Source organism: Salipaludibacillus sp. HK11, from assembly GCF_047795645.1.
Classification (GTDB): domain Bacteria; phylum Bacillota; class Bacilli; order Bacillales; family Salisediminibacteriaceae; genus Salipaludibacillus.
The window spans coordinates 4,613,720-4,844,405 of record NZ_CP181045.1 but is presented as its reverse complement, the minus strand read 5'-3'; the positions used below and the strand labels follow the sequence as shown (position 1 = coordinate 4,844,405).

212 protein-coding genes, 17 tRNA genes, 3 rRNA genes, 2 pseudogenes and 1 riboswitch (2 of these 235 cut by a window edge) are annotated in these 230,686 nt (G+C 37.2%); of the genes and pseudogenes, 64 read left to right on the top strand and 170 right to left on the bottom strand.

Annotated elements, in window-relative coordinates:
• The 3 genes from ACM26V_RS22955 to ACM26V_RS22945 all read right to left on the bottom strand — a co-directional run.
• Positions 1–887, bottom strand: partial view of a manganese catalase family protein gene (locus tag ACM26V_RS22955; protein WP_416149074.1) — the 5' portion only. It extends 7 nt beyond the left edge of the window; 887 of the gene's 894 nt are visible here — the first part of the coding sequence; it begins with the start codon at positions 885–887; its stop codon lies off the left edge, out of view.
• Between the two features lie 218 nt (positions 888–1,105).
• Positions 1,106–1,672 carry a hypothetical protein gene (locus ACM26V_RS22950; protein ID WP_416149073.1) on the bottom strand — a complete coding sequence of 189 codons (567 nt, stop codon included), beginning with the start codon at positions 1,670–1,672 and terminating at the stop codon, positions 1,106–1,108.
• 79 nt (positions 1,673–1,751) lie between these two features.
• Entirely contained in the window at positions 1,752–2,069 is a 318-nt protein-coding gene (locus tag ACM26V_RS22945) for a YbjQ family protein (protein WP_416149072.1), read from the bottom strand.
• A gap of 256 nt (positions 2,070–2,325) precedes the next feature.
• Between ACM26V_RS22945 and ACM26V_RS22940 the strand changes: the two genes are divergently transcribed.
• Positions 2,326–2,559 (top strand): hypothetical protein, encoded by a 234-nt coding sequence (locus ACM26V_RS22940; protein ID WP_416149071.1) that lies wholly within the window; start codon positions 2,326–2,328, stop codon positions 2,557–2,559.
• Positions 2,560–2,687: 128 nt separating this feature from the next.
• Here the strand turns inward: ACM26V_RS22940 and sinI are convergent, their stop codons facing one another.
• From sinI to ACM26V_RS22920, 4 genes are all read right to left on the bottom strand, one after another.
• Positions 2,688–2,825, bottom strand: a complete 138-nt coding sequence (gene sinI / locus ACM26V_RS22935) for a DNA-binding anti-repressor SinI (RefSeq protein ID WP_416149070.1) — start codon at positions 2,823–2,825, stop codon at positions 2,688–2,690.
• Positions 2,826–2,852: 27 nt separating this feature from the next.
• Positions 2,853–2,943: riboswitch (cyclic di-GMP riboswitch) on the bottom strand.
• A gap of 294 nt (positions 2,944–3,237) precedes the next feature.
• On the bottom strand, positions 3,238–4,404 hold the full coding sequence (gene yhbH / locus ACM26V_RS22930) for a sporulation protein YhbH (protein WP_416149069.1): 1,167 nt from the start codon (positions 4,402–4,404) through the stop codon (positions 3,238–3,240).
• A gap of 241 nt (positions 4,405–4,645) precedes the next feature.
• On the bottom strand, positions 4,646–5,236 hold the full coding sequence (lepB, locus tag ACM26V_RS22925) for a signal peptidase I (RefSeq protein ID WP_416149068.1): 591 nt from the start codon (positions 5,234–5,236) through the stop codon (positions 4,646–4,648).
• A 366-nt stretch (positions 5,237–5,602) separates the two neighbouring features.
• Complete coding sequence (locus tag ACM26V_RS22920) at positions 5,603–7,498, bottom strand: PrkA family serine protein kinase (protein WP_416149067.1); 1,896 nt, start codon at positions 7,496–7,498, stop codon at positions 5,603–5,605.
• A 249-nt stretch (positions 7,499–7,747) separates the two neighbouring features.
• Between ACM26V_RS22920 and ACM26V_RS22915 the strand changes: the two genes are divergently transcribed.
• Positions 7,748–9,619, top strand: coding sequence for a transglycosylase domain-containing protein (locus ACM26V_RS22915; RefSeq protein ID WP_416149066.1), 1,872 nt, complete (start codon positions 7,748–7,750; stop codon positions 9,617–9,619).
• 40 nt (positions 9,620–9,659) lie between these two features.
• Here the strand turns inward: ACM26V_RS22915 and ACM26V_RS22910 are convergent, their stop codons facing one another.
• From ACM26V_RS22910 to ACM26V_RS22875, 8 genes are all read right to left on the bottom strand, one after another.
• On the bottom strand, positions 9,660–10,220 hold the full coding sequence (locus ACM26V_RS22910) for a DUF5366 family protein (RefSeq protein ID WP_416149065.1): 561 nt from the start codon (positions 10,218–10,220) through the stop codon (positions 9,660–9,662).
• 118 nt (positions 10,221–10,338) lie between these two features.
• Complete coding sequence (locus ACM26V_RS22905) at positions 10,339–10,644, bottom strand: antibiotic biosynthesis monooxygenase family protein (protein WP_416149064.1); 306 nt, start codon at positions 10,642–10,644, stop codon at positions 10,339–10,341.
• Positions 10,645–10,947: 303 nt separating this feature from the next.
• Entirely contained in the window at positions 10,948–11,421 is a 474-nt protein-coding gene (gene trmL / locus ACM26V_RS22900; protein ID WP_416149063.1) for a tRNA (uridine(34)/cytosine(34)/5-carboxymethylaminomethyluridine(34)-2'-O)-methyltransferase TrmL, read from the bottom strand.
• An 81-nt stretch (positions 11,422–11,502) separates the two neighbouring features.
• Positions 11,503–11,943, bottom strand: a complete 441-nt coding sequence (locus ACM26V_RS22895; protein WP_416149062.1) for a hypothetical protein — start codon at positions 11,941–11,943, stop codon at positions 11,503–11,505.
• A gap of 252 nt (positions 11,944–12,195) precedes the next feature.
• Positions 12,196–13,131, bottom strand: a complete 936-nt coding sequence (locus ACM26V_RS22890; RefSeq protein WP_416149061.1) for an amidase domain-containing protein — start codon at positions 13,129–13,131, stop codon at positions 12,196–12,198.
• Between the two features lie 237 nt (positions 13,132–13,368).
• Positions 13,369–13,908 (bottom strand): methylated-DNA--[protein]-cysteine S-methyltransferase, encoded by a 540-nt coding sequence (locus ACM26V_RS22885; RefSeq protein ID WP_416149060.1) that lies wholly within the window; start codon positions 13,906–13,908, stop codon positions 13,369–13,371.
• Positions 13,909–13,940: 32 nt separating this feature from the next.
• On the bottom strand, positions 13,941–15,113 hold the full coding sequence (gene queG, locus ACM26V_RS22880) for a tRNA epoxyqueuosine(34) reductase QueG (protein ID WP_416149059.1): 1,173 nt from the start codon (positions 15,111–15,113) through the stop codon (positions 13,941–13,943).
• 132 nt (positions 15,114–15,245) lie between these two features.
• Positions 15,246–15,319 (bottom strand) — tRNA-Gly (locus tag ACM26V_RS22875).
• Between the two features lie 313 nt (positions 15,320–15,632).
• Between ACM26V_RS22875 and ACM26V_RS22870 the strand changes: the two genes are divergently transcribed.
• Together ACM26V_RS22870 and ACM26V_RS22865 are read left to right on the top strand one after the other, a co-directional pair.
• The gene (locus ACM26V_RS22870) at positions 15,633–16,511 is read left to right on the top strand and encodes an SDR family oxidoreductase (RefSeq protein ID WP_416149058.1); all 879 of its coding nucleotides are present in this window, start codon (positions 15,633–15,635) and stop codon (positions 16,509–16,511) included.
• 163 nt (positions 16,512–16,674) lie between these two features.
• Entirely contained in the window at positions 16,675–17,586 is a 912-nt protein-coding gene (locus ACM26V_RS22865) for a CAP domain-containing protein (protein WP_416149057.1), read from the top strand.
• Positions 17,587–17,685: 99 nt separating this feature from the next.
• Here the strand turns inward: ACM26V_RS22865 and ACM26V_RS22860 are convergent, their stop codons facing one another.
• The gene (locus ACM26V_RS22860) at positions 17,686–18,003 is read right to left on the bottom strand and encodes a hypothetical protein (protein ID WP_416149056.1); all 318 of its coding nucleotides are present in this window, start codon (positions 18,001–18,003) and stop codon (positions 17,686–17,688) included.
• A gap of 58 nt (positions 18,004–18,061) precedes the next feature.
• On the bottom strand, positions 18,062–18,748 hold the full coding sequence (locus ACM26V_RS22855; protein ID WP_416149055.1) for a phosphatase PAP2 family protein: 687 nt from the start codon (positions 18,746–18,748) through the stop codon (positions 18,062–18,064).
• A 708-nt stretch (positions 18,749–19,456) separates the two neighbouring features.
• Here ACM26V_RS22855 and ACM26V_RS22850 point away from each other — a divergent pair.
• Positions 19,457–20,542, top strand: a complete 1,086-nt coding sequence (locus ACM26V_RS22850) for a DUF1611 domain-containing protein (RefSeq protein ID WP_416149054.1) — start codon at positions 19,457–19,459, stop codon at positions 20,540–20,542.
• Positions 20,539–21,618 carry an alanine/ornithine racemase family PLP-dependent enzyme gene (locus ACM26V_RS22845; RefSeq protein WP_416149053.1) on the top strand — a complete coding sequence of 360 codons (1,080 nt, stop codon included), beginning with the start codon at positions 20,539–20,541 and terminating at the stop codon, positions 21,616–21,618. The genes ACM26V_RS22850 and ACM26V_RS22845 overlap by 4 nt, the downstream gene beginning before the upstream one ends.
• A gap of 250 nt (positions 21,619–21,868) precedes the next feature.
• On the opposite strand, the gene ACM26V_RS22840 is transcribed toward ACM26V_RS22845, so the two are convergent.
• The 20 genes from ACM26V_RS22840 to ACM26V_RS22745 all read right to left on the bottom strand — a co-directional run bounded on the left by ACM26V_RS22840 (position 21,869) and on the right by ACM26V_RS22745 (position 30,382).
• Positions 21,869–21,954: transfer RNA gene (locus ACM26V_RS22840), tRNA-Leu, on the bottom strand.
• Between the two features lie 37 nt (positions 21,955–21,991).
• Positions 21,992–22,080, bottom strand: a tRNA-Leu gene (locus tag ACM26V_RS22835).
• Positions 22,081–22,108: 28 nt separating this feature from the next.
• Positions 22,109–22,182, bottom strand: a tRNA-Cys gene (locus ACM26V_RS22830).
• 3 nt (positions 22,183–22,185) lie between these two features.
• Positions 22,186–22,260, bottom strand: a tRNA-Gly gene (locus ACM26V_RS22825).
• A 140-nt stretch (positions 22,261–22,400) separates the two neighbouring features.
• A tRNA-Gln gene (locus ACM26V_RS22820) sits at positions 22,401–22,475 on the bottom strand.
• Positions 22,476–22,484: 9 nt separating this feature from the next.
• A tRNA-His gene (locus tag ACM26V_RS22815) sits at positions 22,485–22,560 on the bottom strand.
• A 13-nt stretch (positions 22,561–22,573) separates the two neighbouring features.
• A tRNA-Trp gene (locus ACM26V_RS22810) sits at positions 22,574–22,647 on the bottom strand.
• A gap of 34 nt (positions 22,648–22,681) precedes the next feature.
• Positions 22,682–22,765 (bottom strand) — tRNA-Tyr (locus ACM26V_RS22805).
• Positions 22,766–22,822: 57 nt separating this feature from the next.
• Positions 22,823–22,898 (bottom strand) — tRNA-Thr (locus ACM26V_RS22800).
• Positions 22,899–22,908: 10 nt separating this feature from the next.
• Positions 22,909–22,984: transfer RNA gene (locus ACM26V_RS22795), tRNA-Phe, on the bottom strand.
• Between the two features lie 108 nt (positions 22,985–23,092).
• Positions 23,093–23,168 (bottom strand) — tRNA-Asp (locus tag ACM26V_RS22790).
• 44 nt (positions 23,169–23,212) lie between these two features.
• Positions 23,213–23,289, bottom strand: a tRNA-Met gene (locus ACM26V_RS22785).
• A 34-nt stretch (positions 23,290–23,323) separates the two neighbouring features.
• A tRNA-Val gene (locus ACM26V_RS22780) sits at positions 23,324–23,399 on the bottom strand.
• 59 nt (positions 23,400–23,458) lie between these two features.
• Positions 23,459–23,533: transfer RNA gene (locus tag ACM26V_RS22775), tRNA-Glu, on the bottom strand.
• A gap of 8 nt (positions 23,534–23,541) precedes the next feature.
• Positions 23,542–23,634, bottom strand: a tRNA-Ser gene (locus ACM26V_RS22770).
• A 7-nt stretch (positions 23,635–23,641) separates the two neighbouring features.
• Positions 23,642–23,716, bottom strand: a tRNA-Asn gene (locus ACM26V_RS22765).
• A gap of 63 nt (positions 23,717–23,779) precedes the next feature.
• Positions 23,780–23,896 (bottom strand): 5S ribosomal RNA (rrf, locus tag ACM26V_RS22760).
• 81 nt (positions 23,897–23,977) lie between these two features.
• Positions 23,978–26,934: ribosomal RNA gene (locus ACM26V_RS22755) — 23S ribosomal RNA — on the bottom strand.
• 283 nt (positions 26,935–27,217) lie between these two features.
• Positions 27,218–28,784: ribosomal RNA gene (locus ACM26V_RS22750) — 16S ribosomal RNA — on the bottom strand.
• Together the 16S, 23S and 5S rRNA genes with 16 tRNA genes alongside form the textbook arrangement of a ribosomal RNA operon.
• A gap of 725 nt (positions 28,785–29,509) precedes the next feature.
• Positions 29,510–30,382, bottom strand: a complete 873-nt coding sequence (locus ACM26V_RS22745; protein WP_416149052.1) for a nucleotidyltransferase-like protein — start codon at positions 30,380–30,382, stop codon at positions 29,510–29,512.
• A gap of 184 nt (positions 30,383–30,566) precedes the next feature.
• On the opposite strand from ACM26V_RS22745, the gene ACM26V_RS22740 reads away from it, so the two are divergent.
• On the top strand, positions 30,567–30,926 hold the full coding sequence (locus ACM26V_RS22740; RefSeq protein WP_416149051.1) for a YgzB family protein: 360 nt from the start codon (positions 30,567–30,569) through the stop codon (positions 30,924–30,926).
• A gap of 171 nt (positions 30,927–31,097) precedes the next feature.
• Here ACM26V_RS22740 and perR read toward each other — a convergent pair whose 3' ends face one another.
• The 8 genes from perR to ACM26V_RS22700 all read right to left on the bottom strand — a co-directional run bounded on the left by perR (position 31,098) and on the right by ACM26V_RS22700 (position 36,545).
• Entirely contained in the window at positions 31,098–31,535 is a 438-nt protein-coding gene (gene perR, locus ACM26V_RS22735) for a peroxide-responsive transcriptional repressor PerR (protein ID WP_416149050.1), read from the bottom strand.
• A gap of 203 nt (positions 31,536–31,738) precedes the next feature.
• On the bottom strand, positions 31,739–32,041 hold the full coding sequence (locus tag ACM26V_RS22730; RefSeq protein WP_416149049.1) for a cyclic-di-AMP receptor: 303 nt from the start codon (positions 32,039–32,041) through the stop codon (positions 31,739–31,741).
• A 24-nt stretch (positions 32,042–32,065) separates the two neighbouring features.
• A complete protein-coding gene (locus tag ACM26V_RS22725; protein WP_416149048.1) occupies positions 32,066–33,016 on the bottom strand; it encodes a D-2-hydroxyacid dehydrogenase in 951 nt (316 codons plus the stop codon).
• 258 nt (positions 33,017–33,274) lie between these two features.
• Positions 33,275–33,988, bottom strand: coding sequence for a hypothetical protein (locus tag ACM26V_RS22720; RefSeq protein WP_416149047.1), 714 nt, complete (start codon positions 33,986–33,988; stop codon positions 33,275–33,277).
• Positions 33,989–34,861 carry an ATP-binding cassette domain-containing protein gene (locus ACM26V_RS22715; protein WP_416149046.1) on the bottom strand — a complete coding sequence of 291 codons (873 nt, stop codon included), beginning with the start codon at positions 34,859–34,861 and terminating at the stop codon, positions 33,989–33,991. It abuts the gene before it with no gap.
• Positions 34,858–35,226, bottom strand: coding sequence for a GntR family transcriptional regulator (locus ACM26V_RS22710; protein ID WP_416149045.1), 369 nt, complete (start codon positions 35,224–35,226; stop codon positions 34,858–34,860). The genes ACM26V_RS22715 and ACM26V_RS22710 overlap by 4 nt, the downstream gene beginning before the upstream one ends.
• Before the next feature lie 345 nt (positions 35,227–35,571).
• Entirely contained in the window at positions 35,572–36,042 is a 471-nt protein-coding gene (gene bcp / locus ACM26V_RS22705; RefSeq protein WP_416149044.1) for a thioredoxin-dependent thiol peroxidase, read from the bottom strand.
• Between the two features lie 53 nt (positions 36,043–36,095).
• The gene (locus tag ACM26V_RS22700) at positions 36,096–36,545 is read right to left on the bottom strand and encodes a potassium channel family protein (RefSeq protein WP_416149043.1); all 450 of its coding nucleotides are present in this window, start codon (positions 36,543–36,545) and stop codon (positions 36,096–36,098) included.
• A 164-nt stretch (positions 36,546–36,709) separates the two neighbouring features.
• Here ACM26V_RS22700 and ACM26V_RS22695 point away from each other — a divergent pair, with 164 nt between their 5' ends.
• From ACM26V_RS22695 to ACM26V_RS22680, 4 genes are all read left to right on the top strand, one after another.
• Entirely contained in the window at positions 36,710–38,005 is a 1,296-nt protein-coding gene (locus ACM26V_RS22695; RefSeq protein ID WP_416149042.1) for a glutamate-1-semialdehyde 2,1-aminomutase, read from the top strand.
• A 303-nt stretch (positions 38,006–38,308) separates the two neighbouring features.
• Positions 38,309–42,808: a glutamate synthase-related protein gene (locus ACM26V_RS22690; RefSeq protein ID WP_416151951.1), complete on the top strand. Its 4,500-nt coding sequence runs from the start codon at positions 38,309–38,311 to the stop codon at positions 42,806–42,808.
• 176 nt (positions 42,809–42,984) lie between these two features.
• Entirely contained in the window at positions 42,985–43,344 is a 360-nt protein-coding gene (locus tag ACM26V_RS22685) for a hypothetical protein (protein WP_416149041.1), read from the top strand.
• Positions 43,345–43,681: 337 nt separating this feature from the next.
• Positions 43,682–44,764 (top strand): FUSC family protein, encoded by a 1,083-nt coding sequence (locus ACM26V_RS22680; protein WP_416149040.1) that lies wholly within the window; start codon positions 43,682–43,684, stop codon positions 44,762–44,764.
• Positions 44,765–44,874: 110 nt separating this feature from the next.
• Here the strand turns inward: ACM26V_RS22680 and ACM26V_RS22675 are convergent, their stop codons facing one another.
• The 5 genes from ACM26V_RS22675 to fabL all read right to left on the bottom strand — a co-directional run bounded on the left by ACM26V_RS22675 (position 44,875) and on the right by fabL (position 49,070).
• The gene (locus tag ACM26V_RS22675; protein ID WP_416149039.1) at positions 44,875–46,617 is read right to left on the bottom strand and encodes an ABC transporter ATP-binding protein; all 1,743 of its coding nucleotides are present in this window, start codon (positions 46,615–46,617) and stop codon (positions 44,875–44,877) included.
• Between the two features lie 132 nt (positions 46,618–46,749).
• Entirely contained in the window at positions 46,750–47,277 is a 528-nt protein-coding gene (locus ACM26V_RS22670) for a DUF402 domain-containing protein (RefSeq protein ID WP_416149038.1), read from the bottom strand.
• A 4-nt stretch (positions 47,278–47,281) separates the two neighbouring features.
• Complete coding sequence (locus ACM26V_RS22665) at positions 47,282–47,761, bottom strand: DUF3939 domain-containing protein (RefSeq protein ID WP_416149037.1); 480 nt, start codon at positions 47,759–47,761, stop codon at positions 47,282–47,284.
• A gap of 262 nt (positions 47,762–48,023) precedes the next feature.
• Positions 48,024–48,227, bottom strand: coding sequence for a gamma-type small acid-soluble spore protein (locus ACM26V_RS22660; RefSeq protein WP_416149036.1), 204 nt, complete (start codon positions 48,225–48,227; stop codon positions 48,024–48,026).
• Positions 48,228–48,308: 81 nt separating this feature from the next.
• The gene (gene fabL / locus ACM26V_RS22655) at positions 48,309–49,070 is read right to left on the bottom strand and encodes an enoyl-[acyl-carrier-protein] reductase FabL (RefSeq protein ID WP_416149035.1); all 762 of its coding nucleotides are present in this window, start codon (positions 49,068–49,070) and stop codon (positions 48,309–48,311) included.
• A gap of 111 nt (positions 49,071–49,181) precedes the next feature.
• On the opposite strand from fabL, the gene ACM26V_RS22650 reads away from it, so the two are divergent.
• Entirely contained in the window at positions 49,182–49,406 is a 225-nt protein-coding gene (locus tag ACM26V_RS22650; RefSeq protein WP_416149034.1) for a cytosolic protein, read from the top strand.
• 7 nt (positions 49,407–49,413) lie between these two features.
• On the opposite strand, the gene ACM26V_RS22645 is transcribed toward ACM26V_RS22650, so the two are convergent.
• From ACM26V_RS22645 to mutY, 5 genes are all read right to left on the bottom strand, one after another.
• Entirely contained in the window at positions 49,414–49,944 is a 531-nt protein-coding gene (locus ACM26V_RS22645) for a chromate transporter (protein WP_416149033.1), read from the bottom strand.
• Positions 49,941–50,507, bottom strand: a complete 567-nt coding sequence (locus tag ACM26V_RS22640) for a chromate transporter (RefSeq protein WP_416149032.1) — start codon at positions 50,505–50,507, stop codon at positions 49,941–49,943. Before ACM26V_RS22640 ends, ACM26V_RS22645 begins: the two co-directional genes overlap by 4 nt.
• A gap of 15 nt (positions 50,508–50,522) precedes the next feature.
• Positions 50,523–52,136, bottom strand: a complete 1,614-nt coding sequence (locus ACM26V_RS22635) for a gamma-glutamyltransferase family protein (RefSeq protein ID WP_416149031.1) — start codon at positions 52,134–52,136, stop codon at positions 50,523–50,525.
• 88 nt (positions 52,137–52,224) lie between these two features.
• Positions 52,225–52,983: an SDR family NAD(P)-dependent oxidoreductase gene (locus ACM26V_RS22630; protein WP_416149030.1), complete on the bottom strand. Its 759-nt coding sequence runs from the start codon at positions 52,981–52,983 to the stop codon at positions 52,225–52,227.
• Positions 52,983–54,068 carry an A/G-specific adenine glycosylase gene (gene mutY, locus ACM26V_RS22625; RefSeq protein ID WP_416149029.1) on the bottom strand — a complete coding sequence of 362 codons (1,086 nt, stop codon included), beginning with the start codon at positions 54,066–54,068 and terminating at the stop codon, positions 52,983–52,985. Before mutY ends, ACM26V_RS22630 begins: the two co-directional genes overlap by 1 nt.
• A gap of 138 nt (positions 54,069–54,206) precedes the next feature.
• Between mutY and ACM26V_RS22620 the strand changes: the two genes are divergently transcribed.
• Positions 54,207–55,190, top strand: coding sequence for a metal-dependent hydrolase (locus ACM26V_RS22620; RefSeq protein WP_416149028.1), 984 nt, complete (start codon positions 54,207–54,209; stop codon positions 55,188–55,190).
• Positions 55,191–55,387: 197 nt separating this feature from the next.
• Here the strand turns inward: ACM26V_RS22620 and ACM26V_RS22615 are convergent, their stop codons facing one another.
• Complete coding sequence (locus ACM26V_RS22615; RefSeq protein ID WP_416149027.1) at positions 55,388–55,654, bottom strand: YfhJ family protein; 267 nt, start codon at positions 55,652–55,654, stop codon at positions 55,388–55,390.
• Between the two features lie 90 nt (positions 55,655–55,744).
• Between ACM26V_RS22615 and sspK the strand changes: the two genes are divergently transcribed.
• Both sspK and ACM26V_RS22605 read left to right on the top strand, forming a co-directional pair.
• Positions 55,745–55,906, top strand: a complete 162-nt coding sequence (gene sspK, locus ACM26V_RS22610) for a small acid-soluble spore protein K (protein WP_416149026.1) — start codon at positions 55,745–55,747, stop codon at positions 55,904–55,906.
• A 35-nt stretch (positions 55,907–55,941) separates the two neighbouring features.
• On the top strand, positions 55,942–56,103 hold the full coding sequence (locus ACM26V_RS22605; RefSeq protein WP_416149025.1) for a YpzG family protein: 162 nt from the start codon (positions 55,942–55,944) through the stop codon (positions 56,101–56,103).
• Between the two features lie 60 nt (positions 56,104–56,163).
• Here ACM26V_RS22605 and ACM26V_RS22600 read toward each other — a convergent pair whose 3' ends face one another.
• From ACM26V_RS22600 to recX, 3 genes are all read right to left on the bottom strand, one after another.
• Positions 56,164–56,481, bottom strand: coding sequence for a YfhH family protein (locus tag ACM26V_RS22600; RefSeq protein ID WP_416149024.1), 318 nt, complete (start codon positions 56,479–56,481; stop codon positions 56,164–56,166).
• A 217-nt stretch (positions 56,482–56,698) separates the two neighbouring features.
• On the bottom strand, positions 56,699–58,372 hold the full coding sequence (locus ACM26V_RS22595; protein ID WP_416149023.1) for an L-lactate permease: 1,674 nt from the start codon (positions 58,370–58,372) through the stop codon (positions 56,699–56,701).
• Positions 58,373–58,581: 209 nt separating this feature from the next.
• Positions 58,582–59,403: a recombination regulator RecX gene (gene recX, locus ACM26V_RS22590; RefSeq protein WP_416149022.1), complete on the bottom strand. Its 822-nt coding sequence runs from the start codon at positions 59,401–59,403 to the stop codon at positions 58,582–58,584.
• A 123-nt stretch (positions 59,404–59,526) separates the two neighbouring features.
• On the opposite strand from recX, the gene ACM26V_RS22585 reads away from it, so the two are divergent.
• The 5 genes from ACM26V_RS22585 (at position 59,527) to ACM26V_RS22565 (ending at position 62,382) form a co-directional block, all read left to right on the top strand.
• Positions 59,527–60,435 carry a TIGR01777 family oxidoreductase gene (locus ACM26V_RS22585; RefSeq protein ID WP_416149021.1) on the top strand — a complete coding sequence of 303 codons (909 nt, stop codon included), beginning with the start codon at positions 59,527–59,529 and terminating at the stop codon, positions 60,433–60,435.
• 88 nt (positions 60,436–60,523) lie between these two features.
• Positions 60,524–60,652, top strand: coding sequence for a YfhE family protein (locus ACM26V_RS22580; protein ID WP_416149020.1), 129 nt, complete (start codon positions 60,524–60,526; stop codon positions 60,650–60,652).
• A gap of 111 nt (positions 60,653–60,763) precedes the next feature.
• Positions 60,764–60,913: a YfhD family protein gene (locus tag ACM26V_RS22575; protein ID WP_416149019.1), complete on the top strand. Its 150-nt coding sequence runs from the start codon at positions 60,764–60,766 to the stop codon at positions 60,911–60,913.
• A 307-nt stretch (positions 60,914–61,220) separates the two neighbouring features.
• Positions 61,221–61,427: a PLDc N-terminal domain-containing protein gene (locus tag ACM26V_RS22570; protein ID WP_416149018.1), complete on the top strand. Its 207-nt coding sequence runs from the start codon at positions 61,221–61,223 to the stop codon at positions 61,425–61,427.
• Between the two features lie 85 nt (positions 61,428–61,512).
• A complete protein-coding gene (locus ACM26V_RS22565; protein WP_416149017.1) occupies positions 61,513–62,382 on the top strand; it encodes a hypothetical protein in 870 nt (289 codons plus the stop codon).
• Positions 62,383–62,494: 112 nt separating this feature from the next.
• Here ACM26V_RS22565 and arsM read toward each other — a convergent pair whose 3' ends face one another.
• The 3 genes from arsM to ACM26V_RS22550 all read right to left on the bottom strand — a co-directional run bounded on the left by arsM (position 62,495) and on the right by ACM26V_RS22550 (position 64,839).
• Positions 62,495–63,265: an arsenite methyltransferase gene (gene arsM, locus ACM26V_RS22560; protein ID WP_416149016.1), complete on the bottom strand. Its 771-nt coding sequence runs from the start codon at positions 63,263–63,265 to the stop codon at positions 62,495–62,497.
• 71 nt (positions 63,266–63,336) lie between these two features.
• Complete coding sequence (locus tag ACM26V_RS22555; RefSeq protein WP_416149015.1) at positions 63,337–63,903, bottom strand: sigma-70 family RNA polymerase sigma factor; 567 nt, start codon at positions 63,901–63,903, stop codon at positions 63,337–63,339.
• A gap of 135 nt (positions 63,904–64,038) precedes the next feature.
• Positions 64,039–64,839 (bottom strand): FixH family protein, encoded by an 801-nt coding sequence (locus ACM26V_RS22550; RefSeq protein ID WP_416149014.1) that lies wholly within the window; start codon positions 64,837–64,839, stop codon positions 64,039–64,041.
• A 174-nt stretch (positions 64,840–65,013) separates the two neighbouring features.
• Here ACM26V_RS22550 and ACM26V_RS22545 point away from each other — a divergent pair, with 174 nt between their 5' ends.
• Entirely contained in the window at positions 65,014–65,796 is a 783-nt protein-coding gene (locus ACM26V_RS22545) for a hypothetical protein (RefSeq protein WP_416149013.1), read from the top strand.
• Between the two features lie 85 nt (positions 65,797–65,881).
• Here the strand turns inward: ACM26V_RS22545 and ACM26V_RS22540 are convergent, their stop codons facing one another.
• The 15 genes from ACM26V_RS22540 to ACM26V_RS22470 form a co-directional block, all read right to left on the bottom strand.
• On the bottom strand, positions 65,882–67,168 hold the full coding sequence (locus tag ACM26V_RS22540; RefSeq protein ID WP_416149012.1) for a sensor histidine kinase: 1,287 nt from the start codon (positions 67,166–67,168) through the stop codon (positions 65,882–65,884).
• A gap of 103 nt (positions 67,169–67,271) precedes the next feature.
• Positions 67,272–67,970, bottom strand: a complete 699-nt coding sequence (locus ACM26V_RS22535) for a response regulator transcription factor (protein WP_416149011.1) — start codon at positions 67,968–67,970, stop codon at positions 67,272–67,274.
• 251 nt (positions 67,971–68,221) lie between these two features.
• On the bottom strand, positions 68,222–68,887 hold the full coding sequence (locus tag ACM26V_RS22530) for a GTP pyrophosphokinase (protein ID WP_416149010.1): 666 nt from the start codon (positions 68,885–68,887) through the stop codon (positions 68,222–68,224).
• Positions 68,888–69,008: 121 nt separating this feature from the next.
• Positions 69,009–70,151, bottom strand: a complete 1,143-nt coding sequence (locus tag ACM26V_RS22525) for a Ger(x)C family spore germination protein (protein ID WP_416149009.1) — start codon at positions 70,149–70,151, stop codon at positions 69,009–69,011.
• Positions 70,144–71,235 (bottom strand): GerAB/ArcD/ProY family transporter, encoded by a 1,092-nt coding sequence (locus ACM26V_RS22520; protein ID WP_416149008.1) that lies wholly within the window; start codon positions 71,233–71,235, stop codon positions 70,144–70,146. The genes ACM26V_RS22525 and ACM26V_RS22520 overlap by 8 nt, the downstream gene beginning before the upstream one ends.
• A gap of 23 nt (positions 71,236–71,258) precedes the next feature.
• Entirely contained in the window at positions 71,259–72,752 is a 1,494-nt protein-coding gene (locus ACM26V_RS22515) for a spore germination protein (protein ID WP_416149007.1), read from the bottom strand.
• Between the two features lie 102 nt (positions 72,753–72,854).
• Positions 72,855–73,412, bottom strand: a complete 558-nt coding sequence (locus ACM26V_RS22510; RefSeq protein ID WP_416149006.1) for a hypothetical protein — start codon at positions 73,410–73,412, stop codon at positions 72,855–72,857.
• A 30-nt stretch (positions 73,413–73,442) separates the two neighbouring features.
• Positions 73,443–73,952, bottom strand: a complete 510-nt coding sequence (locus ACM26V_RS22505) for a CBO0543 family protein (RefSeq protein WP_416149005.1) — start codon at positions 73,950–73,952, stop codon at positions 73,443–73,445.
• A gap of 172 nt (positions 73,953–74,124) precedes the next feature.
• Positions 74,125–75,897 (bottom strand): methyl-accepting chemotaxis protein, encoded by a 1,773-nt coding sequence (locus ACM26V_RS22500; RefSeq protein WP_416149004.1) that lies wholly within the window; start codon positions 75,895–75,897, stop codon positions 74,125–74,127.
• Between the two features lie 133 nt (positions 75,898–76,030).
• Positions 76,031–78,100 (bottom strand): beta-galactosidase, encoded by a 2,070-nt coding sequence (locus ACM26V_RS22495; protein WP_416151950.1) that lies wholly within the window; start codon positions 78,098–78,100, stop codon positions 76,031–76,033.
• Positions 78,101–78,200: 100 nt separating this feature from the next.
• On the bottom strand, positions 78,201–78,986 hold the full coding sequence (locus ACM26V_RS22490; protein ID WP_416151949.1) for a sugar ABC transporter permease: 786 nt from the start codon (positions 78,984–78,986) through the stop codon (positions 78,201–78,203).
• Between the two features lie 62 nt (positions 78,987–79,048).
• Entirely contained in the window at positions 79,049–80,371 is a 1,323-nt protein-coding gene (locus ACM26V_RS22485; RefSeq protein WP_416149003.1) for an ABC transporter permease subunit, read from the bottom strand.
• Positions 80,372–80,447: 76 nt separating this feature from the next.
• Positions 80,448–81,767 carry an extracellular solute-binding protein gene (locus ACM26V_RS22480; RefSeq protein WP_416149002.1) on the bottom strand — a complete coding sequence of 440 codons (1,320 nt, stop codon included), beginning with the start codon at positions 81,765–81,767 and terminating at the stop codon, positions 80,448–80,450.
• A gap of 308 nt (positions 81,768–82,075) precedes the next feature.
• On the bottom strand, positions 82,076–82,975 hold the full coding sequence (locus ACM26V_RS22475; RefSeq protein ID WP_416149001.1) for an AraC family transcriptional regulator: 900 nt from the start codon (positions 82,973–82,975) through the stop codon (positions 82,076–82,078).
• 101 nt (positions 82,976–83,076) lie between these two features.
• The gene (locus ACM26V_RS22470) at positions 83,077–84,114 is read right to left on the bottom strand and encodes a DUF2804 domain-containing protein (RefSeq protein ID WP_416149000.1); all 1,038 of its coding nucleotides are present in this window, start codon (positions 84,112–84,114) and stop codon (positions 83,077–83,079) included.
• 324 nt (positions 84,115–84,438) lie between these two features.
• Between ACM26V_RS22470 and ACM26V_RS22465 the strand changes: the two genes are divergently transcribed.
• The gene (locus ACM26V_RS22465; RefSeq protein WP_416148999.1) at positions 84,439–85,884 is read left to right on the top strand and encodes a DEAD/DEAH box helicase; all 1,446 of its coding nucleotides are present in this window, start codon (positions 84,439–84,441) and stop codon (positions 85,882–85,884) included.
• 26 nt (positions 85,885–85,910) lie between these two features.
• Positions 85,911–87,407 carry a bifunctional metallophosphatase/5'-nucleotidase gene (locus ACM26V_RS22460; protein ID WP_416148998.1) on the top strand — a complete coding sequence of 499 codons (1,497 nt, stop codon included), beginning with the start codon at positions 85,911–85,913 and terminating at the stop codon, positions 87,405–87,407.
• 109 nt (positions 87,408–87,516) lie between these two features.
• On the opposite strand, the gene ACM26V_RS22455 is transcribed toward ACM26V_RS22460, so the two are convergent.
• Both ACM26V_RS22455 and ACM26V_RS22450 read right to left on the bottom strand, forming a co-directional pair.
• The gene (locus tag ACM26V_RS22455; RefSeq protein ID WP_416148997.1) at positions 87,517–88,494 is read right to left on the bottom strand and encodes a Gfo/Idh/MocA family protein; all 978 of its coding nucleotides are present in this window, start codon (positions 88,492–88,494) and stop codon (positions 87,517–87,519) included.
• Between the two features lie 111 nt (positions 88,495–88,605).
• Positions 88,606–89,151, bottom strand: coding sequence for a hypothetical protein (locus ACM26V_RS22450; RefSeq protein WP_416148996.1), 546 nt, complete (start codon positions 89,149–89,151; stop codon positions 88,606–88,608).
• A gap of 211 nt (positions 89,152–89,362) precedes the next feature.
• Here ACM26V_RS22450 and ACM26V_RS22445 point away from each other — a divergent pair, with 211 nt between their 5' ends.
• Positions 89,363–89,899, top strand: coding sequence for a GNAT family N-acetyltransferase (locus ACM26V_RS22445; protein WP_416148995.1), 537 nt, complete (start codon positions 89,363–89,365; stop codon positions 89,897–89,899).
• Between the two features lie 23 nt (positions 89,900–89,922).
• Here ACM26V_RS22445 and ACM26V_RS22440 read toward each other — a convergent pair whose 3' ends face one another.
• Entirely contained in the window at positions 89,923–90,642 is a 720-nt protein-coding gene (locus tag ACM26V_RS22440; protein ID WP_416148994.1) for a 3-ketoacyl-ACP reductase, read from the bottom strand.
• Between the two features lie 235 nt (positions 90,643–90,877).
• Between ACM26V_RS22440 and ACM26V_RS22435 the strand changes: the two genes are divergently transcribed.
• The gene (locus ACM26V_RS22435) at positions 90,878–91,402 is read left to right on the top strand and encodes a hypothetical protein (RefSeq protein ID WP_416148993.1); all 525 of its coding nucleotides are present in this window, start codon (positions 90,878–90,880) and stop codon (positions 91,400–91,402) included.
• 89 nt (positions 91,403–91,491) lie between these two features.
• Here the strand turns inward: ACM26V_RS22435 and ACM26V_RS22430 are convergent, their stop codons facing one another.
• Positions 91,492–93,009, bottom strand: coding sequence for a glycoside hydrolase 43 family protein (locus ACM26V_RS22430; protein WP_416151948.1), 1,518 nt, complete (start codon positions 93,007–93,009; stop codon positions 91,492–91,494).
• A gap of 201 nt (positions 93,010–93,210) precedes the next feature.
• Here ACM26V_RS22430 and ACM26V_RS22425 point away from each other — a divergent pair, with 201 nt between their 5' ends.
• Genes ACM26V_RS22425 through ACM26V_RS22415 form a run of 3 tightly spaced genes read left to right on the top strand, consistent with a single transcriptional unit; the run spans position 93,211 to position 95,507 of the window.
• Positions 93,211–93,759 carry a sigma-70 family RNA polymerase sigma factor gene (locus tag ACM26V_RS22425; RefSeq protein ID WP_416148992.1) on the top strand — a complete coding sequence of 183 codons (549 nt, stop codon included), beginning with the start codon at positions 93,211–93,213 and terminating at the stop codon, positions 93,757–93,759.
• 3 nt (positions 93,760–93,762) lie between these two features.
• A complete protein-coding gene (locus ACM26V_RS22420; RefSeq protein WP_416148991.1) occupies positions 93,763–94,197 on the top strand; it encodes a PadR family transcriptional regulator in 435 nt (144 codons plus the stop codon).
• Positions 94,194–95,507 carry an FtsW/RodA/SpoVE family cell cycle protein gene (locus tag ACM26V_RS22415; protein ID WP_416148990.1) on the top strand — a complete coding sequence of 438 codons (1,314 nt, stop codon included), beginning with the start codon at positions 94,194–94,196 and terminating at the stop codon, positions 95,505–95,507. The genes ACM26V_RS22420 and ACM26V_RS22415 overlap by 4 nt, the downstream gene beginning before the upstream one ends.
• Positions 95,508–95,701: 194 nt before the next feature.
• Here the strand turns inward: ACM26V_RS22415 and ACM26V_RS22410 are convergent, their stop codons facing one another.
• The 10 genes from ACM26V_RS22410 to ACM26V_RS22365 form a co-directional block, all read right to left on the bottom strand.
• A complete protein-coding gene (locus ACM26V_RS22410) occupies positions 95,702–97,297 on the bottom strand; it encodes a xylulokinase (RefSeq protein ID WP_416148989.1) in 1,596 nt (531 codons plus the stop codon).
• A 322-nt stretch (positions 97,298–97,619) separates the two neighbouring features.
• Positions 97,620–100,229, bottom strand: a complete 2,610-nt coding sequence (locus ACM26V_RS22405) for a fibronectin type III domain-containing protein (RefSeq protein ID WP_416148988.1) — start codon at positions 100,227–100,229, stop codon at positions 97,620–97,622.
• A gap of 593 nt (positions 100,230–100,822) precedes the next feature.
• Positions 100,823–103,000 (bottom strand): catalase/peroxidase HPI, encoded by a 2,178-nt coding sequence (gene katG, locus ACM26V_RS22400; protein ID WP_416148987.1) that lies wholly within the window; start codon positions 102,998–103,000, stop codon positions 100,823–100,825.
• 686 nt (positions 103,001–103,686) lie between these two features.
• Positions 103,687–104,703, bottom strand: coding sequence for a glycosyltransferase family 2 protein (locus ACM26V_RS22395; RefSeq protein ID WP_416148986.1), 1,017 nt, complete (start codon positions 104,701–104,703; stop codon positions 103,687–103,689).
• A gap of 2 nt (positions 104,704–104,705) precedes the next feature.
• Complete coding sequence (locus ACM26V_RS22390; RefSeq protein WP_416148985.1) at positions 104,706–105,344, bottom strand: hypothetical protein; 639 nt, start codon at positions 105,342–105,344, stop codon at positions 104,706–104,708.
• Positions 105,341–107,797 carry a beta-glucosidase gene (locus ACM26V_RS22385; protein ID WP_416148984.1) on the bottom strand — a complete coding sequence of 819 codons (2,457 nt, stop codon included), beginning with the start codon at positions 107,795–107,797 and terminating at the stop codon, positions 105,341–105,343. Before ACM26V_RS22385 ends, ACM26V_RS22390 begins: the two co-directional genes overlap by 4 nt.
• Positions 107,798–107,881: 84 nt before the next feature.
• Positions 107,882–110,728, bottom strand: a complete 2,847-nt coding sequence (locus ACM26V_RS22380) for a glycoside hydrolase family 3 N-terminal domain-containing protein (RefSeq protein WP_416148983.1) — start codon at positions 110,726–110,728, stop codon at positions 107,882–107,884.
• Between the two features lie 316 nt (positions 110,729–111,044).
• A complete protein-coding gene (locus ACM26V_RS22375) occupies positions 111,045–113,531 on the bottom strand; it encodes a glycoside hydrolase family 3 N-terminal domain-containing protein (protein ID WP_416148982.1) in 2,487 nt (828 codons plus the stop codon).
• Between the two features lie 518 nt (positions 113,532–114,049).
• Complete coding sequence (locus tag ACM26V_RS22370) at positions 114,050–115,357, bottom strand: GHKL domain-containing protein (RefSeq protein ID WP_416148981.1); 1,308 nt, start codon at positions 115,355–115,357, stop codon at positions 114,050–114,052.
• Positions 115,354–116,064: a LytR/AlgR family response regulator transcription factor gene (locus ACM26V_RS22365; RefSeq protein ID WP_416148980.1), complete on the bottom strand. Its 711-nt coding sequence runs from the start codon at positions 116,062–116,064 to the stop codon at positions 115,354–115,356. The genes ACM26V_RS22370 and ACM26V_RS22365 overlap by 4 nt, the downstream gene beginning before the upstream one ends.
• 591 nt (positions 116,065–116,655) lie before the next feature.
• Between ACM26V_RS22365 and glf the strand changes: the two genes are divergently transcribed.
• Complete coding sequence (glf, locus tag ACM26V_RS22360) at positions 116,656–117,756, top strand: UDP-galactopyranose mutase (protein WP_416148979.1); 1,101 nt, start codon at positions 116,656–116,658, stop codon at positions 117,754–117,756.
• A gap of 595 nt (positions 117,757–118,351) precedes the next feature.
• Here the strand turns inward: glf and ACM26V_RS22355 are convergent.
• From ACM26V_RS22355 to ACM26V_RS22340, 4 genes are all read right to left on the bottom strand, one after another.
• The gene (locus ACM26V_RS22355) at positions 118,352–120,454 is read right to left on the bottom strand and encodes an SA1320 family protein (RefSeq protein ID WP_416148978.1); all 2,103 of its coding nucleotides are present in this window, start codon (positions 120,452–120,454) and stop codon (positions 118,352–118,354) included.
• 2 nt (positions 120,455–120,456) lie between these two features.
• The gene (locus ACM26V_RS22350) at positions 120,457–121,389 is read right to left on the bottom strand and encodes a DUF1672 family protein (protein WP_416148977.1); all 933 of its coding nucleotides are present in this window, start codon (positions 121,387–121,389) and stop codon (positions 120,457–120,459) included.
• A 146-nt stretch (positions 121,390–121,535) separates the two neighbouring features.
• Complete coding sequence (locus ACM26V_RS22345) at positions 121,536–121,886, bottom strand: hypothetical protein (protein ID WP_416148976.1); 351 nt, start codon at positions 121,884–121,886, stop codon at positions 121,536–121,538.
• A gap of 2 nt (positions 121,887–121,888) precedes the next feature.
• Positions 121,889–122,764 (bottom strand): DUF1672 family protein, encoded by an 876-nt coding sequence (locus ACM26V_RS22340; RefSeq protein ID WP_416148975.1) that lies wholly within the window; start codon positions 122,762–122,764, stop codon positions 121,889–121,891.
• Between the two features lie 537 nt (positions 122,765–123,301).
• Between ACM26V_RS22340 and ACM26V_RS22335 the strand changes: the two genes are divergently transcribed.
• The 3 genes from ACM26V_RS22335 to ACM26V_RS22325 all read left to right on the top strand — a co-directional run bounded on the left by ACM26V_RS22335 (position 123,302) and on the right by ACM26V_RS22325 (position 125,093).
• Positions 123,302–123,883, top strand: coding sequence for a TetR/AcrR family transcriptional regulator (locus ACM26V_RS22335; RefSeq protein ID WP_416148974.1), 582 nt, complete (start codon positions 123,302–123,304; stop codon positions 123,881–123,883).
• 63 nt (positions 123,884–123,946) lie between these two features.
• Positions 123,947–124,507 (top strand): hypothetical protein, encoded by a 561-nt coding sequence (locus ACM26V_RS22330; protein ID WP_416148973.1) that lies wholly within the window; start codon positions 123,947–123,949, stop codon positions 124,505–124,507.
• The gene (locus ACM26V_RS22325; protein ID WP_416148972.1) at positions 124,491–125,093 is read left to right on the top strand and encodes a GNAT family N-acetyltransferase; all 603 of its coding nucleotides are present in this window, start codon (positions 124,491–124,493) and stop codon (positions 125,091–125,093) included. The genes ACM26V_RS22330 and ACM26V_RS22325 overlap by 17 nt, the downstream gene beginning before the upstream one ends.
• Positions 125,094–125,115: 22 nt before the next feature.
• Here ACM26V_RS22325 and ACM26V_RS22320 read toward each other — a convergent pair whose 3' ends face one another.
• The 3 genes from ACM26V_RS22320 to ACM26V_RS22310 form a co-directional block, all read right to left on the bottom strand.
• Positions 125,116–126,156: a linear amide C-N hydrolase gene (locus ACM26V_RS22320; protein WP_416148971.1), complete on the bottom strand. Its 1,041-nt coding sequence runs from the start codon at positions 126,154–126,156 to the stop codon at positions 125,116–125,118.
• 90 nt (positions 126,157–126,246) lie between these two features.
• A complete protein-coding gene (locus ACM26V_RS22315) occupies positions 126,247–127,146 on the bottom strand; it encodes an AraC family transcriptional regulator (protein WP_416148970.1) in 900 nt (299 codons plus the stop codon).
• On the bottom strand, positions 127,143–127,745 hold the full coding sequence (locus ACM26V_RS22310) for a TetR/AcrR family transcriptional regulator (RefSeq protein ID WP_416148969.1): 603 nt from the start codon (positions 127,743–127,745) through the stop codon (positions 127,143–127,145). Before ACM26V_RS22310 ends, ACM26V_RS22315 begins: the two co-directional genes overlap by 4 nt.
• A 333-nt stretch (positions 127,746–128,078) precedes the next feature.
• On the opposite strand from ACM26V_RS22310, the gene ACM26V_RS22305 reads away from it, so the two are divergent.
• Positions 128,079–128,522, top strand: a complete 444-nt coding sequence (locus ACM26V_RS22305; protein ID WP_416148968.1) for a small multi-drug export protein — start codon at positions 128,079–128,081, stop codon at positions 128,520–128,522.
• A gap of 76 nt (positions 128,523–128,598) precedes the next feature.
• On the opposite strand, the gene ACM26V_RS22300 is transcribed toward ACM26V_RS22305, so the two are convergent.
• Positions 128,599–128,790, bottom strand: a complete 192-nt coding sequence (locus ACM26V_RS22300) for a hypothetical protein (RefSeq protein WP_416148967.1) — start codon at positions 128,788–128,790, stop codon at positions 128,599–128,601.
• A 63-nt stretch (positions 128,791–128,853) separates the two neighbouring features.
• On the opposite strand from ACM26V_RS22300, the gene istA reads away from it, so the two are divergent.
• Together istA and istB are read left to right on the top strand one after the other, a co-directional pair.
• Positions 128,854–130,380: an IS21 family transposase gene (gene istA / locus ACM26V_RS22295; protein WP_416148966.1), complete on the top strand. Its 1,527-nt coding sequence runs from the start codon at positions 128,854–128,856 to the stop codon at positions 130,378–130,380.
• On the top strand, positions 130,377–131,135 hold the full coding sequence (gene istB / locus ACM26V_RS22290; protein WP_416148965.1) for an IS21-like element helper ATPase IstB: 759 nt from the start codon (positions 130,377–130,379) through the stop codon (positions 131,133–131,135). The genes istA and istB overlap by 4 nt, the downstream gene beginning before the upstream one ends.
• A gap of 201 nt (positions 131,136–131,336) precedes the next feature.
• Here istB and ACM26V_RS22285 read toward each other — a convergent pair whose 3' ends face one another.
• From ACM26V_RS22285 to ACM26V_RS22270, 4 genes are all read right to left on the bottom strand, one after another.
• Complete coding sequence (locus ACM26V_RS22285; protein ID WP_416148964.1) at positions 131,337–132,437, bottom strand: saccharopine dehydrogenase NADP-binding domain-containing protein; 1,101 nt, start codon at positions 132,435–132,437, stop codon at positions 131,337–131,339.
• 258 nt (positions 132,438–132,695) lie between these two features.
• Positions 132,696–133,187 carry an OsmC family protein gene (locus ACM26V_RS22280; RefSeq protein ID WP_416148963.1) on the bottom strand — a complete coding sequence of 164 codons (492 nt, stop codon included), beginning with the start codon at positions 133,185–133,187 and terminating at the stop codon, positions 132,696–132,698.
• Entirely contained in the window at positions 133,180–134,361 is a 1,182-nt protein-coding gene (locus tag ACM26V_RS22275) for a 5-methyltetrahydropteroyltriglutamate--homocysteine methyltransferase (RefSeq protein ID WP_416148962.1), read from the bottom strand. The genes ACM26V_RS22280 and ACM26V_RS22275 overlap by 8 nt, the downstream gene beginning before the upstream one ends.
• 134 nt (positions 134,362–134,495) lie before the next feature.
• On the bottom strand, positions 134,496–135,323 hold the full coding sequence (locus ACM26V_RS22270) for a phosphate/phosphite/phosphonate ABC transporter substrate-binding protein (RefSeq protein WP_416148961.1): 828 nt from the start codon (positions 135,321–135,323) through the stop codon (positions 134,496–134,498).
• A 142-nt stretch (positions 135,324–135,465) separates the two neighbouring features.
• Here ACM26V_RS22270 and tnpB point away from each other — a divergent pair, with 142 nt between their 5' ends.
• Positions 135,466–136,638 (top strand): IS200/IS605 family element RNA-guided endonuclease TnpB, encoded by a 1,173-nt coding sequence (gene tnpB / locus ACM26V_RS22265; protein ID WP_416148960.1) that lies wholly within the window; start codon positions 135,466–135,468, stop codon positions 136,636–136,638.
• An 80-nt stretch (positions 136,639–136,718) separates the two neighbouring features.
• On the opposite strand, the gene ACM26V_RS22260 is transcribed toward tnpB, so the two are convergent.
• Positions 136,719–137,846 carry an acyl-CoA dehydrogenase family protein gene (locus ACM26V_RS22260; protein ID WP_416148959.1) on the bottom strand — a complete coding sequence of 376 codons (1,128 nt, stop codon included), beginning with the start codon at positions 137,844–137,846 and terminating at the stop codon, positions 136,719–136,721.
• Between the two features lie 313 nt (positions 137,847–138,159).
• Positions 138,160–138,885, bottom strand: a complete 726-nt coding sequence (locus tag ACM26V_RS22255; protein ID WP_416148958.1) for an alpha/beta hydrolase family protein — start codon at positions 138,883–138,885, stop codon at positions 138,160–138,162.
• Positions 138,886–139,053: 168 nt separating this feature from the next.
• Between ACM26V_RS22255 and ACM26V_RS22250 the strand changes: the two are divergent.
• From ACM26V_RS22250 to ACM26V_RS22215, 8 genes and pseudogenes are all read left to right on the top strand, one after another.
• Positions 139,054–139,524: pseudogene (locus tag ACM26V_RS22250) on the top strand (alpha-amylase family glycosyl hydrolase).
• Positions 139,525–139,713: 189 nt separating this feature from the next.
• Complete coding sequence (locus tag ACM26V_RS22245) at positions 139,714–140,991, top strand: ABC transporter substrate-binding protein (RefSeq protein WP_416148957.1); 1,278 nt, start codon at positions 139,714–139,716, stop codon at positions 140,989–140,991.
• A gap of 124 nt (positions 140,992–141,115) precedes the next feature.
• On the top strand, positions 141,116–141,976 hold the full coding sequence (locus tag ACM26V_RS22240; RefSeq protein WP_416148956.1) for a carbohydrate ABC transporter permease: 861 nt from the start codon (positions 141,116–141,118) through the stop codon (positions 141,974–141,976).
• Positions 141,976–142,785 carry a carbohydrate ABC transporter permease gene (locus ACM26V_RS22235; protein ID WP_416148955.1) on the top strand — a complete coding sequence of 270 codons (810 nt, stop codon included), beginning with the start codon at positions 141,976–141,978 and terminating at the stop codon, positions 142,783–142,785. The genes ACM26V_RS22240 and ACM26V_RS22235 overlap by 1 nt, the downstream gene beginning before the upstream one ends.
• Before the next feature lie 88 nt (positions 142,786–142,873).
• On the top strand, positions 142,874–143,602 hold the full coding sequence (locus tag ACM26V_RS22230) for a ThuA domain-containing protein (protein ID WP_416148954.1): 729 nt from the start codon (positions 142,874–142,876) through the stop codon (positions 143,600–143,602).
• 156 nt (positions 143,603–143,758) lie between these two features.
• Positions 143,759–144,469 (top strand): YesL family protein, encoded by a 711-nt coding sequence (locus ACM26V_RS22225; protein WP_416148953.1) that lies wholly within the window; start codon positions 143,759–143,761, stop codon positions 144,467–144,469.
• A 188-nt stretch (positions 144,470–144,657) separates the two neighbouring features.
• The gene (locus tag ACM26V_RS22220; protein WP_416148952.1) at positions 144,658–144,825 is read left to right on the top strand and encodes a hypothetical protein; all 168 of its coding nucleotides are present in this window, start codon (positions 144,658–144,660) and stop codon (positions 144,823–144,825) included.
• A gap of 526 nt (positions 144,826–145,351) precedes the next feature.
• Entirely contained in the window at positions 145,352–147,376 is a 2,025-nt protein-coding gene (locus ACM26V_RS22215; protein WP_416148951.1) for a right-handed parallel beta-helix repeat-containing protein, read from the top strand.
• A gap of 113 nt (positions 147,377–147,489) precedes the next feature.
• On the opposite strand, the gene ACM26V_RS22210 is transcribed toward ACM26V_RS22215, so the two are convergent.
• The 29 genes and pseudogenes from ACM26V_RS22210 to ACM26V_RS22070 all read right to left on the bottom strand — a co-directional run bounded on the left by ACM26V_RS22210 (position 147,490) and on the right by ACM26V_RS22070 (position 173,233).
• Positions 147,490–147,942: a PIN domain-containing protein gene (locus ACM26V_RS22210; protein WP_416148950.1), complete on the bottom strand. Its 453-nt coding sequence runs from the start codon at positions 147,940–147,942 to the stop codon at positions 147,490–147,492.
• A 262-nt stretch (positions 147,943–148,204) separates the two neighbouring features.
• Complete coding sequence (locus ACM26V_RS22205) at positions 148,205–148,828, bottom strand: hypothetical protein (RefSeq protein ID WP_416148949.1); 624 nt, start codon at positions 148,826–148,828, stop codon at positions 148,205–148,207.
• Positions 148,829–149,283: 455 nt separating this feature from the next.
• Complete coding sequence (locus ACM26V_RS22200) at positions 149,284–150,141, bottom strand: hypothetical protein (RefSeq protein WP_416148948.1); 858 nt, start codon at positions 150,139–150,141, stop codon at positions 149,284–149,286.
• Between the two features lie 284 nt (positions 150,142–150,425).
• A complete protein-coding gene (locus ACM26V_RS22195) occupies positions 150,426–151,262 on the bottom strand; it encodes a hypothetical protein (protein ID WP_416148947.1) in 837 nt (278 codons plus the stop codon).
• 102 nt (positions 151,263–151,364) lie between these two features.
• Positions 151,365–151,679, bottom strand: a complete 315-nt coding sequence (locus tag ACM26V_RS22190; RefSeq protein WP_416148946.1) for a hypothetical protein — start codon at positions 151,677–151,679, stop codon at positions 151,365–151,367.
• A 415-nt stretch (positions 151,680–152,094) separates the two neighbouring features.
• A complete protein-coding gene (locus tag ACM26V_RS22185) occupies positions 152,095–152,538 on the bottom strand; it encodes a hypothetical protein (RefSeq protein WP_416148945.1) in 444 nt (147 codons plus the stop codon).
• Complete coding sequence (locus ACM26V_RS22180; RefSeq protein WP_416148944.1) at positions 152,531–152,734, bottom strand: hypothetical protein; 204 nt, start codon at positions 152,732–152,734, stop codon at positions 152,531–152,533. The genes ACM26V_RS22185 and ACM26V_RS22180 overlap by 8 nt, the downstream gene beginning before the upstream one ends.
• 101 nt (positions 152,735–152,835) lie before the next feature.
• Entirely contained in the window at positions 152,836–153,816 is a 981-nt protein-coding gene (locus tag ACM26V_RS22175) for a hypothetical protein (RefSeq protein WP_416148943.1), read from the bottom strand.
• A 34-nt stretch (positions 153,817–153,850) separates the two neighbouring features.
• Entirely contained in the window at positions 153,851–154,258 is a 408-nt protein-coding gene (locus ACM26V_RS22170) for a hypothetical protein (RefSeq protein ID WP_416148942.1), read from the bottom strand.
• 270 nt (positions 154,259–154,528) lie between these two features.
• The gene (locus ACM26V_RS22165) at positions 154,529–156,100 is read right to left on the bottom strand and encodes a recombinase family protein (protein ID WP_416148941.1); all 1,572 of its coding nucleotides are present in this window, start codon (positions 156,098–156,100) and stop codon (positions 154,529–154,531) included.
• Positions 156,087–156,518 carry a recombinase gene (locus ACM26V_RS22160; protein WP_416148940.1) on the bottom strand — a complete coding sequence of 144 codons (432 nt, stop codon included), beginning with the start codon at positions 156,516–156,518 and terminating at the stop codon, positions 156,087–156,089. Before ACM26V_RS22160 ends, ACM26V_RS22165 begins: the two co-directional genes overlap by 14 nt.
• Complete coding sequence (locus tag ACM26V_RS22155) at positions 156,519–158,084, bottom strand: recombinase family protein (protein ID WP_416148939.1); 1,566 nt, start codon at positions 158,082–158,084, stop codon at positions 156,519–156,521.
• 52 nt (positions 158,085–158,136) lie between these two features.
• Entirely contained in the window at positions 158,137–158,367 is a 231-nt protein-coding gene (locus tag ACM26V_RS22150) for an SHOCT domain-containing protein (RefSeq protein ID WP_416148938.1), read from the bottom strand.
• Between the two features lie 470 nt (positions 158,368–158,837).
• Complete coding sequence (locus ACM26V_RS22145) at positions 158,838–160,607, bottom strand: UvrD-helicase domain-containing protein (RefSeq protein ID WP_416148937.1); 1,770 nt, start codon at positions 160,605–160,607, stop codon at positions 158,838–158,840.
• The gene (locus ACM26V_RS22140) at positions 160,597–162,591 is read right to left on the bottom strand and encodes an ATP-dependent nuclease (protein ID WP_416148936.1); all 1,995 of its coding nucleotides are present in this window, start codon (positions 162,589–162,591) and stop codon (positions 160,597–160,599) included. Before ACM26V_RS22140 ends, ACM26V_RS22145 begins: the two co-directional genes overlap by 11 nt.
• Before the next feature lie 680 nt (positions 162,592–163,271).
• Entirely contained in the window at positions 163,272–163,448 is a 177-nt protein-coding gene (locus ACM26V_RS22135; protein ID WP_416148935.1) for a ParB N-terminal domain-containing protein, read from the bottom strand.
• 86 nt (positions 163,449–163,534) lie between these two features.
• Positions 163,535–163,732: an HNH endonuclease gene (locus ACM26V_RS22130; protein ID WP_416151947.1), complete on the bottom strand. Its 198-nt coding sequence runs from the start codon at positions 163,730–163,732 to the stop codon at positions 163,535–163,537.
• Positions 163,720–165,141, bottom strand: a complete 1,422-nt coding sequence (locus tag ACM26V_RS22125; RefSeq protein WP_416148934.1) for an SNF2-related protein — start codon at positions 165,139–165,141, stop codon at positions 163,720–163,722. Before ACM26V_RS22125 ends, ACM26V_RS22130 begins: the two co-directional genes overlap by 13 nt.
• On the bottom strand, positions 165,116–165,592 hold the full coding sequence (locus ACM26V_RS22120; RefSeq protein ID WP_416148933.1) for an HNH endonuclease: 477 nt from the start codon (positions 165,590–165,592) through the stop codon (positions 165,116–165,118). Before ACM26V_RS22120 ends, ACM26V_RS22125 begins: the two co-directional genes overlap by 26 nt.
• Positions 165,592–165,882 carry a VRR-NUC domain-containing protein gene (locus ACM26V_RS22115; protein ID WP_416148932.1) on the bottom strand — a complete coding sequence of 97 codons (291 nt, stop codon included), beginning with the start codon at positions 165,880–165,882 and terminating at the stop codon, positions 165,592–165,594. The genes ACM26V_RS22120 and ACM26V_RS22115 overlap by 1 nt, the downstream gene beginning before the upstream one ends.
• A 145-nt stretch (positions 165,883–166,027) precedes the next feature.
• On the bottom strand, positions 166,028–168,277 hold the full coding sequence (locus tag ACM26V_RS22110) for a phage/plasmid primase, P4 family (RefSeq protein ID WP_416148931.1): 2,250 nt from the start codon (positions 168,275–168,277) through the stop codon (positions 166,028–166,030).
• A complete protein-coding gene (locus ACM26V_RS22105) occupies positions 168,274–169,071 on the bottom strand; it encodes a phage antirepressor (protein ID WP_416148930.1) in 798 nt (265 codons plus the stop codon). Before ACM26V_RS22105 ends, ACM26V_RS22110 begins: the two co-directional genes overlap by 4 nt.
• A gap of 86 nt (positions 169,072–169,157) precedes the next feature.
• Entirely contained in the window at positions 169,158–171,131 is a 1,974-nt protein-coding gene (locus ACM26V_RS22100; protein ID WP_416148929.1) for a DNA polymerase, read from the bottom strand.
• Positions 171,128–171,688, bottom strand: a complete 561-nt coding sequence (locus tag ACM26V_RS22095) for a DUF2815 family protein (protein WP_416148928.1) — start codon at positions 171,686–171,688, stop codon at positions 171,128–171,130. Before ACM26V_RS22095 ends, ACM26V_RS22100 begins: the two co-directional genes overlap by 4 nt.
• A gap of 2 nt (positions 171,689–171,690) precedes the next feature.
• A pseudogene (locus tag ACM26V_RS22090) lies at positions 171,691–171,918 on the bottom strand (DUF2800 domain-containing protein); the annotation flags it as partial.
• Between the two features lie 26 nt (positions 171,919–171,944).
• Positions 171,945–172,058 (bottom strand): hypothetical protein, encoded by a 114-nt coding sequence (locus ACM26V_RS22085; RefSeq protein WP_416151946.1) that lies wholly within the window; start codon positions 172,056–172,058, stop codon positions 171,945–171,947.
• 82 nt (positions 172,059–172,140) lie between these two features.
• On the bottom strand, positions 172,141–172,458 hold the full coding sequence (locus ACM26V_RS22080; RefSeq protein ID WP_416148927.1) for an rRNA biogenesis protein rrp5: 318 nt from the start codon (positions 172,456–172,458) through the stop codon (positions 172,141–172,143).
• Complete coding sequence (locus tag ACM26V_RS22075; RefSeq protein WP_416148926.1) at positions 172,433–172,660, bottom strand: hypothetical protein; 228 nt, start codon at positions 172,658–172,660, stop codon at positions 172,433–172,435. Before ACM26V_RS22075 ends, ACM26V_RS22080 begins: the two co-directional genes overlap by 26 nt.
• A 78-nt stretch (positions 172,661–172,738) precedes the next feature.
• Positions 172,739–173,233 carry an RNA polymerase sigma factor gene (locus ACM26V_RS22070; RefSeq protein ID WP_416148925.1) on the bottom strand — a complete coding sequence of 165 codons (495 nt, stop codon included), beginning with the start codon at positions 173,231–173,233 and terminating at the stop codon, positions 172,739–172,741.
• 263 nt (positions 173,234–173,496) lie between these two features.
• On the opposite strand from ACM26V_RS22070, the gene ACM26V_RS22065 reads away from it, so the two are divergent.
• The 4 genes from ACM26V_RS22065 (at position 173,497) to ACM26V_RS22050 (ending at position 176,719) form a co-directional block, all read left to right on the top strand.
• Positions 173,497–174,666, top strand: coding sequence for an ABC-three component system protein (locus ACM26V_RS22065; RefSeq protein ID WP_416148923.1), 1,170 nt, complete (start codon positions 173,497–173,499; stop codon positions 174,664–174,666).
• Positions 174,650–174,874 carry an ABC-three component system middle component 7 gene (locus ACM26V_RS22060; RefSeq protein ID WP_416148922.1) on the top strand — a complete coding sequence of 75 codons (225 nt, stop codon included), beginning with the start codon at positions 174,650–174,652 and terminating at the stop codon, positions 174,872–174,874. The genes ACM26V_RS22065 and ACM26V_RS22060 overlap by 17 nt, the downstream gene beginning before the upstream one ends.
• Positions 174,875–174,888: 14 nt before the next feature.
• Positions 174,889–176,526, top strand: a complete 1,638-nt coding sequence (locus ACM26V_RS22055; RefSeq protein WP_416148920.1) for a DUF2326 domain-containing protein — start codon at positions 174,889–174,891, stop codon at positions 176,524–176,526.
• Between the two features lie 121 nt (positions 176,527–176,647).
• Entirely contained in the window at positions 176,648–176,719 is a 72-nt protein-coding gene (locus ACM26V_RS22050; RefSeq protein ID WP_416151945.1) for a helix-turn-helix domain-containing protein, read from the top strand.
• A 265-nt stretch (positions 176,720–176,984) separates the two neighbouring features.
• Here ACM26V_RS22050 and ACM26V_RS22045 read toward each other — a convergent pair whose 3' ends face one another.
• The 8 genes from ACM26V_RS22045 to ACM26V_RS22010 all read right to left on the bottom strand — a co-directional run bounded on the left by ACM26V_RS22045 (position 176,985) and on the right by ACM26V_RS22010 (position 187,044).
• Positions 176,985–177,245: a hypothetical protein gene (locus ACM26V_RS22045; protein WP_416148919.1), complete on the bottom strand. Its 261-nt coding sequence runs from the start codon at positions 177,243–177,245 to the stop codon at positions 176,985–176,987.
• Between the two features lie 29 nt (positions 177,246–177,274).
• On the bottom strand, positions 177,275–177,556 hold the full coding sequence (locus tag ACM26V_RS22040; RefSeq protein WP_416148918.1) for a GIY-YIG nuclease family protein: 282 nt from the start codon (positions 177,554–177,556) through the stop codon (positions 177,275–177,277).
• 102 nt (positions 177,557–177,658) lie between these two features.
• Positions 177,659–180,823 carry a type I restriction endonuclease subunit R gene (locus tag ACM26V_RS22035; RefSeq protein WP_416148917.1) on the bottom strand — a complete coding sequence of 1,055 codons (3,165 nt, stop codon included), beginning with the start codon at positions 180,821–180,823 and terminating at the stop codon, positions 177,659–177,661.
• Positions 180,824–180,835: 12 nt separating this feature from the next.
• Positions 180,836–182,008: a restriction endonuclease subunit S gene (locus ACM26V_RS22030; RefSeq protein ID WP_416148916.1), complete on the bottom strand. Its 1,173-nt coding sequence runs from the start codon at positions 182,006–182,008 to the stop codon at positions 180,836–180,838.
• The gene (locus ACM26V_RS22025) at positions 181,998–183,593 is read right to left on the bottom strand and encodes a type I restriction-modification system subunit M (protein ID WP_416148915.1); all 1,596 of its coding nucleotides are present in this window, start codon (positions 183,591–183,593) and stop codon (positions 181,998–182,000) included. The genes ACM26V_RS22030 and ACM26V_RS22025 overlap by 11 nt, the downstream gene beginning before the upstream one ends.
• Positions 183,594–184,019: 426 nt before the next feature.
• A complete protein-coding gene (locus tag ACM26V_RS22020) occupies positions 184,020–184,229 on the bottom strand; it encodes a hypothetical protein (RefSeq protein ID WP_416148914.1) in 210 nt (69 codons plus the stop codon).
• Between the two features lie 511 nt (positions 184,230–184,740).
• The gene (gene rlmD, locus ACM26V_RS22015) at positions 184,741–186,066 is read right to left on the bottom strand and encodes a 23S rRNA (uracil(1939)-C(5))-methyltransferase RlmD (protein ID WP_416151944.1); all 1,326 of its coding nucleotides are present in this window, start codon (positions 186,064–186,066) and stop codon (positions 184,741–184,743) included.
• A 102-nt stretch (positions 186,067–186,168) separates the two neighbouring features.
• The gene (locus ACM26V_RS22010; RefSeq protein WP_416148913.1) at positions 186,169–187,044 is read right to left on the bottom strand and encodes a DNA-3-methyladenine glycosylase family protein; all 876 of its coding nucleotides are present in this window, start codon (positions 187,042–187,044) and stop codon (positions 186,169–186,171) included.
• A gap of 129 nt (positions 187,045–187,173) precedes the next feature.
• Between ACM26V_RS22010 and ACM26V_RS22005 the strand changes: the two genes are divergently transcribed.
• On the top strand, positions 187,174–187,539 hold the full coding sequence (locus ACM26V_RS22005; protein ID WP_416148912.1) for a GAF domain-containing protein: 366 nt from the start codon (positions 187,174–187,176) through the stop codon (positions 187,537–187,539).
• A 107-nt stretch (positions 187,540–187,646) separates the two neighbouring features.
• On the opposite strand, the gene pdaA is transcribed toward ACM26V_RS22005, so the two are convergent.
• The 3 genes from pdaA to ACM26V_RS21990 all read right to left on the bottom strand — a co-directional run bounded on the left by pdaA (position 187,647) and on the right by ACM26V_RS21990 (position 191,241).
• Positions 187,647–188,438, bottom strand: coding sequence for a delta-lactam-biosynthetic de-N-acetylase (pdaA, locus tag ACM26V_RS22000; RefSeq protein ID WP_416148911.1), 792 nt, complete (start codon positions 188,436–188,438; stop codon positions 187,647–187,649).
• A 569-nt stretch (positions 188,439–189,007) separates the two neighbouring features.
• The gene (locus ACM26V_RS21995) at positions 189,008–190,543 is read right to left on the bottom strand and encodes a fumarate hydratase (protein ID WP_416148910.1); all 1,536 of its coding nucleotides are present in this window, start codon (positions 190,541–190,543) and stop codon (positions 189,008–189,010) included.
• A 56-nt stretch (positions 190,544–190,599) separates the two neighbouring features.
• On the bottom strand, positions 190,600–191,241 hold the full coding sequence (locus ACM26V_RS21990; protein WP_416148909.1) for a histidine phosphatase family protein: 642 nt from the start codon (positions 191,239–191,241) through the stop codon (positions 190,600–190,602).
• Positions 191,242–191,426: 185 nt separating this feature from the next.
• Between ACM26V_RS21990 and ACM26V_RS21985 the strand changes: the two genes are divergently transcribed.
• Positions 191,427–191,948 (top strand): MepB family protein, encoded by a 522-nt coding sequence (locus tag ACM26V_RS21985; RefSeq protein WP_416148908.1) that lies wholly within the window; start codon positions 191,427–191,429, stop codon positions 191,946–191,948.
• A 49-nt stretch (positions 191,949–191,997) separates the two neighbouring features.
• On the opposite strand, the gene ACM26V_RS21980 is transcribed toward ACM26V_RS21985, so the two are convergent.
• Positions 191,998–192,174, bottom strand: coding sequence for an SE1561 family protein (locus ACM26V_RS21980; RefSeq protein WP_416148907.1), 177 nt, complete (start codon positions 192,172–192,174; stop codon positions 191,998–192,000).
• Between the two features lie 199 nt (positions 192,175–192,373).
• On the opposite strand from ACM26V_RS21980, the gene yfkAB reads away from it, so the two are divergent.
• The gene (gene yfkAB / locus ACM26V_RS21975; RefSeq protein ID WP_416148906.1) at positions 192,374–193,510 is read left to right on the top strand and encodes a radical SAM/CxCxxxxC motif protein YfkAB; all 1,137 of its coding nucleotides are present in this window, start codon (positions 192,374–192,376) and stop codon (positions 193,508–193,510) included.
• Positions 193,511–193,757: 247 nt separating this feature from the next.
• Here yfkAB and ACM26V_RS21970 read toward each other — a convergent pair whose 3' ends face one another.
• The 4 genes from ACM26V_RS21970 to ACM26V_RS21955 all read right to left on the bottom strand — a co-directional run bounded on the left by ACM26V_RS21970 (position 193,758) and on the right by ACM26V_RS21955 (position 199,388).
• The gene (locus ACM26V_RS21970; protein WP_416148905.1) at positions 193,758–194,561 is read right to left on the bottom strand and encodes a YfkD family protein; all 804 of its coding nucleotides are present in this window, start codon (positions 194,559–194,561) and stop codon (positions 193,758–193,760) included.
• Positions 194,562–194,678: 117 nt separating this feature from the next.
• Positions 194,679–197,345 carry a tetratricopeptide repeat protein gene (locus ACM26V_RS21965; protein WP_416148904.1) on the bottom strand — a complete coding sequence of 889 codons (2,667 nt, stop codon included), beginning with the start codon at positions 197,343–197,345 and terminating at the stop codon, positions 194,679–194,681.
• 216 nt (positions 197,346–197,561) lie between these two features.
• Entirely contained in the window at positions 197,562–198,911 is a 1,350-nt protein-coding gene (locus ACM26V_RS21960) for an MATE family efflux transporter (protein WP_416148903.1), read from the bottom strand.
• Between the two features lie 96 nt (positions 198,912–199,007).
• On the bottom strand, positions 199,008–199,388 hold the full coding sequence (locus ACM26V_RS21955) for an OsmC family protein (RefSeq protein ID WP_416148902.1): 381 nt from the start codon (positions 199,386–199,388) through the stop codon (positions 199,008–199,010).
• Positions 199,389–199,554: 166 nt separating this feature from the next.
• Here ACM26V_RS21955 and ACM26V_RS21950 point away from each other — a divergent pair, with 166 nt between their 5' ends.
• The gene (locus tag ACM26V_RS21950; RefSeq protein WP_416148901.1) at positions 199,555–200,772 is read left to right on the top strand and encodes an MFS transporter; all 1,218 of its coding nucleotides are present in this window, start codon (positions 199,555–199,557) and stop codon (positions 200,770–200,772) included.
• Between the two features lie 85 nt (positions 200,773–200,857).
• Here the strand turns inward: ACM26V_RS21950 and ACM26V_RS21945 are convergent, their stop codons facing one another.
• From ACM26V_RS21945 to ACM26V_RS21935, 3 genes are all read right to left on the bottom strand, one after another.
• Positions 200,858–201,652, bottom strand: a complete 795-nt coding sequence (locus ACM26V_RS21945) for a VLRF1 family aeRF1-type release factor (RefSeq protein WP_416148900.1) — start codon at positions 201,650–201,652, stop codon at positions 200,858–200,860.
• A 176-nt stretch (positions 201,653–201,828) separates the two neighbouring features.
• Positions 201,829–202,242, bottom strand: a complete 414-nt coding sequence (locus tag ACM26V_RS21940) for a hypothetical protein (RefSeq protein WP_416148899.1) — start codon at positions 202,240–202,242, stop codon at positions 201,829–201,831.
• 164 nt (positions 202,243–202,406) lie between these two features.
• Positions 202,407–203,387: an MBL fold metallo-hydrolase gene (locus tag ACM26V_RS21935; RefSeq protein ID WP_416148898.1), complete on the bottom strand. Its 981-nt coding sequence runs from the start codon at positions 203,385–203,387 to the stop codon at positions 202,407–202,409.
• 422 nt (positions 203,388–203,809) lie between these two features.
• On the opposite strand from ACM26V_RS21935, the gene ACM26V_RS21930 reads away from it, so the two are divergent.
• Entirely contained in the window at positions 203,810–203,950 is a 141-nt protein-coding gene (locus ACM26V_RS21930; protein WP_416148897.1) for an FbpB family small basic protein, read from the top strand.
• Positions 203,951–204,053: 103 nt separating this feature from the next.
• On the opposite strand, the gene ACM26V_RS21925 is transcribed toward ACM26V_RS21930, so the two are convergent.
• Together ACM26V_RS21925 and ACM26V_RS21920 are read right to left on the bottom strand one after the other, a co-directional pair.
• Complete coding sequence (locus ACM26V_RS21925; protein WP_416148896.1) at positions 204,054–204,383, bottom strand: SCP2 sterol-binding domain-containing protein; 330 nt, start codon at positions 204,381–204,383, stop codon at positions 204,054–204,056.
• A gap of 122 nt (positions 204,384–204,505) precedes the next feature.
• Positions 204,506–205,261, bottom strand: a complete 756-nt coding sequence (locus ACM26V_RS21920) for a lysophospholipid acyltransferase family protein (RefSeq protein WP_416148895.1) — start codon at positions 205,259–205,261, stop codon at positions 204,506–204,508.
• A gap of 273 nt (positions 205,262–205,534) precedes the next feature.
• Here ACM26V_RS21920 and ACM26V_RS21915 point away from each other — a divergent pair, with 273 nt between their 5' ends.
• From ACM26V_RS21915 to arsC, 3 genes are read left to right on the top strand one after another with little or no spacing between them, the layout of a single operon-like run.
• Positions 205,535–205,882: an ArsR/SmtB family transcription factor gene (locus tag ACM26V_RS21915; protein ID WP_416148894.1), complete on the top strand. Its 348-nt coding sequence runs from the start codon at positions 205,535–205,537 to the stop codon at positions 205,880–205,882.
• Positions 205,883–205,927: 45 nt separating this feature from the next.
• Positions 205,928–207,007, top strand: a complete 1,080-nt coding sequence (gene arsB / locus ACM26V_RS21910) for an ACR3 family arsenite efflux transporter (RefSeq protein ID WP_416148893.1) — start codon at positions 205,928–205,930, stop codon at positions 207,005–207,007.
• Positions 207,008–207,065: 58 nt separating this feature from the next.
• Complete coding sequence (gene arsC / locus ACM26V_RS21905) at positions 207,066–207,485, top strand: arsenate reductase (thioredoxin) (protein ID WP_416148892.1); 420 nt, start codon at positions 207,066–207,068, stop codon at positions 207,483–207,485.
• 92 nt (positions 207,486–207,577) lie between these two features.
• On the opposite strand, the gene arsA is transcribed toward arsC, so the two are convergent.
• The 8 genes from arsA to tatA all read right to left on the bottom strand — a co-directional run bounded on the left by arsA (position 207,578) and on the right by tatA (position 216,659).
• A complete protein-coding gene (gene arsA / locus ACM26V_RS21900) occupies positions 207,578–209,344 on the bottom strand; it encodes an arsenical pump-driving ATPase (RefSeq protein WP_416148891.1) in 1,767 nt (588 codons plus the stop codon).
• A 27-nt stretch (positions 209,345–209,371) separates the two neighbouring features.
• Positions 209,372–209,734 (bottom strand): arsenite efflux transporter metallochaperone ArsD, encoded by a 363-nt coding sequence (arsD, locus tag ACM26V_RS21895; protein WP_416148890.1) that lies wholly within the window; start codon positions 209,732–209,734, stop codon positions 209,372–209,374.
• Between the two features lie 429 nt (positions 209,735–210,163).
• Positions 210,164–211,315 carry an NrfD/PsrC family molybdoenzyme membrane anchor subunit gene (nrfD, locus tag ACM26V_RS21890; protein ID WP_416148889.1) on the bottom strand — a complete coding sequence of 384 codons (1,152 nt, stop codon included), beginning with the start codon at positions 211,313–211,315 and terminating at the stop codon, positions 210,164–210,166.
• A gap of 33 nt (positions 211,316–211,348) precedes the next feature.
• Positions 211,349–212,209: a hypothetical protein gene (locus ACM26V_RS21885; protein ID WP_416148888.1), complete on the bottom strand. Its 861-nt coding sequence runs from the start codon at positions 212,207–212,209 to the stop codon at positions 211,349–211,351.
• Between the two features lie 279 nt (positions 212,210–212,488).
• Positions 212,489–213,112 (bottom strand): TorD/DmsD family molecular chaperone, encoded by a 624-nt coding sequence (locus ACM26V_RS21880; RefSeq protein WP_416148887.1) that lies wholly within the window; start codon positions 213,110–213,112, stop codon positions 212,489–212,491.
• Between the two features lie 30 nt (positions 213,113–213,142).
• Positions 213,143–213,832: a 4Fe-4S dicluster domain-containing protein gene (locus ACM26V_RS21875; RefSeq protein ID WP_416148886.1), complete on the bottom strand. Its 690-nt coding sequence runs from the start codon at positions 213,830–213,832 to the stop codon at positions 213,143–213,145.
• Positions 213,833–213,859: 27 nt separating this feature from the next.
• A complete protein-coding gene (locus ACM26V_RS21870) occupies positions 213,860–216,412 on the bottom strand; it encodes a molybdopterin-dependent oxidoreductase (protein WP_416148885.1) in 2,553 nt (850 codons plus the stop codon).
• 40 nt (positions 216,413–216,452) lie between these two features.
• The gene (gene tatA / locus ACM26V_RS21865; RefSeq protein ID WP_416148884.1) at positions 216,453–216,659 is read right to left on the bottom strand and encodes a twin-arginine translocase TatA/TatE family subunit; all 207 of its coding nucleotides are present in this window, start codon (positions 216,657–216,659) and stop codon (positions 216,453–216,455) included.
• Positions 216,660–216,953: 294 nt separating this feature from the next.
• Between tatA and ACM26V_RS21860 the strand changes: the two genes are divergently transcribed.
• Positions 216,954–217,226, top strand: a complete 273-nt coding sequence (locus ACM26V_RS21860; protein ID WP_416148883.1) for an acylphosphatase — start codon at positions 216,954–216,956, stop codon at positions 217,224–217,226.
• A 169-nt stretch (positions 217,227–217,395) separates the two neighbouring features.
• Here ACM26V_RS21860 and ACM26V_RS21855 read toward each other — a convergent pair whose 3' ends face one another.
• Positions 217,396–217,641 carry a hypothetical protein gene (locus ACM26V_RS21855; RefSeq protein WP_416148882.1) on the bottom strand — a complete coding sequence of 82 codons (246 nt, stop codon included), beginning with the start codon at positions 217,639–217,641 and terminating at the stop codon, positions 217,396–217,398.
• A 167-nt stretch (positions 217,642–217,808) separates the two neighbouring features.
• On the opposite strand from ACM26V_RS21855, the gene ACM26V_RS21850 reads away from it, so the two are divergent.
• Both ACM26V_RS21850 and eis read left to right on the top strand, forming a co-directional pair.
• Positions 217,809–219,257, top strand: coding sequence for a cryptochrome/photolyase family protein (locus tag ACM26V_RS21850; RefSeq protein WP_416148881.1), 1,449 nt, complete (start codon positions 217,809–217,811; stop codon positions 219,255–219,257).
• A complete protein-coding gene (gene eis, locus ACM26V_RS21845; protein WP_416148880.1) occupies positions 219,247–220,458 on the top strand; it encodes an enhanced intracellular survival protein Eis in 1,212 nt (403 codons plus the stop codon). Before ACM26V_RS21850 ends, eis begins: the two co-directional genes overlap by 11 nt.
• 50 nt (positions 220,459–220,508) lie before the next feature.
• On the opposite strand, the gene ACM26V_RS21840 is transcribed toward eis, so the two are convergent.
• Positions 220,509–221,882 (bottom strand): aldehyde dehydrogenase, encoded by a 1,374-nt coding sequence (locus ACM26V_RS21840; RefSeq protein ID WP_416148879.1) that lies wholly within the window; start codon positions 221,880–221,882, stop codon positions 220,509–220,511.
• A gap of 287 nt (positions 221,883–222,169) precedes the next feature.
• Here ACM26V_RS21840 and ACM26V_RS21835 point away from each other — a divergent pair, with 287 nt between their 5' ends.
• Both ACM26V_RS21835 and ACM26V_RS21830 read left to right on the top strand, forming a co-directional pair.
• Entirely contained in the window at positions 222,170–222,754 is a 585-nt protein-coding gene (locus ACM26V_RS21835; protein WP_416148878.1) for a TetR/AcrR family transcriptional regulator, read from the top strand.
• Positions 222,755–222,789: 35 nt separating this feature from the next.
• Positions 222,790–223,359, top strand: a complete 570-nt coding sequence (locus ACM26V_RS21830; RefSeq protein WP_416148877.1) for a small multi-drug export protein — start codon at positions 222,790–222,792, stop codon at positions 223,357–223,359.
• A gap of 88 nt (positions 223,360–223,447) precedes the next feature.
• On the opposite strand, the gene ACM26V_RS21825 is transcribed toward ACM26V_RS21830, so the two are convergent.
• The 3 genes from ACM26V_RS21825 to ACM26V_RS21815 form a co-directional block, all read right to left on the bottom strand.
• Positions 223,448–224,548: an alanine racemase gene (locus ACM26V_RS21825; protein WP_416148876.1), complete on the bottom strand. Its 1,101-nt coding sequence runs from the start codon at positions 224,546–224,548 to the stop codon at positions 223,448–223,450.
• Between the two features lie 304 nt (positions 224,549–224,852).
• Complete coding sequence (locus ACM26V_RS21820; protein WP_416148875.1) at positions 224,853–225,179, bottom strand: phosphoribosyl-ATP pyrophosphohydrolase; 327 nt, start codon at positions 225,177–225,179, stop codon at positions 224,853–224,855.
• 209 nt (positions 225,180–225,388) lie between these two features.
• Complete coding sequence (locus ACM26V_RS21815; protein WP_416148874.1) at positions 225,389–226,564, bottom strand: acyl-CoA dehydrogenase family protein; 1,176 nt, start codon at positions 226,562–226,564, stop codon at positions 225,389–225,391.
• Between the two features lie 232 nt (positions 226,565–226,796).
• On the opposite strand from ACM26V_RS21815, the gene mreBH reads away from it, so the two are divergent.
• Positions 226,797–227,798, top strand: a complete 1,002-nt coding sequence (mreBH, locus tag ACM26V_RS21810) for a rod-share determining protein MreBH (RefSeq protein WP_416148873.1) — start codon at positions 226,797–226,799, stop codon at positions 227,796–227,798.
• A gap of 128 nt (positions 227,799–227,926) precedes the next feature.
• On the opposite strand, the gene ACM26V_RS21805 is transcribed toward mreBH, so the two are convergent.
• The gene (locus ACM26V_RS21805) at positions 227,927–228,064 is read right to left on the bottom strand and encodes a lmo0937 family membrane protein (RefSeq protein WP_416148872.1); all 138 of its coding nucleotides are present in this window, start codon (positions 228,062–228,064) and stop codon (positions 227,927–227,929) included.
• 100 nt (positions 228,065–228,164) lie between these two features.
• Positions 228,165–229,067, bottom strand: a complete 903-nt coding sequence (locus tag ACM26V_RS21800; RefSeq protein WP_416148871.1) for a diacylglycerol/lipid kinase family protein — start codon at positions 229,065–229,067, stop codon at positions 228,165–228,167.
• Between the two features lie 187 nt (positions 229,068–229,254).
• Here ACM26V_RS21800 and ACM26V_RS21795 point away from each other — a divergent pair, with 187 nt between their 5' ends.
• Both ACM26V_RS21795 and ytvI read left to right on the top strand, forming a co-directional pair.
• Positions 229,255–230,394, top strand: coding sequence for a glycosyltransferase (locus ACM26V_RS21795; RefSeq protein ID WP_416148870.1), 1,140 nt, complete (start codon positions 229,255–229,257; stop codon positions 230,392–230,394).
• A gap of 176 nt (positions 230,395–230,570) precedes the next feature.
• A protein-coding gene (gene ytvI / locus ACM26V_RS21790) for a sporulation integral membrane protein YtvI (RefSeq protein ID WP_416148869.1) crosses the window boundary here: on the top strand, positions 230,571–230,686 show its 5' end (the start). It continues 1,042 nt past the right edge of the window; the window shows 116 of its 1,158 coding nt (coding positions 1–116); it begins with the start codon at positions 230,571–230,573; its stop codon lies off the right edge, out of view.

The window sequence follows — 230,686 nt, the reverse complement described above, 5'->3', positions numbered from 1 at the left end:
CCTGCTGATCTTTGCAATCGTTTGGCTATTTCTTTGAAATCCTCTTCTGAGACACCTGGAGCAAACTCTTCTGGAACCTCTTCCAAATCAGGGATTGGCCCTCCGTGTGGCGCTCCTTTAATAACTTCAAGTTGACCGCCATCCGGATGATTTCCTTTCCATATTTGGCTGATTTGTTGATAATCTTCTGGACTAAATGTATAAAGTTTCCGTTGGGACCCTTGCGCTTCAAACTTTCTAGCTGTATCAAATTTACGATTATCTAAATCTGGGATCGGTAGCATTTTCTTCATATCGACTCCCGTCATGATCTCTAATGCTTTTGCATATGCAAGCACATGGACTCCACCTCTAACAAGAAGATAACCTATCATCTCACGAGCAACAGGGTGATCAGTCATTTCATATACTCTCATTTTATGAGTCCTAGCTCCGCACTCAAGGAAAAAATTATGAAGTAAATCAAGTACTAAGTTTCCGCTATTAAAGACATTATCACCTGACCAAGGTCTACCCATCGAATCTCCTGGAAGAGAAGTTTGCGCCGTTTGAATGAAGTGATAGGAATTTCTTTTGTCTTTCGCATTTTCCATAGGCGCAATGTTCGGATCTCCTGGAAACGTCGTACCAGTAATCATTAAATTAATCGTGTTCGATACTAATTCCACATGCCCAAATTCCTCGGCCGTAATACTAGCAATTAATTCATAAAACGGACGAAATTTCTTTTTTTGCCTGAAATTAAATGATTGGAACATATAGTTATTTAAAGTAGACATTTCACCATACTTTCCACCAAGTAATTCTTGAACCGCTGCAGCTGCATTCGCATCAGGGCTTTCGGGCCTAGGCAAATCAATTAAAAGCTTATCCATCCTCAAAATCATTTATTAAATCCCTCCAGATGATCAAGATAATCTCTCTTCACTACTGTCTAATATCTACATATCATCTATATGATGGGAAGGACTTGACCTAATACTTCTATTAGAAAAACTTGGCTTGTCGCCAAGTCCTTCATGGCGAAAGCCTTAGTTTATCTTATACTTTAATCCTTTAGCGAAGTTAAACATTCTTAAAGTGTAATTTAAAAAACCTAACAGATTCATTCTTTCACATCAATAACAATCGATGTATTATAGTTATGGCTCTCAGATTCCTCACCAGCAGATGTGAGAAAGTCTGCTCTTAATTCGATTTCATATTCTCCCACTGGAAATCCTTCTTCTACCATAAATATTTGAAAAAATTCATCGTATTCATCTGCAGCATGATTGTCTATTCTTTTATGGAATTCTTCTTCATACCACTCATTATTTTTTAGGAGTGTCATTTCCAGCACTTCATTCAAGAAATAAGGGATTTCTACTCCTCTATTCACTTCGATCACTTCAAAGAAAAATGGACTTTCAGAGTGGGAAATTTCTATTTCGGCATTTTCACCAATGTATTTTAATTTTCCTCTTACATCAACTTTTTCCCCTAGTTTATACCTTGCTTTTTCTGAGACAAGTCGCAATACAAATTCTCCTGCTTCTGTTTCAGAAACGATCTTTTCGGATTCAATAAACCCTTCAAGATCACTGTCATTCTGACCATCTTCGCTCTTAATAGAACACCCAATCATAAGAAGTGATGTCAAAAATAAAAGCGACAAATATTTCTGATTCATCTGCAACTGCCTCTCCTCTCTAAATCCATTAAAAGCAACTAGCAACTGTCAATAAAAAACTGCAACGTGCGAACCCATCTTACTTTTTCAATTTCACTCCCGTACCATAGACCATCACTTCTGATGATCCTTGCATAATGGTGGAAGTTGTATAACGGACGTTCACGATTGCATCTGCACCTAATTTTTCAGCACGTGAAATCATTTCCTTTTCAGCGATGTCTCTAGCCTCATTGAACATTTCTTCGTATTCTTTCATTTTCCCACCAACTAATCCTCTTAATCCTCCAACAATATCTTTTCCAATATGTTTCGCTTGTACTGTATTTCCTGATACCACACCTAAAGCTTGAACAATTTCCATACCTGCAATCTGTTCTGTATTCACAATTATCATCTTTGTTCCTCCTTCGTATACTTTGATAATTGATTTACGAAAATAACCGACAAAAGTTTCCTTTTTTTGTCGCTGTTTAAGAACAATTTAAAAAGTGAATATTAAATGGAATGTTTTTTAGGGCGCAATTTTCAAGAATTACTTAATAAATTTCATCTGTGACCACTTATGAACATCAACTTGCTTGTTCAGATTGCGCCGTTTTACAATTAGCCTTATAATATAAGTAATATGGAATTATCAGGAGGGATCAGGAATGGATTCATTCAAAAAAATGAGTAAAGAAAATAAATGGCATTTTTTCATCATTACAAGCATACTAGTTAGCTCTATCTTAATAGGGATTTTTGTAGGACAAAATGAAGCGTGGTTTATTGAACGTAATTTCACTGCAGGTTACATGTCTGGGTCATTGCTTGCGGCAGTTTTACTTTTTGGTCTTTATCGTTCTGTGGCTTTTTTTATCGAAAAGAACCCCAAGAGTGAGTAGAGGAATTTACTCTCCCCACTCGTTAATTTGGGAAATGGATTGCAGCTTACAACAATTCAGTTGAATTCTATAATGATAGAAAGTTATTTTAAAAATGTTTTTTAGAGCAATATAAAACAACAAAATTCCTAAGTTTCCCGACTCCCGTGATTTTTTTCGTATAGAAAAATCCGGATTTCTTCAGGTGTCACCCCTTGCTCTAATGCCGATTTTATTAGCAAGGCCCATTCTTGTTCTGAATTCTCTTCACTCTTAAATGTTAGCAAGAGGTTATCCTCCTTATGCACTTCATTAGAGGCAACTATGCAACCCTAGGATTTCCTCCTATTCCCTTAGATACATAGTTTTGCGTCCTACATTTTAATAGGTTTGCCTTTTCTTAATGAGCAGCGGAATTTTTATTCGTTATAAAGAACGAATAGCGATCAAATACTCCATCCCTTCTAAAATACCTCGAATTAAAACACTTAATAAACAATCCGCCTCCTTTTTGTTCTATATTACGAACCGTTAATTGAATGATAATATTTTTATATTATGATGTAAATAGATATAAAGACATAATAAATTAAATAGATATATTTATTATTGTTTATAATAGTTAAATTTATAGGTAATTAGATATGTATTTTATATAAAAAGATGATCTGCATTAATACAGATCATCCTTTTAGAAAGTTAATGTATAAATTCATGCTGATTTTTTTGAAAAAACCACTTGAGTGATTGATAAACATCCGCTTTTTCTTTCAAAACGTAATATCGGAATTTCGGATCATTTATTTTCTTATATACACTTAAAAGAGTCGAAGTTCTATTATATTGGTTAACTTCTCCATATCCAAAAAAACTCGATATTTCCATTAAATCTTGAATGTACTGCGTACATCTCTTATTATCAGAAGTTAAATTGTCTCCATCAGAAAAATGAAAAGGATAAATATTATAGCTAGATGGAGGATACTTAGCATCTATTACCTCAAGTGCTTTTCTATACGCAGATGAACAAATTGTTCCACCACTCTCACCCTTCATAAAGAAATCATCTTCCGATACCTCTTTAGCCTCTGTGTGATGGGCAATAAAAACAATTTCAACAGTCTCATATTTTGTCCTTAAAAACCTTGTCATCCAGAAGAAAAAGCTCCGAGCCATATATTTTTCGAATCTTCCCATACTTCCAGAAGTGTCCATCATTGCTATTACCACAGCTTTTGATTCTGGTTTTTCTTTTTCTTCCCATGTTTTAAACCGTAAATCATCGTTATAAATCGGTGCAACACTTGCTTCACCTTTCATCGCATTACGTTTCAATGCTTCGAGGATTGTTCTCCTTTTATCTACATTACCCATTAATCCTTTTTTACGAATATCATTAAACTCAATATCTTCGATTATGGTATTGTCTTCCTCTTTTTTCTGCAAATTTGGTAATTCTAATTCTCTAAATAGCATCAATTCCAATTCCGCAATTGAAACCTCTGTTTCATAATAATCTTCTCCAGGCTTATCCCCAGCTTTGTCTCCTTTTCCTGGTTCTTTTTGTTTACTTCCATCTCTCGCAACAACATCACCTATCTTACTGTTACCATCACCTTGCCCTACATGTTTATTCTTCTCATAATTATAACGAATTTTATATTCATCTAATGAACGAATTGGAACTTTTACAACATCGCGACCATTTGACATTACAATGCTTTCATCACTAACTAAATCTGGTAAGTTTTTATGAATCGCATCTTGGACTTTTTCTTGGTGACGTTGCTGATCTTGGTAACCTTTCCGGTGGAGGGACCAATTCTCCTGAGAGACAATATAATTTTTCCCCGAACGGTTTATCATCCGTTTTCCCTCCTTCATGTTATTATATATATGATTAACTTCGATCTCTCTTAGTCTATCCTATGCAAAATGGACAGTTAGTTGTCAAAATTCTCAACATTGGAAAAGCCTATCTACAAACAATTTAAATCCATCGATACTACTAACCCGGTAAAGTAAAAACTCCTGCAATAACATTGCAAAAGTTATCAAAATAGTCATTATTTAAATTAAATGTCCTTTATTTTCAATCGATTCCTCGTTAAAAAAAACGTATTTTTTTTGGTGGCCAAAAAGCCATGTTTGCTTTTCCTACAATTTCTTCTATAGGTATAAATCCAATATGACGACTATCGAGACTATTTCTCCGATTATCTCCTAAAACAAAAACATACCCTGGTGGAACTTCCTTTTCACCTGTTATTTCTAGTAAATTAAAGTTTTCAGTGAATAATCCATTATCATGTGCTTCTTTATGAACATGTAGGAAATCCTCTTCGTGGGACACATTGTTAATGTAGAGAGTATCATCAACATATTTGACTACATCACCAGGTAGTCCAATAACTCTCTTAATATAATCAGAATCTTCCGTGGCATGAAATATAATTAAATCAAATCGATTAGGTTCATTGATTTCATAACCAATCTTGTTCACTATGATTCTTTCACCATCATGAATGGTCGGCATCATCGATTGACCATAAACGATATAATTTGTGAAGAGAAACCCGCGGACGAGAAATGAAATAATGAGAACGATTACAGTGATTTTTAGGAAAAGCCATGCTTTTTGTTTCCAAAGCGACCTTTTTTTATGAAAATCTCCCTTCACTTCAACTTTCACATTCATTTTTGTCTCCTCCATTTAGATATCAAAAGACAACGGATCTACACTTTAATAAAAACCAAAAAAGTTCCTATTTCAAACTAATATTTACAACACTCGAAGTCATGAAATCAATATTATATTTTCCTATGTAAGCTTAGGTTTTCAGTACAACTGAGATTTTTGGGGGTTACAGTTATTTATAACAGTAGTAGTGATACTTCTATAGCTTCACTTGCCACGGAGAAGTCTTCGCCATGATATATGCATTAATTGCAAAATATCCTTAAGCTTAAGAGAGAATATCTTGTTTACCAGTTAATTTTGTTATTCTTATCCAATTATTGAGAAGCTACTGGAGAAACAACCCCCAGTAGCAATTTACTGCTCTTATCTATTCAACAAACTTCCGACGTATTTTAGGAGATCATTTGCAGAGGTACTATTATAACCGTGTTCATCTATTAATCTTGCAATTACTTCGTTTACCTTCTTTAATTGGTTTTCGTCAGGAGTTTTTGTCGATGTAGTAATTTTCACGACATCTTTTAAATCAGCAAATAACTTTTTTTGGATTGCTTCTCTGAGCCGGTCATGTGACTGGTAATCGAATTTTTTTCCTTTCCTCGCATATGCAGAAATCCGTATCAATATTTCCTCTCTAAAAGCTTTCTTTGCATTTTCAGATATGCCAATTTGTTCTTCTATTGACCGCATAAGTTTCTCATCTGGACTCATCTCTTCTCCTGTTAATGGATCATTCATTTTATTTTTGTTACAATACGCCTCAACGTTATCTAAATAATTATCCATTAGTGTTTTAGCAGATTCTTCATAAGAATAAACGAATGCCTTTTGTACTTCTTTCTTAGCCATCTCATCATATTCTTTTCGAGAAACAGAAATAAAGTTTAAATAACGCTCCCTGTCTTCTTTTGAAATCGAAGCGTGTTGATCCAAACCATCTTTTATTGAGCGTAAAACATCTAACGCATTAATTGATTTCAATTCTTTTCGAATAATTGCTGATGAAATCCGATTAATAACATATCTAGGATCTATCCCATTCATGCCTTCATCACTAAATTCTTTCTTCAACTCTATGACATCTTGGGAGTTAAATCCTTCGACATTTTGTCCGTCATATAACTTCATTTTTTTCAACACATCAACATCACTTTTTTGTGAGTCTTTAATTCTCGTTAGCACTGTAAATGTAGCCGCTACTTTCAGTGCGTGAGGAGCAATATGAACTTGGGAGATATCTGATTCTCGAATCATTTTCTGGTAAATTCGTTCTTCTTCACTTACCTTTAAATTATATGGAACCGGCATGACAATAATTCGTGAATGTAATGCCTCATTTTTCTTATTTGATATAAACGATTTATATTCTGCTTCATTTGTATGAGCGATGATCATCTCGTCTGCCGAAATTAACGCAAATCTACCTGCTTTAAAATTCCCTTCCTGTGTCAAGGAAAGTAAATGCCACAAAAACTTTTCATCGCATTTTAACATCTCTTGAAACTCCATAATTCCTCGATTTGCTTTGTTTAATTCTCCATCAAACCGATAGGCACGTGGATCTGATTCAGAACCGAACTCAGCTATCGTTGAAAAATCAATACTTCCAGTTAAATCTGCTATGTCTTGGGATTTTGGATCAGAAGGACTGAACGTTCCTACACCTACACGTCTATCCTCAGATAAGAAAATCCGTTCAACCAATACATCTTCAATACGTCCTTCATACTCCTTTTCTAATCGCATCACATTTAATGGTGAGAGGTTTCCTTCAACGCGAATACCAAACTCCTGATAAAAATCTTTACGCATATGATGTGGAATAAGATGTATAGGGTCCTCATGCATTGGACAACCTTTAATCGCATAAACAGCCCCTTCATCCGTTAGACTATATTTCTCTAACCCTCTTTTTAACATCGTCACAATCGTTGATTTTCCTCCACTAACTGGACCCATTAATAATAAGATTCGCTTCTTTACATCTAACCTCCTCGCTGCTGAATGGAAATATTCTTCCACTAACTTTTCAACTGATTCCTCTAAACCAAAAATCTCATTATCAAAAAATAAATATCGTTTTTTTCCACCTTCTTCTGTGACTCCTGCATGTTTAATCATGTTATAAACACGGGAATGAGCTGTTTGAGCCACCTCAGGCCGTTCTCTTAAAATCTCCAAATAGTCGGCAAAAGTTCCTTCCCATTTTAATTGTTCCTGCTCCTCACGATGCTGTTGAATTTTATGAACAATATCCATCGTATCCTCCTTTCAACATCTACCCATGTAATTAATCCAATGAAGGTATGTTTCATCTTATGCATTCACCTAGAAAACGATGTTTAAAACAATCGTAAAGTAGATCTTACAACTGTAATTTTCGTGTCTAATTGAATGATAAGTAAGCAAAAAACTAATTTGAAATGAATTATAAAAAAAAGTCACTTCCAACCGGCTCAAGATCAGAGTAGAATGAAGCTATAACTTCAAGAGAGTGTTGTGACATATATGAAGACAATTATTGGGAATTTATTTATTTTAATATTTATCAGCGTATTTTCCTTCTTATTTATGGAAACAACAAGGGAATTTTCTGCAGCTCAATCGCTTCACGAAGTGTTGGATAAATCGATTGAATTAGAAGAAATAATATTATCAAATAACAGTGTTGTTCTTGACAAAGATAACAATCTTATTTCAGATATCTATTCAAATGAAAATCGCATTGAGCTTCCCTTTGATGAAATACCCTCTATTGTTATAGACGCATTTATCGCTGCTGAAGATCAATCATTTTATGAGCACCCTGGTTTTGATATGACAGGTATTGCTCGTGCTTTTTTTGTAAATCTAAATAGTCAGCAAGTCGAGCAAGGTGGAAGTACCGTTACACAACAATTAGTGCGCAATCTCTATTTATCACACTCACAAACTTATGAACGCAAACTAACTGAACTACTTTATTCGTACCATTTAGAACGAAAATTGAGTAAAGATAAGATTCTAGAACTCTATATCAATTCTGTTTATTTCGCAAATGGAGTGTATGGAATTGAAGCAGCTAGCCTATATTATTTTAGCGAGTCTATTGAAGATTTAACGCTTGCTCAAGTAGCATTTTTATGTGCGATTCCAAATAATCCGTCCCATTATAACCCGATAGATAATTCAGAACAGACTCATGAACGAAAAAATTGGATATTATCAAAAATGTTAGAAGAAAATTTTATTGATGAGGAAGAATTCGACGAAGCAAAATCCGAAGAAATTACGCTCCGACCATTAGAAAAACAAGATCATTATCCAGATTATGTAGATTATGTATTCCACGAGTTGAAAGAGCTTATATCTATTAATGAGGGGTACAGTCAACGGTTAAGAGCCGCAACTTCAGCTGATGAACGTTCAGCTATCCAAGAAAACCTTCAAATTCGAGTGGATGAATTATTAGCAAGTGGAATTACAATAGAAACATCTTTAGACCCTGAAGTGCAAGCTCACGCTGTTAATACGATCAATAATCAACTTGGGCAGTCTGATATTCAAGGGGCTACGTCAATCATCGACCATGATCAAGCAGAAATTGTTGCAATCACAGGAGGTGTTGCTTACAATAAAGCTGATTTTCATCATGGTTTTCGCGCTTACCGACAACCAGGATCGGCAATTAAACCTTTACTCGTTTTTGCACCGCTTCTTGAAGAAACAAATATGAATAAGGAATCGATAATTGATGCAGGCCCAATTAAAAGAGGAGAATATGAACCTAATAACTTTGGAAATGCTATCTACGGGAAGGTCTCCCTTGAAGAAGCTTTTAATAACTCCTATAATACAGCGGCAGTTAGAATTCTTGACATGGTAAGTATTGATACGGCTTTTTCATATTTTAATAAATTCGATTTTCTTCGTATTAGCACCGATGATTATCGCCTCCCCTCTGCTTTAGGAGGATTAAGGCATGGAGTCAATGTCAATGAATTAACCCAAGCTTATTCTACATTTGCTACAAGAGGCGTATACAGATCGCCAAAAGCAATTCGATCAGTAACCGATGGAAATGGAAATGTTTTATACGAGTCGAAAAACGAAAGTATAGAAGTATGGAGTGAATCTACAACTGATGAAATGAGAAATCTGTTATCTACAGCTGTTTCTGATGGAACAGGTAGAGCAGCTCAGTTTAGCGGTTCTAATTATATTGGGGGAAAAACGGGGACAACCAATAATTTTCACGATTTATGGTTTGTCGGCTCAAGTGATCGCTACACGGCCGGTGTTTGGCTAGGAAAAGACGAACCTTCATCAATCTATGAGCAAAGTCAGAGAAATTTACACACGCAGTTATGGAGAGATATTATGATGGGAATAAACCAGTAAAAGTCCTTTCACTGGTTTTTTTCTTACTACAGGGGGATTATTACAAAGGTAAACTTGCAATCAAACTATTGTAAAGCTTCACGATGGTGTAAGCGACAGCAATTCCAAAGGCAAACCAAAAAAAGAGATGAAAAAGAATTAACCCTATTAATGCTGAAAAAGATAAGGAATCACTAACTTTATAGATAAAAAATATAAAATAACTAAAACAAGACAATATAAAAACACTAAGAAGAAAGATTATGTCGACAGAAGCAACAATTGAAAAAACCCCTCCAATTAAAAAGAACCACGTACCTCTTCTCACATTTCTTAAATCTGTTCCTTCCTCATCTTTTGAAAAAAACAATAGTGATAATTCATTGATCGTGTTCGCAATTAATTTTAGCGCTGCAAAGAGCATAAAGAAAAATAGCCAAAGCACAAATAATAACGCTAGATGAATCCCACTTTCTGAAAAAAATTCAATCATACCACTGTAAAGCCCAATGGTTTGCAAGTAATTAATCAAAACTCTCTCCATATATATTGAGAAAGCCAAACTAAATAAAACAATTGATATTAAAGGGAAATGGCTTGTTAAATATGTATTTTTCATCATTAAAACTCCTAGTTTAGGCCGGCATGGAATTAATTGATCGTTTCTTCTTCGTTACTTTCATTTACTTGCAAAACAAATGCAACCAACTACAAAGCAAATTGGTTGCTTAATTTCCCACTTACAAATGGTGGTCTACATGGTATGCATAAATCTTGTTACCTGTCGTCGGGCTTTTATCCAAATTTTCTCTGCGCTTTTTGTGTGCATGTTTAAATGCGTCACTATTTACCCAACTCTCATATGCTTCCTTTTTATCCCATTTCGTTAATACAATTTGAAAGTTTGTATTATCTTCAGGGCTCAAAAACATAAAATCTAAACAGCCAGGGACTTGTCTCATTTTTTTATTACTTTCAGCAAATCGATTTGAAACATTTTCACGCCCTTCAACAGGTACATGTAGCTCATTCATAACAACATACATTATTAGAAACCTCCCTTTACTACATTCATTATACGATAATCAGCTATTTTTTCAAAGATTCACAAAATAAAATTAAAATACCATTATATTATAATAACGAACTTCTTTCCTTCGAGTTAAAAAAATGGTATATTTGAGTGTAGACAATATTAAAGGAGGCCATGTAATGGGACTACTTTTGATTTTAGGTGTTTCTTTAGTGTTTCTTGTAGCCATTTTTACTGCTGGATATGATTCAAATCCACATAAAAATTAGTTTTTAAAAGCCGTTATCCATCATGATGGACAACGGCTTTTTTACAACTATTTTAGCGGCGTAAAAGATTGTTGTCTTAGCGCCTCGTAAACGACAATTGCTGCCGTATTTGAAAGGTTTAACGAACGAATTTTATCCGTCTGTGGAATACGAAAACAACGATCTTCATATTGCGCCGTCAATTCTGAAGGTAACCCTTTCGTCTCTTTGCCAAAAACAAATAAATAGTCTTTTTCGCTATTACTATAATCTATTTCATGATAGTGTTTTCTCCCGATCGTTTCGATAAAGAAAAATTCTCCTCCTTGAAAACGTTCGAATAATTGCTCAATCGAATCATAATGATTCACGTCTACATTGGGCCAATAATCACAGCCAGCCCGCTTCAGCATTCGATCATCCGTCGAAAATCCGAGTGGATGTATTAAATGTAAAGACGTATTTGTTCCCGCGCAAGTCCGTGCAATATTTCCTGTATTTGCTGGTATTTCTGGTTCGTGCAAAACAACATGCAATCCCAACTTCTCTTCACCCCATTATGAACTTTAAATCTTCAAACGTTATCTTATCATGTTCACTAATGAAATGAAAAGTTAATTTTATTACGTTGACACTTCTAATGTGGATATAAACTTTCGTAATTCATCCGTAGATATCTCCTTACCAATAATTTGATAATTAGGAACTATATCATTAACTTCTGCTAACAAATCGTTTTTAACAACAAATGTAAATTGAACAATAGGATTTGGCTCCATAAAGTAAGCCATCTCTCCAACATAATTATATATTTCTACAATTTCTTCTGTTTCCTGGGAAAGATTCGTTGGACTCTCATTAAAGATAAGATGATTTCTAAGTCTTTCTTCATCTAATCCCTGAATATTTTGATCTTGTATGAGTTCAATTGTACCTCGGTCATTATTTTTAAAACTAGTAACGAGAAGTCGGTCTTCAAAAATTGTCTCCTCAATTGTCCAATCTTCTAAAATAGTTTCTGGAAATAAAATAGGAAAAGAGAGTTCACGCTTTGCTTGTGACAAAGTCGCATCCCCTTTAGTACAAGCGGTAAAAAGAATTAGAAGACTCACTAATATAATAGGAAATTTTATTAAGTTTAATTTATTCATACGTCAACACCGTAACTTTCAAATAAGAATATGATTATTAAAGTAGCGTTCTTGAAGCTACCCTTTGTACAATCTCTAAAATTATGAAGAAATCTCAAATTATAAGTTATACTATACCATAATTTCCGTAAATACATTAGTGTCAAAAGGCTGAGCTTTCATTCATTAAGTAGTAGTTCCATCGATGATATGAAAAAACTTATACTGTATTGACGGTGTCCATGCGGAAGAATCTTCATACATCCAATACCGCATTCTGCTATTTGTTGTATGAGCGTTCACTAATGGCATTTTTTCTGAATCTTTATCAACTACAATTGTCGTGTGTTGCCACGTTCCATTCCCATTAAAGTCATAACATATCACGTCACCTTTCAATAATTCTTTCGGGGAAGATACTTCTATTGCTCTCAAGCCTTTATTAGACCCACTTAAATACCAACGAAAAGAATGTGCAACTGTCCAACTGAAACTCCATTGATTCCCACTATACCACCAGCCAATATTTCGATCAGGATTTCCCCTCATTGGTGCCCCACCTGCTTTTACACATTGTGATATATAGTTGGTGCAATCATCGGTAAAATTTTTATAAGCTGGATTATAATCGTTCCACCATCTCTCCGCATATTTAATTGCCTCTAAACGATCATACCCATACCGCTTATTAGAAAATCGATCATTTTTTTCAGATTTCAGCCCTTTATGAATGTAATTCATGCCTAATTTCTGATCGCAACTTCCTTCTCCTTGAACAAGGTAATCATCAATTAATAGTCCCCCCTCTATTACAGCTCTTCTTGCTTGTTGTTGTGTTTCTAAATAAATCTTTTTCTTTTGAATTATTAAAAATTCCATCGTTAGCAAGTAATCAACAATTTCCCTAGATGAACGCGCTTCATAGCTGATTACCTGACCGTGGATAATATTCTTAAGCACTTTGGCATCTCGAAAATTCAGTTGGTTTTTTTTCCTCTTCAATACTTCCATATCTTCATCACGCATAAATAAAGGTTGCTCTTCTAATTCAGAATCATCGATTAGCAACTTTTTAAAATGGCCTTCCCAATACTCTTTCACCAAATTTAATACATCACTCACAAGACCACTCCCTCTCCCCTTTGTTTTTATGTTATTCATCTAACAAGAGGTTTCATGCTAACAAGAAAGAAACTATCTTAGAACCGGAAAATTCCTAAGCAACTTAAATACTTAGGGTTAGGTTAAAGTGAGTCAAGTAAGAGATAGTGGCGCGTAAAAGTAACTTCTACATAAAAATAAATATCCCCATCGCAAGCTCACTTACAATGAGGATTAGCCTATTACGATTTGCATTTTCTACGACGACATTTTTTCGAAAGAACCTTCAAGCTTCAATAAGATTTCTTTTTTTTCTAATCCTCCACCATACCCAACCATAGAACCGTTGGAACCGATTACACGATGGCACGGAACAATAATCGGAACAGGATTTTTATTATTTGCTCCACCAATCGCTCTTACAGCTTTTGGTGCGCCAATTTCCGTTGCGATTTGTTTATAAGACTTAGTGACACCATAAGGAATTTTCGCAATTTGATTCCAGACTAATTCCTGAAATTTTGTGCCAATCAAATCTAGTGGTAAGTCAAAGTATTCTCTTTCAGCTGCAAAATACTCTTTTAATTGTTGTCTTGCGTCAATTAATGACACAGCCGTATTATCTTCTTTTAATTCGCCTTTCAATTGTAATCTTCTCAGTTTTCTATCCATCGACGAACACGCGCTCTTTACTGAACCGAATTCGATAAAACAAATACCTTGATCAGATGTCGCCAAGGTGATATCCCCAATTGGACTATCCATTTCTGTATAATAAATGAATGGACGTTTAGCCATATTAGCCCTCCTTCAGCTCAGTTATGTGCAGTTTACAGATTTTTCATCTCTTTTTCAAGTGGTTTAAACCCATTCCCTAACTTTTGTAATGAATTCTTAATCTCCACTGAAACTTCCGCTACACTTTCTGTCTGTTCTGCCTTCAATAATTGTTGGTAGACGTCATCATTCTTTGAGATTTCAGCTACTGCCCATGCAGCTGTTCCCCTAATAACCGGCCGCGGATCCTCATGCATTAATTTGTACAAATCAGGCAATGATTCTATTTCTTTGTAATGTGCAAGACCTATAATTGCATTTCTTTGAATTGGCTTTTTACCTCTCCATGAACCAGAAATACCCCCGAATTTTTCTTTGAATTCACGATTGCTTAGCTTCAGTAAAGGCAACAATTTAGGCTTCACTACTTCTGGATCTGGTATCATCTCAGAATGATGATCGGCATTTTTCCCTTTATTTTCGGGACAAACGACCTGGCAAGTATCACAACCATACAAACGATTACCAATTTTCTTGCGATACTTTTCTGGCAACAGTTCTTTTGTCTGTGTTAAAAAAGCAATGCACTTATTAGAATCCAGTTGTCCCCCTTGTACAAGAGCATCTGTAGGACAAGCATCCACACATTTATTGCAAGATCCACATTGGTCAAATATAGGTCGATCCTCTGGTAAATCTAACGTTGTAATCATCTCACCTAAATAAACATATGAGCCAAATTCCGGTGTGATAATTGCACAGTTTTTCCCACTCCAACCAATTCCAGCTCTCTCAGCAACTGCTCGATCTGATAGTTCTCCTGTATCAACCATTGACTTAGAGGTTGCGCTCGGAACTTTGTTAACAAGAAACTCTTCCAACATATTTAATTTACGACGCAAAATATGGTGATAATCTTCCCCCCAAGAGGCTCGACAAAAGATCCCTCGTCGATCTCCTTTTTTGGATTGCGGTGGATTCTTTAGTTTTGATGGGTAAGCGAGTGCAATTGAGATAATCGTTTTTGCCTCAGGTAACAATAGTTCCGGTTTCGTTCGTTCTTCTAAAGTTCCTTTTTCAAAACCTGATTGAAATTCTAAATTTTGTTGCTCTTCAAGCCGGGACTTTAACGTTACAAAGGGATCCGCAGAAGCAAACCCAATCTTATCAATACCTATATGCTTACTGTATGCAATTAGTTCATTCTTCAATTGGGTATTTGCCATGGTTTTCCCTTCTTTCTATACTTTATTATCTATAATAGTCTAAATTCATTAAAAACATAAGAAAAAGTAGCGTTTCTACTAACAGAAACACTACTTTATTATTAGGTTTATAAGCTATCTTTATTAGTAAATTGGAGCGGGTGATGGGAATCGAACCCACATCATCAGCTTGGAAGGCTGAGGTTTTACCACTAAACTACACCCGCACTGTTTTTATGTAAAATCAAAACGTATTCTCTTTCAACCTGTTTTATATTTTACTACTCCCCAATAGCAATGTCAATAATAATCCAAATAAATTATTTTAAAATACCATGTTATAAAAACAATTTTAACGGTAATACATAAACCATAGCGAAGAATCGGTAAAGGCGTTATCTTTTACTAAAGTTGGTTTTATATGTTTAAAGTTCATGAAATCAGACCAATTTAAAAAACTAATTAAGTAGCTTGGCCCGGCTCGAAAAGTCTAAATAACTTTGCAAATTTAGACCAAACTATACATTGAGGTGATAAAAAATGAAGTTTTCTGATATTAATCAAAAACAAAACAATGGACAGCCTGAACAAATGCAACAACGCCAGCCTGGTATTGAGAGTGACATGAATCCAGCTCCAATTTATGATGATCCAAATTATACAGGTTCTGGAAAACTTACAGATAAAGTTGTGTTATTAACTGGTGGTGATAGCGGAATTGGCCGTGCTGTAGCAATTGCCCTTGCTAAAGAAGGAGCAAAATTAGCTCTTGTTTACCTTGATGAACATGAAGATGCACAAGAAACAAAATCAATCATTGAAGGGTATGGTTGTAATTGTTTACTTATTTCAGGAGATATTGGTGAGGAAGAATTTTGTTTCAATGCTGTACAACAAACGGTAAATCAATTTGGCACACTAAATTGTTTAATAAATAATGCAGCAGAACAACATTTTCAAGAAAATGTTGAGCAGATAACATTTGAACAACTCGATCGAACGTTCAAAACTAACATTTACGCGCCCTTCCATTTTATAAAAGCAGCTAGACCACATTTACAAGAAGGCGATACAATAATTAATACTGTATCAATTGTTGCTTACCAAGGGAACCCAGTCTTAATGGATTATTCAGCAACAAAAGGAGCTCTTGTAGCACTGACTAGATCATTGTCGGAAAACCTTGTCTCTAAAGGGATCAGAGTTAATGCTGTTGCGCCTGGCCCTATATGGACACCATTAATTCCAGCATCTTTTCCAGCCAGTACTGTGGGGAAGTTCGGTACTGATACACCTATGGGTAGACCTGGACAACCAGTCGAACTAGGACCCGCTTATGTTTATTTAGCATCAGACGATTCTTCTTATGTTTCTGGACAAGTCATTCACATAAATGGGGGGAAAATCGTTAACGGATAATTATAATAGCATTAGAACGGCACCAATCAACTATGTAACGAATTCAAGCGTATTTGCCAATATTCCTTTTTTCTCCATTAAACACTTTTATTCTCATCATATTTCTTATCAATTAAAGAAACGATAAGAAATGTCGACTACAAATAAAAGAGGAGAGATATTGATGAAAAGAAAAATCGTCTTACTGATTGTCTTATTGGCATTCGCTATGACAACAATAGCTTGTAACAATCAACAAAACGCTTTGGATCATGAAGACAGGCAGTCCCAACCTACTGCAACTGGGGATATTAGTCGAGCAGATCTGCTTTCTAGTGAATTCACGACAATTCCTAGCAATGACTTCCCCCATACGAAACCAATTCAAACTCAAGAAGCTAAATTCGAGTCTGAAACCGATAAATCTCAAATTCATGCAAATCAACTTTACGACTTGGATGCAGACTTAATTTTAACAAATATACGAGATGAATTGTATAATCATGTCCAGCAACAAGAGTTCTGGGATGAGCCTCCAACGCAAGAAGAAGCGCAAGAGGAACTTTGGGAACAACCAACTCCCCCAGAACAAGATACTCCAGTTAAAGAACCAGATGGGGAAAAACAACAGCCAGAGGCTGAACCTCAACCACAACCTGAAGAGCAAACACAACAACCAGATGAAGAGCAACAACCTGCTGACCAAACACAACGAGGTATTGGGCAAGAAGAACAGCAAGTCATTGAACTAACTAATAACCACAGAAGAGAAGCGGGTTTATCTGATTTACAAGCAGATACTGAATTAAGTGGAGTAGCACGAAGGAAATCAGAAGATATGCACGAAAATAATTATTTTTCACATACCAGTCCTACTTACGGTTCTCCGTTTGATATGATTCGTGATCATGGCGTATCATATAGCTCAGCTGGAGAAAACATTGCACAAGGACAACAGACGCCCGAACAAGTAGTCCAAGGTTGGATGAACAGTGAAGGACATCGTGAAAATATTATGAATGGAAACTTTACACATATTGGTGTTGGATATGAACCTAATGGTAATCATTGGACACAAATGTTTATAAGTCGTTAGTAAAATTTGTAAAAGGTTAGCAATTAAACGTAGGAGATGAGGGTAAATTTCTTTACTCAACTCCTGCGTTATTTTAATTTAATACATATGTGAATAAGGTTATTTATTAACGTAGAACCACTTTTTATCTTCAGGCTTTCCAGGTGTGCTTTTAATAAGTCCTATTTCTTCAATCTCTTCCAACAACTTATGTACAGTTCCTTCATCAAGTTTTCCATTAAAAACACTCGATGCTAAGTCAGATGTTGTTGGTTTTTGTATCTTTGTGTTTTCTCGTAAATAAAGTAAAAGTTTTACTCGTTTTTTTTGACGCATTTCCTCTTTGTAACCACCAGTAAACAACTTTTTAAGAGGATCTGCAGTTATTACTCCAATAAAAATTCCTACAACAACTAAAAGTAAGTCATATAAAATCATATTTTATTTCTGTCCCTTCATATTTGTTTACTTAATTATCCTATTACTATAGATAATTTCACAATTCTTTTTTCGTTTTTTTTCCACTTAACCATAAAGTAATTTCAAGTATTGCGATACAGCTGACAAGCCAAGTCAAACCAAGTGCCAGTCCACCCATTACGTCTGTAAAATAATGAACGCCGAGAGGAAGGCGACTGAAGGAAATTAATAAAATCAGGATTCCAAGGAAGATGTTGATTAGCCATTTTGCTAAGGCGTTCAATTTACTCCTGATGACCAAATACATAATAAAACCGTAAAAAACGATTGATGCGGTTGAATGACCGCTTGGAAAACTGTAGCCAGTTCCATCGTACTCCTCTAATATGTTCGGACGATCTCTTGAAAATGCAGCTTTAAGCCTACTAATCAAGATTGTCACACCACCCATTGCAATAACAAAAGAAACAATTCTCCACTTTTCCCGTTTATAAAAATACAACACGCTAACCAAGATAAGAGATCCACCAGTCAGCGCCCAGATCGATCCGAGCTCAGTTATCCATGCAAAAAAGTTCATAACTAAGGGTGTTGCAAGGTTTTCAGCAAAGTCCGCGGCATGCCGGTCAATCATGAATTTTTCATTCTCCAACACCTCCTTACCAAGCTCTGTGAATATGTAACAATTCCCTCCTATTATTAAAAGTGCAGTAACAACTAAAATAAAGGTTCTGGTAGGGACCCCCTTTAATGTATTTAACACTTTTGTACACTCCTATAATTCATCATAATTTTATATTTCCCCTGTTCTAAGGCATGGTAACGTGTCAATTTTAGAATATTAGTTCCCCCTTGTACTCTATAGGATAATAAGTATTATTTCTACATATTAATTTAGTAAAACTTGGCTTGTCGCCAAGTCCTTCATGGCGAAAGGCTTTGTTTATCTTATACTTTCATCCTTTAGCGAAGTTAAACATTCTTAAAGTATAATATTAACTAATAGTTAGTTGTATGTTAAATTTATCCATAAAATCACTTGTTATCCCAATGGCTAAATTTCCTTTATATCCATATCTGGAAATATTTTTCCTTTCGCTGCTTTTCCCCCACTTGAGGTCTTGAGGGTTATACATTATAAAATTGATTTACTTATTTTACTATATATCATAAATAATTTTGAACTTTTCGTTTTAAATCAAGCTTAGATTTTCCCATATAAATCTATTTCTAATCTATTTCAATTTACCACGTCCAAACTGTGTTATACTTATGGATGGTAATATTTTGAATTGCATATTTATTTTTACACTTTTACAATTTTTCGGGCAACTTATGCCCTATTAGCATCTTTGCTTTTAATGTATTGTAAAAGTGTTTTTATTTTGGATTTATTAAAGCATTCTGTTAATTAAACCATTATAAAAGTTACGTAATTCACATAATAAAAAGATTAAAAGGGGATGTATTTATGAAGAAAACTGCGCTTATATATTGTGAAGATCATTTTGGGAAAATGGACGGGAAAACAGCTAATGGATTAATTAGAAGTTCAAGAAAGTATCAAATTCTTGGCGTAATTGATAGCACTCAAGTTGGTATGGATACAGGTGAAATACTAGAAAATAGAAAAAATGGAATCCCGATATTTTCAAGTTTGGAACACGCACTGAATATTTTACCCTCCGTCCCCGATCAGTTCATTTATGGCATGGCTCCATCTGAAGCATTTCTTAAAAATAGAGAAAGAAATATCATTTTAAATGCAATGAAACAAGGAATGAACATTGTTAATCCACTACATGAATTTTTCACCCAAGACGACGAATTTATGAAATACGCAAGCGAATATAAAGTGGACATCACTGATGTTAGAAAACCGTCTCTTAAAAAAGATTTACACTTATTTTCTGGCAGAGTTTTAAATGTTAAAACACCGATAGTTGCAGTACTAGGAACAGACAGTGCTGTTGGTAAGAGAACAACCTCTGTTATTCTTGAAGACGCTTTAATTGAAAAAGGATTAAATGTTGCCTTTATTGCAACAGGTCAGACTGGTCTTATTCAAGGAGCAAAATACGGGGTAGCTATCGATGCTCTTCCTACTCAATTTTTAACGGGTGAGATCGAAAACCAAGTTATGAGAGCCTACGAAGAAGAGAATCCAGATATCATTATTGTTGAAGGACAAGGTGCCTTAAGTCATCCAGCATATATTAGTTCTTGCGGAATCATTAGAGGATCAAGACCAAATGCTGTTATCGTCCAACACCCACCGAAGCGAAAAAATCTTGGGGATTTTAGCTATATGCCAATGCCAACGATACAAAGTGAGATTGACTTAATCGAAAGTTTTTCGATAACAAAAGTCGTTGCAGTAACAATAAACCACGAAAACATGACCGCCAATGAAATTGATGATGTTATTGAAGTATATGAAGAGCAACTTAAAATTCCAACGACAGATGTTCTTGAACACGGTTGTGACAAGCTTGTAGCAACCATCTATGAGACTTTTCCTTCCTTGCATAAAAAGATAAAGATTGGCGTAAAATGATTAATTCAATAACACCTAGAATTGAGATTAATTTAGCGAAAATCTCGCATAATATTGAAAAATTAATAATATTATATCATTCTAAGGGAATTGAAATGACAGGTGTTGTAAAAGGTGTATGCGGTCAAATTGAAATTGCCAAAGTTTATGTTGAAATGGGTATTAAATCAATTGGTGATTCAAAAATATCTAGTATTCAGAAAATGCGTGAAGCCAATATTGAAGCGGAGTTTATCCTATTAAGAATCCCTGGATTAAGTGAAATTGACGCTGTCATTATGCACGCTGATATTAGTTTAAATACGGAACTAGAAGTTATAAAAAGCCTCAATGATTCCGCAAAAACTCAAAATAAAATTCATAAAATTATTTTGATGATAGAGATGGGCGATTTAAGAGAAGGTATTCTACCAGATGATATCGATGATATTGTAAAGGATGTATTAGCACTTTCCAATATTAAAATAGTCGGGATAGGGAGTAATTTTGCTTGTTTTGGAGGAGTTAAACCAACGGAAGATAAAATGAATCACCTAACCTCTATTGCTCAAAAAATACAAAAAATTAATCCAACGATTTCACTCACTCGCATTTCTGGTGGGAATTCAGCCAATTACAATTGGTTTGTCAACACTGAAAATACTGGAGAAGTAAACAATTTAAGAGTTGGAGAATCCATCCTATTAGGACGGGAAACACTCTCGAGGATGCCTATACCAGGTTTGTATACAGACGCCTTTACCTTCGTGGCGGAAGTTATCGAATCAAAAATAAAACCATCTGTTCCATATGGTGAAATTGCACAGAATACATTAGGAATAACACCAGAATTTAAAGATCGCGGAATTATGAGAAGAGCCATCCTTGGAGTCGGTTTTCAAGATGTACTTATTTCTGGTTTAACACCTTTGTTAGACGTGGTTATCCTTGGATCGAGCAGTGATCATACTGTTGTCGATGCAAAAGGAACAAACTTGCGAGTAGGTGACGAAATAGCTTTCTCTGTTGATTATGGTGCGATGCTATCCATAATGACTTCTTGTAATATTTCTAAAAAATATATAAACGTTATTTAATTTCCATCATTTATTTTGTCTTATCGGATATATCAACTAAGGCTCTTATTACAAAAAAACATAAAATTATCATACACACACTCCGAAAAGGAATAGATTCTTTTTCAGGGGTTATCTTTTTGATTACCAAGTTTGTAAATAGAAATTCATTTTATATCGTTTTCTTTGAAAACAAAAAAACTCTTAAACGTTGATTTGTCAACATTTAAGAGTAAACTGTAATTCATAAAATTAACGTAAATTATGTAGATGGTACCGGTGGCCGGAGTCGAACCGGCACGGGACGAACCCACAGCATTTTGAGTGCTGCGTGTCTACCAATTCCACCACACCGGCAAAATAGGACGTGTTAAAAATATTTTAATATCTAAAATGGTGCCGAGGGCCGGACTTGAACCGGCACGATAATTACTTACCGCAGGATTTTAAGTCCTGTGCGTCTGCCAATTCCGCCACCCCGGCAATACAAGAACAAAAATTAATATAAAGTTGGAGGCGGCAACCGGATTTGAACCGGTGATAGAGGTTTTGCAGACCTCTGCCTTACCACTTGGCTATGCCGCCGTCTGGAGCGGAAAACGGGATTCGAACCCGCGACCCCCACCTTGGCAAGGTGGTGCTCTACCACTGAGCTATTTCCGCAAAAAAGATAAGCATAAGCTTCTTTAGCAACACATAGTGAATAAAAAATAAAATCTATTAGTTTTAAGAATAAATAAAATATTGACTTATCAAAATTATAATATATAATTCAGAAAATAAATTGTTTAATTAAATAAAAATGGCAGGGCTAGCAGGATTCGAACCTGCGGGTCACGGAATCAAAATCCGATGCCTTACCGCTTGGCTATAGCCCTATGTATAAATGGGGCGGCTGATGGGAATTGAACCCACGAGTGCCGGAATCACAATCCGGTGCGTTAACCACTTCGCCACAACCGCCATACTCTATATTTGGCAGGGGCAGCAGGAATTGAACCCGCATCAAAGGTTTTGGAGACCTTCGTTTTACCATTAAACTATGCCCCTAAGTATAGTTTAATATTGTAAATTATTGGATAAATGGTGGAGGGGGGCAGATTCGAACTGCCGAACCCGAAGGAGCGGATTTACAGTCCGCCGCGTTTAGCCACTTCGCTACCCCTCCATAAAGAGCTAATTTAAATGTTACAAAATAAATTTTCATTAGTCAAGAAAATTACAGTGGTGCTGGCCAGAGGACTTGAACCCCCAACCTACTGATTACAAGTCAGTTGCTCTACCAATTGAGCTAGGCCAGCACTCAAAAGATGGTGGCTCAGGACAGAATCGAACTGCCGACACACGGATTTTCAGTCCGTTGCTCTACCGACTGAGCTACTGAGCCTTATATAATACGATAAATTATAATTTCTACATAAGTTTTTTCATCATTTCGTAGTGTTTGATCTTTCACTTAATATTTCACTCAATTTTTTATTTTTCATACAAAAAATGGCGGTCCCGACGGGATTCGAACCCGCGATCTCCTGCGTGACAGGCAGGCATGTTAACCGCTACACCACGGGACCTTAGAAATATATTGATATTTATTATTTATATTATTTATTAAAATTGGTTGCGGGGGGCGGATTTGAACCACCGACCTTTGGGTTATGAGCCCAACGAGCTACCAGACTGCTCCACCCCGCGTTAATAGTATTAATAACATTTATAGTTAGTTCTATGGTGGAGGATGACGGGCTCGAACCGCCGACCCCCTGCTTGTAAGGCAGATGCTCTCCCAACTGAGCTAATCCTCCATATTATCAATGTTCTTTCAATCCCGCACTATTTAATAATCCACTTTACAATGAATTATTGGTGACCCGTACGGGATTCGAACCCGTGATACCGCCGTGAAAGGGCGGTGTCTTAACCACTTGACCAACGGGCCGGATATTCTGGCGGAGAGCGAGGGATTCGAACCCTCGAGACGGGATAAAACCGCCTACACGATTTCCAATCGTGCTCCTTCGACCTCTCGGACAGCTCTCCATAAAAATGGCTCCACAGGTAGGATTCGAACCTACGACCGATCGGTTAACAGCCGATAGCTCTACCACTGAGCTACTGTGGAATAATAATATTTTGGCAACAAACGACAAATCTCTTCATCATTTTAGGTGATACTAAAGGTAAAGCCCAGCGACGTCCTACTTTCACAGGGGGAGATCCCCCAACTATCATCGGCGCTGGAGAGCTTAACTTCCGTGTTCGGCATGGGAACGGGTGTGACCTCTCCGCGATCGTCACTGGACATATGAAATTGATCGGTCATATTGACCTCTCAAAACTGGATAACGATGGTATATGAATGAATCGTCTTCGAATCAAAGCATTGGTTAAGCCCTCGATCGATTAGTATCTCTCAGCTGCGCATGTCGCCATGCTTCCACACGAGACCTATCAACCTCATCTTCTCTGAGGGATCTTACTCACTTGCGTGATGGGAAATCTCATCTCGAGGGGGGCTTCATGCTTAGATGCTTTCAGCATTTATCCCTTCCACACGTAGCTACCCAGCGATGCTCCTGGCGGAACAACTGGTACACCAGCGGTGTGTCCATCCCGGTCCTCTCGTACTAAGGACAGCTCCTCTCAAATTTCCTGCGCCCGCGACGGATAGGGACCGAACTGTCTCACGACGTTCTGAACCCAGCTCGCGTGCCGCTTTAATGGGCGAACAGCCCAACCCTTGGGACCTACTTCAGCCCCAGGATGCGACGAGCCGACATCGAGGTGCCAAACCTCCCCGTCGATGTGGACTCTTGGGAGAGATTAGCCTGTTATCCCCAGGGTAGCTTTTATCCGTTGAGCGACGGCCCTTCCATACGGTGCCGCCGGATCACTAAGCCCGACTTTCGTCCCTGCTCGACCTGTATGTCTCGCAGTCAAGCTCCCTTATGCCTTTGCACTCTACGAATGATTTCCAACCATTCTGAGGGAACCTTTGGGCGCCTCCGTTACTCTTTAGGAGGCGACCGCCCCAGTCAAACTGCCCACCAGACACTGTCCCTGAACCGGATCACGGTTCGAGGTTAGAATTCCAGTACAGCCAGGGTAGTATCCCACCAATGCCTCCACCGAAGCTAGCGCTCCGGTTTCCAAGGCTCCTACCTATCCTGTACAAGCTGTACCGAAATCCAATATCAAGCTACAGTAAAGCTCCATGGGGTCTTTCCGTCCTGTCGCGGGTAACCAGCATCTTCACTGGTAATATAATTTCACCGGGTCTCTCGTTGAGACAGTGCCCAAATCGTTGCACCTTTCGTGCGGGTCGGAACTTACCCGACAAGGAATTTCGCTACCTTAGGACCGTTATAGTTACGGCCGCCGTTTACTGGGGCTTCAATTGAGAGCTTCTCCCGAAGGATAACCCCTCCTCTTAACCTTCCAGCACCGGGCAGGTGTCAGCCCCTATACTTCGCCTTGCGGCTTCGCAGAGACCTGTGTTTTTGATAAACAGTCGTTTGGGCCTATTCACTGCGGCTCTCTCGGGCTTGCACCCTAATAGAGCACTCCTTCTCCCGAAGTTACGGAGTCATTTTGCCGAGTTCCTTAACGAGAGTTCTCCCGCGCGTCTTAGAATTCTCTTCCCGCCTACCTGTGTCGGTTTGCGGTACGGGCACCAGTTTCCTCGCTAGGGGCTTTTCTTGGCAGTGTAGGATCAGGAACTTCGGTACTAAAATTTCCCTCGCGATCACAGCTCAACCTTAAGACAAGCGGATTTTCCTACTTGTCAGCCTCACTGCTTCGACGCACATATCCATCAGTGCGCTTACCCTACCTTCCTGCGTCCCCCCTTCACTCAAACGGAAACGTGGTGGTACAGGAATTTCAACCTGTTTGCCATCGCCTACGCCTTTCGGCCTCGGCTTAGGTCCCGACTTACCCTGAGCGGACGAGCCTTCCTCAGGAACCCTTAGGCTTTCGACGGAGGGGATTCTCACCCCTCTTTTCGCTACTCATACCGGCATTCTCACTTCCAAGCGCTCCACATGTCCTTCCGGTCATGCTTCAGCGCCCTTGGAACGCTCCCCTACCACAGACACCCGAAGGTGTCTATCCATAGCTTCGGTGATACGTTTAGCCCCGGTACATTTTCGGCGCAGAGTCACTCGACCAGTGAGCTATTACGCACTCTTTCAATGATGGCTGCTTCTAAGCCAACATCCTGGTTGTCTAAGCAACTCCACATCCTTTTCCACTTAACGTATACTTTGGGACCTTAGCTGATGGTCTGGGCTGTTTCCCTCTTGACTACGGATCTTAGCACTCGCAGTCTGACTCCCGAGGAGTAAGTCATTGGCATTCGGAGTTTGACTGAATTCGGTAATCCTGTAGGGACCCCTAGTCCAATCAGTGCTCTACCTCCAAGACTCTACCCTCGAGGCTAGCCCTAAAGCTATTTCGGGGAGAACCAGCTATTTCCGAGTTCGATTGGCATTTCACCCCTACCCACACCTCATCCCCGCACTTTTCAACGTGCGTGGGTTCGGGCCTCCATCCAGTGTTACCTGGACTTCACCCTGGACATGGGTAGATCACCCGGTTTCGGGTCTACAACCACGTACTCATTCGCCCTATTCAGACTCGCTTTCGCTGCGGCTCCGTCTCTTCAACTTAACCTTGCACGTAATCGTAACTCGCCGGTTCATTCTACAAAAGGCACGCTGTCACCCGTTACTTTCCCGAAGGAAAATCATAGGGCTCCAACTACTTGTAGGCACACGGTTTCAAGATCTCTTTCACTCCCCTTCCGGGGTACTTTTCACCTTTCCCTCACGGTACTGGTTCACTATCGGTCACTAGGGAGTATTTAGCCTTGGGAGATGGTCCTCCCAGATTCCGACGGGGTTTCACGTGTCCCGCCGTACTCAGGATACACTCCGGAGGAGTGAACGTTTCGACTACAGGGCTTTTACCTTGTCTCGCGGACCTTTCCAGATCGCTTCGCCTACGCTCACTCTTTGTAACTCCGTATGGAATGTCCTACAACCCCAAGAGGCAAGCCTCTTGGTTTGGGCTGTTTCCGTTTCGCTCGCCGCTACTCAGGAAATCGCATTTGCTTTCTCTTCCTCTGGGTACTAAGATGTTTCAGTTCCCCAGGTCTGCCTTCTCACATCCTATTGATTCAGATGTGGATCTTATCCCATTACGGATAAGGGGTTCCCCCATTCGGATATCTCCGGATCAAAGCTTACTTACAGCTCCCCGAAGCATTTCGGTGTTCGTCCCGTCCTTCATCGGCTCCTAGTGCCAAGGTATTCACCGTGCGCCCTTTCTAGCTTAACCATTTTAAATCAATGGACGTGTTGCTCGGTCTTTCTTGGCTTTACATTCTAAGACACTCGGTTCACTCTTCCATGAATCCGAAGATTCATTTCTGTGTCAAACCGGTGATTCATTCATTTATCGTTATCCAGTTTTCAAAGGTCAAAGCACGGCAATCATGTGCTAGTCATTCTCTTCTTTCTTCCATTAGAAGAAAAGAAGTCTTGAGAGTATAACCTCTCAAAACTAAACAAAAAGGCCAAAGCGAAGTTCGATTCAATAAGTTGAGCTTAGAGCTCCTTAGAAAGGAGGTGATCCATCCGCACCTTCCGGTACGGATACCTTGTTACGACTTCACCCCAATCATCTGTCCCACCTTCGGCGGCTGGCTCCAAAAGGTTACCTCACCGACTTCGGGTGTTACAAACTCTCGTGGTGTGACGGGCGGTGTGTACAAGGCCCGGGAACGTATTCACCGCGGCATGCTGATCCGCGATTACTAGCAATTCCGGCTTCATGCAGGCGAGTTGCAGCCTGCAATCCGAACTGAGAATGGCTTTATGGGATTGGCTTGACCTCGCGGTCTTGCAACCCTTTGTACCATCCATTGTAGCACGTGTGTAGCCCAGGTCATAAGGGGCATGATGATTTGACGTCATCCCCACCTTCCTCCGGTTTATCACCGGCAGTCACCTTAGAGTGCCCAACTAAATGCTGGCAACTAAGATCAAGGGTTGCGCTCGTTGCGGGACTTAACCCAACATCTCACGACACGAGCTGACGACAACCATGCACCACCTGTCACTCTGTCCCCCGAAGGGGAAAGGCTAGTCTCCTAGCTGTTCAGAGGATGTCAAGACCTGGTAAGGTTCTTCGCGTTGCGTCGAATTAAACCACATGCTCCACTGCTTGTGCGGGCCCCCGTCAATTCCTTTGAGTTTCAGCCTTGCGGCCGTACTCCCCAGGCGGAGTGCTTAATGTGTTAACTTCGGCACTAAGGGCATCGAAACCCCTAACACCTAGCACTCATCGTTTACAGCGTGGACTACCAGGGTATCTAATCCTGTTTGCTCCCCACGCTTTCGCGCCTCAGCGTCAGTTGTAGGCCAGAAAGTCGCCTTCGCCACTGGTGTTCCTCCACATATCTACGCATTTCACCGCTACACGTGGAATTCCACTTTCCTCTCCTACACTCAAGTCTCCCAGTTTCCAATGACCCTCCACGGTTGAGCCGTGGGCTTTCACATCAGACTTAAGAGACCGCCTGCGCGCGCTTTACGCCCAATAATTCCGGACAACGCTTGCCCCCTACGTATTACCGCGGCTGCTGGCACGTAGTTAGCCGGGGCTTTCTCGTGAGGTACCGTCAAGGTGCCGCCCTATTCGAACGGCACTTGTTCTTCCCTCATAACAGAACTTTACGATCCGAAAACCTTCATCGTTCACGCGGCGTTGCACCGTCAGGCTTTCGCCCATTGCGGATGATTCCCTACTGCTGCCTCCCGTAGGAGTCTGGACCGTGTCTCAGTTCCAGTGTGGCCGATCACCCTCTCAGGTCGGCTACGCATCGTTGCCTTGGTAAGCCATTACCTTACCAACTAGCTAATGCGCCGCGGGCCCATCTCGTAGTATGAGGATTGCTCCCCACTTTTACATTCAAATCATGCGATTCAAATGGTCATCCGGTATTAGCTCCGGTTTCCCGGAGTTATCCCAGTCTACAAGGCAGGTTGCCCACGTGTTACTCACCCGTCCGCCGCTCATTCCACAAGCGTCACCCCGAAGGGATCTGCTTGCTTCCTGCGCTCGACTTGCATGTATTAGGCACGCCGCCAGCGTTCGTCCTGAGCCAGGATCAAACTCTCCGATAAAGTATGATGACTTTTCATCAAGTTTGATGTCCATGACATCAAAACCAAACTTTCGTCTGGCGTTTCTTGCTTGGTGTTACTTTGACGAGATATTTTAAAATATCCCACTTCGCTTGGCTTTTTGTTTAGTTTTCAAAGGTCAGAATATCTTCCATGTCGTTTTTTGCGACTTAATTAATATAACATATTTTACTTAATTAAGTCAACAACAATTTTAAATCTCTCTGTCGCAAAAGCTAATATTAAATAAACATTTCGTTGGCGACAAGAAATAATATACCACAAAACAAAGTGTCGATGCAACCTTTGTTTAAAAATAAAAACTAAAACTTAAAAAAACATTGCAAATAGTTGTCAGAATTCAATAATAGAATCACGAGCGATCTCAATGTTACATTGAATTAGATAATTAGCGTAACTAAACACTCTCGCCTTTAAAAAAAGTTTCTCTCCCGTAATCACTATTCACTTACACACCAAATTCGCACTATATAAATAATAATAACAAGAATCATCATGCTCAAATTCTCATATTTTTTAACATAATCATTATAGACACTCCTTCCCCTCCTTTAAAGCGGAAGGAAACACCTCTAAATAATAATCCAAATAACTAACGACTGATAATTTTATTCACAAAAGAGACATTAGTGATAATACTCTACCAAGTACATCATGAACCTCGCCTTCACCTATTTCTCAAATTAAACACTCGCTTCATGACGTTATCGTTCCGTTAGTACATAAAGTCGATGGTAGATAGCCCCACCTTTCGTTTCCTGTTTCACGACATCAACATATCCTTTATGAACTAAGTACTCCATCAAGATGCTTAAATCAAGAGAATAATCATGTATCAACATTTGCTCTTTTAACTCCTGAATGGTCCAGGCCTTTTCTTGTTTCTTCATTAATTCTAATATATGTGCGCTACCCAGCTTTGTTTTAGCCATCAATTCAAATTCAATAGCAATAAGCAACAGTTCCAGTTTTTTTTCAATCAACTCTGTTCCTGTGACTAATTCCGAGTATAATTTATGAATTTCAGGTTCAATTTTTTTCACCTGTTGCCACACCATCACTTCAGGGTAAAATCCGTGTTCTATAATTGATAACCGAGCTAAATGGTGAAGTGCGTGAACTATTTGATTATAAGAATCTAAATAATGACCTTCATAATATAAGGATTTACCATCGGTGAATCGGCGAATCAGCTTCGAAAACTCAACACCTATTTTAATTCGCCGTTCTTTATTTGGAAATTCCTTCATTACTTGACGGAATTCTTTCATATATTCATTTCGATCAAATATCACTTTTCCATTCATAATCCAATCTACAATTCTTCGATTAGAACTATTTAACAACCACTCATTTAACTGTTCCGCGCTAACTAAATGCATTGCCACTTTGAATTCACTGTATTCATAATGTTTTATTTCCCAACCTGTCTTATTTTCTCCTAGAATAACTAGTAACACCACATCAAAGTAATCTGTATTTGCATCAAGAAGCTTTCTTTTTTCCATTATAATAATACCTAAAGTATCTTCATCATTTGTCCGATCTTGATATAATTGTCTTAGTAGGTCATCCATTATAACCCTCCCTAATTTTCAGTACGATAATTATATAGAAGAAATACGAATCCCTCTCCAAAGTTTTCGACACCATTTTCATAAATCCTTCATTCTGTTCTAATAAAATTTAACGATCAGACTCCTTCTAGCTATTTTTTATTGCTTTGAATATGATATAATACTTTTTTGGGAGGCGTATATAATGGCAGTTAAGTTTACAAATAAAATAAATAAGATAAGAACATTTGCGCTTTTGCTTATATTTGGTGGAATCATCATTATGTATTTGGGTTTATTTTTTCAAACAAGTCCACTTTTAATGACGTTGTTTATGTTACTTGGATTCCTAGCAATTATTGCGAGCACAGTCATTTATTTTTGGATTGGAATGCTCTCTTCGAAAGCGGTTCAAGTTCTTTGCCCCGATTGTGAAAAATATACAAAAATGCTTGGCAAGGTAGATGCTTGTATGTATTGCGACGCACCACTCACGTTAGATAAATCTCTAGAAGGCAAAGAATTTGATGAGAAATACAACAATAAAAGAAGCAAGGGGAAGTAATTTCTCCCCTTGCCACAAGATAAAAGGATCTAGAACCTCTCTACTTAGTTGCTACCAAGCCGAACCATTCTACCTCTTTTAAAACCCTCTTAAATTTAATTAATCCACACTGTTATAAACCCTAATATCGTTAAAGAAAAAAACTGGAAACAAAGCGCTCCCAGTTTAGAATTAGTGTTTTGTATTTTTTTGACAACCTGGGCACACACCATATATTTCCATCCGATGATTCGTCACTTTAAATCCTGTAACGTGTTCGGCCAACGTTTCTACTTCATCTAAACCTGGATAATGAAAGTCAACAATTTTACCACAATCTTCACAAATCACATGATAATGATCCGATGTATTGCTGTCAAATCTACTAGAGGAATCCCCATAGGTTAATTCTCTCACTAAACCTACATCCTTAAATACACGAAGATTATTATATACTGTGGCCACACTCATATTAGGAAATTTATTTTCAAGAGCCTTATAAATATCATCCGCTGTCGGGTGAGCTCTCGCACTAAATAAAAACTCTAAAATCGCGTGTCGTTGCGGAGTCATTCGGACTTTAGTATTTTTTAATGAATATAGTGCATCTTGAAGTCGAAGGTTCTCCATTGATTTTCACCTCTTCTACTTAAACTGAATTGTAACAAATACATTTTAATCTTACACGATCAATCCTCTACAAGTAAGAATTATTACTTTATAATATTTACAATTAGTATACATAATTACCTCAATCATTGTCAATGAAACACCATCGTAAGACTATATAATTGACAGGTATGGCCTCCCCATCACTAATTCCCTTCATCAATTCACACTTTATTATGTTGTAATAGTGGTAAGCTATCTTTTACATCAATGAGAAAAGATGTATAGCGACTCGACTTTTCTTTTGATTTCCCTTTTGTGTCCTCAACCGATAAACAGATCTCTTGCATTTTAATTTTAAGACTATCAATATCTTCTTCTGAAATCCCTATTAAAAATGTTGTACTTCCTCTTCTCATAAATCCCCCGCTACTGGCCAACTCAGTCATTCGGTAATCTTCTTTCTTCAGACCTTCTTCTAGTGCATCCCTGTAACGATTTTGAACGACACAAATCATCAGTTTCATTAGCTCGGATCCTCCTTTTTAATCTTAATATCCTTTTTCGGGATCGATTAAGTTAATATACTTCTCTGCATCTCCAAGAAACACCTTCATGTTATGGTCAAATATTTCGAACGCCCTAGGTTGGTATTGCGGAGAAATGCCTGATAAGTGCGGCGTCACAGTAATTTTTTCATTCAGCCAAAAAGAGTTTTCTTTTGGTAGAGGTTCTTCATTAAATACATCCAATACCGCATGCTGAATTTCTTCTTTCTGTAAAGCTTTTATTAAATCCTGTTCATTAATAACGTTCCCTCGCCCGATATTAATGAGAATGGCATTCTTTTTCATTTGAAAAAATTCGTCTTCCCCTAATATATTATTCGTTTCTTTTATTTTTGGAAGAACAGACACGAGAAAGTCTGATTCTTTAAGTAAACTTTCCAATTGATTTTTAGTGACAATTTCATCAAAATTCTTTACTTGACTCCCGCTTCTGTTTAATCCAATTACTTTCATATTAAAAGCTTTCGACAAACGCGCAATCTCTTGTCCTATAGACCCCGCTCCTAATATTCCAATTGTCTTACCAGACAATTCCGTCATCGTTGGTGATCTATCCCATTTTTTATTGTATTCATTTTCAATAACTACTTTCGCTTGCCTTGAAACTTGGAGCATCATCCCAATCGTATATTCAGCCATAGGAATCGCATGAATACCTTTCGCATTCGTAACTGTAATGCCTTGCTTGTTAATCGCTTCAAATGGCATTTCATCTAATCCTGCAGAAATTACCATGATCCACTTCAATTTTTTCGCTTGATATATATGTTCGTCATTCAAATCTTCTCCATACGTGATGAGAACGTCAGCATCAAATAAATCTACCTCAGCTTCGTCTATATTAGTATGAAATTGAAAGTCCAATTCTGAATAGGATTTAATTAATTGTTCTCTTATATCTCTTCTAATTTTTGCTGAAGTTACTACTTTCACGTTTATTTGGTCCCCTTTCACAATCTTAATTCCATTATACAGTTATAGTAACATAGCCAACACTACCCGAACATTAGAAAAGCTTGGCTTGTCGCCAAGTCCTTCATGGCGAAAGCCTTAGTTTATCTTATACTTTAATCCTTTAGCGAAGTTAAACATTCTTAAAGTATAAAAAATACATTTTCTATTTTATATGAAGAAACTTGACTAAAGTTAACCAAAAATATAAAAGACGACCTTTCTTAAACGCGGATTTCATTATAGAGCTTCTTTTTTATTTGAAAACACATTTATTTTTTTTATTAATAATAATGGCAAGCAAAATATTATAATACTAGTGAAGATAACACCTACAAAAATCGTAAGCACATCTGATTCGTAAACCCACATCCCTAACTCTATCCAATATGCATTCATTGCTGGGATAAATATCGATAAAGCAAGCACCCCTCCAAGCAAATATAGAAATATGGAACCAAAGTGATATTTCAGTAGAGATATTAATAAGCTTACCGACAACGTCAGGGAAAAAAGAGCAAAATTTAACGAAGTATAATTTACAACATTTTTCTCCACAACAATAAAATCAAAAAGGCTATTAACCTCAAATAATATTCCTAACGAATGAAACACCGCGTTAGAAGCAAAGTAAATTCCTACATCAATGAATGCACTAATCGTTGCGATACATAACATAAATATACAAATAGCAAAGTACATTTTGACACGACTCGCGCCCATGGCAACACCGTAATGAATCCCTGACTTTATCAAAAATGCCCCGGTAATAGTCAAGTAAACCATCACAGCGAAATTTGTATTCCAATTCATTATTACTTCAGATTCTGACAAGAAAGTATAACTGAGCATTGCTCCTAACATCATAAAACTTAATATAATAGTCCAAAAAATAACATATGAGCGCCGAAACTCTATCCATAAAATTAACCAAATACCTTTCATTACATCCATTCAGATCGCCTCCTCTTTTCGTACCTCTGTTTTTCTTAACAAATAATCTTGCAATTCCACTTGTTGATCTATTTTTTCTAAAATCGGCTTTTCTGTATGTTCGTTTATTTCAACCATATAACGAACCACCCCACCCATTTCTTTTACTTCGATAACAGAAGAATCATCTTCTAGAAAATTCAATTCTTCTTTCTTACCATGAATATATCCTGAAGCGCCTCTGATTTCTTCTAGAGATTGATCTAGCACAAGCTCCCCATCATGAATAACTAATAGTTGTTCCATATATCGCTGTAACTCTTGTATATAATGTGTTGAAATAACAAATAAACGATTCTCTTTTTCATGTTCTTTCATTAACAATTCATAGAAAGTTTCACGAAATGCTGCATCAAGTCCATTAGTAGGTTCGTCAAAAATGGTTACTTTAGCGTTACTTGCCAGTCCTATTGAAAGTGCTAAAGCTGTTTTCATCCCCTTTGACATTTTCTTCACTCTCATCGTCGGTTTTAATTTAAATGCACTCATTGCTCGCTGGGCTAATGATTCATCCCACTCCGGTTGGAACCAAGATGCAATTTCCAAGGCATCTTTGACACGCCATATCGGGTTTAGTGGATGATTCTCCTGAATAAAACAAATATCTCCTAATAATTTATCATTATCAAACGGCTCTACCTCCATTACACTGATACTCTTTTCATCCACTGGTGAAAGGCCTGCTATACATCGCATTAACGTCGTTTTACCTGCTCCATTCCGTCCCCACAAACCATATACCTTTCCTGTCTCTAAGGTAAATGACACATCTTTTAATGACTGCTCTTTTTCATGAAAATAATTTAGTCCGACAACCTTTACTGTTTCACTCATATTTCTTCCTCCTTTTCCAAATAAGAAATTATCTCTTTTTTATTAACTTGCAACCTTTTCGCTTCGTGAATTAAAGGTTGGACATAGTTTTTCATAAATTCTTGCTTTCGTTCTTCAATTAATTTTTGTTTAGCCCCTTCTTCAACGAACATACCTATTCCCCTCCGTTTATAAATAATGCTTTTATCCACAAGAGATTGAATCCCTTTTCCAGCTGTTGCAGGATTAATTCTATAAAAGTTTGCAATCTCATTCGTAGACGGGATTTTATCACCTTCGCGAATCTCTTCATCTAATATATCCTCTTCCATCATTTCGCATATTTGCTGGAAAATTGGCTTATCGTCATCTAAATGGCTCTTCATCTCAATCACCTCATCTGTTAATCACTTAACTAACTAACCAATATACTACATTGGTAAATTTAATTAGTCAAGAGTGTTTTTGAAATCGTTCTACGAGGAACTCGAGGCACTTTCGCAGTATGGAGAGTTTTTCAATTTCGATTTCAATTTCACTATCTATCCGAAGACTAAATCAGCGAGGTACGGAAAGGGGACGGCCTATAGTGGATCGAGCGCCCCCCTGTAACTATTCTGTAAGGAATCGATTTTTTCACCAAATACCTTTTAGTACCCCTTAGTTTTTTATGAATAAATCAGGATTAAGCAAACAAAAAAACCACTTGATCCCAAGTGGTTTCCAAAAAACTATTTTGTTTCTTCTCGCAAAAACTCAAGCGCTTGCTCAACATGGCCTTTTACTTTCACTTTACGCCATTCTTTCATTAGTTTCCCTTCTTTATCAATCACAAATGTCGATCGTTCAATCCCCATGTATTCTTTCCCGAAATTTTTCTTCAACTTCCATACGTCAAAATCCTCGGCTAATTCGTGCTCTTCATCTGCAAGCAATTCAAATGGAAGCTCATGTTTATCGATAAATTTCTCATGCCTCGCTATGGGGTCCGGGCTAACCCCTAAAATGACCGCATCCAATTCCTTAAAGCTCTCGTGATTATCTCTAAAATCACACGCCTCCGTTGTGCACCCTGGAGTCATATCTTTCGGGTAAAAATAGAGCACTACATATTTCCCACGATAATCAGTTAGGGAAACTTCTTTCCCTCCATTACCTTTCAGCTTGCGATCCGAAACTTGTTGACCTATTTCAACTGTCATGAATAATCCTCCTTATCGTTTGTCCTTTTCATCATACCCAACTTTCTCACAAGCTACAAACGATAAGGATGTCTCTTAGGTCTTACTTCCTCATCATGCCGAATAAACGTCGTTACTACAAACGCAGCTGGTAGTAAATAGCCTATCAGCGCTTGTATCACCGCAATCCATCTACCCACTCCTTGAGGAATAATATCTCCATAGCCTACTGTCAAGAGTGTCACCGCACTAAAATACAGTACGTCTTCTATTAAATGAAGCAACGAATCTGATTGGAGTCCTTCGCTACTTTCTTTTAAAACTGGGATCCCCAATAATTGTAAGGATATATATAACACCCCAAACCCTACCATTACATTTAAATAAACAAAAAGAAGAACGATAAAATGACGAATTGAAATCCTACGATTAGGCGATGTTTGGTTAATAATTAGCACATATAAACTCATTCCAACCCCTATAATTGAAATCATGATTGCACCTAAAATAAAGAGGCTTTGCATTTTACCCCCTCCTATTATAATGTATGAATCGTTATAATGGATTAGGACAAGATTTACTACTTAGAGCTCTCCAACCTCTTCCTGCTTTAATTGCTAGATGGTGCATCAATGAACATGATACAATTACATGTGATCTAACGAACATACATAGGAGGTCAATTGCCATGACATTTGAAAAATCAGAACAACTCTATAAAAACGCTAAAGACGTCATTCTCGGTGGAGTTAATAGTCCATCACGATCTTACAAAGGAATTGGAGGGGGAACCCCCGTTTTTATGAAAAAAGCAAAGGGCCCGTATTTTTGGGACGAAGACAATAATCAATATATCGATTACCTTGCAGCATACGGCCCAATTATTACGGGACATGCCCACCCACATATAACAGAGGCAATCAAATCTGCAGCTGAAGATGGTGTTCTTTATGGGACACCTACTATACACGAGAATACCTTCGCAAATATGCTTCGAGATGCAATTCCTTCATTGGAGAGAGTCCGCTTCGTCAATTCTGGAACAGAAGCTGTTATGACAACGATTAGAGTCGCGAGAGCTTATACTGGACGTGATAAAATTATAAAATTTGCTGGATGTTACCACGGCCACTCAGACTTAGTCCTTGTAGCTGCAGGATCAGGACCATCTACATTAGGAAACCCAGACTCGGCTGGAGTCACAGAAAGTATTGCTAAGGAAGTGATTACCGTTCCATTTAATGATGTTGATGCTCTCAAAGAAGCAGTAACACTCTGGGGGAGCGAAATTGCTGGTGTACTAGTCGAACCGATCGTTGGTAATTTCGGAATTGTAGAACCTAAACCCGGTTTCCTAAAAGCAGTAAATGAATTGACACACGAAGCAGGTGCACTCGTTATATATGATGAAGTAATTACAGCATTTCGTTTTATGTACGGAGGCGCACAAAACCTTCTCGGAATCGAACCCGACCTTACAGCTCTCGGAAAAATTATTGGTGGAGGCCTCCCTATTGGAGCTTACGGAGGAAAACGTGCAATTATGGAACAAATTTCCCCACTCGGACCGACATACCAAGCTGGAACAATGGCTGGGAACCCAGCTTCAATCCGAGCTGGAATCGCTTGTTTACAGATATTAAGCAAAACGAATGTTTATGAGACATTAGACCAACTAGGTGAGCAACTGGAAATTGGAATTAGTAATGCAGCGGAAAAACACGGCATTCCTTTGACAATCAATCGTTTAAAGGGAGCCCTTACTGTTTACTTCGATATAGACAAAGTTACAAATTATGAGCAAGCCGAAAATAGTAACGGAGAAAAATTTGCATATTTCTTCAAACAAATGTTAAAACGAGGGGTAAATCTTGCTCCATCAAAGTACGAAGCATGGTTTTTAACGACTGAGCATTCAGTATCTGATATAGAAAAAACCATCCAAACAGTTGAAGATGTATTTTCTGAGTGGAACTTTGCATAAATATACATTTATAAAGGAGATGACGATTCGTCCCATCTCCTTTTATGTCTCCAATCGAGTGTGAAAACGCTTCCAAACCACTTTTAGAGGCCTTCGCGTTTGTTCAAACATCAATATTCCCATACATTTCTTATTCTTTTTTTTGTATAATTAATTGATTTATCTATAAATGAATGGTATAGTTAATTATAATTCTGACAATTCTGTTATCATATTTTTATGCTTATTTTTGTCAGATTTTCTGACTAACACAGAGTTGTTTTATTTTTTTGAGGAGGTGGAGGTCGAACGTTGACCGGATTTATGAGGAAAGTTTCAAAAGAACTTCAACGGTTCCGCGGAGCTCTACAAGAAGAACATGACAGTTGTGGAATTGTTTCATTTATTGAAAAGGAAAATATTCCAACGAAAAAAAATATTGATGACACAATTAACGCATTGTTAAAGATGAATCACCGAGCTGGCTTTATTAACGAAGAAGGCGATGGTGTAGGTATTCATATCGATATCCCTAGAGCTCTATGGAAAAAGAAGCTTAAGGAAGTTCAACTGGATACATCACTTGTTGACTCTCCTTCATTTGTTGTTGGCCATTTATTTATTGAAAAATCGCAAGAAACAAGTAAATTTCAACAAGAAATGAAAGATCTTTTCGAAGCGAAAGGATTTACAATGCTTTTTGAAAGCACAGATCAGACTGACCGAGAAGCTTTAGGTCCGATTGCAAAAAAAGCAGAGCCTTTATTTTGGCAATTTGCTCTCCACTCAAATGAGATCAAATCAGAAGCAGTGCTTCGTTCAATTCTATTTAATTTAACAATTGAGTGTGAAAAGAATTTAGCTGTTCACGTAGCTTCTTTAAGCCATGAGAATGCTGTTTATAAAGTAATGGGCGCAGGTGATATCTTACCTAAATACTATGCTGATTTAGCTGATCCACTTGTAGCGTCTACAACAACACTAGGTCATAACCGATACTCTACGAACACATTATCTAATTTTTTCCGTGTTCAGCCGTTTAGCGTTATCGGTCATAATGGAGAAATCAACACCATCGCGAAACTACGTGATGAGGCCAATATGGTTGGTGTGCCTTTAGTTGATGGAGGAAGTGACTCTCAAGATTTAGATAGAGTCATAGATACGTTTACTGCGAGAGAAGGATTATCGTTATTCGAAACACTTGAAGTCCTCTTTCCACCGATAATTAATGAAATTAATCACTTTCCAGAACATTTAAAAGATTTATATTCCTACATCCGAGAAGCGTGGGGGCATTTCGCTCAAGGGCCTGCAGGGATTATTTCTCGCCTAGGCAATGAAGCGGTTTTCAGTGTCGACTCCCTCGGGTTACGTCCTGTATGGATGCTTGAAACGACATCAAGCTATATATTCTCTTCAGAGCAAGGGATCTTCACATCGGACTTATACGTTACAGAACCGAAACCATTTGCTCCTGGAGAAAAAGTCGGTTTACAACGAAATGAACAGGGAACAATTGAAGTTTTATGGCACGATGAATTACAAGAAGTAGTTTACAACCGTATGGCTGACAAACTACCAATTAAAGCAGCAAGTAACCGCCTAACAACTAAATGGAAATATACTCCAGAAACGGTTTTATTCCAACAAAATGTTAACCCGTCTGTCTATTCAGCCAATGGGTGGGATCGGGAGCATATTCAACTGATCGAACAAATGGCGGAAAAAGGCGCAGAACCGATCCGCTCACTTGGACATGATGCACCTTTAGCAGCCATGCACCCAGGTAGAAAGAACGTTGCAGACTTTTTTAAAGAAAGTGTTGCCGTCGTTACAAATCCTGCTATCGACAGAGATCGGGAAATGGAACATTTCTCTACTCGAGTAGTGATTGGAAGACGTCCAGGATTATTTCGAAGTGAAGAAATGAAAACAATCATTCAATTGGACTCTCCTGTAATAAGTGAAGGAATTTCAGGCAAAGGTCTTCAAGAAGAATATAACCACCCTTCATATGAAGGGATTATCGAGTATTACCAGAAAAGCGATGAAGTTGAAAAACTCGAGCTCGTTCGTTTTGAAAAGGAAGAAGTAGATCAAGCTTTGCAACGACTAACTAACGATGCAACTGCCGCTATTCAATCTGGTAAATCTTTAATCGTTTTGGATGATCATGGTACTCATGAGGATGACAGGTACTGGTTAGATCCACATTTAGTGATATCTGCAATGGACCTAGCGTTGACTGAAAAAGAGTTACGTCGGAATTGTTCACTAGTATTAAGGTCCGGCAGTATACGCACTCTTCACGACCTTGCAGTTGTATTTGGCTTAGGGGCAGACTTAATTAACCCATATGTTATGTTTGCTACGGTTGTAAGTGATAATGCTGAACCAGCAGTGAAGTTGTATTCTGCATTGAATAAAGGCCTTGAGAAAATCATTTCCACCATTGGAATTCATGAATTACGTGGTTATGGAAGACTATTCTCTACGATTGGTTTAAATGATGAAATTGCTGATCACTTAAATATCGTCAACTACTTAGCAAGTAAAGAGGTAAGTTATAACTTTGAACAAATGAAACTAGATAGCATTGCACGTAAAGAGGACTTTACCAATGAAAAATCTAGAGCAGGAAAAACATTCCATATTTTCCCTCGTATTTGGAAGTCCCTTGGAGACCTTGCTTCTGGAAAAATTGAATATAAAGAATTTGGCGATAAAATTGCTGAACAAGAAACGAAAAATCCAACGACAATCAGACATTTCACCGACTTAAAAACAACCGAATCTGATTATGATTCAGCAAGTGTTGATACTAGTGTTGGAAAGCATGACCTCCCATTTATGATTAGCTCTATGTCATTTGGTTCTCAAAATGAAGTAGCATTCCGTGCCTACGCAGAAGCTGGAGAGCGTCTGAATATGATTAGTTTTAATGGTGAAGGTGGAGAGATCAAGGATATGCTCGGGAAATACCCGAACACTCGTGGACAGCAAATTGCATCAGGACGTTTTGGTGTAAATGTTGAATTGCTCAACTCTACAAATTTGCTAGAAATTAAAATTGGTCAAGGTGCTAAACCTGGTGAAGGTGGACACTTGCCCGGATCAAAAGTAACAGATAAAGTTGCTGCAGCTCGTAATGCTACAACTGGTTCTGACTTGATCTCACCGTCAAACAATCATGATATTTATTCAATTGAAGATTTGGCCCAGATGATAACAGAACTTAAAACTGCAAACGATCAAGCGAAGGTTACAGTTAAAGTTCCGATTGTTCCGAATATCGGGACGATTGCAGTTGGTATCGCTAAAGCTGGTGCTGATTTCATAACATTAAGTGGGTTTGATGGTGGAACTGGTGCAGCCAGAGTTCATGCTTTGCAACATGTTGGACTCCCTGCAGAGATTGGTGTAAAAGCAGCTCATTTCGCACTTCTTGAAGCTGGACTTCGTCATAAAGTTGAACTTTGGGCCGATGGCGGTGTTAAGAGTATTCAAGACGCAGTTAAACTCATGTTATTAGGGGCAAACAGAATTGGATTCGGAACATTATCCATGATAGCTGTTGGCTGTACCGCCTGTCGCGGTTGTCACCTCGACACTTGTCACGTAGGAATTGCGACACAAATTGAAACAGAAGCACAAGCAAAAGATCACGGTCTACGTAGGTTCGTTCCTCGTGAATATGACCTTGCCGTTCAAGGTCTAACAACAATGTTTACTCAGTTTGGCAAAGAGCTTCAAGCTGTCACGGCATCTCTTGGATTCAAACGAACACAAGATATAGTTGGCCGAGCCGATCTTCTTGAACAAACTCGGGGACATGATCAACTAGACTTGACTGAGCTTCTCTCAACGCTACCTGAACAGGACGTAGCACCATTTGAACCTGTTAAGGCAGTTGAAGATGTAGAAGAACAGGAATTAGCTGTAGCTGTCGGTGCTGAATTTGAGTATTTAGATGCTAATATTAGTGAGTTGACTACTTCAAGGGATTTTGAAGCTATCACAGCAGAACAACGTATTCTTGGTAGCCGTGTATCTGGACACCGTGTTCGTGGGAAGCTAGATGGGTCTTACCGCTCATTGCCTGAAATCGATTTAAGATACTCCAAAGGATCGATTCTCGGTAACGGGCTCGGTGCCTATAACAGTGAAGGGGTAAACATTCACATTACCGGTGGAGCGCAAGACGGTGTTGGTAAAACAATGTTCGGAGGGTCCTTTAAAGTGTTTAAAACAAAAGGTGTCGACGGTGCATTAATCAATGGTTCTGTTGGTAAAGGGATTGGTTATGGTGCGCTTAAGGGAACGTTTATTATTCAAGGTGATGCAGATTCACGTGCTGGTATCCGTTTATCAGGAGCAGACATGATCTTTGGCGGTCGTTTAAAGAGACCTTTAACTAACGCCAACCTTTACAATGTAGGCGTTCATGCAAATATTAAAGGATTTGCCTTCGAATACATGACAAATGGAAGAGGATTAGTCTTGGGTGACCCTGGACCATGGATGTGTGCGGGTATGACCGGTGGTGTCGTTTACTTGCGTCATGACGAAGAAATGGGCTTAACTGAAAAGCTTATGAGAAGTCGCATCGCAAAAGGTGCAAAAGTAGGAATTGAATCATTATCAGAGGAAGGTATCTCAGATGTGGTTGAACTATTAACCTTGTATCGCGATGAACTCGCAGCACTGAATCAAAACGATGAAGTCGCATTGGTCGATAAATTGTTAGAAGATCCTTCAGCGAACTTTAGGCAAATCGTCCCAGTGAAACAGCAAGCTGACCCAGCGGTTTCTACAGAGTAATAAATTTAGATACAGAAAATATTTAGAGGATGACCGCTAATCAAACTTAGTGGTTATCCTCTTTTTTATTTATCTAAACCAATTTTATTTTGAAAATTCCAATTGAAGAAGTCAGAAATACAGAATAGTCGTACCCGAATTATTCATAAAACACTAAGAAGTACTAGACTTACGAGATGAAAAAATCAATTTCTCACAAAACTTTTACAGGGGGCACTTGGTCCACTATAGGTGAACCCTTTCCGTTCTCAATGCTTCAGTCTTCGGAAAATATTCCGAACAGCGAGGCATTCGGAGCGTTCGAGGAATGGAAATTTGAAAACGTTCCGTATCAGCGAGGCATTCGGAGCGTTACAGGAATAGAGTTTGAAAAACGTTCCGTATCAGCAAGAGATTCGGAGCGTTACAGGAATAAAGATTGGAAATCGTTCCGTATCAGCAAGGCATTCGGAGCGTTACAGGAATCAAAATTGAGAAACAGTCCACACTGCGAAAGTGGCTTTAGTACTTTTATTGAATTTAAATTTTTTTTCTAATGATGGAGATACTTTTTCTATCATTTTTCACTTATAAGGTGAAAACGTTATAAGCTAGTACGACCATATGACACAACAGACAGATCAATTTTAAACTGCTACATGAATAATCAAGAGTCGTATGATATTTGAAAAACTCTCTCGCTTTCCGTAGGCAATAGTTCATCTTCATTATTAAAAAGTTCACGTTTTGTTCCTTGATGTTTTTGGAAAAGAAGTGTATAGTACATCCGTATTAAATATATAAATGAATATTGCTTAAAGACTTGACTTACTTATACACCTCCCACTGCTTAGCAAGTAAATAACAATTAAGTTAGAAAGGAATTTTTTTATTATGAGGCTTGGAGCCCGAATTTTTAAAACAGGACTCGCCGTCACGTTGGCTCTTTATGCAGCAATGTGGCTTGGCTTTGAAACGCCCGCTTTCGGAGGGTTAGCCGCTTTCTTTGCTGTTCAACCATCTGTTCATAAAAGCATTACGCTAATCTGGGATCAAATTCAGGCAAATATTATTAGTGCAATACTAGCAATCTTATTTGTATTAGCATTCGGCCATGAACCCTTTGTTGTCGGTGTTGTCGTTGTTCTCATTATTAGTATTCATATTAAACTAAAGAAAGATGCAATTATTCCGTTAGCTGTTGTAACATCAATTATCATTATGGGAAGCCCTACCGATGATTTTATTAATTTCGCCGCTAACCGTTTCTTACTGATCATGATCGGTGTATTTTCTGCCTTTATTGTAAATATGATCTTCTTGCCGCCAAAGCACGAAAGTCAACTCTACCATAAAATCACAGACACAAATGATCAAATTATTCAATGGATTCGTCTATTGCTTCATCATGAAGTTGATTATAGAACATTAAAGCAAGACATGAATAAAATTCGTGAATCTGTTCTGAAACTCGAAAATATCTTTATCCTTTACAGAGAAGAAAGAAGTTATTTTAGAAAAAGCGAATACTCTCGCATGCGAAAAATAGTTTTATTCAGACAAATGATTAGCTGTACAAAAAAAGCTAAAGAAATCATGAAAAGCTTGAGCAAGCAAAACAATGCCTTGAACCAATTACCCGAAGAAATGAGCCATTTACTTCAACTACAAGTAGATTATTTAACAAACTATCACGAACGCATTCTGCTTAAATATATGGGTAAAGTTAAAGCACAAGCAACTGGAGATCTTTATCAACAAATAAACGATGGAAAACAAGAACTCATTAATGTCTTTATGGCATGCCATAAAGATCAAGAAATTGAACTAGATGAATGGATTCATTTTCTCCCTGTCATAGCACTCGTCATTGAATACAGCGAAGAATTGGAGCATATGGACCGGCTAGTGGATGGTTTTTTCACCTATCACAAGAATGATAATGAAGTGAAAATAAGAGAGCGCGAGCAGTATTAACAAATTGAAATTAACAAGTGACTCCTACTAATATAAAAAGCACCCAAATGGGTGCTTTTTATATTAGTAATAACGTTGAATTTTTAGTTTCTAGCACCCAAGAACTTTACTCAAGTTAACTGTTGGATCTGGAAGAGATCAAAATAGGCTCCTCGCTGTTTCATTAGCTCTTCATGAGTTCCTTCCTCAACTAACTTGCCATGATCAATGACTAGAATCTTGTCTGCGTGAGTAATCGTAGACAGGCGATGAGCAACAATAAATGTCGTCCTATCTTCTGCTAATCGAAATAAAGAATCCTGGATTAATTTTTCACTTTCTAAATCAAGAGAACTTGTCGCTTCGTCAAATACTAAAATTTCTGGACTCTTCAAGAAGACACGTGCTATTGCCACGCGTTGTTTTTGCCCACCAGAAAGCTTGACTCCCCGCTCACCGATATTCGTATCATACCCCTCTGAGAGCTCTTTAATAAAAGCATCAGCATTAGCCGCTCTTGCAGCAGCATAGACTTCTTCATCGGTCGCTTCAGGATTACCCATCCGAATATTAAACATCACAGAATCGCTAAATATGATATTATCTTGAAGAACCATCGCAACTCGATCTCGTAAAGAACGAACTTGATAATCTCGAATGTCTTTTCCATCAATACGAATACAGCCACTTGTTACATCATGGAAGCGAGGAATAAGGCTCATAATTGTGCTTTTTCCTCCTCCACTCATACCAACGATCGCGACCGTTTCTCCACGCTCAACTCGGAAATTAATATCCTCAAGAACTGTTTCCCCTTCATTATAACTAAAGCTGACATTTTCAAATGTCACTTCACCTTGTGGGTACGAATATGGAACTGCATTTTCTTTATCAGTAATGTCATACTTTTCATCAGCTAATTCAAAAACACGGTCCATAGATGCCACCGATTGGGTTAACGTTGTTGCTGAGTTAACAAGGCGTTTTAAAGGGTTGTACAGCCTGTCCATATAGGATACGAAAGCAACCATTGTTCCGACTGTCATTCCTGTTTGAATAACCATAATCCCAGCGAATCCAATAACCATGACGGGTGCTATGTCAGTAATCGTATTAACTACTGCTGCAGTTTTTGCATTCCATTTCGTATGATCAATTGCTTTGGAAAAAAAATTATCATTTCTTTTGTCAAACTCAACTTGTTCGTAATCTTCAAGGGCAAAACTACGAATCACATTCATTCCTTGTAAACGTTCATGAAGGTGTCCTTGCACTTCTGCTAGTGCCTGAGATCTATGTCTTGTTAAAATACGCAGCCTTGAGAAAAAATACTTTATCGCAAATCCATAAAGTGGTAGTAATGAAATTGCTATGAGAGTTAGCATAACGTCCATCGAAAACATAATTGCAATAGCAACGATTATCACGAACATATCGAGCCAAATATTCATCAATCCTGTAATAATAAAGTTTTTCGTTTGCTCTACGTCATGAATAACCCTCGAGATTATCTCGCCTGATTTTTTATTTGAATAGAACTTTAAACTTAATTTTTGTAAATGAACAAATAGATTTTCACGAATGTCATATAGCACTTTAGTACCGGTCCATTGCGCTAAATATTGTCGATAATATTCGATAGGCGGTCGAAACACAATAAAAACAACTAACACAACTCCCATTAACCAGTAAAGAGAATTCAATTGTTCGTTAGGTGATAGACCATCTGCACCGATGATATCATCTATCACATATTTTAATATTAACGGAATAATTAACGGTATTCCAAATTTCAGCATTCCTATAACCATAGTAATGCTGATTTCCTTCCAATATGGCTTCACAAATTTCATATAACGTTTGATACTTTCCAAATCGAACATCTCCTCGATCAACTGCCAAACATTCTCACGTATAGTGAAAATATATGCTAAAAATCGATCTATAACACAACAAAGGCGGTTCTAATTCTAACAGAACCGCCACTATATGGTCATTTATTTTCCTTATCTATGATATAAAAAGCGTTCATACCAATATTCAATAAATCCGGGTTCAAATGGACCCTTTTTTTGGCTTATCCAAGAGACGAGTTCATCAACTGTCTTTCTTAATATTACCTCAACTTCACCTGGATAATTCATTTGTTTCTTATGTAAAGTAAACTCATCTTCATCTAATAACTTGTACGTCATATCAGGATAAACTTTAATATCCAAGTCATAGTCGATGTATTTCAAAGCTTCTGTATCATAAGTAAACGGTGTTCCTAAATTACAGTAGTAATATATACCATCATCGCGTATCATGCCAATGACATTAAACCATTGGTGAGCCGTAAAAAAACAGATCGCTGGTTCCCTTGTTCTCCATTGCCGTCCATCTGATTCCTGTACAAGGATTCGATCGTTGCCACCAATGACTTCCTGAGTCGTTCCTTTTAATATAATCGTCTCTTCCCAAACACGATGAAGCGATCCATCATGTTTATAGCTCTGAACTTCAATATTGCTACCTACTTTTGGGAAATCCACACTGTTACTCCTTTCTCTCTCGATTCGAAGGTTTTCTATGGGTGACCATCCGGTCATTCGAATCTAAATACAAATCGAAGGGAGGTTTTTGTACGAGATAATTTTGTAATTTAAAATAGCTAACTTGATTTGAGGGGTCACCTGGAATAATTGGTTCTGCCCCAGTTTCGAGAAAATATTGATCACAAGCAATTTGGCAAAAATCAATATGCTTAGGATATTTTGCATCCTCAAAAATTTCAAATGTTTCTTTAGACATATAAAAAGGTTTGTCCGGTTTACCACCTAAATATGAATGTAACAGTTCAAAATCTATTTCATGATTATCAGAAATAATACTACGTAGTGATATTCCTTCATCCAAATTGATTGCGAATTGATTCACCGCTGACCGAATATCATCTATTGTCACCGAAATTATTTTAATTGCTCTTTTATCCTGCTTTTGCTCCACTTGCTCCTTTCGTTTCCGCCGGAAAATCATATTTTTCCTCCCTTGAAAAAAATTTTCTTCCTTTGAAATAAGCTGACTTCTATTCATAATATTATGCAAAAAAAAAGCACTATGACCTAATCTCTTTCATTATACTATTGTTTCACTGATTTTTAAAACGCTATAGCTTATTTCTTTCAAATCCAAGTATTCTATTCACGAAGATATTGTTAATTTCATAAGAAAAACCTCCCCATAATAAATGGAGAGGTTTCCTAACGCATAAAACTTACTGCACTATTTCAGCAACTCGTTATTGTTGCTGTTGTCCTTTAGAAGAAGCTTGCTGCTTACGCTGTGCAGATTGTTGGTTTTGCTGCTTCACTTGCTGCGCATCTGTTTCACTTGCAAACTCCGTTTGTTGCCCTTGACCTTGAGCAGACTGTTGATTCTGTTTCTTTACTTGCTGGGCATTTGTTTTAGAAGCATTTTGATTTTGATTTTGTTGGTTTTGCATGTGTATCACCTCCACACAAATTAATATGTCCAGGTGTTGAAGTTCTTATCCAAAATGTTTTAAAAAAGATAACTCCACATATTAAGTTAGCAAAGAAATTCCGCCATCAACAACAATCGTTTGTCCGCGGATCATACTTGCTTCATTTGACAATAAAAATACTGCCGCATTCGCTAAATCTTCTGCCTCCACCATTTTTCCTGCTGGCGTCCGTTTTTTCGCCTCCGCTATTAATTCATCTCGGTTAGGAAAATGAGTTAATGCGTCTGTATCTACAGCACCGCCAGAAACAGCATTAACACGAATATTAAAAGGAGAAAGTTCCACCGCTAAGTACCGAGTTAAAGCTTCTACAGCTGCTTTCGAAACACCAACAGTTGTATAATTCGGTAAATACCTCATCGCACCTAAAGAACTAAGGCTTACGATTGCTCCACCTGTCTCCTGCTTCTTCATTCGTTCTGCAGCCATTTGTGAGCAAAAAAGCATTGCTTTACTATTAATATTCATCGTCCAATCCCAATGGCTTTCCTCTACTTCAAGAATTGGTCTTAAGACACCTGAGGCTGCATTATTAACAAGAATGTCAATTCGTCCAAAATATTTATCAATTTCTTCAAACATTTCTTTAACTTTCTCTTTTTTAGCTACGTTCGCTTTTATAGCAATTGCTTCTTGACCAAGTTTCCGAATTTCTTCTGCAGTTTCTTCCGCTTTCGACCGACTTCTTGCATAATTGATAACGATGTTATGACCACTTCTAGCCAGTTTCAGCGCAATTTCTTTCCCGATCCCACGACTACTACCTGTTACTAATGCTACCTTATCATTTGAAATTGACATAAATGTAATGACTCCTTTACTTGTTTTTACACGTACATTATTTTTTTGTATAAGATTAGTATCAACATGCAAAACTAACTCGAAATATGTTCTTATGGAGTTGATTTAATCATGTATGTTGGCCGAGATATGACAGAATTATCAATGATACCAAAAAACGAATGGTCCGAAAAAGAATTGGCATATTTTCATCATTTATTTCAACAAATATCCCCCTATTTGAGTGTTGAAGGGGTGACGATTCATCGAGAAGTTGTCGAAGAAATCATCGATAGAAATGGTTTACCTGAATTGGAAGCAGGGTGGACAAGTGGCACAAGACTGCAGTTTGACTAGAAATATCTTATCGAAGAACTACTGCTCCATATATCAGTCCTCCTAATATAACAAATGCTGGATGTACTTTTTTCTTTTCCAACAAGAAGTAACTAATAACTAATAAAAAACCTGTTTGCATCCAACCATTATCAAAATAAGAAGTCTCTACAAAACGAAGCGTCATCACTCCTAATAACACGGCAATTGTTGGTCTAACAATAGATGAAAGTAGTTTGACTTTCGGTGAATCTTTAAATTTCATCAGTACACTTAACAAAATAACCATTAAAATAAGAGACGGGGCAATTGTCGCGAACAAAGCTATGATTGCTCCAAGAATTCCAGCTTCCTCAAAGGCAATATATCCGGCCATTTTTGTTGCAATCGGTCCTGGTAAAGCATTTCCTAACGCCAAAACTTCTCCAAATTCTTCAATTGTCATCCAGCCATACCTATGAACAACTTCGTATTCAATTAGAGGAATAGTAGCAGGTCCACCACCATATCCAACAATACCCGGAATAAAAAAGGCTAAGAAAATTTGCCAATATATCAACTTTTTTCACCACCCTTTTTTCCCTTGTTTTTACTTGATGGTTTTAGTAAAACAAATAATATAAGTGCAGCAATAATGACCGCAGGATGAATCCCCACAAGTTGAATTAAAATGATCGATACAATCACTAGTAAACTAGCTTTTAACCACCCGAAATCTGTATTTGATTTCTTGAAAAAACCCCACGTCAAAACACCTAGCATCACAGCAACAACCGGAAGAACACCACGAGTCATTCCTTGCACCCAGTCGTATTCACGAAAATTAGCTAAAGATGTAAGTAAGATAATCATCAATACAACCGTTGGAACAACGGAAGCGAAAATAGCATTCACCATTCCTAATACACCTGACACCCTATAACCAATATACCCTGCTAGTTTTGTTGCTATCGGCCCTGGTAATGTGTTACCAATCGCGAGCATATCAGAGAACTCTTCATCGTTCATCCATTGATAATTATCGACAACTTCTTTTTGAATAAGTGGTATGGAAGCTGGTCCGCCTCCATACCCAAGTAACCCAACTCGAAGAAAAGCCATAAAGATATTTGCCTGTTTCATAATCTAATCACCTTTCTAATAAACCGCAATAGCACCATCTGTTCGTGCTTCTGTCCCACCAGACAACACACCTGTGTTAAGATTCCGCCAAATGATTTGTCCTCGACCAAAACTACTTGTCTGGTGTGTCAATTGAATATTGTGACCTTTTGCTGACAACGCATGAGCAATATGATTTGGCACAGTATGTTCTAACAAGACTTGTTTGTCTTTCATCCACTGCCACCTAGGTGCATCCAAAGCTGCTTGCGGATTCAAACCGAAATCAATTGAATTCATGACCACTTGTAAGTGTCCTTGTGGTTGCATAAATCCTCCCATCACTCCAAATGGACCGACTGCTTCATTTTCCTTTGTCAAAAATCCGGGAATAATTGTGTGAAATGTTTGTTTCCCTGGCTTTAAGGCATTTTCATGCTCGGGATCTAAACTAAAATTGTGACCACGATTTTGCAGAGCTATCCCTGTTCCAGGAACAACAAGCCCAGAACCAAATCCCATGTAATTACTTTGAATAAATGAAACCATGTTGCCTTCATTATCAGCAGTAGCTAAATAAACAGTTCCACTTGAAGAAGGGTCTCCAGCTTCTGGTAGGAGCGCTTCATCACTAATAATATTTCGGCGCTCTTTTCCATATGCTTCGCTTAACATATCTTCTACTTTTTTACTCATCGAGTTTTGATCTGTAATATATTTTTCTCCATCAGCAAAAGCCAATTTAATTGCTTCAATTTGCTTGTGGTAAGTATTTGGATGTTCTCTTGTTTCAAATGTATCATTCTTCAACATGTTTAATGCCATAAGCGCAACAAGACCCTGACCGTTTGGTGGAATTTCCCACACATCATACCCACGATAATTAACTTTAATGGGGTCTACCCAATGAGGTTTATACGAAACCAAATCCTCTTTTCGAAGGTAACCATCATGTTTTCTCGAAAAAGCATCGATTTGGTCAGCTAATTCACCACGATAAAACGATTCTCCCTTTGTTTTAGCAATTGCTTCTAGCGTCTTTGCATGAGCTTCTGAACGCCACATTTCACCGGCTTTTGGTGCCTGCCCATCTGGAGTAAATGTGTCAAACCAATGTTGGAACATATCATCTTTAAATTCATTGCGAAAACTCTCTGCCGCTCGTCCCCAAAAATATGACAGCGTAGGACTAACTGGATATCCCTCCCGCGCATAACGAATAGCAGGGGCAAGCAAATCTTCAAAAGGTAGTTTTCCAAACTTCTTAGATAACTCGACCCATGCTGCAGGTGTGCCTGGGACCGTTACAGGTGTCCAGCCAAACTTTGGTATTTCCTTAATTCCTGCTTTTTTCAGTACGTCAATAGATATTTCTTGTGGCGAGGGCCCACTTGCATGCAATCCGTGTAATTTACTCTTAACCCAAACAAGCGCAAAAGCATCTCCACCAATTCCGTTTGACGTAGGCTCGACAACCGTCAAACAAGCGGCTGTTGCAATCGCTGCATCAATCGCATTCCCACCCTGTTTCATAATATCTAAACCCGCTTGTGACGCGAGCGGTTGTGATGTAGCAACCATCCCATTCTTACCATATGTAACCATTCGTTGTGATGAATAAGGATATGCCATCGGATCTAAATTATTCATATATTCATACTCCTTAATGTTTTTTATCATTTTAGCATATTTAGTTTAACGAAACATTTATTTTTCGTACGTCACCTTTTTTCTTAATTTAGAAATTTGAATTTGATTGTCCACCGTCGACATTTAGCGTTGCCCCTATCACCCATTTAGCACGCTCCGAGGCCAAAAATACGACGACTTCAGCCACTTCTTCCACGCTCCCAAATCTTCTAGCTGGAATTTCTTCTTCTACAAACTTAGCAATTTTCTCTGGAGTTTCTTTCAAACGTTTTTGCCAATTTCCTGTCGGATGTAAAATCGATCCTGGAGCTACTCCGTTGACACGTATCCCATCTCGCACCAATTCATCTGCTAGTGATTTCGTGAAACTAATCATCGCTGCCTTTGCACTATTATACGTCGGTTTCCCTCCCGATTCACGGCCGAATATTGATGAAATATTGATGATTGAACCTTGCTTTTTCTTCTTCATTTCTTGAGCAGCCAATTGACTAAACTGAACTGCCGAGAAATAGTTTAACTGCATCGCTTCTTCGAATTGAGCCATCGTTGTATCTAGTGTTTTCCCACCGCTACTTCCACCAACATTGTTAATTAGGATATCGATCTCACCGAATGTATTCATAAACTGCTCAAAAACCTCAGTCCGTTCCTCCTCTTTAATTAAATCAGCTTGAAATATTTCAACCCCTGGTAAGTCCAATTTAGCTTTATTTAAATCATCTTTCCCTCGGGCAACAATACCTACATTTGCTTTTTCCTCTAAAAATGCTTTTGCAATTCCTTTGCCGATTCCTTTTGATCCTCCTGTTACAAGTACTTTCTTTCCTTTCAGTTGCAAATCCATTAAGATTCCTCCTCCATTACTAGTGCACCATCTATTATTTTTTGGTGTGAAACAGGAAATGGATACCAATTCACATCTTCTATCAAAACAAAATGACATTTGTTTTTTTGATTACAAAGCTGTTTATTATGAATTACCTCGACCTTGCCCTCATAAACATCAATGTTCCACACGATATGAGAAAAAATGTGTTTTACTTCTTGAACTTTAGTAATTGATGACACTTCTACTCCAAGCAAATCGATATATGACTTTAAGTCTTCTAATTCTGTTGTTTCAGCTTCAATATTTGGGAATTGCCATAATTTTGCTAAGAGACCTGTATCTGGGCGACGTTCAATTAGTACCCGCCCTTGTTGATCACGCAAAATGACAGCTTTCATTTTTAATTTTCTCGGTGGCTTCTTCTTTGCTTTGACAGGTAAGATATCTTGAACCCCTTCTTCTCTAGCAGAGCAATGGGACTCAACAGGACATATTAAGCAAGCAGGACTAGTTGGTGAACAGACCATCGCACCGAGTTCCATTAATGCCTGATTAAAATCAGAAGCACGATTTGTTGAAATTATCTCTCGGACAATCGCTTCAAATTTCTTTCGAGTAGAAGCTTTGGAAATATCATCATAGATCGAAAAAATACGAGATAATACCCGCATCACATTGCCATCAACAGCTGGAGCAGGAATATTATAAGCAATGGACAGAATCGCGCCTGTTGTATAAGGTCCGACTCCTTTTAAGCTACCTACTTCTTTTTCTGTTTGTGGAACTTTTCCACCGTACGTTTCACGAACCTCTTTTACAGCATGATGGAGATTTCGCGCACGAGAATAATACCCTAATCCTTCCCATGCTTTTAAAACGGTTTCTTCTTCTGCTTCTGCCAAATCATTTACAGTCGGAAACAAACTCATAAATCGTTGAAAATACGGAATAACAGTATCCACTTTCGTTTGCTGAAGCATGATTTCTGACACCCAGATTTTATAAGGATCTCGCTCTCTTCTCCAAGGGAGGTCACGTTTATTTTCATCATACCATTCGAGTAAATCTTGTTGAAATTTAGTCTCATTTATTTTTTTCACGAAACATTCTCCTTTTGAAACTAGGTGTAATCGGGTAATAATAAATACAAGCAATTTTTATTTTTTGAAACGAGATACTACACATGATATTATAGATAAACTAATCTTCATATGTCTAGTCGGCAAGGAGGAAAGTGCATGGATACTGGAACACATGTTGTCATGGGAATCGCTCTAGGTGGATTAGCCACCTTAGATCCTGTTGTTGCAGGGAATCCAGAAATGACACAAGCAGCCATGATCGGGGTTTTGATCGGCTCTCAAGCTCCAGATTTTGACACTGTTCTGAAGTTAAGAAACAATGCAACGTATATAAGAAATCACAGAGGTGTCACACATTCCATTCCTTTTTGGTTTATATGGCCGACACTAATTACACTTTTACTTTACTTGCTTATGCCTAACTTAAATTTATACCATTTGTGGACCTGGATATTCTTTGCTGTATTTCTCCATGTATTTGTCGATATCTTCAATGCTTATGGCACTAAAGCTTTTGCACCTATTTACCCGAGATGGCTAGCATTGGGAGTAATAAATATTTTTGATCCATTTATTTTCATTGCTCACATTATTTCAATTACTCTATGGAGAATTGGTTTTCATCCGGGATGGACATTTCTAACAATGTTTGTTGTTATTATTATTTATTATTTGTGGAGAATTAGCGCCCAAAGAAAGATATATGTAAAATTAAAATCGTTGCATCCAGATGCAACTCATATTTTCACTTCTCCAACATTTAAATGGAATTCATGGCACCTCGTTGTAAGAACGAAAGACATGATGCATGTAGCGGCATCAATAAAGGGACGTATCACTTATTATGAATCTTATCCCTTTGAACCAATTCCCGATGACCGTGTTATTAACGCTGCAAGGAAAGACAAAAATCTATCTGCTTTCTTATCATTTTCCCCGGCTTATCGCTGGGTCACATCAATTGAGAAACATGGTTATTCTGTCAAATTTATTGACTTAAGATATCGAAGTAAAGGTCACTATCCATTTGTTGCGATTGTAAGATTGGATGAAGATCTAAATATCTTAAATTCATACACAGGTTGGATTTACAACAGAGAAACATTAAAAAGAAAAATCGAAGTTGCAACTAATGAATAATAAAAGGTGCCATTGATAAGCAATCCGCTTCACTGGCACCTTTGTTATACTTTAAGAATGTTTAACTTCGCTAAAGGGTTAAGGTATAAGATAAACAAAGGCTTTCGCCATGAAGCACTTGGCGACAAGTCAAGTTTTTCTAATAAGAGATCGATTTACAATAAAGTTCGTCGCTGCTTCGAGGCGATTTAGCATTTCTAGTGCAAAAACTTCTTCTTATCAAACCATTCCCTGTACTTTGGTTTTTCGAGCAATATTTCATGAAGACGATATCCGTGATTGTCTACCCATTCATTCAAGACTTTTTCAGTCATTTCTTTCCCTTTATAACTTTGCCCTGATTTAGCATAAGTAGCTTCGAAATCTTCCCATAAAAGCTCAATCCATGTCCTTGCCTCTGAATAGGAAAGATGATCGTTTTTTTCTAGTAAACGAGTTGTCAATTTCTCAAAATAATCATGCATGATTAGAAAACCCCTTTCAAAATATTCTCAGCATGTCTAATTTAAAATACGGGAATAACTAAGGTCCCCCATCATAAGGAGGTTCGTTTTTTGCGTAATAACAACAGAGAATTATCACACCGTATTTCGCTTAGCAAAGATAAACGTGAGATGGCAGCTTATGCATCTAAGCGTCCTGATGGATCAATTAAAGATCATCCACAGGAACGAATGAGCAAGAGTGGAAAAACACAGCATGAAACATTGCACTAAAGATTTTAGTGCCGTGTTCAAGGAGGCGTTTTTCAATGAGCAAATCTCAAAACAGTAAAGGGTCAAAATCTTTGTATGGAGATCCATTTCAATCACCGCGAGCAAATCCGAAAAAATCATTTCACCAAGTGAATGGAGAAACAGAGCAAAGTTTGCATAACCAAATATTAGCTGTTCAAACGCGCAAAAGATGCTAATTGTCCTTAATGGAGGAAATTGGAGTTGGGATGGCAGTTATTGCCCCCTCTCCGCTTTATTTAGTTCTTTCTTTCTCCTAAAATGGAAATAGGAACACCCTCTAGTTCTTTACTGCCGCTTCTATAACCCCATGCAAAAACACCATTCATATATTCTATATCAAAAAATTCTTGTGGATCATCTTTAAAATCATATTTTTGCCCAGATTTAAAATCTTGAGGATCTAATAAATATGCTTGTGCCATTATCATTTTCCGCTCATAGACAGCAAATTCATTAATCATTCCTTTTTGCTCTGCTTTCTGAGCCTTGACTTTCAACTCAGCAATTTCTTGCTGAAGTTTAGCCATTGCCATACGGCTATATTTTTCATCCATCCAACATTCTCCTTTATTTCAACTCTTCTTCTCTTATTATAAGGGTTTTATTACAGATGTAAAAGGAAAGCTACCTCTTGTGCCCCTTGCATTCATATTTCCATTTACTTAGGCAAGTTTTCTCTCTCTCAGTGTCCAGATTGATTAGTCTCCACTAAAAAAACAGCCTCCGATAGTAAGAAGACTGTTCCAGCAGAAACACACTAGATATACATTTTTATACCATGAAGAAAGTAATTATTAAACCAATCGTTCCTGCAAAAAATGCATAATAAAGCATCGGTACAATTGTCATTCTGATAATATCTCCTTCTCTTCCAACCATCCCAACAACAGAAGCCGCTGCTACTACATTTAATACACAAATCATATTTCCTGCGTTTGATCCCATTACTTGTAAAGATAGGATCAGTCTTGGGTCTGCAGAAATTTGATCTGCTACACTCCCTTGAAACAGAGCAAACATCATATTACTAAACGTAGCACTGCCTGAAATAAATGAGCCAAGCGCACCAATGAGAGGAGCCATGATCGGCCAACCACTTCCCATTAAAGCAGAAACAGTGTTTGCCAATTCAATAGGCATGCTTTCTAAACCACTTTCATTTGCTCCAGAATTAATAAAAATTCGTACCATAGGAACGGCAGTAAACAGCGTAATCGCTGTCCCAATAACTGCTTTTCCTGATCGACTAAATGATAACTTTACTTGCTCTAGATTCATTTTGTGAACAATAGCAGTAATAATAACGACAAGTATAAAGACAAATCCTGGTATATAAAGTGGTTCTAAATGTTCACTTATCTCCGTCCCTAAGATGTTATTCCAGCCAATAGACACGCTTCGCAACATGTCTCTAAAGGGAAGTGCTTCCAAACGGGTTAATACTAATATCGCCCCGACAGATAAATAAGGTATCCAAGCACGGATTAACGAAAGCTTACCAGTGCTTTGCATATTGTCACCTTTCGTAGAAATGCGTCCAATCCACGACTGTAACCAATCTTCTTCCTTTGCAAAATCCCACGGTTCTTTTGGTAACAAAAACCCTTTTTTCGCCACTGGAACGACGATCACTAACCCAATTAGCCCACCAAAGATCGACGGGAACTCCGGTCCGAGAAATGTTGCAACGATTAATGCTGGTATCGTAAAACTCAAACCAGCAAATAATGCAAATTTCCAAACAGCGATTCCCTCTTTCCAAGAGCGATTTTTACCAAAGAAACGAGTTAAGATCACTACCATTATTAAAGGCATAAAAGAACCTACAAAAATATCTATTTGCATAATTTGTGTGGAAATCTCTTGAATAAACGTTGTCATTCCTCCACTTGCATCTATATACGGTTGCACAACAGATGATATTTCTCCACCTTCTCTTAATCCTTGATCCACACCAACAATAACTGGTGTTCCAACTGCCCCAAACGAAACAGGGGAGCTGTCCGCAATTAACGCCAATACGACTGCAGCTAGAGCTGGAAAGCCTAAAGCAACAAGAAGTGGAGCAACAATTGCCGCGGGAGTTCCAAATCCCGCAGCCCCTTCAATAAACGCACCAAATAACCAGGCAATGATAATGACTTGAACTCGTCTGTCAGCTGATACTCCCATAAAACTCGTTCGAATCGTATCAATCGCTCCAGATAATTTCAAAGTATTTAACAGTAATATTGCACCAAACACAATATATAAAATAGAAAGCCCAATTATAATACCTTCTATCAACGACGCCGCAATGATAATAAAGGGGACTTTCCAATATAAGAGAGCGAGTATAGCTGTTGCAATAAGACTGATTGCCATCGCCTTTACTGCGGGCATTTTTAATACTACTAAAAACAGCATGACAGCAATAATTGGTGTTAAAGCAATAAAAGTAGTCATATATACATTGTCCTTTCTGCCAGTTAAAAGTTAAATGAATTCTACCTTCATTTTAACACTGTACGTGCATCGTTTCACAAATAAAGGTGACAATAATGTTTCTATTTATAAACCGTTTTCAACAAAGGGGCGGCGAATCCTTATAGACATTGACCCTAGATCAAAGTTTTAACTTCGCATGATAGATTCAATAAAATCCCGCATATACATTAACCCTCATCAGCTTCACTTTGCTTCATGTCAATCCACTCATCAATTTTATCAGAATTAAAACCACGTCCGTACAAATATTGTTTTACTCGTTGGACTTTTTCCCAATTATCCTTTTTATCATATTTTCTCCATACCTTATCACCATGTTTATTTATTGCTTCCCATTCTAATTCAGGGTCCTCTTCAATGCTTGCTTCCATTACAGCTTTTCCCGCTATTGTTTGACTATATCCTCTCTGAATAACAAACTGCATTAACTTTTGTTGTTTCTTTTTCATGCTCTCATTTTTATAAGACGACTGTTTTTTTTCAACCATCTTTATTGCATGGTCGAATTGCAATTCTTCCGGATATTGTTCTAGCGCACTTGCAATAATTAATTTACTGACGCCTTTTTGGTAAAGTTCTTGTTCAATGACCATTGGTCCTTTTTTGCCTGTATCTCTTTTAGTTCTTACAAAAGCTTCCGCAAATCGTTGGTCATCAATAAATTGTAGCTCGTACAACCTCTCTACTATATTATTAATATCTTCTTCCTCAATTTCTAGGTCTTTTAAATATCGAGTAACTTCATCTTCTGATCGCATTCTGTAAGATAGATAATTTAGAACTTTCTGCATCGCTTTGTTTACGTCGTCTTTTTCCTTTAAATTTACTATATCCTCCTCAGTCAATTGTCTCCCTTTCGATAATTGTTCCCTTACTAATAAATCTTCTGAAACTGAAAAGGCGTATTCGTCTCCTTGCTCTTTAGTTAAATAAATATGGTATCGACCTTTTGTTTTCTTTGCTGCTGTAATTTTAGAAATAGTTTGCATGAGTTGTCATCCTTATTTTTTAAAGTCGCTTTAGCGCTGAGTTATTTATTAATATACGTTTGATTTGTACAATCAAGAGGAAAATAGTTCTATATAGTACATAATAAAACAGGAGGCGATACAATGAAAGTAGCAATTGCAGGAGGCACCGGGTTAATTGGACAGGCAGTAACGAATGAACTAATAAATCAAGGGCATCACGTTTATGTTCTGACTAGAAACAAAGCGCAAAAAGAAGATAAAGAACTTCTTTCATATGTTGAATGGCTAAAAGAAGGCACAAACCCAGAAAAAAATCTCGACGGAATTGAAGCTTTTATAAACCTTGCTGGAGAAAATTTAAACAGTGGAAGATGGACTTCAGACAAAAAGACTAAAATTATTGAAAGTCGAATAGAAGCGACAGAAGAAACAATACGAATCATTGGGAAGATGACAAACAAGCCATCGGTTTTACTGAATGGTTCAGCTGTTGGCTATTATGGAACTTCCTATTCAAAAACTTTCACTGAACTAGACGAAGAACCAGGAGAGGACTTTTTAGCAGGTGTCGTTCAACGTTGGGAAGCTGCATCCAGAGAAGTTCCACCAGAGGTTCGATTAGTAAATCCTCGGTTTGGTGTAGTTCTTGACCGCGATGATGGAGCATTGAGTAAGATGCTACCTGCATTTAAGTTTTTCGTAGGGGGGAAACTGGGGACTGGCGAGCAATGGATGTCATGGATTCATATTGAAGATGTTGCACAAGCTCTTGTTCATTGTATATTACACCAAGATATGCAAGGTCCAGTGAATTTTACGGCACCAGAACCACAACGAATGAAAGATTTTGGAAAAACGTTGGCTAACGTTTTAAATCGACCTTTTTGGGCACCTGTGCCGAGTACAATACTGCACATTGTTTTAGGAGAGATGAGCCTACTCTTACTTGAGGGACAAAAAGTAATCCCAGCAAAACTACATGAGAGTGGTTACATATTCTCCTACCCTCAATTACAAGATGCATTAACGGATCTTGTAGGAAAATCATAATTACTATAGATAAAGAAATAACGTCTTCTCGTATAACTAAATTCTGATTTGGTTATGATAATAGTAAATAAAAGAGGGGGCTGATTAAATGGACTCTAAAAAGACTCGCAAGGATAAATCTGAAAGACGAAGAATGTCTAGAGCTCAAGAATTGTCATATCAATCATCGTTTAAAGCCGCTGACCGAGCTTTTGAAAAGTTTAAATCTGACTCATAAAAAAAGAATAACTTCTTGACCACAGTTTCGTCTCACCTCGGCGATAAAAATTTCTTATGTACTCTTATTTCAAAAACACTTTACACCCCTTACAGAAAGGACATGACAATCATGAGCAAACAGAACAAAAATTCACGTCAAGATGAGAAAACGGGCAACAAAGACGTAGAATACAGTAGAGAATTAGCAGATGCAGAAGACCGTGAAGCATTAGCTAGAGCTCGAGCGGCCACTCAACGGGTAAATAAAGATAATATATAATTTATTTAAAAAGTAGCCCTCTTATAAAGAAAAGGCGCTACTTTTTATCTTTTCAATAACCTTTGTTACAGCATAATCCAATTCATTTTTTCAGAGAAATAAAGTTTTTTTGGTACAAGCCTACACAAATTAGCTCAAGACCGTTATGATAAAGAGAGAGCTTTTATTAAGACTCCGGTTTCACTCATGGATTTTGGTACTTACAGCTAATTTCCCCACGCTCCGTGGAAACGCAGAAGTGTCATTTCAATGTGTAAATAAGCATTTAGCTATTTCTTTTCTAATAGTAAATTGAGGAGTTTCGCCAATGTTAGAACTTAGTAGTTTTCTTTTCTTTATTCTGCTGATCAGTGTTGGAATTTTCTTACTAAATATTATCACAAGTATTTGGTCTTACCGTGATTCATTAAGGAGAGGAAATAGTAGAGAATTTAGTATCTTAGTGTTAGTTATAACACTATTTTTCCCGATAGTTGGACTTATTATTTACCTTGTTATTAGAAAAGATGTGTAGATATAAGCTATCGTTTCAATTTTCTTCATCAATCTTTCAATTCAATTCAACTAAAATAATTATGAGAAAGGGCCGGTGAAGTTATATGTCTGTTTTGCCACCTAGTTTTTTAGGAAAGAAAGTTTTTCTAGACGGAGAGAACGACCGTCATTATATTTTAAAGTATGAAGAGTTAAGCGGAGAGCGTAAAGTTCATGCTTTGTTATTTGATCAAGAAATCCCAGTTATTTTTGCTGTCTTAGATTATCAAGGAAGGTTTTTAGATTCCTTTTATTTATCTAACAAAACTACTGAAGAGTCCTCAAGTGCAGTGGAACGCCATAAACAAATCGCTGAACGGAAGAAACAGTACAAAGTGACGCAAGATGATTTAAAAGACGCACTGCGTTCTAAAGAAGAAGCTAAAATGAAAAATAACAACATTATGAAACATTTGATTGATGAACACCTTGAAGATATCAAGCAACAGTGGCCATCGAGATTAATTGCACTTCAGAATGCCGACGGTAAATCAGAGAACTCTCTTATTTTAACGGCTTTAGAAGAGGCATTGGAACAGGCAAATGCCTTGAAATCTTTCAAATTCCTTTTGCATCATCGATTGGATACATATATACCTTTGCTTGCTAAGTATATCCAAGATCAACCTCAACTCATTGACGAGGTACCAGAATTCTACTTAAGCTTCGACCAAGCTAAGATCGTTGAGCAATTTCTCTACCGTGCAGTAAATAATGTAGAAATTGACGATGCTAATCTTATCGAGAAAATATTGCATCAGGCGCAAAAAATTGATAATGTCCATTATTCAAACGTCCTTAGACAATTATTAATTAAGTTATTTAAACGTGTGAAGAGTGAAACAAAAGACTCTTCCAAAGAGTGGTTAAACAAAACTGTTCATGATCATTCACTTCGAGTAACGATTGTTGATATCTTGAAAAAGAAAGCTTAAATCAAAATAATGATTTAAGACCACGCTTGGTTAAAAGCGTGGTCTTTTTTTTTGTGATTTATAATTTGCAAAAAGTATATATGATTCGGAGTCATATTTTAATAATCCTAACTTAAGGTTTCATGGCTTCAATTGTCGCTGACACAGCTTGTTCAATAGGTAGATCACCCTGTCGCCAAGCTTTCATTAAGTCATCACTAGAGTCTGTCTTTGTAATTTGGACTTCGATAAAGCCTGCATCTGTTAACATTTTTTCCAACCTATCGATTCTTTCAGCTCCAATAATGCAGTTGCACACTTCAGGATCCTCGTGAACATCTTCAGCAACTTGTCCATCAACTCTAACAATATCTGAAATTTGTAACCGCCCACTTGTCTTTAGAACCCTATACGCCTCTTTAAAAACGTTCGACTTTTCTGGTGATAAATTAATGACACAATTTGAAATAATCACATCGATAGTAGCATCTCCAACCGGTAAATGTTCAATTTCACCCAACCTGAATTGAACGTTTGAATATCGGAGCTTCTCTACGTTTCTACGAGATTTCTCTATCATCTCATGCGTCATATCTACGCCAATGACAAAGCCAGAATCACCCACTCTCCTTCTTGCAAGAAACGCATCAAATCCACCTCCACTGCCTAAGTCAAGGACAACATCACCGGCTTTTAACTTCGCAATTGCGGTTGGATTTCCACATCCCAATCCCATATTCGCACCATCTGGGATATCGGCTATATCACTATCTGAATACCCCATCGTTTTAGATAATTCACCAGTAGTGATTACTCGACCCTCTTCACAGCAATCCAATTCTATTGGTGAAGCAATCTTACTATACCTCTTTCTTACTAAATTACGTTGACTATCATGCTTCATGTAACTTCCTCCTCAAATGTGAATTTGGTCTCTCACTTATGAAGACGGATAAAGAAGGAAATAGTCGCATTTTATGATGCACAACAAATGCTTTTACTCTCATAACGAATAATATTTCCGTAAATATCTACTTCCACATGACAACAATTCAGTAACGTTTTTTTTAAATTTCTTTTTGCCCGTTGCACTCTTGTTTTTGACCCAGATAAAGAAAGATTTAAATGTGAGGATATTTGTTGATGTTTCCAACCACCTCCAATGTGTAATTGGATCGGAAGCTTATATTTTTGAGGGAGCTTACTTAATTCGCTTAGCAAATAAGAAGTACATTCTTCATTAAAATTCGTTGAATTGAATAATTGAACATTTTCAAATAATCCTCTATCTGTAATGAGATCCGTTGGAATTTCCAATTGCTTTTTCCTGTAAAAATCAATAATTATGTTCCTCGCAATTTGGAAAAGCCACGCCCTAGTATTATCCACTTTCAAAAACGTTTCTTGATTGATAAATACTTTCAGCCACATATCTTGTAAAAGGTCTTCCGCATCAAATCTATTTGCAACACGTCCGTTGAAAAAGTTGAGTAATTCTTTTTCATATCTTTGTACATACTCATTTGTTGTGGTTTGAGACATTCTGTCCAGCCCCCTTATATAAGTATTTGATTATATAATATACCGTCAATTAGAAATAATCAAGACTCCCGAATGTTAAATAACAAAAAAGACCCATACTACGCATCACTCGCAACATGGGTCTTTTCTTTTCAATCATTCAACTTCTATCATAAATTGAATATGTTCATGTATTTCTTCATCTTCTAGATGGACCATAACATGAAACTCACCTTGCTCATTAAACACATGGTTAGCTTCATAGAATCCCGCTTCCGTTTCATCTCCATCAATCCATTCACGAAGCTCATCTCCGTGCTTCCAGATTTCAAACCGGACCCTTCCTTCTGTCCAAGCTGATTCTTCCCAATCCACTTGAATAGATAAGGTCACATCTTCGTCCGACTCAGCGATGTCGTCTGTTCTCCAATCTAAACTCAAGCTTTCATGAAGGTGAGTATCATCATGAGCACTATGATCATCCTCTTCATGGTGATGTCCTTCTCCACCGTTCTCATTTCCCTCGTCATCCACTTCATCTTCGAGGACGGCATCACCAACAACAACTTCACCAACAGGCATAACGTGACTTCCTCTTGCTGTTACATGAGGTTGAACCATATACACTTCTTCTTCATTAAATTCAAACGATACTTCATATATCCCGTTTTCTCCTGGGAGACTAGCTTCAATCATTTCACTATTACTTTTCTGTCCATCAATCCAAACTTCGAAAGTAACTTCACTAGCATCATCGACATTTTCATCCCCTTGAGTCACATGAGTCTGAAGTATTATTTCATCTCCTTGATCAACCGTTTCAGGAAAGAGATTATCCGCTTCTAATGGCTCCAAATTAATATCATCCACACTGGTTGGACCAGTGTTTTCAGGTTCCGCTTGTCCACATGCTGAAAGAAGTAATGCCATAATTGTCCCAATCACCATTTTATTCATAATTCCCACCCCAAATTCAATATCATTAGCTAGTTAAAAATATGTACAAAAAGATTTTACTATAAATGAATAGCTATTTCCATTTATTGAACTATCATCATTAACTTATCAATGGCTTCAGCTTTTTTATGATAAAATGTAAGAGAATATTAGCTAACAGAAAGGTGGTTAAACATGGAAAGGTCTATTTATAAAGCAAGAAAACGAGCAAAAAAATATAAAAACTGGTTCGAAACAATTTCGCTCAATCCATTTCCTTGGTTAATCAATGACAGATTATATTTTATGATTACATATATGAAAAGAAACACTATTCAAGGGGTTGCAATAGTATCTGATAAAAAACAAGAATCGGTAAATGACGCAAGAGAGGCACACCACCCATTATTTTTGTTCTACCGGTTGATGAACCATATCCACGCAACTGGTCAGTTACGTTCAAACATCGATCCCAGTTACTTTGAAGATGCTCTTCAATTATCACAAAATCATGGTCTAGATGACTTGAAGGATGGACAAGCGCTTATTCAATCATTGTATGAGAAACAAACACATTTTAAAGAAATATTCGAGAATTTTTTTGCTCACTTAGCTTTAGTTCAACGCAAAAAACAACCTCTTTCAAAGGAAGAAATACAACTGGCAATTCATACTTCAGCTAGTCTGGAAATGCTTCATTATGAAATTATTTTAGAAACGGCTGAAAATTTTCAAGTACTTAATAACTGGGTAGAGACTATGCAAAAAGAAAAACTTTGGGATGACATTAAACAACCTCAACGAGTTTTTTATTTACAAATGATCCGTAATAAAAATGCTATGGAAGAAGAGCTCAAAAATCTACCGGTTGTAAAACATAAAAATCGAGATGAAATGTTGAAGTTAACAAAAGAAAAGTACGCATCGTTCAAAGATGATGCAAGAAAGAAAGAACTTAATGAGTTGAGGTATCCATGACAAGACTCAACTCATTAAAGCAAAATAAATACACTTTAATGAGTTGAGTCTTCATTTTTTCAAGCAACCATTCATAACAATAATATTAACTTTTCGGTAAAGTCACTTTGAATTCAGTTCCTTCGTTTTTCTTACTATTTACTTCAATTGAAGCATCGTGAAGATCAATAATTTGTTTCACGATAGACAGTCCAATTCCTGTACCAGACTTCTTTGAGCGAGCTTTATCTGTTTTATAAAATCTATCCCACATATGTTTCAACTCTTCTAAAGTCATACCATATCCTTGGTCACAAATTTGAACTTCAACTCCAAATTTACTCTCAACCAACTTCAAATCGATCATACTTCCAGTTGCTGAGTTTTGGACCGCGTTATGCAATAAATTAATCCATACTTGTTCCATTCTTTCTTCATCTGCAAACACAAACAATTCTTCATCTGTTGATAATGCGATCTCAATCTGCTGCTCAGATACATGTGGTTCCATCTTACCTATAATCATTCGCAATTGCTCTGATAAATTATAATGCTTTTTCTCCAATTGCCAACTTCCGGCTTCTAAACTTGCAGTGTCCAGAAGATCATTTACGAGTTTCATTAAACGGTCAGTTTCATTTCGCATAATCGCCAAGTAGTGTTTCTGTTTTTCTTGTGGGATCGTTCCATCCATCATTGCACCTAGAAAACCTCTGATTGACGTTAAAGGGGAGCGGAGATCATGTGAAACATTTGCAACAAAATCTTTTCTTAATTGATCAAGACTCCCTAATTCTCTTGCCATATGATTGAAAGTCTTTGCTAACTGACCAATTTCATCCTTCCCTCCCAACTGAATCCGGTGAGTAAAATCGCCTTTAGCAAATTGCATCGTACTGTTTCTCATTTCCCTCAATGGTGCAGTAATCTTCCTTGAAACAAAATAGATAACAATAGCTGTAATCGTCACTGTTATAAACGTAGTAATGGCACTAATCCATAGGACTTCGCTTGATTCACGATCATATTCATGAAATAACATAACCATCGCATGATCTTCTTCTGTTGAATTAGGATTAGGAATCGATAAAGGTGCTCCCATTAAATAGATCCATTCAGAATCATCTGTCCGCACCCTTTGATTTTTTATTTCTCCTTGTAAAATATCATCTACCACTTCATTTGAAACTCCTAAATCTCCCAAAAATTCTGGACTGTATACCGCTTCTCCTTGAGAATCAAATAGCAGAATTTGTCGATTCTCTTGATTCATACTCATCTCCAAAGAAATAAAAAGAGTCTCGTCGTCCCAATTGTGTACATTTGCTTCATGAAAATGATTTATTAGTCTCTCACCTTGATGTTCAAATGTCTTATTATATCGATTTTTCATTTCATTATGAAATATAGAACTAAAGAACAAAGCAAACACTAAAAAGGAAAAAAATATAATTAATAGATGAGAAGAGAACATTTTCATAAACATGCTTTTATTTCTAAACATCCTCATTCACCTCAAATTTATAACCTACTCCACGAATCGTTTTGAGCTTCCAATAAGGCCACTCATCTCCAATTTTTTCACGAATACGCTTAATGTGTACATCAATCGTGCGAACATCTCCTTCATAATCATAACCCCAAATTCGATCAACCAACTGTTGACGAGTAAATACTTGATTTTTCTCCAGTGAAAGAAAATAAAGCAATTCCAACTCTTTTAATGGTAAATCAACTTGGTCATTTCCTCTTCGCAAAAGGTGTTTTTGTATATCTAATTCCATTTGTTGAAAGAACAATGGTTTACGATCGTGTTTATGGGGGCTCGTTCTTCTTAATATTGCCTCCATTCGTGCTATAATTTCCTTCGGTTCAAATGGTTTTACGACATAATCATCTGCCCCAAGATGTAACCCCTTGATCTTATCGTAACTTTCTCCTTTCCCAGTTAACATCAGGATTGGTACTTGTCGTTCATCTCTTCTAATCTCGCGACAAACTTCCCATCCGTCCATCTTTGGTAACATAATATCTAAAATGACAAAGTCCGGATCTTCATCGTAATATTTCTCCCATCCCGATTCTCCATCATAAGCCAGGGATACATGATAGCCTTCTTGAAGCAAATACAGTTCCAATAAATCAGAAATGTAGGGATCATCCTCTACAATAAGAACCTTCAATGTATCTGCCATGTCGTCACCCCCAAAAATCACTCTATTTTATTCACAATATGATTATCTCATGAAAACACTAATAAAAGATTATCCACATGGAAAAGCTCATGGGACCTTTGAAATCCTCACAAGCTTTTCAATATCTATTATAAACAGCTACTTATATTTAGCTGGTAGTGTCTTAGGGCGATCACAAATTTCAACATGAATCCCTTTTTTCAAGAATTTATTTTTGATGTCATGAAGTGACTTCCGAGATGTCAATTGTTTCATCTCTTCCTCCCTCCTTCATCCTCTTTCACATGAATTGAAATGACCTTAGAGGTATGTAGTCCTTCTACTTCATCGTGAATTAATTTCATCTTATCATCTAGTTCTTTCACTGTATCTGCTGCTTCTTTCAGGCCTTTCTCAAGGTAAGCTGGGATACTTGCTTCATATTTATAGTAAATTTTATGTTCAAGGCTGGCCCAGAAATCCATCGCTAACGTACGAATTTGAACTTCAACAAAAATATGTTCAATCCCCTTAGAGAGCGTAACTGGAACTTTGACAATTAAGTGCAAGCTTTGGTAGCCATTGGACTTTGGAAAACGAATGTAATCCTTCACCTCAACTATCTTTAAATCAGTTCGATTCATCATCAAGTTATATAACTGATAAACATCTGATTTAAAAGGAGTGACGATTCTCATCCCTGCTATATCAAATAAATTTTCACTAGCATTAGCAACAGTCGGTTTCATTCCTTTTCTTTCTAATTTAGTCATAATACTATCTGGTGTTTTAAGCCTTGTCTTGACATGTTCAATTAGACTTGTTTCTTCCATATATTTTGTTTCTTCCACCATAATGTTTACTTTTGTTTTCAATTCATCTAGTGCAAATTTATATGGTAATAAAAAATTCTTCCACATCTTGAATTTCTCTTCCATTCCGTCCGCCTCCACGCGATTTATTCACTTCTGTCTATAAAGTGATCTTATCAAACGTATATGAACAGAAAATGAACAAATTTAATTAATGATTCATCTCTTTTTAATCAATTTATCTTAACTATTCCTCAGCGATCATTCCATAATCTCGGATGTCAATTTCAACCTCACAATTAACTGTAACTTTTGGCCACTCTTCACGCCAATCTAAGCTCTCCCATTCATCATACTTAACACTATTGCGAACTTGAGTACCGATGCCTATCGGGTCAACTTTATTTTCTTGCGTATATACAACAATTTCTTCAGCTTTGTTTTTTATAAACTCTTCCATTAATTTTTCTAATTTCTTTTGACCCTCTACTTTAGTTATGTCAATATCTCCAATGTTTTCTAATATAATTCCTCTAATGTCAATTGAAATGGTTACTTCGTATCCCTTTTTACTTTTTTCAACTTTAAAATCTCGTTTACTTGAAAGTGATGTATAAGCAACTAACTCATTACCATTCGTTTCATTATTCGGAATCGACATAATTAAATCTCCTCGGTCAAATTGTCTTTCCATAAAGAATAAGATTAACGAATCATCTAAACCCAATTGAGATTGATATTTGTCATTTTCAAATAAGGCAATTCCTGAAACTACTACGCTATCTTCTTCTAGTTTAATTACCGGAAGTACTGGATCCCTGCTGTCATCTTTTAAATCTCTAAAAAATTGATAGACCTTTGTATCTGGAATCACATTGAAGCGTGCCTCTTTGTCTAATAACTCATCAAGATACACAGTCGTTCGCGGATGTTCATCAAATTCCATTTCCATTAACGGACCCGCTTCTCCATCGACAATTGCCATTTTGGTTCTTGCTGGAACTTGCGGATCTCTTTCGATGGCATCTAACAAAGGTGCCAATCCATTTTCTGCCAATTCATGACTATAAAGAAGAAGCCTTAATTGCCCAGTCACGATCGTTCGTTCAGTCGTCCTTGCATTTTGTTGGACACCTTCTTTATTTAATCTAGCTACTGTTCTCCTTGAAACCATCGGGCTCGTTCTATCGGGTTCTACTAATGGAGCAGATGTCGTTAACTGATAAATTGGATCGTCATCTTCATCTAAATCATCATTTTCTAATAAGTCATATCCTTTTGTCTGAACAAATGCGATGTCCTCAATAATCCTTTCGTCTCTACTACAACTAGCTGTTAACATGAGTAGAATTAAGATAACAAATTGTGTTTGCTTCTTTAATTTAACCATGATTGCGCACCTCATTCGATTTACTCTGGTTGAGTTTCATAAGAAGCAGAAGTAAAAGAGGGAATAAAATCGAAATAATAAACGCAAAAAGCGCAAAATTATCAATCATTGCATTGATTTCTCTCGATGTTTGTAAGAAAAAAGTCAACAGAAAACTTCCAAACACTATAATAAAAGTCAGAAATACCTCATTAGAATTTTGAAAAATATGTTTCATCGCTTCTTTGGCAGACCAATAGTAAGCCGACACGGTGATAATTATCTTCATAAAAAAAACACTGAAAATCAAATTATCAATTCTTTCTAAAAATGGTACTTTCACATAATCGAGCATCACGATAACTGGATATTGAGTTTCCTTTAATTGTAAAAGGCTAAAGTATCCGAATGCTACGAAGGTAACAAACGTATATACAAACGTTGTAAAAAGATGTCCATAAATGATAACCTTCGTAATATTAATGTCCTTGTGAATATATGTCGAGAACAAGATAAATAATTCAAAGCCCAAAAATGACTTTAATATTTCAAAAATACCATCTAACAAATTTAATTCGCCTGCTAAAACGAAAGGAGTTAAACGTGTGAATTCAAATTCTTGTAATACAAAGAACGTAGTAAACAACGTCCAGATTGTTAGCATAAAAAAAATCACTGTCCCTTTTACAAGATTAGCAAATCCTTTTACTATAATATAAAAAGAGACGCAAGCAATAATTGCTTTAAAGATATACTGTGGTGTGTTAGGAAATGAAATCATCTGAACGATTTGAAAATAATTAGCACCAACCCCACACCCAAGAACCGACCAAACAACAACTAGTGTAAGGTAGATAGGATAGCGCAAAACTTTCGGCAACGCGGCATTCATCACTTCAAATGGGGAAGTTCGCTTCATCTTTTTACACGTGTGTCCTATCAAAATTACTTGCATACCAATGAGCCCTGATATAATAGGAATGACAACCCAACCGTTATAACTAAAGTTTTCTGCGACTACCCTTGGAAGAACAAAAAGTGCAATCCCCGACTGTAGCATATACGTTAGAATCACGTAGTCAATCGTACTGAATTCTTCTTTCATGTGATCATTCTCCCTTACTCTTTTTACTCTTTAGCTTTTGATCGAGTCACATTTTTCACATCGACTTGATTTGGCCTTTTTGTCATTAGCCAAAAAGGAGATCGTATAAAGACATCTTTAAAACCTTTAACATGGAAGGGGGATATAGGAAAAAGGTAAGGTCGATTTAATGATGTAAGGCTTGCTAAATGAAATGACACCACCGCAATACCTACTACAATACCAATATTCCCTAAAAGACCAGCAAGAATAATCAGTCCAAACCGGATAAGTCTAATTGATCCACTCATGATATAACTAGGTATGACGAAAGACGCAATTGCTGACGTTGCAACAGCAATAATCAAAATATCACTCGTAAATCCAGCTGCAACTGCTGCTTGTCCAATTACGATTCCACCGACAATACCAATTGTCTGTCCTACCTTTGTCGGCAAGCGTGCCCCTGCTTCTCTGAGTAATTCAATCGTAAACTCCATTAGTAAGGCTTCAAAAATAGGTGGAAAGGGGACAGCCTTTCTTGATTCTGCAAGTGGGATCAAAAGTTGGTCAGGGATAATTTCATAATGAAACGTTGTCGCTGATACATATAGGGCTGTAAACAGAATTGTAATTGCAAATGAAACAAAACGAAGAAGGCGGATTCCTGTTCCGATAATCCACCGATTATAATAATCATCTGGAGATTGAAAAAATTCAACGAACGTACTAGGTGCACATATGACTGACGGACTGCTATCAACCGCAATTACTAATTTTCCTGCTAAAAGTTTTGAGCAAGCAACATCTGGTCTTTCTGTCGTCTGAAATTGAGGGAAAACCGAATTAGGTGAATCTTCTACAAACTGAACAAAAGAATTCGCTTCAAATATACTATCTGTTTCAATATTTTCAATTCTTCTTTTCATTTCATTAACTATCTTTTCATCAGCAATTTCTTTTATAAACATAATATAAACTTCCGACTTTGAAACTTCCCCCACAAGTGACTTTATACATTTCAAATGAGAACTTCTCACTCGTTTACGAATTAATGAGATATTTTTCGCTGAAGATTCAACAAACCCGTCATGCGGACCTGTAATCACTGTTTCCGTTTGAGACTCGGTAATTGCACGTGCCTCAGGACCAAATACCTCTATGAGATAGCCATACCCTTCATGATAAATCCCAACAGATCCTGCAACAATTCCTAATATCATTTGTTTATTTGTTGTAATTTGCTCAATGTGATCTTGCGCTAAATATTCGGATAACTCTGTATCGTTAAATTTATTAAAAGAGTTTACAACATCACGTTCAAATTCTTCATTATCTAACATACTTGTGAAGAAAAGTGCGTACCCATTATTTGAGGCAAAAGTGCGTTTATCAAAATCAGTACAATCGTCAAAGTTATTGACAACATGTTGAAATGATAGTTGTTTGTCTTGGTGGGGGTTCTGTACTCTCGCTTTTTTGTCTTCTTTATTTGAGTTGGTCATCTGCTTGGTTTTCAAGAAATCAAACATACTCATCTTTTACACTCCATCACTTAGTTATTGTTCCAATTTTCACATTTTAATATATTCTATCTGTTTTTCTTTTGTTTAGCAGTCCCTCCTTCGTGAATATTAAAGCTAGTAATAAAAACTCGATCTAATCGTAGCTATGATTGACAGTAGAAAAGACTTCAGACTAGCGATAGGAACATTAAATTGTTTTACGAAAAAAAATGTAGACATAATAGACAAGGACATCGTTAACACAGGTTTAACTAAAATTAATAAGGAAAAAGTGTACATGCTTACATATATCAAGGCAGACCAGCCAATTGTCCATTTACGAAAAAAAGATATCGCATGTAGTTTATTACCAATCGCTTCAATTAACGATGATCCAACTGTCCATTTCAATATGTAAGATATTTGTTTGGATAATGATCGCGGACTATTCGATAAAAAAAGCAATAGCAACAATGGCATAATTACGAGCAAGTGATAAACTTTCAATGTCTTCGGGCTCATCTGCTTTGAATTGAAAACCCATGGCGATGGATTCATATTTTTCGTTAAGACATAAAACAGACCATTAAAAAAAACTACATAAACAATTCCAGGCCATACATCTCTAATTCGACGCCACGTTTTATAATATGTATTTAGCATTATTAAAGCTAACCCAGACAATATGTGCATGTTTTACACCTACTTCCTTTTAAAATTTCTTTATTGCTTTCCCTCTGACATTTTCCTATGCTGTCTTTCACTGATTTTCCTCACAACCGCTATAATAATTCGAGTAAAAGACGATTTAAACATCACCCAAACAAAAGTGTGATAAACTGTCCATTTTCTTCCCCATTTAATTAGGTTAGTTTTTCTCTCAGCAATAAATTCGATCGCCGTTAAAGGAATGATAATTATAAACAGTTTCAAGAAAGCTATAAATCGGTTATCTTTAATTGTTATTTGATTATAAATAATTGTAAATATGGGGTATATTAGGTAATCAAACACGATATGATGCTTGAAAAACTTCGGCAAAGTCCGTATTGGGTATTTTAGATAATTCTTCTGAACAAGAATTTGATCGATAAACCCATTACTCAATCCATCTAAGAAAAAGACGAATAGCCAATCTTTTATTGGAGGTTTTCTTAGCAAAAACGGCAGTGACCCTATGCTTATAATTGCCATAGTTCTAAGTAGATTTCTTTGCTTTTTTTTATCAATCACGTATCCCACTCCAATCAGAATTACGAGCACTATTTCCTAGTATTGTCTTCGATAATTACAATTTTTATGAGAGGCATATTTGACCAATTTCATAAACGGACAGCTCAATAGAAAATAAAAAAAGACATGCCTTATTGTCAAAACAATAAGTGCGTGTCTTTTTTTATTTCTATCATTTTTTTAGTGCTTTCGCTGTATCATATAATGAATTTGTCAATTCATCTAATTCTTTCTGTCTTAATGCTTGTTTTTCAATGATATCTTTACTTACATCATTGTTTTGTTTTATTGTATTTGCCCCCTCCACAAGTTCTGCGACTGAATCAACTACTTCTTCCATTGCTCGATTAATTTCATCAATAACAGCACCCATTTCGTTATGTCCAATCGAGAGTTGACTGTTTTTTGCTGAAATATCCTCGAAATTATTCGATGCGACATTCGTTTTTTCAACCGAATCACGACTTTGCTTTAGAAATCCATCAAATGCTTCTACTACATTCATGGTTTCCTCACCTAAATCTTTCAATACATCCTTTGTACTCGTTGAAAATTGATTTGTTTCAGTCGACAATTTTCTAATTTCACTCGCAACAACAGCAAAACTTTTCCCTGCTTTTCCAGCTCTTGCAGCTTCTATAGAGGCATTAAGTGCTAATAAGTTTGTCTGTGAAGCGATATTGTCAATCCCTTCAATAAATGTGTTAATTTCATTTAGTTGTTTCTCCATCTCAGAGACTTTATTAGCTGCATTTGTAGCGTTTTCACTTAAACCATTCATAGTAACTTGTAATTCCTTCATTAATAATACACCTTGTTCAGATGAATTATCTACTTCGCCCATTTGCGTCGTCATTGTTTCTATCGATGACCCCATCTCCTCAGAACTTGCTGAAACTTGTTGTGTTGCAGATGAAATCGCATTAGTGAAATCAGCTTGTTTCTCAATTTCAGTAGTGAAATCACCAATAGAAGCCTGGAGGAGCTCCATTCCTTCCAATTGTTCCTTAGATGCCTTTGATGTTCGTTCGGCTACGTGCATCACATTATTCCCAGCGTACTCATTTGACTCAAGTACTTCATGTAGAGATTTTCCTAATTCAGCCAACGCTAGATCAATTTCATTGAATTCATCACGACGGTTACTGTTTTGTTCATAGTTTAAATTACCATCTTTATAAGCATTAATTCTGCTCATTAATAAATTTACTCCACTAGATATATTTTTACCAAACAGGAAAAGGAATATTAATGGAAGCACAATCATTATCAAACTCACTAAGAGGGTAACAAAAGACGTTCTCGTTATCGATTCATGTAATGCTGTACGTGATTCGTCCTTAGCGGTTGCTAGATTCTCATTAATACGATCATCTACAGAGTTAATATTATCCTCTGTACGAACAATGTGTGGCGAAATTCTTGATCTGATTCTTTCCATCTCATCATGCTCAAATCTTGATTGAAAGTAAGATTCATATAGATCTTCATATGTACTAAATGCGTTGCCAAAATGAGAAAATAAGTGCTCTAATGTCTCATCACCTTCAATAATCTCGCTAATCTCTTCGTAATTTTGCTCATAATCTATTAATGACTGCTCAAGCAATTCAATTTGATCATCATCGTACCCAGATGAGGCTAATTGGAGTTGAAGTAATCCAATCTGCTTCGCATCAGATAACAAAAGTGTATACTTTTGTTCAATCTCGGCTGCACCTTCTAAATCAAGGCTATTGTTGGTTACTTGTTGATTTGAGGAGTAAATATAAACACTCGAAATTGCGCTAACAATAAATATTAATACCATCAGCAATGTTAGTTTTTGTGTTAAACGACCTTCCCACTTTATTTTTTCAGGCAACCACTTAATAAAGTTCACTGTTTTCATTTTCTTTAATATTGCAGAATTGAACTTCTTTCCACCACGCCTTTTGAACCCCATCAAAATACCCCCTTTTAAAATATAACGTTACCCTCAAACAAATTACAATGTCCGAGGGTTACGCCTTTATTATTAATAAATATGAATAGGTCTCCCCCTAGGTAATTACCAAGAGAGAGGTAACCCAATAATTTTATCTTTTTCGCTTCAATACAGATATTCCGTAAAGTGGAAGGGTAACTTTATTTGCAATAAGCTCATCGAGCATACTTGTATAATTTTGCTTATCAAGATGAACAGTTTGCTCTTCTGAACTAAAGTTCATGATAAACACATAATCGTAGTTGCCATCTGTGCGTAGTTGCGCTGTAACACCAGCTGGAAGCTTCGTATCGATAACTGGTTTTATTCCGGAAACCTCAATAATTTTATCAAAAAAATCACTGTTAAATGATTCCATATTACGTGAAGCCACATAATATGCTTTTCCTTTTCCTAACTCATTTACAGTCAACGCTGGTCGACCAGCGTAAAAATCTTTCCCGTAAGTTGCAAGAACCTCTGCTCCCTCAGTATGAATGAGATCACATAATTCCGTTGCCTCATATGAACCATTTAAGCCTAGGTTGTTTCTATCCGCCATCACAATGCTATTCGTCTGTCCATCATGTAGAGCATCAATTTCCTCAGACCAAATGCCCAATGTCTTTCTTAAAGGTCCAGGAAAGCCACCTAGGAAAGTAAGATCATTTTCATTAACGATACCTGACCAATATGTCGTAATAAGTGTTCCGCCATCTTCTACAAATTTCTCAAGTCTTTCCCCAGCTCCAGGCTTCACCATATATAACATCGGTGCAACAATTACCTTATACTTAGAGAAATCGCAATCCATATCGATAATGTCTACAGAGACACCACGTTCCCAAAACGGCTTGTAATGGCTTGCCACCGTCTTTTCATAGTGAATACCAACATTACGTGGCCCTTGTGAATCCTTTATCGCCCAACGATTTTCCCAGTCAAAGACAATCGCCACCTCAGGTTTGACACTAGTACCTGTGATTTCAGAAAGATCCTCCAAGCTTTGTCCAACATCTGTCACGTCACGGAATACTCTTGTATGTTCATGTCCAACATGGTCGACCACTGCTCCGTGGAACTTTTCACTAGATCCACGACTCTTCCTCCATTGAAAATATTGAACCGTATCTGATCCGTGTGCAACTGCTTGTAAAGACGACAGCAAATGCATGCCTGGTTTTTTTAGCTTACTTACGTCCTGCCAATTAGTTAGACTCGGTGTGCTTTCCATTAGCATAAATGGTTTTCCACCTTTAATAGAACGCATCAAATCGTGATTAAATGATATCCATACTGCAATGTCTTGTTCGCTCTCATCTTCTGAACGATGCCACTGCGGATATGAATCCCAAGATATAATATCTAATTCATTTGCAAATTTAAAATAGTCTAACGGTTCAAAACCGTCCATGAAATTTGTCGTTATTGGAATTTCAGGATTTACCTTTCGCAGAGGTGCAACCTCATTGCGAATAAAATCTATCGTAAGATCGGTTATGAATCGTTTCCAGTCTAAATTTAAGCCATGTACTGATTTTTCCCCATGTGGTGCTGGTGATTCAACTTGTGACCAATCTGTAAGGGTATGGCTCCAAAACGATGTCCACCACGCGTCATTTAATTTTTCGAGAGAATTATATCGATTTTTTAACCACTCTCTAAAATTTTCTTGGCAGTAATCGCAATGACAATACCCACCGTTAAATTCATTTGAAATGTGCCAGCCAATTACTGCTGGATGATGCCCGTATCGTTCTGCAAGTTTCGAATTAATAATACTCACTTTTTCACGATAAACAGGAGATGAGTAGCAATGATTATGACGCTCTCCATGTAGGTTCTGAACCCTATTTGCCCCTGTAATTAATACTTCAGGATACTTTTGGGATAACCATGCTGGACGTGCACCACTTGGCGTGGCAAGAAAAACATAAATCCCATTTTCTACAAGTGTATCAAGCACATGATCTAACCAATCAAACTCAAACTTACCTTCTTCCGGTTCCAATGAGACCCAAGAAAATATTCCTACTGACATAACATTACATTTAGCAAGTTTCATCAGCCGAATATCTTCTTCAAAAACACCTGGATATTTTAGCCATTGCTCAGGGTTATAGTCAGCCCCATGTAACAACGTCGGAATCCTACTATTTATGGCAGGAAATTTTTCACACATGTAATCACCTTTTTCTACGATGCAATTAGTAAAACTCATTATAGTCCTCGGAAATTGCTATCTGTTATTTAAAATCAATCAATATGCTATTGAACGCTAATTATCCTTTCGTTCCTCCTGCAGTTAATCCAGCAATCAGGTAACGTTGTAAGAATAAAAATACTAGCGCTATTGGAATTGCTACTAAAATCGCTCCAGCAGCAAACCGAGTGAAGTTATTATCAAATTCATTACTTACAAAGTTGAATAATCCCAATGCTAATGTAAACTTTTCTTCACTTCGCAAAACAATTCGCGGTAACAAAAAGTCCATAAACGGTGTCATAAACTGGAATAAAGCGACGACAGCTAGAATCGGCTTCGCTAATGGAAGCATAATCTGCCAAAAAATTCGAAAATGACCTGCTCCATCAATTTTTGCTGCTTCATCAAGTTCTTTTGGAACAGTGTCGAAATATCCTTTTACTAAGAACGTCATCATTGGCACACTTGCACCAACATAAATAATGATTAAACCTGTTAATGTATTCAATAGTCCTACTAAGCTAAGTAACAAATACAAAGCAACCATTGCCATAAGGATTGGGAACATTTGTAGTACTAACAGAATAAAAATCCCATTTTGTCTCCCAACGAATCTGTAGCGAGAGAAGGCGTAAGCTGTTAACGCCGCTATGACTACTGAGAAGAAGGAAGTAGCGCCCGCAACAATTAGGCTGTTTCTATACCACATCACATAACGACCACGTGGATCATCAAAAAATAGCCATTTATAATGCTCCAAACTCCAGTTATCTGGAATCATACTAGCAGAGAACATGCTTCTCCCTGGATTTAACGACATTCCTACTGCCCAAAGGAGAGGATAAGCGATAATAACAAACATCACTGCAAAGATGAGGTAAATACCGATGACTTCTAGTTTACTTTTTGTCTTTTGATTTAGGCTCAATATACTTTCCCCTCCTCTTTAAATGATCGTGTACGGCGGAATTGGAAAAATGCGAATACTGCAATGATAAGACCGATAATCATCGAGATCGCTGCAGCAATACTGTAATTTTGCTGTTGGAACGTCAGGCTGTACACCCATGAAATTAAAATATCCGTTCCACCTGCATTTTGTCCACGAACTGCTGGTCCACCTTCATTAAATAAGTAAATAATATTAAAGTTATTGAAATTGTGTGTATATTGCATAATCATTAATGGTGCAGTCGCGAACATCACGTGCGGAAATGTAATTGCTTTGAATTTTTGCCAACGATTCGCTCCATCCACATCTGCTGCCTCATACCAATCGTCTGAAATACTTTGGAGAACTCCTGTAAATAATGCAAAAACAAATGGGAATCCTAACCATACTTGGATTGTTAATAGCGCTATCCTAGTCCAGAAGACATCTGTCATCCAAGGGATACTTACACTAAAAAATGGCTCCATTATATCGCGATTAATCGCACCAAACCCGTCATTAAACATCGCTGCAAAGATTAATATCGAAACAAATCCTGGCACTGCCCATGGTAATATAAGCATTGTTCTTAGAGTTCGTTTTATTTTAATACGTTTGTCATTTACTAATATAGCCATAAATAACCCTAATGCAATTTGTAAAGTTGTCGCAACTAACGTCCATATGATTGTCCAACTAAACACACTTATAAATGTGTTTTGAAAAATTGGTGTCGTAGCTAATGCTACAAAATTATCGAATCCAACCCAATCCAACAAATTTGTCGGTGGCGTGTTTCGTAACGAATAATTTACAAAAGCGAGAGAAAGCATAAATCCAAGCGGTAATATAATAGAAAATATCACCAATATTAAACCAGGTCCCACTAAAAAGTAGGGGAATGTTTTATCATAGGCATTATGGAAAGCTTCTCTTAGTGATGGAACTTCAAAACCGACTTTTAATTTCTGTGCATCTTTATATGCGTCTCTTAAATTAATGAAATAAAAGACTAACGCAAACAAAACAAAAATAATCGAAACAAGCCCCTGAATAATTAACACAAGTGAATTATCTCTTATCGTTTGAGTTCCAAGCGTAAAGATTCCCCATAACCCCATATCAATGAAGTCTCCAAGGACAACGATAAATGCAATTGTTAAGACAAGGAAAATCGAACCTTTCATCTTCCGGCGGTTATAAAACTGGCCAAGTCCAGGGATAATTGACAAAATTAAGGCTAATTTCGGATTATGCTTAGAAAAGCGATGATTTCCCTCTGTATTATTTGTTTCTTCTTGATGTTTCTCACCCATTTAAGTACCCCCTAAACACGATAGAATAAGAATAGGGAGGCAATTAGCCTCCCTTATCCTATTTTCATCTTATTAATTACTGCATTAATTCAATATTAACAATAATGTCTTCAACAGCTTCTTCAAGAACCTCTTGTGGATCCTCTCCATCAGCGTTAAATTCTAGGGAGTCTTCCATTGGGTCCCAAACTTGTCCCATCTCTGGAATATTTGGCATTGGTGTAGCTGTTTGAGATTGCTCTAAGAATCCTTCTGCTAATGGATTATCTACATCTGAGTCTGGTCGAGCTGGTATTTCACCAGTTTCAGCAAAATAATATGATTGAGAATCAGCTGACGTCAAGTGTAACGCTAACTGAGAAGCCCAATATTTATTTTCAGAGTAATCAGATAGTAGCCAACCCTTAACACCTGCAAATGGCGTTGGATCTTCTCCATTCGATAATGTTGGAAGTGGTGCAACACCTAAATCATCACCAAGTGCTTCAGTGAAAGATGCTAAGTACCAAGGTCCAGATAAAACGGCCCCAACATTACCTTCTGTAAATAAACCATTTAATACATCTTCCGTAATACTTCTCGGAAGAAGGCCTCGATCAAATAATGATTGAACTTCAGCATATGCTTCTACAGAACCTTCATTTGCTAATCCAATATCTTCTGGATCATAGTTACCTTCTGCATCTTGATTAAATACATAGCCACCGTGTCCACCCATCCAAGGATAAACATGATAGAAATTTAATGCTTCAAAGAGGAAACCGTACTCATCGTTTCCAACGTCTGTTAACTCTTCTGATAAGTCATACAATTCTTCCATTGTAGCTGGAATTTCTTCAATAATTGATTTGTTATAATATAAAGCTGTGTTTTCCATTACTAATGGTGCTCCGTAAATTTCACCATCAAGTGTAAAGGCATTTACTGCATCTTCTGTATAATTTGCGAATTCAGCCTCATCAATTTCCATTGGAGCTAAAAGATTTTGAGCTGTAAGGTTTCCTAAACGGTCATGTGGTTGAAAAAGAAGGTCAGGGCCGATGCCACTTGGTCCATCTAATTCAAAAGCTTCATCTTGGTCAGCCATCTGAACTGGAGTAACCGTAACATCAATACCGTGTTCTGCTTCAAATTCTTCAACTAAGTGTTCAATAGCGGCATATTGAAATTCTTCATCATTAGCCCAAATTTCTATTGATTCAGGTTTTTCAGGAGTTGCTTCTTCAGCATCACCTGCATTTTCATTTGTTTCATTGTTTGCACCTTCATTGGTAGTATTTTCATCTACCTGATTATTTCCTCCTGGTTCGTTGTCGTTGTTATCAGGCCCACACCCAACAAGTGCAACAGTTACAGCTAGTAACAACATCATCAATACAAGTAATGATTTCTTCATAATTTTTAACCCCTCTCTAATATAAGAATACAATATTATTGTAACCGATCTCTTTTACGATTTGTATGAATATATTCTTCATTTTTATAAAAAAATGAAACTTGTTTAAAATATCTTAATTATCTACTCAGATTACACTGATAACCCGTATCAAAAGTAGTTATTTATGAGTTTATAAATAAATCTTATTGCATTTTTTTATATTCAATCCACATAATAACAGTAGTTTGGATAAGTAATCATGAGCTTATTATTTAGAAACCGATTGGATTTTATACTACAAGTATAAAAAAGTCCAAATCAATTCCTTATTTTTTCACAAGTAAATTCCGATACTTTTTAGGAGTTATTCCTTCTAGCTTTTTATATGTTGCAACAAAATTACTAACATCATTAAATCCAACGAGAAAGGCAATATTTTTTAACGGTATTTCAGGATTGCGCACTAAAATTTCTTTTGCCTTCCGAATTCGAAGTTGAATCAAAAAGGAATATGGACTTACACTAAATGTATCTTGAAATAGTCTGTTCAAATACTGAGAACTTACATTTAAATGGTCAGCCATATCTTGTAGGCCGATATCTTCAGCGTATACTGTTTCTAACCATTCTACAATTGGCCGAATTTTATCAAAAAAATGAGATAATGATGGTTGATTATTTATTTTTCCGTATTTTCGTAAGTTAATTAAAAATGTATATAATGAATTTGACAATTCTAATTTAGAAAATTCTGAACCCTCCTCGATTATCTTTATCATTTCCATTATTATTTTTATAAACAGCTCTTGGTCCATATCTGTGTATAGAGTAGAAAAATTTAACTTTAACGAATCTAAAATATTTACAACAGAAGCGCCACCAAATGTCACATACACCGTTGACCATTTCCCTTTCACAAAATAAGAGTGTGGGGTATATGGCTTTAAGAGAATTCCTCTACCTTCTGATAGTATGTACTCCTGGCCATTAAACACAAACCGACCTTGTCCTTCAACAGTTTGGAGCCAATGATAGTAAGGATACCCCTCAGGTCTTATAAAATCTTGTTCTTGAGGATTAAACCCAACACTTTCAACAAATAAAGGTAGAACGTCTTCTACAGTAACAAACGTATGTCTTAATTTTTTTAAGTACATCAATCCACCACCTTTTAGAAAGCTAGTACATTCGTCGGCAACATAATACAATAGTATCATTGTTCCCATGTATTTACACCTTTTTCTGAAACTTTTACACTATATTTTTTGTAACTAAAATATATAATGGTGACTAATTATCTATTTAAGTGGTAAGTTGCAGCTACAGCCTACCATTTAGCTACATGATCTTCTATTGATCCGATAAGCTTGCTAATTTTAACTTTCTCTCCTTGGTGCGTTTTTATTTCACCTGAATAATAACCAAATAATTGAAACATTTGTGATTTTACGAGCCACAAATTCGTTGTCGAACTCCTTTTGAAAAATGGCGTGAATTCTAATCGAATATCGTCAGTGTCTTTTGAATTTATTCTCCAATTGTCCATTAGTTGATCGTCATCATATATAAAATCAACTGGTTCATGAATTTTCGTAAGCTTATCATTAATAAGAAGACCATTTTCTGTTATGCCTGTACCATCTGTCCATTTACCACCAAAATTTAAGCCAATCATGTCTTTCCCTTGCTTTCCAGATGCCATTCCCCAATTCCAACTTATCCTTCTTGGCCAATCTCCACGGCCGAAATCTAAGACTGCGGAATCGTTTGCCTTATTAAACGTAAATGACTTTTCCCCGACTGAAAATTCTCCCTCCGCGGGTAAACATTGTTGTTTTGATGTGTATTGAAATTTATCATTGCTCCAAGGAACGACAACATTTAACGACTCTAACGTATCAGGACAATAAATTTTGATGTCAGCTTTCAATGATTTTCCACCAAAATCTTTTGAGCTTACTTTCAAATGTATACTTTGTCCATCGTAAATAAAGAATAAACCATTGTCTTTATGGATAACTTCCACGCTGCCAGATACTGTGTCTGGCATAATATCGCCACCTTTTAGAGGGACAATGATTGTCTTCTCGAAATAATCATTCGTCTCATATTCCAAGTAATAGACAAAACAAACTAATGCATAATCTAAATGACTAACTGTAGCAGAAAACATAGCATCCTGACCAAATACACACCAATAGTTCCATTTTTTCTTCCGCAAAAAATGTCTTGTTAAATTACTCGTAACAATCGGTTTTCTCGACCAACCTATGCTGTCCCGGTTTAATTTACCTTTCTGATCACAAAGCATTACTGGAGACGTAATTTCACGTTCACTTGAAAGTAAAGTCAATGTCCTCACCATTCCCTCTCGCTAAATTATTTTGGATATAAACTGAAACACAGATGATCTATTTTTCTCTATATTAAATAATCATGTTATTATTATACTTGAATCGGTGAAGAAATAAATCATTTCAAAGTTCTGATTTGTTTAAGTCAGGTACCACTCAAACTTACCTAAGAAAAGATTTCTTTCCTTTTGGTGAAATCCTTGGTAGGTTAAACTATAGATTGAGCCTTCGATGTATCCATTGCTCCATATAAATATAACACATGAATAAGCAAGGAATAATCGGGAAAAGAGATAGTATACGTTTCATAATCTAAACCAAAATGAGGGTAAAGTATGAGTACAGAAAATTTCCAAACATATGATTTAAGTGAAAACATTAAACGAGCATTAACAGACTTGAATTACCATACACCAACAGAAGTTCAACAAAAAGTCATTCCACTCGCACTGGACCAGAAAGACCTTGTCGTAAAATCACAAACAGGAAGCGGAAAGACAGCATCTTTTGGTATCCCTATTTGCGAATTAGTAGATTGGCAAGAAAACAAACCTCAAGCATTAATACTCACACCGACGAGAGAGCTCGCTGCGCAGGTAAAGGATGACATTACAAATATCGGTAGATTCAAACGTATCAAAGCAGCCGCCATATTTGGAAAATCCCCCGTTAAATTACAAAAGTTAGAATTAAAACAAAAAACACACGTTGTCGTTGGCACGCCAGGACGGGTCCTTGACCATATTGAAAAGGGAACATTATTCTTAGATGACATTAAGTACTTAGTAATAGATGAAGCAGATGAAATGTTTAATATGGGCTTTATCGACCAAGTTGAAGCGATTATTAAAGAACTCCCTACAAATAGAGTCACTTCAATATATTCAGCAACAATACCAAGTGATGTGCAACACCTCAGACGTAAATACATGAACGATCCAATTGAAATTCAGGTATTTGGAACTGGTGTTACGACTAATGACATCGATCATTCCCTTGTAGAAGTTAGTGAAGATCAAAAGCTATCCCTATTTAAAGATGTGACTATTGTCGAGAACCCAGATAGTTGTCTTGTTTTTTGCGGAACAAAGGAAAAAGTTGATAACTTGAAAGAGGAGTTATCAAGGTTGAATTATTCTTGTGAAAAAATTCATGGGGGTCTGGATCAAGAAGAACGTTTCTCAGTAATGAATAATTTTAAGTTAGGTAAATTTCGTTACTTAATTGCGACGGATGTAGCAGCAAGAGGGATCGATATTGAAAGTATTTCTCTCGTCATTAACTACGACTTCCCGATGGAAAAACAAAGCTACGTTCACAGAACAGGTAGAACTGGGCGTGCAGGGAATAGCGGAAAAGCAATCACTTTTGTAACAAAATATGAATCGAAATTTGTCGGGGAAATTGAGCGTTATTTAGGCTTTACGATCCCTGTCGTTGAACCGCCAACCTACACCGAAGTCCAAAAATTAAAAGCAGCATTTGAAGAAAAAATGAACGCGCACGTTTTATTGAAAAAAGAGAAAAGTGCAGTTTTAAATAAAAACATCATGAAATTATATTTTAACGGTGGCAAGAAGAAGAAGCTAAGACCGGTTGATTTCGTTGGAACGATAACAAATATCCCTGATATTACAGCTGATGATATCGGTATTATTACAATTAAAGAGAACGTAACATATATTGATATCTTGAATGGCAAAGGTTCCATTGTATTACAAGAAATGAAAGAGAGAACAATTAAAGGCAAGCAATTAAAAGTACATTTAGCAAAAAAATAAAGGATAAAGTCAAAAGGATGGTTATCGTGAAAACATTTACATTTTCCGTTGGCGTGACAAGTGATACGCATGGACTTTTTGATGGAATGAAGGACCTTAACTATCTAGAAACAACCTTCCAAAACTTTCGCTCACAGCATGATAGCAGCCTTTTGATCGACAATGGCGATAGTTTACAGGGAAGTAGAGCTCTTCATTATTATGGGGTGAATCCAAATCAGATTCACCCCTTTAGCAATATGTTACCGAAGCTTGGATATCAAGCGTTTGTGCCTGGTAATCATGATTTTGATTATGGCTGGAAGCTGTTTCGTACTCTTCATCAATCGGCTGACACTGACTGGATTTGTGCTAATATTATTGATAAAAATAATCAGAAGTCACTTCTTACTCCATATCGAATCTATACGAAAGGTCCAATTAAAGTTGCACTTATAGGATTAACAATTAAGTTGCCTTTTTCTGACCCGAGTTTTACCAAGGCTGGAATGGAAATCGATGATGAAGTCGAGGTAGTAACTAAAACATTAAAGCAATTAAAAGAAAATGAAAAGCCAGACCTCGTCATCGTTAGTTACCATGGTGGCATGTTGTATGATGGACCTTTAGAGCCGAACAAAGGAGATAGTTTAGCTAAAATAAAAGGAATAGATTTATTGATAACGGGCCATCAGCATCAGCTTATTCACGAGAATGAGAAACATCAACCCGCGATCATTCAAACGGGTGTCGGAGGAAAACGTATTGGATTAGCCTCATTCGAATTTGAGTTCCTTAATGATCAATGGAAACTAATAAATCGTGATGTGAAACTCGTAGATCCACTGGAGAATCAATTGAACGTAGAAAAGACCAGAAAAGATCAACATAATTTCTCAAAGAATAAGATTGAGGCATGGTTTAATAAATCGCTAACAAATGATGAGTTACCTGAAACAACTCCGATTTATTTGCTTAGAAGTGAATCGATGATCTCACGTTGGGTTCACGAAGTAGTAGCAGATACATTAAAGACGAAATATAGTTTAATGACCTTTAGCAAATCGGAATTAACATTTCAAACCGACAAATTAAACCGAGATATCATTTTCAGTATCTTTCCTTATCCTGAAAGAATCTATGTTTATAAATTTAGTAAATCTGAACTCATAGATTTATTGGAAGTCAGCGCTTCAATGTATGAAGGGGATGGAAGCTGGCGTCTTTCATTACCGTGGCTAGAACCACATCCTTTAACTTATCAATTTGGTGTACTTGGTGGTTTAAAATACGAACTGGATTGTACAAAACCGACCGGAAGTAGAGTGAAACTGCTAGAACCAATTGAATCATCAGTAACGATCGCAGTCAATGGTTTTATCGCTAATCGAATCCCTAAATATGAAGCTATTTTCAAAGCTAAGGAGCCTGAAGAAATATCGTCAGAATCAATTTTTGATATTCTAGTAAAAGGAAGTCAAAAAGGACTTTTACCAGAAGCTTTGACAGGCCCAAGTTGGCGAGTGAAGGTGAGGAGTGACTAATGTTCTCCTTTTCCTTTTATCCGCAAGCGCATTAAAAATCAGCCTCTACTCGATCGAAGGCTGATTTTGTTCTTACAAAAGAACTGAGTTATTCAGTAGCCCTCATTCATCAGTTTACTTTCACTGGCATCCCTGTTCTAGATGATTCCAACGCTGCACATGTCACTTTATGCGTTTCGTATGCATCTTGATAACTTGATAGAATTTTCGACGTATCGCCTGTTCGAACGGCATGGATGAACGCTTCACTTTCTTTTGTATAAGGGTTATCTGAATCTAATGTTGTTTCTAAAACCCCTGCTACTCCTGTCAATTTCAGATGATTTGGATCCCATTCAACCATTCCTTCATCTGTGTAGATGCTCATCCCAACTTGACCAATCCCCCCTGGCATCATACACGTATTGGAAATTGCAACAACGACACCACTTTTTAATTTCATCGTCACTGTTCCTACATCAGGTACCTCGACACCTTCGTATTTATTTTCTGTTACACGATTTTCATATGAGGCGTACACTTCCTCCACATCCCCAGCCACGTATCTTAACAAATCAACAATGTGAGTCGTCTGTTCAATGAACTGTCCTCCAGACCCATCTTGCTTTCTCCACCAAGGAACTTGTGGCATGTCACCCATCCATTGACCTGTAACTAATCCAATTTGCATATTTTCTACTGTCTCTATTAATTTTTGCACCGATTGTTTGTAGCGAAAGTGGTAACCAACAGAAGTGATTAAGGAAGCTCCTTCTAATTGAGACACGATCGAGTTTACCGTTTCCAGATCGACTCCAAGTGGTTTCTCAACGAAAAAAGGAATTTGTCGACGTATTAACTCTTTTTCTATGTCTCCATGGGCCATTGGCGGCACACAGATATATACAGCATCTAACTTTTCTGCTTCCAACATGTCAGTCAAATGACCATATCCTATTGCCCCTTCAAATTCAGTCGCCATTTGTTCCGCTTTTTTTTGTGATGTTCCACAAATTGCCTTAAGCGTTACGTCTTTCATTTCCATTAAAATATTGCTATGCAACTTACTAAATGATCCTGTACCAATGATTCCAACTTGTAATGACATTACGAGATCCCTCCGATAATTAAATAGCTATTAGTTTACTATTCTACGTTCGCGAGTTCATACCTCCTTATAAAAAAATTATCTTTCTTAATTCCAAGCCTTGTGATTAAATTAACTCCAAAGTTTAGCGTATTTATTGCGGTACTTATCTTGTTCTTCTGTTTCTATTAATTCCAATGCTTTTTGTTTTATTTGTATGTCTTTCACTTCATTATATAAATAGCTAAGTCCTTGAATGATATCAAATCGAATTAACGTATGATTTTTTTCTTCGAAACATTTTCTAAACCGATCAACGAGATGACTGACAACCAAATCCTTTTGCTTCGATCCTGCTAATCCTACTCGCCAAATTGCTTGCAAACTATGTCTCGCAGTTACGAATTTCTCATCTTTTGTAACAGCCCACACTGCTGAAAAATCGGTTAACATTCTACCATCTGGATCACTGATTGCTAAATGAGCTAGAAACTGAGCAGCTCTTGATCTATGATGAGGGTCTTTGTCGTCAAGGTCATCGATTAATTGCTCCCATACTTCATATGCCCAGTCGACTTCTTCTTCAGTAGCTTTCATTATCTCTTGAAAGGCTTCGAATTGACTATTCCTATCGGTTGAATGTAAATTCTCAAATTGTGTTTGAATGTTTCTGTCCATTTTTGTCCTCCCTTTCTGAAAGACGGGTTGTTTCCCGGTACATTTCGAATCGTTTTCCCTTATTAATTTCACCAATACTTTTCTAGGTCATTTGAGTGACAAATCGAACATTTTACAAGAGGTATGCATACGCTGAGTATTATCGTTAATGATGCAACGAAAGGAAAGCATCGATTTTCGTGTAAATCAATTTTAAGGTAGGTGCGCATCATTGGTTGAATTAAAATCATTAAAAGACCCTCAAACCGAAGACAGTATAGCCATCCAACGAAACCTTTTCAATTCTGACTCAACCTTTAATCAGATAGTTTTTGGCAAAAATGAATTAAGCAAGGATGACCTCATTCAGGATAATGCAGAAAATTTGCAATTAGGAGCCCAATATTTTTACATCGTGAGCGAGAAGAAATATGCAGGCCTTGTCCATTTCCTGCCAGTCAATCCACATGATGGCCACGCTTGGATTGGCTTACTCATTATCCACAAAAAGATGCAAAAATCAGGAATAGGAAACGAAACAATCACTTTGCTAGAGGACATCATTGCCAAAGAAGACATAAAGAAAATAAGACTTAGTGTGCAACAGAAAAATGAAGGCGGAGCAGAGTTTTGGCAGAAAAAAGGGTATGTAAAAGTGAATTCGTCGATAGATAAATTTAATAATGACATTGATATTTATGAAAAAGAACTCACTAGTCCCAGCACTCCTGACCCCGAAGAAGTAGAAAAAACATCTGAGGATGAATAACCTCAGATGGTTTTTTTATTTCTTTATGGATTTGTTGACCATAATCCTGTTGATTTCACAAATACTCTTGGATGAAGTTTCAATTGAGCCACGACCATTTCTGCTAAATCTTCTGGTTGCATGACTTTATCTGGATTTCCATCAGTTAAATTTTCTTTTAAGGCAAGCTCTGTAGCAACTGTACTTGGAGTATGAGCCGTAACACGAATATTATGTTTGCGAACTTCCATTGCTAATGATTCTGTTAAGCCTAGTAATCCAAATTTAGATGCACTATAAGCACTTGTTTTCGGAGCACCTTTTTGACCAGCTGTAGAAGAAATGTTGATAATATCTCCACCGTTTTTTTCAATAAGTTGGGGAAGGACAGCCCTCGTCACATAGTAAACACCCATTAAATTCACATCAATAATTTTTTTGAATTCGTCTGGCGATAGATCTAGAAAACCTCCGAATTTAGCCGTACCGGCATTATTGATTAAAATATCAATAGATTCAAGGTCCTCTGTCACTTTCTGAACCCCGTCCTCTACTTGTTCTAATGACGATACATCAACAGTTGCATAAGATACCTTGACCCCAAATGGTTCAATTTCCTTCTTAACGTTTATTAAATCTGCTTCTGTCCGAGCCAATAACCCTAGGTTAACTCCTTCTTTAGCAAGAGCAATTGCTATTGCTTTTCCAATTCCTTTACCTGCACCAGTTATCAGCGCTGTTTTCCCATTTATAGGTTGTGCCATGGTTTACCTAACCCCTTTTGTCTTCAGATTTATGTTCTTTAATAGCTAAACATATATTTACCATAATAGTACAAAGACATAAGATTGTATATTTTGTATGACTCGCATCACTTTTTTATATTTCCTATAAACTGTGGAAATTAAACTTAAAAATATATGTAGCACTTTAAAATATTAATGGTAATATTTAGTTATTACTTGTTTCACAAAAATCTATTAGTTGGGAGAGAGGATATTGAAAAAACTATTTTCTAAGACGGTGCTTATATTACTTTTAGTGAGTCTTATTTTTCAGACTAGTGTTTATGCTAATTCTTCTTGGCAATGGCTGACATCAAGTCCAAAGGAAATATTACCCCTTGCTATCGCAATCACTCTTTTCATTGAAATCATAGGTATCTCGTTTTTAGGTGGTCTAGGTAAAAGGCTATCCTTAGCAATTAAAGGAGCACTTATTATTATCGGTGCAAATATCGCTTCGTTTTTTCTTCCATATGTCTTTAGAGCACTTAGTTTTCAAAGCTTTTCTGGTAGTTGGTCACATGCATGGTACGATGCCTTTTCATCTGGTCCGTACTATATTATTTTATTAGGTTACCTATTCCTAACAGTAGCATTAGAAGTACCTGTTATTTATTATTACCTTTTGAATTATACAAAAAACAAACGCGTTCTTTTAACCGTGATTATTTCGGTCAATGTTCTTACAACACTTATTGTTGCAGTGATGGAAAGAATGATGTTTCACGGTCAATGGTAGGAGGATTTAGAACATAAATAAAAAGGGCTCCGGAGAACCCTTCGACAAGTGTCATTGTTACTACAACACTATAGTTTAACTTCATTACGTTACGATATAGATTCTTTTCCATAGTGAAAATACTCAAAGTCAACATAACCACCAATTTGCTTAGTAGCATAATTAAATAATCCTATACGATACCCCATAAAATGGTCTAACGTATATCTCATTTTTAGTTTATTACCTATTTCTGTCCAATCAATTCCATTTTCTGAGTAGTAAAATGTCGCAATATCAATACTATCCTCAAAGTTGAACTCTATTTTTAAATAAATAATATTTCCACCGATGACTTTCTTATCAACTGCTTCTTCATCACCATTGCCACGATTTTCTGACATCATTACGTAGTTAGTGCCATTTTCTTCTGCTTTTACACCAACAGTTCCAAAGCTATTCTGAAGTGCAATCAATCCGGCATAATCTCCAGGTTTCATGTTTGAAATATCCATCTTGGTAATTCCTGTACAAGCTGGACCTTCTGTTCGTTGTGTTAACGTATTCCTAGCATTCAAGACATTGTTGGTTACATTACCTGTTTGTAAACGTAAATGCCCCGGTCGTTTCGTGAATGACCACAGACTATTATTTGGATTATGATTCCACTGCCAATTCAAGGCCAGCTTGTTTTCTTTATGATCGAACTCATCACTGATCACTAAAGGTTTCTTAGAGGAAGCTGGCATGTTTATCTCAAACTCTTTTGGCGTCTTACCATCAATACCTATCATCGGCCATCCATTCTCCCAGTTTACAGGTAGAATATAGGGAATCCTACCAACAGCATCATGGTCTTGAAACAACATCGCATACCATTCATTTTCAGGTGTATGAAAAATCGCACCTTGTGCAATACCTTTATTTTGATATTCCATATCGTCATCAAAAATAATCTTTCGTTCATACTCTCCTAGAAGTTCGTCTGAGCGATAACAGATTTGCCTTCTCCGTTGGTTTTCACCGGTTGGCCATTCGATAAATAATAAATAATACTTACCATCGATTTTGTAGGCATGACACCCTTCACACCTTAAACCAATACCTTCTGTTTCTGTTTCCAACAGTAATTGATTAACTCCACCTGGTTTAACTGCTGTTGCATCTTCTGTTAACTCTACAATGCGGATGGCACCACAACCATAGATGACAAATACCCTATCTTTATCGAATAGTAAGGCTGGATCGTGATAAAGTCCATCTATAGTCGAAAGTGACCATTGCCCACTTTCTATATCTTTCGTCTTGTACATATAAAACTTGTTCATATCATTACTGGAAAAGCACACATAAAACGTTTCATTATGATAACGCAAACTTGCTGCCCAAGAACCTTGTCCATAAATTCCTTTACCATCCATGAGATTATGGGCATCGTTATCCTCCATGTTATCAAAAATATAGCTGATGATCTCCCAATCTACTAAATTCTCTGACTTCATAATAGGGCAACCTGGCATCGTATGCATGCTCGTACTAACCATATAATAAGCTGTTCCAACCCTTATAACATCTACATCTGGGACATCAGACCAAAAAATAGGATTCGTTAAAGTAATTTTATTCATCATTTTCTCCTTTCAAGTCTAGTATGTTAGCTCCTTTTTCACTATGGATCATAGTATTTTGTGTAAGCGAATACAGGTTATTGTATATAATTCTATCATAGTCTTTAATTTCAAAAGAGGAACTGATTATAAATTTCTTTTAAATTTTCAAACCAAAAGGGAATTCGTTTCGTCTAAAATGTAGGAAGAGGTGATACGTGGATGAATGAATTCGATCAAGTATCAGTTACAGATAAATGTGTCGACGACAGGGAACTTATTATTGATCAATTAATCGATGAATATAGCGATGCTATCCTACATCTTGTTTATACATATGTAAAAAATCGAACGACAGCGGAGGATTTAACACAGGAGATCTTTATTAAGTGCTATGAAAAACTAGATCAGTTTAATCAGCAGGCGAAAATAAAAACTTGGCTATACCGAATTGCAAGCAATCACTGCAAAGATTACTTGAGAAGCTGGCATTATCGTAAAATTATCCTAAACGAGAAAATACTAACCTATACCCCTTCCACGTCAAAAACCGTTGAGGAAGAGATCATTGCGAAAAATGAAGAAACCAGGTTGATGAATGCTGTGATGTCTCTACATTTAAAGTACAGAGAAGTGGTGTTTCTCCATTACTACGAGGAGCTATCATTAGCAGAAATAAGCAACGTTACTAGAGTAAATATAAATACGATAAAAACTAGGTTAAAACGTGCGAAAGAATTATTAAAAGACAACATGATAGAGGAGGTTTAAGCGATGAATGATCCATTCACTAACCTAAAGAATGCCATGAAAAAAACAGTATTTAAGGACCTTTCCTTTTCCGATGAGCGTAAAAATGCAGTGAAAGAAACGATACGAGGAAATCAATCTCAACCACACCTTCATTTTTGGAAGGAAGAAACCCTTCTAGCTCTATTCGAAACACTTCAAGATGAAGCAAAACACGGTTTTGAAATTTCCAGCGACCTTTTTCAAAACAATGTCCTCAGTTTTCAAAACAATGAAGGACAGTTATATACACTGTTACATTTACTAGAAAACAAAGAGATTCTCACTTCTAAATGGATTGGAGATAAAAAATATTATTCCTTAACGGTAATAGGGAAAAAATACTTAGAAGCTTCTAAACAAGGAAGCGATATGCAACGAACATCGCTTAAACAGCTACTAGTGGAGGTGTCATTATGAGTTTTGCAGCTTTCGAAGAATTTCTACGTAAAGTTACCTCTAAAGTGAAATCCAAGGGAGCGCACGGCATGATCAAAAAAGAGCTTCATAGTCACTTAGTAGAGCTAAGCCAATCTTTCCAGAAGAGAGACTCTTCTAAAGAGGAGGCAGATAAAAAGGCAATTAAAGAAATGGGAAACCCCTTTACTATTGGAGAAAACTTAAATCGCCTTCATAAACCAAGAATGGATTGGATCCTTATCGCGTTATTTCTCATTATTGCAGGGATTAGTTTTCTTCCGCTTGTTGGTGGTATTGAAGAAGTCTTTGAATCAAGCTTGTATTTTATGCAGCGACATGCAATCTGGTACACCCTTGCTACCTTTGTAATCTTAGGATTTCTTTTCTTTGATTATCGAAAACTTAAAAACCTTTGGATGTTCTTTTACGGCAGTGGATTGCTGATACTTTTATACACCTACTCATTTGGTATAACGATCAATGGTGCTGCAAGGTGGATGGCATTTGGAGGATTTCACGTTGACGTAACCATAACGTTATTTTTATTTTTCCTTGCTTGGGCAGGGATTATGAATAAGATTAATGAGTTTAATAGAGTGAAAAAACAAGTGTTACTGTTTTTTCTATTCTGGACACCAATCTTTTTCTATATGTTGCTTCCTCACTTTATGTTGAGCATCATTTACTTTTGCTACGTGTTAACAATGTTTGCTTTTTCTCAAGTACCTAAAAAATTTGCAATGAAGTTAGCAACTCCTTTTTTAACCGTGGGGATTGTTTTTATTATAATAATAACCCTTACTTTTCGTGGCACTTATTTATTTCATAGACTATTTGCATTTATAAATCCATCTGCTAATCCAAATGAAGAAGGATATATGTACATTGTGGTTAGGGATATTCTTTCCCAAGCAGGCTGGTTTGGTAATGGTCTCTACACTCAGACAGGGTCCCTTCCGTTTGCTCATACAGATTTCGCTTTCCCTTATCTCGTCTATTCTCTCGGATGGCTATTTGGAATCAGCCTTTGTCTCCTCTTGTTGATATTTATATCGCGAATTGCCCTAAATGCTTTTAAAACAAAAGATCTATATGGGAGATTGTTAGTCATAGGCGGTGCTACAATCATTTCCGTTCCCGCTTTTTGGAACATACTAATGGGTTTTGGAATAGTACCGATAATGGCCGTATCTCTACCGTTTATCAGTTATGGAGGGAGTATGCTATTCTTCTACTCTGCCATTTTAGGCCTTATTCTTAACGTCTATCGGAGAAAAGATATTGTAGAGCCGACGATAGTGAAATTATAGTATTTCACATGCAGCGCATAGTGTCTAGAGCACCAATTTCATAGATAACTAATTTCTTTTTAACGGCACAAGGGGCACCCCCTTGTGCCGTATCATATCGAACAAGATCAAGATGTCTCGTCTGGATAATTTTCAACAAAAAACACGACAGAGAAATCAATCCCCTGCCGCGCTAAGATTTACTAGATATATATTTAGTTAAGATTCTCTACCGCTGCTCTTTCGATTGAAAGTCCCTTTTTATAACTTTCCATAAACTTCTCAAATCCTGCTACGTCTTTCGGATCTGGATCCATCGTCTTCACTGCTTGGTTTGCAAATACTTTCTCGTTTAAATACTCGTCCAATGTTTCATTTTCTGTTTTGTTAATCATATATGATCCAAGCAGGGCAATCCCCCATGCTCCACCTTCCCCTGCCGTTTCCATAACAGATACAGGAACATTAAAAGCACCGGCCAAGATACCTTGCGCTACACCTTCTGTTTTAAAAATTCCACCATGACCTAAAACTTCATCCAATTTCACTTTTTCTTCTTTCATCAAAATATCCATCCCAATTTTCATTGCGCCAAATGCGGTAAATAAATGAACACGCATGAAATTAGCAAGATTGAAATTACTTTCTGAAGAACGAACAAACAATGGACGACCTTCTTCGAAATGAGTCATGTGTTCACCGGAAAGATATCCATAAGATAATAGGCCACCAGCATCCGCATCTCCTTGAAGCGCTTGTTTAAATAACGTTTCATATAACTTATCCTTATCCACTTCAATACCCATTGATTTTGAAAACTCTTCAAATAATCCAACCCATGCATTTAAGTCTGAAGAACAGTTATTTGAGTGAGCCATCGCTACCAGATTACCTGTTGGTGTTGTCACAAGATCGATTTCAGGATGGACTTTAGACAAGTCTTTTTCCAGCACGACCATTGCAAAAGCAGAAGTTCCGGCAGAGACATTACCAGTTCGTTTCGCTACGCTGTTTGTGGCAACCATCCCAGTTCCAGCATCTCCTTCTGGCGGACAAAGCGGAATACCAGCCTTTAGCTCTCCAGTAGGGTCTAGAAGTTTCGCGCCTTCCTCTGTGAGTTCCCCTGCATTGTCACCCGCAACTAAAACGTCAGGCAAAATATCTTCTAACTTCCATGGTAAATTCTTAGATTCAATCAATTCATTGAATTGCCCTATCATTGTTTGATTAAAACTCTTTGTATCCAAGTCAATCGGAAATACACCGGATGCTTCACCAACTCCCAAAACTTTTTTTCCAGTCAGTTTCCACTGAATATAACCTGCCAGTGTTGTTTGGCAGCTAATACTAGCAATATGTTCTTCTTGATTTAAGATAGCTTGATAGAGGTGAGCGATACTCCATCTTTGTGGAATATTGTAGTTAAATAGTTCCGTTAATTCGTTCGAAGCCTGTTCGGTAAAATTATTGCGCCACGTACGGAAAGGTACTAGAAGCCCGCCATCTTTATCAAAAGCTAAATATCCATGCATCATTGCGCTAAAACCGATCGCCCCTACTGATTGCAGAGGGACGCCATATTGCTCTTTTACATCCTTAGCCAATTTTTGATAGCTATCTTGTAAGCCTTTCCAAATATCGTCAACACTATAGGTCCAAACGTTGTTCTCAAAACTATTTTCCCAGTCATGACTTCCAGATGCAATCGGAGCATTATCCTCCCCAATAAGAACTGCTTTAATCCGAGTTGAACCAAGTTCAATACCAATTACTGTTTTGCCACTTTGAATTGCATTTTTCACATCACTCATATAATTTTCCTCCAATAATATGTTATTACATCTATTGTAAAAGATATGATGAAGTATTTCAATCATAAATGTACGTACAAATTTGAATGATCGCGTTATCTTTTTTCGCCTTAAACGTATAATTTTTTATTAGGTGAAGTTATATGGGGAATGTTCACATTGGAAACTAAAATAATAAGTTTTATGTATAAATGTAACTCTACGGAGTATTAACAAGCATTTCTTAAAACAATTAGGAGAAGCTAGCAACTATTAAGTTTCTAGCTTCCCCCATTTTTTATAGAGTGTTTTGCATGCTTATAAGTGAATATATGAAACTTCCTTACTCACTACAGATGTCCATCGTACTATTCTCCAAAGTAATATTGCGGAATTCAACGTTCTCCCCGCATGGTGACTCAAGAATTTCTGAATTTCGTAAAGTTAGATTTTTCATTAGTATATCTGATGTGTTAGGCATATCAGAACGAGCTGCAATACGAATTCCAGATGGTCCCTCAACTACACCACCTTCAATTGTAATGTTGAAGCTGTTTTCTATGAGCATAGCGTTGTTTCCTGTGTTAGCAATGTCCACACGCTCGATTACAGCTCCTCCACTTCGAGATACACTGAAGATTCCCCTTCCTCCTCCACGGGCGATTACTTCACCTACAGAGATATTTTTAGTATATTCATCATCGATGTTACCATTTCGATTCGCCATACGAAATGCTGCATACCCAGTACCTGTTCCTGCTCCGTACCCATAAACTGTGTCTATTTCCGCATTAATCGTATCATTCAACAAAACACCTGCATATCCAGTATTTACTGCAGTAACATTTCCGATACTAATACCGTCCACTCCATACGTTTCCACACCATGATCGCTCGTTCCGGAAACATACACATCATCAATGCGTACATCACGAGTTCCATAAACACTATCATCATCACGGCTTTCGATACGAAGACCAAGACCACCATCTAAACGAAGGTCAATCTGTCCTAAGTGAATATCTTCTGATGTGCGTACGAAAATACCGTAGTTCGGTGTTCCCGTTATATTTAATCTTGGAATGGATACATTCTCTGCATGCAAAATACGTACTGCAGCGGAATGATCTCCATAACTGAAAGGATCTCCTGTACCTTCCACGTGAATCGTTCCATCTACCTCGAAAGAAGTATGACTCGGTAAGTCAAGTGACTCATCGCCTGGAATGGTTCCAGAACCACGAACAATTACTTTCTCTTGAGAAGTACGATCAGAAGTTAAACTGTCAACAGCCGCTTGCATTGCTTCAAGCATGTCATCGCCAGAATAAACAACTCCACGATTAATAGCTCTCCAAGTATCACCAGATTGGATGACGCGTGCATCAAATGGTCCTCTAGACCCTTTATTTAACCTCTTTGATTTCTCTTCTGCTTGCGCTGCTAAAATTCGAGAGGCTTCTGAAATCCCACCTTCATTCACTGCCATCACAACGTAATAGTAAGGATTGGAAGAATAAATGTTTTCATCCGTGAAAGTAAGTTCATCCGTTACTCCGATGCGCTCAAATGATTCTTCCACATTAGGAAGTTGATCTTCATGAAAGCGAGTACGATACACATAGTAGAGATCTGCATCATTCACTCTGTTCCATGAAATTGTAACTTCCTCTTCCGTCAATTCTTCTACTAACTTTAATCCCATAGGATTACGTGGAGCAGAAACGTTCTCGTCAATCATAGAAACTGTCACTTCATTACTTCTCACTGATTCAATATCTAAATCAGATACTGGAGAAACAGCATATGTGTAAGTATTACCTATTTCTGTTGTTTCATCTTTATAGTTTGATTCGGAAGTATTGTCGATGAGAGTAAAGCGATCTTCTCCTTCTTCTTTACGGAACACGTCATACGATTCAGCCTCATCCATGCTATCCCAGTTTAAGATAACATATGAATCTTGTCCTAAAGATATTTCTGAAACTTCTAAGCTAGTTATCATTAAAACTGGCACAATTTCTACTGCATTAATCCGTGCATCATCTAAGAAACTTATATCTAATTGCCCATTCTCCACTGGTACTGTATCCTCATAAGTGATAAAATTCCCTGCACTTGTAAGTTCTCCACCCCTTACTTCTCCACCTTGAAGTGAATAGCTTGTTTGATTATCATCCCACTCAGCTCCAGTTGTTATTATCGTTTTGTAATCGCCATTCGGTAAATCTACCTTGAAACTATTGCCACCTGCTATTACGAAATCTCTAGTCAAATTATTAGCTTGATCTCTAGATCCCGCTGCACTATCAAGTCCATACCCTTTATCACTATCATATAGAGTTACTTCAGATACTTTCGTATATCCGTCCTCTATGGGACTTGCCTGTGTTCCTAAGTCAAATTTGTATTGTAGTGGATCATCAACGTCTTTTTCGATAATTTCAATTGCATTAATCCGCGCCCACGCTCCTGAAAAATAGATAGTTAATTCACCATCTGAAACAACTGCTGTATCTTCATAAGTGATAAATTCTCCACCATTTGTGCCCTCTCCACCTTGTAGCTCTCCACCTTGAAGTGAATAGGTTGTTTCATTATAATCCCAGTTAGACCCAGTAGTTATTTGAACATCATATTCCCCATCCGGTAGATCTACCGTAAAGGTATGTCCATGCGCTAAAACAAAATCTCTCCTTAAATCATCCCCTTGATCTTCCGAGTTGCCTTCATTTACTTCATCAAATCCATAACCCCTGTCACTTGTATATCCAGTTAAATCGGATACTTTCGTATATCCACCTGCTACAGAACTCGACTCTGTTCCAAAGTCAAACCTCCAATGTGGTCGTTCACCCTCTGAATCATTAGTATTCGCCGATATCCCACTAGCTGAGAACAATGAGAATATCATTACTATCACCATGAAGATCGATAACTTTCTCTTAACCATGTAAATCCTCCTTAGTATAAATTAACTTAGATTTTCAAAAAAAGTAAGCGCTAACATTTTGTCACTAAAAAAATTCCCTATATTAAGGGCAGGTTGCACATAACAGTACATGGAACTCAAAACACAAAAAAAGAAACAACAACTAGATAAATTTTTTTACATAAATCACCCTTCCAATGAAGAAAGTAATGAGACGCAAACAATAAAAATTATGCTACTCTTTTTACTGCTTGTATATTTCGTCATTATACTGAGACAAGTCTGCATTTAAAATATCAAAAATGTTAAGTTTTCTTTTAAAAACAATGAATATTCAAAATAGGTAGAATATTCACAAATTAACTAATTTATAGTACTTTATTTATTGAAAAAATTGTAACATTTTATTAAATTCTACCTACTATCTCTATAAAAATTAAGCAATCGCTTAGCACAGCAAAAAAGCCGTCATGACGATAAATCTGTCATAACGGCTTTTCACAAATTTAGAAGACGCTCAAAATAATTTTCGAGCATTCTAACACTTTGTATTTTCACCTTGAGACTTCAGGCGTAATAGTAGTGTGCTTTGTTCTAGTTAAAGTTAGTAACTATTACTTAAGGTCAAAACGATCTGCATTCATTACCTTCACCCAAACATCGACAAAGTCATGCACAAACTTCTCTTTACTATCATCTTGAGCATAAACTTCTACAAGGGCACGAAGGACAGAGTTAGAACCGAACGCAAGGTCAACTCTTGATGCTGTACGAACGACCTCACCAGTTTTACGGTCACGGCCTTCAAATACGTAGTCATCTTGAGCCTTCCACTCAATTCCCATGTCTAGTAAGTTGACAAAGAAATCATTTGAAAGTGTGCCTACATTGTCCGTGAAAACACCATGTTGTGTACCATTGTAGTTTGTACCAAGAACACGCATACCACCAACAAGTGCAGTCATTTCCGGTGCAGAAAGGTTAAGTAACTGTGCCTTATCAACAAGAAGCTCCTCTGCACTTACAGTATACTGTTTCTTTAAGTAGTTGCGGAATCCATCAGCAATCGGTTCTAGTACATCAAAGCTATCTGCATCTGTTTGCTCATCTGTTGCGTCACCGCGTCCAGAAACAAACGGTACCTTTACGTCTACACCTGCATCTTTTGCAGCTTTTTCTACTGCTGCAGTACCGCCAAGAACAATCAAATCAGCAAGGCTGACTTGCTTATGCTTTTGAATGTCTTTAAGAACATTAAGCACTTTTTCAAGTTGTTCTGGCTGGTTCACTTCCCAATCCTTCTGTGGAGCAAGTTGAATACGGGCACCATTCGCACCGCCACGCATATCTGATCCACGGAAAGTACTTGCAGAAGCCCAAGCTGTAGTTACAAGTTCGCTAATAGTAAGTCCAGAGTCTAGAATTGTCGCTTTAAGCTCTTCTACTTCTGAATCAGTTAATTTATAATCAACTGCTGGTACAGGGTCTTGCCAGATCAACTCTTCATTTGGAACTTCTGGTCCTAGTAATCTTTCACGAGGCCCCATGTCACGATGCAACAATTTATACCATGCGCGAGAAAATGCATCTGCAAGCTCGTCTGGATTCTTGTGGAACCTACGAGAAATCTTTTCGAATTCTGGATCCATACGCATAGCCATATCCGCAGTTGTCATCATCGTCGGAACACGAACGGATGAATCTTCTGCATCTGGTGCAAGGTCCTTTTCATCTACATCTATAGCAGTCCATTGATAGGCACCTGCTGGACTCTTTGTAAGCTCCCATTCATAACCAAACAGCATATCGTAATAACTATTGTCCCACTGTGTTGGAGTAGGAGTCCACGCACCTTCAATACCACTTGTGATTGTATCTCTACCTTTGCCGGATCCGTGTGAGTTCTTCCAACCAAGGCCTTGTTCTTCAAGTGGAGCAGCCTCTGGCTCTGGACCAACTTTAGCAGCATCACCAGCTCCATGTGACTTACCAAATGTATGGCCACCCGCTGTTAGTGCAACGGTTTCTTCATCGTTCATTCCCATACGCGAAAAAGTTTCACGGATGTCTTTACCACTTTGTATTGGATCTGGCTTACCATTTGGACCTTCTGGGTTAACATAGATAAGACCCATCTGCACAGCAGCAAGTGGATTCTCAAGTTCACGATCACCTGAGTAGCGTTTATCACCTAGCCATTCAGATTCCGCACCCCAATAGATATCTTCTTCTGGATGCCAGACATCTTCACGTCCCGCTCCAAAACCAAATGTCTTTAATCCCATTGATTCAAGCGCAACATTACCTGTTAGAAGTACCAAGTCTGCCCAAGAAATTTTGTTCCCGTATTTTTGCTTAATTGGCCATAACAAACGACGTGCTTTATCGAGGTTACCGTTATCAGGCCAACTGTTAAGCGGCGCAAAGCGTTGAGTACCAGTACCGCCACCTCCACGACCGTCACCTGTACGGTAAGTACCAGCAGCATGCCAAGACATACGAATAAAGAATGGACCATAATGTCCGAAATCTGCAGGCCACCAATCCTGGCTGTCTGTCATAAGCTCGTGAAGATCTTGCTTAAGGGCATCATAATCTAGCTTTTGGAATTCCTCTGCATAATCAAAATCTTCCCCCAAAGGGTTTGTTTTCTTGTCATGCTGATGGAGAATATTTAAGTTAAGTTGGTTTGGCCACCAGTCTCTGTTTGATGTACCACTAGACTTGTGACTAGTAGCACCACCATGATTTACCGGGCACTTGCCTTCACTTACATTGTCTTTTGGATCCATAATGATTTCTCCTCCTTATATCTTGTAATCTAAAGCACCTTCAGCACTATGAAACTTTCAAACTGAGTTGTGCTATTAATTATTACATTATAATTATAATAAACTAGCAACTAAATTGAAAGTAAAATGACTCCCTTAACAAAAAAGATTACGTACTTGAATCACAACTGTTCTAAGGAGGAGTGAAAATTCAAGATTATTTGACATTAAATACTAGATTTTTGAAAAAATCGTCTCCACCTTTAGTTAGGATCTAAAAATAAGATTGCGTTTACATTTCTGCATTGTCAATGTTCCTTCTTGTCAAACATATGAAATATAGTAGGTTTCATTAGACCTAGCTAATCTAACATTTGCAAGTGTTTGACCTATCTAATTGAAGGGAATCCTAACTTAGAATAACGTTATTAAAGCTAAATAATAGTAGTTTAAGTACAATAAATGATTCACTTAAATCTCATTCTACAATCAAGTAGGCATCAAAATTCTCATTTAATCAGAATTAATTGATTTAACGATTAGTCGTAAAGTGGTTCATTTTCCGAGGAACACTCACCAGTAATTGCTTCAACCTCCTCCTCTTCATTTGTTATAAGAAGTTATTCATTAATCCAAATTATTCCATGAAAAAAAGTGAGAACACTATCACAGTGGACTCACTTTTACACATCATATTAACAATTAATTTAATTAAAACCTACTAATTTTTGTGACACCTTGTAGGCTCCCACAGAAATACTGCGACCGAAACTGCCCGGTAAATTAATGAGGTGACCCATCCATCCGTATCGAATATTATGATACAGCTTCTCGTCTCTTTCCTTAATGTACTTCATTAATTCCTTTTTCTTTTCAATATTTTCTCTTGTTCCCGAACGAATTAACAAAATAGAGGAAATGACCGTAACGATTTCTAACTGATGTAGCATATATCGTTGAAGTTTAAGGTTTTTAACAGAATTAAGTTCCACCTGCTCAATCATGAGCTTATTTACTTTAATTTGCTGGTCAATTCTTCTTATCATCACACTCTCATTAACAGATTGATCTTTTCTGCCAATAAAATATCTATAAAAATCTACATTTAAATAATAGATTTTCTCTACATGAACAAGCGGCTGATAGACATATAGATTATCCACATAGAAAGTATGTTTTGGAAGTTCCAGTCCAGAATCCTTTATCAGCTGTGTTCTGTAGATAATGGAATGCATCATAAGATACTGGCCTTTGCGAAAATCCTTGATATGGTCCCAATTAAAAACCCTATCCTCTGGAAGAACATCATCATATTTCATTACCTTCTTATACTTGGCGCCTTCTTTTTCATAAACGAAATTAGTTATAAGCATATCAACTGATGAAGCATCATTTACAAAATCACGTAACGTATCCAAGATTTTAAGATAAGCTCTAATGTCTACCCAATCGTCGCTATCGACTACCTTGAAATACAGTCCAGTGGCATTTCGAATACCTGTGTTTACCGCTTCACCATGTCCTCCATTTTTTTGATGTATCGCTTTAACAATTTCAGGGTACTTTCTGACATAATCATCAGCAATTCCTGCCGTTTGATCAACAGACCCGTCGTTGACTATAATCAGCTCAACATCCTCCCGGCCGGGCAAAAGGGACTCAATGCAATCTCTCATATAATCTTGAGAATTATAGCAAGGAATAACTACTGATAATAATTTCATACTTACACAACCTTTTCTGGTTTAATTGGTTCTTCAGGCACTTGCTTGAAAATAATCTTAAAAATAGGGAAGAATACCCAGAATGAAATCGCACTGTTAATTATCATTGTCACAACATCTGCTGTCGTTTCTCCCAAAGCCCCCCATCCTAAAGTGTTCATAAAGAAATTATACACTGGTGTTTGGTAGAACCCTAGAGCTGCTGCAGCTACGATTGTAATAATAACGTATGCAACAAAATACCAGAATGCTGCCTTCCAGATGCTGCTGTTTGATTTAAAAGTAATACTTCTTTGCGCAAAGAAATTAATGATTTGTGCAATAGCAATACTAATTTGTACTGCTAGGAAAAAAGCGAGACCTCCCCCGCCCCCTTCAGAAATAGCACCTCCAGCAAAGTCAAATATATAATAAGAACTACCATCTGGATGAGTTCCAACTTGCCAAATTTGAAAGTTAGTAGTAACTAATGCTGTTTGTGCAAATATACTCCTAAATACTGGCATTAGTCCTAACTGAAGCACGGTGACTCCATTACTAAGCATAAAGAAAACAAAAAATTGGGCACTATTTGGATACTTTTCTTTAATTCTATTCCAAAAGCCAACTATTCCTGAACGCTTTTCACCTTCCTTATTCATAGTACCTCTCCTTTGCTACTACTACCAGTGGTAATGTCTAACTTCCTTTTGGAAGCCTTCATCTTTTTTCTTTCACTTAATAGATGCCGCATCCCCTTGAAGAATTTCCCATTTACAACCATTAATATACCATCGAGCATACCCATGTTCATTATTCCACCTGTCATTCTGACCATCCCTCTAAACGGCATATGATAGACAGACATCATGATGAGATTCGCTGTGCTACGTTTTCCAATCTTCCAAAGGAATTTATGGGAAAACTTAATTGCTCTAAATGCAAATCTTGCAAATAAACCCTTCGCATACTGACATTGTGCAATTGTATCGTTGTAACCAAGGGGCTTTGTTCGATCCCAAGTAGCAACAGGTACCTTACGTCCAATAAGTGTCTCAAATTCTTCAACACTTACATTATTCGCTTTCCCAGAATAATAAGATGGAAGATTTTCTTTATTATATGGTAGTGGTGCTCCAGTACCATCTATAAATAGATTGTCTTCTAATCTCATATCCGAACTAGACGCACCAATCATGATGTTATAATCGGCTCCTTCTATTTCCCATTGATTCGTCTTCACGTTAAAATATCGGAAGGTTTTATCGTCAAATGGAATCGTTACTGTTTTTGTTTCACCAGCATGTAGAGATACTTTCGTAAATCCTTTCAGTTCCTTTTTTGGTCTGAATATATCTTTTGATTGACATCCTACATATAATTGAGCAACTTCCAAGCCTGCAACCTCACCCGAGTTCGTAATGTTAAAAGTAACCCCATCTTTATTCACTTGAATATTTGAATACTCAAAGGTCGTATAACTTAATCCATAACCGAAGGGGAAAAGAACATCAACATTCGCTGTATCATAATATCGATAACCAATAAATGGGCCTTCCCTATACTCAACACTAACTTCCTTTCCTGGAAACTGATGATAAGATGGTGTATCCTCAAATCGAACCGGAAAAGATTCTGCTAATTTACCAGATGGATTTACATCCCCAGTCAAAATCTTAAGAATTGCCTTAGCACCAGCCTGACCACTTAAATAAGCATGTACGAGTCCCTTCACCTTATTAATAAATGGTATTTCTACTGCTGCACCACATGAAAGAACGGCAACGATGTTTGGATTTACCTCGAACAAAGCATCAAGTAATTCGATTTGATTCTCAGGGATTGCCATATTTTCACGATCAAGGCCTTCCGCTTCCGTCACTTCGTCTAATCCTATATATAATAGAACCACATCTGCCTCTTTTGCTAAACTACATGCTTCATCTATTTTTTTCTTGCTTTTCTTTCCATATCTATCAAAACCTTGTTCAAATCCAATAGACTCAATATTAGACTCTTTCAGAACGTCTAGTGTATTATCTAAAAATGTAGGATTTACAATGGAGGATCCTGCACCTTGATATCTTGCTTCTTTTGCAAAATCTCCAATGACGGCAATTTTTTTATCCTTATTAAGTGGGAGAATGTTATCCTCATTTTTCAATAAGACAATCGACTCTTCCGCCACTCTTTGTGCCATCTCATGATGTTCATTAATATCAATTTCTTTACTTTCTTTCTTAAAAACTTCCTCTGTTGTAAAAACTAAATCGAGTAATCTATCTACACACTCGTCTAAAATATTTTCCTTGATTTTTCCATTTTTGATTGCGGCAATAATTTCTTCATTGGTTTCACCTGCAGTTGTAGGCATTTCCAATTCATTACCTGCAGCTAAACCTGCAACACGATCGTTACTTCCACCCCAATCTGTTACAACAACACCTTCAAAATCCCATTCACCTCGTAAAATATCTCTCATTATATGGAGGTTTTCATTTGTATAGGCACCATTCAACATGTTGTAAGCAGACATAATTGTCTTTGTTTCACCTTCTTTAACTGCAATTTCAAAGGCAGTTAAATAAATTTCTCTAAGAGTTCTTTCATCAACGATCGTATCTATAGACATACGTCTTTCTTCTTGATTATTTACCGCAAAATGTTTTACACAAGCTGAAATTCCATGAGATTGAATCCCTCTTATCATTCCTGCAGCCAGTTTACCTGCAAGGTATGGATCTTCACTAAAGTACTCAAAATTTCTTCCAGCTAAAGGACTTCTCTTCATATTAATTCCAGGTCCAAGTAGAACATTCACCTTCTGTGCTACAGCCTCTTTACCAAGGTAGTCTCCCATTGTTTCTCCCAACTCTTCATTCCAACTATTAGCTACAGTTGCAGCAGTTGGAAAACAAGTAGCTTGAAGACTTTCGTTTAGACCAAGGTGGTCAGCGGCTTCTGCCTGTTTTCTAATTCCATGAGGTCCATCCGCAAGAAAAATGTTATTAATATCAAGTCGTTCTATGTCCTGCGTTTGCCAGAAATCTTTTCCAGACATTAAGGAGGCTTTTTCTTCTAAAGTCATTTTAGTAATCAAATCTTTGTATTTCATTTGAATCTTCCTCTTTTTGAATTTAGCGACACTCATAGAGAGCACCGCTAAATTAAGTTATTTTATATCTCAGTTACAGGTAGGCTACGCTTTATTCACTGTATATTGTTCCCTCGGCTTACGGAAAGTGAAGTAAAATCCAGCTATAACACCTAATGCAAGAAGGATATCTACTGCAATTGTGATTTTTACCCATGTAGGTGTATCAGTGCTCAATGGTAGATCAATAGCTCCACTATTCGCAACTGTATAAAGAATATTATGTGATGCATCTCTCATCGCCCATAAAGTATCATTGCTACTTGTATTTATTTCAGGTACTCCCTGCGGAGCTGTACCAGTTAATAACAAGTCATTTCCGTTACGAAAACCTAGTTCCGCTACCATATAAGGATAGGCAGCACCTAAGAAGAAGTCTGTATTAACATGGCCTCGGAAACCCCACTCATTACGTAACACTTCTTGGAGAAGGCTTGAACTTGCACCAGCCCATACTGGCCCCATACTGTTAAACCCTGACATTACACCACTTGCTCCACCTTCTTTAACTGCCAATTCAAAAGGCTTCAAATAAATATCACGAATTGTTTGTTCATTAGCCCATGTCATTAAACCAAGTGTTCGATTTTCCTCTTGGTCATTAAGTGCAAAGTGTTTCATATAAACAAATCCACCTTGACTTTCAAAGCCTTCGATTTTAGTAGAAGCCATCTTACCAGATACTAACGGATCTTCAGAGTAATACTCAAAGTTCCGACCACTGAAGGCTGAACGGTGGATGTTAATCCCTGGAGCGTACCAACCAGATACTCCGTAAGCTTGACCTTCAGCACCTACTGCTTCACCCATTTGTGTAGCTAGGTCTACATTGTAAGTTTGCGCAAGGACAACCCCTGCAGGGAATGCAGTACCTGATGTATCAGATCTAGAAGTATATGCAGTAATACCTGAAGGGCCATCATAGTCATTTGTAAGAGGCTTACCGACAGATTCAATTTCAATTGTTCTATAACCACCAAGCGTAACTAAGTCAAGCATGTCGTCTACCGATAATTGGTCAAGTAGATCATTCCAGCTATCATCATCGTAGTCTACACCAGAAAAATCTTCTAAAGTCAGACGATTATCCACCCCAGTTGTAGGTGCGTCTGTAAGAGTATCTTCTGGAATCTCATATCGTTCTCTGTTAACCATATCTACGAAATCTTCATCTACAAGTTTTCCTCGTATAGTCTCTTCTCCACTGTCAGTATTAACAGTAAATTCTTCATGATTAACTAATTGATCTAAATTTGCAAAACCATCAGCTCTAGAAAGATAAGTCTCACCTGTTGCAATATCATCGAACTGGTTTTCTGGTACTTGTTCATCAGTAGAACGACCATCATCATACACCACTTCTGAAAGTGTTCTTGTTTCTACTTCTTCAATAACTTCATGGGAGTTATTATTTAAATAAATCGAGTATTCCCCTTCTTCAAGTACATAAGTGCCTGTATCACTGTATATTCCGTTGTGATCATATGCAGCCATATCTTCTACTTTAAATGAAACAGTAATTGTTTCTGAATCATCAGGTTCAAGAATATCTGTTTTATCGAAAGCGACTAAATCTACAGCTGACCTTTCGATCTCACCTGTGTACGGAGCAGAAAAGTAGATTTGTACTACTTCTTTACCAGCTACCGAACCTGTATTAGTAACGTTCACATCAAATGAAACATTTTCTTCATCCCAGTTTAAGCTATCTGGAACTACTTCTTGTTCGAAGGTTGTGTAACTTAATCCATACCCAAACGGGAATTGGACCTCGTCATAGTAATCAATAATACCCTCTGCTGCTGCTGTCTCGTAATAACGATGTCCAACATAAATACCTTCCGTATACTCAATATACTTCAGAAGAACATTTTCTTGATCAATAGCATGTTCGTATGAACCATCTTCATTTTCAAGGACATAATTAAAGTCTCCAAAATTTGTCATTGCAGGAGGATCCAAAAGATCTCTAGTGTATATATCTACCGTTCTACCAGATGGGTTTACCTCACCAGCTAGAACATTACCTAGAGAGTCAAATCCATTTAGTCCTGCCCCACCAACAGAAACACTGCTTTTAATTTGGTCATAATCCTCTAACCAACTAAGCTCAAATGTGTTACTGCTATTAACTACAAGAACAACATCGTCAAAGTGCTCTGTAACACTATCAACCATATCTTGTTCACGATTAGTAAGTTGGAGATAATGTTTATCTGGATCTAAGTCATCCTCAAACCCATATTTATTACCCGTTGCACTAAAAGCACCACCGTCTGGATCAAACGTATCAGGACCATCCATCACTCTTGGAAGATCTGCTCCTTCACCACCTGAACGAGCAACAAAAATAACTGCTGTATCCGAAAATTCCTTAGCTTCTTGCATTCTTTCTTCAGTGTAAAATTCAGAGGCTAACGGCTCTGGAATGGACCAGTCTTGACCATCCATATCAATAATTGGTCTTTCAAGTCCTGTATCAACATAATCGTTATATAATTGTTCGTTAATTTCAAAACCGGCATTTTCAAGACCTTTTTTTGGATTAACTGCTGTATCTGCATTTACTCTACCGGAACCTGTCCCCCCATATACTGGGTTTGTAAAACTCCATCCGAAGACGTTTAATTTTGTAGCTTCATCTAACGGAAGCATGTCTTCATTATTTTGAAGTAAAATAATTCCTTCATCAGCGATTTGTGATGCAACATTCTCTGAATGTTCCCGCGCCTCAACTGCTTCAGCACTATCTACATCAATTTCATCAAAGTACATTGTAACGACATCAGAAAAATGTGCTAGTGCGACGTTACCTGCAATTCCAACAAGAATTATAAATGATAGAAATATACTCATAAAAATGCGGAATTTTTTCTTATTCTTACTTTTCATTTTTATTCCCCCTTAAAGATTAATGATAATGTATTTTTGTTCTTTCATAGTATAGTAAAGAGATTACATGCATTAGATTGAAAAGGTATTCATTTATCGACACGCCAGCCCCTTTACAACTACAAAAAAATTTTAACATACATTATCCGTCATATATTTCACTTGCATAAACGGTAAGATTTTTTTTATAAACGGTAAATAGACTTTAGATTTGGGCAAAAGTAACAGTATAAATTGTAGAAGATTCTAACTGTATCTGGACTAATCAGTAGATAAAGAAACCCAAGAGTTTTATTTCTTGGGTTTCTTTGACAAGTTATTCGTTACCCTGATTTTCTGGGTCAACCAATGCTGGTACATTATACTTCTCTACACGGTCATCTTGGATGACACCAGACCAATCTAGTCCGAATGTAAAGTCATAACTGTTCCCTTCACTATCAACATATACTTCCAAATCTCGCGGTACATCTTCCAATTGCGCTTCCACAGCTAGCATGTCTGCAGGCATTTGTATTGGTAATAAAGCGGACGGTTCACTCTTACCTGATACAACATCAAGCAATGCCCTATCATCAACACCATTACCCGATCCTGTGAAGCCCCCAAATCCCATAAGAATTGAATCAGCGTAAGGCTCAATTTCTGAGAAAATCATTGGTCCATGTTGAGCCTTAACTGCTACAATAACCGGAGCATTTTCCGACGTATTTTCAGCTGCATACTTGACAGTATTAACATCTTCGTAATTTAACACTTGAGCTTGTTGACCGAAATAAGAACGATTTTCTTTTTCTTCAACTTCTTCGACACCATATCCACTTGCTTCTTCCGTTATCGTAATATCACCGGAAATAGATTCTTCACGAACGTGTTCAGAATCAGCAGTATATTCGCCATACTGTAATGAAATTGGAATAAATTCCTCGTTTTCTGGATCCCAACCCATTCCTTCATGATATCCGCCTAAGTTCATTGGATCGCGAATAATTGCTAAGCTATAATCAACGGACTCCAATTCCTCAGGAGTTGCACGAACAATATCCTCAACTGCTACCGTCGGATTTCCCTCTTCGTCTTCAGGGCCTGTTAGTGTTTCTGCTTGAGTATCTGTTACAACATTATAGTATTCCTCTAATACATCCAGTTCAACAGGTAATTTCCACTCTGCTGCTTCAGGACCAAAAATTAAATCTTGAAACGGTGCATAAATCTTAGGAACATATACCGTTGGTTTTTCATCACTATCATTTGAAGAAATAGTGTTATTTGAGTTCTTTAACATAACAACTGATTTTAATTGCGCATCATATGCTTGATCTTGGAATTCTTCACTAAGTACAGTCGCTTCCGCTTCTGCTAAATCAACATAAGAGTTCTCAAATATACCAATGTTAAAGTAGCCTTTTAAGATTCGCGCACCCGATTCTTCAAATCGAGATGTCATAGCTTCTTCATCTAACTCCTCAACACCAACTTCATAAGCGCCCATAACGACATCACGATCGTCCAAGCCACCAAACTGATCAGTACCTGCAAGGATTGCTTTTAATGCTCGTTCTTCCTTAGTTAGGTCAGACACACCATAAGGTTTCCCTGGAAGAAAACCACCTTCAACGTCGTCAAGAACGCTCCAGTCAGTAGTTACAACGCCATCAAATCCGTATTGCTCACGTAATAAATTGTTGATTTTATACTCACTAAAAGCTGAACCTACCGATTCACCAAAATCATCCTCTTCACCAAATGCAATTGAGTAAGATGCCATTACTGACGTGGCAGATTCCGTCGATCCTTCCAAATTAAATCCACCATCTACGAAAGGAATGAGATGTGTATCAAATTGTCCGCCAGGGTAAACTGCGCCATTACCTCTGGCCGAGTGACTTTCACGACCACCCTCTGCAGCGCCATCACCTGGCCAATGTTTAATCATTGCGCTCAAACTTTGAGGCCCCCATCCAAGGTCATCCCCACTTTCATCAAAAGTTGATTGCACTCCATTCACAAATGAACTTGTAAGATCTCTTGACAATGCAGGATCTCCACCAAACGTACCCGAAACTCGGTTCCAGCGAGGTTCACTTGCTAAATCGATTTGTGGTCCAAGTAATGTTCCAATACCAAGTAAACGATACTCGATGGAAGTCAAATTCCCCATATCTTGAACTAGTTCTTGATCAAATGTTGATGCTAGACCAAGATTAGAAGGAATACTTGAAACTCCCCCAGTCCTCGGATCACTACTCATCATTACAGGGATACCAAAATCAGATCCTTCTGCATAAGCTTGCATAGCATTGTTCCATTTCACAGTATCAGTCGTTGATGCTTCATTAGCTGCATTCAACACCGCACGACCACCAACATCTAGAAATGATATTTGCTCCTCTTCTAACTCTTCAGATACACTCATCACATGAGAGCTATATAGCATTAATCCAGCTATATCTTCCACTTCCAAAAGTGAAGCTAAATTTTCTGCTCGAACACTATCTTCTAATCTCCAGTCTTCATACGGATCAAGTACGCCATTGTTATTTAAATCTTTAAAAGCATATCCATCCACTTGAATAAGTTCAACATCAGAATCCTTTGAATATGCTAATGTTTCCCCATCTTCATTTGTAACAATCATATATCCATCTTCTGTTTCTTCTTCATCCCATTTCACATCACCAGATCCAACTTCTTCAGGTTCTATCGGATCTCCTCCAGCTTCATCGTTTTCACAAGCCATGACAATTAAAGAAGTTAGAACTAATACTAATAAAAGCGTTAAGAATTTTATTCGGTTTTTCATTTTCAAATTTCCCCTTTCATATGGAAGATTAGGCATTTAATTAAAGATTAAAGTTCTTAATTTAAATAACTCACATCTTTTTTGTTATCGCTTACTTTTTATTCGTATTTTCAGTAACCTCCTTTCAATTACTATAGGGAAGATAATTTAATTTAAGATTGTACAACGAAACACCTTTCGCATCGAACACAAAGTATCACCGAGACAACTTTATATAACTAGTCAATCTTCTTCGAAATGAAAAGGTATACATTCCATCCTAAACGTCACTTCCCTTTTATGACTAATGCCTATAAAGAAATTTAACATAAATATAACTTGATGCATTTCAATCACATGAACGGTAGGTTTTTTTGCATAAACTGTATTGAAAATAATAAAAGCTTGGATAAATGCAGTTAGCATTTATCCAAGCTTTTATTTATATAGGATTAATATTTCTTTTTTGTTCCCCGTCGTTTATAATTTTCGTTCAAAAGAAGGTATTATAAATTTGGTAAAATGTTCTGATGATGTTATTAGGTTTTTATTGGAATCAAAATCTTTAGTTCAAACCAATTGTCTTTATTATCCACGTTGACTATCCCATCATACTTTTGTACTGTATATTGGATACTCTTTAAACCATAGCCGTGAAAATATGAATCTTTCTTAGTCGTTGCTGGTAAATCACCCTCCAGTTTCAACTTCCCTTCAAAGTAGTTTTCAAATCGAATCATCACAAATCCTTTCTGAGCAAATAACGAAACATGAATCAGTCTTTTCTCCGGATTTTCGAATTGTTGTTCGTATTCTATTGCATTGTCTAATGCATTCCCAAAAATAGTGCAGATATCAACTACATCCATATCATTCAGTAATGTTCCGTCTGCTACGCAGGTTAAAGTAATCCCGTTCTTAATACAATACATGTTTTTACTCGCCAGTAGTGTATCAAGTACATTGTTTCCAGTCTTATTCTGCGCTTCAAAAGACTTAATATCATTTTCCATCTCCGTCAGATAGACGTTTCTCTTCTCTGGATCTTCCTCAGCTCTAAGGGCAATAATCTGATTTTTTAGATCGTGATACTTATAATTAATTAATTCAATACTTTCCTTTGATTGTTGATATTGAGCATATTGATTCTGGAGTATTTTTTGAACCGCTTCTAGTTCATGTCTTACTCTTATTTCGTTTATTTGTACATGATATGCAAATAAGATGGCGAACCCACCTACATTTACTAAGGTTCGAATATTAAAAATTTCTCGTGCGTATTGACCACTAAAAGGTGTACTTTCAGAAACAAAACTTAAGTTACTGATAAAGAAAACCGCAGCCCCAATCACAACTGTTGACCACAATTCACGCTGCATAATATTCAATCTACCCTCATCTGGTATAAGGTTTTTTTCTAGTTGCCAAATTAATAAAAAAGCACCAACATACATGACAATTAATAATAAGATTTCCAATGTAAGATTGCTATCGCTACTACTCCACCAGTAGAAATGTACTTGCCATTGTAAGGCAGCAACTAATTCCGCAGCAACAAATGCCTTGACACCAAAATAACCCGCTTCTGTTGGAGTAATATCGCAACATATATATATGAATAAAAACATCATACCTACTGCCACAAGCATACTTGGAATCCAAAAGACAATTGGTAAATCCCTAGTCACCATTAAAAAAATAGATTGGAAAACTAATGCACCACCAGCAACTGTTACTAGCTGCCAGCCATTTATTCGTCTTTTTAATATGATGATGTAAACAATACAAGCCATCCATTCTGCTATTGCAGTATATAACCTAGGGATGTCCGGAATAATGTCAATCATTTAACCACATCTCCCCATTGATTCGCCAAAGCCTCCATGAAACTTTTCCTTTTCGTGCGACTCACAGGAAGCTCTTCTCCTTTCACAATAGCACAGCTAGCATTCATTCCATCCACATGTTCCAAATTGATCAAATAACCTTTATGACCGCGAAAAAAATGGTAGTTAGTTAATTCCTTTTCCAAATCCTTCATCGCTCCTGATGACGTTAGCTCTCCATCTTTTGTTTTAAAAATAAGCTGATGCCCCTGACTTTCCACATAATAAATATCAGAAAGATCCAGACGCGCCACTCCACCTTTAACTTTTACTGTTACAAAATGAGATTCCCGCTTCTTCATTCTCTCCATTGCTCGATTCAAACGTTGTGAAAACGAAAAATAGGAAATTGGCTTCAACACATAATCCAGTGCATCCACAGCATATCCTTTGATGGCATACTGCGCCATATTTGTAATAAAGATTATGACCACTTCCGAATCAAATTTTCTAATTTCTTCTGCTGCAGACATACCATCCAATAAGGGCATTTGAACATCCATCAAGATGATGTCAAATTGAGTCTTATAATTTTCAATGAATTCATCACCGTCAGAATATGTCTCTATTTCAATGCTTTCCCCCTTTTCCTGCTCGAATCTTCGCAGAAAATCAATCAATTGTTCTTGATAATTAATTTCATCCTCCACAATTGCAATTCGAATCATTTTTATCTCCCCCCTAGGAAATGATGATAACTGTAATTTCTTACATAAAATTTTATTTTTATTCTTAAAATATTTTTACATTGCTATAGCCAAGGTTGTTCATAAAATCAACCCTTATAAGTGAAAAAATCATAGAAAAAGGAGCTCCTTTTTTGATAGTGTATAAGTAACAACACAAAACACTAACTAAGGAAAGGAGCTCGATTATGGAAAGTGTAGCTGAAAAAAAACTGAAATTCAATAATAGTATTATTTTCAATTTCGAAGATGATAACCTTACCTCAGATTCTGGTTTGATATTATACAAAGAGTTTTATGAATAATTAAGACTAGAATAAAAGTTCTATATCGCTATTGATCATACAAAAAAAAACTTGTTGTGACAAGTTTCTACAACTTTATTAATGATAATAAAGGTTCATTTAATGAATTGAGACTCTTCTATAACAATTGCTACTACTAGATACCATATATTCCTCTACATGTACTCTCATTTTTCTCGGTTGTGTTGCTAAATTAATTTGATTGTGAAAAGATAGGAAAAAGTAATTAAATAGTGTTACGAAGAACAATAAAAGGAGACTTCTTAAAATGTATGATTATTTAATCGTTGGTGCAGGTCTATTTGGATCTGTATTTGCTTATGAAGCGACTAAAAGAGGGAAAAAATGTCTAGTAATCGATAAACGGGATCACATCGGTGGAAACGTGTATACAGAAAATATAGAAGGGATAAACGTCCATAAATATGGTGCACATATTTTTCACACAAACAACAAACAGATTTGGGATTATGTGAATAACTTTGCCGAATTTAACAGATATACCAATTCCCCAGTAGCCAATTATAAAGGCGAAATCTACAATCTCCCCTTTAACATGAATACCTTTAACAAATTATGGGGTGTGATTAATCCCGAGGAAGCAAAACAAAAAATTAAAGAACAACGAAACGCTGCGAATATAACTCAGCCAAGAAATTTAGAGGAACAGGCAATCTCATTAGTAGGAACTGACATTTATGAAAAGCTGATAAAAGGATATACCGAAAAACAATGGGGAAGATCGGCAAGAGAGTTACCCTCTTTCATAATTAAACGTCTGCCCGTTCGTTTTACTTATGACAATAATTACTTTAATGATAGGTATCAAGGGATTCCAGTTGGCGGCTATACTGCGATTATCGAAAAAATGCTGGAGGATGTTGAGGTTAGATTAGATGTAGATTTCTTTGAAGAGAAAGAAGAATTAGAAGCACTGGCAGAAAAGATTGTTTTTACAGGAATGATTGATCAATATTACAACTACCAATTTGGCTTTTTAGATTATCGAAGTTTGCAGTTTGAAACAACAGTTATGGACAAAGAAAACTTTCAAGGAAATGCTGTTGTCAATTATACGGATAGAGAGACTCCCTATACCCGAATCATTGAACATAAACATTTCGAGTTCGGAAATCAAGATAAAACTGTTGTTACCGAAGAGTATCCAATGGAATGGAAACAGGGACTTGAACCATATTACCCAATTAATGATGATAAGAATAATAAAATTTATAAGATGTACAAAGAGTTAACTAACAACGAATCAAACGTAATTTTTGGTGGAAGATTAGCTACTTATAAATACTATGATATGCATCAGGTTATTGGAGAAGCTTTGCATGCTGTATCCAAAGAATTTAAAGACTAAAGATTTAAATCAATGCCTTCCCCCTATCACTTTAGCATAGCGGGGAAAACTTCCTTATTTAAAGTTGACCAATCGAACAGTCAGTGTTGAAATTAATAATGCTGGTAACATTAAAATAAATTTGGACCATACAAATTAAAGCTTGGAAGACTCTATTAAATTAAACGTGCGTTGATTTTTCATGAAAACTATAAGACTAGAAAATAAGCGAAAAAGAAACATTCAGGAAGCTTTTTGTTCATTCAACAGATTGTAGGACAACTAGTCCCCCACAAAGTTACATGATGGATGTATTTGTTAACGAAGATTATCCCGACTGGTGTTGGATGAGATTGCTTCCTCATTTACAATTGCCCCAAGTCGAAGCTTAAAGTTTGATTTTCAATGAATAAACGAGGTATCTGATAATAGGGTAATTAGGTACTATTAATACGTATTTACTGCATCAAAACAGTCTATTATGATACTTTTTAGTTCAGACCCTTAGAAAACTTGTTTATTTTATGGATAAGGTTTATCATGTCACATTTAAAAGCCCATTAGAAGTATATGTAGCCTAATAAGTTACAGACAGTATTCAAAAAAAGTCAGAATTTTACCATGTGGCAGCTCGCTCAATTTGTTCCTCTAATTTACCCATATTAATTTTTACATTTTTCGATACGTCATGCAATTCGGTAATTGCCTTTGCTTCGTTATTTGAAAGTTGATATACAATATCATCAAATATGACTTGCATTTCTTTTAAAATAGACGTGGCTGCGCTATTGTAAATGTGCACATTGTAATAATTTGAATCATTAAATAATGCGGAGTCTACATAGGGGCGTAAGTTATCTACTAAATCCGGATAATTGTTTCGAAGTTTATCAACGGCTATTCTAATCCCTTGAAGTGTCTCCATCCATTCATCTATTGGTTGTAAACACTCTTCCAAACTATTTCTCACTCTTTCATGAAAATTAGTAAACATATCTATAATTAAACTGGCAGGGTGGCCTAAAAGAAATATATTTGTTCCAGTTTTTAACGTTGTAGTGATAGTTTCCCCCATTGATTCTAATAAAAGAATAAATCTACTTATTGTCGTAAGGATAGGTAATAACAAAGCGAATGAACTCCCTTTGAATCCATCCATTGCCAAACTGAGACTAATCTCTTTAATACGCATAAATTCGAGTAAGTATGGAGAATCTTCCATTTGGTAGATGTTAGTAACTTGACCCGTACCAAGCCCCTCTAGCGCTGATTGATTGGCGATGGCATTACCTAAGCTCTCGTCTCTCTTAGCAAATGCTTCTGCCATTTGGATAACTTGTAAACCGAATTCATCGACTTGTGTAACGACTTGCTGATAGTTTCTTTCTACATGATGAAAGTGAGATTCTAATTCTCCTACGACGACATCATGAAATCGTTTTTGTCCCCCTTTAAAAATCTCTTCAATCTTATTCATAGTAGTTTCTTCAACAAAGGATGACAGTTTCTCTACTTCCTCTTCCAATTGATCCAGGTAACCTTTTAATTCCGAAAATATACTTTCTACATTTATACTTTTTCCAGTCACGAATTCCAGAAGCTCCATAGGTGGTGAGTTAAGCAGCGTATTCAACGATTGGCACCTAATTTCAATTGTATACAAAATGATACGAAGAGCTTCGATAGTTTGTTTAAACATACTATTCCCATGCCTAATTCCTTTTAATAAACTCCCATCAACTGAATTTTCAAACATATCTTGATAAACTTCTCGTAATTTGTTGACTCTCTCGTCAAAAGAAGCACTTTCGTGTTCAATAATTTCAACAGAGTGTCTAACATACTGGTGAGACAGTCCAATCCTCTCTTGCACGGAGGTATTGATTGATTGGCCGAGAATAATTATATGATCGACTTTTAAGTCAATTCTATCAGATCTCCCACCATATAGAGGTGTACCTGTCCAGATACTGTCCACAATGTGATCATGGGCATTCACATAAATTTTACCGTATCCTGGTTCTCCCTTATTTCCTATGGTAGTGGATTCGAGTAAGTTGCCGTTTTCATCCTTAAAGTACCCAGTATGGTTGGAACCAAGATTCCCGAACGTAGGAATACCATTATAAATATCTCGTTTTTCTCCAGGAACTTGATGGTCTAATCTTCCGGCTTCAAGGGCCTGATTTAATACATCGTATTCACTAATATAATTCGTGATATTTTCATATTCAACTTGCTTGTCTAATTCGCTTGCTGGTAAAGGCGCCGGGTTCAATGTCACTGAGCGTACATGAGGATGACGGACAGCTACAGTGTTTGCCAATGCCCCTCCAAGTGAATTTCCGGCTACGGAGCTAATTTCACCAAACTCCTTCTCCATTTTATCAAAATATTCGTCTGCATTCACTAATTGTTCAGGTACAGAAGATGTAAGTAAGTTGACATTTGTAATTAGATCTTCCTTTCCATATTTCCCCTTATGATCAGTCCCCATGAAGATAATATGGTATTCTCCAGATTCAATATTTTCTACTGTCATTGCATCAAGACCGGTGGAGTCTTTCTCAAAGTTATCGTCACGAACTATAAATGAATTTCCATCTACTTCAACAATATCTCTCTTCTCATATTTTTCATAAACATGAAACCCGGCTAGTTCCACTAAATTTTTATCACTAGTTGTACTTGAATTTATTTCAGGGATGGTGACAGTCATATCTATTCCCTCCCGTCCCTTATTATGTCATTTGTTTCTAGCGAGTTATCTTGATGTCCACTCGCAGACAACTTATTGATATAGTTATCACTTAAGAAAATAGCATAATTCCCCCTTGGAATACCTTGCGTTTGATTAAACTTTTCTACTATCTCATCGAAAATTCCTTCGTCTGGAGATTCTCCTTCTTCCTCCATATAAAAATTAACTGTAATGAATAACCTTTCTGTGTCATAAGCTGTTTTATCGAAATTTTCTATCAATTCTTCTTTACTTATATTCGGGTCGTTAAAATATAACTCATTGATACGTTGCATCTCCTCTTTCAATGCCATTGGTTGAACAAAATAATAAGGGGTCGTATAAGCTGTTGCCTTTACGTTGTTTACAGCTTCTTGTCTTAACCCAACGATTGGATGCTCTTCAACAACCTCCTCGATATATGCATCAAGCGCCGCAAACTCCTCCTCCATAATCATCGCTAGAAGCCCGCCAAAAATTCCTTGTTCCACCCTACTCGGTTCTGTCCAAATACTATTCTTGATAATCTCTCTTTCTTCCACATCAATTCCGATCTTCGCACGTACGTGAAAATGAGGTTTCCCCACAGACTCCACGAACACCGTAGCGCCGTTTTCGCTTCCCACTGCATTATGAACAATCACTTCTGTTTTATACTCATCGAGAAAAAACTGTAGCATCTCTTCTTCTATTTCAGCAAATTTCTCCTGTGCGATCGGGTCTGTCTTTTCCCCATACGGAAGACGATATCCTTCTCCTGTATACTCATTCACATTTACATATCGTTCATTAAACTCTTCCTCAGATGTTTCGCTATTTTCATTATTATCATTTTGCTTGTCTTCCATCATCGCCATACAACCCCCTAGTAAAAATATTACACTCAAACTGCAACTAAAAAGTACCTTTTTCATATAAGCTATCCTCCCTGGAACACATAAGCTTGAAAATCTTTTATGTAAATATCTGTCTTTCCTATATCTCTATTATCTTATCAAATAATCTAATAAATGTTTACATTTATTTCAAATAAAATACAAAAGGTGTAGAAATAGGTATTTCAAAGTGTGTCCATTTCACTAAAATATGCGTCTGCACTTTCTAATTGTTCAGGTACAGGAGGTGTAAGTAAGTTGACATTTGTAATTAAATCTTCCATTCCATATTTCCCGTGAATATCAGTCCCCATGTAAACAACATGGTATTCTCCAGAGTTCATATTTTGCACTGTCATTGCATCAAGGCCAGTGGAGTCTTCCTCAAAGTTATCATCATGAACTATGAATGAACTTCCATTCGCTTCAAAAACATCATCTTCTTTATATTGTTCGTAAGCATGAAATCCAGCTAGTTCCACTAAATTTTGATCACTAGTTGTACTTGAATTTATTTCAGGAATGGTTACAGTCATATCTACTTCCTCCCATCTATTATAATGTCTATTTCCCTTAACGAATTATCTTGACTTCCACTCGCATTCAGCTTATTGATATAGTTGTCATGTAAGAAAATAGTATATTTAGCACCTGGAAAACCTTCCGTTTGATTAAACTTCTCTACTATTTCATCTAAAATTTCTTCGTCTGGAGATTCTCCTTTTTCCTCCATATAAAAATTAACTGTAATAACTAACATTCTTGTATCATAAGCTGCTTTATCGAAATTTTTTTTTAATTCTTCTTTACTTATATTCGTGTTGTTAAAATATAACTCATTTATACGTGGCATTTCCTCTTTCAATGCCAATGGTTGAACAAAATAGTAAGGTGTCGTATAAGCCGTCTCCCATACGTTGTTTACGGCTTCTTGTCTTAATCCAACGATCGGATATTCTGTAACAACTTCCTTCATGTATGCATCAAGCGCCGCAAACTCCTCCTCCATAATCATCGCTAGAAGTCCCGCAAAAATTCCTTGCTCTACCTGATTGGTTGTTGTCCAAATACTATCCTTGATAATCTCTCTTTCTTCCACATCAATTCCGATCATCGCATACGTGTGAAAATGAGGTTCCCCGACAGATTCCACATACACCCTAGCACCGTTTTCTCTTCCCACCGCATTATGAACAATCACTTCTGTTTTATACTCATCGAGAAAAAACTGTAGCATCTCTTCTTCTATTTCAGCAAATTTCTCCTGTGCAATCGAGTCTGTCTTTTCCCCATTCGGAAGACGATATCCTTCTCCTGTATACTCTTGCACACTCACATATCGTTCATTAAACTCTTCCTCAGATGTTTCGCTATTTTGATTAGTATCATTTTGCTCGCCTTCCATCATCGCCATACAACCTCCTAGTAAAAATATGAGACTCAAACTGCAACTTAAAAGTATTTTTTTCATAGTAAGCTATCCTCCCTGGAACACATAAGCTTGAAAATCTTTTATGTCGTACATCTGTCTTTCCAATATCTCCATTATCTTATCAAAGAATCTAGTATATGTTCACATATTTTTACAACATAATACAAATAGTGTATAAATAGGTATTTGAAACTGTGTCTATTGAACGTTAAGAGAGGCTTAATTGAACCTGAGAATAACACTAGATTGAGTGAAAGAAGTCGCGTCATTTAGCAACAGCCATCCTGTTATATTAGCTTAGAAAAACTATTTTTTGATAGAATTTTAGAAGTTGTATTTCTTTTATTCAGTAATTAACGGTCTTAACAAAGGTATAATCATATTAGGATTATGACGGTGCTCCAAATTTATTAATTTACAAATTCCAAGGAATGACAACCTAACAAATTTAAATTAAAGTTGACCGATCGAACGGTCAATGTTACGATTTACAAATAAAGGTCACATGAGGAGGTCAACATGGATCGCGATTTAAGAATTACAAAAGGCAACGAAACAAAGGGCCGTATTCTTACTGCTTCGATGAAAATCATTTCTGAAGAAGGCATTGAAGGATTAAGCGCAAAAAAAGTAGCCGATCTTTTAGGAATTAGTAAAAGCAATATTTTCCACCACTTTGGATCCGTGGATGGAATTTTAGATCTGGTTTTTGAGAATATACTAATTGATTTAGTGGAACCTGTTAAATCCCATCAAGGTCCTGATTTAGAAGGCTTTCTCCTTTTTCTCGGCGAAGGTGTCTATTCACTAAGTGAAGAAGAGAAGTTATCCTATTCTGTTTTATTTAATTTCTATACCACTTGCTTGCATAATGAGAAATACAGAACATATTTATTAAAGGCTAAGCAAGAGATGATTGATGCTATTGCCATCCAATTGTCATGTTATAGTTCTCAAGAAAAAGAAAAGCTTTTAAAAGTTTCAGAAATGATCATTATGACGTTAGATGGGTACGGTCTTCATTCTTTACTAGAAAAAGAGATGGGAACATTAAAAGAAATTTGGACTTTACAAATCAAAGCATGGAAGTCTTTATTATAATAACCGCTGCCAGTTTTTAAACATCTAAAATTGACCGATCGGACGGTTAGAAAGAGGTGCTCTATGATTAAAATCCCTAAGTTTTTCCATGAATTATTAGGTGAATTCCAGACGAAACCATCATTACTTATCATTGCGCTTTTTGTACTAATATCAGGGTTTACATTAGGTTTGCTATCGTACGAAGAATGGCGAGGTTTATCTTTCCTAAAACAGATTGTCATTTGGCTTTTGTTTTTAGATATCTCAGGAGGTGTTATCGCAAACCTAACCAAGGGTACTGATATTTTTTATGAACAGCGTCCAAGGATGAGATGGATATTTATAGCGATCCATATTCAACCGATTATCCTTGCATGGGCAATGGAAATATCGATTTACTACGGACTTATCATTTGTGTCTACACTTTAGTTAGCGCAACATGCTTAAATTTGATTCGATCATCCGCCATTCATAACCTCATAGCCGGTGGATTAACAGGGTTAGGACTACTAATAGTGGCTTATTATAGTCAAACAACACCATTATTTGTTTCTACGTTATTCCTATTTTATGTATTTAAAGTATTGTATAGCTTTTCCGTTTTCCATCATAGGGGGTCTTCTAATGAACAAACAAATTAATGAAGCTCATATATCCTTGCTTTCGCGAGCATTTGAGAAAGACCCCTTGTTTGTCTTTTTGTTTTCAAACAGAAAGAACAAGGAGCAACCAAAAATTTTAATTCGATTTATCATTAGACGAAATCGCTTATTAAATGGCCTGATTCTTACCGACGATGTGAAGAAACCTAGTTACGTGGCAATTATCGATCGGCCTAGTAACCTTAGAAATATATCTATAAAAGCTAAGATTAAATTAAATATCGACATGCTCCTATTGGTTTTTAAACTACCCTTTCATACGCTTAGATATTTAACTAAGTATCAAAAAGTAACTTCTACTATTGCTCCAAACGAAGCCCATTATTATCTAACCATGATCGGTGTAGAACCTTCCTACCAAAAGACGGGAACGGGTAAAAAGGTTCTACGAGAGATCCATGAAATTGCTAAGTCTTCACAGCCATCCTATACGATTGCACTTGATACAGAGAATCCGCAGAATGTTGCTTATTATCAACGACTTGGATATGAGTTGAGAGGGACAAAAATGATCGATGGACTCAACGTATATTGCATGATTAAGCCTGCCGATTCATCGCACTAACTTATAAAACCACACCCTCATTTTATTGAACCTGATAGAATTGATCTGGGTATGTTATAAGCTCTTTTTGGTCCTCCTTAGAGATTAGATGGCTTATTGGTTTATAGCTAATCGTAATAATTCGCTCATTATCTTTATTTGAGTACGGTGTAAAATTGTTCGTAATATCACCACATAACTGATTATCAATTGGTAAGGAGAGGGCATGATCTAAATGTGCAAAATCAAATTGTTGTATAGAGAATTGTCGAATGTTTTTATTTTTTTGATCCTTTAAATAAATAGTAAAGTTATTTAAATCAAAAACAATACTCCAATACGTAAATGTAGGTGGAACCCTTTTTCCAATCCAATTCCACATACTTTGCAACGATGGTTTAACGGAAACTTCCTTTAATATCGAAAATGCTTGTTCTATTGCATTAGGGCTAGGCTTGTGATGTGCTTGCTCAAGCAAACGATATCCCAAAGTAAATCGGTCGAGAGAACCTGCGTTTCTTGATAATTGTTGAATCGATTGGCTCGCGAATTGGTTTGCATAGTCAAGTGATTTTTCATAACTAGTATTCGTAATAATGAAATATGTTGCCTGGTCAATAACTTTTGCCTTTCCATTAATAAACTCAATTAGAACAGTTTTACCCGTAGCGTCACAAACCGAATAATGTAATGCATAAATCGATTTTTCAATCCGGATATCCTCCAAATGCTTGATAACTTCTTCAACGGTTCCGAAGTTATCAAGTTGATATTGAATCCACTGCAATTCGTTTAAACTCGGTCGTTCATCTGATACTGGTAATTCTCCATCTTCATGAAACATCATCGCGATTGCCAACCCGTTTTCATTCATGCCGCTCATAGGCAACTCACGACCAAATTGAGTAAACGTCACATTTCCATATTTAGATACCCAACGCAATCTTTCTTCCTCTTTTTCAGATAACGAAAATTTACTTAGCCCTCGAGGACTTACTACAATCAACCCATGACCATAATAAAAATCGTAGTTTTGACCCAATAAGAAATGCTCCTTAAATTTCATTGTAAATGTTGTACACATTTCACAACCTCCATCTTATGTCTTCTTAAAACAAAGATAGCATGGAATGACAGTATTTTTTTGACTGTGGTTGCTACTTTGATTTAGACGTTATGTGATTGAAAAGGAAATATCCATTTTTGATTTATCATCATATGGTCCGATAAATTCACTTCCATACCTTTCTATAACAAGCTCATCAGTTAACTTTGCTTCTAATAACGGGATGCGATAATGACAAATAAAATCATAGGTGTTTAACACTCTTCCCTCTTCATCTTGAAAAAGACGACCTTTATGAGTAAAAGTAATGACTTTAGCCTTGTTAATTTCTTTTGTTATCATACCTTCTGGAACTATCGAAAAATCTCCAACCTCTACAGCTACAAGTTCTTTGTACGTTCCAATTCCATTTGTTAACTCCATATCATAGCAAACACGATACAAAACATCATCTTTTCTGTTCGCTATTTGGTCAACTTGCTGGATAAAACTTTCAAAAAAAGGGGTAATAGTCAATATATTTTCATCATTCGAATAACGGGAAATTCCTATTAGTTTTACTGATAGCGTCTCGATTTTTCTATCGACATGAACTTTTCCATTCAAAGCCTTTACGTCTAGAAAAATCGAATCGAGATTGATTGGGGTCAATCGATTAGGGAGTTTAAAATGTGGTTCTTTTCGAAGTCTACCTGGTGTTATCCCGAACATTTTCTTGAAATTTCTCGTAAAAACTTCTTGGGATGAGAAACCATACTTTATAGCAATTGTTAAAATATCATCTTGTGATTGTATGATAGATTCAGATGCTTTAGTTAGCCTGCGTTTCTTTATATAATCATAAACTGATAGTCCAACAATCGCCTTAAATAAACGGTAAAAATGAAATTTAGAGATATGTATCTCAGCAATTGCTTTATCAATATCGATTTCTTCTTCTATTTGTTTATCAACATTATCTACAAACTTTTGGATGCCATCTAAATAATTCACTGTTTGTATTCTCACCCTTTCGTAGAATCGTTATAAATAATCGAATCGATACTTGGGTTTATTAAATCTCTAAAATACTGGTCCATTTGTACAGGAGTGTAGGACATGTGATTGTTTACCCACCACTTTAACAAGTTGAGTAAGGAACTGGAAATATGGTTCGTTAAGATTTTTATAGGGACCTTGGGCTCTTTTCCTATAGGCAGCTTCGACTGAAGGTACTCCTCTATTCCGTCATTCCAGTAAGCTTCAACTTTTTCAAAAAACAAGTCAGCCCCCTCTGATTTAAATAACCCCTTCATTATCTTGCTGTTCTCCTGTATATGTTCAAAAAAATCTAATACTGATATCAATCTTGGTTTATCCCCATCATGTTCAATATAGCTCTTTATATATTGATTCAGTATTTCCAATAAATCCTCTACACTGCTAAACAGCAATTCATCTTTCGTAGCGAAGTGTGAATAGAAGGTCGACCTTCCTACATTAGCGCGGTCAATAATATCCTGAATAGTAATTTTACTGTATTTTTTTTCCTGCATCAGTGATGACAGTGCTTCGTGAATAGCTCGACGGGTTTTCAATACTCTTCTGTCTAATTCATTATTTTTCATACTACACCCCCATTTTGAACAATTTCAGTAATCTGTTCCATAACGTACAATTCTTTAAGTTTGATGATTTACCTGCAAATGATAAATCATTAAAATTAAATCATACAAAATGTTCAGTAATGAATTCATTGTACATCAATCGAAAAAAGAAAGGAAGTTTATTTATGTTAAATTTACCAAATTTGCAGGTAGTTTCCATGCGCTCAAAGACAGCAAGAATACCTGCAATTTCAAACATTACGGATACTGTCCAGGTTCTAGAATTAGAGCATATAAAGATCATTTTGAAAATTTGTTTACTTTGGAATTCATTTAGAGAGGAGTTAGTGCCTGATGGAGATATTAAAATACATTAGTTTAGCAGCATCAACATGGTTTTTAGGTTTTTTTCCACATTTTGAAATATATCTTGCAGTTCCTTTTGGGTTATCTGTAGGACTTAATTGGATTGACGCATTTCTTTGGGCATCCATTGGCAATTGGATGGTCATTCCGCTTATTGACTTTTTTTACGATTGGTTAATGAAATTTAAATTCATGAAAAAAATTAGTGATAAATCTTTGAAAGGAAAATGGCGAAACCGGATTGAGAAGTACGGTGTTTACTTTATATTATTTCTTACACCAGTAACAGGGGTTTGGGTGATAGGGATAATAGCAAAAGCTTTGAAGATTAACAGAACACAATTATGGCTATACAGTGCTATTAGTGTAGGGGTGACAGGGTTTGTCATAGCTATATTGGGTAATATGGGATTTGAATTTTTTACACATTAGGATTGCATAGTTATTTGCGTACATTATGGATGTTTTCCACTAATCCCTAATTATATAGAGACAAATAGCATAAAACCTACAATAAATAGGTCTTGGTATCCTCCTCTGTTAAATTGCGGGTCTTAATCGCTTCTAACAGATCGGAGGATATTTCTTTTACCGTTTTAGTGACTCTTTCAATGATTTGACCCATTTGTATTTGATAAGATAGTTTTGAGCCACTTTTAGCTGTTTCGATCACATGAAAAATGAGCCACACAATTCCCAATTTCAATAACCTCTCTTATGATAGATAGTGACTAAACTACTACATACTGAGAGGAAGAAAAGGATGATTGATATGGCTCAACATTATAATATCAAATTTTTAAAAGAGGTTGAAGGTTTATCAGAAAGAAGGATCGCAAAAAAGCTTGGTATTTCAAGGAATACTGTAAGTAAATATCTTAATCAATCAGAACTCCCCACGGCGATTAATAGACAAAGAATCTATGGATCCAAACAATATTCAGGTGAAACGAAACGAGTATTGCCAATCATCGATCAGTGGCTAGAAGATGATTTGAAGCATTGGGTGAAACAAAAACATACGGCAGCTAGAATCTATAAGAGACTCGTTGATGAGTATGCATTTAAAGGCTCGGCATCTAATATTCGAAAAGTGGTTGCTAAGCGAAGAAAGAAACTTCAAAAAGTATTTATTCCTTTGGAATTTCAACTGGGACATCAATTTCAATTTGACTGGGGTGAAGCTGATATTATTCTTCAAGGCCGAACCCTACGGGTTTATCTCTTCTGTATTCAGTTATCCGCTAGTCGCATGCGATTTGTTAGGGCCTATCTTCACGAGAAACAAGAAGCCTTTCTCGATGGTTTTGTTCATGCCTTTGAATTCTTTGGAGGAGTACCAACAGAAGGACTCTATGACAATCTGAAAACGGCAGTACAAAAAACTTTAAAAGGAAGAGATCGCATAGAGCAAGAGACATTTCTCGCTCTACAAGCCCATTATTTATTTAAATCAGAGTTTTGTAATGTTCGTTCTGGAAATGAAAAAGGACGAGTCGAAGGGACGGTTGGTTATATTCGAAGAAATGCCTTCGTTCCACTTCCGGCAGTTCAATCAATGGAAGAGTTAAATGATTCCTTGAAAGAATGGTGTTTAAAGGAATCAGAAAGGACCATGGTTCCAAATTCCAAAGAGACTGTGGCTCAAATGTGGGAGAAAGAAAAAGGTTATCTACACGCCCTTCCTGATCAGGTTTTTGAAGCGTGTAAGTTGGTATCATGTCAGGTGAATAAAACGTCTTTAGTTACCATTGAGACCAATCAATACTCTGTTCCATGTCAATTTGTCGGGAAAGCTGTTTGGGCAAAAATTTTTGTCGATCAGGTGATCATAGTGGCTCAAAATCAAGTGATCGCAGAACATTCTCGATCTTATGAACGACATCAAATGTTTACGAATCTTGATCATTATCTTGATGCTCTACTAAAGAAGCCACGGGCAATCAGAGATGCACACGCCTTTCAATCTTCTGAGATTCCAGACGTATTCAAACGGTATCATCGTAAGATGAGAGAACAAGAAGGAGCAATTGGAGATCAAAAGTTCATCCGTCTTCTCCTCTTACATCGTGAGATTGGCTTACCCATGTTAACTCAAGCTTTAATCGAAGCTGAGAAGACTCACGTATTTCGCTATGAGGTGGTTCACGATATCATTCAACAACTTACAAATGAGGGTGTGACCATTCATGACCTTTCAAGAGAAAAAACGCCTACGAGTTTACTAGACTATAAAGTTCAAAAATCGAACGTAGAACAATACGGTTTACTGACAGGAGGGAAGAAATGATGGCCACAACAACGTTACTCCTGGAGCATATGACGAAACAATTAAGAACGCCTACGATCGCTCAAAACTACGAATCTCTCGCAAGAGAGGCTGAAGAGCGGAACCTTAGTTATGAAGAGTACTTGTTAGCTTTATTAGATTTGGAAGTGAAAACACGAGAAGAAAATTTAAAACAACGTCGACTTAAACAAGCTACTTTTCCCGTTCATAAAACGTTAGATGCCTATGATTTTAGTTTAATGCCCAGCTTAAACCGAAACCGATTTTTAACGTTAGGACAAGGGGATTTCGTAGAAAAAAAGGAGAATATTATTTTCCTTGGTAACAGCGGGACAGGGAAATCTCATTTAGCAACAGGAATAGGTATTGAAATGATCCAAAATGGATACAAAGTCAAGTTTATAACAGCATCAGAATTGGTAGAAGAACTATTGATGGCAAAGGAAGAACATAAACTAAATGCTCTCGAAAAGAAGTGGCTCAAATTAGATGTGATCATTATAGATGAACTCGGATATGTGCCCTTTTCAAAGGTTGGATCAGAGCTATTATTTCAATTTTTCTCCAGTCGATATGAACGTGGGAGTGTCATCATTACAACCAACTTAGAGTTCAGTGAATGGACGAGTTTATTTGGCGATGACAAGATGACCGCAGCTCTTTTAGATCGACTCACTCATCGATCACATATCCATTTACTAAATGGCGAATCATATCGTTTTAGACAAAGTATGAAACAGAATGAAGGAGGCTAAAGAACATGCGGAAGTTGGGAGAGGGTTGCCCCTCCCCGGGGCAACCCTCTCCCAACTTCCAATCCTACCCATTAATGGGTGGTCAAAGATGATAAGTGGCTCACTTTTAAAGTGATCGCTGTGGCTCAATATTATGTTGACAAAAACACCATTGATCCTCTCTACATTTAACCGCCGGACCGGAGCAACTAGAGGTATCCGTCAATTCAAGGTATTCACCTCATGATTATAAGTCACTTCATCATCTAGGCTCGATAATATATCATCTAAGTCAAAAAGCTGTTCCGTGTAGTGTACACCAGGTGAATAATTGTGTTGGATTAACTTATTTCCTACTATTGAGGCAACATGACCTGTTATCTCTGTATTATTTGAACCGAATAATACAGACTCAATTGTTTCTTCTTTTCCGTTGATTTCTCCATTTACTTCGGCTTTAATTAGATAATTATTTGAACCTATTTTTAACTTTTCAAAAATATACAAAGCCCCAACAAATATATTTACAATAATACTTTTTAAGACCTTATATTTTAATAGCTTAAAAACACCTATCTTTTTTAGAAATCCTAATTCGTTTGTTGTAAAAGCGGAATCATAGAAAAATCGAGAAGATACATTTTTTAATTCAAGTGTTTTAGAGACAATATGCTGATCAGCTAGGTCGAATCTATAAGCTTTCCTTTTTCCATACTTCTTAGGTAACTCTACATTTCTGCCTTCCGTAAAACTACTTACTTTTCTACTTTGTCCGTTTTCAAATATAAAATAATTACTATTGATATTATTTAGCAACCACTCTACTCCATCTCTCCCATGCTTTTCGCCAACCCCAAGCATTAGAAAAATATCGGTTTTAGTAACTTTATCAAAGTGGGGAATTATTTTTTTTACCATGAGATTAGTTAAACCTGGAGCTAAGCCTACTCCTAATACTAACGTTGTTTCTGATTCAAGTGCTTTAGAATGTAAGTTTTCAATTTTTGAAAGAATTCCATAAGAAGGGGATATATCTATATAATTAACTTTATTTTGTATACACTTTTCTACAAAACTAGTACCTTTTTGGTCGAGGCACATTATTACTAGCTGTGTGCTTTTAAATACTTCATGGCTTGCATCCAAATTATAAATATCTAGTTCCAGAGGTATCACTTTCTCATTTGTAGACAAGGAAAATTTTACAGCCTTATTGAAATTTCTACCAGCTGCAATAACTTTTTTAGGGTACTTATGAGATAAATTTTTGCATATGACACTGCCTACTTGACCGTACCCACCGATTACTAAAATATTTTTCATTAGAAAACCTACCTCCTTATTCTCCAAAACTAATTTTAACATATGTACCTAAATATGTATTTCAGATTACTTTTCATAAAATAAAAGAAATTTGACAAAAAGAATAAACAAAAAAAGACCCCTTCTTCAAGAAGTCTTTACTCGCAGTTACATCTTTATTTACCTTCATAAGTTAGTAGTGAGCAGATCCACATGCCTTGAGTAAAATACAAATCAATTTACTTCTTTGTATAATTTATTCCTGTTGAGTGTAATTTCTCATACAAGCTTTTTAAATATTACCTCAAGTTCCATAGATCTCTTCAAAGTATTGTAAACTGGGGAATTTTTAAGCGCCTTCGTGCAAAATCCAGTAAAATCATCTTCCTCAAGATCAGCGTACAAATAAACTGTTACGGTGATTTTTCTAATAAATGGTTCTTCATCATAGCCTTTTACACCGAGCAAAGATAGCGGATTTTCTAGCGAAAGATTTAAAACTCCTTCCATTTCTTCAATAATGTCACCATTCTTTTTCGACTGCTCCAATAGTGTTAATATAATGCTACTTAAAATCGATCCTGCAAAGTATTCAAGGCTGCTGATTTTTTCGTCCTCTGAATCAAAGTTAATTTGCTTTTCAATGTGAATATTGCTTTTATTTGTATAAACTTTTACAGATGAGAGATCATTTGACGTGCCCCTAAAGTTCATATCAAATATTTTCGACTCATATAATGTGTTTCCATCATGTGTCGACTTGTTATTCATGTTTTCTCCTTAACAATCCAGCCGCTTCTGTTATCGACCGTATTTTATCGGAGATATTTTCAAGGACGTTAACTGGACTGCTTGAGAAGGTTGCAAAACCGCAGTCAGGATTTAACCATATCTTTTCTTTTGGAAGGTAATTCATTCCCTCTTCAACTCTTGAGAGAATCGAGTCCACTGTCTCAATTTCATCTGTTCGTGGATTTACAACTCCTAAACCAAGTGCTGTTTGCTCTCCGATTCTTGTATCAGCTAATAGTGAGCTCAGTTCCCCTGCCCTTGGCGTTGAAAATTCAAGTGTCAAAAGATCTGGATTCACCTTAGTAAATAAATCAAGCAATGGAGTATATGGACCTGTTAATAATATGCTTTCATCTTTGCTCCAATTACCTCTGCAAACATGAAGAGCAGCAACTGTCTTTGTTCTATCTATATGCTCCATAACCTGTCCAATCAAGCTACTGGCGAATTCTAGCTCTTCTTTAGGATCCTTTCTTTCGGAAAGAGCAGCGCACATAAATGACCTTGGATTTCCATCAGTGAAGACTACCTCGGTCAAAACTGGTTCATCAAATTGAATCACATCGACTCCTATGTTAATTAGATTGTCTATCTCTTCCTTTAAAATTTGGATGACATCTTGCCCAAGTTCTTCTTTACTATCGTAAAATTCCCCTGAAAGGTTAGGCACCCACATCGATCTAGTAAGGAGATAGGGACCTGGTAATGTTACCTTAACGGGTTTATCAGTATATTTCTTCATCATCCTAAGCTCATCTGCGACAATATCACCTTTGTATTTTAGTTTACCGACACAAATAGCATTTTTAATACTGACTGCAGGAACATCAAGCGTGGTCAGAATGTTCTCAAAAGCTTTTTTATCATCAATATAATCGAGCAGTTCACTCATGTTCATCATTCTAACGCCTTCAATTTTATCGGAAACAAAGGACACGTAGTTATCCCGTCCAATTTCTCCACTCGTTATGATGTCAATCCCAAAATCCTCTTGTAATTTAATCACCTTTTCGGTTTCCATCTCAATAAGCTTGTTAAAGTCGTTTGGTTCAATAGTTCCTTTTCTATTCTTTCTAAGTGCGCTTAGAACCTCTTTCGATCTAGGCATGCTTCCCATTAAGGAAGTAGGAAAAAGCGGTAATAAACTATTCATGTTTCTCATCTCCCAAAGTGGTATAAATAGTTAAAAGAGAAGCAAAACGACGCTTCTCCTTTAGAAAGCTATTTTTAAAAAACTAGATTATTTGAAACGGTTAATCTTATAAGATGAAAGAATGATCCATCGAATTACTTATTAAATAACTTTAAATAGTCATTGGCTTCACGTATTTGCTGAAATCCTGTGATTCTACCTTCAACCCATTCCTTCAAGCCTTCCATCTCCATCATCTTCTTATGGTCTTCATTGTTGTAATCCATTCTATGAAGCACCGTTTCCCATTCCATGAACTTTCCCTTTGAAAAATCAGGCTGTGCTACGAAAATACAGTGGTCAAACAATTCTGTTGTTTCAATACAAACTAATTGATTTTCATCAATCGTGCCATCCTTTATCCAAGCGTCCCAGTTTAAATCAAGAGCAACAGCTGCATCTACAGTGCCTGCCATCAAAGCTTTAATCGCATCTAGCTCTCCACCAATATGGTCTCCATGTAGGCCGACGCCAATATTAAACATTTTCTCTGTATAGTTCTCTCCATACTCAAGGCCATTTTTATGTAAATGGTTGATTGGTATCAATCTTGCTTGAGGAGAATCTATAGCTCCAAAGCCAATCGTCTTACCCTTTAACCCAACAAGATTTGTTATACCACTATCTTTCCTAACAATGAAGCAAGTTTTTCGGTCTCTATCAGTATCTCTCATTGAACCCATCTGGCATTTCCCATCGGTTCTCGTATAAGTGTCCAACCATGCTAGAGGAGAATTCCAGGCGATGTCTATTTCCTTGTTCATAAATCCGTCAACCTGACCTTCATAATCCATATAGAAGACACACTCTATTTCAAGCCCTTCCTCTTTGAAAAAATCAGCTATAACTCCCCAGATCACTGTAACTCTGGGATCATAAATTACTGCTCCTACTTTTATTTTATCATTATTCAATGAACTCACTCCTTTTTATCTTTATCGTTTTCCGACAGAAGACTCCCTCTTCAATTGCGATAAGGGGGAGATGAATGGCGGTTGGCGCTAGCCAAAACACTCACCTCATGATATAATTAGAACAAACGTTCCTGTCAAATGAGGTGATGTCATGGTAGTAAAAAAAGCGGTTAAATTCCGTATTTTTCCTCATCAAAAACAAGTCGAGCTTATTCATAAAACGCTCGGTTGTTCTAGATTCGTGTTCAATTTCTTCCTCGGTAAACAGAAGCAAAAAGACGCTTACTGGTACATGGTCGAAGAAATGGTGCAAAACGGTCATCTACCTTCAAATAACTGGAAAGGAGAGCTTTTCAACAAATACGACTCGATTAAGGCGGTTCGCCAGTTAAAAGAGCACTATCCTTTCTTAAAAGAAGTGGATAGTATTTCCCTGCAAAAGTCCGTTGAAAACCTAGCTGATTCTTACCAACAGTATTATAAAAAACAAACCAAAGCCCCTAAGTTTAAAAGTAAAAAGAACATTGTACAATCCTATGTCACGAAGCAAACCAATGGAAATATCGCTGTTTTCGATCAACACATCAAGTTGCCGAAGCTTGGTCTTGTTCGGTTTGCTAAAAGTCGTGACGTGGACGGGCGAATCATCAATGCGACCATACGACGCTACCCAAGTGGTAAGTACTTTGTGTCGATCTTAGCTGAAACAGACATCGTTGAAATGCCGAAGACAAACGCCAGTACAGGTGTTAATCTAGGACTAAAAGACTTCGCTACCCTTGCAGATGGAACAAGATATAGAAACCATCGTTATTTTAAGTCGTTAGAACAAAAGGTAGCAAAGGCTCAACAGGTTCTATCAAGGCGAGTTATTGGTTCTAGCAACTGGAATAAGCAACGAATCAAGGTCGCTCGAATTCACGAAAAGATTGAAAACAAGCGTACAGATTTCTTGCATAAGACCTCGACGGATATCATCAAAAACCACGATATTATCGGAATGGAGAGTCTGCAAGTATCGAACATGATGAAAAATAAGAAAACAGCTCAATCGATCGCTGATGTATCTTGGTCTCAATTTAAGACCCTGTTGAAATATAAAGCTAAATGGTACGGGAAGACGGTGGTGGAAGTGAGCAAAACCTTCCCTAGCTCACAACGTTGTTCAAGTTGCGGCTATAAAAACAAAGACGTGAAAGATCTGAATTTGCGTGAGTGGACTTGTGTTTGTGGCATGCATCACGACCGCGATATGAACGCAGGATTAAATCTCAAAAATGAAGCTATAAGGCTTCTAACCGTCGGAGCGACGGGGATAGCCTAATCAAAACTTTCGGTTACGAAGGTGTTCTTAGGAATCCCCCACTTCAAACAGTTCACAAGAGCAGTTAAGTGGCGGGTAGTTCAAGGAATCATCTGTCCTGTTAGTGTTTTTCCAAGCCAAACCGTCAGAACGTCGCTACTTGGAGCCATAACTTGTCCTGCATAGGAATCTCTCAGAAGTCTTTCAATAGGAAGAGCCTTATTATAAGCTTTTCCTCCGCCAACTCTCATTGCAAGTGTTCCACATTCAATTGCTGCTTCTGAGGCAAAGATTCTTGCCGCCAAAATCTTTGCAAGTGCATCCGCTTCTTGATTGGCACCTGCATTCGCAGCGTCTAAAGTAAGTGCTCTTGCTGCTGCCGCATTTTTGTAGATATGTCCAATATGCGTTTGTACCGTTTCAATATTTGAAAGGGAACTTTCATCAGGATATTTCCTATCGACAGCATGTTTGCTAACTTCTTCAAACATATGCATGGCAGTGCCGCTGTATACTGATCCTAGTCCTGTGATGAAGAATGGTGCTACGACGTTGAATACCTGCTCTTCACCTGAACCTTCTTCTCCAATGCGATAAGAGGAATCCAAAGTCACATTATCAAAGTGCATTGGACATGACGAGTTCCCCCTCATTCCTAGACCATTCCAAGTTGACATTTCAAAACTTAAGCCTTTTTCCTCGATTGGGAACACCCAGTTGTTTATTTTCCCTTCTTCAACAGATGGTGCAAGAACGAGATAGTAGGAAGCATACGTTGCAGAAGTTACCATGCTCTTTGTTCCGTTAAAAATCGTGTTGTCACCGTTAACCTCAGCAGAAATTTCCGGATTATAGAAATGTGTTCCTGTTCCAATTTCGCTGAAGGCTAAAGCCAAGAATTCCCCTTTTTCTACGATGCCTGAAAAAATCTTTTTCTTAAGTTCGTCACTTCCATAAGTTATAACACACATTAATGCAACATTATGCATCATATAGCAAAGAGCAGTTGTAGAACAAGACTCGGCAAATGCCAAACAAGCCTCTGCATGTTCAACAAGTCCTTTACCAGATCCTCCATATTCTTCAGGTACAAGTAACTTCAAATAACCTTTATCGCCTAATTCCTTGAAGGATTCTTCAGGGAATTTCGACTCCTTATCTGTCAATTCGGTATAAGGTAGTATGTAAGATTTTGCAAAATCCTTGCCTTCTTGATATACATTGTTCATAGTATCCTCCTTGTGAATTTATTCCTATTATTTTAAAACTTCCAATAATACTTTATAAATTATTATTATGTTTATCATAACATATCATTATATTAAATCCCTTGGTAATTTCATATATTTGGATTCTTAATTTAGTAACTTAACTCAGATTAGAAAACGACTATCTCAAGGATAGTACACCGAGTATAAATAATTGATTTACTTTTCCACACAACATGAAAAGAAGCAGATTCCCATTATCGGAGATCTGCTTCTTTGATAGTATGGCCATATTAAAAAACAGCAAATAATATTCATTCAATTGGTTAGGATCTCAAGAGTTTTCTTTTACAAATTTAAAGGTCATATCCGCTACTTTTTTATTACCCGCTTCTGAAAAACCATGTTCTTCTCCCGGAAATACTTCCATCCTTGCATGAGGATACAGCTTTGCAGCTTTCTCTCCATATTCGAGTGTCGCAATTTCATCTTGGTCACCTTGAAAAATCAGGACATTCTTATGGAAATTCCCAATATGTTCAAATACATTGTAACCATGAATAGATTCAAAAAATACTCTGCCCAACGTCACATCCCAAAACTCATAAGTGTCGGGAATACTGTCTATTTTAGGGAATGTTGCAGTCCAGTTATCTGTGACACAAAATGCAGGAAACAGCAATAAGATTCCTTTAATTTCATCTATGTAATCTTCCGTAACTAATGCTGTTACCAATCCTCCCTGACTTGATCCGAATAGAAAGATATTGTCACGATCGACATCATCCCTATCTTTTATCATATCAATTACGGCGCAGAGATCTTCTTTTTCTGTAAATAGAGACATTTCAGAAGTCTTAAGATCACTTTTAGAATTTACAGATCCACCACAGAAATCAAAACAATATGCACCCACACCATTACCCGCTAAATATTCACTATTCATAGCAAAATCTACATTCGTTCCGTTAAAACCATGGCTGAAGATAACGGCAGGGCAGTTTTTTCTATCAACTGGCATATAGAAGACGCCATAAATTTTCCTACTACGATGTTTCATGTCTACTACTTTTTTTCGAATTTTTTCATTTAAATCCTCCAAAAATTATATATTCGTATTTATTAGTACATCTATCGACTAAGTAGCTATCCATTGGTTTCTAATGAATTACACTATCTCAAAAGCGTTTATCATAACTTCTTCGTGGGTCTTACTTTCCTTTAGCACATTCTTATACAAATTCTTAATTATGTTATTTCGATTTGTCCTATATTTAGTTCACCAAATGATGATAACGATTATGATATTAGTGACTATAAAGGCATTAAGGAGGAGTTTGGAACAATGGCTGATTTTGATCAGCTACTAAAGGAAGTACACAACCGTGATATTAAATTAATACTCGATCTTGTCATTAGAACATCATTGGTTCGTGGTGTCTCGTTCATCTAAGGAGAATCCTTACAGGGAATATTATATTTGGCACCCGGGTAAAAAAGAAGTTCGAAACCGAACAACTGGGAATCTATATTTGAATGTTAGGCCTGGGAATATGATGAAAATACGAAAGAATATTTCATGCATGTATTTTCAAGTAAACAACCAGATCCAGATTTAAATTGGGTAAATCCTGATGTCCGTAGAGACTTATATGAAATGGTCAATTGGTGGTTAGATAAAGGGTTTGATAAATCATAAAATTATTTATTGTTCAATCTTGAAAGCTATGTTAAACTTTAAATCACGCAAACGTTTGCACAATATTGCATAATTGGGAGGGGATTTAGAACTAATAGAATACTTACAAACAATCGTGGCAATTGATTAAAGTGATGTTTTTGTAAGCATAATCAGAAATTTATTTCAAAATTAAGGGGTGTACCTACAATGAAAAAATTCTTTTCAATAATCTCTTTTGTAGCTATGATGATTGCATTAGTAACGGCTTGCTCATTTGGTTCTGACAATGCAGGAGATGACCAAATAACTGTTGATGTTTTCCAGTTTAAAGTTGAATTTAGAGAACAATTCGAAGACCTCGTTGCAATGTATGAAGATGAAAATCCTAATGTGACAATTAATGTGCAAACATTAGGTGGTGGAAGTGATTATGGTGCTACTTTACGTACTAACTTTTCTTCTGGTGATGAACCTGATGTCTTTAACTTTGGAGGACCAACAGATAGAGATGAATACCGTGAATACTTAGCTGACTTATCTGATACGGAAGCTGCGCAATTAGCTCTTGATGGAACATTAGACGTTGCGACCGATGGTGACGAAATTGTCGGATTACCATATAACCAAGAAGGTTATGGATTAATTTATAACAAACGAATTTTTGAAGAAGCAGGAATCGATCCAGAAAGTATCTCAACATATGAGGACTTAGAAAGTGCGGTTCAAGAATTGGAAAATAAAAAAGAGGAACTTGGAATTGATGCTGCTATTGCATTACCTGGAAGTGAAGCCTGGGTACTTGGTAATCACTTAGCTAATGTATTCTTAGCGCCAGAATTTAACCATAACATTCTTGAAGCGTATGAATCTGATACTGTACCTTTTGAAAAAGGTGATGAAATGAAGCGCCTTTTAGACTTACAAGCAACTTATTCTGTACAACCTGTTGCTAGTCTTGACTACTCTCAACAAGTAGAAGAGTTATTCTCTTTAGAAAGAGTCGCAATGATACAACAAGGCAACTGGGTTTACCCTACCATTTATGATATGGACCCTGACTTTGCAGTGGATGGAATTGGATTTATCCCTATTCCAGTAGAAGGTTATGAAAACCACCTACCAGTAGGAATTCCTCAGCATTGGGCAGTAAATAAGAATAGTGATGAAGAAGTTATTCAAGCTGGGAAAGACTTTTTAGATTGGATGTATACTTCAGAAGCTGGTAAAGATGCAGTAATCAATGACTTTAACTTCATTCCAGCATATGAGGGATATGATGCATCCGATATAGTCGATCCACTATCTAAACAAGTTTATGAATATTCAGAAGCTGGTAAGACAATTGGGTGGGTATTCATGGGGGCTCCTACTGCTTGGAGTGACGATCAACTAGGTACAAATATGCAGCGTTATTTAAGTGATGATATGACTTGGGATGAAATGATTGAAGAATCACGCAACTCATGGGAATCTGCTAGACAATAATACTTGAGTAGAAATGAGGGTGACGGATAAGGATCTTTATCCTTACCTAGTCACCCTTAATCTATAAATAAGAGATATTTTACAATTTCATTACTAAAATTTCACACAGCAGGAGGCAGGAGAAATGCGAAATCGCGATCTATCATTCTGGTTATTTTTATCCCCGGTCCTTATTGCATTAGGGATTGTTGTTTTCATTCCGTTATTTTTCGGTTTGTTTTATTCATTTACCGATTGGAATGGTTTCAATATTACTGAATTTCTAGGCCTTCAAAATTATATTAGTCTATTACAAGATCGAGTGTTCTTAAATTCTTTATGGTTCACAACACAATTTGCAGTTGTTAGTGTGATTTTGTTAAACGTACTAGGACTAGGTTTGGCCCTAATTGTAACGCAAAAAATTCGATCAAATAATCTGTTAAGAACGATATTCTTTATGCCCAATTTAATTGGTGGGTTAATTCTTGGTTTTATTTGGCAGTTTATTTTCATCCGAGTATTTGCAGCAGTTGGTGAAGCCATTGGAGTTGAGGCCTTATCGGGTTGGCTTTCCACTACTGCAACAGGTTTTTGGGGGTTAGTCATTTTATCGAGCTGGCAAATGGCTGGTTATATTATGATTATTTACATTGCATATTTACAAAATATACCTAATGAATTAGTTGAGGCTGCAAAAATAGACGGAGCAAACAACTTTCAACGATTTAAAAATATTACGTTTCCACTTATTGCGCCAGCATTCACAGTAAGTATGTTTCTTACATTATCTTTTGGGTTTAAAATGTATGACCAAAACCTTGCATTAACAAATGGTGGACCTTATAACTCTACACAAATGGTCGCCATGGAAATTGTAAAGACTGCATTTACACGAAATGAGTTAGCGTATGCTCAGGGTAAGGCAATTATTTTCTTCATTTTAGTGGCCATTATTGCATTAACTCAAGTGTATTACAATAAAAAACGGGAGGTCGAGATGTAATGAAAAAGAAAATATCTTGGGTAGAAATTCTTGGCCTTATATTAGGGTTATTATGGATTTCCCCGTTTTACTTAATGATTGTCAATGCATTTAAGTCAAGAAATGAAATATTCTCAGGTGTACTTGGTTTACCTGAAAGTTTATCATTAGACAACTTTGTTCAAGCATGGCAAGATCTAAATTTTATTAATTCTTTGACTAACTCTTTAATTATTTCCGTGATTAGTGTAGCGATTATTATATTCTTCTCTTCTATGGCAGGATATGCTTTAGCACGAAACAAAAGTAAGCTAAGCGCAGTATTACTATTAATGTTTGTTGCAGCAATGTTAATTCCATTCCAATCAGTAATGATTCCCCTAGTATCTTTATTTAGTCAAGTAGGTATGCTTAATCAGGCGGGGTTAATTTTTATGTACCTCGGGTTTGGATGTAGTTTGTCGATATTCTTATATCATGGTGCGATGACAGGTATTTCCCATTCACTGGATGAAGCAGCATTAATAGATGGTGCAAATAAATGGCAAATATTTATTTACATCATTTTTCCATTACTAAAGCCTATTTCCGTAACAGTTGGTATATTAAATACAATTTGGATTTGGAATGACTATCTCTTACCATCGCTTGTTTTATCTGAATCATCAGCTACAATTCCATTACAAATGTTCTTTTTCTTTGGACAGTATACAACACAGTGGCATTTAGCTTTAGCAGGTTTAGTTCTTGCCGTTATTCCGGTAGTTATTGGTTACTTTCTTGCTCAAAAACAAATAATTGCAGGCGTTTCTGAAGGAGCAGTTAAATAAGAAAGTTTGAGTGAATGATGACAAAAAATGGAGTTTTTTTCGTTTCTAATCAATATCAATAAATTTTATTTTAATGGAGGTTGTTACAATGAATGTATTAGTTTGGAATGAAAACCGTCATGAGAAAAAGAACCCCATAGTATCAGATATTTATCCGAAAGGTATTCATGGAGCTATTGCTGCGTTTTTAAGTGAAGACACTGTGAATGTGAAAACTTCGACATTAGATGAGCCAGAACATGGGCTGACTGATGAAGTTCTTATTGGAACAGATGTACTTATTTGGTGGGGGCATATGGCTCATCATGAAGTACTAGACGAAATAGTAGAAAAAGTACATAAACGAGTGTTGGAAGGAATGGGCTTAATCGTTCTTCATTCAGGCCATTTCTCGAAAATTTTCAAAAAGTTAATGGGTACAACATGTGACCTTAAATGGCGTGAAGCAGATGAAAAAGAGCGTCTTTGGGTTGTAGATCCAAGCCATCCAATTACTGAAGGTATTGGAGAGTACATCGAGCTAGAAAAAGAAGAAATGTATGGAGAACATTTCGACATTCCATCTCCAGACCAACTTATCTTTTTAAGCTGGTTTGAAGGAGGAGAAGTTTTCCGTAGCGGTGCAACATATCAACGTGGAAAAGGAAAGGTTTTCTATTTCCGTCCAGGGCATGAAACGTATCCCACTTATTATAATGAAGAAATTCAACAAGTAATTAAAAATGCGGTTCAGTGGGTGAACAATTCAGATACACCTACTCCAGTATACGGAAATACAAATCCTATAGAAACAATTTCAAAAAAAGAAAAGGGTTAACAAGAATAGTGACATGTCTAAACTAAAAGTACCCAAATCTGGGCTATAGAGTATTGCAAACCACCGTCACGGAATTCTTAAAATGTAAGAATCGAAGAATATTGAACAGGTATGTAGTAATAAAGAGGATTAAACAAAATTAAGGAGGAGTCTAAAGTGAAGAATACTGGATTTTTAGGTGGTTTATATGCTCTAACTGAGTGGATTATGAGATTATCTCTCATTAACTTGCTTTGGATTCTCTTTAATATACCTGTTTTATTTTTGGCTTTAAATATTTTATTCGTTCAGCAAATGCAAGATTTAATCATCATTATTGTTCCCATTACTATGCTTATCCCAATACTTTTTTTCCCAGCAACAACGGCAATGTTTGCGTCGGCACGGAGCTGGCTTATCGAAGTAGACGACCTTCCTATAATTAGAACATATTGGAAATTCTATAAAACTAATTATAAAAAAAGTTTACTTGGTGGCCTTATCTTCACTGCTATATGGGGAATTTGGGCTGTAGATATATATTATTTAAGTGATGTACATGTTTTTCTTATGTATATATTTTTAGCGATGGGAATTATTTTGTTCGTATACACGTTAAATTTTTTCTCTTTACTGTGCCATTATGAAATGAAACTGTTCCCTCTATTGAAAAACACGTTAATTGTGACATTGGCAAGTCCATTATTGTTTCTAACAATTGTACTTAGCAGTGCTTTTATTATATACATTAGTTTTGAGTTCTTCAAATTCCTCATCCCATTTTTTACAGTCTCACTCATTGCTTTTCTTTCTTTCTCTGCCTTTTACCGATTTTATTTAAAAGTTCAAGAAAAGAAAGAAGAAAGAAAGAAAGAAATAAATAAATAGACATGACACTTTTGTAATATGATATCAACGAAAATAACATTCCAAACACTTTATGATTTGGGATGCTATTTTCGTTGATATTTAATATTTTTTTCATCAAAAGTGAACTACTCTTCAAATCTAGGAACCTCTTTTTACACCCTGTAGAATTTATTGCTTTAATTTACCTATCTTTTGTCAAAAAGAAAATGCAAGATGCGAATTTATTTGATCAGTGGACCCTTCAAGTCCTGTTAGATGAATTGGATACAATTGAGCTGTTTGAAGCGCCAGAGCATGGACGAACGATCGGGGAAATCACGAAAAAGCTGAAAGAAACCTATGGAGCTATGGAGATCAAACCTCCATCGTTATAAATTCTGGGAATCTAGGATTAAGATCACCCAAATTTTAATTAAAGAAGTCATTAATCCAATTAACCATAAGCTTCCACTAGTAGAAAAGATAGATTATCTCTGAGTGAAAAAGTTACTAGGGATCTAGTTGTTATTGCTCCAGCTATTTTTTCAAACCTAATATCAACTTTTTTAATCAATAAGTATTCCAGACACTTATTCCTCTGGAGTATTTTGGTGCACCGAGATGAAACCAAGGTCTGGAAGTGCTCTTACAAACCTTGGTTTCCATTCATTAATATGTACACTGAAATTAAAGTAATTTAATACCTAAATTGCAATTAACACCTATCTTTTATATAATATTATAGTCATCTGGTCTGTCTGGACACTGTATGCACAGGTTTGAGAAAATGACGGCAGATAAGATTATTATTAACAAGAAAATTGAAAACGTTTACTAGAATAATAAATTTTATACACTGCCTGCTGTCAGTTTGCAAGAAATGCTTACAGCTTTTAATAGGTGGGGAGAAGGAGTAATTTTATGGAATATCATGTGTCAACGCAAGGGAATGATCAGGCAAAAGGAACATCTGAACAACCCTTTCGTACAATATCACGCGCTGCGGCTCTTGCCATGGCTGGTGATACGGTCACTGTTCATGCTGGTGTATATAGAGAATGGATTAATCCGGCTAATGGAGGAACAGAAGATCATAGAATAGTATATAGATCCGCAGGAGACGGGGAAGTAATCATTACAGGGGCTGAACGTATTTCAGACTGGAAGGCTGAAGGAGACAGTGTTTGGCTTACAGAAATACCTAATTCGATATTTTCTGTTCGTAATCCCTTTGAAGTAGAGTTGAGTGGAGACTGGCTATTTGACGGAGCTTTCTCCGTTCATCTCGGTGATGTATATTTAGATTACAAATCTTTGTATGAATGCGATAGTGTCGATAAGGTACACAAGCCCGAAGTTTGGCCCGATGCTAAATATCCCAAGGACTCACTACTCAAATGGTATACCGAAGTTGGTTCGACAACAACAAAAATTTGGGCCAATTTTGGTGAAAAAGATCCTCGTAAGGAAAATGTAGAAATTAATGTCCGTCCTTATTGCTTTTGGCCTGAGAAACCCGGAATTGACTATATCACCGTAAGTGGATTTACACTTCGTCAAGCATCTCCTCAATGGGCACCGCCAACTGACTACCAAGAAGGGTTGATCGGGCCTCACTGGAGTAAAGGCTGGATTATTGAAAACAATATTATCAGTGAATCCAAAAGCGTTGGTATCAGCTTAGGTACTGAAATTGGTACAGGTCACACGAAGCATATAGGCAAGCACATTAAAGGTGGCACACAACGTGAGCAGGAGGTCATCTTACAAGCATTACGATCTGGATGGCATAAAGATAGCGTAGGCAGTCACATCGTTCGAGCTAATGTGATCCATGATTGTGAACAGGCAGGCATTGTAGGACATATGGGTGCAGCTTTCAGCAGCATAAGTCAAAACCGTATTTACAATATTCACCACAAGCGTCTCAGACATGGTGCCGAAGTAGCAGCAATCAAGCTGCATGCTTCCCTGGATACACAAATTAATGAAAATATAATCTACAGTTCTTACCGCGGAGTTTGGCTTGACTGGCAGGCACAAGGCACCCGTATCAGCCGCAATGTGTTTTTTGACAATATTTCTGAAGACTTTTTCGTAGAGGTTTGTCATGGTCCGTATATTGCCGACCATAATCTGTTCCTCTCTCCGATGAATTTCAGAAATATGGCACAGGGTGGAGCATTTGTTCATAATTTGTTTGCAGGAAAATTTGTTGTTCGTTCCGAGATTACCCGTACTACGCCGTACCACTTTCCTCACGAGACGGCAATGGCAGGTTACTCCAATATAACCGGAGGCGATGACAGGTACTATAACAATATCTTTTTGGGGGATAATGATGCTAATAAAAAACCTGTACCAATAACCTTTTTTGAACATCTTCCGCTTAAACCTAGGGATGAAGTTGGAGATGACGGAAAGGCTGCCATGGATGGTGTTCCGGACAATTCCATTTGCCATCTGTACCCTGTGGGACTGGGAGGCTATGACAAGCATCCTAATGCAAAAGATAAGAAATGGTGGGAATACACCAAAGAGGAGCTTGCTGAACTTGGAGATGACGCAAAGGATTTCTTAATAGGAAATGCAGTTCTTCCAGTCGCTATAGACGGAAATGCATACTTTAACAATGCGGTTCCAGGTCATCATGAACCCAATGCGAAGATATATGAGCAGAAGGGCATTAAAGTGGAAATTGATCCTGCGCAAGGTAGGGTGCAAATTCAGGTCATTGAGCCCAAATTGCTTCGTGGTGCCTCTGCAATGTTGGTTACCACCGGCCTGCTTGGCAAGACTTATCACGCCGATATGAAATATGAGCAACCGGACAGCACGCCATATCGTTTTGACTCCGACTTTTTCGGGGGAAAGAGACCTGATGCAGACGTCACACCCGGTCCATTTGAATTAATCAAAAATGGGACGATTGATTTTAAATTTTAGTTTATTATTGAAGATCCAATCGGAAAAAGGTGCCAGACCCCCAATGCGGTATAATTTTACAGCACTGGGGGTCTCGCACATATTGTTTCGAATAGTATCGTTAAACTATGCAACTACAATAATTCTTCTGGCCTGTAGTATTCACAGTCCAATTTTTTTAAATCTTTCTTATCCCAAGTTAATACAGGAAGTTTACTATTCGATTTACTAGAAATTAAAGAATCAGCAAAATTGACATTCTTATCTGAATACATTTTTAGCGCATTGACTACATTACCTTCTTCTACTTCAACATTCTCAGATTCAATTATATCTATTAAATATTCGGTTATTTTGCGTTTATCTAATTTATAGAAAGACTTTAGTAACCAACAGCATTCAGCAATTACTACAGTAGGGATTACTAAAGTTAATTCATTTTTTTCTACCTTCTCTACAAGCTTCACTATAATATTAAATTTATTTGGGTCATCCTTAACTATCAATCTTATCAGAGCATTTGTATCAATTAGAAATTTATTCATCCTTAAATTCCTCTGATAGAATGTATTTAGAGGCTTCTTCATGAGCAGTTCCTCTCATTTTTTCAACGTTAATTTCCTCAACAGAAGTAACTCTACCAATTGTTTTTCTTAATTGGTTCTATTCTCACTTCATCTTTATCGATTAAAAATTTGAATTGGTCATCCTCACTTAAACCTAGCTTTTCTCTAAGCTTTCGGAATTGTTATTTGTCCTTTACTCGTCATCTTCCCACTTACTAATTCCATTCCGTTTCACCCCTTACTTATAAATTTGCAAACTCATAAAAGATCCTAAAAGGAACTTTTAACGAAGCAAACTAGCATTATGTAATGCATTTATTACGTCCTCTCCTTGTTCTTCAGTCGATTTCATTCCATTTATGATTATGTCAGAACATCCAGAAACCCAACTAAAAACCTTTTTGTAGCCAATACTACCTCCGTGGAGATATTGATCAAGATGCTTTAAAATTAATGCCTCCCTTTCCTCGTATAACAGATGATTAAAATTTTCTCTGTAGTTCCTAACTAATCTCCGTGCTAGAGCAATATCAAAAGGTAGATTAATACAAATGACATAATCTATGAGTTCCTTCATCCCAAATCGAAGGTTTCCAAATGGCTCTTCAATTATTAGATAATCTGCAGGCTCTATAACCCGATTCGTTGGATCTACTATTGATCCTCCGTAACTCAGTTTATATAAATCTTCATAAAACGCATCGTTTCTAATCTCTTCTGGATTGATTTCTTCACCGACCACCAATTTTTGAAACATTTTCTCCGGATAAATCGTTGTGCTTTCGTAAGAATCAAAGTAGAACGCACTTGTATTTGGTATACTACTTGCTAGATGATTAACGAGTGTTGTTTTTCCAACACCTGAACTTGAACCACAGACAGCGATCACTTTCCTTTTTGAATTCATATATCCTCCTTATCTACCTCACTTGTATTTTTGTTAATTAATCCCACTTTTTATTTTAACATTAATTCCCTTTTTAATAACGTTAAAATAGCGTCCCTTATTAAAGGAACGCTCCTTGAAAAAAGCACCTGACCCCCAGCACGGTATAACTTTACAGCACTTGGGATCAGGCACCCATTGTTTTTGTCTTTCTTCTTTTGAATGTATGGTGCCTGGCACTTGTCGAATACTAAATTCTACTATACCAATTGATACCAAGCTATTTCAATTCAATCAAAGCACAGCACTCCACATGGCTTGAGTTGATGCCATTGATGTCTTGAGCTATTTTTTGAACCTTACGTTCGCGGGAACATATCAATCGGTTATCTGCTGCTTTTTTAGAAACCAAGGTATGAGGGAACATATCAAGGTATATATAAGTTCCCACGTAAGCAAATAAGGGCAAATTCAAACTAGAAAAGTTTCTCAATTTCTTTATTTGTTTTTAGTTTATAAAAAGCAATAATTACACTTGTATAGTATTGCATCATCCAATCGTGCCATATTTCCTTACTGTAATCTGTCTTTTGATCAGCTCTGTTATGCCGAATATTAAAACCATTAACAATACCAAATATTAACTTATCATGTTCGTTTTTTGGCACTTCATATTCTTCATTAAATAGATTCTTTACATACTCACGTTCTTTCTCCAAAATGTCTGCTAATAAATTTATTGCCTTTTTCTTCGTTTCTAAATTTGCATCAAATCGATAATACATTGAAGAAGCCGTAGATAATTGCTCAAAAACTTCATTAGGCATTTCCTTTCCATCATACGAAAGTTGTTGCTTCAAGGTTTCATTTGGCAACTTCATTATAAAACCATTCGTGGGCTCGATGTAGTATCCACCATTATACATTCTTAAGATATTGTTTATGTATTCGGCAAATTCAGCTTTTGGTTCTTCTGTAATTAATTCATTTTTCTTGTAATCATAAATCGCTATATGGTCATATAATATCTCAATGACTGTAAATAATATTTCTTCGGTATAATTTTCGGCATATTCATATATTGGCCATACCTGTGTAATCTGCAAACGAGTAGCAAAAAAAACTTCTGGAGCAGGGGCCAAAGAGGGTGGAATTATCAGCTCTTCATCATTCGAATAAGGAATTGAGCGCCATACTCCTTTTGTTGCACATTTAAAATATTCTTTACTATGAAAATATTGATAAGTTTGTACAAAGAAACTTATAAGTTCATCTTCAGATAATGATATTGAATTTTTTATAAGTCCATTTCTTTCAGCATAATATTGTTTCATTTATCTATCTTCCTCTCAAGAAATTATATCCTATCTCCCATTCAGCTTTTCTTGCTCAATAAAAGAATCCAGCAAAACCCCATAGTCATCACAACCAGCAGGAAACATTTTATCTGCTTCTTCTATTGGCACCCCATATGTATCCTCACTACTATCTTTTCTAATACCATGCCCGGCGCGCGCATCTCCAAAATTATACTCACAAGTAGAGCACTTCTAAACCAGCTTATCTCTAGGATTTGCTTTCATTTTTCTTAACTTATCCTTATAGTAGCTGTAATCTACTATTCCTTCTTTAAGGCTGGTAAGACTGCCTCTAAATACTCCTGCCAATAATCATTATCGCCTTCCATGTCATGTAGCCAATAGTACATAAATAGCATTTCTAGTTCTTGCTTTTTTCCTTTTATGAATGGTTTCTTCGGCATTTTTCTATAGAGTGAATTGAGATTAAATAGATTGCTTTTCTGTTTATAATCATAGTCGTAGTTCCTAAAGGAAGTCTGACTCTTTTTCCTATGTGAAGTAGGCCAGATATCTTCATTATCATGAAATCTGTTAATCCAATCAAAAGCAAATGCAGCAAGATTTACTTGATGCTTCACCCAAGTTTTTTCGAGCCAATCACTAATCTCTTCAGTTATTGTTGGCAGGGCAAATACAAAATGTTTTTGGCTTTGAACCCTATGATAGTCTTTGATAAATAGAAAAAGCATTTCCGTCTGCTCCTTAAGAAATGGAAGCTTCTTAATGAGTTTAGTATAGCAGTCATATGAAACACTCCTAAATTCGCTGTCAGTATTATAAAGAAAAAACAGCTCATCCTCCTTCAACATATTCCCTATATACTTGTTGACCTGCTTTCCATATTCATCATACATACTAACAGCCCAATCTCTAACTTCAGGCTCATATTCATCTAACTGTTTACGATATTTTTCCAGCTTATCGCTGTGAAGCACTGTTTTTTCTTCCGCTTCAGTGGTGTTAAGATAGTTATTGAAATACTCAAAGATATAATCTACACATATTTTCATATTCTGAGTACGTGCATCAAGATCAAATTCATTAAGCTTGTCTTCTTTTTTTCTGCGTGCAATATACTCTTCAATACTAAGCATAAAAAACCACCCTAAACAAAATTACTATAGAGCTAGACATCTAAATGCCAATCAGGAGTCATCGCCCATAAATCCTCTTTAAGACCTAAAAATAAAACGCTATCAGTCAGCAAATCGACTAATCAGGGAAAAAATATACGCAGTGTTTCTTAATTTTCTGGTGACCTCATGTCTAACTCCCGTCTCCCCATTCACCCAACGATCATAGTAGGAATAAACAAATAAAAAATCCTTCTTTGATATAGACCTTTGCTTCGATAGATTGCAGGATGGTGTACGTTCAGTAGTGCTGTCGATGTACAATTTTTCTCCTTGGACTGAAGCCCTACTAAACCAAAGACCAGTTGTAGTTTGCAGATCTTCTCCTGAAGAAGAAAGTCCTGAAATAACTCTACTCCATAATGTTTCACCGCTCATTACTTTTCCTTTTGCTTCAATTCCCGCAACCGATATATCTCATCAGCAACTTCATCATTAGTTTCAGGTGCCTGTCACTTGTCGAAACACTTCATATGTATTGTCATACTTTTTGCTAAAATACTAAAAAACTGTGCCATTTCGGACAAATTTTTAAAATACAAAAAGGAGATGTGTCATTTACGATATCTATTAACTCCTCTTCTTTCTTTTAATATCATGGAGATGCACGATTTCATAAATCAGCAGCCAGCGCTGCTTACTGAATTTTATGAAATCCTCTCCCCAAGAATGATACAAATATCACCATTTTCGATGACCACTTCAATGTGGAATTCAAATCCGGTGTTAATGCGGATATTGAAAGATAAAGCAAAGTAGGACTTCTTACAATTATTTAGTGTTTCTGCTCTTTTTAGTCATCGTTAGATAAATACCATCCGTGTTCACGATGAATACTTGGTGCATGTGGAGTTTCATTGCCCCATGCTCTTTTACTCATCTCTTTATCAAATCTTCCAAGTAAGTTCTGTAGGCTACAAGCCGCTTTAAAATCATCACCTGATGAGCAATAGTCTAGTCTTACTTTTTCTCTTGCTGTATCAAGCTCTGCATCTGTTGCATTCTCAAACCATTTACTACTATAAAAATTTGCTTTTTCTATCTCATCTTTCAAATTATCAAATAATTCTTTTATAGCATCTTTATTCTTCAATCCAAGCACGATAGCAATAAGTGTAGGGATGCTTATTCCAATGAGAGCAAGCTGCTTTTTATGTGCTTTTATCCAAGTCACAATTCCATTCTTATCTTCTGAAACTTTTTCCAATCCCTGTTCATTTTGGATTTCTTTATTCATAAAATTTCTCTCCTCTCAACTTCTCTTCCTCTATAGCATCTTTATTCTTCAATCCAAGCACGATAGCAATAAGTGTAGGGATGCTTATTCCAATGAGAGCAAGCTGCTTTTTATGTGCTTTTATCCAAGTCACAATTCCATTCTTATCTTCTGAAACTTTTTCCAATCCCTGTTCATTTTGGATTTCTTTATTCATAAAATTTCTCTCCTCTCAACTTCTCTTCCTCTATAGCATCGTATCTGCTGTAGCAACATTTTCTTTCTCGTGGTATCTCTGGAAATAATGAATCTTCATAACTACTTATCTCCCCTTCTTTTCTTTCCGTAGTTCTTCGGGAAGTAATCCTTCCCAATTAGCCAAACATACTGGTCAATTTGCTTCAGGTTATATTTATCCAAGCCATAAAAAGCACGGAAATCAATAAGTACACCTTTGAATTTAATATAGGCCTTCAAATCGTCATCTTGGAAATCTGAGAAACTATCACGATTCCTAAAATAGCGAAGCACCTCATAGACATAGCTGTCATAAATCGGATAATCGAGTGGATTGTGATGGCTACAATACTTTGTGGCAAAAGAGTAAAAATTTCTCTCTGAATCACCGATAGTTACATACTGGATATCTCGAACTAGGCTAACATCACCTGCTTTAAGTCTTGAATCAATGTCCAGAGCGCATATGTGCTTAGCCACAGGATAGATTGAGAAAATATTCGTACTATAAAAGTCATTAAGCGTTGATGCCTTCAAAAGAACATCGATAATGTCTGTATTCTTTGGGCATAGCTCAAAGAACAGTTTATTAAGTGCTTCCTCCTGCAGGTAGTAATTCTCAAGACCATCCCACTTAGCAAGATAAAACTCAACCTGCTCAATTGATGGATCAGGAACATTAACATCCATTTTTTTCTTACGAGTATATGTACGATCAGCAGTATTCTCCTGATTAGGCGTTGATGGTTCGGCAGTTCCATCAGAAGCTAAGAATAAACGGAACCTTCTTAGATGAGACATATAACTATTAACAAGTGATTTAACATTACCGGTCGAGTTCTCAGAAAGAGCCTTTATTAATGAATTCTTTGCCCCATTCTCGAAATCAGTAGCAGTCACTGCATTCCAGAACAGGTCTTTGCTCCCTTTCCTCCAAAGGTAGAAGGTGTCTGTGTAAGCAGTATTGATTGTTAGTTTTGAAATGTTCTGGCTATGTAAGAATTCTCTGTATAAAGAGCGCAGCTCATCATATGATAAAACTTTCATTTTGTTTATATCCAAAGTCCAACCCCCTTTACTTTCCTCTTTGCCCCTTTTAATTACAAAAACTAGTTTTATATTTCATGAGAACTGCTTCGACCTCGCTCCAAATCCATACACTCTCGCCATCATCCTCAAATACTTTACCGTGGCTCTTAGGTCCATCCAACTTCATCTGTGAGTAATTATTCTTAAAAGTCGGTACATACAGTTCCGAGTTGTTTTCGTCACTACATAAGCGTTCCATCATGTCTATGGAAGCACGACCTGTGGCAGCCACTGCCTTAAAATAAGCACGGAGGATTTTATGGTTATATTGATTCGGCTTTACAGCCCATACCGGGATTCGTTGTATTGCTTTTCCGTAAAAATCCTTATTTGAATCCTCGTTTTGTCTTGCCACTGATTTTGGATTATATGTCTGTGATGCCTTTTCAAAAGTTTTAGCAATGTACCAACGCATACAGCTTTCCACTGCGGTATCTTGTGTTTCCTTCGTTAAATTCAATGCAATGCAGAATTTTTCGTACACATCTACATCAACCGTAAAAGTTACACTTTTATCTACTATTTACACACCGCCTTTATATTCGCTATTTAGAAAATTATACCATATATATTTGTATTTTATAGATACTCATAACTAATTTTGTATTTACTCATAAACGTAATAAAAACACCCTATATTTCTGCAAGGTGCCGTATTATGGTAATGATTTTTCTTTACTCATTTCTATTTATCTACACCAACGCTCATGCCAGATTTGAATTCCACCTCAATTCTGTCATCATGTACCGTAACTTTTTCAATAAGCCGCCTTACTAACTGCTCATCATATTCATCTAACTCGCTGGATTGTTCATTCAAGTAATCGATCATTTCAGCGATTCGTTGCCTTTTTCCTTCACGCTCTGCATTTTCAACCAGTGCCCTTTGCTTCAGTTCCCGCAACCGATATATCTCATCCGCAACTTCCTCGTAATCTGCTTTGGAATTTGCCAGTCTTAAAAGTTCTTTTTGAAGCTCATCCAGCTTTTCATCTATGTCATTTGTGGTTTTACTACTTTCTTCATTTAAAATAATAGCAACGTTCTCCTTCAAAGTTGAAAGGAAAGTATCTTTAACAGCCAGTATCTCGTTGAGGGCCTTTAGCACCGCTCCCTTTAGCACTTCTTCATTCACCGTTGGGGAAGTACAGTCAGAACCCTTTTCCTCGAGTCGGCTAACGCATCTCCACACGGTGGATCTGCAACCTCGATTATTCCAGTGAACCCGTCTGTATATCTCACCGCACTCTGAGCAGTACACAATGCTAGACAAAGCATATTTACTACTATAGACACGCTTTTTCCCGTTCTTTCCTGTATAAAGGTTGGCTCGTCTTACCATTTCTTCTTGGACCTGCATGAAAATTTCACGTGGGATGATGGGCTCGTGGCTATTTTCAACATAATATTGCGGAACAATACCATTATTGACTACCCGCTTCTTGGAAAGGAAATCGACGGTGTAAGTTTTTTGAAGCAGAGCATCTCCGATATACTTTTCATTCTGCAATATCTTCTTAATCGTCTCTGGTCTCCACTTCGTCTTGTTAGCTGCAGTTAAATATCCGTCAGCTTCCAATCCACGAGCAATTTGCTGAAGACTTGCTCCTTCAAGGTACTCCCGAAAGATACGCTTTACTACTTCCGCACCTTCAGGGTCAATCACCAATCGCTTGTTTTCATCTTTGGTATATCCCAAAAATCGGTTGTGATTGATTTGAATCTCACCTTGCTGGTAACGGTACTGAATTCCCAGTTTCACGTTTTGGCTTAGGGACTGACTCTCTTGCTGGGCAAGGGAAGCCATGATGGTTAGCATGATTTCACCCTTGGAGTCCATTGTGTTAATATTCTCTTTCTCGAAAAAAACCGGGATGTTTTTATCCTTGAGTTGCCTAATGTATTTCAAGCAATCCAGCGTGTTTCTGGAAAACCGGCTGATTGACTTGGTGATAATCTTATCGATTTTGCCTTCCATACACGCTTCAATCATTCGATTAAACTCTTCACGTTTTTTAGTGTTGGTTCCTGAAATCCCATCATCTGCAAAGATTCCTGCAAGCTCCCATTCAGGATTACCTTCAATGTAGGAGGTGTAATGCTGCACCTGCACCTCATAACTGGATGCCTGCTCCTCGCTATCTGTTGAAACCCTACAGTAAGCGGCTACTCGAAGTTTCGGTTTGGCTTCTTCTTTGTCATTATTTCTGTTATGAGCACGTGCGGGTATGACCGTAACACTTCTATTCAGCGCCAACTTGTATCACCTCGCTTTCTATCAGGCTATAAGCATACTCTGCTTGCTTAAAAGGATCGTTATAAACCTGTTCAGGCGTCGGCATGGAGAACCGGAACCTTTTTATACTTTCTTCCTTAGACGATGGTTCTCTGATTCTTCCAAGCATTTGCGCCCGCCTTAACCTTTCAGCTTCAGCCCTTTTGAAAGTATCATCTTCAATAAGTCTGGGGTAATATTCGTCTCCAAGATATCGTTTGTTTGTAAGCCTCCTGGAGATCGATGAATGATATCCTTTTATACCAGCTTTCTTGGCAGCGTTACTAAGTGAAAGTCCCGAGAGATAAGCGCGATATAATTCCCGAAGTTGTGATGCTGCTGACTGGTCAATGACCGCTTTTCCATTTTGGATCTTATAACCATAAGGTACATGTTGCATTTATCTCTCCATCCTTTCTCTGAGTGTAATACCGCATTTAAGTTCGAATCCTATTTCAGTTGGTGAAAATGCAATCACCCTTTTAACAAACTGTTCGAATATGTCCTCGTCAAATCTCTCAATGTGGTCTTTTTTTGAAGTATATTTTATGAGCTGTTGTAGTTCTGTCACTCTGTTCATTCCACCATTGATTGAACGATAGAGAGCATCCTTTTTTTCTTTTAGCTTTTCAACTTCCAAACGCAGTCCATTCTTTTGTGCATTAAAAAGAGCAGGCTCCAGATACCCTTTAGTCATAAGATTTACCAGTACCTTAAGCCGCTCTGTGTTTTCTTCTATCTTTGACTCAGCCTCTTGGACTTTTACAAGGTTATCTGTATAATTTGTGGATTTCATATTCTTCAAAAGTGGTTTTAATACAATTTTTTGGGAAAAGATCAGCTTATTTATCATGGTTACACAAGCCTGATGGATTCTGTCTTCTCGTATATAAACCATGGAGCATTCTTCGATATTGGAGATATGTTTCGAACAGCACCATGCAGTATATTTGTTATTACTCGATCCATGATTCCTGCGTTTAAAGGTACTCTCGCATTCAGCGCATTTAATTTTCCCAGAGAGGGGATAGCGGTTTAAATATTTACTGCTACCTCCCTTTATGCCTTTTTCTTTACCGCGTTGTTTGATTGCTTGATTTACGGCTTCAAAATCATCATGGCCTATGATGGCCTCATGGTGGTTATCAATAAAATACTGATCCAGTTCACCTTTGTTCGTACGTCTACTAAAAGTCTCATCTGTGTAGGTTTTTTGTAAAAGTAAATCACCGGTATATTTCTCATTGCTAAGAATGCCGCGAACCGTGCTATTTGACCACCCGCCACCTCTTTTGGTAGGAGTGCCATCCGCGTTTAATTCTTCTGCTATTTTCTGTGTTCCTTTCCCAGACAAAGCGTCAGCAAATATTCGTTTAATAACTTCTGCCTGCTTTTTATTTACAATTACCTGACCGTCCAGATAATCGTATCCGTAGGGAGGATAGGAAAGCTTATAGGTTCCATTTCTAAACCTTCTTTTGATAGACCATTTATTGTTTTCGGACATTGAAATGGACTCGTTCTCAGCCAGACTGCTTAAAATAGTTAACATGAGCTCATTGTCCATTGACTGAGTATTAATATTCTCCTTCTCAAAATATATGAACACTCCAAGGTCAGTCAGCTTTCGAACAAGCTCAAGACAGTCTGTTGTGTTTCTAGCAAATCTGCTGATGGATTTAGTTATGATAAAGTCGACATTTCGATTTTCGCAATCAGAGATAAGCCTAAGCAGTCCCGTTCGCTTTTCTTTCTTAGTCCCTGGAATCCCCTCGTCGTAATAAATCCCTACAAACTCCCAGTCAGAATTCGCTTTAATGTAGGATTCATAATGATGCTTTTGTGCTTCTAAGCTTACCAGCTGCTCTGCATTGTTTGTTGAAACCCTGGCATAAGCTGCAACACGTAGCTTGGTCTTTATGGCTGCTATGCTTTTATTTCCTTTTATTTGCGTCACCTTTCTCACCAAATTCACTTCCTTTCGGTATGTCACATGTTACCTCTGAGTGCCCATTATATCAAGGTTTATCGGGCATTAGCTGTGCTAATAAAGGCGAGAAAGATTTACGGTTGAGTAGCATAATTTTGAAAAATTCCTCATCAGATAGAAGTTCTTTTTCAAGCATCTTACGGAGCAGCTTTTCAGCCCTATGGTAATCAAACTCTCTTTGAAGCTGTTCAAGGCTTAAGGGCTTTCGATCTGAATTAGTCAGAGGGCTTTGCTTTTCTGTAATCTTTGTAACGTGCATATAGGTTGACCTCCATTTCTACAGGAAACTCCTGCACCTATATGCCAAAAAACACCGTGAATCGAACCCCTAAAAGGCAAAAAAAAGAACCCGAAGAGCTAACGGATTTCGTTGCCTATCGCAAAACTTGAAATTACACTATTAAATGTGTTTAAATTTGCATAACTAATTGCACCGTATTTTGTAGTTACATATGTAATTCAAATTAAAAAAATCTCAGTTCAATGATAACGGGTTCAGTTTTGGGGGACAATTTTCCAAAAAACAATGCAAATAACTCCTTAATTGACATGCAAAATGAAATTAAAATCACGACCATTTTAACAATGTAAAAAGCACCTGATTCGCTCAGGTGCTTTTGTTCATATTAATTTTCTCTTCTTCAACTATTGCTTCCCCTTTAGTTCATTAAGAAAACGGACGCTTATGCTACAATCGCGCCTGTTTGTTGAATATCCTCATATGAATTTTTAGTTTACAGCTGTTTCTACTTCAGGTTCTCTAATTACCCAATTAGTTTCTAATTTCTCTTTTACTTTATGAGACCACACATCAATGTGCATTGCAAAAACAAACAAATGTGTAACTCTACTCATAGCTACATATATCAAATTATGATGTGTATATAAATAATTCTCATTGTCATTAACACGATATCTATGTAATAAAATATTGGTTAATGGTTTATCATCAAAATCGACTACTAAAGCTGATCTCAATGTTTCACCTTTTACTGAATGAATAGTAAAAATGTCATCTGTATTTTTCTCAGCTTTTGATGCTTGTCGATTAAAAAAAATTGCTTCAACTTGATTAAATATATTATTTCTTACATTAATACTTACGGCACCTTTTTCTTGCAATAATTCATTGATCAATTTCTTTAATTCATCTTTAATAGTTCCAGTTAAACCATTTTTTATTACATTAATTAATATAGTATTGAGTTGGATAAGTTTATGATGATTATTAATCCACAACTTCGCCTCAGAAAGACTCTCTTCAACAAGCACTATTCTTTTAACAATAAAGTCTATAATTAAAGATTTCAGGATATAATTTACAGATTTTAATTTAACTTGTTTCTTTTCTGAATATGGTACACCCTTTTTTACTATAGAAGACCAAGCTCTAGTCAAAACAAGAACTTTGTCCTCCTTTGAACTTTCATTAAAAGTTTGGTCTAGTTTCTCATATTCTTTTATTATTTTTTTATACTCCGGGTAGATTTCTTCTTCATTTTTATATAATAGAATAACTGGTGAAATCGACCTTTTCCATTGGTATGTTTGGATATTTGCATCTGGCATTATTATATTCAGATGTTCTGCAATTTCATTTCCAAAACGATTGGTTATATTTAGCCTAAATACCTGTTGTTCGTCAATGTCTGGCATTGGCTGATTATAGGTAATAGTTTGATACGGATCACCGACTTTTTGATAAATATTATCCTCAGTTCCAAAAAGTTTTTCTAGTAATTCGGTGCCAGCTGGTGTTGTATCTTGAAATTCATCTAGAAAGACATATTTAAAACGATTCCTCAAAACCGCTTTAAATCGGTTTTCTAGTAAAAATATACTCGAAAATAAAAAAGTATCTTCGTGAGTTAAAAAACCTTGTTTCTTTCTAGAATATTTAGCTTCTAACATTTTCACTTTATATTTCTCAAATTTGTCCCAGTTAGTAGAGTTAAATAAATCTACAGTGTTATTTTCTTTATCTAAAATTAATTCACTATCTTGTATTCTTTCTGCAATAGCATTTTTCACACCGTTAAATTGTGGTTTACTCATCCAAGGATAATTACGCCCTAGAAAAGTTATATAATAATCAAAATCGCTTTGATGTTTTTTATCAATTATTAAGCTGTTATGTTTGAATTTATATTTAAAGAAAGGAATAACACAAAAACGATTGAAAAACTCATGGATTGTTCCAATAAAATGAGGATGATTAACATTACCCACACCGGCTTTATTTAGAACATTATTAATTTCATTAACAGCAACATTTGTATGTGTAATAATACATACACCCTCTTTGCTATTTGATGAACTTAAGTTCTTAAGTAACAGTGCTATCTTTGCAGCCAAGGCAGTAGTCTTTCCTGCTCCTGGTCCTGCAACAATCGTTTTTGACTCATTCAAATCAATAAATTCCCTTTGCTTACTATTAAATTGTCCATCCCCTAGTAAAATTTTCTCGACTAGTTTATAGTCTCCGTCTTTAATTTGCACTATCATCTCCTCCAGTTACATGATAAATAGCATTAATAATATGTTTTATCGAATCATCTGAGAGCAACACTTCTTTTAACCTAGACTTGTTATCTAACAAATGTTTTGCAAATTGTTGCGCTACAACCGCCTTTGAAACTTCTTTTTCTAATAAAAAATTATAAACAGCTGTTGCCCTGGTAAACTGATCATAATGCGCTTCCCATTCTTTCTTTTTATTAATTCGATTTATCTCTTGAATATAGTGACATTCCAATAGAACATTTTCAAAATCTCCACTTAATTCACTTAAGGCAATTGAGTGCTCTAAAGTCCATGGCTTTGAAATAAAAACCTTTGTTTTTTCAACATCATTGAAATATCTTTCCTTAATATCTGTTGTAATTTTATCTTTAAACTCATCAAATTGTGGCTCTACGCCTTTTAAAATTTCAACAATCTGTGAATTAATCTCTTCTAATTTTTTGTCTAGTTCAGTACCTGATAGACTTTCTCTTATCTTATTACCATATAATGTTTTAGATTTATTAATTACATCTTTACAATTGACATAAAATTTCTCGAATTCACTATTTGAGTTATCACAGTTGTATAGGTCAGCAATTGCCCTGTTCGCTCTTTCATCTATCTTGATATAACAAGGCTCGTCATAATAATCAACTGGCTTTAAATCAAGATCAGTTATTATTGAGACCGGAAAATTCAATTGTTTATTTTCATTAGACCTTAGAAAAATAGATGTATATCTCTTAAACGCAAGATTTCCTAAATTTATAATTGATACACCATATCTATGTAAAGGTCGTCCAATAACTTCCGCTATAGCAGGTAGTAGTAGGTTCTCAGCATCTCCCTCAACAAAAATAGCACCCTGTGCAAAAAACATATTAGCTTTGGTTGCATCCAAGAAACGTTCTAAGAACTCATAATCTTCTTCTATTAATTTGGTAGATCCTCTTTTCATTGGATAGGCCTTTTTATTATAAATAAAGATTATACTTTCAAGAGCTATTGACGAGGCGAGAACTGGACTATGTGATGTAAATATGTATTGAATACCTGTATTTGAATTCTTCTCAAAATGCTTTATAACGCGTAACTGTGCCTGTGGGTGTATATGCGCTTCTACTTCTTCTATAAGGGCTATTTTAGGTCCAACTTCTGATTCACTTAATAATAGCAATTCAACTGCCATAAACAATAAATTTGAACTTCCTAATCCTGTTCCCACTTCACCTAAATTCAATTCGAGTTTTCTCAAGATTTCAACAAAGCTCATTTCTTTATTTTTGATTTCTGGTTCTTTTTTATTATTATCCTCAAAAAAATTATCAACCGTTGTACCAATCTTTCTTAGTACAGGTTCATTTAAGAATGTTTTTAATTCATCAAAAGCATTTGTAAAACTATCAATAATTTGCTTCTGCTCAGGACTATCATCAGTGAAATCACTTAAGTTCTTGACAACTTGAGCTATTCGAGAACGTTTACCTGGACTTAATTCAGAAGCCGCATCGCGTAAGGGTTTTAAATATGTTACTGTCAACAATTGTCTGGCGATATCTTCCATACCACTTTCTAAATTATCTGAACCAGCTTTTACTATCTTTTTAACCTTCTTCTGTTTATTAATATCCTCATAAATTTCAGCCTCCATTAATACTCGAAGGTGAGTTTTTTCTGGGGTTATTGTTAACCATTCATAAAAGAAGGCTTCTTCTATTTGACTTAAGTCTCGAAAAATACATTCTATTTTAAGGCTTTTACTATCCTCGTAAAAATCATCTTCTGTAACCCAATTTAAATCTTGATTATTTGTAGATAGAACTGTCTTAATTGCGTCAATTATTGCTGTTTTCCCGGAGTCATTTTCCCCAACAAGTACATTAAGTGCATCGTTAAATTGAATTTCCACTCCACACTCACCATTTTGACCTTCAGCAAACTTTCTCCAATTCCATAACCTTAAACTGTCTAAATACATTTTGATTATCCTCTTCTCCGCAATGATAACATTAATTATAGCTAATTTTGTAAATATTTGGTGCAATCTATCAAATATCTATCAATTTTTCTTAAAGCAGATAAGGCAACCTCTTCCGCAATCTGGCCCCGTTTGAGGAACAAATTAAAAATTTTTTATTCGACTAAACTCCCCAATACTTTAAGTACACCGTTTCACAAACTCTTTATTTTCTATAATCTAATTTTAACATATAATGACAAAATCCTGTTTTTTCTTTATTCTACAAGTAAAATCACACCTTAATTACCATCCATTTTAACGTACGTATTAGCAGTGTTATCAGAGTCTTGACAATATTTATTGTCATCCAGTGATTTCGTATGTTAATTAAGTAGTTAATTTACTGTTAAATGACGTTATTCCATTGATTTAACAACAAACAAAAGACGACTAAAAGACTTGCGATTTAGTCGTCTAATTAGGTTGCTATTTTCAGTTTTGTCTCCGATAACCGATCCTGTTAGTTCAATGAACTGAGATTTTTCTTATATTTATTTTCACCATACAAATTTAGCTGATATGACCATTAACTTCAGTTGTTCCTGTACAGACACCCATTCGCAAATTGTTATTCTTTTGTTCATTTATTATTTTGCCTCAAAGTTCTAGGCGCTTACTCACCTACCCTACCGTCCTTATCAGCATCGTGCATGCCCGGCGATAATGTTATGGTCGCCATCGATAAGGATTGGATTGATAAACCCAAACTCTCTCATGCTCGATTGTATCTTTTTGATTTGCGTTTCCGTATGCGTTCTAGCGTTTCTCGCATAAGGTACCAGTTTATCTATTTTTACGTTTTCGTATCTCCGCATTTGTTTTTTCATCTAAATCCACCTTTTTATAGCTTCCAAAAAATACATGATATATCCACGCAGAAAAATTCGGGCTCCCCCGCCGGTCACCATTTGGCGGCACCCGATTTAAAAGAGAGGGGGGTTATAGATAATGCTTCCATCAGTATCGAAAGCAATATCCGATCTGGTTGCGCCGCTTTGAAAGTTTTTTTATTATGACAGTTAAGACAAAGCAATTCTAAATTGTTAAAGCCAAGAGCGATCTCCCTGTCCCCTATGTTCTCTGGCGTTAGGTAGGTGATGTGATGGACAATGGTTCCGGCAAATGGACACCGTTCGCAAAGCCCATGTTTGCTTTTGAAAAAAGCGTTACTGCTTCAATGAGAGCCGCTTGGCTCGTATCTTTATCTTCTAATGCTTTCATGACTCGTTCATCAATCGTGTCTTTGGTGATAATGTGGTGAATGACGACTGTTTGTTTCTGTCCCTGGCGCCACAGTCTGGCATTCGTTTGTTGGTAGAGTTCAAGGCTCCAAGTAAGTCCAAACCAGACAAGTGTTGAACCCCCAGACTGTAAATTCAGACCATGTCCTGCTGATGCAGGATGAATGACCGCAACTGGAATATCCCCCATGTTCCATCTCTTTATGGAATCAGTACTGGATAATACTTCAACTTTAAAACGTTTTTGTATCCGAGCCAGATCGTGCTTAAACCAGTAGGCGATCAAGACCGGCTTTCCATTAGCTCCCTCGATGGTATCCTCTAACGCATCCAGCTTACGGTCGTGTATAGGCATTACCGCACCATGATCATCGTAGACTGCACCATTTGCCATCTGCAGAAGTTTGTTAGATAATGTTGCCGCATTGGCCGCAGTGATCTCTTCACCTTTAACCGTTGTGATCAAATCCCGCTTCATACTATCGAGGGTTTCCATTTCTTTATCAGAAAGCCTGACTGCTACTTTGTTCATAACCAAATCTGGTAGTTTGAGATAATCAGAACTTTTCATGCTGATGGTGATATCAGCAATCTGCTGGTAGATGGCATCTTCTGCTCCTGGCTTTGGCTTGTAGGAATATATCACCTGTTGGTTTCGTTTGTCTGGTACAAAGTACTCGTCTCGGTATCTGCCAATGAAACGTCCAAGCCGCTCTCCCATATCCAAAAGTCGATACTCTGCCCAAAGATCCATTAGGCCATTTGATGATGGTGTACCGGTAAGACCAACAAACCGTTTAACTTGAGGTCTAACTTTAATTAGACTCTTAAAGCGTTTTGCTTGGTGGGATTTAAAGGAGGACAGCTCATCGATTACTACCATGTCATAATCAAAGAGAATACCACTTCTGGTAACCAGCCATTCCACATTTTCACGATTAATGATGTAAATATTAGCTTTCCTTTTTAGTGCTTTTATTCGCTCAGACACTGTTCCGATGGCAATTTCACACTTTAGTCCGCTAAGATGTTCCCACCTATCGCATTCCTGTCGCCAGACATTTAATCCAACCCTAAGAGGGCAGATCACTAACACTTTACGTATTTCAAAGCAGTCGTACAGTAATTCTTGTATGGCTGTTAAAGCAATTACTGTTTTACCAAGTCCACAAGATAAGAATATGGCTGCCGTTGGATGTTCAACGATATATTTAGCGCTATAAATCTGGTATTGATGCAGATCAGAACGTTTTAGTAAATCGTCCATTCTTATCCCTCACTTTCATACTTGAATGTAATGCTGAGTGCTCTCCTTTCTTCAAAACAACAAGGTTCTCTGGACGGTTATTAAGAGGATTAAGGTCAACATGATGAACCTCTTCATCCGGTAACAGCTCACTCCTCAAATACTTTTCTGCCAGCAAACGATGGATGTAAATTCCATTGCGTTTGGCATTACGAGTATTTTTGCCTGTACCTCTCGAATAATCTACACAACATTTATGGCAGCAAAAGTTGCACTCAGTTCGTTTAATGTTAGAGGCTTTTTTGGAGAACTTCTTGTCACACCAACAACAGACCACCAACAGTTTCCTTGTTTTATAAGCGGCAGCGCATTCACGATTGCAGAAAAAGTGTTTATTACGAGTGCCATGTCTATCACGGCGATAAAACTGTTCACCACAGTAATCGCAGGTGTAGATGTGTGTTTTTACCACTATGATTCACTTCCTCTCATAACCTCCGATAGCAATGGTTGTATCTGTTCCGCTCCATCCAAGCAGAAAACCAAAGATCCAAGTGACTCTAACTGACTTTTTCGCTTTTCTTGCAGAGGTCTTAATGTTTTACCAGGCGCTTTACATTCAACAAATGCCTGCTTGCCATTGGGTAGAAGAACAAGCCGGTCTGGCATCCCATCAAATCCAGGGGATACGAATTTAAGTGCCAGTCCCCCCATCTTTTTCACTTCTAAGATAAGCTTTCGCTCTATATCTTTTTCAAGCATTTCTCTGCCTCCTTAGCGTCAGTGATAGGGTAGTGTGCAGGGCAGTGAATAGTATCTATATAACTTTATATATAGGCTTTTTTTTAGTCCTATAGGAAAGTTTATAATATGACCTACTTAGCCCTGCACATTTATGGAAAATGGCTTATTCTAGAAACTCTGACTTCAGCCTTAAACCCCTTACAATAATGCCTGCCCTCCTTTTATGCCTTTCAAATCCTGATGCATCAAGTGCAATATAAAAGTCGGTTGTGCTACGAATATACTCGCCTGTCCGAGTGCAGAATGCACGGTATTCTTTGTACACTTCACCGGACTTTGCTGTAAATGTAATATCCAGCTCACAACACTCTATGAGAAAGTGTGAGAGCCAGTCATTGTTTTCTTTATATTCCTGTATCGCATCTTTCACTTTCTGTGGAGGTTCTATTTTGTATTCATCTTTGATTACTTTTTTGGCCCCTTCAATAATCCAAGCGAGTATCGCACCAGCAGAATGCTCGAATAGATAATCTGCATAATTCTTAATATCTTGATTGCCTTCAATCTTCGCTGCAAAGGGAATCACAATCAACCGTCGCCATGTGCCTTTGTCGATCGCCCCGACCTTGGGAAGGTGATTGGTATAGAGCACCAACGTATGGCTGGGGGTATAGCTGAAAGGATCTTTATATTTCTTTTCTGCATAAATTTCATCCGTAGAGCAGAGTTGTTTGACATTGGAGGTATTAAGACGCATCCCTTCTTCCATCTCTGCGGCAATCAACATCCTTTTTCCCTTTGCTTCAGCAAGCTCCGGTTTAACATTTCTTCTGCAACCCACCGTCAGCATATCTGCAGAGAGATTCCCGCTATACGAGCCGAGTATCCTTGACACCACATTCCAAAAGGTCGATTTACCATTACGGCCTTCACCATAGGCGATGATTAAAGCCTCTACATAAACTTTGCCAATAGAAGAAAGCCCCACGATTTTTTGTACATAATTAATAAGCTCTGCGTCGTTTAAGAAAAACGTATTTAATACATCCTCCCACTTATCTGCACCTACATCACTGGGGTCTACTGCTGTCTGCTTTGTAATAAAATGAGAAGAATCATGTGCTAAATTTGTTTTCATGCCTTCGCGTAAATCATAGGTGGCGGAGGTTGTATTCAGCAGAAATTCATCCGCATCCAGCATCTTTTGTTCAATCTCAAGCATTGGTCGAGCCTCTTTTAAAACGGATGTAATGTATTTTGAATCCCTGCGTTTGATAGCATATTTTTTGTATGCATAAGCATCCTCGTATCGATTAAAAGCATGGGATTGCTGTTTATTAAAATGGTTGACGGCTTTCTTTGACCCCATTGACGCGAGGATTTCTACTGCACCATTTTTAACCATTTCAGCCATCGCTTTTTTAATTTCCTTCTCCGCTTCTTCCAGCTGTCTAGTGGTAAGCTCCTGAGCAACTGCCTGTGACTTTGACTTCGATTCCTCCCAAACACTCCCGCTGTACACGATATAATCAGTGGCCGGAGAGTATCGAAGTATGCCTGCATACTCTCTTGCAAGTACCACTGCCTGTCCGACATCTGAGAAATCCTCAGGCATCAATAATGTATCTGAGTTATAAACTTCCGGAGGGATATATCCTTCTTGTGATGCCACACGCTTCCCAAAATTAGCAGCGCTGTTCCATATCAGGTTTAGTTCGCCTTCTTCAAGAGGAGGATTGCATCTTTTTGCCTGTTTTAAGAACAAGGTGTATGCCTCATCGGTATTCCCATAACGCTTACTAATTTTCCCTGCAAAATGAGACATGGCGCTGTTTCGCTTTCCCTCCGGCACTTCTTCTTGTTCGTTGTCCCAGTCCATAAAAGCGGCATCCTCTAAAAAATCAAAGATGTCTTTATTCCCATCATAAAATTCTACGTCCGCATGATCGGTCCCAAAAATTAGTCTTGCACTATCAAGTGCATTGGTATCAAAGTAAGGAAACGCCGAGGCAATCTGTTGCTTTAACATGGCGTATTCATCCTGGTCGGTTGTTTCTGGAAGCATGAAATAGACATGAAACCTTGGGCGTGCAGATTTATTTCTTTTTTGTTTCATATGATTCCGGCTGTATGAAACCACAAATGAGACATCTGAGAATGTCTTTGCAACATCTTCTGACGTAACCCAATCCTGTGGATCATCCGAGTGGTCATTATCACAATCAAGAACCACATTGTCTGCTTTTATAAAATTGGCATTGCTGCGGTAGTTGTCTTTAAATTCTGCTGCAACATGATCAAACTTGATCGCTCTTAGAAAAGAGTCCTCGTGCCCAATGATGGCTTTATGAGGATAAATACAGTTTGAAAGATTCCCTGTGCAATCTGCTGTATATAAAGTAAATGGAATCATTCCATAATCTCCTCATTGTCAGATTCTTGTTCAATTAGCGGTAGCATGCCATGGTCTTTCAATAGCTCATAAATAAACAGGCGTCCTTTTTGCGTCCAGTAAGTGTGAACCTTGGAGTGGGTGTTTCCGTTTTTTCCGGGATACGTATGGGTTTTGGTTGCAGTGTATCCATGCTTTGCATGCTTTTGATACAAGAGCCAGATTTTACTCTGACGGAACTGAACACCTAAATCGTGCAGGTATTCATTAAACCAGCGACCAGACTTTCCATAATCCTTGGCGATTGTTGTGATGGATACCGCATCATTGCAATTAAGGACCACATCGTAATAACTGGCTTTTGGTTTCATTTCTGCAATCTGTTGTTCTTGAATGCTAATGGCGGTCGTAAGCTCGGTGTTTTTTGCTCTCGCTGCCTTAAGCTCCTGCAATGCCTTGATCCAAAGATCAGGATTTGCTAACAATTCATCCGCAGCATATAGTCCATGCTTTCGAATAGAAGGGAGAACCTCGTGGGTTACCCAACGCTTGAACTTTTTGGCTTCTGGTTTTCGAGAAACCAATATGACACTATAAAGACCACTTTCATTGATAATAGCTACTTCTTGTTTTCCACCAGGGGTGTCGATAATATCGACTCCCTTTTCATCACTTTCCAAACGAGCCATAACATCGCGGCTGTTTCCGACTTCTAATACATCACACACATCTTTAAGCACCCACCATGGACTTCCATTTTTCACTACAGTTCTGACTGCACTGCCTTCGTAATTAAAAACCTTTAAATCGTTCATATTGAACCTCCCACGTATAGTATTTAGGCGCTAATTTCTGCCCTCAGCTATAAGCGGAAAAAGAGGAGGTCTCGAACCCCCTCCAGTTAATCTTTTTTATAAAAATTGCACTCGAAGCCGTCAGCACGTAGTTTTAGCCCCGGCGCCCAAGTTGGTGTTTGGCTCATAAGATCACAAACATCTTGAACAGATGCTTCTAGCGGAACTTCCAAAACCGCCTCATCGTGGACATGCATCACAATCCTATAGCCTGCTTTATCTAAATTTTTCATCGCATAACAAAGAAGATCTCTTGAGATGGCTTGGACAATGTTCTCGACAAATTTCGGACCATAGCTATCAATACGCTCCCATTTTTTTGTTGCTCCTACGCCTTCATAGGTCACCGATTCACTACCAAAACGATTTATGCCCATTCTTGGTTTTACGTAGGAAAGCTGTCTCCCAGATGGAATCCATATCAAAAGCATTCCACTACGATACTCAAAGCGGATGCGATGAGTTTGTGTTTTACTTCGTTCTTTAACAGTGTCTTTCACAGATCCATCGATATCCCACCACAGGCTGACAATATTGGAGTTGGCATTTCGCCAAGCGTTTACCAGCGGTTTTAGTTCTTCTTCTGTAAGTCCCATTTCCAGGGCGCCCATTGCTTTTAAAGCACCTACCGATCCACCGTAGCCAAGAGCCAGTTCCGCAATTTTACCTTTTTGCCTTAGCGGACTTCCTTTTGTGACTTCTTCTAAAGGAACCCTAAACATCTGAGAAGCAGATGCTTCATATATTTTTCCATGGGTAGCAAATACTTCATTTCGCCATGTCTCTCCTGCAAGCCATGCAATGACTCGTGCCTCGATGGCACTAAAGTCAGCAACGATGAACTTGTGGCCTTCTTTTGGAACAAAGGCAGTACGGATTAATTCTGATAAGACACCCGGAACAGAGTCGTACAAAAGTTCCAACGCGTCAAAGAGACCACCTCTTACTAATTTTCGCGACTGTTCCAGATCCGGCAAATGGTTCTGTGGGAGGTTTTGAACTTGAATAAGCCTCCCTGCAAATCTCCCGGTTCGATTGGCACCGTAAAACTGCAGTAGCCCACGAGCTCTTCCATCAGAACAGACGGCACTTTCCATTGCGGTGTATTTCTTTACACTGGACTTAGCAAGTAACTGCCGCAGCTCTAATACCTCACTTAGATGATCAGGTGCATCCTTTAATAGCTCTTTAACAGAAGCCTTATCAAGACTTTCCGTTTCCACCCCATTCTCCAAAAGCCAGGTTTTTATCTGAGCCACTGAATTTGGATTATCAAGCTTCGTGATTTCTTTCAAGCGGCTCATCAATTTATCTCTGACTTTGTCGTCGCATCGTATAGCCTGACGCACTAATTTCAGATCTAGCTGAATACCTCGATCGTTGATATGCTGATCAAGGATATAGTTTTTCCACTCATCTTCTGGCATAGGAAACTTCTGAAGCTTTGAATGAATGGAAAGTTCTGTTTCTACATCTCGAAGGTTATATGCTTTGAATCGATCCCACTTATCTGGATCATGTTTTGGTAGATTTCGTGTGCGGCCACCATTGGTTTTCGTTGACTTGCAGGGCTGACAAAAATACCGTATGAGTTCTTTTCCTTCCCTCAGTTTTTTCTTATCTGCACCTGTTACAATTGCTGCTCCCTCCAGGGAAAGAGGAAGGCCTAGATAGGCAGACCACACCATCGTACAGCGCCAGGATGACGGGTTGAGAAATAAACTATCAGAATTATTCTGATCCAGCACTACCCCTTTTCTTGAAAACCAGCGGGATAGACATATTCTTTCAAACTGGGCATTAAAGGCCCATTTTGTTACCTTGTCATCCAAAATTGCATCTGTTACTTCTTGAGGAATTTCTTCACCATTTGCCAAGTCAACAACCTTCACCAGTCCGCTATCAACACTGTAGCCCAAAAGTAAAACCTCAAAATCCGGTGCTTCTGCATAACGATAGACCCCGCTTTTAGCGAGGCCCACATCACTGAAGGTTTCAAGATCTATATTTAACGACTTCATGATAAAAAGTCATCATCCACATCGGTGGTGAAGTCTTCAGCTGCATTTCTTCTACCGCCTAGAGGCTCACCGTCTCGGATCTTTTGAATATTTCCAAGTCCACAAGCTACACCCTTATTCCCATTAGTATTAAAAGCATAGAAGTTGATACTCACTCTTGCGTACACACCTGAGTAGATTTCCGAACGTTCAAGAATCGGATTAACATCTTTGTCTACGACTTGCGGCGGTGTATTGCTATTTGCATTGACGAAATAACAATTTGCATAAGCTTCATCATCAGGGCGATCGATGTCTCCATCGCGTAGAGGGAGCTTTAGGGCTGCTTTGTTAGGAATCTTACCGCCAAATTTCCCTTTCCCTTCTTCAATTGCGGCATTTACCGCCTCATCAATAGCATTGAGCGTTTTCGTATCACTTTTTGCGATAATCAAACTCGTACTAAACTTTTCAGCTCCGCCATTAATTGATTTCGGTTCCCAAACATTGGCATAAGAGAGTCTTACAACTCCAGTGATCACTTTCGTAGGATTCGTTCTGTTTACTTTGTATGACATAATTATTCCTCCATAAAATCATTTTTTGCTGTCCCAGCTGTTATTTCAGGACGCTTGTCTGAGACAGGTACGAGTGTCTGTTTTCCCGGTGGCTTCTTGACCAGACCACCTAGAACTTCTTTAAAACGTTTTTTTTCGAGTAATTTTTCCATCTGGGTAATCGTGATGAGACTTTGCTTATAAATGTCGTGATAGCCTGCATTCTCCGCGGTTTCAGCTACTTCTTTTTCATCTGTATATTTGCGGTTGGAACGACTTACAACGACCTTAAATCCGGGCCACTTTTTTTTCCACGATTGACTGCTGCATCTGTTGCATAAGCCATGATTTCATTTGCCCAGCTGGTGAGATCCCCGACTGATGATAGAATTTCTGAGATTTCTTCATCTGACAGTAGTGGGGTAGAGCGAACTCATATACCGCCAGTTTCATTTTTGCTTGCGCATGATTGCTCATTTTAATCCCTCCGCATCAGAGAGCAGGGAAGAGTAATTCGATGGATCAATCTCGCTGAGTTTAGATGCACCATACTTTTGTAGTAAAGCTCTCACTTCAGCTGTAAATCCGTCATGACTCTTTTCCACAAGTACAGCCCTTACCTCTTCCAAAGTAACCTGCTTTTTCTCTGGCGGATTTTCAGGCTCGGATTTTTCTGACTTTGGTTTTTCAACAGGGTCGTTATTTGCTAAGGCATCCGCAACAGCTTGAAGGCTGTCTGCTAATGAATGAAGATCAGTGACTACATCAAGAAGAAGTTTGGTTTTGCTCATGGCTCACACCTCCTTCCTTGAGTTCCCTGATTTCTACCGTCTCGACTGAGTCACCGTGCGTAATTACAAGCAGGCTTACTTTTTTACCGAGTAACCAATCGAGCAGTTTACTTCGGATTGTTTTTTTGCTGCTTTGAATTACAGAGCTCCTGCCGCCACCAGGTTTTTCCACATTGATTATGACTTTGTGTTTAAGGCTCATTTTTCGTCTCCTTTCCTGGGGCGATTTATCTGCCCCCTCACCAATAAGCGAAAAAGTGGGCTCTTTCGAACCCCCATCTCAGGAAATATTTTTTCTGAGCCGTGCATACATCTTTCTCAAACGTTTACGAATCGCTGCCTCGGACACACCTTCTTCGGCAGCGATATCAGTATTGGAACGCTTGTCCAAATATACTTTTTTAAAAAGCACTTTTTGTTGTGGCAATAGGCACTCCATAGCCTTTGTAAGCTTGTCCAACAAATCTAGGTGTTCTGCTTCCTCTTCTGCTTCTATATAAAGTTCTTCAAGATTAGCTCTATCATCAGCAAGATACTTGTTACGGTCATTTGCAGCTGCACTTTCACCATCATGATAAGCATCAAGATGGGTTGTAACTCGGTAATCATAGCGGCGCTGCTCGTCCACTTCGAAATCATCCATTGAATGTAAAATCTCGATATCAGATGCAGTAACGCTATCCTCTCCTGGAGTAATAACGATCTTTGTTCCTTCAGTCGTGTAATAAATGTAATTGGTTCTCCTCTTTTTGCTTGTTTTGTACGCTCTTGACATGTTTTTGCCCCTCTCTCCGGAGAGAAAAGGGCATGATAATCAGCCGAAAAACTCACCGTTTTTTTTATAAAAACGAGAGTCTTTCGGCTGCTCTATACATGTCATTCAGTTTGAAAAAACGCCTAGTATGTTTACAAACTCAAAATTTGTGCAAAGATTGCAAATATATGTGATATAATTTTTTGTAGATATTAAGATGCTAAGTCCCTGTACACAGGATACTAAATGGGGTTTTCAAATCGTTGACAGTTTGACGCATTGAGATGCATCGAGATGCATCTTGGGAAAAGGAGCAGGCCATGCAGTTTAATGAAATATTTACTGTGCTTAGAAAATACCTGTCCGATGGGCATGGTGTACCATCTTTTTTTCGTGAATTTATTCAAATGATTACAGATGTTCCTGAGAGTGATTGGGATACTCCAAAAGATCCATCCGGGAAGTGCAAAGATAACACTTTAAAGAGTTATGCTTCCAGGGGGCTTTCTAACAAATTTGCTCGGTCAATCGTTTATAAGCTCGATACATACAACCTCGAAGATCGACTGCATAATCTTCCAAGTCAGGCTACTGATGGTTTGGTGGAGGATATTAATAAATTTGATTCTTCTATTCATATCAATAACTATCCTGAGAAAATAGGTGGCCACGTTTGCGAAAATATACGTGACCGTGCCGGCTTAGTACCTCAAGGTAGGATAGATAAAAATGCAGCACTGGAAGAATCGGTCAAACTAAAAAACAACTATGGCGAATCCCTGCTAAGAGAATCTCAAAGCTATTGTTCTTTTCCAGGATGCGCAAAGCCCCTCTACAAAGAAAGTAAGGGGCAAACTCAATGGGTCTATGAAGTTGTGCTGATTGATAAAAATAAAAATAACGATATATCAAACTTGCTTGCTGCTTGTCCTGATTGTCATGCTACTTATTTGCTAGATAACGATAGTAAGCTCATGAAAAGATTAATAAATATAAAAAATGTGTTAAGCACAGCAACTTTAGGTGATTTAGCTGTTGGTGATATAAAAATAGAACAAAATTTACATGCTGCGCTCGAGAAGATAAAAAACCTAAACATAAAAGAATTAGAGGAAGCAGAATTTAATTCAGAGAAAATTGAAGATAAGATTGACCCAGAAAAAGAACCTGCTCTTTATATGCTTAACAGAAACCTTGTCACCAGCTACTATCTAACGGTCAGGGAGATCCTAAAAAATTATGATAAAAGAGGGGATCTTGATTATGAAGAACTTCAAGAGCAAATGAGGGGCCTTTATCGGAAACTAAAAAAGAAGAATTTGTCGCAAATAGAGATATTTGAACGAATAACGAACAAAATACAGACCTCCACCAGACATGAAAATATAATTTGCCAAATTATTGTGACTTATTTTGTCCAGAACTGTGAGGTGTTCGATGCAATTTCCAAATAAACTTTATTCATACAAAAATAGCACTCTAGCCTTATTGCCAGAAGTGCTTAATAGATTACAAAACGGGCCTATTACAGTTAAAGGCCTATTTTGGCAGTTGAATCCTATCCTAGAGGATCCTACCGACTTTTTATCTGCACTGGACTGCTTATATGCAATGCAGATGATTGAAATGACAGAAGACATGGAGGCGATATTCTTATGCTAATCGAATTGAAATCAATGGCATTTAAAGATAAAGGGAAAATAAGACCTCCTATAACCTTTAAACCTGGCTTGAATGTTGTATTAGGTGGAGAAAATGGTGAGAATTCAATTGGAAAGTCCTCGGCATTATTGGCTATTGATTTTATTTTTGGTGGGAGCACTTACATTAAAACAGATGCCGTTAAACAGGTGGGACACCATACGCTCTACTTCTGCTTTGAATTTGAAGGAACAAGCTATTATTTTGCAAGGAATACAAAATATCCTGAAACCATACATATTTGTGACAAGGATTATAAGGTTACCGATGAAAATTACTCTCTTGATGAGTTTGTTAGCTGGTTAAAAGGGAAATATGGCCTAGATTTTCGTGATCTGAAATTCAGAAATACTGTAGGTCGTTTCTTCCGCATCTATGGAAAACAAAATTACGATGAGAAACAACCACTTAAGATTCGACATCAAGAAGGAATGGAAAAGGCGATTGATACAACCATTAAGTTATTCGATAGATTTAAATTTACTGAGCCGTATAAACAGAATTTGAATATTCAAACTGAGCTACAACAAACTTTCCGCAATGCAAGAAAGTATCAATTTATACCCTCACTTGTTGACGGGAAAACCAAGTACGATACAAGTGTAGCAAAAATCGAAAGTTTAAAACAGACACGGGAGCAACTGTCTCAAGAATCAAATAATGATTTTTCTGAAGAGCAAATTAAGCGAGAGAATCAAAGATTAGATCTAAAAAATGAAGTGTATCGATTGAATAAAAAGATCCAGCAAAATAAGAGCAAAATTTCGTTACTGGAGATCAATTTGGAAACCGGCCTATACCCTACGGAGGCCGACTTCAAATCACTGATGACGTATTTCCCTAATGTGAATCTTCGCCGAATTCATGAAGTTGAAGGCTTTCATCAAAAACTGGCTATTATTCTTAATGACGAGTTTGCCCAGGAACGTGAATCGCTTGAATCTGAGAACCAAGAATTGAAAGTGATCGTTAATGGAATGGAAATACAAATGAGTGAACTCGGAATCCCAACACAACTGTCACCTGAGTTTCTAGACGAGTACTCAAGACTCTCTAGAAAAATTCACGAGCTAGAAGCTCAAAACGATGCCTACACTAAACTAAATAAGCTGAATGAAAAGAAGCGTCGAGCCAAACAAGCACTTGAGCAAAGCATAGAAAGTATCTTGTCGGAAATAGAAGCAGAAATTAATACTGAAATGAAAGAGCTCAATAGCCGGATGCTTAATGAAAATCGTAAAGCCCCTCTATTAAAGCTTAAAGCTTACAACAGCTATTCATTCTTTACCCCAGATGATGATGGGACAGGTACGAATTATAAAGGTCTGGTGTTATTCGATCTTGCAACCTTACGTCTTTCTATGCTTCCTGCAATAACCCATGATTCTTTAATTTTTAAGAATATAGAAGATGAATCGGTTGATGGCATTATGCAACTTTATAACGACATTGAGAAGCAAATTTTTATCTCTTTCGACAGAGCGAGTTCTTATGAGTCGAGTACAGCAAAAATTGCATATGATAACACCCGATTAACATTAGGAAAAAACGGTCAAGAGTTATACGGTGAGGACTGGAAGTTAGAGGAGAATAATGATGCATCTAAGCTATAACAGACTGTGGAAGTTATAGCTTAGATAGGGGAATGAACAAGCAGGACTTAAGGAAATTAACTAGGCATAGCTCTACCTCCATTGCAAAGCTAGGCAAAGGAGAAAATGTTAACACCGATGTTTGGTTAGAATATGCAAAGCACTCGATTGTGATCTCTCTGATATTGTAGAACTAAAAAAGAAAACCAAATAGTACGCTTTTAAAAAAAACAACCCTCAAGGCCAGTTCATAGCTTCGAAGGGGGGTTTGCTATTAAGAACACTCCAGCGTCTCATCAAATCAATAAAGGACATCGGTTATGTATGTGTTGATCCACTCACTTCGATACATAACCGATGTCCTTTATGCTTATAATCCTGAACTATTCATCTCTTCCAATCTAAGTTTGAATAAAGAGCTACGTATGTCTGATCAAATAGCACATAATGTTCCGTTTAACTTGCCCTATCAATCTACTTTAACGTCTTACCTTAAGCTCTTTTACTCCTGGCGGAATGCTATCCGAATCAATGGTTTCAATCCGACTTCCCTTTAATACGACAAACCCTTCATTAGTTTGTTCACATTTTGCATCGACTTCTGTGTCACTTTTTCGGGTTCGACGCTTTAATAGAATCGGGTTCGACTCCTCTGCCGTCTCTTGAGCGGATAATTCTTCGAACAGTTTGTGTCCCATTGCACCCATGATGATTCGGGCGTTATCAATGAACTCTTCCATTTCGGTCTGCTTTTCCTCGGTGATATTCCCTAGCGTCGGCTCATTGCCACACTCTTCACCACGTACCGATTCGCTTGCTTCGCCATCTCACAGAACCGGCTCTCCAAATAACTGACTTCAGTTGGACCGAAAGAATTATTTGATGTCGTGAATGAAATGGCTTCCGTCCAGTAATCTTTATCCACATGCCTTTTGTGTTCTTTGAGAAGGTTTATAATGCCCTCTCCATTTTTTCGGACACCAGCTTGGCCGATATAGACCACACTTTCACCGCTATCCTCATCCATCCCAAAGAGGAAGTATACGCCCATTCGGGTTTCCGTCAATCAGAAACAGATTAATGTTTTTTCCTCGTTGAACCATGTTTGATCGTCCTTTTCTATTATGCTATTCGCACCGCTTAGTAATAACGCTTACCTCAACTCATCATCTAGCGGTACGATTTGTTCATCCAACACCTTATTCCATTCCCGCTTCATCATCTGAGGGTACGAAAATGGCTTTACATCCGGATGATGTGTTTTAAAGGTTTCATAATCCTTACTTTCAATGATGCTCTTCATATTCGGGATTGCATCCATCCCAATCGTATATTGGGTCGCAGAAGCATGGAGTTCATTATTGGAAACGCACCAGTATGCACTGAATGCCTCGACGTTTTGATATTTCTTCTCGGTAAAGAAGCTTCTTTTTACTGCAAATACATCCTCATCTTCTTCGACTTCTTTCTCATCAATCGCATTCAAGATATTCCGATACACTTCTTTCACGATTTCAGCCTTGTTCATTTTCTGCAGTGCCTTCTCGATTTCTTCACGTACATCCGGGTTATTCGCTTCGTAGGTGCCTAATAGTTGATCGATATAGCTTGAATCAATATCATACAGTTTTGTCGTCGAATCGCTGTAGAAGGTTAATTCTGAAAAATCCGGACCATCACCCGGCTCACCGCCTCCATCATCATTCACCAGCGATCCCTTGACTGTCTCATATACACCGATTTCTTCTTTTAATACATTTACCTGTTCCTGCAGTGCTTTCGAAGTATCCATATCGTCATTGTAGTTGTCATAGGTTACCAAAGCTTCATAAGAATTATTATACTCCTGAAAGGCTTTGACGTAGTCCACCCGTGTTTCCAAAGGGGTTTCCTCATTCACATCCCCTTCTTGTTCAATTATGTTCACAAAGGCTTTATGTGCCTTTTTAAAGCGTTTCTTGGCTGTATCGTAGGTCGGATAAATTAAGCCCGATTCTTCTTTCACTTCTGAATACAGTTTGGTTGCTTTCGCCACGTTTTCTTCCATCTTAAAAGGCTTACGGAATGTGACGATTAAGCCTTTTGTTTTATCAGGGTAGGTACGATTCGTCCGTGAAAAAGCCTGGATCAATCCGGCATATTCAAGGTTCCGATCGACAAACAGGGTCAGGATCGTCGGGGCGTCGAAACCTGTCAATAACCGGTCTACCACAATCACCAAGTCCACTTGTCGTCCGATCTGCTGAAACTCCGCCCGCTTCCTGGCCAGTCGGTTATTAATATCACCATTGTATCGCTCCAAGTCTGTTAAAGACCAAGATGTTTTGTAATAGTCATTATAATCATTGATGATCTTCTGCATTTCTTCTTGCTGATCGATCGCATTCTCTGTGTTCTCGTCCATTGAATACGTGATCGCAATTCTCGGGAAATCGGGGTCAGTCATTGTTCGGCCTTCTCGAATGGGACGGTCGTGAAATACTTGTTCCATCCAATGTTCATCTTGCGTCATCGCTTTGATGGCATGGTAATATTTCTTGGCCATTGCAATGGAACTGGTGGTTAAGATTGCGGATTTTGTCGGCTTCCCATTCTTGAAATCGAATTTTGTATAAGCATTGTCAGGACGCAGTATTTTCTTGATGACTTTATCAATGTGTCCATCCTGCTCATATATGCTGTTTTCGATATACGTTTCCTTCTCCATCCCTGTCATCTGATCGATCTCTTGATTGATGATTTCAGGAGAAGAAGAAGCATCATTTTCACTGTTACGCAATTTCTTATGAATCCTATTATCTACATATGTCGGTTCGATCGTCGTATCATGTTCCACTTGAAAGCCCAAAACAGAACCGTCTTCCAACGCGTTTTTAATGGTGTACGTATGCAACACTTCACCGTATTGATCATACGTTGTCCGAGCCAGTTGCCCTTTGGCTTGCTTCTTATTCACTTCAAAAATCGGGGTGCCGGTAAAACCAAACCACGTTGAGTTCGGGAAGAACGCTTTGGTCTCCTCCATATTTTCCGCACTTAAAGCGCGGTGGCATTCATCAACAATGAAAACGATATGCTGGCCCATCAGCTTTTGATACCGGTTGGTTCCGTTTTGTTCCTCTTGTTTTTTGGCATATTTCAATGCCGAATCAAGTTTTTGGCGTGTCGTGACGATCACGACATTTGAATTCGCATCCGCCAACAATGTCTTACTTAATTCTTTTGAGCTCCCAGTACCAACAACCAAACTGTTTGCAGGCGTATTCCCTGAAGAGATGCCCGTATTAAATTCGGATGCAAACTTCGTGAATTCACTCGTTGTCTGGTTATCCAAATCCTTACGGTCCACCAGCATGATCGTCCGGTCAATACCGGATTTTTTCGCCAACAATTTCGTGGAGACAAAGCTCGTTAATGTTTTGCCTGACCCTGTAGCATGCCAGACATAACCGGATTGATGTTTATTGGCTGCCGTAAACAGGGCTTCAATCGCATGTATCTGATAGGGATGCAGCACCATCAACGTTTTGTTATCCTGATCCTCACTGACAATCGTATAATTGGCGATCAAACGGTGAGCATCCGGAATATTTAAGGCCTGTTTACTAAACTCATAGAGGTTTTCTACTTTCTTATTATCTTTGGTGCGCCAGCTGAACATGAACTTACTGTGCATGTTCTTCGGCATCGCATTTGCAAAATAGCGGGTGGTTTGTTCATTGGAGACGACGAATAGCTGAAGGGTCGAGAAGATGTTGTTTCTGAACATCCCTTCTTCAGCATACTTCTTTATTTGATGGAAGGCTTGATACACGCCATCTTTTGCCGTAACCTTCTTCAATTCGATTTGAACAATCGGTAACCCATTTATCAGCAGGGTCACATCAAAACGCCGATCCCGCCCTTCGCTTTGATCACTTTTCTTCGCGATCTGGTTGACCACTTCATAGCTTGAAATCCCGCCACCGATATCCTGATTGGAATAGAGCACTAAAGAGACCGAACCAAGATTCGTGTCCTCACGTTCAATCGTGATACGAGCAATCCCGTTCTCACCTTTCAACCACTTCGCCGCATCAAAGGGCGTTTGGGTGCGCAGGAGTAATTCTGTTTTCAAGGCATCAAACTCTTTATCCGTCAGTGGTTGATCACCCAGTTCTGATAAGTTGTTCTGCGTAATCTTTTGACGAAGGTTCTTCCATAGATCAGCTTCTGATTTCAAGTCTGATCGGAAGGTCCATTGGTTATGTCCTTCGCCTAAGACTTCGATCAAATAAGCTTCGATTTCAGCTTCAGATCGGTGGGATAATTTATGCAACAGAGTCACCTCCTAGACGAACATTTTTTGTAAGAACCCTTTTTTCGTTTCTTTTAGCAGTTCAAGTTCTTTTTCATGTAAAGCGATGTTGTCATCGAGTTGTTTAAAGAATTCACCGATTTTTTGTTGTTCTTCAATCGATGGAAATTTAAATTTCAAAGTAGAGAAATCGCTAAAACTTATACTTTTTCCATCACGTATACCATAAGTAACTGTTTCCAGTCTTTTTATAAAATTATTACTTGTTAAAACATTTTTCCAAAAATAATATGACTGTGTTTGTTTATTCCGAAAATCTATTATAGTATACGCAGGGGAAGTAATCCCCTCAATATTCGAGTATGCAAATCCTCCTTGAAATGATCGTAAGTGTATTACAAATTGACCAGGAACAACACGTTTATAATTATTAGTAGACTTTACATCATATTTGATATCAATACCATTATCATCGCGATAAACCATTCCTTTTTTTTGAGATGCAGAAAGAATCGGTAAATCAGTGTGATTTTTATCAGATACACTTGTAAATATTGATTCTGCCTTCGATTCTTCCCACGTCCCACTAAACCCATCAAATCGAACCTCCGGCACACGCTCTCCATCTTTCGGAAACATCTTCTGCAAGAATCCTTGTTTGCTCTCTTTTAATAATTCGATTTGGCGTTGCTGAAGAGCGATGCGGTCATCGAATTGTTTGAAAAATTCACCGATTTTTTGTTGTTCATCTTTATTTGGTATAGAAATAAATGCATTTTTCAAATCACTAGAATTAATTGATTCAAATGTCGAACCACTGCTATATAATCTCCAATAATCATCTACCTTCATTTTTTTCAAGTTTTGATAAACGAATTCATTACCTTTTATACTAGCTACACCACGCCCTATTACTACTTCAAAACCTGTCTTTCCTACTTCACCAACTGGGGCTCTGACGCTTAGTATTATATCGCCTGGAGATGCAAGTTTTGTGATTTGTTTTGTCCAGACTCTTGGTTTTACCCAACCATTTTTCATATCTGCATTTCCTTGAACAAGAATATAATCATTTGGATCATCCGTATAATTTTCACCTTTAGGAGAATGTCCCAGTGTTATATCTGCAATATCATTTAGTTTTTTATTAATCCACTCCCCACTAAACCCATTAAACCGAAGCTTTGGTATCGTTTTATTTTCCATCTTCAAACACCTCTAACGCACCTTGAATCCATTCTTCATCTTCCTCATTATATTGAAGGGAAGAAATATCCTCTAACAAACTCTTTTGAAGTTCTTTTTTGTTTTGTTGAATCTCTTTCATTTCGTCTCCAACGGCTTTCATATCAACCGGATCTTCTTCTTCAAAGGTATCTACGTAGCGAGGGATATTTAAGTTGTAATCATTCTCTTTGATTTCTTCAAAAGTTGCGAGATGTGCGTATTTCTCCACGCTCTCACGCTTGTTATACGTTTCAACAACTCGATCAATGTTCTCTTTCGAGAGTTTATTCTGGTTTTTCCCTTTTACAAACTCATGGCTGGCATCAATAAACAGGACATCCCGTGTGCTTCGGTTTTTCTTCAGAATCAGAACTGTCGTTGGAATGGATGTGCCAAAGAACAGGTTGGCTGGCATACCAATGACCGCATAGATACTGCCATCTTCCAACAGCTTTTGACGGATTACCCCTTCTGCCGCCCCCCGGAACAAAATACCGTGTGGCAGAACAATCGCCATCGTACCTGTTTCTTTTAAGTGATAATAGCCATGCAGGACAAAGGCGAAATCAGCTTTGGATTTCGGTGCGAGTTTCCCGTAGCGATTAAATCGGGAATCATCCAAGAATGTATCATCTGCCGACCATTTCGCTGAATACGGTGGATTCATGACGACTGAATCAAATGTATAAGGCTCATCTGTTGGCCAGTCCTTATTTAAGGTATCACCATTCCGAACCCGCATCTCTTCCGTATCAACACCGTGTAGAATTAGGTTCATCTTCGCCAGGTTGAACGTTGAAGTATTCAGTTCTTGTCCGTGATACTTCACTTTATCCGGATGGTTTAAATAGTTCCGGACATTAAGCATCAAGGACCCCGAACCCATTGTTGGGTCAAAGACACCAAACCACTTTTTATCTTCCTGCCCTATGGCAACGATTTGCGCCATCATATCCGATACCATATGCGGTGTATAGAATTCGCCTGCTTTCTTTCCAGCTTCAGATGCAAATTGACCAATTAGATATTCATACGCATCCCCAATGACATCGCCTTCGTAGCCAATCAGATCAACATCATTTAATTTCTTCAGCACATCAGTAATCGTCACGTTTCGCTGTTGATCATCTGACCCTAATTTCTTCGATTGCAAATCCACATCCTCAAATAAACCATTAAAGGCATCATACTTTGTCGAAAGCTGGATAAATGCTTTATTCAATTGGTTTAATTGAAATATATTCTGCTTTGCCTGATCTGCAAGAATATTAAATAAATATGCTGGTTCAATGTCATAACCTAACGTATCAATTACAGTCGCAATTAAATCTTCTTTCGTATCTTCGTCAGCCAGTAACTCTTTGTAAAGTTCTGTTTTTTGCTCAGGTCTTGCATACGTTTCGAGTGATTCATCAGCTAATTCAACTACTTTATGTAACAACTTATCTGAAAGGTATTTATAGAATATCAAGCCCAGTAGATAGTTCTTATACTCTGAAGCATCCATTTTACTGCGAAGGTTATCCGCCGCGCTGAATAGTTTTTGATTCAATTCTGCTCCCATTTCACTAACACTCCTCTGATTGTTTCATCATTCTAGTTTAACACGAAAAGTGACAGCAACTGTCAGGGTTCGTATGTCCGGCGTGATTATTTTTCGCTCGTGAACTTTACCTCTCCCTCTTTCCATATAGTATAATCTTAACAGATTCAAATCGGTATTTCCTTACCATTTCCAAATACAATCATATATCTGGCTGTCCACGAACCTGATAAAGTTTCAGCGTTGTCCATTTTCGGGACATGAATAGATAGCCGATTTAAAGATTCCAAGTTTCATTTTATTAAAATAATACTCTTGAATGACAGGCTTTCTTTTGCGGAAAGTGTCTCCCCCTTACCCCCGAACGACAAAAACGCCCTCCAGGATCTCTCCCGAAAGACGTTCAAGTTGATACGTATTCTCTCAATCCCTCCATATCAAGAGCTTTCAGCCTTCTCTGTACATCACGGTGACACCTTCCACTTGCGATAGTGGAGTATGTCCTTTAGCTTTAATTGACTTCTTTATCGGCTTCACTTTCTTCATGATGTCATTCCTCTTCCTTTTGTTCACCCTAATCGCTTCTAACAAATCTTCTTTCTCAAGTAAATAATCATATACATCGACAGGAATCTCTCCTCGCTCGATAGCAGCCAAATTGAAAAACTCAATTTTTCATCTTCCTTTAATTGCAATGCCTCGGCTATAGCATATTGTATTTTTTTAATCTAGTGGATTTTTTCTTTTCTTTTATAATTTCACCTAGATAAACAGCAGAATTATTAGCTAAGGAACCAAGTTTACTGTTAGTAAGGTTTATTCCATCTTTTTTACTCACTAAAAAAGAACTAAATTATTTATGATTCACAGGTAAACCTCCAATCTATAAGCACTACGCTATGTGCTTCAGCTATTAGCTAACGGCTTACATTTTTCATTAGATACTGCAACAGTAATCGACTGTGATTGATATCTATCCTGTCTCATCAACCCCTATAAAAGTAGACGTTATCTAATCCGTCAACACAACCCCACTAATTTCAGGGCAGTTGATATGTTACCTCAAACAATAAAAATAGGGTTCCCTGACATGAGCACGCCTGGCAATATAGCCAAGAGAAAAACCTTTTGTCTGGAAACCCTTTGTTTATAAGCTTTTTTAGCCCTACTATTCACCCACTCTTGACATCAATACTACACACTCCACATGGCTCGTCTGAGGAAACATATCAACAGGCTGAAGGCTTTTGAGTTCATACCCACCTATAGCTAGTTCCGCTATATTTTTTGCTAATGTAGATGGATTACAGGATACGTAGACAATCCGTTTTGGTTTCGTACGAATCAGCGTTTCAATCAATGACGGATTCAAGCCTGACCTTGGTGGGTCAACCATGACGACATCTGCTTTCCAACCTTGTTTTTCCCATGTTGGTAACCAGTCTTCCGCTTTACCTACTTCATATGTTGCGTGATCGATACCATGATTTGTTGCGTTTTTATTGGCGTCAGCAATCGATTCGGGAACAACGTCCATGCCGCGAAGTTCTTTCGCTTTATCGGCAACCCAAAGACCAATCGAACCGACACCGCAATAAGCGTCGACGACATTTTCTTCGCCTGTCAATCCTGCCGCTTCCTTCGCTACATCATAAAGCTTTTCCGTTTGAATTGGATTCAATTGAAAAAAAGCTCGTGCTGACAAATGGAACGTGAACTCACCTAATTTTTCTTCCATCTTTTCTTTTCCGTATAACACGATCGATTCATCGCCAAAGACGAGGGATGTCTTTCCAGGGTTAATATTTTGTACCACAGACGTAACGTCTGGCAATCTATGTTTTATTTCTGCAACAAACTCTTCTTGTCGCGGGAATTCCTTTTCAGCAGTTACAAGCGCAACTTGCCACTTATCTGTATTAAATCCAACTCTTGTCACAATTGTTCGCAGAAATCCTTTACGTTTTTTCTCGTTATACAACGGAGTTTTCAAATCCTCGGCAATTTTTTTGACGATTTGTGTGACTTTATTCGTCTGTGGGTGTTGAACGATACAGTCGGAAATATCAATCAATTGATGACTATTTGAGCTATAAAGACCAGCGATCACCTTTCCATCACGTTTACCGACTTGCATTTGGCTTTTATTTCGATAATGCCAAGGGTCATCCATGCCAATCGTATCAGGAAAATCAACTTTATTTAAATCTATCTTTGTATACCGTTCAAAAGCTTGGCGCACGACATCTTTTTTCTCACGTAGTTGCCCTTCATATGTCATATGTTGAATCTGACATCCGCCACATTCGTTGTATACCGGACAAGGCGGGGTCATTCGATCTTTTGAGTTTCGGCGTTGCTTCAAGATCTTCGCCACTGCAAATTTATTAGATACTTGTGTCGCTTCACAAACAACTTCTTCACCTGGCAATGCTCCTGGTACAAAGACTACTTGCCGTTTAAAGAAACCTACGCCTTCTCCATCAATTCCCATTCGTTTAATCGTTAACGGAAATTGCTGTCCTTCTGCTATTTTCAATTCTGTTTTTTGTGCCTTACCACTATTTCGTTCTTTCACAATTTACACCTCAAATTATCAATTCACTTCAATGCTTTCCCACAAATACAAAGACGCATACGTTCGATACGGCTCCCATTTCGCAGACTTCTCTAGCATTGTCTCATGTGTCGGTTTCGTTTCCCAATTGTAATACTTTTTCATTCCATTTTGAATCCCAATATCTTGAATCGGAAACAGATCCATTCTGCCTAATCCAAACATCAGAAAACATTCGGCAGTCCATGGCCCTATTCCGCGAATTTTAACAAGTGTTTTAATGACTTCCTCATCTGACATTTGAACGACATCATCTAAATTTAAATCACCTTCAACAAGAAGTTTTGACGTATCAATAACATACTCAGCTTTACGCTGACTAAACTGCAAATCACGAAGTTGGGATACTTCTAATTTACTAACTGTCTCAGGCGTTGGGTAAAACCATGCTCCATCTTGCTCGAAGCCGAATGTTTTCACAAACCGCTCTGACAAAGTATAAGCAAACGTCATATTCAGTTGCTGATGAATAATCACTTTCATTAAGCATCCGTACATTTGAAAATCACACACAAACGGTGTTCCACGAAAACGCTGGAATAGTGGACCCAATTCATTGTTTTGAAAAAAGTCAGCCACTTCTTTTAATGGAATATTCCAATGAAACAAGTGGGATAATTGTTGAATCACATCGTCATGAGCGACAGGAATTTCATTCTTCGTTTTAACATGAAAACGGGGTTTTTCTAATGTTCCAATTTGCTGTAAATCTACGACAATCGGATAACCTTTCACCCATATCGGGATAAGGATTGTTTCTTTCTCCAAGTCAATTGCTGATAACGGATCGATTTTTAGTCGTTTCAATGCTTGGTGGAAATTGTAAGGACCTACGACGTCTAGGATCTTATCCATTGCAACACCGCCTTTCTTCCTTTAAATCATACCATAATTTTATGATTTCCTTAACTTGCCACAACCAATCGTTACTAGTCTCTGTTAAAATAATCACTGAAACAAGCTATTTAGATAGGAGAGATGAAATTGTCCATTGCAACAGATATTGCTTCACTAAAAATTATGTCTGATGTTTATAAGAGAAAGGAATTACCTGAGCTTTTACAAACAACGGCGGAATCACTACAAAAAGAAGTTTCCTATATCGATTGGGTTGGAATCTATTACTTTGAGAATCCAGAAAAAATGAGCCTCGTAGCCGCTTCAGATTTGGAAGAGGATTTAACGTGGGAAGCGAACGGAGAATTGAAGTTTCCTTTGAAAAATTCGTCTAACGAAGCGGTGGGTATCTTAGTTGTACGCAGTCGTGAAGCGATTGCCTTCGATGTCACAGATGTAGCAACATTGGAAACCATTGCGCAATCATTAGGTGAAATGAGTTTAGCAAACTAACTATTGATTGGTTAGTTCGATGTCTTGGTTCGGCGTTCTTAATCCGGATCAACCTATAAAAAGGGAGTCAGCCTTTCTGAAGGCTTTGACTCCCTTTTTAGTGTATTTTAAAATGATATCTCCTGTTTCAATCGCCATTCATCAAGACTTTTAAACGTATATCCTTCTGATTGTAAATCATCAATCACTCTTGGAAGTGCCTCTGCATTGTCACTTGAAACAGAATGGAGTAGCAGAACAGCGCCAGGATGAATTCGCTCCATGATATTATCATAGGCATAATCCGCTCCTTTTTGGCGATCGATTTCCCAGTCCTTATAAGCGAGCGACCAGAACACATTCGTATAGCCCATTTCCGCTGTTTTTGAGAGAGACCTTTCGCTAAACGTTCCCTGTGGAGGCCGTAAATACATCATATCTGTTCGTCCGGTAACTTCTTCATATGCTTGTTCAAGTGAATGAATCTCTCTCTCTAAACGATCATCGGAAACTTCTGGCAAACTTGGGTGGTGGAAAGAGTGATTGCCAACAATATGTCCTTCCGAAACCATGCGTTTAATCAAATCATTTTCCTCGTTTAAAAAATGCCCCGTCACAAAAAATGTTGCTGGTACATTCTTTTCTTTTAAGAGGTCCAAAATGATTTCTGTATAACCATTTTCGTAGCCATTATCAAACGTTAAATAGAGATTTTTTTCAGACGTATCGCCGATATACATTCCCCCGTATTTTTCGATTAGCTCTTCGAAATGAGGTTCTGTTGTGGAAGGTTCCCCATTCCTTGGATTTTTGAAACTCCATTGATATTCTTTGTTGCTAAGCTCCTCAGCAAAAACTGAGTGAGAAGAAAACAAACCGATTGAAAGGAAAAGCATGATGATAATTGTCAGTCGTTTCATAAACTGAACCCCTCTCTTTTATATCTGCTTCAGTTATTTTCCTTCAATTGGTCGTTTTCATACATGAAAATATATATTAACTGTCACGTTTGCTTCCCTTTAACTTACTTTTCTGTTCTGTACGTCGCTAATCTCCCCGCCTTCTTCCCTTCAATTCACTTTTCCCTCCTGTACGTCACTAAATGCCTAGTTTGGCTCCCTTCAACTCACTCTTCTCTCGTGTACGTCACTAATCTCCTCGCTTCCTTCCCTTCAATTCACTTTTCCCTCCTGTACGTCACTAAATGCCTAGTTTGCCTCCCTTCAAATTACTCTTCTCTCGTGTACGTCGCTAATCTCCTCGCTTCCTTCCCTTCGGCTTACTTTTTTGTTCTGTACGTCGTTAATCTCCCCGCTTTCTTCCCTTCAATTCACTTTTCCCTCCTGTACGTCACTAAATGCCTAGTTTGCCTCCCTTCAAATTACTCTTCTCTCGTGTACGTCACTCGTCACTCACAACGACGAAAACACAAAAAAGGCTCCGCACCTGGTATGCATGCGAAACCCTTCCTTGTTTAAATGTAAGTGTTTTAAGCAAATACTTTATCTTTGTATTGAGATAAACGCTCTAATGAAGATTTTTCTACATCTTTATGAAGACTATTTCCGTGGGCATCCATCGTAACAATCGCTGTGAACCCTTGTACTTTTAAGTGCCACATTGCTTCAGGGATACCGAACTCCATAAGGTCGACGCCTTCGACTTTTTGAATACAGTTAGCGTAATATTGAGCAGCTCCGCCAATTGCATTTAAGTAGACTCCGCCATGTTCTTCGAGTGCTTTCAGCGTTTTCGGGCCCATGCCACCTTTGCCGATGACTGCGCGAATACCAAACTTTTTCATAATATCCCCTTGGTATGGTTCTTCACGAATGCTTGTCGTTGGTCCTGCCGCTTTCACATGCCATTCTCCAGCCTCATCTTTTAACATAACCGGACCACAATGATAAATAATTTGTCCATTTAAATCAATAGGAGCATCGTTATCCATAAGATGATGGTGGATCGCGTCTCTACCAGTGTGCATCATCCCATTGATCGTGACCACGTCGCCCACTTTTAATTCTCGAATTTGTTCTTCTGTCACAGGCGCTTCAAGAACGACTTCATTAGGCTTTTCTTTAGTCGCTGCAATCTCACTTGGTTCTGGTTTAAAGCTAACTTTTTCTCCGTCTTTATAAAACCATGATTGAATTTCACCCGTCTCTGTATGAAGCTTAACTCCTAAACGTCTAAATGCCCAACAGTTATACGCAACTGAAACGAAAAAACTGGCAGGTAGTCGGTTAGCTGAACCGACTTTACAGCCTAGTAATGTCGCTTCGCCTCCGAATCCCATCGTTCCGATTCCTAGTGTGTTAGCTTTTTCGACAATATAGTCTTCCAATTCTGCTAGTTTCTCATTGCCATTTAGGTCATTCACATCTCTAAACAATTGCTCCTTTGCAAGCTGATAGCTAGAAATTCGATCGCCACCAATGCCTACTCCTAAAAATCCTGCACTACAGCCTTGACCTTGCGCTTGATAAACGGAATGGAGGATACATTTTCTAATCCCATCTAAATCACGGCCTGCACGTCCCAGTCCTTCAATTTCAGCTGGAAGGCTATATTGAATATTTTTATTTTCACACCCGCCACCTTTCATGATTAGGCGAGCATCTATGTAATCATTCTCCCATTGCTCAAAATGAATGATTGGTGTTCCCGGACCTATATTATCACCACTGTTTTCCCCTGTAAGAGAATCAACGGAGTTAGGTCGAAGTTTCCCATCTGTGGTTGCCTGCTTCACAGCTTCATGAATCTCTTTTTTCATTGTAATTTGGTTAATATTCACTGGAACTTTGATTTCAAACGTCAGCATCCCAGTATCTTGACAGATAGGCGATACATTCGTATCTGCCATTTCTATATTATCAGTAATCGTGGTTAAGGAAAGTGCTGCGCGTGTTCCTGCATTTTCTTTGTCTTTCGCTTTCTGAACCGCTTCTCTTACGTCATAAGGTAAATTCGTTGATGTTTCAACAATGAGATTGTACATACTTTCTCTAAACTTCTCCATTTAAGTAACACTCCTTAGAATTTGTTGTCTACTCTATTATACTACGAATCTGTCGATCAATATAGCACAGCGGAGCTCTGAGACTTTTCATCATTTGCAAAATGATCCATTCGATTCGTATAGTAAAATTTAGCTGCTCCATCTTCTCTCAATTCAACTTTAGTAATACCAGTATTTTCAATGACGAAAGGTCTCTTAAACGAATGCCATTGTTCCCCGGTAATCAGGTACATGAGCATAATACTGATGAACCCACCGTGGGAAATGATTGCAACCGTTTTGTCATCATATGCTGAAGTTAGTTGCTGTACCAAATCAGCACATCGCTTTGTAACAGCTTCGACCGTTTCCGTTCCATCAATCCCCGACGTAAGCAGAGCATCCTGCTTTAACTCAGGGAAATCAACCGACATTTGTTTTCGAGTTTTCCCTTCCAAAGGCCCTAATCCCACTTCTCGCACCATATCCCAAGGTTTGACTGATAAAGAATGGTGTTTGCCAATTTCTTCAGCAGTTAATTGAGCCCTTTGCAAATCACTTGTAAAAATCTCGTTTAAATGTATGTTAGCCATCCATTTACCTACCTGTGCCGCTTGTTTTTCCCCTAAGCTAGATAATGGAAATTCGGCATGTCCTTGAATAATTCCTTGTGAATTTGCTTCTGATTGTCCGTGGCGAATAAAGTAGATTGTTACCATAATAAACGTTCCCCTCTCTAACCTAATACCTAATGCTTATTCATCTCTTGTATTCTACATTATCTTTGTTTATCTGAAAGATTTCAAGGAACATGGAGTAATTCAACACGATTGGATATTTATGTTAATATAAGAGGATCCTTTTAAATTGCAATAATACTTTCATAAGATTGGGTGTGAAACAAATGAATGAGAAAAGCATCCCTCGTGATTTTCTATTAACTAAGGATCTCGTTTATAACGCGTGTGGATTTGAATGTTCTCAACCACTACTGGAAACACAAAACGCTGAATATGGTGGCTTGGTATTTAAATTGAATTCTATTTCCATTAGATTTCGTGTTGCTAAAGTTACTCCTAAAAAAGTTGGTCAATTTGTGACAGTGTGGGAGAGAATCGGCGATGGACCGATACAACCGTATGACATAACAGATGCAACCGATTTGTTAGTTATCAGCACTCGTGATGACAAAAACTTTGGTCAGTTTATATTTCCAAAAGAGGTTTTATCTAAGCAGAATATAATATCAAACAACGGTAAAGGTGGTAAACGGGCAATGCGTATTTATCCACCCTGGGACAAACCTACAAGCCGTCAAGCGGAAAAAACGCAACAATGGCAGCTAGAATATTTCTTAGAGATTCCAAATATTGCGCCCATCAACTTTGATCGTGCCCATGTGCTTTATGGCATGAAAGATAGATAATTAAAAATAACCTACCCCTTATGAGTAAGAGGTAGGTTATTTTTGTTACTTATTCACCTTGAAGGCGGTGCTTGATGCACTGCGCTTCTAAGTCATCCAGCAATGCAATGATTCGATCAATATCTTCAACCCCTGTTTTTTCGGGATCTAACGAGTCTAGTAGTTCCACGAGGTTTTCCATTCTATCATGAAGGCTATCTAACTTTGTTTGTTTTCCATTTTCCATTTTGACATACTCCTTTCTAGTTGAATCCTGTCCTATTTCCAAAACATATTGTATCAGATTGTAATAAAAGATGAAAACTTCTCTCCTTTAATTTTGGGACAATCCATTTCAAATACAAGGACAATCCTGTATTATAGGGAAGGCAGATGGTTTTTTTACTACAGTTAAGTATTGACAGGGATATAAGGAGTGATTCAAAATGCACATTCAAAAAGAAAAAATTCGCCCATCCTATGATCCTTGGGAAGCATATCTAGATATAAAAGAGTTTGGAAAACCACAACTAACAAATATTGAATTTACAACAACGAATCTATGTAATATGCGCTGCGAGCATTGTGCTGTTGGTTATTCTTTAATGACAAAGGATCCCGACGCGCTACCTCTGCAACTTTTCATTGATAAATTAGATGAAATTCCTAATTTAAGAGCTTTCAGCATTACTGGTGGAGAACCTATGATGTCGATGAGATCGGTAAAGGAGTATGTCTTACCTTTATTGAAATATGCTCATGACCGTGGAGCACGCACACAAATAAATTCAAATTTGACAATGCCTTTGGAGCGATACAAACTTATTGTGCCTTATTTAGACGTTTTACATATCTCCCATAATTATGGGAGCATCGATGACTTTACCGATATCGGCTTTGCCGTGATGGACAAAAAACCTTCTGTCGACCAAAGAAAAGCTTATTTTAGTCGAATGGTTGAAAATAGCCAAATCCTTTCTCAAGAAGGAGTAATTATTTCTGCAGAAACGATGTTAAATAAACGAACGTTACCCCATCTTGAGCAAATTCATGATCAAATCGTTCAAATGGGATGCCAAAGACATGAGGTCCACCCAATGTATCCAAGCAATTTTGCGAGTGATCTTTCAATCGCGAGCCTTAAAGAGATACGCGAAGGCATTCATCGGTTGTTGGATCATCGAGATCCGGATACGTGGATGCTCTTTGGTACTCTTCCTTTTTACGCATGCAACGAAACGCCTGAAGATCAAGAATTATTAGTACGACTCTTCAAAACAGAAAATGTCACAGTCCGTAACGATCCCGACGGTCGCTCACGGTTAAACGTCAACATATTTGACGGTGGCATCCATGTCACCGACTTTACGTCTGAAGGTGCATTAGGATCGATTCATGATCTATCATTGCCCGAAGCTTTTGCTAAATGGCAGGAAACGGACCTTGCTAAATCAATTGATTGCCACTGTCCAGCAGCAGAATGTTTGGGCCCAAATTTATTAGTGAAAGATGCTTATTATAAAAACGTAGATTTTAAAACCCGAACAGCTCTTATTAGCAAAACAACAAAGTTGGGTTATTGAAAAGCGTAAAGAAAGAAGGACCTCCACTCCGGAGTGGGTGAGGTCCTTTTTTGCTTTTTTTAGATTTGCTTTTGTTCGTCTTCGGCGGTATCTTTTCTCCTTTTCTTTCATGCACAAGCTACGCCTTCTTCAACAGTTTCTTTTCTATTTCTGCTTGCGTAATGAACAAGATGTCTCCTCTTCAACAGTATCCTTTAAAATTCCTTTTAAACTCGCTAAATTCCTACCTGTTTCGTAAACTTTGTCCCTACCTAGGTTCCTTTGTCTCATCCATCTTGAAATTTACGTAATTCTGAACGGGAATCCAAGCACTGATACCTTGTTGCGTGACGTTTTTTACATCTAACGAAGCACGATCACCTTTCATCTCCAAATAAACTTCCCCATACGTTACTTTGCCTTTTTCATTCACTGCAGGTACAAACGTATTCAAGTACCCCATCTTTTTTGGACTAACTGAGTAGGTTCGATCCACTTGCGTACCAAAACCAATCATCGTTGAAAAACTTAGTGGAAGTTTAGTTTTTTCTGCCGCTTCAACTAACATCATTTCTTCCACCATTTCTCTATCAGACACATCTGCCGATAGACCACCTTTCACACGTTTTTGCTGTTGTTGATTATACTGAATCGTTTTTTGGTCTTGACCGCTTCGATTATCAATCATGTTCGTACTAACTTTTTCAAAATCCCAGTTTATAACGGTTTCTTCCGATTGATACGATAAAGGCCAATGTCCAAGATAAATCGACGCACGCATCCCAATAGCCAATTTAGTTCCTCTAATCGACGATTCATTTAACACCTTCACTAAATCATGATTGTTGATCGTCACTTCAGTAGATTGTATTAACTTTTCTGCTAAAGGGCTTGGCTGTAAACTTGGTAAATCCTCCGCTGGATTCGGATACGTATTTTCCTTTGAAATGTTCATGGAGGATTCAGGAATATCTAATTTTTCAGATTCAGACTTCTCTTCTCCCAACACGGAACTCGGCACAAGGCATGCACAAATAAATAAAATAACGAAAGCATACACCAATTTTTTCACAATAACTCATCCCTCCTTTATCAAGACACTTCTTAGCATGTAGGATTAGTTTTACTAAAAAACAAAAAAATATCCCTGCATTTTGCAGGGATATTTACAGTTTCCAAAACTATTTATTTAATGAAAGACATTCCCTTCGCTCATCTCATCGATCATCTCATACTGAAGTATTCTCACTTCAAATATTTTCAACGGATCAAAGAAAGCGTCCGGATGTTCTTTCATTGTTTCAAGATTCTCTTTTGCACCAGCAATTTCCGCGTCTGCTTCATCTATACACTCGTTCACTTGTAGGATAGGCTCTTCAAATGACATAGAAATATCTGATTTCAACGCTTTCTCAAAAAGATCAAACTCCATGAAAAATTGTGCAATGATAGTCGTTGATACATATTCAAAATCATTATTCTTAATGTGTTTTTGATATTGATTGTAAAGCATCTGTTTATTTTGTTGCATATTTCCCAACAACTTCCCAGCACTTTTCAAAATCAATTGTGAAGGTAGTAGCCGATTCATAATATTTATATGTTCCACTTCGACTCTGTTCATCATTCTTGATAAATCACGTTTCCAATCTTTTAACACTTGGAAATCACATTGCAAATTCATCCGCTCTTCCTCATACACTTTATTAAATGATTCGCTCATCTCATTTAAGTAATTCTGAGTTTCGGTCAATTCATCATCTGACGTTTTTAACCACGATTTTATACTCAATTCAAAGGCCGGAATAAGATCTCGGGTAACATATCGATCAATTTTTAGATTCATCATCTTATCCAATTCCTCATGCACTTGTCTAAAATCGCCATCTTCCGCTATTTCATCTGCTACCTCGCGGAGTAAAGGTGGAATATCTCGCCCGACTTTCTTTTTCATCTCTTCTTTTAGTACTCGGTAAGATTGAAGTAAATTTGCACTCTTCTCTGATTTCGAGTCTTCTAAATGGTTTACTAACCCCTTTAGCTTGTTTCTCACTTCATCATTGAAAGCAACCTTCTCTTTATATCGATTCTCTTTTGTTACTCTTTGGTCTAACAAATACCCGATTAACGACCGAATAAAAGAAAGCAATTTACTACCCTTATTCTGACTTCCTTTATTCAATGTTAGGTGAAATTGATTACGAATGAAATCATGCAACTGACTCGTATCATTTCGTGAAGTTACGTCCAATTGGCGCGAAGAAGGAAATTGTTCACTAATAATCTTCTTTATCTCCTCTGAACCAAAACCACCGCCGATGTCATTTATGACAAAATGAACCGGTATATCAGGTTGTTTTTCTAGAAAATCACTTAATTGTTTTAAGCTATCATTTTGTAATGATTCATTACTTTCAATCACATAAAGAACACCACTTGCAATACTCGAATATTTAGTCGATCGCTGATTTGACAGAGATGTATGCACAATCGAAGCATTAAGTTCCTTTAAAAATGTCGACGGCCAAGTTAAATCAACTAAGCCCTCTTCTGTAATTTCATCGATATCGTTGACCGATTGCGTACCCATATCTGTGATCTCATTCATGGCTGGCTGTTCGCCATTTTGAATAAATGCCGTTATTCCATCGTCTTTAAATAACTCCTCATTAAGCATACTATTCAATATCTTTGACGAATCCGAACCTGTTACTAGTAAATAATTATGATTATCTTTATCGATTTGTGATAATAACCAGTTCCATTTGTTCCCGATATTCACTTCATTTTCCTCTGCCCAAATCAGGATCGTTTCCAATAAGTCAGTCATTTCCTTCTCTTTTGCAGCTGAATCTGGACGAGTTAACACAAGTCTCTCTGCCTCTTTGACTGTATCTGGGTGAAGCGTATTTGGAAAAAATTCATCCCAAGCGAACGCAGCTGTAGCAGGAAATAATGACGATTTTTCCTGCGTTACCTTTATCCAGTTGTCAATAACCTCGGGTAAAAGATCCTTTAATGAATGGATCAAGTATTGACCATTCATCAATTGTAAATAGCTCTGATAATATAATTGTGATATCTCTTTCCATTGTCCTTCTTGAGAGACATCAATTTGGCTAATAATATTGTTCATCGTTTTCAACCAAATTAAGCTAAAAGGCCCCCCATGATAATAAAACCAGAATGAAGACATCAGTTCAGAAAACTTTCGTTGATCCAACTTATACAATGAGAAAAGGACTTGTTCAAAATACTTAGGTTCAAATTCTTCCGTGTAACCATTTCGCACATACTCATTTAACGTCGTAAACCAGTGAAGTGATTCCGTGCGAACAGCTTCACTCGAAGCCAATTCTATTGCTTTCATCCATTCTTGTCGGTCTTCATAAAATGCTCGCGCAATCTCGGTCACATTTGGATAATCAGGATTAATCGTCAACGCTTTCTCCATGTATAGGTGTGCTTTATCCGGTTGATTATTCTCCGAATAGAGAGTTAGTAGCTGTAAAGCAACTTCCATCGAAAGAGTAGTATCATCCGTTCGAATCGCTTTATAAGTTTTTTCCGCTTCATTTAACCACCCTAAGTGATAATAAGCATCTCCTATATTTTTTCTTGCCCATGGTTGAAGATCATCTTTGACATTATCCCATTTGTAAATCGCCGCTTCCATATCTTTATGATGATAATACACTTCCCCTTGAGCAAAACGAATCGAAGATAAACCCGTTCCTTCACTCATTTGTTCGTGAAAAAAAGCTGTTCCAAGAGCTTTAACAGGATATTTTTTACTCGTGTCATCGACGGTCGTTTGAAAATACGTTTTATTAATTAAATGTTCTTCTATGTCCATGTTTATCCCTCCTGTATCCAGCAATTATCATAAATTTTGCAGCACTTGGTGCAAAATTTACATCCTTTAGACTATTCGTTAAAAGAATTGATTTTACGACGTTTAATCACGCTTTCTTATATCTTGTTATATTAGAAATTAATTGGTGTATTTCAATCTATTCTACCATGAATTCCCTTTATAGTTACAAAATAATCTTTAAATAGCCTGTTTCATTCATCCATCATTTTCGTCAATTATTTTAATATCTCGCCAGCGACCATAGCGATAATAGCAAATCGCTAAGACACTACTTAAAAGGAGACTCACAGCCATCCCAACTCCTATCCCTCGCTCACCAAGCCATAATGAAAATAGATACGTTAATGGAAAGCGAAGTACCCAAAACGATAGGACATTTAACAAAAACACTTGAAACATCGCGCCAGCAGCTCGGACAACTCCGTTTAAAACAAAATTAATGCCTAAGAATGGATAAAAGAATGCAACTGTTTTAACGTACATCGTTCCAAAAGCGACGGTGTTTGGGTCTTGAACAAACAATGATATCGCATGTTCAGCACTAAAAAAGACAATGGCGCTTAAGCTTACAGATACTATTGCGATCAGTAACAAGCCATTTTTTGATATATCAGCAACTCGTTCCCATTTCCCCGCACCAATATTTTGCCCAGCCATGCTATTAATCGCCGAACCAAGTGTAAGTGCCGGGATCATAATTAAACTATCAAGCCGCTGTGCTGCTCCAAATCCAGCAACAACATCTTCCCCAAAGCCTGTAACGACAGTCATAATTGCTAAAACGCCCCCTGAAATAACCATCATCGATAACCCCGACGGCAAACCGAGTTTAAAAATCTTTTTCATTTGCTCCATCGTCGGTAAAAAAGGAATCGAAAACGGAACACCCGCTTTGTAAATAGAATAGATTAACCCATACAAAAATGCTGTCCCTTGAGCAAAAATCGTTGCATATGCAGCACCAGCGAGTCCAAAGTCTAGTACAGAAATGAAAATAGGATCCAATATGGCATTAAGAATTACGGCCAACAACACAAACTTTATTGGAGTTTTACTATCACCTAGAGATCTCAAAACTGTTGCAATAAAGTTATAGCCAAATAAAAATAAGATTCCAACAAAATTAATTCGCAAATAAACGGTTGCAAGAGGAAGGATATCATCAGGCGTTCCCATCCATTGTAAAATATGGCCAGAGACAAAATAACCAATAATCCCTAGTACAAACGTCATCGAACCTAAAATGACGACAAATCCATTTAATGACTTTTTCAACCCTTCTTCATCCTTCGCGCCTTTATGCTGAGATAGAAGCGTTAATGCTGCAGTATTTATACCTATGATAAATGAGAGAATCGTGAATACTACTGTACTAGAAATTGCGATCGCACCAAGCGCATTTGCACCAAGTAAATTTCCTACCCACAACGAGTCAATGACTTGGTAAGACGTTTGTAGAATGTTTGTCAAAAAAATAGGTGAAGAAAATAGAATCATTTTTTTGATGATACTACCTTCTGTAAAATCATATTGCTTATTGCCCATAGTGATTTCCCTTCTCGATAAAACACGATATCGTTATTTTTTAATCAATTTAGAGTTAAAAAAAGGAAGGGAGCCCCTTCCTTTCATGTGAATTTGTTACACGATCTCAAATGTCTCCGTAATTTCTACTGAGTCGATGACAGTCTGCGCCATCGGGCAATTTTTACTCGCCAATTCGACAGCTTTTTCTATTTTTTTCTCAGTCAAACCTTCTCCTTTAATGACATAATGAAGCTTTATCTTAGTTATCCTATTAGCTCGTTCAGGATCACGGGTAACATCGGCTTCGACTTGAAGATCTTCCACAGTCATTCGCTGCTTATCAATAATCTTCCTCAACACCGAACCGCTACAAACCGCGATCGAACTAACCATTAGCTGAAATGGACGAAATCCTTTTTCTTCGTCCCCGGAAACAACTAACTTCCCATAATTAAATTCAGATTCAAATGCATCATTCGTATATTGAAATTTCATGTTAAATCATCCCTTCTTAATCAATTATCGTCCTTTCATTTTATCACCTTCACTAAATTCGTCACGTAATAAGACTTTTCTGCTTGAAAACCTAGCAAAAGCCATTACAATGGATATTGGTGCACGAAAGTCACTTTTTTATCGAAGTCGAGGAGCGTAGTTGTATATGACAAATCAAACGATTCATCACCACAGTAAAAACAACCCTGTTTACCGCTATTGGGTGTTAGTAGGTATGGTCCTAATCGCTGGCTTTTCCCAGGGGATGCTTTTACCCGTGTTAGCAGTTATGCTTGAAAGTTCTGGTGTTTCTTCCGCTGCCAACGGCTTAAATGCTGCCGCTTTGTATATTGGAATTATCTTAATTTCTCCTTTTATCGAAAAACCGGTAAGAAAATACGGCTATAAACCTGTTATCATCTTGGGACTCGTCATGGTTGGCATTTCCTTGCTACTCTTCCCCATCTGGCAAGCATTTTGGTTTTGGTTTACTCTGAGACTCATTGTCGGAATTGCAGATAACTTGATTCATTTTTCTACACAAATATGGATTAGTACAACGAGTACACCTGAAAGACGAGGACGCCAATTATCTCTTTATGGATTAGCTTTCGGAATGGGATTTGGCGTTGGTCCAATGATGACACGTCTACTAGATATCAATGAATATCTGCCATTTATCGTTGCATCAGTCGCAAGTGTGATTGCTTTAGGATTCATGTTATTTTTGAAAAATGAATGGCCTGATAATGATTTTGAAACTGCTTCTCAATTAAATACAATCGCCCGTTACAAAAAAGTGATCAAGTTAGCATGGTTCGCTTTACTACCTGGATTTTGTTACGGCTATATTGAGGCATCTTTACACGGGAATTATCCTGTTTATGCTTTACGAACAGGGATTGATTTACAATTTGTCACCATGTTCCTACTACCGAGCTTTGTATTCGGAAGCTTGGTCACTCAGTTACCATTAGGAATTCTCAGTGACAAAATTGGGCGAAGTCGTGTGCTGATAGGGCTAATTTCTTTAGGTCTTGTCTGCTTTTTCACGATGAGCTTTATCGAACATTCTCAATCGATCCTGCTTAGTTTATTTATCATTGCAGGCATGTTGTTAGGTTCCTTATTTTCGTTAGGTATTGCCTATTTAGCAGACTTAGTTCCCGCGAACCTTCTTCCAACTGGTACCGTAATGACAGCTGTGCTGTTCGGTGTCGGGAGTATGACCGGTCCGATTGTCGGTGGCTTTCTAATTGAGCTCGTCGGTCAAGGTGCCATTTATTACTCGATTAGTGCAATGCTCGCCGCCATGCTTGCTGCCGGCTTACTTTTTCAACTTCAGTTGAAAAAACAAACAAAATCAGAGGAAAATGCTGCATAGCCTTTGTAAATTTTGAAACTTCTCTACTGCATTCAATCCGAAAAACGCCCCATCACGGCAAGTGCCAAGATGGGGCGTTTACATATCAGTTAAACACTTCTTCTAGTACCTTCTTTGGTTCTGCCTTATTTAAATTTTTCTTAACGACACCCGCTGGTTTTGTCCGTAGGCTGGTTTCAAAGGAACGAATCATTTCTGCTTCGCCGACTAAGTGCACTTCTTTCCAATCACGGTCTTTTTTTAGTTTATCAACATTTCCTGCCATCTTTTTATAGAATCGGTGGCGATTCTCTTCAAATCGTTGTTGAATTTTGTCCACATGAGTTGCACCTGATGCTGTCCTATCAGAAGAAGCAAGTCCATCTTTAAACGTCCAATCTTCACTTCCAGGATCGAAATGATACGTCCTTTCATCATTAATTATGCCTAATTCTGTATCTATAACTTTTACTTCATCTTGATTCGGTAGTATTACTCCTGACCTAGGATATTGTTGCTGTAATTCTGATATTTGGTCAAGAACTGGATGTCTTTCCCAATGGAAACTCGTCTTCACAGGTATCTGTAAATAATGAACGGACCATAGATCTTCCTCATCCGAAGCGAAAATAATCACGCCTTTTTGCAATTCGGTGCGATTCCGCTCGATTTCATCATCGATCTTCTTTTTCAACTTCTTATATTGCTTTTTTTCTGCTTCATCACTAGAAGCATCCAAATATTCTTGAATCCGATTTAAACCGTTTTTCAAGCGAATTTTCCATTCACCTTTTTGCTGATCTGGGTTAGCTGGGTCCGTATTCAAATAAACGGTCAATACACTATTTCCGTCAGTACTTTTAAAGTCATTCAAATATTGCAGTTCATTTTCTAATGCCATATTGTCATTCCTCCTTGAAATAACGTATATAAATCTGTAACCGAATTTTTGATCATTAAAACGTCCATTTCAATTCTTTTTGTATAAAAAAATGCAGACTATATTTCACTCATTTCTTTGCATACAAAAAAAGCACCTACCAACCTTCTCATCGGTAGATGCCAATCATGTCTATTCTATTCGATTCGTTCAGGCTCGTTCTCATTCAGAGAAGTATCCAATTCTACCAGTTCATCTGACTGGAGCTTGGCTTTTAAACCTTTTAATTCGTCTGTAGAATCTTGGACCGCTCCAAGTAAGTCATACACGTGAGACTTCATATTTTGAGAAGTCGTCACTAGTTTTTCAATATCTTCCGAGGCTGATTCTACGATAGAAGATATTTTATCGCTTGATTGACGAATTTGTTCGATCACACTATCTCGATTTTCATTGATGACTTCAATCCAGTGCTTCGTTTGATTTGAAGTCGTAGAGACAAACCCGACCACCTGATTTCTTCGGTCTTTATTTGACGCCACATAAATAGAACCCGCCAGAAAACTTAAGACCGTTCCACTAATAATCCATTTCTTTGTCTGTTGTTCCATAAGTCATTCCTCCATTCGAATGATGATTTCGACATTTATATATACCATCTTACCAATAAAATGAAAATACAAACAAATATTTCTCATAAAAACTGTGGAATTCATCAAAAAATGACTCTATAGTTCTATCTTTTATTAAATAATAACGGAATTGAAGCGTTTATTCACGTTTCATTTCCTATTTTTTGATAATAGATTGATCCATTCTCTTTGTAACAGTATACTTCTCCTCTTTCTTCAAGCATATCAAGATGTCCTAATGTTTCCGAAAAGGTCAAAGACGTTTGCTTTTGATAAATCTTCGGATACATTTTTTTACTCAAATCGAACGTTTGAATAGGGTCGTTATCCATTTTCCGTTTAAATATTTGTGCTTTCTCATCCATAGAAGTTAATCTCTTTTCAATAAGCTCTCTCGGATTCTCAATTGCCTCCCCGTGACCAGAGTAAATAAAAACAGCGTTAATACATTTTTTAAGAGCCTGCTTGTATTGAATCAGTGTTTTAGGTCGCTCCGTTTCATTCCAATACGGTGCTTCGATAATTGCATTCGAGGATATGTGCGAAATAAGATGATCCCCTGCAATCATTGTGCCATCTTTTTCATCAATAAGCGAGATATGACTCTGCGCATGACCTGGAGTTTCGATAACAGTCCAATCAGGTAACCCATCAATAACATCTCCCTCAGCCACTGCCATGTCCAGTGAAGCTTTCTTCGTATATTTCATAAAATAGTTGTTCGATCGATTTATTTCTTCTATCCACTTGTTAGGAACTCCATGTTCTTGATAAAAATGAGTGAAATAATTTCTCGTTTTCTTTAAAAACTGTTCATCCCTCTCAAGCCAAGGCTTTAATTTCGGATGGCCTATTACCTTTGCGTTTGAAAACTCTTGGACCAATCCAATATGGTCAGGATGGTGATGTGTGAGCACAACGAGTTCAATATCTTTCGGCGTCAATTCTAGTTCAGCTAACTGCCTTTCCATGTGAATGAGTGCTTCTTCTGTGTTTGGTCCTGTATCCACAATCGTTAATGCGTCTCCAAAAATAAGATACGAATGAATAGGTCCTACTAAAAAAGGAGTGGGTACTGTAATCTGATATATTTCTTTCGTACGTACTTTTAAAGGTGATTTCATGTTTACCTCCTAATCACTAATTATAAAACACAAAGCACTTCGACAATTTATTTAAGAAAGATAATTTCACAACATATATATACTAAATCTAAGTGGGGGCCAATTATAACAAACCCTGTATTCGCAAGGGAAAATCCTCATGTAAAAACCAGATCATGTAGTTGAAGAATGTAAGTTGTTCAGCAGCCTATTTCACTGTAAATTATCCACATTTAAGTTATCCACAACTTGTGCATAACCACTTGATAACTTTAAAAAACTTACTTTAATCTGTGGGTAAACATGTGCATAATGTTAAAAACCCTATTATGATTATTAAGTTTTTACAAAGTTCGCTAAATTGTAACACTTTTATTGTTATCTAAAGTGAATTTAATATATAATGGAATTATTAGAAAATTTAGATTAAAGGATGATCACCTATGAGAAAACGCTTTCACAAAAGTTTTGAGGAATTAGTTAAAGAAAACAAACAAGAAATCATGCAAGATCAACAAGCCATTTTAAAAATCGAAAAAAGAATTGATCAAAAATATGAAGTGGAAAAACTTCAAAAAGCTTAAAATGCAAACGTTATATCGATTAAATCACCTGTAAATAATTATTTGGATGTTAGAAGCTGAACCTTTCTAAAATAAAAGGTTCAGCTTTTTCGTGTGTATTCACTTATTGATATTTTTGAATTAATGACTGTAATTTTAACGCATGACCCAATTCTCCATGAACTTTTAATTTCCCACTCATATATGCCATCGTCGCATTCAAATCATCATGAGCCAATTTAATAAAATTTTCGTCACTCATTTCTAATTTTAAACGCGGCTCCCATTCCGTACCTTCGCTATATTCAGCTTGATTATTATCTACTTTTAATTGGTATGTCTCATCAGCTTCACCAAATAAATTAAATTCATATACGTAAGTAACCCCCTGCAAATGACTCGGTTCTTCGTTCATTTTTGTTATTAATTCAATAAATGTTTCCTTTACTGACATATCCACCACTCCTTTTAATGAATGAATGTACATTCATTCATATTATACAATAAATATAATTTGATATACAACAATGAAAAAGACCTTGATTAAATAATCATGGCCTTAGATTTTACATAGAGTTATTTAATATTATCTTTTTCTAGTTGAATTTGATTACCTTTCATTTGACTAACAATTTGCTTCCTCGAAATCTCAGCTAGCTGTTCACTATCAATATCTGAGTTTTCTTGGTGTACGCGAATTGGTTCGGAAATCGTCACATAAACGTCCGCTGAAGTGATCTTGTTATCGTTCGCTTCCATCATATTATAAGATCCCTCAATTGTTACCGGTAAGATCGTCACATTTGACTTGGTTGCAAGCTTGAAGCTACCCTTTTTAAATTCTGCAACCGGTCCGCCTTTACTCCTGGTTCCTTCTGGAAAAATCACAAGATTAGCGCCATCTTCTAAAGATTTCGCTCCGTTTATTATCGATTTCACTGCTTGTCTACGATCTTTACGATCCATGAATATACATCCCATATGTGCCATCCAAGTACCGATCATAGGAATTTTTTTCACTTCAATTTTAGAAATAAATCCAAATTTTATATCTAGAAATCCAAGTAATATAGGGATATCAAAGTTTCCTTGATGATTACTAACAATTAGCACAGGTTCATCCTTAGGAATATATTCTTCTCCTTTAACATGGACTTTTCCACCGGCAAACTTAACAAGTCGTCTCCCCCAATTTTGTGGAACCTTTTTTAAAAATTTATTAAATTCTTCCGTTTTCCCTTGATTTTTTAATAGTTTCGCTTTAAAAAGTCCAGGTGTGATTGCAATTAAATATAGAAAAAAGTAAATAAACCATATTCCTGTTTTAAACATTTTTATCATCCAATCATAATAATCATTTAGTTTTATTATAACAAAAACGTTCACTAAGTGTTTTATCCAGTCCTCACAGAAAGAGAACATTTCGTGACAAAGGATATATTCACGACGCTTTATTATATGTTAATTACATCATCATATATTTATTTAATTACCCTTCATATAACTGTTGACTTATATATTTGTACAGTTATATAATTGGATCGTAATATAATTTGTTCACTTGGGCAAAGCACAACTATAAGTATGAAGAAGGGAAGATTTAATATGAATACAGTAAGTAATGTAAACATTGAGCAAGGATCAAAAATATTGAAGCTTCTTGGAGATAAAACACGGTTAACTATTGTCTCCTATCTCATTCACGACGAATGCTGTGTTTGTGAACTTGTTGAACTTATTAAAATGAGCCAGCCTTCAATCAGTCAACATGTTGCTAAGTTAAAAAATTTAGGTCTCGTGCAAGAACGAAGACAAGGGCAATGGATATTTTACCGTGTGAATACAGAGTCTACTAACTATCCTTTAGTTAAAAGTATTTTAGCTCACTTTCCTGATCAGAAAGAGCAAATTAGCGATCTTGAAAAAAGAGGTTTAAGAGTTTGTTGTGAATAATTCATTCTATTTTATTTATTAAGTATATCAAGGAGGAAGATCAGTATGAGTAAAGATACTCCAGAAGTTGAAGGGAAAGGCCTTAATTTTTTTGAAAGATATTTAACAGTTTGGGTCATTCTCTGTATAATCATTGGTGTCGCCCTCGGCCAAGTATTCCCAGCCGTTCCTGATACATTAAGCAGGTTTGAATATGCGCAAGTATCTATTCCTGTAGCGATTCTGATTTGGTTAATGATTTATCCGATGATGGCGCAAATTGATTTTTCTAGTATTGCAAACGCAGGTCGTAAACCGAAAGGCTTGATCGTAACACTCGTTGTTAACTGGTTAATCAAACCGTTTACGATGTTTTTCTTTGCTTGGCTCTTTTTTAGATTTGTATTTGCTCCATTTATTCCTGAAGCTCTCGCTACTGAGTACATCGCAGGAGCCGTTTTACTGGGGGCTGCGCCATGTACAGCAATGGTATTTGTTTGGAGCTATTTAACGAAAGGTAATGCAAGCTATACGTTAGTTCAAGTTTCCGTTAATGATTTAATTATGATTTTTGCTTACGGTCCAATCGTCATGTTCTTGCTAAGAATTAATAATGTTATTATTCCATTTGATACGATTTTCTTGTCAATTGTGTTGTTCATTATCGTTCCTTTATTGGCCGGATACTTATCTCGAGTGATCCTAATTAAACGTAAAGGGTTAGATTGGTTTGAGAATGTCTACTTGAAAAATGCTGGGAAATTTACAATTGTCGGGTTATTACTAACCTTAATTATCATCTTCTCATTCCAAGGCGACGTGATTATGAACAATCCATTTCATATTGGATTAATTGCTGTCCCACTAATTATTCAAACGCTATTTATCTTCGTTATCGCTTATTTTTGGGCGCAGAAATGGCGACTTGAGCACAGCGTCGCAGCACCTGCAGCAATGATTGGCACGAGTAACTTTTTTGAATTAGCAGTTGCCGTCGCAATCGCATTGTTTGGTTTAAACTCGGGTGCAACATTAGTGACCGTTGTTGGGGTTCTAGTCGAAGTACCATTGATGTTATTTCTAGTACGAATCGCCAATCAAACGAAACACTGGTTTCCTGAACCAACCTTAGTAAAAGAAAACTAACTCATTGATCATAAAATTTATGATTATATATATCCACTACCTAAAGGAGGCAATTTAAATGACAAAACCTATTATTTATTTTTTATGTACAGGTAATTCATGCAGAAGTCAGATGGCAGAGGGTTTTGGCAAAAAATATTTGCAAGAAAATTACGATGTATACTCTGCTGGGATAGAGGCACACGGTGTTAATCCTAAAGCGATAAAGGCAATGAACGAAGTTGACGTGGATATAAGTAAACAAACATCAGATAAGATCGACCCAGACTTACTTCAGAAAGCAGATTTAGTTGTAACACTTTGTGGGCATGCCGATGATGTCTGTCCGGCAACACCACCTAATAAAGAACGCGTCCATTGGGGATTTGATGATCCTGCAAAAGCAGAAGGAACAGAAGAAGAAAAATGGGCATTTTTTCAGCGAGTACGCGATGAAATTGAAAAGCGAATAAAAACATTTGCAGAAACAGGAAAATAATTTTTCCCTTAACTTCAGAAGCAAAAACCTGTTGTGATATTTATTACACAACAGGTTTTTTATTATGTCTCAACAATGAGGAGTCTTTTTCATTAGTTCAAAACTAATTCTTTCAATTTATCTAACCCTATTACTTGGTCTGTTTGCCATGGAACAATCACCGTTTGTTGTGATAACTCATTTTTCACATTCTCAATCCACTGTTGCTCTGAATTTGATCTTCCCTTCAGCACTGGATCTGTTGTTTCAGTAGCCTGAAAGCTTTGGTTTATTATCCACCATGCCGGTTCAATTTCAGCTCGGCGAAGATCTTGCTGCAACCGGCTTGCTTCAAATACTGGCGTTGCTTCTGGTAACGTTACTAAAGACACGAAAGTTTGCTTAGGATTTCTTAACCTAGGAAGAAGTTTTCTAACCGATTCAGGCATATCTCCTGCTGTTCTCTCTACTTCACGGTGATAAGACTCTGCTGCATCAAGAAGCAATAATGTATGACCTGTAGGTGCTGTATCAATGACTACAAAAGCTCCTTCTGCTTTATCCACTACTTCTGCAAATGCTCGAAAAACAGCAATTTCTTCCGTGCAAGGAGACTCTAAATCTTCCTTAATAAATGCTAATTCATCTTCTGATAAATCATTGCTCACATTATTAAGTACTTGCTTTTTATAATTTTCAACTTCTGTTTTCGGGTCAACTCTACTAACGTTAAGCGTCCCTTCGAAAGACTCATTGTTCAATACTTGAGTTAAGTGTGCTGCCGGATCAGTAGTGGTCAAGTGGACGTCATGTCCACGCTCCGCCAAACCTACGGCGACAGCTGCTGCCATTGTTGTTTTCCCAACACCACCTTTACCCATTGTCATAAATACACCTTGTCCTCTTGGTTCAAGATCATCAACAATTGCTTTAATTGAGGGAAGATCATGCGCCGCTTTCGGTGTATCTAATTCCTCAATATATACTAATTTTTCTTGAAAAAACTTACGAAGAGCATCAAGTCCAGTTAAGTTGAACGGTACTAATGGTAAATAGAAGGTTTCCGTTTGTTGAATACCAACAGGGATGTTTGATAGAGCTTCCTGCTGTTTGCTTTCTAACTTCATTGCTACCTCATCGTCTGACTGACGTTCAAACACTCCGTTTATAATTAAAGCTTGATTTTTAATTCCGATATCGGCTAATTCACGCCCGGCTCGTTCAGCTTCCTCTAATGAAGACGAATCAGGTCTTGAAACCAATACAAGCACCGTTTCATCACTGTTAGATAAGGCCTCTACTGTTTTTGCATACAAGCCTTTCTTTGCCTCAAGGCCAGCCAAAGGTCCAAGACACGATGCGCCATTTTTATTATCTTCTAAGAAATCACTCCATGCTGTAGGAAGCTGAAGGAGGCGTAGCGTATGTCCCGTTGGAGCTGTATCAAAAATGATGTGATCAAACTGGTCCGTTGCGTCTCTATTAGCAAGTAATTTCGTAAATTCATCAAAAGCAGCAATTTCAACTGTACAAGCACCTGACAATTGCTCTTCCATACTTCTCAATGCTGATTCTGGGAGTTTATCACGATAAGGGCCGATCATTTTCTCGCGGTACTCTTTTGCTGCTTCTTCAGGATCTAAATTCGCAGCATAAAGATTTGGAATACCCTCAATTTTCGTTGGTTCATTTTTTAGTTCCATCCCAAACACATCTTGTAAATTAGAAGCAGGATCTGTACTTACGATCAAGACTTTTTTCCCTTCTTCTGCTAAAGCAAGAGCTGTAGCACAGGCTGTTGATGTTTTACCAACTCCACCTTTACCTGTGAAAAATAGATGACGAGTCGTGGAGATATCACTTGGCTGCAATCTTTTCATTTGAAACACTCCTTCTAATACGTACAATTAGTTCGATCTTAACTCAATTGTTCTTTTTGGCAGATTCACTTTTAAATCTTCTTCATTGAATTCGAACCATTCAGCAAACTCACTTAAAGACGGATATCGACCGTGTAACACTAATTCTCCATCTACTACTGTAGCCGGCAACCCATCAGGACCTTCTTCTTCTAAAAGTCTAGTCACACCTTTATGCTCTGCAAAGTATTCTGCCTCCTGAGCTAAATTGTACCTTGAAACGTCATATCCCTCATTTACTAACTTCATGATCGTTCGGGAGATCCTAGTTAATTCTGGATCTACACTAGGTCCACAAACTCCAGTAGCACAGCATAATGCAGGATCAAATATTTCTATTTTTGTACTCATTATAAAGCACCCTTTCGAATTTATTATTTGTTGATTTATTTAATTTGTATTAACATGATTAATTTAGCCCTTTAATACAAGCAAATAATCCTTTGCCTCATCCGAAATAAACATAATTTGCATGCTACTTAAGTGAATCTTTATATAATATATCTATTATATAATTAAAATATTATATAATCAATGAATTATATTAGTATTATTCAGTTTCTTGTGAAGGTTTTTATACATGTTTTTCTATGTGTTAATCAGGAATTGCTGAATAACCAAAAAATACTCATTGTTAGAATGGTTTCCGTCACGTTTATCGAATTATCCGAAAAAAAGAAAGGGATTAAAGAACCTGGTTCACTCTCTACTTCTAATCTCTTCGCTTATTAATACAAAAAAAGAAAGCCGACTTTGAAAAGTAGGCTCCCAGTATTTATATTATATTGCGCTTGGTTGAATTTTCTTTTTTGTAGTTTTTTTATCTTTTTCCTCATGAGTCGACTCACTGAGGTTAAATATTTTTGTACCTATCATGTAAACTACAACAGTTGCTGCCATCGCTCCAACAAAGATCAACCATTCTGTAACTGTTGCGGTGTAGGTAGCCATTTCTCCATAAGGTTGAGCCAATTGACCGCCGATGACCGTTACGAATTTGTCGAAAAACATTCCAAACAATACTAGAAAACTTACGCCAACTGCAATGACACTTGTTCTTTTACTAATAATTATCATAAGTGGAATAATAAGCCCTAATAATAATGCTCCGCCCCAATACATCAAAGCATACTCACCGTTAAAGATTAATGAAAAATCAGGTGTTCCAGTATAGAACATGGTGATTAGGCGCCATGCGTTAAACCCAAGTGCAACTCCGATCAAGATTCCCATTAACTTTGACAAATCAATCAAAGCTTCATCCACTTTCCGTGGTAGTTGTTTATTAATGAATTTGTATGTGAAATACGTAAAGATAGTTAAACAAGCAATTCCCGTCATAAGTGCAGATAAGGCGAAAAATACGCTTGTTGCTCCTCCATACCATAGTGGTCTCTGAACGACAATTGCAAAAATCCCTCCAAGAATACTCGTAGCTGCAATTGCTCCAGCAAGTGTCAAATATGAAGCATAGTGCATCACTTTTTCATTTTTGTTATGCATCGCAACAAACTCAACTACTAGTAAAACAACATAGACACCATATGTTGCCCCCATCCACCACATTGGGGCTTGTAAATTTGGTGATGTAATAAATAAATATGCTCTATCTAAGCGTCCTAAATCCATTGCTAATACTAGAAGTCCAGGGATAAGGACAGCTAATGCCAAAAAGATCGCTCTTTTCCCTAGAAAATCAAACTTCTTAAAACCTAACACGTGAGATGCGGAAGCAAGCATACACATCCCACTCGCCATTAATGCTAAAAATACATAAGCAACAATCAATAAGTTCCATGGAACGTAATCAGTTGAACCAAAGACAACCTGCCCACGTATAAGCGTGTTTCCCATTCCATATATCCCCGTTGCTACTATTAAAAGCAGAATGACTACCGCAATTAAACTTTTCCCCTGCCATTTCACAGCCATGTTAACTCCCTCCTATGAATCATTACTCTCCAGTCAGTCAGATAGTAACGAACGTTTTCTAGTTTCTTTCACATCACAGTCTTCACATAATTTTTCACCAGTATTTTTCTTATCTCTACACCTAGGACATTCATCTTGATCGACGACTTTTAACACATGATTTTCAAGTATATCTGCTAAGCGATTAACAGGTCTTTTATCAATACAGGCACATACTTGTTCACATACGTCACAATTAATACAGAGATCTGTGTAGAATTGTAACAAAGCAGTATCTTTTGCTTCAACTACTTTCAATGCTCCTGTTGGACAAATACTGGAGCATTTCTGGCATAAAGAGCACTCATCACTGACTTGTAGTTTTGCTACATGTAATTTATCTGATAAGAATGTATTTCTGTCTAGATGGATATGGTCTCTGTTTTTTTGAAGATAAGCCATTAAATATTTCCGTTTTTCTGTCTGACCTATCTTTTCTTTTAAACTAGTTACTTCTTGAAAAGAATCCAAAAATAAATCAGCTATTTGTCCTTTCGCTTCATTGGATGACATTTTAAATAGCTCTCTACGATTATACGTTCGTTTTTTTCCATGCTTTTCTTCTATGCGGTTGATAATAGGAACTTCATTTTTTACGACTGACTGATTGTTCCAATCTTCAAGCCATTCCAGTCCAATGTCTGGATTCCATTTAAAGTCACACGTCGCACAAATTATTGAATCACAGAAAACTTCGCTTTTTTTATCATAAAGCTCGCTCATCATGAAGTACTCTGGTGTCAATGCACTTAAGCACGGGAGTACCACATCATGTCCTTCCTTCGATCCCTGTTTCTCACATGTAAACGTCACGGAATCTCTCTGAGAAATTCGACTTTCGTACTTGTTCATCATTTCAGACTCATAATACAATGCTTCAGTGGTGCAAGCGTGTGTGCACTGTCGACAGCTACTGCAAAGATCCTCTTTTAATTCGATTTTGCCATCTTTCAGAGAAAGGGCTTCACATTCGCAAACTTTAACACACTTGTCACAGTTGCTATGTTTATACCTTTCTCTTAAACATTTTTTATCGTTAAACCTAAGTGATGACCTCTCCTTGACTCTTTGATATAAAAACCGTTCCCACACACGCTCACCCCCTTTGAAAAAATGAGTAATCAATATTAATTATTAGCGAGTTTCTACCGTTAAATTTTCCATTTCTAATGTCATTATTCCACTTGTTATGATAGAAAGTTGCTTGTAGTATTCATGTGTCGCTTGTTCTTCTATCCGATCTGTAAATTGTAAAACCCACCGACCAAGATGATTATTAACAAAGTCCTTTATCAAAACTAAGTAATTTAATTCATTCGTTTCAATATACATACAGTACAAGTAGTAAACAAACTCGAATTCGACCACGATATGATCAGCTGGTTCGTGAAATTCGCTCACCTTTTCTATTCCCGCTATCTCATATAATCTTTCAACATGTTTTGTCGATTCACCTTGAATTTGCTGAGACTCTTCTAAATAAACAGATCCGTATGGTGGTGCTAACATGTTAAATGGTCCAACAAAAAGTTTTGCATAATCGATTAGTAATGTTTGGCTTTTCGCCAAATCTTCATTTTCAAAGGTACCTTTTAATTTTTCAACTCTAATTGTAAGCTGTGGAAAAAGGGCATCAATCGCTTCTACCAATGCAGGAAATAGCTCCTCATGCTCTTGTTCTGGTTTCTTGAAAAGCTCACTTAACACCTTGAATATATTAGCTTTATAATGAAATTCTCCTAACGTATTCTGTTCCATATTCGTTTCACCCCTTGATAAAACCTGTTGTTAGAAGCTTCTAGTGTAAAATACTTTCGGCTTCGTTCCTAATTCATCCTTTAATGTTTTATAATCTCTTTTAAGAAATTCATGTATTTTGTCGTTTGGATCATTTAAATCGCCAACATACATTGCTTCTGATGGACAACGATCTACACAATAAGGTTGTTCATCTCTTGCTAATCGATGATCACAAAGCTGGCATTTTTCGACAATTCCGCGATATCGAATAGCTTCGTATCTATAATCTCGCTCAGGATTATAATAAGGAACTTCTGTACCTACTTTATCTTTAATCTCTTTTGGTGTAGCTGATACTTCACTCCACGCCTCTTGTTGGTTCCAATATTCATGTGGATTATTCTTGTTGTAGGAGATAACTCCATAAGGACATGAAGTCATACATGCTTTACAACCAATGCACTTATCTGCGTTGTGTAGAGTTAACCCAGTCTCATCATCTTTATACATCGCCGTTACCGGACAGGCTTTCACACATGGAGCATTGTCACAGTGATTACATAACGCAGGCATAAAATCGTATTTCACATTCGGGAATGTCCCAGTTTCATTTGATATAAAGTGCATCCAGTTCATGCCTGTATCTGTATTGTTTTCATTCTTACAAGTGACTGAACACGATGCACACCCAATACAGGATTGTAAGTCAATTGTCATTGCATAATTTTTTTTAGCCATGAAACGTCACCTCCGTACATTGAATTTTTATACTTTCTCTACTCTCACTCTCGTTTGACCACCGTGTCTAGCCCCACTTCCACTCATTGCTTCATGAACAGGAGCTAAGATCGTATTATTATTTCCACCACGTGCTATCTGCTTTTTTCGATCAAGCGAGGCAATATGACCGTATGCCCAGTGTCCTTGACCATAACACTTGGTAACCACACCCGGACGCGTCCCTTCCCAGAGCTTTGCTTTAACAGTAATAGATCCCGTTGGCGTCGTTAGCTTGACATCATCACCGTTTTTGATTCCTAATTTTTTTGCATCAATTGGATTTATTTTTGCAACATCATCCCAAGCTTCGTCACCAGGATCAACGTTTTTGAACTCTTGATACCATGAGAGGTTCGCTGAACGCCCTTCTCGATTTAACTTCGATCGATGTTCTGTAAATATAAGTGGATATTCGTTCTCATCCCCAACTCGGTAAGCTGGCTCATAGTGTGGGACAAAAGCCATCTCTCCTCGTTCTGTTTGCAAAGTCGCTTCCATCACATCGTCAATCGATGCATTATGTTTATCGGCATGACCTTGTAAAGCTATTTTCAAAGTTTCACTGTAAAATTCAAATTGACCAGTTTCTGTTCCCCAATTTCCATCCCATTTTTGTCGAAAACGGTAAGGAATCGAATTCCATGTACCAATTCTCTTTAATTCTTCCCAACCATCAATCGTATCCCCTTCTTTTGCAACCGAAGGGTCCCAAAGTGGCTGGGTGTACATTTTAGTCGCTATTTCATTAAATTCTTCCCCATTTTCAGGATGTTTGCCTGTTTCGGGATCAGCAAACTCATTTCTAAAATAGTCGATTAAATTAGAAAATCCTCTTTTCTCTAATGCTTCACCAAGCATCCACGGAATTTCCGTTTCATCAACCCTTATATCAAATGGAGACTCAATAACTTTGTTCTGCATATGAAGATGAGTATATAAGTTACCGTTACTTCCTCTTACTGGACTAAGTCGCTCAAACATAGAATGAGGACACGGAAGAACAATATCGGCAAAATGAGTCTGTTCTGCTGAGTTCACTGTCATATGAACCATGAACGGTATTTTTGCCAAGGCTTCATCCCATCGATCTGTCCCTTGATTACTGAAATTAAAGTTGTTCCAATAGCTCATAACCACTTTCAAATCATATGGGTCGCTGTTATTAATAGCATCTGCGACTGAGTTGGTCACTTTCGTTCCACCCGACTTGCTATCTTTTAGCCCAGGTAATTCTAGCCGACCACCGTGGTCAATCCGTTCCATGCTGTTACCTTGCTCGGCAATGTCATCAATATAATAATCATACTCAGGGAAATTATTCACTGGGCAATCTTCCGCTCCACAAATAACGCCACCTTCATTATCTGCTGAACCAACCAAACCATTTAAGGCTGCTTGTGCCATTACCGTATATCCACCGCGAACGACCATGCTTGATCCTGGTGAGGAAAAAGAAATAGCTTTCGGTGCTGCGCGACCAAAATCTCTAGCCACTCTATAAATTTGCTCTTCTGGGATACCAGATCTTTCAGCAGCCCAAGCTGGTGTTTTATCTTTCAAAGCTACATTCCACCATTTTATAAGTCCGTGTGTTTGAATTTCTTCAAAATCGTCTTCGTTAACGGTTTCTCCTTCTTTAAATTTATTTACACCGTCTTTAAAATCACCAACAAATGGCTTATACCAAAGCTCTTCTGTAAGAAGGACGTGGGCAATCGCCACAGCTAATGCACCATCTTCCCCTGGGATAACTGGTAACCATTCATCAGACTTTGCTGCCGTCGTTGAAAGTCTAGGATCAACACACGCTAGTTTGGCTCTATCTTTTAGATCTCCCCATATACTTGCTGTATGAGGCACTTGTCGATTAGTAGCAATTGGATCTCCACCCCAAAAGATTTCATAAAAAGTATTCGCATGATCGTAATCAGCATATCCCCAATAACTTTCTGTGTAATAACGCCCAAATTTTTCTGATTCAGCACAAATCGAACTATGCGAAATGTTATTTGGTGAACCGATAATTTTAGGCATCGCTCCATAGAGAATTTCATTTAATGATGTATAGCGACCACGCCACAATGAAAATTTATGCGTTTCATTGTTATCACGTAACTCAATAATTTTATCTGCAATCGTATCTATCGCTTCTTCCCAAGAGATCGGTACAAATTGTGGATCTTCATCTCTGCCTTTATTCGGGTTCGTTCGTTTCATTGGCTGTTTGACACGATCTGGATCATATACTTGTTGTAGCCCTAAATGGGACCGAACGCATGAATGACCGTGATTCGCTTTTGCGTTAGGATTTCCTCTCACTTTCGTTGCTCTTCCATCGATCCGATATATTTGTACGGCACACCATGCCGTACACCCTTGACAAGTACTTGCAATCCATTCTCCTTGTTCTTTATTTTCATTACTTGCACTGGTTTTTGTTGAGAACGCATTTAATACTGGTTTCGTCTGCGTCGCTCCGGCTGCAAATAATCCAGTTACTGCAGATACTTTAAGAAAACTCCTTCTTGTCAATTTCACTACATCCACCTCCAATTAAATTCTGTGTGAATTACGTTTCTTAGTGTTTTTTTGCTTTGTCTTTTTCTAACATTGTTTTACTTTCATCAAAATCATCATCTGATGTTAAGTCTCTCGTTGATTTTTTAAATTCTTTCAATGTGTCCCCTACTGCTTTCCCCATTTGTGGCAACTTCTGTGGTCCAAATATAATGAGTGCGATAACTAAAATTAAAATTAAACCTGGAATTCCAATATTCGCTGGCATACTATTTCCCTCCTAAAATTAGTTGCGGTGTTTTTGTCATTCATCTGATAATGATTCTCACTTGTGATATAAATCACATTCTGTACTTTTATTATATCTTTATATAAAAACTGATAGGAGAAAGAAATGTGAATATTCTTAAAAGATACTGTGTCTATAATGTGAAATATTATACAAACTCCTATTTTGATACTAATAAATTTAGAAAGTTGTTTATGCGTCAAAAGTGTAAAATCTGTTCTAGTTGGGTATCAAGAGATTAAAGAAGTATTTTATACGAGTAGGAGGTTTATTATGATGAAACGCGTTCACGCTAATGTTGATGGAAGAGTTCAGGGGGTTGGTTTCAGGTTTCATACACAATTCCTTGCTAGTGAAAAAAATGTGACTGGCTGGGTACGAAACAAATTAGATGGGACGGTTGAAATCGAAGCTCAAGGAGATTCAAATAATATCGAATCCTTTCTATCTTCTGTTGAACAAGCTCGATTTCCAGCGAAAGTAACTTCTCTTAAAAGCAAAGAAATCGAATTAAATGACAAGGAAGTCAAATTTTCTATCCGTTAAACGTCAGTAAGGCCTTTTTCAGTCAACAAAAAACGGAAAAGGAATCATAGCCCTTTTCCATAAATAAGAGGTATCTATAAATTTCCATATTTGTAAATGAAGGTGTGTAGATAAATGATACGCCATTACAGTAAAGTTGGATTGGGTCATGATAAAATTAAAAGAATTTCTATTCGCAAGCTGGATTTCGCGGGATTTTCGTTACTGAAATATCATTAATCATTCTTGTACTTCTTTTAATAATACATACAAAGTTTGATGTCCAAATATAAGATGGAATTTCATGATCTTCCTCAAACATCATCGCTTCAACTTCATCTCCAACAAGATCCTCAAATGTTTCTTGTGTATATGTTTCTGTATCAGTTGAGAACGTACGCCATTCGCAGAATAATTTTCTTGTTAATGTAGTCATATTAATCATAACCCCTTTCGTTATATTTATTTTATCATGAGTAATGTCATGAAAGTTTGTGAAACATTGAACATATTTTGACTATTTATAAAACGTTTACATTTTTGATGGTTGAATTCTTATGAAATTGTCACTGTTTCCGATATGATATAACAAGAGGTGATAAAATGAAACCATTATACGCAGTATGGTTAAGAAATGATTTTCGTTTCCACGATCAACCAGTTATTCATAAGGCTCTTGAATCAGCAACATCCTCTGATGGGGAAGTCATTTTCTTTTTTCACATCCATCCAAGATTTCTGGAAGAAAAAGTAGACACGCATCATGATTACTTTTTTAAAAGCTTACAACAGTTCCGTGAAGAATGTGCTCACATAAAAATTCACATTCATCTCATTTACGGTAATAATTCAGATGCTTTTACTAAACTAACTAATAATCTGCCTGATCTTGCGGCCGTATTTCACTTAAAGGATTTCACTCCTTTTGGTCGTAAACGTGATGCCGACGTAGCAAAATTCCTTAAACAAAAAGACGTAGAGACCTACCCAGTAAATGAGAGTCACCTGGTACAGCCTGATCAACTAACGAAAGAAGACGGGACACCTTACAAAGTATTCACTCCCTACTATCGACAATGGATAAAACATCAGAAACAGCCATTAGTAAAGATAGATAGGAATAAATTGATGATGCACTACAAAAAAATTGACCCAATTGACATCGATACAGAGAATTACTTTGAGAATGATGTTTTATTCCAACGGGATTTTCAGTGGTTAGGGCTAGGAGAAGACACGGCATTAAAAAGACTAGAATTGTTTCTAGATGAGCGTATCACTTATTATGATAAATCACGAGATCAACCTGCAATTGCAGGAACCAGTCAGCTTTCGCCCTATATAAAAACAGGGGTATTATCCGTTCGTAAAATTTACTACTCTGTATTTGATCGTCTTGAAACGTCAGGTAAAGGGGCAGAGTCATACTTGAAGGAACTTGCTTGGCGTGATTTTTATGCAATGATCTATTATTTCTATCCTAATATCAAAAATCAAGAATACCAAGAGAAATACAGATCAATCGAATGGAGTACAGACTCTCAGTTATTTAATAAATGGAAAACAGGCACGACTGGATTTCCGATTGTTGATGCAGGGATGAGGCAATTAAATGAAATTGGCTGGATGCACAATCGGTTAAGGATGGTAACTGCTTCTTTTTTAACGAAAGATTACCTGATCGACTGGCGAATGGGAGAAAAGTATTTTTCTAAGAAACTAATTGACTACGATGAAGCTTCAAATATCGGTGGTTGGCAATGGGCCGCTTCTGTTGGAACGGATGCTGTACCGTATTTCAGAGTTTTCAACCCTACCAGACAAGCGGAACGATTTGACACTCACGGCCAATTTATCAAAAAGTATCTACCTGAATTAGCAGATATTCCAACAACGTATATTCATAAACTAGAAAAAATACCGTCAGATGTGCAACAGAAAATAAATTTTCACTTTGGTAAAGATTACCCTGTTCCTTCCGTTGATCACGCACTTCAACGAAAAAAAGCAATAGAATTATTTAAAGGAGAGGAAGATCATCATGACGATTAGAAAACTTACTAGTGCTGAAATCGAATCTAGTATTCGTATGTCAGAATTTGCTTTTCAATTCGAACTGACTGATGAAGAACGACGAGAGGAAGTGAAGCTCACAAACGCAGATGAGACATGGGTCATTGAAGAGAATGGTGAAATACTATCGAAAGCAACGGTTCTCCCTCTTCATATATACATGCAAGGTCAAAAGCTGGCAATGGGTGGAGTTTCAGGTGTCGTCACTTGGCCTGAACATCGTCGAAGTGGTCTCGTTGCCAAGTTACTGAAACAATCGTTAGAACAGATGAAAGAAGACGGACAATTGGTTTCATTTCTTTATCCTTTTTCTATCCCATTTTACAGAAAATTCGGTTGGGAACTTTTCGCAGATATGGAGACCTTGACATTAACAAGAGATCAATTGCCTCGACGAGAACAATACGATGGAACGGTTAAAAGAGTCGAGAAGAATGCCTCAGAAGTTAACTCTGTCTATCAACAATGGGCAAAACAGTATGCCGGCACGATTGTGCGCGATGAAAAATGGTGGACACAATCCGTATTTAAACGAAAAAAAGGAACGTTAGTCGCATATTATAATCAGCAAGGAACTTCTTCCGGTTATTTGATTTATGAAGTGAAAAATAAAAAAATGACCGTTCATGAATTAATTTGGCTAGATGCCGATGCACGACGCGGTTTATGGCATTTCATTTCCAATCATGATTCAATGATTGATTCAGTAACAATCCACACCGCTACTCACGACCGCTTACCTTTTTTATTGACTGATCCTAAAGTGAAGCGAGAGGTGAGCTCCTACTTTATGGCACGTATCATTGATGTGAAAGAATTCCTTGCTATTTATCCATTCTCACTACAAGAAGGAGAAGCACCGATTATTTTGCATGTATTTGATGAATTCTGCCAATGGAATGATGGAATTTATATGATAAAAAAACAGGATGGCGAAATAGATATTAAATTTTTCCCTTCTTCTGAGAATGTACAGCAAGACAACCAAGGTAGTGCTTGCCAGCATCCTCCCAAAAAAGGGATTAGACTATCAGTTCATTGTTTAACCGCTTCGTTATTTAATACACAACCAGTCGACGTTCTATATGACGAAGAATGGATAAAAGGTGATATTCAAACACTGGAAGCGTTCCGTGCTAGTATCCCTAAATTAAAACCATTTTTGTATGACTTTTTCTAGGAGAGAAAGGAAGGAGTCCCGCACTAACGGGACTCCTTCCTTTCTCATTTCTACTCCCACATTTTCCGTAATGTCTTAAGAGAGGTTTGTGATTGACTATATCGAATCGGTAAATCAAATGACGTGGGTTGCTTTAAAATACTCTTCTCATGGGTGAATGTATCAAAACTCGCTTTGCCATGATAAGCACCCATTCCGCTTTCTCCTACACCACCAAATGGTAAATATGGCGTTGCTAAATGCATAATCGTATCATTTACACAACCACCACCAAATGAAAGGTTACTTAGAATCATTTTTTCATTCTCTTTACTTTCAGTAAATAAATATAACGCTAATGGATTTGGCCGTTCTCTAACAATCTCGACGATTTCGTAGTCGTACTTATAAAATATGATCGGCAATATAGGGCCAAATATTTCCTCTGCCATTATTTTATCGTTCATGTTGACATCCATCATAATCGTCGGTTCAACAAATCGATTTTCTCGATCTGAACCCCCACCATAAAATACTTTTTCTTCGTCTATCATCGAAACAAGGCGATCAACGTGCTTTTCATTAATAATTTTTGGATACACCCGTTTCTTTCTTGCTTCTTCATCGAACCACTTTTTTGTGTAATGCATAAGTAATTTCAAGAATTTCCTTCTTCGTTTTTCATGAACAAGAATATAGTCCGGTGCGACACATGTCTGTCCTGCATTGATAAACTTTCCCCATACGATACGCTTGGCTGCAATTTTTAAATTGGCATCGTCCATAATAATCGCTGGACTCTTGCCACCTAATTCCAATGTAACAGGTGTTAAATGCTTGGACGCCGCTTCCATCACCTTTTTTCCGACTTGCGTACTTCCAGTGAAAAAAATATAATCTACTTTTTCCTCTAATAATGCTTTGGATGCCTCTGCATCACCTTCAACAACGGCAACATATTTTTCTGGAAAAGTAGAAGCTATTAAATCACGAATGACACCACTAGTATTTGGTGTAAATTCTGATGGTTTAATTATCGCTGTGTTGCCTGCACTTAATGCTCCAATTAAAGGCCCCATCGCTAATTGGAACGGATAGTTCCAAGGTGATATTATAAGAGTCACTCCGTAGGGTTCTTTATAGACATAACTTTTTCCACCAAAGTGAGTAAGTGGCGTCTTTTCTTTTCTTGGTGTCGCCCAATAATCAATATTTCTTAATGTGTCTTTTATTTCGTTGTATAAGAAACCAATTTCAGTTAGAAAAGCCTCATATTCACCTTTATTTAAATCTTTCCTTACAGCCTCTAAAATATCTTTTTCGTGGTGCTTAATTGCATCTTTTAACTTGGAGAGCTGTTCTTTCCTAAATTCAATGCTTTTCGTTTCACCAGAATAAAAATACTGTCTCTGTTTATTGATCAGTGATTGAATCGCATCTTTCATACTTATTTCCCCCTCATATTATGTTCCTTTATTTACTCATTCCCTTTTTTATCTACTAATAAGCATGAATAACGTATCTATAAAGTTAATTATATCAACTTTACAAAAGATATGTTATTATCTTACATTTGTCAATTATTACTCTACTATATACGTATTGGATTGACGTTATTCTTCGTTTAACTAATTGCATGAGTCCTGGAAATGAGTTGCTTTTCTCAAGATTTGTTGGTATTATACAAACTACCGGTCGTTAGTTTCACTTATTATTTTTAAGGAGGATACTGATGAATAGATCAGATCAAATCTTAACTGTCGCTTTAGAACATTTCGCAGATAAAAGTTATGAAGGAGCAAGCTTATCAGGTATTGCTCTTCAAGTAGGAATTAAAAAAGCATCAATTTATAATCACTTTAATCATAAGGAAGAATTGTTTTTATCCGTCGCCAAACATGTTTATAGGCTCTATATTAATGAAATCGAGCGTACTTTAGCTAATCATCATCATTTAGCATCTAAAGAGAAAATATTTATTATTACTGAAACGATGACAGATTTTTTGAGTAACGAGGAAGAAGGGAAATTTTATATGCATTTTCTACTATTCCCACCACTCCATTTAAAGGATAAAGTACATGAACAGTTTCTTCAGTTTGAACATGAATGTGATCAACTCTTATCCCCTATTTTTGAAGAAATCGCTTCAACATATGAAATATCTCATTTGTCTTTACGGGATCTTCTTGATGCATTTTATTGCTTACTAGATGGTATTACCTCTCAAATGTTTTATTATCATCCCGACATTGCTCTTCGAAAGAGACAGACGTCATTGGCTTTATTTTGGACAGGAGTTATAAATACTGATTAACTGATGGTTGAATGATAGAAAGGAGTAAAAACAACATGCTGGAACTTATTTGGCAATACTTTCTAATTTTTATTATGGCTGCGACACCCTGGCTCGAAATCTTAATCGTTATTCCAATAGGTATTGGTCTTGGACTCAATCCATTTTGGGTCGGTTTCTTTTCCTTTGTTGGAAACTTCCTTCCAATTATACTGATTGTTTACTCTCTAAAAAAGTTTCAACAAACGACTTGGTACTTAAACTGGAAGAAAAAAAGAGCAGAAAAGAAACAATTCAAACAACGAGAAAAACACAATCAATCTTCTATTTACGATAAAAATCTTGATCCTTTGAATGAAGAGGCAGAAATTTCGCCAGACGCGAACAAAAAGATCGCCAAAAAATCTCGAGCCATATCTATTTTTAATAAATATGGATTACCTGGTTTAGCTCTGCTTGGTCCGGCGATTACAGGAATTCATTTAGCAGCGATTATCGCTCTTTCTTTAAAAGCCGATAAACATCAAACAACGCTTTGGATGGGTGGAAGCCTGCTTGTTTGGTCGATTTTTCTGACGATTGCTAGTTATTATAGCCTTGACTGGATCACAAGTTTATTTTCCTAGAAATAATATGAGATTTTATTGAAATTAAATAGCTATCTCGAGAGTAGACGATTCATACCAATCGATACATTCACAAGAGACCATTTATTCATTGCGATTTGCCTCTTCCATCGATTGGTACTTTCTCCAATTGCCCACTTTCTTTTAAAACGATGTAATGGTCGAAAAGGTTCACAGCTGTGCAAGCATGATTTGGGATAAATCGCAATTTATCTCCTAAATGAATTATTTTGTTTTGTTCAGTTAAATCAACAATCCCATGCTCTTCGGACAAACGAGTAAGAATTAATTCTGGATGATCGATAGATTCACCGAAACCATCGACTCCTTCATTACCATGCGCCCCTTTTTCTGTTGTAAAAGCTTTACTACCACCATCAAAAATGAGTCTATTTTTCTTTATGGAGATAAGTTGAGTCAGAATAGTGATTGCCACTTCTTGTTGTTCAGCAACGTCTAGACCGATTTGCATACGGTCAAAAAATACAGCGTTACCTGGTCGAACTTCTGTAATACCATGATAAGAAGCCGCTCTTTCAAATGTAGGAGTTGAGCCAACGCTTCGATTCGTAATTTTTATCCCTTGTTGCTCGCAAAGTTCTGCTGATTGAAGAATACTAGCTACTTCTTGCTCAGTCACTGCTTCCTTCTGTTTCTTTGACGTTGCAGCATAAGAATGCCCAGCATGCGTATACAGGCCAGTTAACTGCAGGCCACTTAAGCTTGTTATATATTCAGCCAACGCTAGCGCATCCTTACCAGGTTCCACACCACAGCGGTTTAATCCAGAATTAATTTTTATCCACACTTCGAATCCAACATCGAGTTCGCTCGCAGCTTCATTCATACGAATGGCCTGTGCTTGACTATCAATTGCAAAAATAACTCGTGCGTTGTGCAGATATGGCTTCAAACGCTTTACTTTTTCTATGTCAACTAAGGGGTACGCTACCAGTATATCCGTGACCCCTTTCTGCAATAACAATTCTGCTTCGGAAACACTTGCTACTGTTATCCCGTCCGCTCCCGCTACTAATTGTTCCTGAGCAATCAAAGATGATTTATGTGTCTTGAAATGCGGTCGAAGATTGACACCATACTTCTCTTTAACTGCCAACATTCTTTTGATATTATTTCTCATTTTACTTTCATCAATTATAATTGCAGGTGTTTGTATTTTTTCAAACATGCGGCTCGCCACCTTTTTGTCTATAAAGTATATCATCATAGGCTATCGCAAACTATGCGTAGTTATGAAATAAAAAAGGACAAAAACACTGATTAACGAGTGTCTTTGTCTTTGAAAAATTAGTAACTTTAATTTCTCCTATCATGTCGTTTTGCGAAATTTATCGAAATTTGTTATGTGTTAGAATAGGTCTCTTATCTGTCGGAATTAGTATTCTATCTGTTGGAAGTTCGCTCCTATCTGTAGGAAGTATGTTTCTATCTGTCGGAAGTTCCTCATTAAGTGTTCTTCTTCTGACACTGTTCTAATCTTCTCCTACGGTTTCTAAATACCATCCTTCCTGAAAAGATCCTCTCCTTTCTGACTTTTCTTTTCTTATCGCTTCCAATTCGTTCTTTGAATAACCATGACGTTCTGCTAAACAGTAAATTAATTCAACTAAATCTGCCAATTCTTCTACAGCATGTTCAGATTGTTGTGCTTCGAGATATTCTTTCACTTCTTCATTTAATTTTTTCTTAGCTTCGATAATGAATTCCTCACCATTTATTCGACGATATTCAAGTTTTTGTCCATTCATTTCAATTATTTCCGGAATCCTGTCTCTAACAAGTTTATAGTATGTTGGCATCACGTCTCTCCTTTCTTGGTTTTCAGTTGTTTTAGAATCTGCGATCGATTTACTCTCACCGAAATAGGTTAAATTCTCCTTTAGTAAAGATTCATGACTTGACTATAAAAATCCTGCTCAGTAACAAAAAAACCACCAAAGTATTCCAACTTTAAGTGGTCATGCTCCCGAAATTGTCTCACAATCTCCGACTTTTTCGAAGCTGTTTATCATGTTTCTTTAGCTAGGAAAGCTTTTTTAGCTAGGATCATTGATGTAATATCATCAGATGGAGGATTATGAAGTCCTGCTCGCACGTCACGATAATACCGTTCAAACGGTCTCGATTTTTCAAGACTTTTTCCTCCGACAATTCTCATACTTAAATCCACTACATGCACCGCCGCATTAGTTGCTGCTGTTTTTACTGCAGCTAGTTCTGGTCCTAACTGTGGCCGAAGTTCCGGATGCTCATCCCATAGTTCAGCGATACGATACATAAAATGCCTTGCCTTCATCAATTCTAAATCCATCTCTGCAACCTTTCTACGAACTTCAGGCACTTCACTAATTGGATGATTTAAACTATTGGGTTGATAATTCTCAGCAAAGGTAATTGCGTCATTCCTTGCTGCAATTGCTACACCAAGATAACAAGCTGGGATGTGCAATAACCAACCTTGTGGAGCCATACCATGTCCTGGATCTTTCGTTGCAACAAGTGCATCTTCTGGCAGCTGAACATCCTCTAATATTAAATCGTCACTTCTTGTCCCTCTCATTCCAAGTGAATCCCACGTTTCTTCAAAACGAATTCCCTTTGCTGAACGAGGCAATAGAAATTCACCAATTCGATCTTCTCCAGTAATCGAGGCAGTAATAATAATATAGTCAAGCACGGGAGCTAATGAAGTAAAAGTTTTTTTACCTGAAATAACCCATGACCTCTCTACTTTAGTTGCCATCGTTTCTGGCTTTCCACCCCTAGCAGGGCTTCCAGTTGCAGGTTCTGTTGCGGCAGTATTAATTAAAATGTGATCATCTAACGCTTCACGAGATATTCGTTCAAAAACTTTCTCTTGCCATTTATTCGTATCACGCAATTGCATCATTGTTCCATTATGCCAACCAACAGATAATGCAGTAGCAGCATCTCCTTGAGCAATTGTTTCTTGCATCAGTATAAATTGGTAAAGAGATATTTCCTCACCTCCAAATCGTTTAGGCACTGTTACAGACGTAAGTCCGGTTAATTTTAAGTCATTCATGTTTTCGAATGGAAACCGAGCTTGTTGATCATATTCTCGAGCTCGCTTTTTAAATTCGTTTAGTAATCCTGTAACTTTCAAATATAATTCTTTCTGTTTTTGATTTTTTAGAAATGGAGCCATTAGTTTTTCGCTCATCGTCAATTCTCCTCTACGTGTTCATCTACTTAGTATTCTATAGAAAAAAAGTTACAGATGAAAGAATTTACAGTTATTTTCATTATAAGATACAGAATATTTTCCCGGGAAATGTACAAATTTGTCGCATTTAATCTTTTTCCAATATTCTCTTTCATTTGACCCCTATAAAAAAGCAATGTAAATAGAATAACTATAGAGAGACATCATAAGAGAGACTGGAGGAATCATCATGTTTTCATCAATGCAAATTGGGATAGATCTAGGAACTGCAAATATCCTTGTATATACAAAAAATAAAGGTATGATTATAAATGAACCATCTGTTGTTGCCATTAATGTGCATACGAAAGAAGTTCTCGCTGTCGGTGAAGAAGCAAAGCAAATGGTGGGAAAAACTCCTGGGAATATCGTTGCCATCCGTCCATTAAAAGATGGTGTCATCGCTGATTATCAAGTAACAACAGATATGCTCAAGTTTATTATGAAAAAAGCATCGAGAAAATTAGGTACATCTATACGAAAGCCGAACGTCGTCGTTTGCACTCCTTCAGGGTCAACTTCTGTTGAGAGAAGAGCGATATCAGATGCAGTCAGACAATGTGGAGCAAAAGATGTTCAACTAATTGAAGAACCAGTAGCTGCTGCAATTGGGGCTGACCTTCCAGTAGAAGAGCCTGTTGCTAATGTTATCGTTGATATTGGAGGCGGTACAACTGAAGTGGCAATCATTTCTTTTGGAGGCATCGTTTCATGCCATTCAATCAGAGTTGGTGGAGACCAGTTAGATGAAGATATAACACAGTTCATCCGTAAAAAATATAACTTATTGATTGGATACCGCACAGCTGAATCGATTAAAATTGAGATTGGATACAGCCTAGTCGATCATGCAGAAATGCATATGAATATTCGAGGACGAGATTTGGTGAGTGGACTCCCTAAAACGATTCAAGTCTCTTCATACGAAATTCAGCAAGCCATACGAGAATCGTTACTATCCATTCTTGAAGCAATAAGAGCTACACTTGAAGATTGTCCTCCAGAATTAAGTGGAGATATCGTTGATCGAGGTGTGACATTATCGGGTGGAGGTGCGTTACTTCATGGCATGGTAGAGTGGATATCAGATGAAATTGTTGTTCCGGTTCACCTTGCTCCAAGTCCACTTGAATCTGTTGCTATAGGAACTGGCCGTTCATTAAACATGATGAAAAGAATTCAAAAATTATAACTTCGAAATCACAATAACCAGACGCTTCTTTCATGTGAAGGGAAGCGTCTGGTTTATATTGTTTTATTTCGCTATAGAAATAAATAACACCCTTCAAAGTTAATTAATTGCAACTTTGAAGGGGTGAGTTAACGTCCTCTAATCATTTTTACAATGAAGACAATCAATGCAACAACAAGAATTAAGTGAATTAATCCTCCAGCAAGCTCTAACATAAGACCTACAAACCAAAATAATATTAAAATGGCTATTATTGTCCAAATCATGAATAATACCTCCTAACGAATGTCATAAATAATTTGCATATATGTAATTATTCCCCTTTAGAGATTCAATAAACTAGGAATAGGATATACAGGCGTTTAGTTAACCATTATTTTCTCCTATAATAAACCTTAATGCTAAAGGAATCACTTTCACATTTAGTGGGGTTTGAAGATATATTTCTCCATCAGTATCAGCCTTCATTTGCTCACTCGTATCAATACTTACCTCATCCGCCTTCATAATAACCATATTTTCGTTATCCATCTCTTGCATCATCGCGGTTTTCCGTTGGACCCATTCGGAGAAAATTGCGATTCCTCCTTTTTTAACAATAAATATATTTAGCTGCTCATCGTCTAATTCGAGTGATTCAAATGGAAGTTCATTTGTTCCTATATGAGTGCCATTCATTGCTACAATCATTACAGCATCACCTTGGATACGTTCCTTATTAACCATTAAGTCGTACTCAAAGGGTTCTGCTTCCTTGATCGTTTTCATTGCACTCATTAAATAACTCAATGAACCTGTCCACTCCTTTGCTTCCTCATTTATATTCTCTGAGGTCTCTGTTATTAAACCGATACCAATAAAATTCGTAAAGTATCTTCCATTAGCATACCCAATATCGATATATTTGTTTCTTTCATTTATCGCTAATAAAGCCGCTTCGGCAATATTCATAGGGACATTTAATGATCTAGCGAAATCATTACATGTACCACCTGGGAGAATCGAGACAATGGGACGTTTTTTCAAATGCATTAATCCGTTGATACATTCATGAACTGTACCATCTCCGCCCATTACAAACAAAATGTCTATCTCTTCTCCTCTTGAAGTACATATAGATTCTAAGTCACCTGGAGATTGCCCCTTAATAATTGTTAATTCTTTTACTCCATCAGCTAATATAGCAGCTACTACCCCCACATTTTTTTGTACATCTGCATTACCTGCTTTACTATTGTATAGAAGCAAACCTTTCTGATACAAACTCATCAACTCCATTTCCCTGTTTAAAAGGCTATACCCTATTATCAAATACTTTATGCAACATGACAGCAGTCTATATCTTAAGCCGATAACTTCGCAAAAGTAAGTAATATAGTGATAAAATAAGTTAAATAATCATTTCGTTGCAAAATCCACCAGTAACTTCTACCAATTTATCAAGGAGGCTATGTTGATGCTCTTCTACCTCTCTCTTTTCATTTTTCTTGGTGCCCTTTTTATCTCACTACAATGGTTTATAGGGGGGCGGAAACTCTTAGTTTTAGATACGTATTCAACGGACATTTCAAAACATTCTCCCCCATTTATTAGCGTTATCGTTGCCGCAAAAAATGAAGAACAGAATATATATAAATCTGTTCATTCACTATTAGATCAACACTACCCTCATTTTGAGGTGATTGTTGTAAATGATCGGTCATCAGATCATACCCTTTCTTTTTTAATGGAATTAAAAGAGAAGCACAAAAACCGTCACAAGTTACAGATCGTTTCAATCTCTTCGCTTCCAGATGGGTGGCTCGGTAAGAACCATGCTTTATATCAAGGAACGAAACATGCTAAAGGGGATTGGCTCATCTTTACTGATGGAGATGTACTTTTTTCAAAAGAAACATTAAATAAAGCGATTAATTGCATCGTTAGCAATCAACTCGACCACTTAACAATTATCCCCGAAAATATCGGTGGTACAATAGCTTATAAAGCATTTCACAGTTATTGGAGTATTCTCGGTGTTTGGAATTTCATCCAATTAAAACACGCAGGAGTCGGAGCTTTCAACATGATTAATGCTACTGTGTATCATGAGATAGGCACCCACAAAGCTTTGGCTTTGTCACCAGATGATGATTTAAAATTGGGTAAAAGAATAGTCAAATTAGGTTTTCGTCAAAAACTAGGCTTTGGAAAAAATATGATTCGTATTCAATGGTATGAATCGATTCCACAAGTTATCTCAGGATTAGAGAAAAATCTATTCGCATTTATGCGATACAATACTTTTTTAGTTATACTCTTTTCGATTTTGCTATTCCTTTTTCATGTTTTTCCTTTCATCGGAATTTTTTCAAACGATCTCTTAACAAGAAGTCTATTTTCCGCTACGATATTACTTTACATAGTGATGTATGTTATTAACATTCGTTTTGTTAATGACAAACCTTGGCTCGTTCTTTCTATGCCATTCAACGGCATACTTTTTATCTATTGTCTTTGTAGGTCCGCTTACAAAACGTTAAAAAGAGGACGTGTTAAATGGCGAGACACAGAATACTCATTAAAGGAGCTTCGCAGGTACATGAAAAATAACTAAATCAGCTGTTTTAGAATATCTTTTTATCTCGACAGGTAAATATTTTTTCAAGGGAATGTATTATATAGAAATAATCTGCTATGATTAAATCATTATATACAAATTACTATATTTGGCAAGTTTAGTTTCTGGGTGCAATTTAAACGTAATGTCAAAGAGAGAATGGAGAATTGTCCATGACTAAAAATCATGCGTGGATATTTGTTAGACTAATTATTGTTACATTAATTGTTATATCAGTATTATGGCTGATTGGCTGGGTATTTACTATATCCTATCCTTTCTGGATTTC

Excerpts from the sequence above, each read along its gene's own strand:
- ACM26V_RS21880 (WP_416148887.1), bottom strand. The coding sequence starts at position 213,112 with ATGGAACAGAATACGTTAGGAGAATTTCATTATAAAGCTAATATATTC.
- arsC (WP_416148892.1), top strand. The coding sequence starts at position 207,066 with ATGACAAAACCTATTATTTATTTTTTATGTACAGGTAATTCATGCAGA.
- ACM26V_RS22255 (WP_416148958.1), bottom strand. The coding sequence starts at position 138,885 with ATGAAACATCGTAGTAGGAAAATTTATGGCGTCTTCTATATGCCAGTT.
- ACM26V_RS22125 (WP_416148934.1), bottom strand. The coding sequence starts at position 165,141 with ATGGACGATTTACTAAAACGTTCTGATCTGCATCAATACCAGATTTAT.
- ACM26V_RS22555 (WP_416149015.1), bottom strand. The coding sequence starts at position 63,903 with ATGTCTCAAACCACAACAAATGAGTATGTACAAAGATATGAAAAAGAA.
- ACM26V_RS22210 (WP_416148950.1), bottom strand. The coding sequence starts at position 147,942 with ATGAAGAAGCCTCTAAATACATTCTATCAGAGGAATTTAAGGATGAAT.
- ACM26V_RS22530 (WP_416149010.1), bottom strand. The coding sequence starts at position 68,887 with ATGGAAGAGAAATTCAAGATGTGGAAGAATTTTTTATTACCATATAAA.
- ACM26V_RS22105 (WP_416148930.1), bottom strand. The coding sequence starts at position 169,071 with ATGAACGATTTAAAGGTTTTTAATTACGAAGGCAGTGCAGTCAGAACT.
- ACM26V_RS22620 (WP_416149028.1), top strand. The coding sequence starts at position 54,207 with ATGGATACTGGAACACATGTTGTCATGGGAATCGCTCTAGGTGGATTA.
- ACM26V_RS22450 (WP_416148996.1), bottom strand. The coding sequence starts at position 89,151 with ATGGACAGAAACATTCAAACACAATTTGAGAATTTACATTCAACCGAT.
- ACM26V_RS22490 (WP_416151949.1), bottom strand. The coding sequence starts at position 78,986 with ATGTTTGTTATTATCGCTTATCCTCTCCTTTGGGCAGTAGGAATGTCG.
- ACM26V_RS21980 (WP_416148907.1), bottom strand. The coding sequence starts at position 192,174 with ATGGAAAATGGAAAACAAACAAAGTTAGATAGCCTTCATGATAGAATG.
- ACM26V_RS22665 (WP_416149037.1), bottom strand. The coding sequence starts at position 47,761 with ATGATTTTCCGGCGGAAACGAAAGGAGCAAGTGGAGCAAAAGCAGGAT.
- ACM26V_RS22510 (WP_416149006.1), bottom strand. The coding sequence starts at position 73,412 with ATGCACATATTGTCTGGGTTAGCTTTAATAATGCTAAATACATATTAT.
- ACM26V_RS22905 (WP_416149064.1), bottom strand. The coding sequence starts at position 10,644 with ATGTATGTTGTTATGAATGAGCTACATGTACCTGTTGAAGGGCGTGAA.
- ACM26V_RS22690 (WP_416151951.1), top strand. The coding sequence starts at position 38,309 with ATGAGGAAAGTTTCAAAAGAACTTCAACGGTTCCGCGGAGCTCTACAA.
- ACM26V_RS22630 (WP_416149030.1), bottom strand. The coding sequence starts at position 52,983 with ATGGATTTGCAACTGAAAGGAAAGAAAGTACTTGTAACAGGAGGATCA.
- ACM26V_RS22615 (WP_416149027.1), bottom strand. The coding sequence starts at position 55,654 with ATGCATGATTATTTTGAGAAATTGACAACTCGTTTACTAGAAAAAAAC.
- ACM26V_RS22040 (WP_416148918.1), bottom strand. The coding sequence starts at position 177,556 with ATGGGCGTATACTTCCTCTTTGGGATGGATGAGGATAGCGGTGAAAGT.
- ACM26V_RS22430 (WP_416151948.1), bottom strand. The coding sequence starts at position 93,009 with ATGAATAAAATTACTTTAACGAATCCTATTTTTTGGTCTGATGTCCCA.
- ACM26V_RS22745 (WP_416149052.1), bottom strand. The coding sequence starts at position 30,382 with ATGGATGACCTACTAAGACAATTATATCAAGATCGGACAAATGATGAA.
- ACM26V_RS22350 (WP_416148977.1), bottom strand. The coding sequence starts at position 121,389 with ATGAAAAAGGTACTTTTTAGTTGCAGTTTGAGTGTAATATTTTTACTA.
- ACM26V_RS22515 (WP_416149007.1), bottom strand. The coding sequence starts at position 72,752 with ATGAGTATGTTTGATTTCTTGAAAACCAAGCAGATGACCAACTCAAAT.
- ACM26V_RS22565 (WP_416149017.1), top strand. The coding sequence starts at position 61,513 with ATGTCTGTTTTGCCACCTAGTTTTTTAGGAAAGAAAGTTTTTCTAGAC.
- ACM26V_RS21860 (WP_416148883.1), top strand. The coding sequence starts at position 216,954 with ATGATGAAACGCGTTCACGCTAATGTTGATGGAAGAGTTCAGGGGGTT.
- ACM26V_RS22680 (WP_416149040.1), top strand. The coding sequence starts at position 43,682 with ATGAGGCTTGGAGCCCGAATTTTTAAAACAGGACTCGCCGTCACGTTG.
- ACM26V_RS21955 (WP_416148902.1), bottom strand. The coding sequence starts at position 199,388 with ATGAAATTTCAATATACGAATGATGCATTTGAATCTGAATTTAATTAT.
- ACM26V_RS21855 (WP_416148882.1), bottom strand. The coding sequence starts at position 217,641 with ATGACTACATTAACAAGAAAATTATTCTGCGAATGGCGTACGTTCTCA.
- ACM26V_RS22550 (WP_416149014.1), bottom strand. The coding sequence starts at position 64,839 with ATGAATAAAATGGTGATTGGGACAATTATGGCATTACTTCTTTCAGCA.
- tatA (WP_416148884.1), bottom strand. The coding sequence starts at position 216,659 with ATGCCAGCGAATATTGGAATTCCAGGTTTAATTTTAATTTTAGTTATC.
- ACM26V_RS22330 (WP_416148973.1), top strand. The coding sequence starts at position 123,947 with ATGATTAAAATCCCTAAGTTTTTCCATGAATTATTAGGTGAATTCCAG.
- ACM26V_RS22395 (WP_416148986.1), bottom strand. The coding sequence starts at position 104,703 with ATGAAATTATTATCAGTAGTTATTCCTTGCTATAATTCTCAAGATTAT.
- ACM26V_RS22235 (WP_416148955.1), top strand. The coding sequence starts at position 141,976 with ATGAAAAAGAAAATATCTTGGGTAGAAATTCTTGGCCTTATATTAGGG.
- ACM26V_RS22025 (WP_416148915.1), bottom strand. The coding sequence starts at position 183,593 with ATGGGAGCAGAATTGAATCAAAAACTATTCAGCGCGGCGGATAACCTT.
- ACM26V_RS21985 (WP_416148908.1), top strand. The coding sequence starts at position 191,427 with ATGAATGAGAAAAGCATCCCTCGTGATTTTCTATTAACTAAGGATCTC.
- ACM26V_RS22110 (WP_416148931.1), bottom strand. The coding sequence starts at position 168,277 with ATGATTCCATTTACTTTATATACAGCAGATTGCACAGGGAATCTTTCA.
- ACM26V_RS22135 (WP_416148935.1), bottom strand. The coding sequence starts at position 163,448 with ATGCGGAGATACGAAAACGTAAAAATAGATAAACTGGTACCTTATGCG.
- perR (WP_416149050.1), bottom strand. The coding sequence starts at position 31,535 with ATGGAGAACCTTCGACTTCAAGATGCACTATATTCATTAAAAAATACT.
- ACM26V_RS22865 (WP_416149057.1), top strand. The coding sequence starts at position 16,675 with ATGAAAAGAAAAATCGTCTTACTGATTGTCTTATTGGCATTCGCTATG.
- ACM26V_RS22100 (WP_416148929.1), bottom strand. The coding sequence starts at position 171,131 with ATGAAGTCGTTAAATATAGATCTTGAAACCTTCAGTGATGTGGGCCTC.
- ACM26V_RS22600 (WP_416149024.1), bottom strand. The coding sequence starts at position 56,481 with ATGGATGAAAAATATAGCCGTATGGCAATGGCTAAACTTCAGCAAGAA.
- ACM26V_RS21920 (WP_416148895.1), bottom strand. The coding sequence starts at position 205,261 with ATGTTTAAAACAGGAATATGGTTTATTTACTTTTTTCTATATTTAATT.
- ACM26V_RS22730 (WP_416149049.1), bottom strand. The coding sequence starts at position 32,041 with ATGAAACTGATGATTTGTGTCGTTCAAAATCGTTACAGGGATGCACTA.
- mreBH (WP_416148873.1), top strand. The coding sequence starts at position 226,797 with ATGTTTTCATCAATGCAAATTGGGATAGATCTAGGAACTGCAAATATC.
- ACM26V_RS22065 (WP_416148923.1), top strand. The coding sequence starts at position 173,497 with ATGCATCGAGATGCATCTTGGGAAAAGGAGCAGGCCATGCAGTTTAAT.
- katG (WP_416148987.1), bottom strand. The coding sequence starts at position 103,000 with ATGGATCCAAAAGACAATGTAAGTGAAGGCAAGTGCCCGGTAAATCAT.
- ACM26V_RS21850 (WP_416148881.1), top strand. The coding sequence starts at position 217,809 with ATGAAACCATTATACGCAGTATGGTTAAGAAATGATTTTCGTTTCCAC.
- ACM26V_RS22405 (WP_416148988.1), bottom strand. The coding sequence starts at position 100,229 with ATGGTTAAGAGAAAGTTATCGATCTTCATGGTGATAGTAATGATATTC.
- ACM26V_RS21875 (WP_416148886.1), bottom strand. The coding sequence starts at position 213,832 with ATGGCTAAAAAAAATTATGCAATGACAATTGACTTACAATCCTGTATT.
- ACM26V_RS22575 (WP_416149019.1), top strand. The coding sequence starts at position 60,764 with ATGAGCAAACAGAACAAAAATTCACGTCAAGATGAGAAAACGGGCAAC.
- ACM26V_RS21930 (WP_416148897.1), top strand. The coding sequence starts at position 203,810 with ATGAGAAAACGCTTTCACAAAAGTTTTGAGGAATTAGTTAAAGAAAAC.
- ACM26V_RS22525 (WP_416149009.1), bottom strand. The coding sequence starts at position 70,151 with ATGGTTAAATTAAAGAAGCAAACACAATTTGTTATCTTAATTCTACTC.
- ACM26V_RS21935 (WP_416148898.1), bottom strand. The coding sequence starts at position 203,387 with ATGAAATCACCTTTAAAAGTACGTACGAAAGAAATATATCAGATTACA.
- ACM26V_RS21965 (WP_416148904.1), bottom strand. The coding sequence starts at position 197,345 with ATGGACATAGAAGAACATTTAATTAATAAAACGTATTTTCAAACGACC.
- ACM26V_RS22060 (WP_416148922.1), top strand. The coding sequence starts at position 174,650 with ATGCAATTTCCAAATAAACTTTATTCATACAAAAATAGCACTCTAGCC.
- ACM26V_RS22910 (WP_416149065.1), bottom strand. The coding sequence starts at position 10,220 with ATGATGAAAAATACATATTTAACAAGCCATTTCCCTTTAATATCAATT.
- ACM26V_RS22920 (WP_416149067.1), bottom strand. The coding sequence starts at position 7,498 with ATGGATATTGTTCATAAAATTCAACAGCATCGTGAGGAGCAGGAACAA.
- ACM26V_RS22355 (WP_416148978.1), bottom strand. The coding sequence starts at position 120,454 with ATGACTGTCACCATCCCTGAAATAAATTCAAGTACAACTAGTGATAAA.
- ACM26V_RS22275 (WP_416148962.1), bottom strand. The coding sequence starts at position 134,361 with ATGAATAGTTTATTACCGCTTTTTCCTACTTCCTTAATGGGAAGCATG.
- ACM26V_RS22325 (WP_416148972.1), top strand. The coding sequence starts at position 124,491 with ATGAACAAACAAATTAATGAAGCTCATATATCCTTGCTTTCGCGAGCA.
- ACM26V_RS22650 (WP_416149034.1), top strand. The coding sequence starts at position 49,182 with ATGTATGTTGGCCGAGATATGACAGAATTATCAATGATACCAAAAAAC.
- ACM26V_RS22540 (WP_416149012.1), bottom strand. The coding sequence starts at position 67,168 with ATGAAAAATCGATATAATAAGACATTTGAACATCAAGGTGAGAGACTA.
- ACM26V_RS22495 (WP_416151950.1), bottom strand. The coding sequence starts at position 78,100 with ATGTGTGAAAAATTTCCTGCCATAAATAGTAGGATTCCGACGTTGTTA.
- ACM26V_RS22415 (WP_416148990.1), top strand. The coding sequence starts at position 94,194 with ATGAGTTTTGCAGCTTTCGAAGAATTTCTACGTAAAGTTACCTCTAAA.
- ACM26V_RS22370 (WP_416148981.1), bottom strand. The coding sequence starts at position 115,357 with ATGATTGACATTATTCCGGACATCCCTAGGTTATATACTGCAATAGCA.
- tnpB (WP_416148960.1), top strand. The coding sequence starts at position 135,466 with ATGGTAGTAAAAAAAGCGGTTAAATTCCGTATTTTTCCTCATCAAAAA.
- ACM26V_RS22485 (WP_416149003.1), bottom strand. The coding sequence starts at position 80,371 with ATGGGTGAGAAACATCAAGAAGAAACAAATAATACAGAGGGAAATCAT.
- ACM26V_RS22860 (WP_416149056.1), bottom strand. The coding sequence starts at position 18,003 with ATGATTTTATATGACTTACTTTTAGTTGTTGTAGGAATTTTTATTGGA.
- ACM26V_RS22385 (WP_416148984.1), bottom strand. The coding sequence starts at position 107,797 with ATGAAATACAAAGATTTGATTACTAAAATGACTTTAGAAGAAAAAGCC.
- ACM26V_RS22080 (WP_416148927.1), bottom strand. The coding sequence starts at position 172,458 with ATGAGCAAAACCAAACTTCTTCTTGATGTAGTCACTGATCTTCATTCA.
- ACM26V_RS22455 (WP_416148997.1), bottom strand. The coding sequence starts at position 88,494 with ATGTCATTACAAGTTGGAATCATTGGTACAGGATCATTTAGTAAGTTG.
- istA (WP_416148966.1), top strand. The coding sequence starts at position 128,854 with ATGATTGATATGGCTCAACATTATAATATCAAATTTTTAAAAGAGGTT.
- ACM26V_RS22640 (WP_416149032.1), bottom strand. The coding sequence starts at position 50,507 with ATGAAACAGGCAAATATCTTTATGGCTTTTCTTCGAGTTGGGTTACTT.
- ACM26V_RS22500 (WP_416149004.1), bottom strand. The coding sequence starts at position 75,897 with ATGGGGTTCAAAAGGCGTGGTGGAAAGAAGTTCAATTCTGCAATATTA.
- pdaA (WP_416148911.1), bottom strand. The coding sequence starts at position 188,438 with ATGAAACGACTGACAATTATCATCATGCTTTTCCTTTCAATCGGTTTG.
- ACM26V_RS22260 (WP_416148959.1), bottom strand. The coding sequence starts at position 137,846 with ATGAACAATGTATATCAAGAAGGCAAGGATTTTGCAAAATCTTACATA.
- ACM26V_RS21995 (WP_416148910.1), bottom strand. The coding sequence starts at position 190,543 with ATGGAGAAGTTTAGAGAAAGTATGTACAATCTCATTGTTGAAACATCA.
- ACM26V_RS22055 (WP_416148920.1), top strand. The coding sequence starts at position 174,889 with ATGGCATTTAAAGATAAAGGGAAAATAAGACCTCCTATAACCTTTAAA.
- ACM26V_RS22205 (WP_416148949.1), bottom strand. The coding sequence starts at position 148,828 with ATGAATTCAAAAAGGAAAGTGATCGCTGTCTGTGGTTCAAGTTCAGGT.
- ACM26V_RS22375 (WP_416148982.1), bottom strand. The coding sequence starts at position 113,531 with ATGAAAAACCGAATAAAATTCTTAACGCTTTTATTAGTATTAGTTCTA.
- ACM26V_RS22200 (WP_416148948.1), bottom strand. The coding sequence starts at position 150,141 with ATGAAACAATATTATGCTGAAAGAAATGGACTTATAAAAAATTCAATA.
- ACM26V_RS22310 (WP_416148969.1), bottom strand. The coding sequence starts at position 127,745 with ATGAAAAATAATGAATTAGACAGAAGAGTATTGAAAACCCGTCGAGCT.
- bcp (WP_416149044.1), bottom strand. The coding sequence starts at position 36,042 with ATGACAGTTGAAATAGGTCAACAAGTTTCGGATCGCAAGCTGAAAGGT.
- arsB (WP_416148893.1), top strand. The coding sequence starts at position 205,928 with ATGAGTAAAGATACTCCAGAAGTTGAAGGGAAAGGCCTTAATTTTTTT.
- ACM26V_RS22230 (WP_416148954.1), top strand. The coding sequence starts at position 142,874 with ATGAATGTATTAGTTTGGAATGAAAACCGTCATGAGAAAAAGAACCCC.
- ACM26V_RS22030 (WP_416148916.1), bottom strand. The coding sequence starts at position 182,008 with ATGGAAAATAAAACGATACCAAAGCTTCGGTTTAATGGGTTTAGTGGG.
- ACM26V_RS22475 (WP_416149001.1), bottom strand. The coding sequence starts at position 82,975 with ATGGGAACAATGATACTATTGTATTATGTTGCCGACGAATGTACTAGC.
- ACM26V_RS22520 (WP_416149008.1), bottom strand. The coding sequence starts at position 71,235 with ATGAAAGAAGAATTCAGTACGATTGACTACGTGATTCTAACGTATATG.
- ACM26V_RS21835 (WP_416148878.1), top strand. The coding sequence starts at position 222,170 with ATGAATAGATCAGATCAAATCTTAACTGTCGCTTTAGAACATTTCGCA.
- ACM26V_RS22470 (WP_416149000.1), bottom strand. The coding sequence starts at position 84,114 with ATGGTGAGGACATTGACTTTACTTTCAAGTGAACGTGAAATTACGTCT.
- ACM26V_RS22285 (WP_416148964.1), bottom strand. The coding sequence starts at position 132,437 with ATGAAAAATATTTTAGTAATCGGTGGGTACGGTCAAGTAGGCAGTGTC.
- glf (WP_416148979.1), top strand. The coding sequence starts at position 116,656 with ATGTATGATTATTTAATCGTTGGTGCAGGTCTATTTGGATCTGTATTT.
- lepB (WP_416149068.1), bottom strand. The coding sequence starts at position 5,236 with ATGAATGTGAAAGTTGAAGTGAAGGGAGATTTTCATAAAAAAAGGTCG.
- ACM26V_RS22345 (WP_416148976.1), bottom strand. The coding sequence starts at position 121,886 with ATGACTGTAACCATTCCTGAAATAAATTCAAGTACAACTAGTGATCAA.
- ACM26V_RS22700 (WP_416149043.1), bottom strand. The coding sequence starts at position 36,545 with ATGCAAAGCCTCTTTATTTTAGGTGCAATCATGATTTCAATTATAGGG.
- ACM26V_RS22010 (WP_416148913.1), bottom strand. The coding sequence starts at position 187,044 with ATGGATAAGATCCTAGACGTCGTAGGTCCTTACAATTTCCACCAAGCA.
- ACM26V_RS22245 (WP_416148957.1), top strand. The coding sequence starts at position 139,714 with ATGAAAAAATTCTTTTCAATAATCTCTTTTGTAGCTATGATGATTGCA.
- ACM26V_RS21820 (WP_416148875.1), bottom strand. The coding sequence starts at position 225,179 with ATGCCAACATACTATAAACTTGTTAGAGACAGGATTCCGGAAATAATT.
- ACM26V_RS22685 (WP_416149041.1), top strand. The coding sequence starts at position 42,985 with ATGAAAAAATCAATTTCTCACAAAACTTTTACAGGGGGCACTTGGTCC.
- ACM26V_RS22390 (WP_416148985.1), bottom strand. The coding sequence starts at position 105,344 with ATGAATAAGGAAGGTGAAAAGCGTTCAGGAATAGTTGGCTTTTGGAAT.
- ACM26V_RS22695 (WP_416149042.1), top strand. The coding sequence starts at position 36,710 with ATGACATTTGAAAAATCAGAACAACTCTATAAAAACGCTAAAGACGTC.
- ACM26V_RS22885 (WP_416149060.1), bottom strand. The coding sequence starts at position 13,908 with ATGGCTAAACGTCCATTCATTTATTATACAGAAATGGATAGTCCAATT.
- ACM26V_RS22660 (WP_416149036.1), bottom strand. The coding sequence starts at position 48,227 with ATGCAAAACCAACAAAATCAAAATCAAAATGCTTCTAAAACAAATGCC.
- rlmD (WP_416151944.1), bottom strand. The coding sequence starts at position 186,066 with ATGGGAATTGATGGAGAAGGCGTAGGTTTCTTTAAACGGCAAGTAGTC.
- ACM26V_RS22180 (WP_416148944.1), bottom strand. The coding sequence starts at position 152,734 with ATGAATAAAGAAATCCAAAATGAACAGGGATTGGAAAAAGTTTCAGAA.
- ACM26V_RS22075 (WP_416148926.1), bottom strand. The coding sequence starts at position 172,660 with ATGAGCCTTAAACACAAAGTCATAATCAATGTGGAAAAACCTGGTGGC.
- ACM26V_RS22045 (WP_416148919.1), bottom strand. The coding sequence starts at position 177,245 with ATGGAAGAGTTCATTGATAACGCCCGAATCATCATGGGTGCAATGGGA.
- ACM26V_RS22440 (WP_416148994.1), bottom strand. The coding sequence starts at position 90,642 with ATGGCACAACCTATAAATGGGAAAACAGCGCTGATAACTGGTGCAGGT.
- ACM26V_RS21840 (WP_416148879.1), bottom strand. The coding sequence starts at position 221,882 with ATGAAAGATGCGATTCAATCACTGATCAATAAACAGAGACAGTATTTT.
- ACM26V_RS22580 (WP_416149020.1), top strand. The coding sequence starts at position 60,524 with ATGGACTCTAAAAAGACTCGCAAGGATAAATCTGAAAGACGAAGAATG.
- ACM26V_RS21960 (WP_416148903.1), bottom strand. The coding sequence starts at position 198,911 with ATGGGCAATAAGCAATATGATTTTACAGAAGGTAGTATCATCAAAAAA.
- ACM26V_RS22605 (WP_416149025.1), top strand. The coding sequence starts at position 55,942 with ATGAGCAAATCTCAAAACAGTAAAGGGTCAAAATCTTTGTATGGAGAT.
- ACM26V_RS22380 (WP_416148983.1), bottom strand. The coding sequence starts at position 110,728 with ATGAAAAGTAAGAATAAGAAAAAATTCCGCATTTTTATGAGTATATTT.
- ACM26V_RS22915 (WP_416149066.1), top strand. The coding sequence starts at position 7,748 with ATGAAGACAATTATTGGGAATTTATTTATTTTAATATTTATCAGCGTA.
- ACM26V_RS22480 (WP_416149002.1), bottom strand. The coding sequence starts at position 81,767 with ATGAAGAAATCATTACTTGTATTGATGATGTTGTTACTAGCTGTAACT.
- yhbH (WP_416149069.1), bottom strand. The coding sequence starts at position 4,404 with ATGATAAACCGTTCGGGGAAAAATTATATTGTCTCTCAGGAGAATTGG.
- nrfD (WP_416148889.1), bottom strand. The coding sequence starts at position 211,315 with ATGGCTGTGAAATGGCAGGGGAAAAGTTTAATTGCGGTAGTCATTCTG.
- ACM26V_RS21945 (WP_416148900.1), bottom strand. The coding sequence starts at position 201,652 with ATGGCATTAGAAAATGAACTGCAATATTTGAATGACTTTAAAAGTACT.
- ACM26V_RS22740 (WP_416149051.1), top strand. The coding sequence starts at position 30,567 with ATGGCAGTTAAGTTTACAAATAAAATAAATAAGATAAGAACATTTGCG.
- ACM26V_RS22535 (WP_416149011.1), bottom strand. The coding sequence starts at position 67,970 with ATGGCAGATACATTGAAGGTTCTTATTGTAGAGGATGATCCCTACATT.
- ACM26V_RS21885 (WP_416148888.1), bottom strand. The coding sequence starts at position 212,209 with ATGATGAACAAGTACGAAAGTCGAATTTCTCAGAGAGATTCCGTGACG.
- ACM26V_RS22850 (WP_416149054.1), top strand. The coding sequence starts at position 19,457 with ATGAAGAAAACTGCGCTTATATATTGTGAAGATCATTTTGGGAAAATG.
- ACM26V_RS22570 (WP_416149018.1), top strand. The coding sequence starts at position 61,221 with ATGTTAGAACTTAGTAGTTTTCTTTTCTTTATTCTGCTGATCAGTGTT.
- ACM26V_RS22710 (WP_416149045.1), bottom strand. The coding sequence starts at position 35,226 with ATGAAGAGCCATTTAGATGACGATAAGCCAATTTTCCAGCAAATATGC.
- ACM26V_RS22340 (WP_416148975.1), bottom strand. The coding sequence starts at position 122,764 with ATGGCGATGATGGAAGGCGAGCAAAATGATACTAATCAAAATAGCGAA.
- ACM26V_RS22160 (WP_416148940.1), bottom strand. The coding sequence starts at position 156,518 with ATGCAACATGTACCTTATGGTTATAAGATCCAAAATGGAAAAGCGGTC.
- ACM26V_RS22635 (WP_416149031.1), bottom strand. The coding sequence starts at position 52,136 with ATGAATAATTTAGATCCGATGGCATATCCTTATTCATCACAACGAATG.
- ACM26V_RS21800 (WP_416148871.1), bottom strand. The coding sequence starts at position 229,067 with ATGAGTTTGTATCAGAAAGGTTTGCTTCTATACAATAGTAAAGCAGGT.
- ACM26V_RS22240 (WP_416148956.1), top strand. The coding sequence starts at position 141,116 with ATGCGAAATCGCGATCTATCATTCTGGTTATTTTTATCCCCGGTCCTT.
- ACM26V_RS21805 (WP_416148872.1), bottom strand. The coding sequence starts at position 228,064 with ATGATTTGGACAATAATAGCCATTTTAATATTATTTTGGTTTGTAGGT.
- arsD (WP_416148890.1), bottom strand. The coding sequence starts at position 209,734 with ATGAGTACAAAAATAGAAATATTTGATCCTGCATTATGCTGTGCTACT.
- ACM26V_RS22170 (WP_416148942.1), bottom strand. The coding sequence starts at position 154,258 with ATGCGTTGGTACATTGCTAAAACTTTTGAAAAGGCATCACAGACATAT.
- ACM26V_RS22335 (WP_416148974.1), top strand. The coding sequence starts at position 123,302 with ATGGATCGCGATTTAAGAATTACAAAAGGCAACGAAACAAAGGGCCGT.
- ACM26V_RS22195 (WP_416148947.1), bottom strand. The coding sequence starts at position 151,262 with ATGCTTAGTATTGAAGAGTATATTGCACGCAGAAAAAAAGAAGACAAG.
- ACM26V_RS22950 (WP_416149073.1), bottom strand. The coding sequence starts at position 1,672 with ATGAATCAGAAATATTTGTCGCTTTTATTTTTGACATCACTTCTTATG.
- ACM26V_RS22215 (WP_416148951.1), top strand. The coding sequence starts at position 145,352 with ATGGAATATCATGTGTCAACGCAAGGGAATGATCAGGCAAAAGGAACA.
- ACM26V_RS21915 (WP_416148894.1), top strand. The coding sequence starts at position 205,535 with ATGAATACAGTAAGTAATGTAAACATTGAGCAAGGATCAAAAATATTG.
- ACM26V_RS22410 (WP_416148989.1), bottom strand. The coding sequence starts at position 97,297 with ATGAGTGATGTGAAAAATGCAATTCAAAGTGGCAAAACAGTAATTGGT.
- ACM26V_RS22715 (WP_416149046.1), bottom strand. The coding sequence starts at position 34,861 with ATGAGTGAAACAGTAAAGGTTGTCGGACTAAATTATTTTCATGAAAAA.
- ACM26V_RS22365 (WP_416148980.1), bottom strand. The coding sequence starts at position 116,064 with ATGATTCGAATTGCAATTGTGGAGGATGAAATTAATTATCAAGAACAA.
- arsA (WP_416148891.1), bottom strand. The coding sequence starts at position 209,344 with ATGAAAAGATTGCAGCCAAGTGATATCTCCACGACTCGTCATCTATTT.
- ACM26V_RS21990 (WP_416148909.1), bottom strand. The coding sequence starts at position 191,241 with ATGGTAACAATCTACTTTATTCGCCACGGACAATCAGAAGCAAATTCA.
- ACM26V_RS22945 (WP_416149072.1), bottom strand. The coding sequence starts at position 2,069 with ATGATAATTGTGAATACAGAACAGATTGCAGGTATGGAAATTGTTCAA.
- ACM26V_RS22190 (WP_416148946.1), bottom strand. The coding sequence starts at position 151,679 with ATGAGCGGTGAAACATTATGGAGTAGAGTTATTTCAGGACTTTCTTCT.
- ACM26V_RS21940 (WP_416148899.1), bottom strand. The coding sequence starts at position 202,242 with ATGGAACAACAGACAAAGAAATGGATTATTAGTGGAACGGTCTTAAGT.
- ACM26V_RS21815 (WP_416148874.1), bottom strand. The coding sequence starts at position 226,564 with ATGAGCGAAAAACTAATGGCTCCATTTCTAAAAAATCAAAAACAGAAA.
- ACM26V_RS22940 (WP_416149071.1), top strand. The coding sequence starts at position 2,326 with ATGGATTCATTCAAAAAAATGAGTAAAGAAAATAAATGGCATTTTTTC.
- arsM (WP_416149016.1), bottom strand. The coding sequence starts at position 63,265 with ATGAAGCATGATAGTCAACGTAATTTAGTAAGAAAGAGGTATAGTAAG.
- yfkAB (WP_416148906.1), top strand. The coding sequence starts at position 192,374 with ATGCACATTCAAAAAGAAAAAATTCGCCCATCCTATGATCCTTGGGAA.
- ACM26V_RS22465 (WP_416148999.1), top strand. The coding sequence starts at position 84,439 with ATGAGTACAGAAAATTTCCAAACATATGATTTAAGTGAAAACATTAAA.
- ACM26V_RS22845 (WP_416149053.1), top strand. The coding sequence starts at position 20,539 with ATGATTAATTCAATAACACCTAGAATTGAGATTAATTTAGCGAAAATC.
- eis (WP_416148880.1), top strand. The coding sequence starts at position 219,247 with ATGACGATTAGAAAACTTACTAGTGCTGAAATCGAATCTAGTATTCGT.
- ACM26V_RS22425 (WP_416148992.1), top strand. The coding sequence starts at position 93,211 with ATGAATGAATTCGATCAAGTATCAGTTACAGATAAATGTGTCGACGAC.
- ACM26V_RS22305 (WP_416148968.1), top strand. The coding sequence starts at position 128,079 with ATGGAGATATTAAAATACATTAGTTTAGCAGCATCAACATGGTTTTTA.
- recX (WP_416149022.1), bottom strand. The coding sequence starts at position 59,403 with ATGCAAACTATTTCTAAAATTACAGCAGCAAAGAAAACAAAAGGTCGA.
- ACM26V_RS21950 (WP_416148901.1), top strand. The coding sequence starts at position 199,555 with ATGACAAATCAAACGATTCATCACCACAGTAAAAACAACCCTGTTTAC.
- ACM26V_RS22185 (WP_416148945.1), bottom strand. The coding sequence starts at position 152,538 with ATGAATAAAGAAATCCAAAATGAACAGGGATTGGAAAAAGTTTCAGAA.
- ACM26V_RS22720 (WP_416149047.1), bottom strand. The coding sequence starts at position 33,988 with ATGGATGTAATGAAAGGTATTTGGTTAATTTTATGGATAGAGTTTCGG.
- ACM26V_RS22095 (WP_416148928.1), bottom strand. The coding sequence starts at position 171,688 with ATGTCATACAAAGTAAACAGAACGAATCCTACGAAAGTGATCACTGGA.
- ACM26V_RS22870 (WP_416149058.1), top strand. The coding sequence starts at position 15,633 with ATGAAGTTTTCTGATATTAATCAAAAACAAAACAATGGACAGCCTGAA.
- ACM26V_RS21925 (WP_416148896.1), bottom strand. The coding sequence starts at position 204,383 with ATGTCAGTAAAGGAAACATTTATTGAATTAATAACAAAAATGAACGAA.
- ACM26V_RS22545 (WP_416149013.1), top strand. The coding sequence starts at position 65,014 with ATGGAAAGGTCTATTTATAAAGCAAGAAAACGAGCAAAAAAATATAAA.
- ACM26V_RS22420 (WP_416148991.1), top strand. The coding sequence starts at position 93,763 with ATGAATGATCCATTCACTAACCTAAAGAATGCCATGAAAAAAACAGTA.
- ACM26V_RS22220 (WP_416148952.1), top strand. The coding sequence starts at position 144,658 with ATGCAAGATGCGAATTTATTTGATCAGTGGACCCTTCAAGTCCTGTTA.
- istB (WP_416148965.1), top strand. The coding sequence starts at position 130,377 with ATGATGGCCACAACAACGTTACTCCTGGAGCATATGACGAAACAATTA.
- ACM26V_RS22115 (WP_416148932.1), bottom strand. The coding sequence starts at position 165,882 with ATGCTTGAAAAAGATATAGAGCGAAAGCTTATCTTAGAAGTGAAAAAG.
- ACM26V_RS21830 (WP_416148877.1), top strand. The coding sequence starts at position 222,790 with ATGCTGGAACTTATTTGGCAATACTTTCTAATTTTTATTATGGCTGCG.
- ACM26V_RS22150 (WP_416148938.1), bottom strand. The coding sequence starts at position 158,367 with ATGCACGTTACAAAGATTACAGAAAAGCAAAGCCCTCTGACTAATTCA.
- ACM26V_RS22140 (WP_416148936.1), bottom strand. The coding sequence starts at position 162,591 with ATGTATTTAGACAGTTTAAGGTTATGGAATTGGAGAAAGTTTGCTGAA.
- ACM26V_RS22320 (WP_416148971.1), bottom strand. The coding sequence starts at position 126,156 with ATGTGTACAACATTTACAATGAAATTTAAGGAGCATTTCTTATTGGGT.
- ACM26V_RS22280 (WP_416148963.1), bottom strand. The coding sequence starts at position 133,187 with ATGAATAACAAGTCGACACATGATGGAAACACATTATATGAGTCGAAA.
- fabL (WP_416149035.1), bottom strand. The coding sequence starts at position 49,070 with ATGTCAATTTCAAATGATAAGGTAGCATTAGTAACAGGTAGTAGTCGT.
- ACM26V_RS21795 (WP_416148870.1), top strand. The coding sequence starts at position 229,255 with ATGCTCTTCTACCTCTCTCTTTTCATTTTTCTTGGTGCCCTTTTTATC.
- queG (WP_416149059.1), bottom strand. The coding sequence starts at position 15,113 with ATGGCAAATACCCAATTGAAGAATGAACTAATTGCATACAGTAAGCAT.
- ACM26V_RS22585 (WP_416149021.1), top strand. The coding sequence starts at position 59,527 with ATGAAAGTAGCAATTGCAGGAGGCACCGGGTTAATTGGACAGGCAGTA.
- ACM26V_RS22070 (WP_416148925.1), bottom strand. The coding sequence starts at position 173,233 with ATGTCAAGAGCGTACAAAACAAGCAAAAAGAGGAGAACCAATTACATT.
- ACM26V_RS21825 (WP_416148876.1), bottom strand. The coding sequence starts at position 224,548 with ATGTTTGAAAAAATACAAACACCTGCAATTATAATTGATGAAAGTAAA.
- ACM26V_RS22595 (WP_416149023.1), bottom strand. The coding sequence starts at position 58,372 with ATGACTACTTTTATTGCTTTAACACCAATTATTGCTGTCATGCTGTTT.